The organism is Donghicola sp. XS_ASV15 (assembly GCF_041224595.1).
Classification (GTDB): Bacteria; Pseudomonadota; Alphaproteobacteria; order Rhodobacterales; family Rhodobacteraceae; genus Donghicola.
In genome coordinates, this window is the sequence record NZ_JBGFGN010000129.1 from 1 (window position 1) to 224,381 (window position 224,381).

Here is a 224,381-nt window from a genome sequence, read left to right on the forward strand (position 1 = left end):
TCGGCTTCGGCTTCGGCTTCGGCTTCGGCTTCGGCTTCGGCTTCGGCTTCGGCTTCGGCTTCGGCTTCGGCTTCGGCTTCGGCTTCGGCTTCGGCTTCGGCTTCGGCTTCGGCTTCGGCTTCGGCTTCGGCTTCGGAAGAAGTGTCCTCTACAGCCTCAGCGCTGTCATCGTTTTTTTTGACGACATCTGCGGTCTCTTCCGCAGGCGTTTCAGGGGCAACCGTCTCGGACTCTTGGGACTCTAGCTCAGCGCCGGTTTCCTGAATTTCGGACGACGCGTCCTGCGTCTCTTCCGGCTTGGCTGGTTTTTGGTCCATGGTCGTCTCAACCCCCCTAAAATCAAATAGCCTTGCGAGCATTCTTTGCCGCAACTTAGCCCCTTATTCAGGAGCTCACAATAAATCCGTCCTCGTCAAATAGGCCAGCAATGCCCTTTGCCATAGCAGGACTATCCGCCCTTGACGCAATAATAATGGTTTTTGCCCATCCTTGCGGCAGTTCCGATGCGACGGCCCAGCTTATCGCGACAACATAACGCGGGGCAGTCCCGGTCACTTGTTGCGCTAACAGCTTGGCACTCCGCGGAGAAAACAACGGCAAGACCACCGGAGAAGTTCCATCAAGCAGCGTTTTTGCTTCTTCGGACAGGTCCACAGGATTCTGGGCATAGACCACTTTTTCACGCGTCAGAATACCATGAGTCGACAAACGCTGTGCGACATCGCCCCGCGAAACTTCGCCTCGAAGGTGGAGCAGCGGGGCCTTTGGTCCCAGTCTCAGCAGCCCTTCAACCAGCCCTTCCGCATCTTCGCCCATCTGCCGCGCATTGAACCCGGCCTGCGTCGCTACAGCAGTCGTTCGTTCACCCACCGCATAGACCGGCAAATCGCGGCGGTCGGTTTTCGCGATCAGGCTCTCTACCCCATTTGCAGAGGTCACAATCAATCCCTTGATATGATCCAAGGGCAACAGATCGGGCAGGGGAGCAATGTCCAGAACTGGCGAGATCAGAACAGGCATCGGACAAGGCATCACCTGCGCCAATTCCATCGCAAACCGCTCGGCCCCTTCGCGCGGGCGCGTGATCAGGATCTTGGCGGCGGGACGGTCCATCAGGTCTCGGCATTGTAAGGTCTTTGTCCCAGTGCTACCTCGGGACAAACCGCCCTGCAATGAAAGAGACAGATGTCCGACCTGACGATCCTTGGTATCGAGAGCAGCTGTGACGACACCGGCGCCGCCATCGTGCGCGGGACGGCGGGCAATGCCCGTGTGATGTCGAACATCGTGATGGGGCAAGCCGAACTGCACGCGGCCTTTGGCGGTGTGGTCCCCGAGATTGCCGCCCGCGCCCATGCTGAAAAGGTCGATCTAGCGGTCAAGCAGGCCCTGTCCGAAGCGATGGTTTCCCTGTCCGAGGTTGATGCGATCGCCGTAACCGCAGGCCCCGGCTTGATCGGCGGTGTGCTGTCCGGCGTCATGTGCGCTAAGGGGATCGCGGCCGCTTTGGGCAAACCCTTGATCGGCGTAAACCATTTGGCAGGCCACGCTCTCACCCCGCGCCTGACCGACCGATTGACTTATCCCTATCTGATGCTGCTGGTCTCGGGAGGGCACTGTCAGTTCCTGATTGTGCGCGGACCGGACGAATTCAGCCGCGTTGGCGGCACCATCGACGACGCCCCCGGAGAGGCGTTCGACAAAGTCGCCCGCCTGCTGGCGCTGCCCCAACCCGGCGGCCCCTCGGTCGAGGAACGGGCGCGCGATGGTGATCCGAAACGGTTCCGCTTCCCCCGTCCGCTCTTGGACCGCGAGGGCTGCGACATGTCTTACTCCGGCTTGAAAACCGCTGTCTTGCGCGCACGGGACGAGGTGATGACCGACAACACCCTGACCGCCCAAGACCAAGCTGACCTTTGCGCTGGCTTCCAAGAGGCTGTCACTGCCGTTCTGGCAGAGAAGACCCGCCGCGCCCTGCGGGTCTACATGGAGTTGAACCCCAGCCAGCCCATGATCGCCGTCGCGGGTGGGGTCGCCGCGAACCAAGCGATCCGCGCCTCATTAACCACAGTCGCCGAGGAAGCAGGCGCAGGCTTCACCGCGCCTCCCCTGAAGCTGTGCACCGACAACGGCGCGATGATCGCCTATGCGGGGCTGGAACGGTTCGCTTTGGGCGAGACTGACGACATGACCCTGCAAGCCCGCCCGCGCTGGCCCTTGGACAAAAAATCCGCGCCCATGATCGGCAGCGGCAAAAAGGGAGCCAAAGCATGAGCGTTTCGGTATTGGGGGCAGGGGCGTTCGGTACAGCGCTCGCCATCACTTTGGCCGAGCGCGGCGTCACCCTATGGGCCCGCGATCCGGATGCCGCCACCGCCATGCAAAAGACCCGTGAAAATGCCACACGGCTCAAGGGTATCCACCTGCCCGACGGCCTGACCGTCACCAGCGATCTGACCACCGCCTGTGCCGCCGACACGATTCTGATGGCTGTCCCGATGCAGTCCATAGCTGCTTTTGTTGCTGAAAATACTGGCCTGCTGCGGGGCAAGACGCTTGTCGCTTGTTCCAAGGGCGTCGATCTGACCAGCCTGCGCGGCCCGACCGCTATTCTGGCCGAAGTCACGCGCGCCCCTGCGATCATCACAGGCCCCAGCTTTGCTATCGATATCGCAAGGGGCCTACCGACCGCGCTGACGCTGGCCTGTAAAAATCCAATCCTTGGCGAAGAGCTGCAAGAATCGCTTAGCTCCGCAACCATCCGCTTGTACCGCAGTACGGACCCTGTGGGCGCGGAACTTGGCGGCGCTCTGAAAAACGTCATCGCCATCGCGGCGGGGGCCGTAATGGGTGCGGGCCTTGGGGAATCCGCCCGCGCCGCCCTGATCACCCGTGGATTTGCCGAGATGATGCGGATCGCCGGACCGCTTGGTGCGATCCCCGAAACGCTAATGGGTTTGTCCGGATTTGGCGATCTGACGCTGACCTGCACGTCGCCAACCAGCCGCAACTATGCTTATGGCTTCGCGCTGGGGCAGGGCGCGGACTATGATCCGACCATCACAGTCGAAGGCGCCGCGACCGCGCGCGCCGTTGCCCGTCTGGCCCATGACAAAGGCATCGACATGCCGATCACCTCGGTGGTTGCCGCGCTGGTCGAAGGCCGTCTAGATGTATCGCAGGGCATGCAAAAGCTGCTGTCCCGCCCATTAAAAGAGGAAATCTGATGCTGTTTGCCCTGACCGCCCGTGACAAAGCTGGCGCCCTTGAGGTTCGCAAAGCCAACCGTGACGCACACCTTGCCTATATCAAAGACACAGGCGTCGTTGCCCAAGCCGGCCCTCTGCTGGATGCCGCAGGCGAGATGTGCGGATCGCTGGTCATTCTGGACGTCGATGACATGGACGCAGCGCAGGCTTGGGCCGCAGGCGACCCCTACAAAGCCGCTGATCTGTTCGAGTCCGTTGAAATTATCGCTTGGAAAAAGGTCATCGGCTGATGCGCTATTGGCTGATCAAATCCGAGCCCGACACGTGGTCTTGGGACGACCAAGTCGCCAAGGGCGACGCAGGCGAAGAATGGGACGGCGTGCGCAACTACCAAGCTCGCAACTTTATGCGAGAGATGAGGGTCGGGGACCTCGGGTTCTTCTACCACTCGCAAAAAGACAAAGCGATTGTCGGGGTGGTCGAAGTGATCGCCGAGAGCCATCCCGACAGCTCAACTGACGATCCACGCTGGGATTGCGTGGACATAAAGGCCGTCGGGCCATTCGCGACGCCAGTCACGCTGGATCAGGTCAAAGCGGATGAACGACTGGCGCAAATGGCGCTGGTAAAACAGTCGCGCCTCTCGGTCCAGCCTGTGACGGAAGAAGAATGGAAACTTCTCTGCGATTTGGGTGGCTATCCAGTATCCTGAGCGCATTCTGCGTTTAGGAGGACCCACTCATGGGCATTTTCTCGGTACTTATTGCCGCCGCTGCCGCTTGGCTGTTCGGAGCGGCCTATTACATGAAGCTCTCAAAACAATGGATCGCGGCAACCGGCATGGCCGTTGATGAAAACGGTAAGCCTGTTGGAAGCGACAACCCGCTGCCATATCTGCTCTCTGCGCTTGCGATGATCCTCGTGGCAGGAATGATGCGGCACGTATTTGCTTCCTCTGGCGTGGCCAGCTTCGGCGGTGGTCTCGCATCAGGTCTTGGCATCGGGCTGTTTTTCATTTCCCCTTGGATCATGATCAACAACGCCTACGAAGGACGGCCGTTTACATTGACGGCAATCAATAGCGGCTACGCGATCAGCGGGTGCGCCATCATTGGCGCGATCTTGGGGTTGTTTTTAAGATGAAGCGGGGTCCGGCCAAACCCGTGGCCGAACCCCTTTCCCCACATGCTCCCACACACGCGATGGATTGGTTCGGCCGTACTAGCCTGTTGAGTTATGAATAGACCGTGCGCTGTCCCCTTAGCAAACAAATAGAAGGGGGCATTTTATTCGATTACAGATCGACCCGAAAAATAACCCACACCATTAGCCCCATCATCATCGGCATCCCCAGATTTTTTGCGTACCATTCGCCGCTGTGACGTTCTGGGTCTTTGCGCTTCATCACAGTCGCCCAACCGATCGGAACAGCGATCAAAATTGCGGTTAGAAGCGGCGTATTCTGGGTCGACAACATGAGCATGCAGAAAGCGGGTCCCAGTACCGGATAGGCCATCACCCAAATCCGTTGAAATTTGGAGCGCGCGTTTTCGTCTGGGGCCTCGAATTCAGAGGCGACTGCTGGATCAGTTGGGCGGGCAAAGAGGGCGCTGAACGTTCCGAAAACGCTAAAAGCAATCAACCACCCGACTGTCAGCCGAACCGGTTGCGAGTCATCGAGGATATCAAAAAACACGGTAACCGCAGCGAACCAGATGCCTTGCTGTGCGCCATAGACAACTCTTTGCAAAGAGAACCCTTTGGGCAGATCGATCGTCAAAGCAGAGTGCTGAAAGAGAAGCAAATACGAGGCAAATGCGAAGTAGGCTGACGCCGCCAAAGCATAATCACCGCGAAAACCTTGCCATAGTGCCAGGCCCCAGCCGATCAGACCAAATAAGGGCGTGAATAAGAGTGGCGTGATGTAAGAAGGTTTCCGAAGTTCCATGAGCTCAAAGCGTTAAAAGCGGGCAAAAAAGCCCGCCCTATTGGTTAAGATGCTGATAGATCAGCCGTAAACCGATTCTTTCCCGAAATGTTTGACAAGTAGGTAATACATCACCGCGCGGTACTTGTTGCGTTCGGACCGGCCATACGTCTCGATCACCGACTGGATCGCATCCATTAATTCAGGACCATCGGACAGGCCGAGTTTCTTCATCAGGAAGCTCTTCTTGACGGTTTCCAGCTCGGATGGCTGGCTGCCTGCGACGGTCGAGGCATCAGCATTGTAGATCGATGGACCGCAGCCAATCGTGACTTTTTTCAAGAGGTCCATGTCCGGTTCTGTCCCGCATTTCTCGCGTAGATCCTCGGCATACTTGGCGATCAGATCGTCACGTTTTCCCATATCGTCTCTCCCATCTCGGGCGCACGGCCCACACTCGCTATACTTGCACGAAAATCGTAAGAGCGGGGTTGCCGTCCAGACAAGAAAATTCTGCGCGCAGGCCGTTCTGAGCACAGAAAAGGGCGCGCCACATCTGGCGCGCCCAAATCAAACCGATGCACGATCTATCACGAGTTGTCAGGCATGCCCGGGGCGACGGTTCCGTTCATCGCGTTTGCGATTACCATGTCACCAGGCAGGCTTTCAATTGCGCTCTCATCGATCTGCGGCATCTGCTTCAGGGCATCAGCGTCCTGCGACAGGATCAGCGTTTCATCTTCTGCGACGGCAAAATCATTCAGGGGCAAGGCGACCGTGTATTCACCCAGACCCAAGAAACCGCCTACGCCGACCACGGCCTCGACTCCTGTTTCACCTGCGATCACGTAGTCAATCTCGCCAACATCTTCGCCATTGATTGCCTCAACTTCCATCCCGATGACGTCATCAACGGTCTTCTGGGCCAGTGCCATCTCGGTGGTGCCTTCGTCCATCGGCATCACCGGAGCAGCGTCAGCTTGGGTGCCCATGTCCGTGGTGGTGCCGATCGCGGTGTCACCGTCCATGGGTTGTTCCATCATGATCTGACCATCAACCTCGGTCTGAGCATCCATGTCTGTGTTGCTCATCTCTGCATAAGCTGCGCCAGTCATCAAAGCGGTGGTGGCAGCGGCGGTCATCAGTTTGGTCATAAAGGTCATCATGGTTTTCCTTCTCCAGTTGCAGTGTGGAGGAGAAACAGAAAAGCTCCGGCGAATGTTTCCGCCGGAGCTTGGAATCGCCAAATTTGGCGATAACTTGCTGTGACTGCGGGGAAACCCTGTGCAGGTTCCCGCCGACAGCCTGTTAGTAACGGTAATGTTCCGGCTTGAACGGGCCTTCGGGGGTCACGCCGATATAGTCCGCTTGATCTTTGTCCAGAGTGGTCAGCTTCACGCCGATCCGGTCGAGGTGCAGGCGAGCCACCTTTTCATCCAGATGCTTGGGCAGAATGTAGACCTTGTTGTCGTACTCGTCGCCTTTGGTCCACAGCTCGATCTGAGCCAGAACCTGATTGGTGAACGATGCAGACATCACGAACGAGGGGTGACCTGTCGCGTTGCCTAGGTTCAGCAGACGGCCTTCGGACAACAAGATGATCTTGGCGCCGCTCGGCATCTCGATCATGTCCACTTGGTCTTTGATGTTGGTCCACTTGTGGTTCTTCAGGTTGGCAACCTGAATTTCGTTGTCGAAGTGGCCGATGTTACCGACGATCGCCATGTTCTTCATCTCGCGCATGTGCTCGATGCGGATGACGTCTTTGTTGCCGGTGGTGGTGATAAAGATGTCTGCGGTGTCCACGACGTCTTCCAGCAGGACGACTTCAAAGCCGTCCATGGCCGCCTGTAGTGCACAGATCGGGTCAACTTCGGTGACTTTGACACGGGCCCCAGCGCCGCGCAGCGATGCGGCCGAGCCTTTGCCCACGTCACCATAGCCACAGACCACAGCCACTTTGCCGGCCATCATCACGTCAGTGGCGCGGCGGATGCCATCAACCAGCGACTCTTTACAGCCGTACTTGTTGTCAAACTTCGACTTGGTGACCGAGTCGTTAACGTTGATCGCGGGGAAGGGCAGTTGGCCGTCACGCACCAGTTGGTACAAACGGTTGACGCCTGTGGTGGTTTCCTCGGACACGCCTTTGATCTGGTCGCGCACCTTGGTGAACCAGCCGGGGCTCTGTTCCATACGCTTCTTGATCTGCGCTTTGATGACTTCTTCTTCCTCAGACGAGGGGACAGGAATGATGTCTTCTCCAGCTTCGGCGCGGGCACCAAGCAGAACATACAGGGTCGCGTCGCCACCATCGTCGAGGATCATGTTCGGGCCCTCTTCGAACATGAAGGACTTGTCGAGATAGTCCCAATGCTCTTCGAGGGTCTGACCTTTGATCGCGAACACAGGGATGCCTGCTTCGGCAATCGCCGCGGCCGCGTGGTCTTGGGTCGAGAAAATGTTGCAGGATGCCCAACGGACGTCCGCACCCAGCGCCGCCAGCGTTTCGATCAGAACCGCGGTCTGGATAGTCATGTGCAGCGAACCAACGATGCGCGCACCCTTCAGCGGCTGGCTGTCACCGTATTCTTCGCGCAGCGCCATCAGGCCCGGCATTTCGGTCTCGGCGATGTCCAGTTCTTTGCGACCAAAGGCGGCCAGTGAAATGTCCTTGACGATGTAGTCGTTAGCCATGGGAGGCTCTCCTTCGATCTAGCGTCTTTTGCCGGTCGAAATAGCATTCAAGACCCCAACCGACAATGCAGATAGAAAAATGCATTTTTACTGTTTCAACAATGGAAACATTATCCTAAAGTGTAGGTGTGGTGGGCGACCACCACACCTCACATCGGACGACTTATTGTTCTATTTTTATCAGTGACCTTTAGCCTTTGGGGTAGTCATACCGAAGACAGATCTTCCAATCTCATTCTATCACTTTGCGAAACAATAGCACCCCCATGCTAGCGTTACGCTGGTTGGTTTTGCAAAATTTCAGGTTGCATTTTTCAACCGGATATCGCCTGAGCGGCCCCCCAACACCGCAACGGCACGGACCCAGTCAGACCCGTCAGAGCGGCTTATTTTCAAGTTCTGATAAGCAAAGTGGCACCAAAGGCACCGATGTAGCGCGAAGCCAAGTTGACTGCAGTAAAGAGTAAAATGGTACCAAATGGCGCGGACAGCAGCACCGCGCCATTTTCTTTTGAGACGCTTCATCCTAATGAGGAGACACTGCAATAGGAGCGCCCGATGCCCCCACCTCCCAGAGCTTGGCAACGCATGCTGTCTGGTCGCCGATTGGATCTGTTGGATCCGACACCGCTGGATATCGAAGTAGAGGACATCGCGCACGGTTTGGCCTTTGTCGCAAGGTGGAACGGCCAAACACTAGGGGACTATGCTTACTCTGTTGCAGAGCATTCTCTGCTCGTCGAAAAGATTTACGCTCTTCAGAACCCCAAAGCGCCGCCAAAGTGGCGGTTGGCGGCCTTGCTGCACGATGCGCCTGAATACGTGATCGGCGACATGATTTCTCCGGTCAAAGCAGCGGTTGGACCTTCTTATTCTGAACTGGACGCGAAACTGACCGCCGCGATTCACATCAGGTTCGGTCTGCCCGCGGCGCTTCCAAAGACTGTCAAAGCAGCAATCAAGCGCGCAGACCGAGTGAGCGCGTGGCTTGAAGCGGTCCAAATCGCAGGCTTCGAAGAACCCGAAGCCAATAGCTTTTTCGGGCGCCCATCGGACTCATTGCTCAAAGAGATCGAGATTACGCTGCGCCCGCCAATTGAAGTCCGCCAAGACTACACACAGCGGCACACAGAATTGCTCGCGCTTATTTAGGAGAGCGCTTCGCCAGAATGCGCTGCAACGTGCGGCGGTGCATATTCAATCGGCGCGCGGTTTCTGACACGTTGCGATCACACAGTTCATAGACGCGCTGAATGTGCTCCCACCGCACGCGATCCGCACTCATCGGGTTTTCGGGGGGCGGCGGAAGTTCATCATCTGTCGCCAGCAAGGCATTCGTGATGTCGGTTGCATCAGCAGGCTTGGACAAATAATCAGTCGCCCCGATTTTAACCGCCGCAACGGCAGTGGCGATCGCACCATATCCAGTCAGCACAACAATCCGAGAATCCGGCCGGCGCTCGCGTAGGATTTCAACAACATCCAGACCGTTGCCATCCTCGAGCCGCAAATCCACCACCGCAAAGGCAGGGGGGCGGGCCGTCGCGACAGCTTTGCCACCAGCAACAGAATCCGCGGTCTCGACAGCGAAGCCGCGTTTTTCCATCGCTTTGGCCAGTCGCCTCAGAAAGGGTTCGTCGTCGTCGACGAGCAAAAGTGTCTTGTCTACACCAATGTCGAGCTGCGCTTCTGCCATAATCAATACCTCCCCCACCGAGCATACCGGCCCTCTAGTTTTAGGGCTAAGGTCGGTGTGCGTCAAACATTCGCAGCGACTACTTGCGATCTAGAAAGCACTGAATTCCATCGGCCATTTGCTCTGGCCCCAGTTCGCGGCGGAAGAATTCAAGAAAGCCGTCTTCTGGTTTGACGAGATAACTGAAGGTCGAGTGATCCACCAAATACCAGTCAGGATCGTCGGATTCATTTTTCTTGTAGTAGGTGCGATAGGCTTGGCTGGCGGCTTTCACCTGCTCTGGCGAACCGGTCAAACCGATCATGTCTGGGTGCACGTTCTTGGCAAACTCATCCACGACCTCGGGCGTGTCGCGCTGCGGGTCGATAGAAATAAAGACAGGCTGAATATCATATCCGCGCTCGGTCAGAATATCGACGGCTTCGGCATTTCTGACCGTGTCAAAGGGGCAAACATCGGGGCAGAAGGTGTAACCGAAGTAAACGATGCTGGGTTTTGTGATCACCTCTGCGTCCGTCACGGTTTCGCCCCGACCATTCACCAACTCGAACGGACCGCCAATGGCGGAGGCTCCGCCCGCGATCTGGGTTGTGCGACAATCCGCAAATGCGTCCTCAGGCCCCTGTGTCAGAACAAATGCTGCTGTTCCGCCAACCACGATTGCGACCGCTGCCGCTGCTCCGATAGCCAGAGCTTTCTGCATCCCCATCTCCTTTGTACAATCGTGCCGTTGATACCAAAAGCGGCGGCCCGTAACAAGGGTTTACCTTGTCGCAACCTAAGTAGTCATCGTCATGGCAGATACTAGCCTATTCTCGACCGGTTTCGGTGGCCCAAACCACTTTGTCCGCCTGCGCACCATGATCTTGTTGCGATGGCTCGCAATTGGCGGGCAGTTGATGGCGATTTCGGTGGGCCAATGGCTTTATGGTCTCCAGCTCGAAATCGGGCTTTGTTTTATGGCCGTTGGTGTCTCGGTCATCGGTAACTTGATTTCCCTGTTCGTCTTTCCGCAGAACAAGCGCCTGTCAGAAACCGAGAACTTCCTGATGGTCCTTTTCGACATCCTGCAACTGGGGTTCCTGCTTTATCTGACGGGTGGCCTGCACAATCCCTTTGCACTGCTGGTCCTTGGGCCAGTGACCGTATCCTCTGCGGTCATGAGCCTGCGATCTTATTTGATCCTCGGGACCACCGCTGTTGTGATTGTCACGCTGCTGGCGAAATACCACATCCTCCTTCACACTCAGGCCGGCGAGGTTTTGACGGTTCCCGACCTGTTCGTTTTCGGAACCTGGCTGGCAATCGTCATCGGAGTGATGTTCCTCGGGCTTTATGCCCGCCGCGTCACATCAGAGATGCATACAATGTCAAACGCGCTTCAAGCCACGCAGATGGCGCTCTCTCGCGAGCAGAAGCTCACAGATCTTGGCGGCGTGGTGGCGGCGGCGGCGCACGAGTTGGGAACCCCGCTCGCGACAATCAAGCTGACCAGTTCAGAGCTGGCCGATGAGTTGGAAGATCGTCCAGACCTGCAAGAAGACGCGCTGCTGATCAGAGAGCAAGCAGACCGCTGCCGTGACATCCTTCAGACCATGGGACGCGCCGGCAAAGATGACCTGCATTTGCGATATGCGCCCTTAACCACGGTTCTGGAAGAAGCAGCAGAACCTCACACAGCGCGCGGTGCAGAGGTCATCTTTGACTTTGACCAAAAAGACGACTCCGAAGTCCCCACGATCTTGCGTCGGCCCGAATTTATTCATGGCATCCGGAATCTAGTGCAGAACGCAGTCGATTTCTCTCGGACCACAGTCTGGATCGAGGCGCGCTGGACCGAGAAAACCATCACTGTCCGCATCATTGATGATGGCAAGGGCTACCCCGTCAGCATAATTGGTCGCATCGGTGATCCTTTCGTTCGCAGGCGCAGAGTAGAGCGCGATCTAAGCCAGCGGCCCGAGTACGAGGGCATGGGCTTGGGGCTTTTCATCGCCAAAACGTTACTAGAACGTATAGGCGCTGAATTGACTTTTGCGAATGGATCTAATGCTTCAGAACCCGAATCGCTCAACTCAGAGCAGTGCGGCGCGATCGTTGAAGTCGTGCTCCCTAGGGCTAAATTCGAGGCTTCCAAGGGGGAAAGGGCAAAAATCGGGTCCAAAAACCCACAAATGATATAATTTTCGCAATTAGATAGTTGCGCTACTGAATTTCAACTCTACCGTGAGATTATCTCTTAGGGAGAGTTACATGTTACCGTTGCCACCGCATCTTGTTTTAGTCCTTGTAGCCTCTTCAATTCTTGCAGGCGCACTTGCAGCATTGGCGATCTTGATCGCCACACATTCCAGAGACACTCCGGCACAACCCGAGAGTGACTCAGTGCGCAGAAGTCCAAAGAAAGATAGCGCGGCGGATCTGATGGATCAGGAAGCCGAAGCACAAGGCGGCAGTCTCATCCAGACGCTTACCAAAACACTCGCACATCTGACGGTTGGTGTCGCGATTTTTGACAGAGACGGGCGGTTGGTGCTCTTTAATCCAGCATTGATGGAGCTTTCCGCGCTTCCTCTCGATATTCTGACGCGCCGCCCGCGGCTGCTGGATTTCTTTGATCAGCTTCGCAGCCAAGGTATTTTACCAGAACCCAAAGACTACACAGCATGGCGCAAGAAATACGCCGAGCTCGGTGAGAATGCCCCCGACATGGTCGAAGAGCTATGGAGTTTGCCATCTGGACTGACATACCGCGTGACCGCGCAATCGTTCCGCAATGGAAGCATGTCTTTGATGATTGAGGATATCTCGAATGAACTCAGCGCGACACGCGGCATTCGCGCCCGCGTTCGCCAGAACGAATCCATTTTGAACAGCATTGACGAGCCATTGTGCGTGTATTCTGGCACCGGCCAGCTGTCCTTCTCGAACCGCGCATTCAAAGAGCGCTGGGGCACCGCCGAAGCGCGAAAAGTCGGACGGATGCGCGATGCTATTGGTCAATGGCAATCCCAAACAGCGATCAACCAGAACTGGAACAAGCTCGCCGCCTTTTCCGAGCGGCTAGATCATCGCGATGAATGGAGCTTTGACGCATCTTTCCTTGATGGTGACAAATATTCGGTCCGCGTGAATCCGGTGACCGGTGGCGGTACCATGCTTCGCTTTCTGCGGCGGGAAGAGATGAATTCTCTGTTTGAAACTGCGCACAGCAGGTTGCAGGTAGAGGGCGCTCGGTCCATCTTCGCAACCGATGGAAAAGCAATTTGATCTCTCAAGCCCAGAAGCAACCCAGCGCTTCGCTGAAACACTTGCCCCGCTCTTAGCTGCGGGGGATGTCCTTTTGCTCGAGGGGCCGATTGGCGCGGGCAAAACTCACTTTGCGCGATCTCTCATCCAAGCGCTTCTGACCGAACCCGAGGATATTCCGTCACCGACATTCACTATCGTGCAGGTTTACGACGGGCCAAACTGCGAGATCTGGCACAGCGACCTTTATCGCCTGAGTCACCCGGACGAAGCCATCGAACTGGGCCTCGAGGATGCCTTCGAGACAGCGATCTGCCTGATCGAATGGCCCGACCGATTAGGAGAGGCGGCACCGGATCAAGCTCTGCGTATTGCCTTCGAAGTGGGGAATGACCTGTCGTCTCGCCGTGTCACCGTGGCATTGACCTCTCCGACTTGGCGCGCGAAACTTGAAGGTCTGTCATGAGCCTGAGCGCTTTTCTACAGGCAGCAGGTTGGCAGAATGCTCATATCCAACCCATGACCGGTGATGCATCTGCCCGCCAATATGCGCGACTTCACAGCAAAGGGCGCAGCGCGATTCTGATGCAAGCGCCCAACGATGGCAGCACGCATGCATTTGTTGCGGTCGATCACTACTTGCGAGCGCAGAGCCTCGCTGCTCCAACAATCTATGCAGCACAACCGGACCAAGGGTTGCTCATCACCGAAGATTTCGGAGACACGCGTTTTGCCGATGTGACAGACAAAGACGCGGCGAACGCATCCAATCTTTACGAGCTCGCTACCGATGTGCTGATCCATCTATCGCGGGTGCCTGCGATGGCGGATCGCAGCATTTACGATGGCAAGACAATGGCGACGCAAGCGGCCCTTATTTTTGAATGGGCGCTGCCAGGGAAACCGCTTCCAGATCAAACCATGGCGGCTCCTTTGAAAGACGCGTTGATCCGCGCAGCACTCCCTTTTGATCGTGGGCGCCGAGTGACCATGCTGCGCGATTACCACGCTGAAAACCTGATGCTCCGCGAAGCAAGTGGCCTCGGGGCGGCAGGTCTTTTGGATTTTCAGGATGCTATGCTGGCCCATCCCGCATACGATCTGGTTTCTTTGCTTCAGGATGCACGCCGAGATGTTGATCCTGCAATCGAAGAAGAGATGACCTTCCGATACATGGCATGTGCGGACCATGACAGTACAGATTTCTACGCGGCCTACGCGCTTTATGGTGTTGGCCGTGCGCTCAGAATTCTAGGGATTTTTGCGCGTCTCGCCTCGAGAGATGGCAAAACCAGATATCTCGATTTCGTGCCGCGCGTTCGCGCAAATCTGATCCGAAATCTGGCACATCCGCACCTGTCAGATGTGGCAGGTATTCTGGACCCATGGCTGGAGAGCACGACATGACTTTGCGCTACCCTGTGATGCTATTTGCGGCCGGTTTTGGAACCCGAATGGGAGAGTTAACCAAAGTCCGGCCAAAGCCTCTGGTGTCTGTTGCGGATCGTCCGTTGCTCGATCATGCAATTGATCTGGTCCAAGAGGCTTCGGCGCCTCGGATCGTGGTGAACACACACTACCTCGGGGATCAGATCGCCGCGCATCTCGGGGGCAGCGGCATCACTATCAGCCATGAGACACCCAACATTCTGGACACCGGTGGAGGCTTGCGAAACGCGCTCCCCCTGCTGAGAAGCGAGACTGTGTTTACGATGAATACGGATGCCGTCTGGTCGGGCCCGAACCCGCTGGCGGTGCTTCAGTCTGCTTGGGACGCGGACAAAATGGATGCGCTCTTGCTCTGTTTGCCCAAGGAGAACGCGCTCGGCCACAAGGGTCAGGGCGATTTTGTCTCCAACGGAGACAATCCAGCTCAGCGCGGACCGGGTCTTATTTACAGCGGGGCACAGATCATCAAAACGGGCGGCCTCTTTGATGTCCCCGAGGACACCTTTTCGCTGAACGTGCTCTGGACGCGCATGATCGAAGCAAAGCGCTTGTATATCATCTCTTATGACGGCCATTGGTGCGACGTCGGGCATCCCGGCGGCATCACGATGGCCGAGGAAATGCTGGAAACTTATGGCACTATTTGACCCAATTCGCGGTCCGCGCGTCTTTGGAATGCCGATGGGGGCAGATTTCACGCGGGACTTTACGCTCGGCCTGATGGACCGCCTAGACCGGTTGCCCCCACACGAACAGGCGCAAGTCGAAGTATACGTGAACACGGCGCGCATGAAGCGGCGTATGCACGAAATTTTTGACGAAAGGGGCGCGCGCCTGCTGCCCCGCATTCGGTTAATCGGCGAGTTGGCGGAGCTGCCCGGCCCCGACCCAATGCCACCGGCCGTACCCGCGCTGAGAAAGCGTTTAGAGCTGGTGACGCTGATCCGCCAACTCTTGCTGACTGCGCCCGATATCGCGCCGCGCACCGCTTTGTTTTCTTTGGCGGATTCACTCGCTGCGTTGATGGACGAAATGCAGTCAGAACGGGTTGATCCCCAAAAGCTCCATGAACTGGATGTTTCCGATCAATCCGGCCACTGGCAGCGGGCTTTGACCTTCGTGCGGATCGTGGAGCAGTTCCTCGAGGACAGCGCAACCAAACCCGATCGGCTGGCACGTCAGCGGATGATTGTTGAGGCTTTGGAAACATACTGGCAAGAACACGTCCCTCTGCATCCCGTGATTGTCGCAGGCTCGACCGGATCGCGCGGCGCCACTTGCGCCTTTATGCAGTCGGTCGCCCGTTTGCCTCAGGGCGCGATTGTCCTGCCCGGCTTCGACTACGACCTGCCCGCAAAGGTATGGTCCGGCATGGATGACGTTCTGACGGCCGAGGATCATCCCCAGTTCCGGTTCCGGAATCTGATGGACACCTTCGGCTTTGCCCAAGAGGACGTCCTGCCTTGGTGCGACATCGGCCCGGTGAATGCTGCCAGAAACAGGCTCGTCTCCTTGGCGCTGCGGCCCGCGCCCGTCACCGATGCATGGTTGGACGAAGGTCCCAGTCTGCCAGACCTAACAGACGCTGCTGCGCAGCTCACCTTGGTCGAAGCCCCCGATCCGCGCACCGAAGCGAATGCCATCGCTTTGATCATGCGCAGCGCGTTGGAAGAGGGGCGCTCTGCTGCTTTGGTCAGTTCCGATCCTGTGCTCAACCGCATGGTCAAAGCCGCCTTGGACCGTTGGAACCTTGTGCCTGACGATTCCAAAGGCGATCTGGTGCCCCTTTCGCCTCCGGGCCGTATCTTGCGCCAAATGGCAGAGCTGTACGGTACCCGGGTGAGTGCGGATGCGCTGCTGCGCGTGTTGAAGCACCCGCTAACCCACTCTGGCCACCTCTCCGGCGAGGAGGCACGCGGAAACCATCTTCGTCGCACACGCGATCTGGAATTGGAAATCCGTCGCAAAGGTATCGCGTATCCTGATGAACGGTGGCTCCAAGCTTGGATCGAAACCAAGTACAAAGGCGAAGAAGGAACCGCCGCATGGGCGGCGTGGATCACCCAGAACCTGCTGCAATTGCCTGATTTGGGCGAAGCGCCTTTGCAATCCTATGTCGAGGATCATATCGAGCGCACGATCCGCATCGTCGCTGGTCCCGAGGGCGAAAGCTCGACCCTCTGGCGAAATGCAGCAGGCCGCGTGACGAAACCCCTGATCGACGAATTCCGGCGAGAGGCGCATGTGGGCGGCGACATCACCGCCTTTGATTACGTGGGGCTGCTTTACGGTGTGCTGACTGGCGCCGAAATCCGAGACCGCGATACGGGCCATCCGATGCTCAGTATTTGGGGCACGCGCGATGTGCGGGTCGAGCGGGCTGATGTGATGATCCTTGCTGGTTTGAACGAAGGCTCGTGGCCCAACGCACCGCGCCCAGATCCGTGGCTGAACCGCGCGATGCGCGCGCGAGTCGGGTTGAACCTGCCAGAGCGGGACATTGGCTTGGCCGCACATGACTTCCAACAGGCGATCACGGCGCCAGAGGTGGTGCTGACCCGCGCGGTTCGCTCGGACGATGCCCAAACCGTGCCGTCGCGCTGGCTGAATCGGCTTACGAACCTTATGTCAGGCCTGCCGATGATCAACGGGGCAGAAGCCTTGGGCGCCATGCGCAAGCGCGGACGCCATTGGGTCGAGCTTGCCGAAGCTATGGAAATTCCGGGCGACATCCCACGGGCACAACGTCCCAGCCCGTGCCCCCCGATCGAGGCGCGCCCACGCCAGATGTCAGTGACGGAAATCCAGACCCTAATCCGGGATCCCTACGCCATCTACGCCAAGCATGTACTGCGCCTGCGCAAGCTGGACCCTTTGGGTCGTGACCCGGACGCCCGCTTGCGCGGGACTGTGTTGCACCGCGTGCTAGAGTTATTCACCAAGGCGGGGCCCGTTACAGGCACTGCCGAAGACCGCGAACGCCTGCTGAAGATTGCTGATGGTGTACTGCTGGAAGAAGTTCCGTGGACCGTCACACGCACTTTCTACCGTGGCCGGATTGAGAAGTTCGCCGATTGGTTCATCAAGGCAGAAGCCGAACGCCAGACACGGCTGCAAACACTGGGCCGAGAGGTTACCGGCAAACTTTCGATCAACGTCGGGGACTTTACCCTGACGGCCAAGGCCGACCGCATTGATCAGGACGACAAAGGCCGCTTGCATTTGTTCGACTATAAAACCGGCGGCGCACCCAAGGACAAAGAGCAGACCTATTTCGACAAACAGCTGCTCTTGATGGCGATGATGGCCGAAGAGGGCGCGTTCCATGGCATCGACCCAGCTGACGTCGCCAGCGCGATCTACATCTCTCTGAAGGAAATGGACGAAACCGCCGCGCCCTTGGACAAAGACCCGACAGACAAGGTGAAGGGCGAGTTCTTTAGCTTGCTGTCGTCCTATCGCGACGTGGACAAGGGCTACACCTCGCGCCGTGCCGTCAAGAACGAGACGTTCGAGGGCGATTTCGACCATCTGGCCCGCTACGGCGAATGGGAGCCAACCGACGATGCCAATCCCGAGGTGCTGGAATGAACGTGATGAACGACGCAACCGCCCGTCAGGTGCAGGCAGCGAACCCGCACTATTCGACATGGCTGGCCGCAAATGCAGGGTCCGGCAAAACGCGTGTTCTGACTGACCGCGTGGCGCGACTGCTGCTCACAGGGGTCGAACCCCAGCACATCCTCTGCCTCACCTACACCAAGGCCGCCGCATCCGAGATGCAGAACCGTCTATTCAAACGGCTCGGCGAGTGGGCAATGCTGGACGCTGCGTCGTTGCAGAAACAACTCGAGGAATTGGGCGAAGCGGGCGAGATCAACGCCGAACGCTTGGCCCACGCCCGCACCCTGTTTGCCCGCGCGATCGAGACACCCGGCGGTCTGAAAATCCAAACGATCCATTCGTTCTGCGGGGGGCTCTTGCGGCGTTTCCCCCTAGAGGCCGGCGTAAGCCCCGGCTTCGCCGAGATGGAAGAACGCGCCTCTGAGATCTTGCGCATCGACGTGCTGGAGCAGATGTCGGAACAGGTGCCGGATCTCTTGGCCCGCGTGGCTGACCATCTTGACGAGAGCATGCTCGGGGGCTTTACCGCGAGCGTTGTCAGCCATCTGGACCGCCTGCGCGACCATCCAGGGCAGGACGCAATATGGCAGACCTTTGATCTACCCTCGGGATATACCGAGTCTGATCTGCGCGCCGACGCCTTCATAGGCGGCGAGACAGAATTGATCGGCGAGTTAGTCCCGTTGCTGCTGGGATCGGGGGCGAATGACAGCAAGGCAGGCGCCAAGCTGCAAGGGTTCCACGTGGATAACGCCGATGCCTTTGACGTTCTGGAAAATGTGCTGCTGACGGGTGCGGGGGCCAAAGAGCCCTTTACAGCTAAGATTGACGCCTTTCCCACCAAAGGCCTGCGCACTGACGGGGCCGCGCATCTCATGGATCGCCTGAACGCACTGATGCTGCGGATTGAGGATACCCGCGCTCGCCGCATGTCCCTGTTGGCCGCCCGCAAGAGCCTGATCCTGCACGACTTCGCCGCCGACTTCCTGCGCCGCTACGAAAGCGCCAAGCAACTGCGCGGCGCGCTCGATTTCGACGATCTGATCCGCAAGGCGCGCATGCTCCTGACCGACCCCGCGGTGGCGCAGTGGGTATTGTACCGTCTGGACGGTGGTATCGACCACATTCTGGTGGACGAAGCACAGGACACCAGCCCGCAGCAATGGGCGGTGATCGAAGCCCTCGCCCAAGAGTTCACCAGCGGCGAAGGCGCGCGGTCCGACGTGGAGCGCACCATTTTCGTCGTGGGGGACAAGAAGCAGTCGATCTACAGCTTCCAAGGCGCGGACCCCGAAGCCTTTGACAGGATGCAGGATGAATTCAGGGATAAACTAGAGACGGTCGGCGCGCTGTTTCAGTCACTAGAGCTTGAATACAGCTTCCGGTCCTCGGTCGCGGTTCTGGGATCAGTGGACAAAGTTTTCAAAGGCCCGTTGTCCAAACAGGTCGGGCAGGATGCCACCCACCGTGCGTTCAAATCCGCTCTGCCCGGGCGCGTCGATCTGTGGCCGTTTTACGAGGCGGACAAAGACAAGGAAGAAGACACCCCTTGGTACGATCCGGTGGACCGGACCAGCGCCTCGTCGCCCGAAATCCTACTGGCCCGCGACGTGGCCCGCGAAATCCGCCGCATGGTGGATGACAAGGTGCTGCTGCCTGATGAGGCCAAGGGCACCACTGGCCTGCGCCCCGTGCGGCCCGGCGATTTCCTGATCCTTGTACAGAAGCGGGCAGGGGCGCTGTTTTCGGAACTTATTCGCGCGTGCAAAGCCGAGGGGCTGCCCATTGCTGGGGCCGACCGCCTGAAGGTCGGTGCGGAACTGGCGGTGCGTGATCTGGGGGCCTTGCTGGCGTTTCTGGCGCTGCCAGAGGATGATCTAGCGCTGGCGACGGCTCTGCGCTCGCCGCTGTTCGGGTGGACGGAACAGGAACTTTATACGCTGGCGCATCACCGTGAACCGGGGCGGTTCCTGTACCAAGACCTGCGCGGGCGATCCTTGGACGATCCGACCGCCGCAGTCCTGAAGGACTTGCGAGACAAATCGGACTTCCTCCGCCCCTTTGACCTGATCGAACGCATCCTGACCTACCACAACGGCCGCCATAACCTGCTGTCCCGCCTTGGGGCAGAGGCCGAGGATGGGATCAACGCGCTACTGTCTCAAGCCTTGAAGTACGAGGAGCAGAACGTCCCCGACCTGACAGGTTTCCTGACGTGGATGCAGACCGAAGACTTGGTGATCAAGCGTCAGATCGACGACGCAAACGACGAAATCCGTGTAATGACGGTGCATGGGTCCAAGGGTCTAGAGGCGCCTATCGTGATCCTACCCGATACAGGCAAGCGCAAGCCCCCCGACGCGCCAAAGCTGCTCGATATGGGCTCAGCCTATGCATGGGGCGGCAACGCGCAGACCCGCACCCAAGAGATGGCAGAGCGTAGCAAAGCCTCGGTCGAGCGGACTTCGGACGAAAATTTCCGCTTGCTCTATGTGGCGATGACGCGGGCCGAGAAGTGGCTGATCGTTGCGGGTGCCAAGGACAAGGGTAAATGGCCCGACAGCTGGTACAGCATTGTCGAACACGCGATGCAGGACATGGAGGCCAAGACCCACAGCTTTGATCTGGGGCCGGGTCCCGGTCTGCGGCTGGAGCATGGGGATTGGACGAGCTTGCCGCTGATCGACGTGCCCTTGCCCGAAAAAGTGATCGTCAATGTGCCGCCCTATGCCCGCATGGTTCCTGATGCGCCCGTGATGCCACCACGCCCGTTGATCGGCTCTGATCTGGGTGGGGCTAAGGCCCTGCGCGGCGAAGGACAGGACAAAGAAACCGCCAAAACATATGGCAGCATGGTACACCAGCTGCTCGAAGTGCTGCCTGACCATCCCCGCGACCGGTGGGAAGAGATCAGCGCGCGGCTGATGACCGGCAAGGACGGAGCGCTGGCTGCATTGGCCGAAGGAGAGGCCATTTCGGTGCTCGAGCACCCCGCATTGCAGTACATCTTTGCGCCGGACACTTTGGCAGAGGTTGCCTTGACTGCCCAAATCAATGGCCAAACCTTGCACGGGATCGTGGATCGCCTGATCGTGACGGATCATTTCATCGAGGTCATCGACTTCAAAACCCACCGCACCTTACCCCAGTCAGCAGACCAGACCCCCGAAGCGATTTTGCGCCAAATGGCCGCTTATTCCGAAGGGTTACGGCAGATTTACCTAGGCCGAGACATCCGTGTTTCCGTGCTGTGGACAGCAAGTGCTGTGCTTATGCCGATCCCGGACACAACACTTCGTGAGGCATTGAATCGGGTCGGGGTTGCTTGACGCCCCGAGCCCGCGCACTTACGTTCCGCTCAACCGCATTCCGTAGGAGTTACAGACATGGCCACCGTAGCCGTCACCGACGAAACCTTTGACACCGAAGTCAAGCAGTCCGACATCCCCGTGGTCGTGGATTTCTGGGCAGAATGGTGTGGCCCCTGCAAGATGATCGGCCCCGTTCTGGAAGAGCTGTCGACCGAGATGGAAGGCAAAATCAAAGTCGTCAAAGTCGATGTTGACTCGAACTCGGGCATGGCAGCCCAGCTGGGTGTTCGCGGCATCCCCGCGCTGTTCATCTTCAAGGACGGCGAAGTCGTTTCGAACCGCGCTGGCGCAGCCCCCAAGGCGGCTCTGCAAGCTTGGATCAACGAGTCGATCTGATCTAACGATCACTCGGAATACATAGGGGCGTCCGCCATAGGGCGCCCTTTTTCTTATGCGACACGAGGTAGATTTCATGGCAGAGAGCGAATTTCCCGGCTGGCACGGCACCACCATCATTGGCGTGCGCCGCGGCGGAGAGGTCTGCATCGCGGGCGACGGTCAGGTCAGCCTTGGCAACACTGTGATCAAAGGCACGGCCCGCAAAGTGCGCCGCATTTCCCCCGGCGGGTATGACGTGATCGTCGGCTTTGCCGGCTCGACCGCAGATGCCTTTACCCTGTTGGAGCGTCTAGAGAAAAAACTGGAGGCCACACCCGGCCAGTTGGCCCGCGCGAGCGTCGAGCTTGCCAAGGATTGGCGCACTGACAAATACCTGCAGAAGCTGGAGGCGATGCTGATCGTCAGCGACGGCAAAGAGCTGTTGGTGATCACAGGTGCAGGCGACGTTCTGGAGCCCGAGCATGACATTGCGGCCATCGGGTCGGGCGGGATGTTTGCCCTGTCTGCGGCGCGCGGTCTGGCCCACAACGAAGAGCTGTCCGCCCAAGAGGTGGCCGAGCGCGCCATGGATATTGCGTCAGACATCTGTGTCTTTACCAACGGCAACCTCACCATCGAAACCCTGAAGGGTTAAGGGGTCCGCCCCTTTTCCCGACGTGGGCCAGCGCCTATGTCTGGCCTAAGAATGGCATCCAGGAGAACCCTATGACCGACCTAACCCCGCGCGAGATTGTCAGCGAGCTTGATCGGTTCATCATCGGACAAGCCGAAGCCAAGCGGGCCGTCGCGGTCGCCCTGCGGTCCCGTTGGCGGCGCCAGCACCTGCCATCTGCCCTACAGGACGAGGTGTACCCCAAGAATATTCTGATGATCGGGCCCACCGGCGTTGGTAAAACCGAGATCAGCCGCCGTCTGGCGAAACTGGCCCGTGCTCCCTTTATCAAGGTCGAAGCGACCAAGTTCACTGAGGTCGGCTATGTAGGCCGAGACGTGGAACAGATCATCCGCGATTTGATGGACGCCGCAATCGTCACCGTCCGCGAGTATATGCGCGAAGACGTGAAATCTCGTGCTATCCAAGCTGCCGAAGAACGCGTTTTGGCCGCGATTGCAGGTGAGGACGCCCGCGAGAGCACCAAAGAGATGTTCCGCAAAAAGCTGCGCGCAGGCGAGCTGGATGACAAGGAAATCACCGTCGAGATTGAAGACACTGCAAGCCCCTTTGGCGGAATGATGGATATTCCCGGGCAACCCGGCAGCCAGATGGGGATGATGAACCTCGGCGAGATGTTCGGCAAAGCGTTTCAGCGCAAAGTCCGCAAGACCGTCACCGTGGCAGACAGCTACGAGCTGCTGATGGGCGAAGAGGCGGACAAGCTGCTGGACGATGAACAGATCAAGCGCGCTGCGCTGGAGTCGGTCGAGCAAAACGGCATCGTCTTCCTAGACGAGATCGACAAGGTTTGCGCCCGCTCTGACGCCCGTGGGGGCGATGTCAGCCGCGAAGGGGTGCAGCGCGACCTGCTGCCATTGATCGAAGGCACCACTGTCAGCACCAAATACGGCGCTGTACGCACGGACCACATTCTGTTCATCGCCTCGGGCGCGTTCCACATCGCGAAACCGTCAGACATGCTGCCTGAATTGCAGGGCCGTCTGCCAATCCGCGTGGAACTGAACGCTCTTACAGAGGCAGATTTCGTTCGCATCCTGACCGAAACCGACAATGCGCTGACCCGCCAGTATTCGGCTCTGATGAAAACCGAAGGCGTCAGCATCGAGTTCAGCGAAGACGGCATCGCCGAGATCGCCCGCATCGCTGCCGAGGTGAACCGCAGCGTCGAAAATATCGGGGCCCGCCGGCTGTATACGGTGATGGAGCGAGTTTTTGAGGAATTGTCGTTCGTCGCGCCTGATCTTGGGGAACAGCTGATCACGATCAATGCGGATTACGTCAGGAAATATGTGGGCGAATTGGCCGAGTCCGCCGATCTGAGCCGCTACGTCCTGTAATCAGCGGGTTCGCCGCAGATACACGTAATATGCGCCTCCGCCCCCGTGGCGGAGGTGCGCTTGTCTCACCTGCAAGACCAGATGGGATAGGGGGCTCATTTGCAGCCACATAGGCACCTGATGGCGCAGCGCGCCAATACGTTCAGGGATCGGGCTGTCGGTCTCTTTGACCTTGCCCTTGCCCGTAATCACCAAAACCAGCCGATGCCCCGCCGCGTGATTTCGCATGACAAAGCCGACGAGGGCAGGGTGCGCCTGTGCCAAGGTCATCCCATGCAAGTCGATCCGCGCATCCGGCATCAGCTTGCCGCGCTTCATCTGCGTGTGGGTCTTCTTGTGCATGTTCAACGGGGCGCCTGCGACCTCGTCCTCGATCGCCGGACTCAGGTGCTGGCCGAGCTTGTGTTTGCCCTTTTTCGCCTTCATCCCAATGGTGAAATGCTCGAGCGGAGGAGGCGTCGGCACACCCTCTAGAGGCTTTTTCGGCACCTTGCGGACAGGATGAGGAAGCCATTCGGCCTGATCTTCTGGTTCAGCTTTGCGCGTGGCGTGCAGAGGGTCCGCAGTGCGACGCACCTGATCCCACAATTCCCGCTCTTCATCGCTGAGTTTCCGGCGGCGGCTCATAGCTCCTCCGCAAGGCTCGCGTAGGCCCGTTGGATCGGCATCAGAACGACCATGCGGCCGTTGTCTTTCATGGTTCCGGCGATTTCACCCGCCTTGTCTCCCGTTCCGACAAAGATGTCAGCACGCTGCGCACCCTTGATCGCGGACCCTGTGTCCTGAGCGATCATGAGGCGGCGCAAAGACATATGGCCGTCCTTTTCGACCCAGACGGGCGCACCAAGGGTCACATAGGCTGGATCAACTGCGATACTGCGCCCCGCAGTGATCGACCGGTTCATCGCCCCGAGGGGGCCCATATGCGCGGGCACTTGGCTGACTTCGCGAAAAAAGACGAAAGAGGGGTTATGCCATAGCAGTTCACGGCCCTCGGCCGGATTGCGGCGCACCCACTCGCGGATCACCTGCGCAGAAACCTGATGTTGGTTAAAGACGCCGCGCGCCACCAGTTCTTGCCCAATCGAGCGATACTCGTGACCATTATGGCCGGCATAGCCCACGCGCATGGCCCCGCCACCGCGCAGTTTTACACGGCCAGACCCTTGGACCTGTAGGAAGAATGCCTCGACCGGATCGTCGACGTAGACAAGTTCCAGACCGCGGTCACGCATGAAATCACCTTCTTCGATCTGGCGACGTGTGGCCCAAGGAGAAATCTGCTTGGCTTCGGACGGCATGCGGTAGAGAGGATAGCGATAGCGGCCAGTTGGCACACGAGAACCATCCAGTTCCGGCTCGAAATATCCGGTGAATAAGGGGTCGTTTCCGTCCTCGATCATCACGGGGCGGAAGAAGAGTTCAAAGAATGTACGTGGGGCGTCCTGGTGCGCACGCGCCAAGGAGCACAGGCTCGTCCAGTCGGATCCGTTGATATCGCCGCAGGTGTTCAGAAAAGCATCAAGGGCCGCGGCATGATCATCCTCGGCCCATCCATCCAGTTCTGAAAATTCAAGCAGTCGGTTCACAGGTTCCTCGCTGTGTGCTGGCGCGGCCCACCAAGGGAGCAGCGCCAACATGACGGCCAGCGCCCTGCGGATCATTCGCCAGTTGCCACCAGCTGCCAGTTCGGATCGTCCGCGCCCATCTTGCGGGCAAAGGTCCAAACGTCCTTCTGGCGCTTGATCTGCTTTTCGTCGCCTTCGATCACGACGCCGTCCGCATCGCGCACCTGCCATGTCAGGTCGGCGACATAACGCACGGTGACTTCGCCTTCTTGGGTCGCTTCGTCAAATGTGGCTTCGACCAGCTGTAGCTCACGGATACCCACGAACGTCGCGTCGATCGTCAGACCTTGGTCCGCACGATGATCGATCACGCTGGCAAAGCTTTCGGCCACATCTTCGGACAAGAAGGGGCGGATTTCATTCAGATCGCCACGCTCAAAGCCCATCAGGATCAATTCATAGGCCCCGCGTGCACCGGACAGGAACTCGTGCACCGAGAAAGATGGCTCGGCGCGTTTCATCGCGGTCAGCGCCTCGGCGCTCGGGCTGTCCTCGGGCACGTGGTCGGTGATGTCGCGGTCAGGTCCCCCTTCGATCACTTCGAAGGAGTGGCGCGATTTCGCAGCGGGTTCGGGCTGTTCCGTTCGCGGAAGAGGGGGTTTTTCAAACCCTTCACGCGTGCCGAGCACGCTTCTGAGCCTAAGGATCAGAAACACGGCAATAGCGGCAAGGACCAAGAGCTGCACCATCGGAGATTCCATCTATTCCTCGTTCTTAAACGGGGACCGTAGAATGATCCCGTGTCAGCACCTATGTATGTCACAGATGGGGTCAAGTCCACTGACCCCCAGAAACTCTATTACCGGAAAGGTACTAACAATGTGGTTATTTCTGGCGTTTGTGCTGGTTCCTATCATCGAGATCGGCCTGTTCATTCAGGTCGGAGGTCTGATCGGGCTATGGCCAACGCTGGCTATCGTACTGATGACCGCGATTATCGGCACCTATATGGTAAAAACCGAAGGCCGCGGCGTCCTGCGTGATTTGCAGAACGCGATCAACAATATGCAGGATCCCTCTGAACATCTGGCCAGCGGGGCCATGATCCTGTTCGCAGGCGCGCTTCTGCTGACGCCCGGCTTTTTCACGGATATCACCGGCATTCTGTTCCTGATCCCCGGCGTGCGCAGCATGATTTTCCAGCAAATCAAACACAAAATGCAGGAACAGCGCGCGCGCGGTCAGTCAGGCGGCGGGTTTCGGTCAGAAACGATTGTTGTCGACTACGAAGTGGTGGACGACGATGCGCCGAAATCCGGACCAAGTGGCCCAGACAACCAAGGGCCATCGGGCTGGACGCGCCATTGAGCATCAATACTGCGGATGATAAGCCCGTTACCGAGATAAAATTCCCAGGGAGACTTTTAAAATGACTGAGACACCCGAAGCTGGCGCACAGAACGCCGCCCCCCAGATGAAAATGCAGATCCTGGCGCAGTACGTTCGCGACCTGTCCTTTGAAAACATTCTGGCGCAAAAAGGCGCGTCGGGTGACACCACCCCCGAGGTCAGCGTGAATGTTGGTCTGGACGTGAAAAAGCGTCAGGCAGAGTACCAGTACGAAGTCATCATGAAGACCAAGGTCAACGCCAAGACCAAAGAAGGCGGCCAGCCCTTGTTCCACGTTGAGCTGGAATACGCTGGTGTCTTCCACATTGAAGGCGTGCCCGAGGACCAGATGCACCCCTTCTTGCTGATCGAGTGCCCGCGTCAGCTGTTCCCGTTTGCACGCCGTGTCATCAGTGACGTGACCCGCGACGGCAGCTTCCCTCCGCTGAACCTCGAAAACATCGATTTTGTTGCTCTGTATCGTCAGCAAGTGGCGCAAATGCAGGCGCAGGCCGCTCAGAAGGCCGACGCCTAATCGCAGCCTAGCTGCCGAGCTTTTTCCAAAGCGCGTCGTCGCCCAATTTGTCGATAAAGGCAGAGTGGGCGGCGGCTTCCTGATCTGAAATCCGCGATGGCAGCGGATTCGGTCGCGGGCGGGGCCGCCATTCTTCGGCTCCTGAACCGCCGCGATCTCCGCGATAAGTTTCTGCCAGTCCGAAATCAGGCTGACGTCCCCCCAGAAGTTCCAAATAAACCTCGGCCAGAATTTCAGAGTCGAGCAAGGCGCCGTGCAGAGTCCGGTTCGAGTTATCGATACCGAAACGACGGCACAACGCATCCAGCGTCGCCGGCGAGCCGGGGAATTTCTTGCGCGCCATGGCCAGAGTGTCGAACGACCGCTCCATCGGGATCAGGGGCAGGCCCATCCAGCGCATTTCTGCGTTCAGGAACTTCATATCAAAGCTAGCATTATGGATCACAAGCTTTGAGTCCTGTCCGATGAAGTCCCAGAACGACTGGCCAACTGCCTTGAACACAGGCTTGTCCTTGAGCGTAACCTCGCCATCCTTGGGTGGTCGCGGGCTGTCTAGCAGGTCGGGGCCGATCCCATGCACGCCAAACGCATCGTCCGGCATCCCGCGCTCGGGGTTGATGTACTGGTGATAGGTGTTGCCCGTGGGCATGTGGTTCAGCAGTTCCACCGCACCGATTTCAACGATGCGATCCCCTTTTTCGGGATCAAAACCTGTGGTTTCTGTATCGAGAACGATCTCACGCACGCAATAGCTCTCCTCTGATCTTGGTCACGATAGCGTCGACCTGCTGGCGCGCATGGTCGAGCGTATCTGTCTCGATAACATAGTCAGCGCGGGCGCGTTTGTCGGCATCGGACATTTGACGGGATTTGATTTGTTCAAATTGCTCTTCTGACATCGTGCCGCGCGCCAGAACGCGGGCGCGCTGGATTTCAGCGCCAACAGAAGTCACGCAGACCGCATCCAGCTCTGCCTCGGTCCCGTTTTCAAAGAGCAGGGGGATATCGTAGATAGCAATATCCGCTTCACAACTCGCTTTGAACGCCGCGCGGTCTGCTGCCACCAGCGGATGCACAATTTCATTCAACATATTGAAATCGTTCGGATTATCAGACAGATGCTCGCGCAGAGCTGTCCGCGATACCGCGCCATCCACGATCACGTCAGGAAAAACTACCCAAAGCGGTGCCACCGCTGTGCCGCCCACATCGTAAATTCGGTGAACAGCCGCATCAGCGTCCCAAATCGCGCATCCCAGATCCGCAAACATCTGCGCGGTCGTGCTCTTGCCTGTGCCAATCGAACCGGTCAGGCCAAGATGATAGGTCATCCCAGAACCACGTTGCGCAGTTCGTCGTCCACTTCGGGGCGGTGACCGAACCAACGCTGGAACCCCGGCACTGCTTGGTGAAGTAACATCCCAAGGCCATCGACAGTCTGGTATCCGTAGTCCTGCGCAAGGGCCAGCAGGGGCGTCTTCAAGGGCGTATAGACGATGTCTGTGACCAGCGCCTTGGGATCCAGTTCATCAAGGTTGATCTTGAGCGGTGGCTGCCCTTCCATCCCCATCGATGTGGTATTTACCAAAGTGGTCGCACCATTGAGCATACCGTTCATGTGCGCCCAGTCGTACACCACGATACGGCCGCCAAATTCGGACTTCAGCTGATCTGCTCGCAGACGGGTACGGTTTGTCAGGCGGATTTCGGGAACACCCGCATCCAGCAGCGCGACGACAACAGCACGCGCTGCACCACCCGCACCGACGACCGCAGCAGGGCCGCTGCGAGGGTCCCAATCAACTGCGTTCTGGCGCAGGTTCTCGATAAAGCCGTAGCCGTCAGTATTATCCGCAAAGATCGTTCCATCAGGACGGAAGGTCAGCGTGTTCGCCGCCCCGATCAGGGTCGCGCGGTCAGTGACTTGATCGGCCAGACGCAGCACAGTTTCTTTGTGCGGGATCGTAACGTTTGCCCCGACAAAGCCCATGCGGCCCATAGCGCCCAATGCCTCGACCAGATCGTCGGGGTGCACTGTCAAAGGCACATAATGCCCTGTGATCCCGTAGCGCTGCAGCCAATGGCCGTGCAGACGGGGGGATAGGCTGTGTGCGACTGGGTTTCCGATGACACCGGCCAAAGGTATCGAATGCTTACTCATGATGCGATGCTCCCTGTCACTCCGAGATACGCCAGAAGCTCGACCAGCGGCAAACCCAAAATGGTAAAGTAGTCGCCCTGAACACTCGAAAAGAGGCGAACACCTTCCTCCTCCAGCTTGTAGCCCCCAACAGAGTGGCGAATGCTCTCCCAGTTCCGCGACAAATAGTCGTCCAGATAGGCGTCAGAGAAATTGTGCATCCGCAGACGCGCGACACCCACATGGCGCCACTTTGGCTCTGCGTCTTTGTACAGGACCGCAGCAGAGAGCAGCTGGTGCGGCTGGTTTCGTAGCGTGGTTAGTTGCGCGCGAGCGTCCTCTGGGGTGGTGGGCTTTGAATAGATTTGAGTGCCCATCGCAAGAACCTGATCGCAGCCGATGACGATCGCGTCCGGATGCTTGGCGCTAATCTTGCGCGCTTTGGCCTCGGCCAAGGCGTCGGCGACGTCGCGGGGTTTAGCCTCTTCCATCTCCAGCGCGGCGCGGATGGCCTCTTCATCGACGCGGGCGGGGATGACCTCGATCTCGAGCCCTGCATTGCGAAGAAGCTGCGCGCGGATGTCCGATCCTGACGCAAGAATGATGCGATCCTGCATGTGGATAACCTTGTGAGAGTCTGCCGTAAAATCCCTGTAGGGGTTCGGGGACGGATAAAGCCCCTGAGCGGGCCTGTCGATAGTTTCGAGTTTATGAGTCTGGCTCATATTCTTTTTACCCCCACGGAAAAGGATAAAATAGACTCTGTGGATAACCAACTTTCCCACGAGTTATCCACCGATTCCCACAGGACTCAAATTTTCAGATTCACGCAAGAAATCCTGAGATTTTATTGGGGTTAAGCGATTCCCCCACACCCCCTGTGGGACTCTTGTTCACTGTGCAAAACCACGGGGGAAAGAAAACAATCCACAGAGTCTGCTGACTCTTCAAATACATCTTCCTTTTAATTCTTATATTTTATTTAAGGGAGTTAATCAGAGAGGAACCCGCCCATGCTCGATCTGCTCGCTAGTGTATATCCTTGGACAAAGTCACTTCACGTGGTCTCGGTCATGTCCTGGATGGCGGGGTTGTTCTATCTACCAAGACTGTTCGTCTATCACGCAGAACGCGTGGGGCAGGACGGCGAGACTCACGAGCTGTTCACCACAATGGAGCTGAAGCTGTTCCGCTACATCATGAACCCAGCCATGATCGCCACGTGGATCTTTGGTCTGGCTTTGGTGTTCACACCGGGGATCGTGGACTGGACCAGCGTCTGGCCCTGGACCAAGGCAGCGAGCGTGCTGGGAATGACCTGGTTCCATCATTGGCTGGGGTATCGCCGCAAGGATTTCGTCGCAGCCAAGAACTCGCGCGACGGCCGAACTTACCGCCTCATGAACGAGGTTCCGACGCTTTTGATGCTGGTCATCGTCTTCTCGGTCATTGTGAAGTTCTAAGCGATTCATTGACTCAACGGGGAATCCCCCCTATGTCGCGTTCAACGGCCAGTCCTGGTCGGGATTTTCCTGTGTAAGAAAATAACTTTGACCTTGGCCCGATCGCGGGCGGCAAAGGGTATACCAATGACCGATGAACGTCTGAACCTCTCTGAACTCAAAGCCAAGAGCCCCAAGTCCTTGTTGGCGATGGCCGAAGAGTGGGAAATCGAAAACGCGTCGAATATGCGTAAAGGCGAGATGATGTTCTCGTTGCTCAAGGAGCACGCAGAAGACGGCTGGGTGATCGGCGGCGAAGGCGTTCTAGAGGTTTTGCAGGATGGCTTCGGCTTCCTCCGTTCGCCCGAAGCGAACTACCTGTCTGGTCCCGACGATATTTACGTTTCGCCTGAAATGATCCGCCAGCATTCGCTGCGCACCGGTGACACCGTCGAAGGTGTGATCAAGGCGCCTGCGGACAACGAGCGTTACTTTGCCCTGACAGCGGTCGAGCAGGTGAACTTCCAGGATCCCGAGAGCGAGCGTCACAAGGTCAGCTTTGACAACCTGACGCCCTTGTATCCTGACGAACGTCTGAAGATGGAGATCGAAGATCCCACTATCAAGGACCGGTCCGCCCGTATCATCGATCTGGTTGCACCCATCGGCAAAGGCCAGCGTTCGCTGATCGTGGCGCCGCCGCGTACCGGTAAGACGGTTCTGCTGCAGAACATCGCCACCAGCATCGAAAAGAACCACCCTGAATGCTATCTGATCGTTCTGCTGATCGACGAACGCCCCGAAGAAGTTACCGACATGCAGCGGAGCGTTAAGGGCGAAGTCATTTCTTCGACTTTCGACGAACCTGCGACCCGTCACGTGGCCGTTTCCGAGATGGTAATCGAAAAAGCCAAGCGACTGGTCGAGCATAAGCGGGACGTTGTGATCCTGCTGGACTCGATCACCCGTCTTGGTCGTGCATACAACACCGTGGTTCCGTCGTCGGGCAAGGTTCTGACAGGTGGTGTGGACGCTAACGCGCTTCAACGCCCCAAGCGTTTCTTTGGTGCTGCGCGTAACGTCGAAGAGGGTGGTTCGCTAACCATCATCGCGACCGCTCTGATCGACACCGGTAGCCGTATGGACGAAGTGATCTTCGAAGAGTTCAAAGGCACCGGTAACAGCGAAATCGTGCTGGACCGCAAAGTGGCTGATAAGCGTGTCTTCCCCGCGATGGACATCCTCAAGTCGGGCACCCGCAAAGAGGATCTTTTGGTCGACAAGGTCGATCTGGCCAAGACCTTCGTTCTGCGCCGCATCCTCAACCCGATGGGGACCACGGATGGTATCGAATTCTTGATTTCCAAACTCAAGCAAACCAAGACAAACTCCGAGTTCTTCGACTCGATGAACACCTAAGAGGGCGTAATGCACACGATCTTTGCCCTGGCGACTGCTCAAGGCAAAGCCGGGGTCGCAGTCATCCGGATTTCGGGGCCGCAGGCATTTGCCGCGGCCTCTATTCTTGCGGGTGAGATGCCGGAGCCGCGTAAAACTGGTATACGTAAACTGCGCGACAGGGCAGGGGCCCTGATCGACGAAGCGATGGTGATTTGCTTTTCCGGTCCCGCCAGCTTTACGGGCGAGGATGTGGTCGAGCTGCATCTTCATGGCAGCCCTGCAATTGTGCGCCGTGTTTTGGATGAACTTCTGTCCTACGATGATCTTCGTTTTGCGGAACCCGGAGAGTTCACGCGCCGCGCGCTTGAGAACGAGCGGCTTGATTTGGCCCAGGTCGAAGGGCTCTCTGATTTGATCGAAGCAGAGACCGAAGCGCAGCGACAGCAAGCCGTTCGTGTCTTTTCTGGTGGGTTGGGAGAGCAGGCCGAGATTTGGCGTTCCCAGATCATTCGCGCAGCTGCTCTTTTGGAGGCGACAATCGATTTCGCTGACGAAGAAGTGCCCGAGGACGTCACCCCAGAGGTCAAAGACCTACTTGCTCGCGTCAGACAAGATCTAAGCAAAGAGATTGAGGGAGCTGAGGTCGCAGAGCGTTTGCACCTAGGGTTTGAGGTTGCAATCGTTGGAGCGCCCAATGCCGGAAAATCGACCCTGCTCAACTACATTGCCAAGCGAGATGCGGCGATCACCTCTGACATAGCGGGAACCACCCGCGACGTCATCGAGGTACGAATGGACTTGAAAGGACTGCCGGTCACGTTCTTGGATACCGCTGGCCTACGAGAGACTGAGGATCAGATTGAAGGTATCGGTGTCCAACGCGCGATAAAGCGGGCGCAAGACGCAGACCTTCGGATTTTCTTGATGCAGGAGGGGGATCACCTGCCGCTCGAGCCACGGGACGCAGACCTTGTGTATTCCGCCAAGGGCGACCTACGAGATGTCCAACCGAATCCAATATCTGGGCTTTCCGGTCTAGGAGTCTCCGAAATGCTGGATTCGGTCGTTTCCTTTCTCTTGGATCGAATGCAGAAGGTGAATCTGGCCAGTAAAGAGCGTCATAGAAAAGCACTGTCTGTTGCTTCGGACGCTCTCGCAAATGCCGAAGAGCAGGTGTTATACGGGGCCGAACGATATGAGTTGGTCGCTGAAGAAATAAGAACGGCGGCAAGATCGCTCGACATGTTGTTGGGAAGAATCGACGTTGAGGTTATCCTTGATGAGATCTTCTCTAGCTTCTGTTTAGGGAAATAGGGGTGTTTCACGTGAAACAATCTGACTTCGACGTACTCGTGATAGGCGGCGGTCATGCCGGCTCCGATGCTGCTCATGCTGCTGCGCGGATGGGTGCGCGAACGGCCCTAATCACCCTGCGCAAAGAGACAATCGGCGTCATGTCCTGCAATCCAGCTATTGGCGGGTTAGGGAAGGGCCACCTGGTTCGCGAAATCGATGCGATGGACGGCGTAATGGCGAAGGTCGCGGACCGAGCTGGTATCCAGTTTCGGCTGCTGAACCGACGTAAGGGACCAGCAGTTCAAGGACCAAGAGCTCAGGCAGATCGCAAGATCTACCGTGAGACGATGTTTGGAATACTGAGCAATACGCCTAACCTGAGCATCATCGCTGGCGAGGCGGCCGACCTGATCGAAGTGGAAGGCAGGATTAGTGGTGTGCGTTTAGCGGACGGCTCCGAGCTAAAGGCACATGCAGTAGTTTTAACTACCGGAACGTTTTTGAACGGCCTCATCCATATTGGTGATGTCTCAAAGCCGGGTGGCAGAATGGGCGATCATCCCTCTGTCAAGCTGGCGGAGCGTCTTCACAGCTATGCACTCCCCTTGGGGCGTTTAAAAACAGGAACGCCCGCGCGCCTTGATGGGCGGACGATCGACTGGGATTCACTGGAGTCCCAGCCAGGCGACGATGACCCGACACTCTTTTCCTTTGCGTCCAAAGGGCCCTTTGTTCGTCAAATTTCTTGTGGGATCACGCATACGAATGAAGAAACCCACGACATCATTCGGGAAAACTTGGACCGCTCAGCGATGTATGGCGGACACATTGATGGTGTGGGGCCGCGCTACTGTCCCTCTATCGAAGATAAAATTGTGCGGTTTGCAGATAAGACCTCTCATCAGGTCTTTCTCGAACCAGAGGGGCTCGATGACCCGACGGTCTACCCGAACGGAATTTCGACATCCCTTCCTGTAGATGTTCAAGAAGCCTATATCCGCTCAATGAAGGGTTTGGAGAACGTCAGCATATTCCAAGCAGGTTATGCAATCGAGTACGATTATGTCGATCCGCGGGCTCTGCGTCTGACATTGGAGCTCAAAGATCATCCGGGATTGTTCTTGGCAGGTCAAATCAACGGTACAACTGGTTACGAAGAGGCTGCGGCTCAAGGGATGGTTGCTGGCTTGAATGCGGCGCGGTCTGCTCAGGGCAAAGAGCCAGTCGTCTTTAGTCGTACGAATAGCTACATCGGCGTGATGATCGACGATCTGACGACGCGAGGTGTCACAGAACCCTACCGCATGTTTACCTCTCGCGCTGAATTCCGCCTTTCCCTTCGTGCTGATAACGCAGACCAAAGATTAACACCTCTGGCGATCGAGCTTGGGTGTGCCTCTGAAGAGAGAGAAAATCTATTCGCGTCGAAGATGGAGAAGCTCGAGTCTGGAAAGGCGCGACTCGAAGGGATGACCTACACTCCAAGAGAAATCAATAATGCTGGGATTAAGGTAAATCAGGATGGTGCTCGTCGGAGCGCCTATGACCTATTGGCCTTTCCTGACTTTACCTTTGAGACGCTTCTCAATCTGGATCCGACGCTAGAAGAGATCGAGCCTGATATTCGCAGGCAACTCGAACGCGACGGGCTCTATGCCAAGTATATTGCGCGCCAGGAAAAGGATGCCGAGGCGCTCCGTCGTGATGAGGGTCAGGCCATTCCAGATGATTTCGATTTTTCCAGTTTGGACGGGCTCTCAAACGAATTGAAGCTTAAATTGGATTTGGCAAAGCCAGAAACATTGGGGCAGGCGGGTCGAGTTGAAGGGATGACACCCGCGGCGTTGACGTTAATCCTTGCGAAGCTTCGGCGGGCCAAGCGAATTGCGGTTGGCTCATGAGTCTCGGAAACCTGAAAATAAATGTTTCACGTGAAACACTGGAGCGACTTGATCTGTACGAAGCCCTGCTGAAGAAGTGGAACAAGTCGATCAACCTCGTCTCACAGTCTACGATTTCGGAAGCTAGAGAACGACATTTTGTGGACTCTGCCCAGATATATCAACTCGCGCCAAAAAACTGGCAGATATGGTGTGATATGGGCAGCGGTGGTGGCTTTCCAGGGATGGTTATCGCGATCTTGGCAGCCGAATTTAACCCTGTGGGCCGAGTATTCTTGCTAGAGAGCGATCAGAGAAAGGCGACTTTTCTGCGAACCGTCGCTCGAGAGGTGGGCGTCAAAGCGGAAGTCGTCTCTGACAGAATCGAGAAGGTCGATCCTATTGGTGCTGATATCGCATCAGCTCGGGCGCTTGCTTCGCTCGACAAATTGTTTGGTTTTTCCGAGCGACATTTGAAGGATGGCGGCCTCGCATTGTTCCCAAAGGGAGCAACTTGGCAACAAGAACTAGAAGAAGCGCAGAGATCGTGGTCTTTCACTCATGAAGTCCATAAAAGCGTCGTAGAGTTAAATTCGGTCATACTCAGCATCGGAGGCATTGCACGTGGCTGACATTCTGACGTCCAGCGGTACCAAGATCATTGCGATTACCAACCAGAAAGGTGGGGTGGGTAAGACCACAACCGCGATCAACCTGAGCGCTGCGTTGGCCGCGATGGGAAAACGTGTTCTTGTCGTTGATATTGATCCGCAGGGCAACGCTTCGACAGGGTTGGGTATTCAAGCCGAAGAGCGCGACTACACTGCGTACGAACTTCTACTGGAAGAAGTTCCTGCGACAGATGTGATCCGCCCGACGAAGTTTGAGAATATCTTTGTCGTTCCTGCGACCACTGATTTGTCATCTGCTGATATCGAGTTGATGGCGAATGAGCAGCGTAGTTACCTGCTCCGAAATTCTCTGCGGACAGCGCTGATGGCAGAAATTGACTTCGACTATATCTTGATCGACTGCCCGCCTTCGCTCAACCTGTTAACCGTGAACGCAATGGTCGCGTCGGATTCTGTTCTGGTGCCTCTGCAGAGTGAATTTTTCGCTCTGGAAGGTCTGAGCCAACTCATGCTGACGATCAGAGATGTTCGCAAGGCAGCGAACCCAAATCTGCGGATTGAAGGCATCGTCCTGACGATGTTTGATGGACGGAATAACCTTTCGCAGCAGGTCGAGGCGGACGCGCGCGAAAATCTGGGTGATCTTGTGTTCCAGACCAAGATTCCTCGGAACGTACGATTGAGCGAGGCGCCGTCTTTTGCTCTGCCGGTTCTTCACTATGATCCGAATTCTCGGGGCGCTGTTGCCTATCGCGCACTGGCGAAAGAGCTGCTAGAGAAGGCGGCTCAGGTCGCTGCATAAGAAAAATAGAAGAGGGCAGTAATGGATCGTAAACCCATGAAGCGAGGATTGGGACGTGGATTGTCTGCATTGATGGCGGACGTTCAGCCCGACACGACAAGCCAAGAAGGTACTGCTGTGCCGCGCCGTCCGGATATGATGGTTCCGATCGAAAAGATCGAACCAAATCCGGACCAGCCACGCCGCCGTTTTGAAAGCGAAGACCTAGAGGATCTGTCGCGGTCGATCAAAGAGAAGGGCGTGATCCAGCCCTTGATCGTGCGTGTGAGCCCGCGTGATAGCCTCAAGTACGAGATTGTTGCTGGTGAACGTCGTTGGCGTGCCTCTCAGATGGCGCAGCTTCATGAACTCCCGGTTTTGATCCGTGACTTTGACGATACCGAAGTTCTGGAAGTTGCGATTATCGAAAACATCCAGCGTGCTGATCTGAACCCGGTAGACGAAGCTGCTGGCTACAAACAGTTGATGGAGAAGTTCGGTCATACTCAAGAGCGCTTGGCTGAAGCTCTTGGTAAGAGCCGGAGCTACATCGCAAACTCGATGCGATTGCTACAATTGCCTGAAGACGTTATCGAGCATTTGGCGGATGGTCGCTTGACGACGGGTCACGCGCGTGCCCTGATCACGAGTGACCACGCGTCGGAGTTGGCAAAGCAGATCGTCTCTCGTGGCATGTCAGTGCGTGACACCGAACGTCTGGTTAAGAAGGCCGCACAAGGCGAGACTGCGCCTAAACCGCGTTCTGGGCCCAAGCCTGCGGGTGAAAAAGATGCGGATACCAAAGCTTTGGAAGGGGATCTGTCGGCGGCAATCGGGATGAAAGTCTCGGTCGAGCACAAAGAAGGAACCGAGCAGGGCAAGATCGTCATCAGCTACAACAACCTAGATCAGCTGGACGAAATCTGCCGCCGCTTGAGCGCAGTGGAATAAAAGTTAATAGCTGGGGCGGGTCCAGATAAAGATGAGAACCGCCCCAAGTGTCACGGCCTGAATGGCCAAGATCGTTGGTCGCAGTCCCATAAAAACAGAGATCGAGAAGACGACCGCAATAGAGGCGGTCGCGGCGCGTTTTCCTGTGAGGCTAATCGCGCCGCTGCGATTCCAGTCTTCGATCGCGGGGCCGAAGACGCGGTGGTTCACCAGCCAGCCATGCATCCGCTCGGATGATCGGGCAAAGCAAAATGCAGCCAGCAGCATAAACGGAACCGTCGGCAGCAGAGGCAGGACGACCCCGATCAGGCCGAGTGCCATGCAGAAGATGCCAAGTGTGAACCAGATAGGCCGCATGTTGTTAATCCAGTAGGAGTTCCGCGATAACTGCGTTCAGGACCAGCCGACCCGCACGCGTAGCTTTAAGATAGGGCATTTCGATTTTAATCATCCCCATATCTTCCAGCTCTTGCAATGTGCGCGGATTGAGAGGTTTGCCTCCAATTTGATTAAATCGCTCCAGATCGATGCCATCTGTCAGGCGCAGGCCCATCATCAGGTACTCGTTGGCTTGTTCAGTCGCAGATACAGGCTCGACCAAATTCTCACCGGTTCCAGCCGCGACGGCATCTAACCATTTCTGAGGCTGCTTCCACGTGTCAGTGGCATGGCGTTGGCCATTTATAGTTAGCCGACCGTGCGCACCAGGTCCGACACCGACATAGTCGCCGTAGTTCCAGTAGATCTGGTTATGGCGGCTCTCGGCGCCTGGTTTCGCGTAGTTCGAAACTTCGTAGTCGTACATGCCAAATTCAGCGCAGATCTCTTGGGTGACTTCGTACATCTCGGCGGCGTCATCATCTTCGGGCAGGCCTCGCAGCTTGCCTCTTTCATATCGGTCGCCGAAGGCTGTTCCGGCCTCGATGGTCAACTGATAGAGCGATAGATGGTCGGCCGCCAACGAGAGTGCTTCGCGGAGTTCGGATTTCCACGCAAAGACGGTTTGATCTTGGCGCGCATAGATTAAGTCAAAGCTGACACGCCCGAAACACTCCTTGGCAATCTCGAACGCGCGCTGACCTTCGGCGACCGTGTGCATTCTACCCAAGCGGCGCAGGTCGTCGTCCCGCAGACTCTGTAGACCCATTGAGACACGGTTTACGCCAGCGTCGGCATAGGCACGAAAACGGCCAGCTTCGACTGATGTCGGGTTTGCTTCGAGAGTGATCTCCTGATCGTTGGCGCTCGTCCAAAGTTGGCCGACCCGTTCTAGGATCGCGGCGACCACATCAGGGTCCATCAAGCTGGGGGTGCCGCCACCAAAGAACACTGATTTCAGCACCCGGTCAGGGGTGCGGGCTGCGTTGCGATCAAGCTCTTTCAGGTAGGCATCCAGCCACGCCTTCTGGTCGATGGACTGAGAGACGTGGCTGTTGAAATCACAGTAGGGGCATTTGGCCATACAGAACGGCCAGTGGATGTAGAGGCTAAATCCCCCGTTGCGCCAGTCCTCAGCCAAAGCAGGCGTCCACGAACTTGGTAAACGCATCGGCGCGGTGGCTGATGCGGTTTTTGTCGGCGGGGTCCATCTCGCCGAGGGTGATGTCGTAGCCGTTGGGCATAAAGATCGGGTCGTAGCCGTGACCTTCGGCACCGCGCATGGGCCAAACGAACTGCCCTTCGATCGTACCTTCAAAGACGTCATCGGCGCCATCGGGCCACGCTAAAACCAACGTGCAACAGAAGCGGCATGTGCGAGGCTCTGGTGCGTTCTTTTCTTCAAGTAGGTTGTAGGTCTTGGTCATCGCCATGACAAAGTCGCGCCCATTCGGAGTCTCGGACCAGTCGGCGGTATAGACACCGGGCGCACCGTCCAGCGCATCCACCGCAATGCCACTGTCGTCGGACAGGGCAGGTAGGCCGGTGGCCTTCGCGGCGGCGTGGGCCTTGATGCGAGCATTCTCGACAAAGGTTGTGCCGGTCTCTTCGGGTTCTGGCAGACCCTTTTCCTTGGCGCCGACAACGGTGATGTTGAAGGGAGCGAGTAGGGCCCGCATCTCCTCCAGCTTACCGGCGTTGTGGGTCGCGAATAGGATCGTATCGCCTTCGAATTTTCGGGTCATGCGCAGGCGGCCTCTTGGGCTGCGACCAGTTCGGCGATGCCTTTGTCCGCCAGATCCAGCAATTGGTTCATCTGCTCTCGCGAGTAGGTTGCGCCTTCCGCCGACATCTGGGTCTCGATCATCTGGCCGTTGCCAAGCATGACGAAGTTGCCGTCGACACCGGCTGCGGAGTCTTCGGGGTAGTCGAGATCTAGGACTGCCTGACCCGCATAGATCCCACAGCTAACCGCCGCGACCGGAGAGATCAGCGGATCAGTTTTGATGTCGCCCGCCTTGATCAGTTTGTTGACCGCCAGACGCAGGGCAACCCAACCGCCGGTGATTGACGCGCAGCGGGTGCCACCGTCTGCTTGGATCACGTCACAGTCGATGGTGATCTGACGCTCGCCCATGGCGACGCGGTCAACACCAGCGCGCAGGCTGCGGCCGATCAGGCGCTGGATTTCTACAGTACGGCCACCTTGCTTGCCGGTGGTCGCTTCGCGGCGCATGCGCGAGCTGGTCGAGCGGGGCAGCATGCCATATTCCGCGGTGACCCAACCCAGACCCGAGCCTTTGATGAACGGGGGCACGCGGGGTTCCAACGTTGCGGTGCACATCACATGCGTGTCACCAACTTTGATCAAGCAAGAGCCTTCGGCGTGCTTGGTCACGTTGGTTTCAATTGAAATTTCGCGCATCTCGTTTAGATCACGTCCAGAAGGTCGCATAATAATTCCCCTGTAATTGTTGCGTCGGGCATACGCCCGCGTCGGATAGGGTGGCAACCCCGATTGACGATTTCCTTCAGGCGAATTTTAGTGCGTCCTAAGGAGATGCAAATGCACGAAGGCAGAAAACTTCTCGAAGAGATGAACGACCGCTCGCGCGAGGTCTTTCGCCGTGTGGTCGAAGGCTATCTGGAAAGCGGCGATCCGGTGGGTAGCCGGACCCTAACGCGTACTATGAACGAAAAGGTCAGCGCTGCGACGATCCGGAATGTGATGCAAGATCTGGAGTACATGGGTCTGATCGGTAGTCCCCATGCCAGCGCGGGCCGCGTGCCGACCCAGATGGGGCTGCGCATGTTCGTGGATGGTTTGCTAGAGGTGACGGCACCCTCTGATCAGGACCGTGAAAAGATCAGCGCGACCCTAGGCGGGAACAGTGACGATGTGGGCATGATGCTGGACCGGATTGGGTCGGCGTTGTCTGGGGTGACCAAAGGCGCGAGTCTGGTTCTGGCTCCAAAGCACGAAGCGCCGATCAAACATATTGAGTTCGTGTCTCTGACACCCGAGCGGGCGCTGGTCGTTCTGGTGTTCGCAGACGGGCATGTTGAGAACCGCGTCTTCACGCCGCCTGTAGGCCAGACCCCCAGCAGCATGCGCGAGGCCGCGAATTTCATGAACGCGCTGGCAGAGGGCAAAACCCTGTCCGAGCTGCGGCGCGATGTCCGCGACCAGATCAGCACCCGCCGCCAAGAGATCGACGCTCTGGCCCATGCCATGGTCGAATCCGGGCTTGCAGTCTGGAGCGAGGAGGGCGATGGACCCGAACGGCTGATTGTCCGTGGCCGTGCGAATCTGCTTGAAGAGACGGGTCAAGACGATCTGGAACTGATCCGCGTGCTGTTCGACGATCTGGAGCGCAAACGTGATTTGGCCGATTTCCTTCAACTGACCGAAGAAGGCGAAGGCGTGCGCATTTTTATTGGCTCGGAGAACAGACTTTTTTCACTTTCGGGTTCCTCTCTGGTCGTCTCTCCTTATATGAACGCTGACCGAAAGATTATTGGTGCGGTCGGGGTCATCGGACCCACGCGCTTGAACTATGGTCGGATCGTGCCCCTTGTGGACTACACAGCGCAGCTGGTAGGGCGCATGATCTCTGACCGGACTGAGAGGTAAGGAATGGCTGAGCCGAAGAACGAAGACTTCCTTGATGATGTCGAAGCTCTGGAAGAAGAGCTGTATGGCGAAGATGAAAACGAAGAGCTGATCGATATCGACGAAGAAGCTGCCAAGGGCGAGGCATTTGACGCCCTGAAAGCGGAACGCGACGATTTCAAAGATCGCTACGTCCGCGCACTGGCCGAGGCTGAGAACGCCCGCAAGCGCGCCGACAAGGACCGCCGTGATGCCGAGAAGTATGGCAGCACCCGTCTGGCCCGCGATCTGCTGGGGGTTTACGACAACCTGCAGCGCGCGCTGAAGGCCGCCGAGGAAACCTCGAAAGAGGACAACGCAGTTCTGATCGAAGGCGTTGAACTGACGCTGCGCGAATTGAACAACACTTTCTCGAAGCACGGCCTTGTCGTCATCGAACCCGCCGTTGGCGCGCAGTTTGATGCGAACGTCCACGAAGCGATGTTCGAGGCTCCCGTGCCGAACACCAAGAAGGGCGAGATCATTCAGGTCAGCGCCGTCGGCTTCATGCTGCACGACCGTCTTCTGCGTGCCGCTCAGGTTGGTGTGTCGTCGAACCCCGCCTGATTTTCAGCGCACCTCTGGAATGCCAAAAGGCCCGCCGTTACTGGCGGGCCTTTTCTTTGAGTTCATAGAGGAGCTGCAGCGCTTCGCGTGGGGTCAACTCGTCGGGATGGATTTTCTCCAGCATCTCGAGAGCAGGTGACGGAGCCGGTTTGGCTGCCGGTGGGATCGCAGCGAACAAGGGAAGGTCGTCGATCAAGGCTTTTTGCTTGGAGCCGCCGCCTTGACGTTCGCCTTCTTCCAGCGCCTCTAGAACCACTCGTGCCCGTTCGACCACGCTCGCGGGCAGGCCAGCCAGACGGGCCACTTGCACACCATAGGACCGATCCGCTGCGCCGCGTTTGACCTCGTGCAGGAAGATAACTTCGCCTTCCCATTCCTTGACGCTGACAGTCGCGTTTTCCACGCCGTCCAGTTTTTCGGTCAGGGCGGTCATTTCGTGATAGTGGGTTGCGAACAGGGCACGGCAGCGGTTCACGTCATGCAGGTGCTCCATCGTGGCCCAAGCAATCGACAGACCATCATAGGTCGCGGTGCCGCGCCCGATCTCGTCCAAGATCACGAGTGCCCGGTCATCGGCCTGATTCAGGATCGCAGCCGTTTCCACCATCTCGACCATAAAGGTCGAGCGACCACGAGCCAGATCGTCCGACGCACCCACACGGCTGAAAATCTGGCTCACTAGACCGATATGCGCGGACTGCGCAGGAACGAACCCGCCCATCTGCGCCAGCAAAGCAATCAGCGCGTTCTGCCGCAAGAATGTCGACTTACCCGCCATATTCGGGCCGGTCAGCAGCCAGATCGCGGCACCGTCCCGTGGGGACAGCTCGCAGTCATTCGCGACAAAGGGATCACCGTCTGATTTCAAAGCGGCCTCGACCACAGGATGCCGGCCTGCATCAATGCGGAAGGTCCGGCTGTCGTCGATCACAGGACGGCACCAATCTTCGCTGCGGGCCAGATCGGCCAGAGCAGTCGTTAGGTCCAACTCGGCTAAGGCACGGGCCATCGACCCCAGCGGGGCGGCTTGCTCCAGAATGGCTTGGCGCAGGTCCTCGAACAGGCGCTTCTCGATCTCTAGCGCGCGGCCACCAGCATTCAGGATGCGTGTTTCCAGATCGGACAGCTCGACAGTGGTAAAGCGCAGGGCGTTCGCCGTGGTCTGACGGTGGATGAACCGCTCGCCCATCCCCAGCATCTTTTCACCGTGGGTCGCGGTGCATTCGATGAAGTAGCCAAGGACGTTGTTGTGTTTGACCTTCAGGCTCGAGATGCCGGTCTCTTCGGCATACTGGGCTTGCAGGCCCGCGACGACTCCGCGGCCTTCGTCGCGCAGGGTACGGGCTTCGTCGAGTTCGGCATGAAACCCGGCTGCGATGAAACCACCGTCCCGTGCCAACAGAGGTGGCTCCGCGATCAGTGCCTGATCTAGCAGATCCAGCAGCTCTTCTTGCTGGGCCATGTCTACCGTCAATTGGGACAGCAGCGGGGGCAGGTCCAACTGCGACAAGGTCTCTGCCAGATCCAGAGACTGGGTGATGGTGTTCCGAACAGCGGTCAGGTCGCGGGGACCCGCGCGATCCAGCGACAAGCGGGACAGCGCGCGGTCCAGATCGGGCACGCGGCGCAGGCTCTCGCGCCATTGATTTGCCGTGGTCGTATGATCGACGGCATAGGCAACGGCTTCTTGGCGGCGCTGCACTTCATCCAGTACGCGGGACGGGGCCGACAGGCGACGCTCCAGCAGGCGGCCGCCACCGGCGGTCACCGTGCGGTCCACGACAGACAGCAGCGATCCCTGACGGCCACCTGATAGGCTGCGGGTCAGTTCCAGATTGCGGCGGGTCGAGGCATCGATCTGCACCACACGGTCCTGGGCCTCGCGCACGGGCGCGCGCAACAGGGGCAGGGTGCCTTTCTGCGTGATGTCCAGATACTCGACGATCGCTCCCAATGCGGACAATTCGGCACGAGTAAAGGTGCCAAAGGCATCGAGCGTGTCGACCTTATAGAGCTTGCATAGGCGCCCCTCGGCGGCAGTGCTGTCAAACGCGGCGCGGCCCAAGGGCGTCAGCGCGGCGCCGTTATCCTCGATCAGTTCGGCCCAGTCTTCTTCTTTGTTATCACAAAGCAGAACCTCGCGTGGCAGCAGACGCGCCAGTTCCGGCCCAATGCGAACCTCGGGCAGGGACACCACGCGCAGCTCTCCGGTCGAGATATCGGAGTAAGCCAAAGCGACTTCGCCGCGTACCTCGGTCAGGGCCGCCAGATAGTTGTGGCGGCGCGCCTCTAGGAGCGAGTCCTCGGTCAATGTGCCAGGAGTCACCAGACGCACAACGCCGCGTTTCACGACAGACTTCGATCCGCGCTTCTTGGCTTCGGCAGGGTCTTCCATTTGCTCGCAGACCGCGACGCGGAAGCCCTTTCGGATTAGGGTCAGCAAATACCCTTCGGCCGCATGGACAGGCACGCCACACATGGGGATGTCATTGCCATCGTGCTTGCCGCGTTTGGTCAGCGCGATGTCCAGCGCCTCTGCCGCGGCGACGGCGTCGTCAAAGAATAGCTCGTAAAAATCGCCCATGCGATAGAACAGCAGAGACCCCGGATGAGCCTCTTTGATTTCCAAATACTGCGCCATCATCGGCGTAACGCCGGTTGCTGCCATGCTGCCTCTGGTCGTGTTAACTCTGGTCCCGTTTCCAGAGGGGATACCCTGTCAGGGCCAGCGCCAAAAGGCAAAACATTAGATACACCCGCAGGGTAACTTAATTACAAAAATAGATCATTTCTGATAATTATGTGTTGAACATCTCGAGATAAACTGCGAAATCGCAAATCGAATGAAGGGAATACGCGTTTGTTAGCGCAACCATTGTGGCCGACTGTTGAGACAGCCGAAACAAGGGGTTAGGGACCTACGCGCTCCACTGAGGGAATTGAGAATGTCGAAGAATAAAGTCACCCGCGAAGAGGCTCTGGCCTTTCACCTGAACCCCACCCCCGGCAAGTTCGAGGTGACTGCGACCGTTCCCATGACCACACAGCGCGATCTATCGCTGGCCTATTCGCCCGGTGTGGCCGTTCCCTGCGAGGAAATCGCTGCGAACCCCGAGGTCGCGTATGACTATACCACCAAGGGCAACCTAGTCGCGGTGATCTCGAACGGGACCGCGGTTCTGGGTCTAGGCAACCTTGGCGCACTGGCGTCCAAGCCCGTGATGGAAGGCAAGTCGGTTCTGTTTAAACGCTTTGCCGACGTGAACTCGATCGACATCGAACTGGATACCGAAGATCCCGATGCCATCATCAACGCCGTGAAGTTGATGGGCCCGACCTTTGGCGGCATCAACCTCGAGGATATCAAGGCGCCCGAATGCTTCATCATCGAGCAGCGCTTGAAAGAAGAGATGGACATCCCCGTCTTCCACGACGACCAGCACGGCACCGCCGTGATCTGTGCCGCCGGCCTGATCAACGCCCTGCACATCAGCGGCAAGAAGATCGAGGATGTGAAGATCGTTCTGAACGGCGCGGGTGCGGCTGGCATCGCCTGTATCGAGCTGCTGAAATCCATGGGCGCGCGTCACGAGAACTGCATCGTCTGTGATACCAAGGGCGTGATCTATCAGGGCCGCACCGAGGGTATGAACCAATGGAAGTCCGCCCACGCGGTGAAAACTGACCTTCGCACTCTGGAAGAGGCGATGAACGGCGCGGACGTGTTCCTTGGCGTATCGGTCAAGGGCGCTGTGACCCCTGACATGGTGGCGTCGATGGCGGACAACCCCGTGATCTTTGCCATGGCGAACCCCGATCCCGAGATCACTCCGGAAGAGGCGCACGAAGTTCGCGTTGACGCGATTGTCGCCACTGGTCGCAGTGACTATCCGAACCAGGTGAACAACGTTCTGGGCTTCCCCTATCTGTTCCGCGGCGCATTGGACATCAACGCCCGCGCCATCAACGACGAGATGAAGATCGCCTGCGCCGAAGCTTTGGCTGAACTGGCCCGCGAGGACGTTCCGGACGAAGTGGCGCTGGCCTATGGCCGCAACCTGTCGTTTGGTCGTGACTACATCATCCCGACCCCGTTCGACCCGCGTCTGATCTATCGCATTCCGCCCGCAGTGGCGAAGGCCGGTATGGACACCGGCGCGGCGCGTCGTCCGATTATCGACATGGACGCCTACGAGGTTTCGCTCAAGGGTCGCATGGACCCGACCGCCAGCATTCTGCGCGGCATCCACGCACGTGCCAAAGCCGCCCAAGCCCGCATGATCTTTGCCGAAGGTGACGACGTCCGAGTTCTACGCGCGGCTGTGCAGTACCAGCGTTCGGGTCTGGGCAAAGCCTTGGTCGTTGGCCGCGAAGCAGACGTGAAGGAGAAGCTCGAAGCCGCAGGCATGGGCGATGCAGTTCGCGAACTGGAAATCGTGAACGCGGCGAACACCCGTCACCTCGAGACCTACAAAGAGTTCCTGTATGAGCGTCTGAAGCGCAAAGGTTACGACCGTCACGACATCCACCGCCTCGCGGCACGTGATCGCCATGTGTTCTCGGCCCTGATGCTGGCGCACGGTCACGGCGACGGTCTGGTCACCGGTGCGACCCGCAAATCGGCCCACGTGCTTGAGCTGATCAACCACGTGTTCGATGCAGATGCGAAACATGGTGCGGCTGGTATCACTGCGCTGCTGCGCAATGGTAAAATCGTACTGATCGGTGACACGCTGGTCCACGAATGGCCCGAAGCCAGCGATCTGGCTGACATTGCAGAGCGCGGTGCTGGCGTGGCACGTCACTTGGGCCTTGAACCCCGTGTGGCGTTCGTCAGTTTCTCGACCTTTGGCTATCCACGCTCGGAGCGCGCAGAAAAGATGGCGTTGGCGCCCAAAGTGCTTGAAGAGCGCGGCGTGGACTTCGAATTCGAAGGTGAGATGACCGTGGATGTGGCCTTGAACCCGAAATCAGCAGAGGCCTATCCCTTTAGCCGTCTGTCGGGGCCCGCGAACATTCTGGTCGTGCCTGCCCGTCACTCGGCCAGCATCTCGGTCAAGTTGATGCAGGAAATGGGTGGCGCGACTGTGATCGGACCGATCCTGACCGGCGTGGATCAGTCGATCCAAATCTGCTCGACCAACATGACAGAGACTGACATTCTGAACATGGCGCTTCTGGCGGCCTGCAAAGTCGGCTAAGTTAGAAACATAGCGCAAACCATTGTAAAACGCCCCCCGCGGGCGTTTTATGCGTTTCAGATCATCGCTTCAGGGGGCGCATATGACCGTTTTCAATCTTGGATCGATCAACGCGGACTACACTTACCAAGTCCCGCATCTGCCCCAACCTGGCGAAACGCTTGCGGCCAGCTCTGTGACCCGCGGTTTGGGCGGCAAAGGTGCGAATATGTCCGTGGCCTGCGCCCGTGCGGCGGGGCGCGTGTTTCACATCGGAGCTATTGGCGAGGACGGCGCGTGGGCGCGCGACCGCTTGCTGGAGTATGGGGTCGACACGCGCCATATCTCGGTGCTGGACGAGCCGACTGGCCACGCGATCATCTCTGTCGATCCAGAGGGCGAGAACAGCATCCTCATCTTGCCCGGCGCAAACGTTGAATTCACCGAACAAATGATTGCTGCCGCGATCTGCGAAGGCGGGCCGCAAGATTGGCTGCTTATGCAGAACGAAACCAACGGCCTGCAAGAAGCGACTGATATGGCCAAGCAAGTGGGGATGAAGGTCGCATATGCCGCTGCGCCTTTTGTGGCCAAAGATGCCGCACAGGTCGCGCCTCTTGCTGATCTGCTGTTCCTGAACGAGATTGAGGCGCAGCAGTTAGAGGGCGAAATGAACACGACGCTCTCTGATCTGCTGATCGCTGATATCATCGTGACCAAGGGCGGCAAAGGCTGCGCATGGCATCATGGCGACGAGGTTACTGAATTCCCGAGCTACCCCGCCGAAGTCATTGATACCACGGGCGCGGGCGACACCTTTACCGGTTATGTTATGGCTAGTTTGGACCGCGGAATGACCATTCCGCAGGCAATCGATTTGGCGCAGCGCGCAGCGTCATTGATGGTCCAGCGATTGGGTACAGCGGACGTTATCCCTGATCTCAAAGAGGTTCAGGATGCCTCATTCGGGTCCAGCCAACGCTGATCAGATCGTTTCGGTCTATTCATCATGTACAGCCACTTGCCTTCGTCAGGAGGCAAGATCAGTCTGCGGCCAAACCGATATGGAAAAGGCGCGCAGAATGACCGACACAGACCACGTCTCGACCCACCAATCGCAGGACGACCCCCGCAACGAAGAGATCCTGATCTACGTGAATGGTGCCCTAAAGCCCAAGGCCGAGGCGCTGATCAGTGTCTACGACAGCGGCTTTATGCTGGGGGATGGCATCTGGGAGGGGTTGCGCCTGTACAATGGCAAGTGGGCCTTTGTGGATGATCATTTGAACCGCCTGTTCGAGGCGTCGCTCGCCATTGATCTCGATATCGGAATGACGCGGGCCGAGGTTTTCGCAGCTCTGGAAGAAACGCGCGCCGCAAACAACATGCACACCGATGCCCACGCCCGCCTAATGGTGACACGGGGGATCAAGACGCGCCCGTTTCAGCACCCATCGCTGTCCCGGCAGGGGCCGACTGTGGTGATCATCATGGAGCATTCGCAGCCCAAAATTCCGCGTCCCATCCGGCTTGCAACCGTGCCGCATCAGCGCGGGTTGCCGATGACCCAAGACCCGAAACTCAACAGCCATTCCAAACTGAACTGCATCCTCGCCTGTATCGCGGCGGAAAAGGCAGGCGCGGACGAGGCGCTGATGCTGGACGTCCATGGGTTTGTTAACACCACGAACGCCTGCAACTTCTTCATCGTCCGCAAGGGCGAGGTTTGGACCAGCACAGGTGACTACTGCATGAACGGCATCACACGGGCCAAGGTGATTCAGGTTTGCCAAGAGGCGGGCATCCCCGTGTTTGAACGCAATTACAGTCTGGTGGAGACCTATGGCGCGGACGAGGCGTTCCTAACCGGCACGTTCGGGGCTCAGACGCCCGTCGGGTCCATTGACGGACGGCAGATCGGTACTGGCGAGATGGGGCCGATGACCCAGAGTATCCGAGATCTCTACAAAGCTTTGGTCGCCAAGGAGGCAGGCGAATGAGGCTCGCTGTCTGGTCCGGCCCCCGCAATTTGTCCACCGCGATGATGTACGCTTTTGGCCACAGAGAGGATTTTACCGCTGTGGATGAACCGTTCTATGCCGCGTATTTGGCCAAAACGGGTCTGATCCATCCGATGGGGGACCAGATCATTGCCAGCCAGCCCACCGATCCCGATCAGGTCATTTCTGGCCTTTTGGCCCCGACGGCGAAACCGCACGTTTACCACAAGCATATGTCGCAGCACATGATAGACGGCATTCCCAGAAATTTCATCGAAGAGTGCACCAACGTGTTTCTGATCCGCCATCCTGCGCGGGTCGTTGCGAGCTTTTCCGCGAAGTATGACAACGTGACGCTCGATAGCATCGGCTTCGTGCAGCAGCACGAGTTGTGCACGCAGCTCACGGAAAAAGGTATGCCTGCAATTGTTGTGGACAGCGCGGATATTCGGCGTGACCCCGAGACTGCACTACATGCGCTTTGTGACGCGATTCATTTGCCGTTTGATCCTGAAATGCTGTCGTGGCCAGCAGGGCCGCATCCAGACGACGGCGTATGGGCGGCCCATTGGTACGGGGCGGTCCACAAATCTACTGGGTTTGCGGGTGAAGAGGGTCCCTTGCCGGAGGTGCCAGATGAATTGCAGCACCTCGTGGACGGGGCGATGCCCCACTATTTGGCGATGCGCGAGAGGTTACTCGCAATTACGTGATGTGCTGTGATCGCTTCATTTGGATCCTTTTTGGGGGGACAGAACGTTGTCCTAATTGAAAGAAGGCAAAACTTGCTTTCTCCATTTGGGAGGTTCATTCCTTTGAAGACTTTTGTTTACGCTGCCGCAGTATCGATCACCGCAACCACCGCTTTTGCCGCGGGCCATGGGATGGCTCCTATGGTGGACGCAGCAGATCAGAGCGTTGAGAACGGCGTCGTCTCCGCTTCTAGCGTGATTGCGCCTGCGAACGGCTGGATGGTTGTTCACCGCACTGACTCGGAAATGAAGCCGGGTCCCGTCGTCGGCTACGCCCCCCTGCGCGAAGGTGAGAACACCGACGTTGCAGCGATCCTGCAAGAAGATGTCGCGACTGGCGATATGCTGATGCTGATGGTCCATGGCGAAGACGGTGGCATGTCGACCGGTGTGTTTGAATACACCCTTGGTGCCAAAGAAGATGGCCCGATCAAGATCGACGACAAACTGGTTATGAAGGTTATCACCGCGCAATAACCACAACTCGATGAGACGAATTGGGCCCGCTTAGGCGGGCCCTTTTTCATTTCAGGAACTTGGCCAGTTCCATTGCGGCGGACGGATTGCCGCTGACTTTCATTTTACCCATCATCACGCCAGTCATCGGGTTCAGTTGGCCCTTGAGCAGCTTTTTCAGGTTTTCGAGCGAGATTTTGATGGTGCATTCCGCGGGGCGGTCCTCCATCGCGACCTCTTGGCGGTCCAGCACCATAATGCCGTCCGCACCGCAGTCGATCTTCAGGCTTTTTTCATTTGTACTGGTGGCCAGAACGGGCGCGACGCGGTCCGCAATGTCTTGGAGCGTGGTGCTCATTAGGAAACCTCTAAACTGATGAGTTCAGAAAAAGAAATGGCCCGCCGAAGCGAGCCAAATCAAGACTGACGGTGCGTCCTGCACTTACGATTTGTTGCGGCGCTTGCGGGCGGCCAGCAATTTCAGACGCAGCGCATTCAACTGGATGAAGCCTGCCGCGTCCTTCTGATCGTAGGCGCCTGCATCCTCTTCAAAGGTCACGTGCGCTTCGGAATAGAGGCTGTTGTCCGACCAGCGACCGACAGTACGCACAGAACCTTTGTACAGCTTCAGACGCACGGTGCCGTCGACATGCTCTTGGCTCTTGTCGATGGCCGCTTGCAGCATTTCACGCTCGGGCGAGTACCAGAAGCCGTTGTAGATCAGCTCTGCATAACGGGGCATCAGCTCGTCCTTCAGGTGGGCTGCGCCGCGATCCAGAGTGATCTGTTCGATGCCACGGTGTGCCTCGAGCAGGACGGTGCCGCCGGGCGTCTCGTAGATGCCGCGCGACTTCATGCCAACAAACCGACCCTCGACCAGGTCCAGACGGCCGATGCCGTGCTTGCCACCCAGTTCGTTCAGCTTGGTCAGGATGGTAGCGGGGCTCATGGCCTCGCCGTTGATGCTGACGGCGTCGCCTTTTTCGAAGCCTACTTCGATGAATTCGGGCTCGTTGGGGGCGTCCTCGGGGTGGACGGTGCGCTGATAGACGTAATCGGGTGCGTCGACTGCGGGGTCTTCCAGAACCTTGCCCTCGGACGAGGTGTGCAAGAGGTTCGCGTCAACCGAGAAGGGCGCTTCGCCGCGCTTGTCCTTGGCGATCGGGATCTGGTGCTTTTCAGCGAACTCGATCAGCTTGGTGCGGCTGGACAGGTCCCACTCGCGCCAGGGCGCGATCACCTTGATGTCGGGGTTCAGCGCGTAGGCGGCCAGTTCGAAACGAACTTGGTCGTTGCCCTTGCCGGTCGCGCCGTGTGCCACAGCGTCAGCACCGGTCTCGGCTGCAATCTCGACCAGACGCTTCGAGATCAGCGGACGCGCGATCGAGGTGCCCAGAAGGTACAGGCCTTCGTAGACCGCATTTGCGCGGAACATGGGGAAGACAAAGTCACGAACGAACTCTTCGCGGACATCTTCGATATAGATGTTTTCAGGCTTGATCCCCAGAAGCTCGGCTTTCTGGCGAGCAGGTTCCAGCTCTTCGCCCTGACCGAGGTCAGCGGTAAAGGTCACGACTTCGCAGCCGTATTCGGTCTGGAGCCATTTCAGGATGATCGAGGTATCAAGGCCACCGGAATAGGCCAGGACGACTTTTTTGGGCGCGGACATGAAGAATTCCCCTTTAATCGGACAATGGGCCGATAGCGGGTTTTCTGCGCGGGGGCAAGTTGAGCCGCTAGAATCCTGTGTTTTCCGGTCTACTGCGCGCGGAAATCGTGCGTGAAGTTGTTGACCGGCCAGATGATCCACGCGATTCAAGGCACAGACTTCTAGTTAAAGGTGAGCATATGACGGCTTGGATGTTGTTTCGACACGCGGTGCTGATAGTGGCGCGCAACTGGCGCGAGGCGCTGAAGATCTCTGGCGTGCTCTACCTGATCATCGCCGTGTTCGATCTGTCGATCTCGAGCCAGATGCCCCAAGGTGGCATGGGCGACGCGATGGCCAATGGGGAATTCGGGATGTCCCCGACAAACATGCTGCTGTCGATCGTGCTGATTGCAGCTTACATCATCATCAGCATGTGGATCGCCGTCGCGTGGCATCGTTATGTCCTGCTCGAAGAAATGCCGAACGGTTGGTTGCCCCAGTGGAACGCCCCAGCGGTGGGCCAGTACTTTGGCAAATCGCTGCTGATCATGGCAATTGTGATTGCAGCGGCACTGTGTGTAGGCCTGTCCGTCACGATCACTGCAGTATTCGCACCGCCAATTGCCGTGTTTTTTGGGTTAGCGGGCATGCTGTTTGTCGGCGCACTGTTTTATCGTCTCTGCCCCATCCTGCCTGCGGTAGCCGTTGGCGAGTCGCTGTCCATTCGCGAAGCATGGCACCAGACCCGCGGGCTGTTCAGCTCGATCATCCTGCTGGTTCTGCTGCAATTCATGCTGATGCTGGCGATCCAAATTCCAGTGGTTCTTATCGGATCGCTGATCCCGTTCCTTGGTCTGTTGGCGCAGATCGCTGCCAGCTGGTTCCTGACCCTGGTGACAGTCAGCCTGCTGACCACGTTCTACGGTCACTTTGTCCAAGAGCGCCCTCTGGCAGATTGACGGCTTGCGCGGGATCGGCGGTTGAGCCACAGATATCGGCATGACCGATTTTCGCACTCTGGCCCAAGCCGCCGAAGCCGCCATGCGCGAGGTGTTCCCCGCAACACCCTTGCTGCGTAACGATTACCTGTCCAAGCGCTACGATGCCGATATCTGGCTTAAGCGCGAGGATCTGAGCCCTGTCCGCAGCTATAAAATCCGCGGCGCCCTGAATTCCATGCGCAAGGTGCTGGCGGCGAATCCCGACAGCAACGTGTTTGTCTGTGCCAGTGCGGGCAACCACGCGCAGGGCGTGGCCTACATGTGCCGTCATTTCGGGGTCAAAGGCGTGATCTATATGCCTGTGACCACCCCGCAGCAGAAAATCATGAAGACGCGGACCTTTGGCGGGGATGCGGTCGAGATCCGGCTGATCGGGGATTATTTCGACGATACTCTGGCCGCAGCGCAGGCTTATTGCACCGAGGCAGGTGCGCATTTCCTGTCACCGTTTGACGATCCCGACGTGATCGAGGGACAGGCCAGTGTGGCAGTCGAGATCGAGAAAGCCTTGGGTCGCGCTCCTGATCAAATCGTGTTGCCTGTGGGCGGGGGCGGCCTGTCCTCGGGTGTGTACAACTATTTTGGGGAAAGCACGGATTACAGCTTGGTCGAGCCTCTGGGCGGTATGAGCTTGAGCGAAGCGCTCAAAGCGGGCCGCCCGATGAAGCTGAAACGTGTGGACAGTTTTGTGGACGGCGCAGCGGTAGCCCAGATCGGCGCCAAGCCCTTTGAGATTCTGAAGAATCTGCCGGTGAACAGAGTCTTTGCCGCGCCAGAGGATCGGATCTGCGTTACCATCCTCGATATGTTGAATGTCGAAGGGGTCGTGCTGGAGCCTGCGGGCGCCTTGGCGATCGACGTTCTAGCGGACATCCGCGATCAGATTCGCGGGAAAACTGTGGTCTGTGTCGCCTCGGGCGGAAACTTTGATTTCGAGCGTCTGCCAGAGGTCAAAGAGCGGGCGCAGCGTTATTCTGGCGTCAAGAAGTACTTCATCCTGCGACTCCCCCAGCGTCCGGGTGCTTTGAAAGAGTTCTTGAACCTCTTGGGCCCCAAGGATGACATCGCGCGTTTCGAGTATCTGAAGAAGTCAGCGCGCAACTTTGGTTCCGTCCTGATCGGGATCGAAACGGATGATGCGCGCAATTTCGCTGGATTCTTTGCCAAGTTGGACGCTGCGGGGTTTGTTTACACAGACATAACCAACGACGATCTGCTCGCGCAATTCCTGATCTGATCAGGCAGCGCCCTTGACCAGGGCGCTGTTTAGAAATTCTTCGCGAGATTTTTCGTAAACCGTTACGATTTCTGTGAGGTCAACATCTTCAGGGTTTCCCGAGCGTGCGACAGCCTCCCCATTTTGGCAAAGGGTAGACAGATCGGCAAACCCGAGATTCAGCGCGCTGCCTTTTAGAAAGTGCAGGTCCTCGGCCAGTGTTGTCATGTTCGCAGAGGTCCGCAGGCTGTCGATAGACGAGTCGACCTCGGATACAAACATCTCCGCCACTTCGGCAAAATCCTCGGGTCCGATTTCGTCCCGAAGTTCGTTAATCCGATTCCAGTCGATCATTATAGTTGCCCCTGTTCAACTAAATCAGCATCGCATGATGTGCGTTACTTTCAAGTAAATGATCGGCTCAAAACCACCGGATTTTATGTTTTACCTCTGATTAATCTGCCTCTGCGAGTAGCTGAGTCCTGTGGGAAACGGGACAACCGAGATGAATTCTGATGTACGCCCTTTAGGCAGTTCACAGCCGACAACCGAACGGCCGTTCAAAATTCTTGTGGTCGATGACAGTGCGCTCCAGCGTCGAATACTGCGCGCGATGCTGACCAAACGCGGGTACGAGGTCCTTGAGGCCGAATGCGGGACCACTGCGCTGCGTCTTTGCGAAGAAACGCCCCCTGACATTATTCTGAGTGACTGGATGATGCCAGGTATGGATGGGCTCAGTTTTTGCCGCGCCTACCGGCGGCTCGCCACAGAGCGATATGGGTACTTCATTCTTTTGACCTCGCGAAGCGAGAAAGGCGCAGTCGCAGAAGGGCTTAATTGCGGGGCGGATGATTTCCTGAACAAGCCGGTCAATATCGAAGAACTGGAATCGCGACTTCTTGCGGGCGAGCGGATCTTGCGTATGCAGGAACAGTTGCACGAGCAAAATGGGCAACTTGGGCGTGCGCTCAAAGAGTTGCAGCACCTTTACGAAGCACAAGAGCAAGAACTGACAGAAGCGCGGCAGCTTCAGCAGTCACTCGTGCCAGAGAGGTTCCGTGATTTCGGTCTGGGTCAAATTGCGTTGATGTTGCGCCCCTCCGGCCATGTTGGCGGAGATCTGGTTGGCTTTGTCCCTTCGGGCCCCGACGAAGTGCTGATGTACGCAATCGATGTGTCGGGTCATGGAATCAGCAGTGCGTTGATGACGGCGCGGCTGGCCGCATATCTGTCGCCCGGGCATCTTGGATCCAACGTTGCCTTTGAAAAAACGCCGAGCGGCTATCAAACGAGGGCACCCCACCATGCGGTCGCCTACTTGAATGAGCGGTTGATGAAAGAGATTTGCACGGACCACTACGCGACAATGGTCCTTGCGATTCTGAACCTGAAAACAGGGAGGCTACAGCTTTGCCAAGCGGGGCATCCGCACCCGATTGTACTGCGTGCGGAGGGGAACGTAGAATATCTAGGCGAAGGCGGTATGCCGGTTGGTCTCATCGGCCTTGCTGAATACGAGTCGATTGAGACCATACTCCGGCCGGGCGATCGGCTGTGGATTCTGTCGGATGGGATTTCAGAAAGCGCAGATCAAAGCGGCATCATGCTGGGTGAAAAGGCGACAGGGACAATGCTGTGCGAGTTGTCGGCGCAGTCACCCAAAACAGCGCTGGATGCTCTGATGTGGCATTTGGCTGCGCGCAAAGGGTCCGAAGATTTCGAGGACGACATCTCTGCCATCCTCTGGCAGATGTCTGGCTCAGATGCGTCTCAGAACCCGATCGAGGAAGAACCGATCCCCGCTGTTGGCCAGTAGCGCTGGAGCCTCGGCCAAGGGCAGCCAAAACGCGAAATGCCCATCTTCGGTCGGGGGACCGACGCGTTGGGTTGGACGAGCAATGTAGATCGAGCAGATTTTCTCGGCGTGAATGTCGTAGTCGGGCATGTAGCAGAACCGCTTGTACGTCCCGATTTTCTGAGGGGTCGAGATTTTCCAACCGGTTTCTTCGTAAACTTCGCGGTGAAGGGCAGGGATCGCGGTCTCGCCCGGATCAATCCCGCCACCCGGCAGCTGAAATTCTGGCTCTGGGCTTTGTTGAAATGTCAGCAGAATTTGCCCGTCGCGGATCAGGATCGCATAAGCTCCGGGGCGTCTGGTGTAAGTATCAGTCAGGTCGCGGGGCTCGCCAAATCTACGCATTTCAGATCCATGTGTTTTTGCAAATCGGGGATGCATCACGCCCATCCCCCTTGGACAGGCGCTTGTAGCCCTTATATGGGCGCGGTATGCCATCCCCCAAGCGCGTAAGGATACCCTGAAATGATTGCAAACAAAATCGCATGGGACGACACGGTATTGCCGTTCCAGTTGGACAACGCTGATGTGCGTGGCCGGGTGGCCCGCTTGGACGGCGTTCTCGATGGCATTCTGAAACAGCACAACTACCCGCCCGTGGTCGAAGCTTTGGTCGCGGAAATGGCGTGTCTGACCGCTTTGATCGGCCAGACCATCAAGCTGCGTTGGAAGCTGTCTCTGCAGGTACAGTCCAAGGGCCCTGTGCGGATGATTGCGACGGATTATTATGGTCCGACAGAAGAGGGCGAGCCTGCCCGCATTCGTGCCTATGCCAGCTATGACGAAGATCGGATCGATAACGCCTTGGCGCCGATTGATCACATCGGGCAGGGCTACTTCGCCGTTCTGATTGACCAAGGCCCCGACATGCAGCCTTACCAAGGCATTGCGCCCTTGAACGCGACCTCGCTGTCTGCGGCCGCCGAAGGGTACTTTGCCCAGTCCGAACAGCTGCCGACCCGCTTTTCGATCAACTTTGGCCGTTCGGTCGAACCGGGCGGTCGTGGTGAGTATTGGCGTGCCGGCGGCGTGATGCTGCAGCACATGCCCAAAGCGTCGCCCTTCACCAGTGGCGAAGGCGGCTCGGGCGAAGGCGGCACCCTGACAGCCAGCGATCTGGTCCACGGGGACGACGAAGAGAACTGGAACCGCGCGAACATCCTGCTCGACAGTGTCGAAGAGCTGGAGCTGATTGGCCCCACTGTTTCGCCCACCGATCTACTGATCCGACTGTTCCACGAAGAGCAGCCGCGCGTGTTTGACTCGCAGGTCGTGAAGTTTGGGTGCACGTGCTCTGAGGAACGCGTGCGTCAAACCCTGTCGATCTATTCCGCCAAGGATCTGACACACATGCTGACAGACGATGGCCGGATCACAGCGGACTGCCAGTTCTGCGGCGCGCATTACGATCTGGACCCCGCGACAGTCGGCAAGGATGCTGTGCAGCCCGAAGGCGGCTCTGATGAGCAGCAGGACTGATCTGATCACAACATTGACGGCGGCGCTGGCCAAAGAGGCCGCGCCGTCCTCTGATTTCGACCTCAACCCAGAGGTCGTCTTGCCCGAAGGTCGCAAACTGCGCCCCGCCGCCGTTTTGCTCGCGTTCGAGGCGTCTCCTTCGGGTGCACGGCTTTGGCTGACCAAGCGGTCCTCGGCCCTAAAACATCATCCCGGTCAGATCGCAGCTCCTGGTGGTAAGCAGGACGAAACAGATGCCGATCTGGTCGCCACTGCTCTGCGTGAGGCGCACGAAGAAATCGGATTGCCTCGGGACTCTGTGGAGGTTCTGGGTGCGCTGCCCCCGCACGAGACCGTGACAGGGTTTACCATGACGCCAATCATCGGAGTGCTAAGAAGCGGGTTCAATCCGGTGCCTGAACTGGGCGAAGTGGCAGAGGTTTTCCACGTGCCGATGCAGCACGTGACCAATCCCGAGAATTTCATGGTCCATGGTCGACGTTGGCGCGGGTCTCGCCGCTATTATTTTGCCGTACCCTACGGGCCCTATTATATCTGGGGCGCGACAGCGCGCGTTCTGCGCGGCTTGGCGGAGCGTTTCACATGAAACTTTCCGGCCCGTGGCTAGAGCGTCCCGCGACCCAAGCGGTGTGCGCGATGCTGGTTGAGGCCGGCTATCAGGCATGGTTCGTCGGAGGCTGTGTTCGCAACGCTCTGATCAATGCGCCGGTGGATGACATCGACATTTGCACCGATGCGCGACCCGAAACCGTCATGGAACTGGCGCAGAAGGCATGGCTCAAGCCTGTCCCCACCGGTATTGAACACGGCACCATCACAGTTGTTTCCGATGGGATCGGTCACGAGGTCACGACCTTTCGCCGCGATGTCGAGACCTTTGGCCGCCATGCCGTTGTGGCCTTTGCCGATACGATGGACGACGACGCTGCGCGGCGGGATTTTACCATGAATGCGCTTTATGCAGATCGGAATGGCGTGATCGCGGACCCCTTGGGCGGATTGCCAGATTTAAAAGCGCGGCACGTTCGGTTCATTGGTGACCCGTATCAGCGCATCCAAGAGGACTACCTGCGTATCTTGCGGTTCTTTCGCTTTACGGCGTGGTACGGCAATCCAGATCTGGGGATCGATCCTGACGGCCTGGCGGCCTGTGCCGAATTATCTGACGGAATCTCGAAACTGGCGGCAGAGCGGCTTGGCGCTGAGATGCGCAAACTGTTGACGGCAGTGGAGCCGACACGCGCAGTCGCCGCAATGGCGCAATCTGGTGTGCTGATGCAAGTTTTGCCAGGCGCGGATGCGACCGCCTTAGGGCCGCTCGTCCATCTGGAGGCCGAGGCAGGGTTGCCCTCCGATCCAATGCTCCGTCTCGCATCGCTGGGAAATTGCGAGGCGGCCACCCGCTTGCGCTTGTCCAAGGCCGAGGCGCGAGCCCTCGCTGAATTGCGGGACGCCGCGACCGAAGGCGCACCAGCACACGAAATCGGGTATCGCTTGGGAGCAGAGCGGGGCCTGCAGGCGATGATTTTGCGGGCGGCGCTCATGGGGGTGCCGATGACGGATGGCCCCGCCGTCGCCGCAGGCGCCGCAGCTAAATTCCCTGTCAAAGCGGCTGATTTGATGCCTGCCTATCAGGGCGCACAGCTGGGTCTGCGTCTAAAGCAACTTGAAAAACACTGGATAGAGGCGCAGTTTTCCCCCACGCGCGAAGAGCTTTTGAACAGCCCCGAATAATCGACATGTGACCATCATCTTTGGGCGCTACATCCTCGCACATTAGCAAGGCGGTGATCCCATGATGCGGTTTTTTGAGAAACTCGTTGATCCTTATGCTCCGTATACGGAGCCTGACCAGCCCCCTCGGCGGGTGCGGGATTATCTGCGGTGGCTGTCTGGCCCGTTTCGGGCGGTGTTTGCGTGGGCCGCGCTGACGGCGATCATTGTGGCTGGGGTCGAGGTCTGGCTGATCTATTACATGGGGCATCTGGTGGATGCGCTGTCTGGTGATCCCGCCACGTTTTGGCAGAGCCAAGGGCTGCAAGTCTTGGCGGTCGCGGGCTTTATCCTGATCTTGCGGCCTCTGCTTCAGTTTCTGGATGTGGCGCTGCTGAACAACGCGATCCTGCCGAACTTCGGGACTGCCTTTCGGTGGCGGGCGCACAAGCATGTTTTGCGCCAGTCGGTCGGCTGGTTCGAGAATGATTTCGCGGGCCGGATTGCGGGCCGGATCATGCAAGCACCCCCTGCCGCAGGCGAGGCTGTGTTCCAGATCTTTGATGCGATCGCGTTTGCATTGGCATATGTTGTGGGTGCAGCGATCCTGCTGGCTGATAGTGACGGGCGTTTGGTGTTGCCGCTTTTGGCGTGGGTCGGGCTGTTTCTGCTGTTGGTGCGCTGGGTGATGCGGCGGGTTGCGCCCGCGTCGAAATACTCTGCCGACATGCGCACGCGAATCTCGGGCCGCGTAGTCGACACCTACACGAACATCCAGTCGGTCAAGCTGTTCGCCCATCATGATCAAGAACTCGACTACGCCAAAGAGGTAATAGAAGAAGGGCGGCAGGCGTTTTTCAAAGAAATGCGGCTCTACACGATTATGGATCTGATGCTGATGACCCTGAATGGCCTGCTAATTGTCGGCGTGGTCGGATGGGCGCTGTATCTGTGGACTGCAGGGTCAGCCTCGGTCGGGATTGTTGCAGCGGCAACTGCGTTAACCCTTCGGCTCAACGCGATGACGGGTTGGATCATGTGGGCGATCAGTAGCTTCTTCCAGCAGCTCGGCGTCGTGGACGAAGGACTGGAGACGATCGCGCAGCCACTAGCTTTGCGTGATGCGAAGGGCGCGCAAGATCTGCACATGAACAGTGGCCGGATCGAGGTTCAATCCCTGAGCCATCACTACGGCAAAGGGCAGGGTGGCCTTGACCACGTGTCCCTTCAGATCAAAGCGGGAGAAAAGGTCGGGATCGTCGGGCGCTCCGGCGCGGGCAAATCGACCCTGATCAAGTTGCTCTTGCGGTTCTACGATATCGAAGGAGGGCGCATTCTGATCGACGGTCAGGATATCGCGCAGGTCACCCAAGACAGTCTGCGCCGACAAATCGGGATGGTCACGCAGGACAGCAGTCTGATGCACCGCTCGGTCCGCGACAACATTCTGTACGGGCGCCCCGATGCCACCGAAGAGCAGATGATCATGGCCGCGCAACGGGCCGAGGCGCATGAGTTTATCCTTGGCCTTCAGGATGCCGAAGGCCGCACCGGTTACGACGCCCACGTGGGCGAGCGCGGCGTAAAACTGTCAGGCGGTCAGCGCCAACGCATTGCTCTGGCTCGCGTCATCTTGAAGGACGCACCCATCCTCGTGCTGGACGAAGCCACAAGCGCCCTAGATAGTGAGGTCGAAGCCGCCATCCAGAGCACGCTGTACCAGCTGATGGATGGCAAGACCGTGATCGCGATCGCACATCGGCTTTCGACAATTGCGCAAATGGACCGGATTATTGTTCTGGATCAGGGGCGTATTCATGAACAAGGCTCGCACGACGCGCTTCTGGCGCAAGGCGGGCTCTATGCCAGCCTATGGGCGCGCCAATCGGGCGGGTTCCTAGCCAGCGATCCGACGACAAAGGACAGTGAATGCTGAAATTATCTCAGTGGATCGATTCATTTAAACCCGCGGGTGGGCCGCCTCCCCGAACCTTGGGCGCGTTCATGAAGTGGGCGCTGGCCGGAGCGTGGCCCGCCGTATTCGGTGCGTTTGCGCTGTCCGCTTTGGCGGGCGCAACCGAGGCTGGGTCTGCTCTGGTTCTGGGGATGTTGGTCGACACGGCTGCAGCCTCTGGTGATATCTTCCAGCCGGTTAATTTAGCGGTTATCGCTGGTGCGCTGCTGTTTTTCTTGGCGTTGCGGCCGATCACGTTTGGTCTCTCGGCGGCGGCAAACAGTATTGTTATTCAGCCCAATGTCATGCCCTTGGTGCTCTCTCGGCTAAACCGCTGGGTGCTGGGGCAAGAGGTGTCATTCTTTGATGACGATTTCGCGGGGCGGCTGGCGCAAAAGCAGATGCAGACCGCCCGTGCGACGACCGAAGTTGTGTCAGAGTTCATCAACGTAGTGGCGTTCGCGCTGTCATCCCTGTTCGGGTCGGTGGCCTTGTTAGGGGCGATAGACTGGCGCGTTGCCAGCCTGCTGACGGTCTGGCTGATCGGGTACTTTGCCCTGATCCGCTATTTCATCCCGCGCGTGCGGGCCATGTCCAAGGACCGCGCTAATGCCCGTGCGATGGTCACAGGGCAGGTGGTCGACACGATCACCAACGTAAAAACGGTCAAGCTCTTCGCCCACGACCATCACGAAGATCGAGCCGCCCTGTCGGCGATGGAGGTTTTTCGCGGCAAGGCTCTGGATATGGGGTACTTGTCTGCGAAATTCCGCTTGGTCCTGATGTCGTGGGCCGGTGTGCTCCCCGTCCTGCTGATTGGCGCGTCGCTGCTGCTGATGCGGTCGGGGCAGGCTTCGGCGGGGGATATTGCCGCGGCCGGGGCGATTTCACTGCGGATTGCGCAGATGACGGGCTGGGTCAGCTTCACACTAATGGGCATGTACGGCAACATCGGCGAGGTCGAGGACGGCATTCGTACGCTGACCCCGCACCGTCGGATCGAAGATGCGCCTGGCGCGCAGGACCTGTCTGTGACGGGCGGAGAAATCCGCATTGACGGCCTGAAATACGCCTATGGCCGTGAACGAGGCGGTGTTCAAGGGATCGAACTGACCATCAACGCGGGCGAGAAGATTGGTGTCGTCGGAGCTTCTGGCGCAGGGAAGTCCACCTTGGTGTCGCTTCTTCTTCGGCTCTATCAGCCAGAGGGCGGGCGCATTTTGATCGACGGTCAGGATATCTCGCACGTCACGCAGCAGAGCCTGCGCAGTCAGATCGGGATGGTCACGCAGGACACGGCGATGTTCAATCGTTCCGCCCGCGAGAACATCAAGTACGGTCGACCCGACGCCAGCGATGCCGAGATGAAACGCGCCGCCGAGGCGGCCGAGGCAGACGGTTTTATACAACACCTACAAGATTTCGCGGGGCGGGAAGCCTATGACGCCTATCTCGGGGAGCGCGGCGTGAAACTCTCGGGCGGGCAGCGCCAACGGATCGCACTGGCCCGTGCCATTCTGAAGGACGCACCGATCCTGATCCTCGACGAAGCGACCAGCGCGTTGGATAGTGAGGTTGAGGCCTCGATCCAGACCGCTCTGGATCATGCGATGGAGGGCAAGACCGTGCTCGCAATCGCCCACCGTCTGTCGACCATCGCGCGGATGGACCGGATCATTGTGATGGATGATGGCAAGGTGACCGAGGCAGGCACCCATACCGAGCTGCTGGCTCACAACGGGGCCTACGCGCGGCTGTGGGCGCGGCAGTCGGGCGGGTTCTTGGGGCTCGACGCGGCAGAATGAAAAACGCTGGCCTCTGGGCAAGGGCCAGCGTTTTAATGTCTTAGGCGGGTTTGAACAGGCCGTCTGCTTTGACCTGCACCATGGCTTCGTCCAGCGATTGCCAAGCGCGCGCGATCAGCAGATCCACGCCCTCTTTGCTGATGACCAACGGCGGAGAGATGATCATCCGGTCGCCCACATGGCGCATGATCAGGTTGTTCGCAAAGCAGCGCTCGCGGACCATGTAGCCGACGGTGCCTGCATCCGTGGCAAAGGCGGCGCGGCTTTCCTTGTGCGGAGTCAGCGCGATAGAGCCCATCAGGCCCACGATCTTGGCTTCGCCGACCATGGGATGTTCGGTCAGACCTTCGAACTTTTCCTTCAGGTAGGGCGCGATCTCTTCGCGGGCGCGGGTCACGATGCCCTCTTCGTCCAGAATGCGCAGGTTTTCTAGCGCTACGGCACAGCTGACCGGGTGGCCCGCATAGGTGTAGCCGTGGTTGAACTCGTCGCCGCCGACGACTTCGGCCACTTCGTCACAGACGATCGAGCCGCCGATAGGCGCGTAGCCCGACGAAAGACCTTTGGCGATGGTCATGATGTGAGGCTGGATGCCTACGGTTTCGCTGCCGAACCAGTTGCCGGTGCGGCCAAAGCCGCAGATGACTTCGTCCGCGATCAGCAGGATTTCGTACTTGTCGCAGATGCGCTTCAACTCGGGCCAATAGCTGTCCGGCGGGACGATCACGCCACCAGCGCCTTGGATGGGTTCAGCGATAAAGGCCGCAACGCGGTCTTCACCCAGTTCCAGAATGGCTTTTTCCAACTGCTGTGCGCGTTCAATGCCGAAATCCTCGGGGGACATGTCGCCGCCCTCGGACCACCAGTTGGGTTGGTCGATGTGGTGCACGTTCTGCACGACGCCGCCTTGGGCGTGCATCCCGCTCATGCCACCCAGCGACATCGCACCAAGGGTCGAGCCGTGGTACGCGTTCTTGCGGCTGATGATGATATTTTTTCCCGGCTTGCCCTTCTGGGCCCAGTAAAAGCGCGCCATGCGGATGTTTGTGTCGTTCGCCTCGGAGCCAGAGCCCGCATAGAAGACGTGGTTCAGATCACCGGGGGCCAGTTCCGCCAGCCGCTGGGACAGGGCGATGACCGGCACGTGGGTCGTCTGGAAGAACGTGTTGTAGTAGGGCAGTTCTTTCATCTGGCGGTAGGCGGCTTCGGCCAGCTCATCGCGGCCGTAGCCGATGTTGACGCACCACAGGCCCGCCATCGCGTCCAGAATTTCAGCCCCTTCGGAGTCCCATAGCCGTGTGCCCTGCGCTCGCGTGATGACCCGCGCGCCCTTTTTCGCGAAGCCCGATTGGGTCGAAAAGGGGTGCATGTGGTGCGCTGCGTCCAGAGCCTGCAATTCGGCTGTGGGCATGTGGTTGGAAATCTCGACCATAACGATCCTCGTCCTGACAAAGGGGGAGACGGGCGCCGCAGCGCCGCTGTTAAGATGAGAATATGATCAAATTATTTACTGTCAAATCGAATCAGAGGCCCCGAGGCTCTCTGCCAGCTGATTCATGCCTTGTTCGATGTCGTCGCGCATCGCTCGGGCGGCGCCTTTGACGTCGCCTGCTGCCATAGCAGTCAGCAAAATCTTGTGATTGTCCGGAAGGTTGACGGTGCCGTACCGACCGCACACCACGCGCAGGGATGGTCCGAACCGTAACCACATGCTATCCGCCATGGACGACAGGATGGGCGCATCTGCGAGATCGTAGAGCCGGTGGTGAAACTGGTAGTTGCCCCGCAGATAGCCCGATATGTCCCCGTGCTGCATGGCCGAATCCAGCTGTTTGTCGATGGTCGCCAGACTGTCACGCGCCGCATCGTCAGCCTTTTGGCAAGCCAGCTCCGCCAGCCGCGGTTCGAGGGCGAGACGCGCAAAAACCAGCTCTTCGACGGAGTTGCAGGTCAATCTGGGGACGCAGACGCGGCGGTTTCCCTGCAGATCCAGCGCGCCTTCGGCGATCAGGCGGCGTATGGCCTCGCGCACCGGAGTCATGCCGGCTCCCAACTGTTCGGTCAGGCCCAGAATCGTCACAGGCTGCCCTGGGGCGAGCTCTCCGAACAAGACCTTTTCTCGTAAAGATCGGTATGCGACCTCATGGGCGGGGAGTGGGGCGCTTTTGACGTTCGGGAGGTCAGGGCTGCTCAATTCTTAATCACCTTCCAAATTGTGTTGTGCCGCTTGCGTCGTATCCAGCCTTATGAGTTTACTGGAGATGTGGGAATAATGAAACGTTGCCACATGGGGTAAAACTTGATCAAATTCTCTACAAGGCGCGAAAAGCGTCAGATGCCCAACAGGAGAGTACCATGACATTCAAACTTGCGACCACCACCGCAGTGCTTGCGATTACTGCAGCATCGGCCATGGCCGAAGAGGTCCGCGTCTACAACTGGTCCGACTATATCGACGAAGAGCTGCTGACCAAGTTCGAAGAAGAGACCGGCCTCGAGCTGGTCTACGACGTGTTCGACAGCAACGAAGTTCTGGAAACCAAGATGCTGGCCGGTGGTTCGGGCTATGACGTCGTGGTCCCGACCGGCAGCTTCTTGCAGCGTCAGATCATGGCAGGTGCGTTCCAGAAGCTGGACATGTCGCAGTTGCCTAACGCGGATAACCTGTGGGACGTGATCAAAGACCGTACCGCACAATATGACCCCGGCAACGAGTACTCGATCAACTACATGTGGGGCACCACAGGCATCGGGACGAACACTGGCAAAGTCGCCGAAGTTCTGGGGGATGACGCGCCCATCGATAGCCTGTCGCTGATCTTTGATCCCGCGAACATGGAAAAGCTGGCCGAGTGTGGTGTCTATTTCCTGGACGCTCCGACCGAGGTAATCCCCGCGGCACTGGCTTACCTGGGTGAGAACCCTGATAGCAAGGACGCGGACGTTATCGCCAAGGCCGAAGAGGTCCTGATGGGCGTGCGTCCCTACATTCAGAAGTTCCACTCGTCGGAATACATCAACGCGCTGGCCAATGGTGAAATCTGTGTCGCCTTTGGCTGGTCGGGTGACATCTTGCAGGCCCGCGACCGCGCCGCCGAAGCCGATAACGGCGTTGAGGTGGCCTATCACGCTCCCAAAGAGGGTGCGCTGATGTGGTTCGATCAGATGGCAATTCCTGCCGACGCGCCGAACCCCGAAGGTGCGCACACCTTCTTGAACTTCATTATGGACGCGCAGAACATGGCTGCGGCGTCGAACTACGTGTACTACGCGAACGGCAACAAAGCCTCGCAAGAGTACCTGATCGAAGACGTGATTGGCGACACCGCGATCTATCCTGACGAGGCGACGCTGGAAAACCTCTACACCTTCTCGCCCTATGATCCGAAGCTGCAGCGGACCGTGACCCGCATGTGGACCAAGATCAAATCGGGCAACTAAGACCGACGTTTCGGGCGCGCAGGGTTCCTTGCGCGCCCCCTTTTGTTTTTCGACCATTCGCCGAGGTTATTCATGCCCGCCAACGGTGCTCCGATTTTCGCCCCTTGGGATGATCCCGCTGCCAAGCCGCTGATCCGGTTTGAAAATGTCACCAAACGGTTCGGAGATTTCACCGCAATCGACAACCTAACGCTGGATATCTACGAGCGGGAATTCTTTGCACTCTTGGGTCCGTCGGGCTGCGGCAAGACCACGATGATGCGGATGCTGGCGGGTTTCGAAACCCCCACCGAAGGCAAGATTTATGTCGGCGGACAGGACATGGGGCCGATCGCGCCGAACCAGCGCCCCGTGAACATGATGTTCCAGAGCTATGCGCTGTTCCCGCACCTGTCAGTCTATGAAAACATCGCGTTTGGCCTGCGCCGTGATGGCAAGCCCAAGGACGAAATCCACCACCGTGTCGAAGAGATGCTGCGGATGGTCCGTCTTCAGAAATTCGCGAAACGGAAACCGCACCAGATTTCCGGCGGTCAGCGGCAGCGTGTGGCTTTGGCGCGTTCCTTGGCCAAAGAGCCCAAGCTGCTTCTGCTGGACGAACCCCTTGGCGCGCTCGACGCCAAACTGCGCGAAGACACGCAGTTCGAGCTGATGGATATTCAGGAAAACACCGGCACTACTTTCGTGATCGTGACCCACGATCAGGAAGAAGCCATGACCGTCGCCAGCCGCATCGCCGTCATGGACGAAGGCAAGGTGATGCAGGTCTCGACCCCCGACCGCATCTATGAATTCCCCGACAACGCGTATGTGGCGGACTTTATCGGGGACGTGAACCTGATCGAGGGCCGCTCTAGCGCGGCGATTGACGAAACGGTCCAGATCGAATGGGCCGAAGGACAGCAGGCCATCACTGCGCAGACCCAGCGTCTCATCACTGCGGGGCAAAAGGTCTACTACGCGATCCGCCCCGAAAAGGTGACGATCAGTCCCGAGCGCCCTGCAGATGCCGTGAATGCGGCGCAGGGCAAAATCCTTGATATTGCATACTTGGGGAACCTCTCGACCTATCACGTGCAACTGCCGACAGGCCAAGTGATCAAGTCGCAGATGGCCAACACCCGTCGCATCAGCCGCCGTCCCTACACGTGGGAGGATCAAGTCTGGGTCAGCTGGACCAAGACTGGCGGCTCGGTGCTGGAGGGTTAAGTGATGCGCCGCTACATTGTCATAGCGCTGCCGTATCTTTGGCTCTTAGGGCTGTTCTTGGTCCCCTTCCTGATTGTGCTAAAGATTTCGTTGTCTGATCTGAACCTATCAATCCCGCCCTATCTGCCTCAGCTGGATCCCAGCGCCGGTTGGGCCGGGCTGAAAGATTTTTTTAGCCAACTGGATTTCGAGAACTTCGTCTTCCTGACCGAAGACGACCTGTACTGGAAAGCCTACCTGAGCAGCCTGAAGATCGCGGTTGTCGCGACCTTCTTTACGCTGTGTGTGGGCTATCCGATGGCCTACGGCATGGCCCGTGCGCCATCCGAATGGCGTCCGACTCTGATGATGCTGGTGATCCTGCCGTTCTGGACCAGCTTCTTGATCCGCGTCTATTCGTGGATGGGCATCCTGTCGAACGAAGGGTTCCTAAACCAGTTTCTGCTGTGGACCGGCATCATTTCCGAGCCGCTGGTGATCATGAACACCACGACTGCCGTCTATATCGGGATCGTTTACACCTACCTGCCGTTCATGATCTTGCCGATCTATTCCGCGCTGGAAAAAATGGACGATAGCCTGCTCGAAGCGGCCGAAGACCTTGGGTGTTCCCGCCTGCAGGCGTTCTGGCTGGTGACCTTCCCGCTGTCGAAATCCGGCATCATTGCGGGGTGTTTTCTGGTCTTTATTCCGTCGATTGGCGAGTTCGTGATCCCGTCGCTCTTGGGCGGATCGGATACGCTGATGATCGGCAAAGTCCTGTGGGAAGAGTTCTTTAACAACCGTGATTGGCCCGTGGCCTCGGCGGTGGCGGTGATCCTGCTGGCGATCCTTGTGATCCCGATCATCCTGTTTCAACGCAACGAGCAAAAGCAGCGGGAGGCAGACGGATGAGACGTTTCAGCTGGTTCAACCTGACCTCCCTGACGCTGGGGTTCGCGTTCCTGTATCTGCCCATGCTGATCTTGGTGATCTATTCATTCAATGAATCCAAACTCGTGACGGTTTGGGCGGGCTTCTCGACCAAGTGGTACGGCGAGTTGATGCAGAACGAGGCGTTTCTGGACGCTGCATGGGTGACCTTGCAAGTCGGTGTGATCAGTTCGACCATCGCCGCCGTTCTGGGGACGATGGCGGCGCATATCATGGTGCGTGGCGGTCGGTTCTTTGGCCGGACGCTGTTTTCCGGCATGATCTACGCCCCGCTTGTGATGCCCGAAGTCATCACCGGTCTGTCGCTTCTACTCTTGTTCATCGGCATTGGCTTGGACCGCGGTGTGTTAACCATTGTTCTCGCCCATACCACGTTCAGCATGTGCTACGTCAGTGTCGTCGTCAGTTCGCGACTTGTTAGCTTTGACAAGTCGCTAGAAGAGGCCGCCCTGGATTTGGGCTGCACCCCGTTCCAAGCTTTTCGCCTTGTCACTCTGCCGATCATCATGCCGGCGGTTATTTCTGGCTGGCTGCTCGCGTTTACCCTGTCGTTAGATGACTTGGTCATCGCCAGCTTTACCGCTGGTCCGTCGGCCACAACCCTACCGATCAAGATCTTCAGTTCGGTGCGTCTGGGGGTCAGCCCCGAGATCAACGCGCTGTCTACCATCATGATCGGGATTGTGACCGTGGGCGTGATCACCACATCGATCATTAGCAAACGCAACATCGCCCGCGCCGAAGCCGACGCCCGCGCTGCCGAGCGCACCTGATGTCACGCGTCTTCGAGGATTACGCCTACACCGACGCGGTGCGGAATGGTTGCTATTGGGACACCTCAGTAAAGCAGCGATCCTGGCCGGTCTTGCGTGGCACCCACCAAGCGGATGTTGTTATCCTTGGCGCAGGCTTTGTCGGGCTGAATGCAGCGATTGAACTGGCGCAGGGCGGTGCTTCGGTTGTTGTGCTAGAGGCGGAATGGCCCGGTTGGGGCGCATCGGGTCGGAACGGCGGTTTCTGCTGCATGGGCGGGGCAAAGGCCGAGGATTCCACGATCTCGCAGCATTACGGCGAAACCGCGTTGCAGGAGTGGGATGCCGCTCAGGTCGCTGCGATCGACCTTGTGGGGCGCCGGATTGCCGACTTGGCTTTGGACGTGGAGCGCCACTCAGACGGTGAGATCATTCTCGCTCACTCAGCCAGATCGATGGCACGCTTGGCAAAAGCGCACCAGAATGTGCTCGGTCCCGAAGAACTTTGTTCCAGAGGTATTCGAGCCTCTGGGATTCACGGCGGTGTACACACGCCTGTTGGGTTTGGACTGAACCCCCGCCGTTATGCCGAGGGGCTGGCCGCGCACGCGGAAACTCTTGGCGTCAGCATTTACGGCCAGTCCCCGGTGACGCAGTTGAAGAGATCGGGCCTGAATTGGCGGGCAGCGGCAAACGATGGCTGGGTCGAGGCGGACAAGGTTCTGATCGCCTCCAATGGCTACAGTCGGGATAATCTGCCGGACTGGCTCGCGGGGCGGTATTTACCTGCGCAATCTTCGGTGATGGTGACCCGTCCTCTGACGCGTGCCGAACAAGAAGCGCAGGGCTGGACCAGTGATCTAATGGCCTATGACACGCGGACGCTCTTGCATTATTTCCGGCGGCTTCCGGACGATCGTTTCCTGTTTGGGATGCGCGGTGGTTTGACCTCCTCTCCTCGTGCAGAAGAGGCTGTACAGCGGCGGATGCGTCAGCACTTCGACCGGATGTTCCCAGCGTGGAAACATGTCGAAGCGACCCACATGTGGTCGGGCCTTGTGTGCTTGATGCCCTCTCTTGTGCCTTTTGTCGGAGCGCTGCCTGACACAACCGGTCTCTATGCTGCGATGGGATGGCACGGCAATGGCGTTGCGATGGGCAGTTATGCTGGAGCAGTCATTGGCAAGCAGATGGCAGGTCAGCCGTTCGAAGGATTGCCGGACTTTGTGCAGTATCCGCCCCGCCAGTTTCCGCTATCCAAACACCGCCGTACTTTGCTTCGGTTGGCGTATCTGGGCTATGCGGTCAAAGATCTTTTCTAAAAATCTGGCTGATCGCCAATTCAGGACTGGCTTCTCGGCCCTAGGTTTATAAATATGCCGCAAGTTTATTGCATAAAGTGTGGCGATATTTCCCGTGGACCTTCCGTTTTTTCGAGATGCCGGCTCTGGCCGACCGATTATTTTCCTTCATGGATGGACCATGGACGGGTCGGTCTTTGACGAGCAGGCGCGCAGGCTCGTCCCGCGATTTCGCTGTTTGTCTCCTGACCTTCCCGGTCATGGACACAGCCGCCATTTGACTGCGAACATCCCGCGTAGCGCCGAGATGCTGGACAAGATGATCCAAGATTTGGCGTTGAAGGACGTCATTTTGGTCGGCTGGTCTATGGGCGCGCTAGTTGCGTGGCGGTATTTGGCGCGGTTTGGACAGGATCGTGTGGCCGGGTTGGTCACTGTCGATATGTCTCCCAAGATTGCGAACGGGCCTGACTGGCAGCTTGGCCTGCTCAGGGCGACTCGCAAAGAGGCCGCAGATCCGAATTACCGCAGTGACTGGACCAAGCGTGCAGAGGCCATCGCGAGTGGCATGTTCAGCGGCGATGCTCCGGATCAGCCTGCCAGGATCAAGGCGGCCCAATCCATGATCAATGGACAGAACCCCGGCCTCATGCAGTCAATGTGGGCTTCGATGATGAAGACTGACGAGCGGGATGCCATCGGCGCAATCCGTGTTCCGTGGTTGATCTGCTATGGGGTGCATAGTCAAGTCTATCCCAGCGAGTTGCGGAAATGGCTGTTGAAGCGCGCGCCACAGGCGCGGGCCTTGGGCTTTTCGGAAAGTGGTCATAGCCCGCATCTCGAAGAGCCAGACACATTTGCACGGGCGCTGACGCGGTTTGTAGACGGGATTCACTGAGCGTTCATGATCCGCGCAAGCTGGATATCGAGCGCCGTTAGCCCGCCAGCGTCATGGGTGGTCAGTCGGACATCAACGCGATTATAGACGTTTGACCACTCGGGATGGTGATCCATTTTCTCGGCGGCCACGCCGATTTTGACCATCCACGCCAAGGCGTTGGGAAAGTCGGGAAACTTGAACCGGCGCTCAATGGCCGTGCCAGCGTCGTTCAGGGTCCACCCTTCGGACTCTAATTCAGCCATAGCTTTCGAACGCTCAGTTTCAGTGAGTTGGTCAGTCATTCCTTCTCCTCCACGTGGGTTTTACGGAACGGGCCATATTCCGTAAGAATTTCGATCTCTTCGTCGATGGCTGCGGCTTCGGCGCTTAGGAACTCTTGCACCGCTCGGCCAAGCCCCGGATCACGCAACCAGTGCAGGGAATGTGTGACCGTTGGCATGTACCCACGGGCGAGCTTGTGATCACCCTGAGCGCCCGCCTCGACCCGCAAGAGCTTGTGCTCGATTGCCCAATCAATCGCGCGATAGTAGCAGAGTTCGAAGTGCAGGCAGGGGTGGTCTTCGATACAGCCCCAATATCGGCCATAGATCGTCTCGCGCCCGAGGAAGTTCAGCGCACCAGCGACATAGGTATCGTCACGCTCGGCCAAGACCAGAACCATGTCATCTCGCATCGTCTCGTGGGCGATGTCGAAAAAGGCGCGGGTCAGGTAGGGGCTTCCCCATTTGCGCGCGCCGGTATCTTGGTAAAATTGCCAGAAGCTGTCCCAGTGCTCTGGCGCGATCTCATCTCCCGTCAGAACATGGACAGTGCCACCAAAGCTGTTGGCACGCTCGCGTTCCTTGCGAATATTTTTGCGTTTCCGAGACGAAAGGCTCTGAAGGAAACCGTCAAAACTCTCGTAGTCGTCATTTAGCCAGTGATATTGCTGGCTCTTGCGGCCCATCATGCCCAGAGTTTCACCGGTCGTAACCTCGTCCTCGGTGCAGAAGGTCGCGTGAACGCCGGATAGGCGGTTCTGCTCTGCGATCTGCATAGCGCCTTGCATCAAGGCGGAACGCGCACTTTCGGCAAAATCTGGGTGGGTAAGGAATCGGCGGCCGGTGGCGGGGGTGAATGGCACGGCGATCTGAAGCTTTGGGTAATATCGACCGCCTGCGCGTTCATAAGCGTGGGCCCAGTTGTGGTCGAAGATGTACTCGCCCTGACTGTGCCCCTTGGCATAAAGCGGTGCGACACCAATGAGCATCTCGCCAAGATAGGCGGCTAGATAATGCGGTTCCCATCCGGTGCCTGTGCCGACAGAGCCGCTCTGTTCGAGTGCCGACAGAAATCGCCATGTGGTAAACGGGTCAATCGGTGGCCCGCCATCCGCTGCTTCGGGGCAGGCGCAACTATCCCATTCGGTTTCGGTCAGGTCCGAGACCGAAGACAACATGCGGATTTCAATCGTTTCTCTCATGTGGTCACCCCCGCTGCCAAAGGTGGTCTATTCCCGTGCAGGTTCAAGCGGGGGCGTAGTTTTCGAAGGTCACATTTTCCGCAACGGTGCGCGCTTCGGCCTCTTGTTGTGCAGAGCGGATCGTCCAGCACAAAACATGGATGCCTTGTGATTTGAGATCAGCCACTCTCGGGTTCTTCAGATCGCGGCGGTCGTGGCTGATAAAGCTGCACCCCAAACGAGTCACGTCCTCCATCTTCTGTAACTCTTGCAGGCGGTCCTTTGTGGCCGAGGGCCAATCGTCCTTGGCATAGTCGCAGGTCGTTAGCCCTCGGGCGATGTCAGGGCACAAAGAGGCCATGCGCGCGATCGAATGCGGGTTAAATGACATCACGGAGACAGCCCCGGAGTAGCTTTTCAGGGCCTCTGCTGTGGCTTCTTCCAGTTCGCCGACCTTTGGGCCAAGGCCACCGTCCTGGTCCTTGATCTCGATGAGCAGTGGAACGCGTCCGTCGATCCGGTCCAGAACCTCTGGCAAAGTCGGGATGCCAGAGCGCGCACCGACCAGATGAATATTGCGCAACTCGTCCGCTGTATGATGGCGAATCGCGCCAGTGGCTTTGGTCAGGCGGCGCAGGTCGTAGTCATGAAAGACCATCGCCTGACCGTCTGCGCTGAGCTGCAAATCAATCTCGATTCCGTATCCTGCGTCACAGGCGGCTTCGATCGCCTCGACGCTGTTTTCTGGTCGCCCCATCCCGTGAAGGGCTCGATGGGCGATGGGGCGCTCCAGAAAGCGCGGATCAAGGCGGGTCATCGGATCTGGAAAATCGCTTCGATTTCGACGGCTACGCCAAGGGGCAAGCTGGCAGCGGAGACTGCCGAACGCGCATGACGTCCGTTTTCACCCAGCACTTCGACCATCAGGTCCGAGGCGCCATTGATGACTTTGGGCTGCTCAGTGAAGTCTGCGGTCGAGTTCACGAAACCGACCAATTTGACCAAGCGCACAACGCGGTCCAGATCCCCGTCACACGCAGCTTTGGCTTGGGCCAGAAGGCTCAGCGCGCAGCGACGGGCTGCTGCTGCGCCTGCTTCGGTGTCCAGATCTGCACCCAGCTTGCCAGTGATCAGACCGTTCTCATCCGAGCTAATCTGGCCAGAGATGTGAACCAGATCGCCAACCTGAACAAAGGGGACATAATTCGCGGCCGGTGCGGGGGCGTCGGGCAGGGTGATTCCAAGTTCGCCAAGACGGGTTTCAATGGTTCCGGTCATAGTCCGTTCCTTTTGGTGCGTTTGCGCGGACGCTAGCGGGGAACATTCCGTTGCGATAGCCCACTTCAGTCGTATCCGCGCGCTTTTCCGAAATTTAAGGCGCAGTGCACGCGAAGTCTTTCGTAAGTGTGTGACGCTATTTCATGCAGCTTTGATCACTTCATCGCGACCACCGTCAAACTTGGCTGCGTGACTACGGGAAAACCGCTAGTTGATAGATTGAACAACTGTGCCAGTTTGGTAGCCAGAACCGTAGTCATTAAAACACAATTGCCAGAGAAAGCGTGTGACGCTCTAGGCTTTCGGAAATTTTTGATTAGTTGATGCCTCGGATTTATTTGACAGGAAGACCCGTGCCCACACCCGATCTATTCAAACGCGCTCGCGCAGGATTTGCGCCTATGTTTGCCGTCTGTGCATTGGGTCTCCTGACGGCCTGTGCATCGCCTGAACCCCAAGAGTTGGTCGCCGATCCCTATGAGCCTCTGAACCGCAAGGTTCACGGCCTATCCAAAGGCTTGGATACTTCGCTAATCCGCCCCGCGGCGGTCACTTACGGCACCGTCGTACCCAATCCGGTGCGGATGGGGATTTCCAACGTCGCGGATAACTTGACGCTGCCTTCCGAAGCATTGAACGGTTTGCTTCAGGGGGATGGTGAGCTGGCGTTGAACAGTAGTTTTCGCTTCGTCATCAACTCGACCTTTGGTCTTGCGGGCCTGCTTGATCCGGCCAGCAAGATGGGTCTGTCGAACATGGACACCGACTTCGGCGAGACGCTCCATGTCTGGGGCTTCAAAGAGGGCGCTTACCTAGAAGTGCCTCTCATGGGGCCGTCCACCGAACGTGACCTGACCGGCAAAGCCATTGACGCTGTGATAAACCCCGTGACTTTGGTTGCCCCACTTACCTTTACCGCAGCGCGCCGCAGCCTGAATGTTGCTGACCGTTTGGACACCCGCTACCGCTATGACGAGACGATCAGTTCAACTCTTTATGAAAGCGCCGATAGTTACGCTCAGGCGAAGCTGCTCTATATTCAGAATCGACGGTTCGAGCTGGGGCAAGGTGCCGAAGGCGCGGACGAGAGTGAAATATACTTCGATCCTTACGAGGACCCTTATGCTGAATAATTCCATTACCCGCCGGAACGTCCTGTTCGGCGCTTCGGCCTTGACCTTTGTATCGGCTCTGCCCGCGGTCGCCCTGACCGAAGCAGGCGCAACCAAGCTGATCAACAGTGTTATCGGCCAGATCAACTCTGTCATTGCTTCGGGTCAATCCGAAGCTGCGATGATCAAGCAGTTCGAGAACATTTTCGTCCGCTATTCGGATGTGCCGACCATTGCTCGCTATACTCTGGGTGTTGCAGCCCGCTCGGCCAGTGCCTCTCAATTGCGGTCGTTTACCGACGCGTTCACGGGCTATATTTCGCGCAAATACGGCAAGCGGTTCCGCGAGTTCATGGGCGGACGACTCGAGGTGCAACAGACCAAAGCGGTCAAGAGCTTTTACGAGGTCAAAACGCTGGCCTACCTGCCTGGTTCTGCTCCCTTCGATGTGACCTTCCTTGTGTCGGACAAGTCGGGCAAAGACCTGTTTTTCAACATGTTCATCGAAGGTGTGAACCTTCTGTTGACCGAACGAGAAGAGATCGGCGCAATGCTGGATCGTCGCGGCGGTAGCATCGACAGCCTGATTGCGGATCTTCAAAGGGCAGGCTGATGGTCAGACCCACTCTCGTAGCGGCAGCTCTTTGCGGGGCTGCAACTACTGCTTCGGCAGGTTTTGACGGCATCTACAAGCAAGCCGCAGATTCGGACTGTGCGCTCGTTGGCGTAGACGGTGGCGCTCTGAAGATCGAGGATGATGTCTTCTATGGTGTCGACGCCACCTGCGAGATGGTGGACCCCGTTCCCGTGAACGACATGGATGCAGTGCTGTACACAATGCGCTGCACCTCTGAAAAAGGCGAATGGTCCGCACGCTCTATGATATTGAACGGCGCTGATGGCGGACTGATCATGGTGTGGGATGGATACGCGTTCAAATACGACTCGTGCCCAGACCCCGACTCCGCCAATCCAGTAACGGAATCTATACCCGAAGACGCGACAGTCGTGAGTGGGGAGGATGCTGAGGAAACGGTCGAGCCCGCCGTATCCGCCGACCCAGCTTCAAAGCCCGCCGCGCCCGAAGGCGAAGCGGAAGAGCTTCCGGTAGAGGATGCGGAACTCGATACCGAAGCTGGTTAATTCCCGCCGAAGATCGAATTCAGGACATCCCGAAGAACTGTATCCACAGCATCGACAGGGTTTTGCGCCGGTCGCGGCGCGGCCCGAGGCACCTCGCGTGTTTGGGCAACGTTAGGCTCGGGCGCAGGGCGCAGCATCGGCAGTGGTTTGGTGGGCATCCCGTCGTGGACACGGGTCATGGTCTCGCGCCAGATTTCAGCAGGAAGACCGCCGCCCGTCACGCCCTTGAGCGGGGTGTTGTCATCATAGCCCATCCAGACGCCCGCAACGTAATCAGCAGTGAAGCCGACAAACCATGCATCGCGCGCCGCAGATGTGGTGCCGGTTTTGCCCGCAGCTTCGCGGCCATCCGGTAGCCGAGCACGTGTGCCAGTGCCTTCGCTCACCACTTTAGACATCATATAGATCAACTCGCGCGCCGCATCCTCGCGGATTACACGCTCTCCGATGCCGCCTTCGGTATCCATCAGCGGGGCGTCATCATCGAGAAGTCGCAGTTCTGTCAGGCCGTAAGGTTTAACCGACGACCCACCGTTCAGAATACCTGCGTAGGCTCCAGTAACTTCGATCAGGGTCGACTCTGACGCGCCTAGGGCCAGCGCAGGTCCTTCGGCCAGATCGCTTTGGATGCCAAAGTCGGATGCGATCCGGCGGACATTCTCGCGATCTACAGCTTCAGAGACCTTGACCGCAGGAATGTTCAGAGAGTTTGCCAGCGCATATTCTAGTGTTACGCGGCCATAATGCTTGCGTGTGTAGTTTTCGGGGGACCAAGGACCAGAGCCCGGGATGTCGATCGTGTAGGGTTCGTCCACGACCGTCGAATTCCAGTGATGTCCCAATTCCAGCGCCGTCGCGTAGACAAAGGGTTTGAAGGCAGAGCCCGTTTGACGCTTGGCCGAGGTGGCCCTGTTGAACACACCACTGACCTGGGTGCGGCGTCCGCCCACCATCGCGCGGACCGCGCCGTCAGCGCTCATCACGACGATGGCGGCCTGCGCTTTGGATGTTTCGCTGACCTTGGTTTCAAAGATGGTCTTCATCGCATCTTCGGCGGCTTTCTGGATGCGCTGGTCGAGCGTGGTTTTGATAATGACGTCTTCGGTGGTCTCGCGGGTAAAGAACTCTGGTCCGTCAGACATCACCCAGTCGGCGAAATACCCGCCCGCTTTGGCTTCGGCAGCCTCAGACAGTTGTGCAGGGCTGTTGATCGCGGTGTTGGCTTGCGAGGCGGTCAGATAGCCTTGGTCTTCCATAAGGCCGACGATGATTTTGGCCCGTTGCTGTGACCGTTCAAGGTTATTCGTCGGGGCATACCGTGTCGGAGCCTTCAGCAGCCCCGCCAGCATGGCCGATTCGGCAGGCGAAACATTCGAGGCAGATTTGCCAAAATAGCGCTGCGATGCGGCCTCGAAACCACGCGCGCCCGCCCCAAGGAAGGCGCGGTTCATATAAATCGTCAGAATCTCTTCTTTGGAGTATTTGGCCTCCATCGCCATGGCAAAGATTGCCTCTTTGACCTTGCGCCACAGAGTCGTCTGGCGGCAGTCGCTTTCGTACTCTGTTTCGGTCATGCCTGAATTCGGGTCGAAAGGCACACCAAGACAGAGCAACTTAGCGGTCTGCTGGGTGATGGTCGAACCGCCGTGACCGGACAGTGGCCCGCGGCCCTCGCTCAGGTTGATCTTTACTGCGCTTGCAATGCCGATGGGGTCTACGCCGATGTGATAGTAAAAGCGTTTGTCTTCTGTCGCGACGATCGCGTCACGCAGATAGGGTGACACGGTGTCCGCCGTGATTACCCCGCCAAACTGGTCGCCCCGCCACGCAAACACTGCACCATTGCGGTCCATCAAGGTGACAGAGCCGCGCGCACGCCCGTCCACAACTTCGGAGACAGGTGGCAGCGTTGTATAGATATAGAGTACCCCCGCGCCGATCAGCAGCGCAGTGACCATACCGATCCGCCAACCGAATCCCCACAGCACGCGCCAAATCAATCCAAAAAAGCCAAGCACGATGCCCGAAATCAGACCACGTTTCTTGGTCGAACGGGGCTTTCGCGCCTTTTTGTTTGGGGTTTTCGACGCGGCGGCTTTCTTTTTGGCGGGGGCCGACCGAGACTGAGAACTGCGTTTGTCAGCGACAAGTCTGCCGCTCCCGCGAGGACGATTTACCATGGTGGTCTGCTCGTTGCTTGGTTTTGCGGCTAATTTACCTTCAAAAGGGTGCATTGTAGACCCCATCAAGAAGGTTTGATCATTCATATTTTGATCAATAATTGTGCATTTTTGAATTTGTGCACATATTTTCATCAATCATGCCCTTAAACCACCCCTAATGATCCCTCTCCGACTTGTTGCAAGGGCGGATTCTCGCCTTTCTGCCGGAGCAACCCGCAGCAACGTCTGCCAATCAAAGGGGACCAAGGTGAAATTCATCATTGCAACAATTAAACCGTTCAAGCTCGAAGAGGTCCGTGAAGCACTGACTTCGATCGGCGTGCGCGGCATGATGGTAACCGAGATCAAAGGCTTCGGCTCCCAGTCGGGACATACCGAGATCTACCGTGGTGCAGAATATGCCGTCAATTTCGTGCCGAAGATCAAGCTCGAGATCGCATGTGCAGCTTCGATGGCAGACCAAGTTGTCGACACCATCCAAAAGACCGCCAAGACCGACAAGATCGGTGACGGCAAAATTTTCGTTCTCGACCTGCAGGCCGCCCTCCGCGTCCGCACCGGCGAAACCAACGAAGACGCTCTGTAAGCGCGTAACTAGGGACCAATAGTCAAATGAAACTGAACAAAATCCTTCCGTTGGCTGCAGCTGCTGCTGTTCTGCCGACTCTGGGTCTGGCTCAGGACGCCACCCCCGGCGTTGATGCCAGCTCTGACTCCATCTTTATCCTGAACTCGCTGCTGTTCCTCGTTGGCGGTTTCCTCGTATTCTTCATGGCTGCTGGCTTTGCAATGCTCGAAGCAGGCCTCGTTCGCTCCAAGAACGTTGCCATGCAGTGTACCAAGAACGTTGCGCTCTTCTCGCTCTCCGCGATTTTCTACTACCTGATCGGCTACAACCTGATGTACCCGCTGGGCACCTGGGCCGTTGACGGCGTTCTGTCCGGCGTCTGGGGCGTCGCGATCCTCGAAGCTGTTGGCATCACCCGCGATGCAGCTGACGACTACGGCTACGCGTCGACCGGTTCGGACTTCTTCTTCCAGCTGATGTTCTGCGCCGCGACCGCATCGATCGTTTCGGGCACCCTGGCCGAGCGTATCAAGCTGTGGCCCTTCCTGATCTTCACCATCATCCTGACCGGCATCATCTACCCGCTGCAGGCATCGTGGAAATGGGGCGGTGGTTTCCTGGACGCAAACGGCTTCCTCGACTTCGCTGGCTCGACTGTTGTGCACTCGGTAGGTGGCTGGGCCGCTCTGACCGGCGCGCTGATCCTTGGCCCCCGTATCGGCAAATTCTCCAAAGATGGCCGCGTTGTTCCCATGCCCGGTTCGAACCTGACCCTCGCAACTCTGGGTACGTTCATCCTGTGGCTCGGTTGGTTCGGCTTCAACGGCGGTTCGCAGCTGGCAATGGGTACTGTTGGTGACGTAACCGACGTATCGCGCATCTTCTCGAACACCAACGCAGCAGCAGCTGGCGGCGCAATCGCAGCCCTGATCCTGACCCAAGTTCTGTACAAAAAGGTCGACCTGACCATGGTACTGAACGGCGCACTGGCAGGTCTGGTTTCGATCACCGCAGAGCCCCTGACCCCCACTCTGGGTCTGGCAACCATCATCGGCATGATCGGTGGCGTAATCGTAGTGTTCGCGGTGCCCATGCTGGACAAGCTGAAGATTGACGACGTTGTTGGCGCGATCCCTGTTCACCTGATCTGCGGCATCTGGGGCACCATCGCTGTTGTCCTGTCGAACGGCGACGCAACCATCGGCGCACAGCTCTACGGCATCGTAGTTGTTGGAATCTTCACCGTCGTTGCTTCGGGCGTTGTCTGGTTCATCCTGAACATGGTCATGGGCCTGCGCGTCACCGAAGAAGAAGAGATCAACGGTCTCGACAAAGCGGAACTGGGCATGGAAGCCTATCCCGAATTCTCGAAGCTCTAATCAGATCTTCGATCATCGGAAAACAGATCGGGCGCCCAAGTGGCGCCCGATTTCTTTGTGTCTGATCCTATGCGTTAGGCTTACGCTGAGGGGCGCCGCTGGCCATGTCTGTTCCCATGTAAGGCTTCTCGGCGGTCTTCCACGCGCCAAAGCCGCCGCCCATGTGTGCAATTGGGGTCATGCCAGCGTCCAGCGCGGCGCGCGCCACCTTTTCGCTCCGCATACCGGATCCGCAATGGAATACGATCCGCTTGCCGTCCTGAGTCGGCAGCTTCTTGGCATCGAAGAAGGCCATCGGCATCAGCAAAGCGCCTTCGACATGTTCGAACATGTATTCCTGCGGGGTGCGTACATCGATCAGAACAATTTCGTTCTTATCGAAGGCGGCTTGCACCTCGTCCACGGTCCACGTTTCGAGAACGCCGTTTTCAGTATTTTCGGTTTGCATGGTCAGTCCTTGCTTAGAAGTAGTTCGCTGGAATTTTAAAGTACTGGCGCCCGTCATCTTCGGGCGGCAATAAGCGGCCGCCGCGCAGGTTGACCTGCAGAGCGTACATCATCTGGGTCGGCAAGCTGAGCGTTGCGTCCCGCTCGTCGCGCACCTTCCGGTATTCGGTTTCGGTCACGCCTCCGCTCAGGTGTTTGTTGTTGGCCTTGTGCTCAGCAACCGTCGCTTCCCATGCGGGGTCTTCACGATCGCCTACGGGCGGGTAGTCATGGCCGATGTACAGACGGGTGTCGTCTGGTAGCGCCAGAATGGCCTGGAGCGAGTCCCACAGATCTTTGGACGATCCACCGGGGAAGTCTGCGCGGCTTGTCCCGCTATCGGGGTACATGAACGTGTCATGCACAAAGGCCGCATCGCCCACGATATACGTGATGGACCCCAGCGTATGGCCGGGGGACAGCATGACGCGGACATCCAGATTACCGATCTTGAAGGTGTCGCCATCTGCAAACAGATGGTCAAAGTCCCGCTCGGGATCAAAGGCATCGGGCAAGTTGTAATACTCGGCCCACAGCTTAGCGATGTCGCGAGTTTTCTCGCCAATCGCGGTCTGCACGCCTGTCTGCTCTTTGAGCCAAGCAGAGGCCATTAGGTGGTCGGCGTGTGGGTGCGTGTCTAGGATCCACTCCAGCGTCAGGCCGTTCGCTTCGATATAGTCTAGTGCGGTCTGTGCGCTGCTGGTCGAGGTGCGGGCGTGGGCGGGGTCGAAATCCAGAACCGTGTCGATCACGGCGCATTTCTTGGTCGCTTCGTCGATACAGATGTATTGAACCGAGCCCGTGACCTTTTCGTAAAAGCCGACAACCTTGGGGCTGTTCGGGCCGTTCGACGGACTCTCGCGGGTAAACATGGGAACCTCCTGACATGTGCTTCATGCATTCAGATAATGGAATGCATTCCGCAACCAAGAGGTTCCCAATAATTTTTTAGCCGCCAGCTTTGATGATCGCGTCAGCGAGCAAAGGCACGGTGGTTTTGTTCAGGCCGGCGATGTTGATACGCGAGTCGCCAACCATATAGATTCCGAAGTCTGCTTTGATCTTCTCGACGATCTCGGGCGAGAGGCCCAGACGCGAGAACATGCCGCGGTGACGCGCCACGAAGTCAAAGCGATCCGAGTTCGACAAACGCTTCAGTTCGTTGGCCAGCTGTTCGCGCAGCCCCAGCATCGACAGACGGACTTCTTCCAGCTCTGTCTGCCATTCGGTACGCAGGGTGTCGTCTGTCAGAACCATGGTCACCAGACGCGCACCGTGATCGGGCGGGAAGCTGAAGTTCTGGCGGTTCAGGAAGGCCAGAGTGCCTTGGGTCACAGGAGTCTGCGCTGCAGTTTCCGAGATCGCCATCAGGCAGCCGGTCCGCTCGCGGTACACACCGAAGTTCTTGGAGCACGAGGCTGCGATGATGGTCTCGGGGCAGCTCTTGGCAACCAGACGGGTGACGGCTGCGTCCTCTTCCAGACCGTCACCAAAGCCCTGATAGGCGATGTCGATCATGGGAACAGCGCCAACTTCGTTCAGCTTGTCCACGACGGTCTGGAACTGGTCCAGAGTCAGGTTCGCGCCGGTCGGGTTGTGGCAGCAGCCGTGCAGCAGGACGACGTCGCCCTTTTGCAGCTGGTTCAGGTCTTCCATCATGCTGTCAAAGTTCACCCCGCCCGACTGTTCGTCGAAGTAGCGGTAGGTGACGGTGGGCATGTTGATGAACTTCAGGATGCTTAGGTGGTTCGGCCACGTGGGGTCCGACACAAAGACGCGGGCGTCGGGGTTGGCCAAACGGATCGCTTCGAAGCCCTGACGGACCGCGCCGGTGCCACCGGGGGTCGCAACAGCTGCGATACGGTCACGGGCAACAACACCATCCAGAACCAGATTGATCATCGCGTCCGAGAATGCGGGATCACCGGCAAGACCGGTATAGGCTTTGGTTGTCTCAACCTCCCACAGCTGTTTCTCGGCGGTCTTGATTGCGCGCATCACGGGGGTGACGCCCTCGGCGTTTTTGTAAACGCCGACGCCAAGGTCGATCTTCTGGTCGCGAGGATCCTCGCGGTACGCTGCCATCAGCGCCAGAATTTTATCTGCGGGTTGGGGTTTGAGGTTGGAAAACATTATGCCTCTCCGGTGGCAATAGGAAGGGTGGGGAATGCGCCCCATTCGGCCCAGGAGCCGTCGTACAGGGCATGATCGGTCTTGCCCATGTGCTCCATCGCGAGGTTCAGGACGGCTGCGGTCACACCCGAACCGCAGCTGGTGATGACAGGCTTGCTCAGGTCGACGCCTGCTTGTTCGAAGACGGATTTCAGCGCGTCGGGCGACTTCATGGTGCCGTCAGCGTTTTGCACGTCCTTGAAAAAGACGTTCCGCGAATTCGGGATGTGGCCGGCGCGCAGACCGGGGCGGGGTTCTTCGACCTCGCCGCGGAAGCGGTCGGCGGCGCGGGCGTCAACGATCACCCAGTCGCCTAGTTTCGCAGCCGAGGACACCTCGGTCACGTCTTTGACCATCTGGTTCTGGCGGGTCACGGTCATGTGGCGATCGCGCAGGATGGGGGGTAGGTCTTCGGTCTCGCGGCCTTCTGCGACCCACTTGGGCAGACCGCCGTCCAGAACGGCAACGTCCATCTTGCCCATCAGGCGGAACAGCCACCATACGCGCGCAGCCGAGAACAGGCCCATGCCGTCATAGACAACGACCTGATGGCCGTCGCCCACGCCCATTGCCCGCAGGCGTGACATGAACTTTTCCACGGGGGGCGCCATGTGCGGTAGGTCCGACCGCTGGTCGCTGATTTCGTCGATGTCAAAGAAACGGGCGTTTGGGATGTGGCACGCTTCGTACTCTGCCTTGGGGTCGCGGCCCATATTAGGCAGGTACCAAGAAGCATCGATAATGCGCAAATCAGGGTCACGCAGGTGCGCAGCCAGCCACTCGGTCGAGACAATCACTTTGGGGTTGTCCATACCTCACCCTCCCTCAGAAGACAGCGATCCTAGAAAATACGGTGTTCTGTAACGCGTGGCAGGGGTCTGCTGCAAGCACCGAAGGGGGCAGACCAGACCGAAAAGGCCCCGTTTTTCCACAGTTTCGCGTGATGGCAGGTATCAACCGTTCTGTTTCAGCAAACGGCTCTTCTGGCGATTCCAGTCGCGTTTCGCCTCTGTGGCGCGTTTGTCGACGTTCTTCTTACCCTTGGCGATCCCGATTTTGAGCTTCGCGATGCCACGGTGGTTGAAGTACATCACCAGCGGAACAAGCGTCATGCCCTTGCGCTGTGTCAGATTCCATAGATCGGCCATTTCCTTGCGCGAGACCAGCAATTTGCGGCGGCGCCGCTCTTCGTGACCCCAAGTCTTTGCCTGCTCATAGGGGGCGACATAGCTGTTGATCAACCACAACTCGCCATCTTCGACGCTGGCATAGCTTTCAGCGATATTTGAGCCACCTTGGCGCAGGGATTTCACCTCGGACCCATACAGTTGAAGACCGCATTCTATGTCATTCTCGATGGCATAGTCGTAGCGGGCACGCCGGTTTTCGGCGATGACTTTGTAGTTCGGGTCAGATTTGGTTTGTTTATTGGCCATGGTCGCGTTGTGTTACAGGGGTCTTGAGGGGCTGTCCACTCTTGGGAATGGGCATATGGGGCCTAACGCGCGAAATCCAAGAAGCGTTGCATGGCCGCGTTCCCCGCTGTAGGCCAAATTCCATGACGCGCTTGATCTTGTTCAACAAACCCTATGACGTTCTGACCCAATTCACCGATCGCGGAAATGCGGACGGCCCAAGGGCAACGCTGTCCGACTACATTCGAGTGCCGGGGGTGTATCCCGCGGGGCGACTGGATCGAGACAGCGAAGGGCTGCTCTTGCTGACCAACAACGGCAAGCTGCAGGCGCGGATCAGCAACCCTAAGAACAAGATGCCCAAGACCTATTGGGCGCAGGTCGAGGGCATCCCCGATGCAGCCGCCATCGCCGCCCTGCGCAAAGGGGTCGAGCTGAAGGATGGCCTGACCCGCCCCGCGCAATGCGAACTGATGGACGAACCCGAAGGCCTGTGGGAGCGCAACCCGCCGATTCGCGTGCGCAAGTCCGTGCCCGATAGCTGGATCGCACTGACGATCACCGAGGGTAAAAACCGGCAGGTCAGACGCATGACAGCCGCAGTGGGGCATCCCACACTGCGGCTGATCAGGGCAAAAGTCGGTGAATGGTCTTTGGAAGGGCTCGCGCCGGGTGAGTGGCGCGAGGCAGTGGCCCAAAAACGTTAGATCAGTTCGGCGTGTGCCATCGCCATGTCGATCTTGGCGCGGGTTTCTCCGCTGATCGGCAGCAGGGGCAGGCGGACTTCTTCGTCGCACAGACCCAGACGGGACATCGCGTATTTCGCGCCCGAAACGCCCGGCTCGATAAAGATCGCCTCGTGCAGGGGCATCAGCTTGTCCTGATACTCCAGCGCTTTGGCGTAATCACCTGCCAGTGTCGCCTCTTGGAACTCCGAGCACAGCTTTGGCGCGACGTTTGCGGTGACCGAGATCGCGCCGACGCCGCCATGTGCGTTGAAGCCAAGCGCAGTCGCATCTTCGCCCGACAGCTGGCAGAAGTCCGCACCGCAAGACGCGCGCTGCTTGCTGACGCGGCTGATGTCGCCGGTTGCATCTTTGACGCCAATGATGCGCGGCAACTTGGCCAGTTCACCCATGGTTGCGGGGCTCATATCGATGACCGAGCGGCCGGGAATATTGTAGATCACGATCGGCAGCGCGCAGGCTTCGTGCAGGGCGGTGAAGTGTGCGATCATGCCCGCTTGGGTCGGCTTGTTGTAGTAGGGGGTCACAACCAGAACCGCATCCGCACCAACCGATTCGGCGTGCTGGACCAGACGAATTCCTTCGCGGGTGTTGTTGCTGCCCGCGCCTGCGATCACGGGGATGCGGCCAGCGGCGGCTTTGACCACCTCTTCAATGACGGTTTCGTGCTCTTCGTGGCTCAGGGTCGGGCTCTCGCCGGTGGTTCCGACGGGCACCAGACCGTGGCTGCCCTGATCAACGTGCCAGTCGACAAGTTTCTTCAAGGTCTCCATATCCAGCTCGCCGTTCTTGAACGGCGTGACTAGGGCAGGAATAGAACCTTTGAACATGACACGCTCCTTTAGAATAATCGTGCGGACCCACTGCGGGCTGCATCTGTGCAGCGCCCCATACCAAGGCGACGTGGCCTTGCCAAGTTTGTGAATTGCGAACAGGCCGATCACTGGTAGGTTTAAATGAAAAAGTGGCTGAGCAGCATGACCCATATCTTGAAACGCTGGTGGACCGGTGCCGTTTTTTGCGCGGCTCTGATCCCGACTGTTGCGCTGGCGGACTTGCGTCCGCCGCACACCATGGACCTTGCTTTGGATGCGGTCCGCGCCAAAGATTGGTCCAGCGCACTGACCCTTGCCCAAAAGGACGGACAGGTCGGGACGGATATTGTCCTGTGGCATTACCTGCGGTCTGGCGAAGGTAATGCGGATCTGGTGCTGGACTTTTTGGGGCGTCGATCTGATTGGCCGGGCATTCCCCTGCTGAAGAAGCGCACTGAAGAAATCATCGCAGATCAGGCTGACGCTGCTCAAACCTTGCAGTTTTTTCAATCACATACCCCTGAGACAGGCGTCGGTGCACTGGCCTATGCGGCAGCTTTGACAGCCTCGGGGGATCGCGCGTCGGCGGATGCTGTATTGGTGCGCGCTTGGCTCACGCTGGATATGGATGCAGAGGCGCATGACGCGTTTCTCGAGCGGTACGCAGACCTATTAGGTCAGTATCACACGGCACGGATGAACATGCTGCTTTGGGAAGGTGCCTATCCCGAAGCAGGGCGGATGATGGCGCTGGTGTCCGAGGATTGGCGCGCTCTCGCAGCTGCGCGAATCGCGCTGCAGACGGACAAAGGCGACGTGGATGCCCTGATCGCCGCAGTGCCCAACCGGTTAGGTGGAGATGCCGGTCTGAGCCATGATCGTTTCAAATGGCGATTCGACAAGAATTACACCGACAGTGCCCGTGACCTGTTGCTTGAGCGGTCAGAGCGAGTCGAATTGCTAGGTCAGCCTGAAAACTGGGCCTATCTGCGCCGTGTTCTTGTGCGCCGCGAATTGCGCGAGGGGACGCCTTCGGTCGCATATCGTCTGGCGTCCAGCCACCATCTGACCGGTGGGTCGAACTGGGCGGATCTGGAGTGGCTCGCGGGGTACGTTGCCCTGCGCTACCTGCAGGATCCCGCCAAGGCACTCGAGCACTTCAAAGCGCTAGCCATGAACGTCGATAGCCCGATTTCCAAGGGACGGGCAGGGTACTGGATTGGCCGCGCCTACGAGGCGCTGGGGGATATGACCGCCGCGCAGCTTGCTTTCGAAACGGCGGGTACACAGCAGACGAGCTTCTATGGACTACTGGCGGCGGAACGTGCTGGTCTGCCGTTTGATGAAGCTTTGGCCGGTGGTCCGATTGATCCTAACTGGACCAGCTCGGCCTTTGTTGGCTCGTCTCTATTCGAGGCAGCGAGTGTATTGATCGCGGCGAACGAGCGGTCTTTGGCTGAACGGTTCGTGATTCAGATGGCCGAGACACTGTCCGAGCAGGAGCTGGTCGCTCTTGGGGATGCGATGCTCGCAATGAACGAGCCCCATCTGGCTGTGATGGCGGGCAAAGAGGCAGCGTCGCGCGGGATCGTGCTGCCGCGGGCCTATTATGCGCTGCACCCGATAGCGAAGCGATCGCTGGATATTTCGCCCGAGTGGGCGTTGGCGATTGCACGGCGCGAGAGCGAGTTTGATCCTTGGGTGGTTAGCCCTGTGGGTGCGCGTGGCTTAATGCAACTGATGCCGCGCACCGCACAGGCAATGGCAGAGGTCAAAGGCGTGCCCTTCCGCGAGCGTGCGCTGCTGTCCGAGCCTAATTATAACGCGACGCTGGGGGCTGCTTATCTGGCAAAGCTATCGCGAGACTTTGGGAACAATCCGATGTTCATGGCAGCGGGCTATAACGCAGGTCCAAGTCGTCCGGCTCGGTGGATTGAACTGTTTGGTGATCCAAGAGCTGGGGCGATTGATGTGGTGGACTGGGTAGAGATGATCCCCTTCAACGAGACGCGGAACTACGTGATGCGCGTGACCGAAAGTCTGCCGATCTATCGCGCGCGGTTGGGCAAAGAGCCTTTGCCGATCCCGTTCAGTCAGGAACTCGCGCAATGAGTTGGTAAAATGAGAGCGGCCCAAAGGCCGCTCGCTTTGTTTTTGAATTTGAGTATTTGGGGCAAAAAGAAGCTGGGTTAACCCTTTTGTGCCTGCTGTTGTGCCCGCCAGAGGGTGAAGAGCCCTGCGCATAGGATGATTGCGACTCCGATGGCGACGTTCAGGCGGATGGTTTCGCCGAACACCAGAATGCCGAGGGTCGAGGCAAAGACGAGTTGCAGGTAGGCAAAGGGCTGGACCGAGCTTGCTTCGGCGACCTCGTAGACTTTGATCAGAGTATAGTGGCCTGCTGCCCCTGTTAGGCAAAGCGTGATCATCCAGCCCCAATCTGGCGCTGTCATCGGTTCCCAGAACCAGATGCCGATCGCGGTCATTGCAACCGCGCCAGTCGTGCCAGTCCAGAAGAAGCTGGTCGCCGAACTGTCTTTGCGCGCGACATAGCGGGTCAGCAGACCATACAGCGCGAACATCAAGGCAGCGGCCAGAGGGATGAGAGCGTAAGGAGAAAAAACGCCGAAGCCGGGCTCTAGAATGATGAGCACGCCGACAAAGCCGATGGCGATGGCCAACCAGCGGCGCCATCCGACGGATTCGCCTAGTACGGGGCCAGAGAGGGCCGCGACCAGCAGTGGGTAGGTGGCGAAGACGGCGTGGCTTTCTACGAGGCCGAGGTAGACGAAGCCCGTGACCATGACGCAGATTTCGAACGCGAGGAGAAGACCGCGGAAGCCTTGGACCAGAGGCTGGCTGGTAGCGGCAGCCGCGCGAAGGCCGCCTGCTTTGCGGGTCGCGATGGTGATCACGAAGGCGGCAAAGAACCAGTAGCGGATCATAACGACCATAAAGACGCTGTAGTTTTCCGCTAAGTGGCGCGACAGGCCATCCTGCACCGCAAAGATAAAGGTGGTCAGGACCATCAGTGCGATGCCGAGGCGGGTGTTTTGCTGTGTCATTTGGCCTCTGGGATGTGGGCGATGGTCATGTGGCGTTTGCGGCCGTAGCCGGGGATGCGTTCGACGGTGAAGCCTGCTTCGGTCAGATTGCGACGGACAAAGCCTGCGGCAGTATAAGTGGCTGCGGTTCCGCCTGCCTTCGTGTGCTGCGCGACTGCGGTCATCAGTGATGCTTCCCAGAGTTCGGGGTTTTTGGCCGGTGAGAATCCGTCAAGGAACCACGCATCTGCGGCACCCTGCCAATTTTGCAGGGTTTCGCGGGCATCGCCTTGGACCATGGTGAACGACAGATCAGCGGTCTCGAACCGAGGCGTGCCTAATTGATCTGACAGTTCTTCGGCCAAGGGCATGATATCGGGGAATGCAGCCAGCGCCCGCATCATATCGGGCAGGGCCATGGGAAAGGCTTCGAAGGTGGTGAAATGCAGGCGGCCCGTTTGTCCCGACCGACGCCAGAGGGACAGTGCCATCAGCAGATTCAAACCCGTGCCAAACCCCAGTTCGGCGATATGGAAGTCAGGCCGAAAACGGTCAGGTAGGCCATTGCCTTGCAAGAACACATAGGCTGTCTCGGCCATGCCGTTCTCGATCGAGAAATAGGGATCGTCGAACTGGCGAGACACTGGGATCGTGCCATCGCGCCAATCCAGCTCGGCAGCATTCTGGCTCTGCATGGAAAAATCCTTTAGCGAAGGGGGCAATAGCCGAGAATTGGCGGGAAGTCGGAGTTTTGGCAATGGCCGAAATCACAGTGTACGGGGCGGGCGCCTTTGGTCTGGCGATCGCATGGGAATGCGTGCGGCGCGGGGCCAAGGTGCGTGTCATTGATCCTTTTGGGCCGGGGGCTGGGAGTTCAGGCGGAATTGTAGGGGCGCTCGCGCCGCATACGCCAGAGAACTGGAATGCAAAAAAGGACTTTCAGTTTCGTTCACTGCTCGCTGCGGGGGCGTTCTGGGCAGAGGTCCAAGAGGCGGGGGGCTTGTCTGCTGGCCATGCGCGGGACGGGCGGTTGCAGCCGATTGCGGACGACCGTGCCTTGGCATTGGCCAAAGCGCGTGAGGTGTCTGCCGCCGAGTTATGGGAAGGACAAGCCGTCTGGCGCGTGATTCCAAGGGCCGAAGCGGGGGACTGGGCACCAGTGTCTGCGACGGGCTACTTGATCCACGACACATTAAGTGGGCGGATGCATCCGCGGCAGGCCTGCGATGCCCTTGTCGCGGCTGTTCAGGCCAAGGGCGGAGAAATCGTGACCGAGGGCCCCGAAGAGGGCGCTGTCATCCATGCGACGGGGTGGTGGGGTCTGAAAGCCTTGTCCGAGAAGTACGGCAAGTCGGTCGGGAATGGGGTCAAAGGGCAGGCGGCCTTGTTCGATCTCGACCGAAGCGGTCTGCCGCAACTCTATGCGGATAGTTTGCATATCGTGCCGCATGCGGATGGGACCGTGGCGGTCGGATCAACCAGCGAGCGGGAGTTTGACGCGCCGGACACGGTGGATGATCAGCTGGAGACGGTGATTGAACGCGCGCGGGCAGCCTTGCCCGAGTTGGCGGAAGCCCCTGTTCTGGCGCGGTGGGCTGGTGTCCGTCCGCGGGCCAAGAGCCGTGCGCCGATGCTGGGGGCATTGCCCGATGCGGATGGTCAGTTCATTGCGAATGGCGGATTCAAGATCGGGTTTGGCATGGCACCCGGCGTGGCGCGGGTCATGGCAGATCTGGTGCTGGAGGGACGCGATGGCATCCCGCAGGGCTTCCGTGTCGAAGACAACCTTTGAGGTGACTGCCGCGCCATTGAGTATTTCTTGCAAAAAGAAGCCGCACGGTGCGCAGGCGAAGTGAACGGGCTGCGAAAATCTGTGTGGGGCGGTGTTTGAGGGCTTGTCAGGATGAGGAAATCTGGCAATCTCCGGCGTAACGCGGGGCGATGGCGTCGCCCACCAAGACGCGTTTGTTCGTCCTGTACGCCGGGACCTTCTTTTGAGGAAAAGGAGGTCTGAATTGGACCGTCCCGAAAACTATCGCTTTCACAACGGCACCGAAGCCGTTCTTCCCTTTGCTACCGAAGAGTATGAGGTCCGTTTAGCCGGACTGCGCCGGATTATGTCTGATCTGGGGGTCGATGTGGCAGTGTTCACGTCCATGCACTCGATCGCATATTACTCTGGATTTTTGTACTGTGCCTTTGGCCGGCCCTACGGGTTGGTCGTCACGCCCGAAACGAGCGTGACTGTCAGTGCAGGGATTGATGCGGGTCAACCGTGGCGCCGCTGCTATGGCGACACCATCACCTACACCGACTGGCAAAGGGATAACTTCTGGCGCACGATCGCGCAGCTGTCTGGCTCGGGCAAGGCGATTGGCTATGAAGAAGATCACCTGACACTGCAGGGTATGGAGAAACTGAAGGGCTTCCTGTCGCCCGCGTCAGTCGTCCCGATTGCTGCCGCCGTGATGAAGCAGAGGTTCCACAAGTCGCCCGCCGAGATTGCTCTGATCCGGCATGGGGCGCAGGTCGCCGATGTGGGGGGCTATGCCATCCGTGATGCGATCAAGGCAGGTGTGCGCGAGATCGATGTCGCAATGGCGGGCCGTGATGCCATGGAATTGGAGATCGCCAATCGCTTTCCTGATGCGGAATATCGGGACACTTGGGTCTGGTTCCAGTCGGGGATCAACACGGACGGCGCGCATAACCCTGTGACGGGGCGCGTGCTGGAGCGTGGGGATATCCTGTCGCTGAACACGTTCCCGATGATCTCCGGCTACTACACTGCGCTAGAGCGGACGTTGTTCGTGCAGGAAGTGGACTCCGCCAGCCTGAAAATCTGGGAGGCCAACGTGGCTGCCCATGAATACGGGATGTCCCTGTTGAAACCGGGTGTCAGCTGTGCCGAGGTCACCCATCAGATCAACGCCTTCTTTGCCGAGAGAGATTTGCTGCAGTACCGGACCTTTGGCTACGGGCACTCATTTGGTGTTCTGTCGCACTACTATGGCCGTGAGGCAGGGCTGGAATTGCGCGAGGATATCGACACCGTTCTGGAGCCCGGCATGGTGATCAGCATGGAGCCGATGCTGACGATCCCGAACGATCAACCGGGTGCGGGTGGATATCGCGAACATGATATCTTGGTCATCAACGAGGATGGCGCGGAAAACATCACCGGTTATCCCTACGGTCCCGAGACCAACGTGGTGGGCTAACCCCACTGGACTTTGGCGCCCCTGACCGTCAGTGTGGCGCCAAAGACATTTCCGGAGGCTCTGACATTGGCCTACATTCGTTGGACGATTACCATTTTATTCTGGGTGCTTGTGGCTGGGTTCCTGCACTACACACTGCCACAGACGGACATTGTTCGGATCACCGACACCTATGAAAAGCGGCAGGACTTCACCAATGTGAACCAGTACTTCTGGGCCTCGCCAGAGACGGAGCAGCAGGCGCTGTCGGCCTCGCGCGATGTGTTCTTTATCCAGGCCTTCCGCGAGGATGGCGAGCCGATGATCTATCGCAACGAGGATACCGGCTGGGGCTGGCCGCCTTACTTTAAGTTCGACACTGCGAACCTGCAGGCACGTGCCAGTGACCTGATTTCCAAGAGCAACGAGGCGAACCCCACTTGGGTCGCGATCCGCCACTACGGTTGGCGCAACGAGTTCATCTCGATCTATCCGAACGCCACCAGCCTCAAGGTCGTGGCAGGTCCTGATGTCCGCGTCATCCCGTGGACCTCGATCATTATTCTGATCGTTCTGGCTGTCCTGTTCCTTGCGATTTTTGCCCGTTGGCGCAGGTTCAAGGCGCGCCGTCTGGACCCCGTCTTCGACAGCGAAGAGGATCAGATGCAGCCCGTAGACACTTATTCCAACGGCATCGGTGCACGTCTGCGCCGTTGGTGGCGCGGCAAGGGTGATTAAACCGGTAGGGCGGTGGTCTTGAACACCGTCCGAAGGGCGAAAGAGCTTTGCATCTGTGCGACGCCGGGTAGGCGGGTCAGGTACTGGCGGTGGATGCGGGCGAAATCTTCAGTGTTTTCGGCAACGACTTTCAGGATGTAGTCCGCTTTGCCTGCCATCAGATGGCATTCCAATACTTCGGGTACGCGGCTGACGGCGGTCTCAAAGGCCTCTAGCACGTCGTCGGCCTGTGTCTGCAAGGTGATCTCAACGAATACGGTCGCTGGCACGCCCATTTTGCGTGCGTCCAGAAGGGCGACGTAATCCTTGATGTAGCCGTCTTCTTCCAGCCTCTGCACGCGGCGGTGACAGGCCGAGGCCGACAGGTGGATCGCATCGGCGAGTTCGGCATTCGAGATGCGCCCGCGGCGTTGCAGGGTATGAAGGATGCGGCGATCTGTCGGGTCGAGGGTCATCTGATCCAGATTCTTGCGTCAAATTTTAGATTTGGCGAAGAAATTGCCGCATTTCAGAGACAGGGTACAGCGAATTCGAAGCGATGTGCCGTCGTTCCTTGGTAGTATGAAGAATGCGGGCGAAACGGGTTCCGGTTGCAGGCCCATTTACTTTCCGCCTTTGCATGATGTTCACCGAATTTGGCGGTCCTTCTGACCGATCCAAAGACTAAGGGCCGGTTGATGAACCGGCCCCTTTTTTATTTCTTCAGCAAGTCGCGGATTTCCATCAGAAGTGCGATGTCCGGTGGAGTGACGGGTTTCTCCTCGGGTTTGGCGACTTCTTCTTCTTTTTTCGCAGCAGACTCTTTGATTCGGTTCACACCCTTGACCATCATGAACACCACGAAGGCGATGATCAGGAAGTTAATAACAGCCATCACAAAGCTACCGATTGCAAAAACAGGCGCACCTGCTTCCTTGGCGGCTTCAAGGGATACATATTCGTTGCCGTCCATTGAGTAGAACCAACCCGAGAAGTCGATACCACCGGTAAAGAGTGCAATGATCGGGTTCATCAGGTCGGCAACAATCGACTGGACGATTGCGGTAAACGCCGCGCCAACGATGATACCGACAGCCATGTCCATCACGTTGCCGCGGGCAATAAAGTTTTGGAATTCTTTAAACATCTCGCACATTCCTTTGGCGGGCTACGCTAGCCCGTGTGACTGGTTAACGATCGCATTGTGCCAGATGTTTCAACAAAAATCACTTTGACGTTCGATCAGGCGTGAAATTGAGGATGTGATCCGGTGCCGTTAGGTCAGGCAAGTTGCGTGGATCCGCGAGCGGAGCACCTACTACTTGGGTCATCGGAATAATACCGGCCCAGATCGGCAGGTCATAATCGGCGTCATCGTCGACCGGCGGACCCGAGCGGGCCTTGGCGCTGGCTTCTGTGATTTCCAGACCCAGAATTGTCGTCGCCTTGATTTCTTGCGGTTGCATGGGGCGCAGAACCTCGGTCCGGCCGGGCCACAGGTGTTCAACAAAGGCATCAAGACGCGCGGCCTTCTCCTCCTCGGGCACTTTGAACGCGCGGCCGAACAGGGTCGCGGACCGATAGTTGGCCGAGTGGTGAAACGCAGAGCGCGCCATGACATAGCCGTCAATAATCTGAACGCTCAGGCATACCTCGGCATCAGCTGTCTTGCGGAGCATGCGGCTGGCTGAGCTGCCGTGCCAGTATACATGGTTACCTTCGCGCCAGTGGAAGGTGGGCGTGACGTAGGGTTTGCCATCAATGGTGTACCCGACACTGCATTGGGTCGTGGCGTCTAAAATGTCGTAGATGGACTGCGGGTCGTAGCTGCCGCGCTGGTGCTCGCGGCGCAGGCGGGTGCGCTCTGTCGGGGTCATGGGTCTATTCCTGTCTTGTTGCCTGATGAGTAGCGCGATATTGGACCTATCGAAATGACCAATAAATCCGCACATAGTATATCCAATTTTCAGGCCGCCCTGTTTGCTTTGTCTCTGGACCGCGAGGCCGCAACGCCTTTGCACGTCCAACTCGCCGAGGCGCTGCGCGACATGATCCAGCAAGGCAAAGCCGCCCCGGGTGCGCGCCTGCCAGCGAGCCGGATGCTGGCGGCAGAACTGTCGATCTCGCGGATCACGGTGCTGACTGCGGTCGATCAGTTGATTGCAGAGGGCTATCTGGAAACGCGGCGCGGTGCGGGAACGTATGTGGTCAACGATCTGCCCGACATGCCTGCTTTGCCGCCAGAGCAGTTGCGTACGCCGCCCGCGCCGCCGCCTCCACCCTTGCGCCCGTTCCAGCCCGCGTTGCCGGATTTAGAGAGCTTCCCCCATGTGGAATGGGCGCGGCATCTGGAGCGGACGTGGCGTTATCCCCACCCCGCGCTGACGGGAGTGCCGGACCCGATGGGCTGGATGCCCTTGCGCGCGCAGATTGCGGCGCATCTGTCCGCATGGCGCGGCATCCAAGCACGACCAGAGCAGGTGGTTATCACGTCCGGCGCGACAGAGGGATTTGAATTGATCACGCGCGCTTTCTTGGCGGCAGGTGATCCTGTGGTGATCGAAGACCCGTGCTTTGCCCCAATGCGCGCGGCTCTGATCCGTGCTGGAATGAAGGTTCGAGCCTGCCCTGTAGATGGCGAAGGGCTGGATATCGCAAATGCCCCGACCGAGGGCGCGAAGCTGGCCGTTTTGACCCCGTCTCGGCAGTACCCAACTGGTGCGACCCTGCCTTTGGCGAGGCGCGCGGCGGCGCTGGAGTGGGCCAGCCAGTCAAACGCATGGATCATTGAGGACGACTATGACGGTGAATTCCGCTATCGTGGGCAGCCGTTGCCGGCCTTGGCAAGTCTGGATCGGGCAGGGCGCGTGTTCTACCTGGGCAGCTTTTCGAAACTGCTGAGCCCTGCTTTGCGCTTAGGGTATTTGGTGGCGCCGGAACACACTTTGCCGGGTCTGTTCCGCGCGATGGCAGAGACGGGAGCGCGGGCCTCTGTCGTGCCACAGCCTGCTTTGGCGGGGTTCATGGAGAGCGGAGGGTTCTCGACCCACCTGCGCCGGATGCGCCGGACCTATGCCAAACGCCAAGAGGTTCTGCGGAACGCTTTGGCCGGACACGAAGACTGGATCATTGCCCACGCCGAGGATGCGGGGATGCACCTGTGCTGCACTTTGGGGCCTCGGATGAGGGGCGTGCATGATACGGTGATCGCTGCGGCGGGGGCCAAAGTGGGGCTGACCTTGCGGGCTTTGTCGGCCTACAGCACTCAGCCAGAGCCGCGGCAGGGGCTCGTTTTGGGCTACACCGCCTTTGCTCCAGAGGTTCTGGAGGAGGGGGCAAAGACCTTGATTGCGATGCTTCAGGAATTGGGGCGCTGAAACGTAAACGGCGCCCGAAGGCGCCGTATCATCAAGTGAAAGTATTGTCGCGGGGGAAGCCGCGCGGGGCCATACGCCCTGCGGTCGCCCGTTTGCCGATCCACTCCGCTAGGTCGTTTTCTGTGCGTGTGCGGCCTGCGGGGTCCTTCCACGACAGACCATTTGCCAGCGTAAAGGTGGTGGCATCTGACAGCCCGCCATCCTTGTACTTTTGGAGACGGACGCCTTTGCCGCGGGACATTTCGGGCAGCTCTTCGATTGCAAAGACCAGAACCTTGCGATTCTCGCCGACGACCGCCACGTGGTCGCCATCGACGGTTTTGCAGATCTTGGCGCGGACGTCACCTTTGACGTTCAGCACCTGTTTGCCGCTGCGGGTCTGCGCGACCAGATCGTCCTCGGGGGCGATGAAACCGTCACCCGCGCTAGAGGCCAGCAGCAATTTGCGACCGGGCTTGTGAATGAACAGGTCCACAATCTCGACGTCATTCGGAAGGTCTACCATCAGACGCAGCGGTTCGCCCATGCCGCGTCCGCCAGGCAGGTTCGCTGCCGACACGGTATAGAAGCGGCCATTCGTTCCCAGAACCAGTAGGCGATCTGTGGTTTCCGCGTGGAAGACAAAACGCCCTTCGTCGCCGTCCTTGAACTTCAGCTTCGAGTCCAGCGCCACATGGCCCTTCATCGCGCGGATCCAGCCCATTTTGGAGCAGACGACAGTGATCGGCTCGCGGTCGATCATCATCTCCAGCGGGACCTCTTCGATTTCGGTCGCTTCGGCGAACTGGGTGCGGCGGGCGCCAAGAGCAGTCTTTTTTCCAAACTCTTTGCGCACTTCGCGCAGTTGTTCCGCAATGCGGGCCCACTGCAGTTCGTCACTGCCAAGCAGTTCGACCAGACCTTCGCGTTCTAGACGCAGATCGTCACGCTCTTTGCGAAGCTCCATTTCCTCGAGTTTGCGCAAGCTGCGCAGACGCATGTTGAGGATTGCTTCGACCTGATTTTCGTTCAGGAAGACGCCGCCACCCCAATCTTCGGCGAGCATGACGGCTTTGGGATCGTCCTCGGTCCGAATGATCTGGATCACGCGATCAAGGTTGAGGAAGGCAATGATATAGCCTTCCAAAACTTCCAAACGCTTGTCGATCTGGGCCAGGCGGTGACGCGAGCGGCGTTGCAGCACGTCGCGGCGGTGATCCAGAAACGCGCGCAGAACTTCCTTGAGCGAGCAGACCTTGGGCGTCACGCCATCGATCAGCACGTTCATGTTCAGGCTGAACCGGATTTCCAGATCGCTGTTGCGATACATCATGCCCATGAGCATTTCCGGATCGACGTTCTTGGACCGTGGCTCGAGGATCAGGCGAATGTCATCAGCCGACTCGTCACGCACATCAGCCAAGAGCGGAACCTTCTTGGTCTGGATTACTTCGGCGATCTTTTCGATGAGCTTGGACTTGGCGACCTGATAAGGAATTTCGGTTACAACGATCTGCCAAGTGCCGCGCCCCAGATCCTCAACTTCCCACTTGCAGCGCAGGCGGAAGGATCCACGGCCAGTCTCGTAGGCCTTGAGGATGTTCTCTTTGGGCTCGACGATGATGCCGCCGGTCGGGAAGTCCGGTCCGGGCACATAGTTCAGCAGAGTCTCGTCCCGCGCATCCGGCGTCTTGATCAGGTGCAAGGATGCAGCGACCAGCTCGTCGATGTTGTGGGGCGGAATGTTGGTCGCCATGCCGACCGCGATACCGCTGGCGCCGTTGGCCAGCAGGTTCGGGAAGGCTGCGGGCAGTACAACAGGTTCCTGCAGCGTGCCATCGTAGTTGTCGCGATAATCGACGGCGTCTTCGTTCAGTCCCTCCAGCAGGGCTTCGGCGGCGGCGGTCAGACGGGCCTCTGTGTATCGGCTCGCCGCAGGGTTGTCCCCGTCGATGTTGCCAAAGTTGCCCTGACCATCGACCAGCGGATAACGGACGTTGAAATCCTGCGCTAGTCGGGCCATCGCGTCATAGATCGCGCCATCCCCGTGGGGGTGATAGTTGCCCATCACGTCGCCCGAAATCTTGGATGATTTGCGGAAGCGTCCGTTCGGGCTGAGCCGCAGTTCCCGCATCGCATACAGGATGCGGCGGTGCACAGGCTTCAGACCATCACGCGCGTCGGGCAGGGCCCGGTGCATGATAGTGGACAGCGCATATTGCAGGTATCGCGACCCCAGCGCCCGGCGTAAAGGCTCGGTCGAGGAACGGGGCTGCTCTGGTGTTGTGTCGTCGTCGATGTCGCTCATGGCAGTTGTAGTACAGCGCCGCCGAGGGACGGTAAAGCGCGTAGAATTCTTCGCAGGTCAGGAATTCACGCAATGAATTTGTAAAAATTATCTGCGAGTAAAATGGAACCATTTCCGGTATTATATGTTGAATTTTCGAATTTCATTAAATCTAGGTAATATAACAATGTGGCGCTTAATCGTCGTGACTTTTGCATTTTTGGCATTTGCTCTTTACGAGTTGAGCGGTGGAAGCAATTTCCAACCGCAGGTAGCCACCGCCAAGGTGCAGCATCTGACCCCGCTGAAAACGGTGGAAGCCGAAGCTATCGTTCCAGATATCCCAATGATGGGAATGCGTAAGCCTGAGCCAAAGAAACAGGTGGATATCACACTTGCCAGCATGGACATTCCAGCGGACACCCCTGCATTGATGAAGGAAGTGACGGCCGTTGATGCGACTGTCATGCCGGCTGTCGCGGTCGATACTGCGCTGACTGATACCGAAGTGTCGCCCCGAGATATTCGTAAGGTAACCGGACGTCGCGTGAACATGCGTCAGGGACCTGGAACACAGTTCAGTGTGGTGTCCAGTCTGGGTGCCGGTGACGAAGTCGAAGTTTTGCAAACCCCCGGCAACGGTTGGCTCAAACTGCAGGTTGTATCTACAGGTCGCATCGGCTGGATGGCGGACTGGCTTGTTAGCGAAGCTGCACAGTAAGCCACGCATTGATTCCCTCGGATCGTGCCGTCATGGTGCCGCCAGGTTTTGGAGGTTACATGGCGGCACGTTCTATTTTAATCACAGGCAGTTCCAGCGGCATCGGTTACGCCGCAGCGCATGATTTGAAGGCGCGAGGATGGCGGGTGTTCGCGTCCTGCCGCAAGGCCGAAGATTGCGTACGCCTGAAGGCCGAGGGCTTTGACTCTCCCCAACTGGACTATGCTGATCCGGATTCAATCCGCAGCGCGCTGGCAGAGGTGCTGGAGGCGACAGGCGGCACTTTGGACGCGCTCTATAACAATGGTGCCTTCGCACTGCCCGGCGCAGTCGAGGATCTACCGCGCGGCGGGCTGGAAGAGTTGTTCCAGACCAATCTCTTTGGACCCCATGACCTGACGCAACTAGTGCTGCCCATCATGCGCAAGCAAGGGCACGGGCGGATCGTGAATTGCTCTTCCGTGCTTGGGCTGGTCGCGATGCCGTGGCGCGGGGCATATGTCAGCAGCAAGTTCGCGATGGAGGGGCTGACTGATGTACTGCGTCTGGAGATGCGCGGCAGCGGCATTCATGTGATCCTGATAGAGCCCGGTCCAATCACCTCTAGGATCCGGCAGAACGCGATTCCGAAGTTCGAGAAGTGGATCGACTGGGAAAATTCACCGCGTGCGGATCAGTACCGCAGTCAGTTGCGCAAGCGCTTGTACGAGGACCGAGGCCCCGACAAGTTCGAACTGCCCGCCAGCGCGGTGACCAAGAAGCTGATCCATGCGCTAGAAGCAGAGAAGCCGCACCCGCGCTATTTCGTGACCACTCCGACCTATATCGGAAACATCCTTAGGCGTATCCTGCCCACACGACTTTTGGACAGGGTGACCGCAGGAGGCTGAGGCAAATTGCGTGTTCGCTTTTTGACGCAAACCGCCTATCTGCGGGGAAACATCAAAGGAACCTATTATGGCCAATGATCCACTGTTTTACGTCGTCGCGATCGCGTGCTTGATCGTTCTGGGCATCTTGATGTTCGGCATCGGAAGCTTCGCCAAGGGCGGCGACTTTAACCGCAAGCACGCCAACCGCATCATGCGCTATCGCGTGGCAGCGCAATTCGTAGCGGTGATTCTGATCGTCGGCTTCGTATACATCCGTCAGAAATTCGGAGGGCAGTGATGGTTGTTCTGAACAAAATCTACACAAAGACCGGGGACGCGGGTGAAACCGCGCTTGGCAATGGCAGCCGCGTGGCCAAGCATTCGCTGCGTGTGACGGCGTATGGCACCTCGGATGAGCTGAACGCCGTGATCGGTGTCGCGCGTTTGAATGCCGAGGGGATCATGGACGAGCGCCTCATGCGCATCCAGAATGACCTGTTCGATCTGGGGGCCGATCTGTGCCGGCCTGACATGGCCAAGGACGCAGAGTCCGAATACCCGCCGCTGCGGATGGTCGATGCCCAAGTCGCGCGTCTGGAGTCGGAAATCGACGAGATGAACGCTGATCTGGCCCCTCTGCGCAGCTTTGTCCTGCCGGGTGGCAGTGCTTTGGCGGCGCACCTGCATGTATGCCGCACCGTTGCGCGGCGCGCAGAGCGCTTGGCCGTCGAGCTGTTTGGTGTCGGAGAGGTGAACCCCGCTGCTGTGAAATACTTGAACCGGTTGAGTGACTGGTTCTTTGTTGCGTCGCGGGCGGCCAACCAGAACGGCGCGGGCGATGTCTTGTGGGTGCCGGGCGCCAATCGTTGAATGTCGCGGCTGCGGTGCGTCCTGTGCTGATGAGTATTTAGGCAAAGCAGAAAGCGCGGGACTGGGCAGATTCGTCGCATAGGACCATGGGACGACTCGCCATGTGCATTGCGGCGCAGCATAAATCATTCGAAACGCGGCGTCCGATGGCGCTAACGTGACGTTTTTGCTCTGTTTCGGCCTGACCTGAACCGTTATCAAGGCTGAGACGAACGGGATAAGGGCACGGTAGAGTGTCCATGAACTCAATGGGAGAGACACGCAAATGAAGGTTTTGGTGCCTGTCAAACGCGTGATCGACTACAACGTGAAAGTTCGCGTAAAAGCGGACGGTTCGGGTGTCGATCTCGCAAACGTAAAGATGTCGATGAACCCCTTCGATGAGATTGCCGTCGAAGAGGCCATCCGTCTAAAGGAAGCCGGCAAAGCCGACGAGATCGTTGTTGTCTCGATCGGTGTGAAACAGAGCCAGGAAACCCTGCGCACAGCTCTGGCGATGGGCGCGGATCGCGCGATCCTCGTGACCGCAGCAGATGATGTCCACACCGACATCGAGCCACTGGCTGTTGCGAAAATCCTCGCAAAGATCGTCGAGGAAGAAGCACCCGGTCTGGTGATGTGTGGCAAGCAAGCCATCGACAATGACATGAACGCGACCGGCCAGATGTTGTCGGCGCTGTTGGGGTGGGGTCAGGCGACCTTTGCTTCGGACGTCGAGATCGACGGCGATGCAGCGAAAGTCACCCGCGAAGTGGATGGCGGACTGCAGACCATCAGCGTCAAGCTGCCCGCAGTCATCACCGCTGACCTGCGTTTGAACGAGCCGCGCTATGCGTCGCTGCCCAACATCATGAAGGCAAAGAAGAAGCCTTTGGATGAGAAGACAGCAGCAGACTACGGCGTCGACACCGCCCCCCGCCTGACCATCGTGAAAACCGGTGAGCCTGCGGCGCGTGAAGCCGGCATCAAAGTGGGTTCGGTTGACGAGCTGGTGGCGAAACTCAAAGAAGCAGGAGCTGTATAATGGCTGTTCTTCTGATCGCAGAAGTTGCGGGCGGCGCACTGGCCGTTGACGCAACCGCAAAGGCCCTGACCGCCGCCAAGGCGATGGGCGATGTGACCATTCTGGTGGCTGGCGAAGGTGTTGCCGATGCGGGCGCCGCAGCGGCCACTCTGGACGGTGCAGCCAAGGTTCTGGTGGCTGACGACGCGGCCTATGGCCACGATCTGGCAGAAAACCTGGCGGATCTGGTGCTGTCGATGGCTGGTGACTACAGCCACATCGTTGCGCCTTCGACCGCGGCAGCTAAGAACGCGATGCCCCGCATTGCAGCGCTTTTGGACGTGATGATCCTGAGCGACGTCATTGGAGTCGTCGATGCGGATACTTTCGAGCGTCCGATCTACGCTGGCAACGCGATCCAGACCGTGAAATCTGGGGATGCGACCAAAGTCATCACCATCCGGACCTCGACTTTTGACGCAGCAGGTCAGGGCGGTTCGGCAGCGGTCGAGACCATCTCGGGCGCGGGCGACAAGGGCCTGTCCTCTTGGGTCGAAGACAAGCTGGCCGAAAGTGATCGTCCCGAGCTGACCTCGGCTGGCATCGTTGTGTCGGGTGGCCGCGGCGTCGGTTCCGAAGAGAACTTTGCCATGATCGAAAAGCTGGCAGACAAGTTGAACGCGGCTGTTGGCGCATCGCGCGCCGCCGTGGACTCGGGCTTTGCGCCGAACGACTGGCAAGTTGGTCAGACCGGCAAAGTCGTGGCGCCGGAACTCTATGTTGCTGTCGGCATCTCGGGTGCGATCCAGCACCTCGCGGGCATGAAAGACTCCAAGGTCATCGTCGCGATCAACAAAGACGAAGAAGCCCCGATCTTCCAAGTCGCAGACTACGGTCTGGTCGCTGACCTGTTCGAAGCTGTCCCTGAGCTGACCGAAAAGCTCTGATCGCTTCGATTTTATGAAACGGATCAAAGGCTCGCCGCTTGGCGGGCCTTTTTCCTTGTGTGGGGGGCTGGCTCTACACGGTCGCGCAAGAAAAAATCGTGATCGGCGTGGTTGCAGCAATGAAAAAATCTATGTGCTAGACGGGTGGTAACCGCCCTTGCATGGGCGTCAGGGGCGGTCCATCCTCTGGCGGAAACCACAGGAGACTCTTCTATGGAAGTGAAAAAAGTCGGTATTGTCGGGGCAGGCCAAATGGGGAACGGCATCGCACACGTGTGTGCGCTTGCGGGCTACGAGGTGCTGGTGAACGACATTTCCCAGGAAGCGTTGGACCGTGGCATCGCGACCGTGCGCAAAAATTTGGATCGCCAAGTCAGCCGCGAGAAGATCAGCGAAGCTGAACGTGAAGAAGCGATGGGCCGGATTGCGACGACCCTTCAGCTAAAGGACTTGGGCCAGACCGATTTGGTGATTGAGGCGGCTACCGAGCGTGAAACCGTGAAGGTTGCGATTTTTGAGGATCTGGTGCCGCATTTGCAGCCGCACACGATCCTGACGTCAAACACCTCTTCGATCTCGATCACGCGGCTTGCGAGCCGGACCGACCGCCCCGAGAAGTTCATGGGTTTCCACTTTATGAACCCTGTGCCGATCATGCAGTTGGTCGAGTTGATCCGAGGTATTGCCACGGACGAAGAGACCTACAAATCCTGCCTGCAGGTGGTCGAAAATCTAGGCAAAACCGCGGCGAGCGCCGAAGATTTCCCGGCGTTCATTGTGAACCGTATCCTGATGCCGATGATCAACGAGGCCGTTTATACCCTGTACGAAGGGGTCGGAAACGTGCGCTCCATCGACGAGTCGATGAAGCTGGGGGCAAACCACCCGATGGGGCCGCTGGAGCTGGCTGACTTTATCGGTTTGGATACATGTTTGGCGATCATGAACGTGCTGCACGATGGTCTGGCGGACACGAAATACCGTCCTTGTCCGCTGCTAACCAAATATGTCGAGGCCGGATGGCTGGGTCGCAAGAGCCAGCGGGGCTTTTACGACTATCGGGGCGAGACGCCTGTTCCGACGCGGTGATTTAAGGGGCCTGAGCGGCCCCTTTTTTTGCCTCCGGCGGGGGTATTTTGCCAAGGAGAAGATCAGGCGAGCAGACCTTTGGCCGGTTGGATGACCGCAGCGTCGATTCCGCGCCAGTTTTTCTGGATTTTGTTCAAGCGGACTTGGGCGAGTGGATGGTTCGGGTCCAGAACGCCAAGGCGGGCGAGGAGCGCAGCGATTGCGCATTCTGAACCCCGCGTGCCGCCGTCCATGATTTTGAGAGCGATGCCGAGGCCTTGGTCAGGAAGCATTGCGACAAAGACAGCTTCGGCGCCAGTTTTGATGGTGACGGGCGCGGTCACCGCAGACATGAGTTCTGTGCAGGCGCGGCCCGTTCCGGCGACGAGTTCGGGATGTTTGAACATGGCGTTGCGCAGACGGGCTTGGGCCTTGCTACGGGTATCGCTGCGCTGGTGGGCGGTTGCGAAACTGGCCATCGCCCGCGCTAACCCAAGGACCGAGGTTGCGAAGTTCGGCGCAGAACATCCGTCAATCCCGTAACCCGGACTTTCCATCTGTGTAACTTCTTCGAACGCGTCTTTGCAGGCGGTTTGAGCGGGATGGGTCGGGTCGATGTATTCGCTGTGCCCGCCCAAGTGCCGGTTGAGGGTCAAAAAGCCCGTGTGCTTGCCCGAGCAGTTGTTGTGGAGTTGGCAGGCCGTCTTGCCAGAGTCGCGCAGACGATGTCGCGTTTCGGTATCAGAGGGCGGCTGCACACCGCAGCGCAAGTCACGTTCGCCGAGTCCGATTGTATCGAGCCACGCGGCGACTCGGTCTGTGTGCTGCGATTGTCCTTGGTGCGAGGCGCAGGCCAGCGCGAGTTGTTCGGTGCCGAGACCGACCGCGTCGGCGGCCCCTGACTCCATAAGGGGCAGCGCTTGTATCATCTTGGCTGAACTGCGGGGATAGATGATCGCGTCAGGATCGCCCCAAGCCTCTGTGATTTGGCCAGTTCCGTCGCAAATGACCGCATGGCCGTAGTGCACGCTTTCCAGAATTCCGTTGCGCCAGAGCTCTGCCAAAGGGGCGGGATTGTTCATATTCACGACTCCGTTTGGTGATGGCGGAAAGCCGCCATGGGGGCTTTATCCTTTAGGATGTTTTAAGCTACAGTCCGGTCGTCGAGATGCAAACGGTCCGCGCGCAAAAGCATCCGCTTCTTGCGCAGGATAGACCGAAAAGAAGAGGCAAGTCAGCTTGGAGGCTGGACGTATGAAATCATTATTCGCGCGTGGTGTTTTCGGGGCGCTTTTTGCTGTCTGCGCTGCGGGTGCGACGGCTCAGCAGGTTTCGAATAACCAGGTGGCCGCCAAAGAAGACTGGTACGTCTATACCGGAGAAAACCCCACGGAATGTTGGGCTGTGTCGATTCCTAAGTCGATCGTAAACACGCGTGACGGCCGTGAAGTGAACGCGACCCGTGGTGAAATCCAGTTGATGGTGTTCTTCCGCCCCGCGCAAAGTGTGAGCCAGCAAGTGGCGTTCTCTGGGGGCTATCCCTTCCGCGACGGCTCGACGGTGACGGTCGATATCGGCGGAACGAAGTTCGAGATGTTCACGCAGGGCGAATGGGCTTGGCTGCCCAACCAGTCCGAGGACAACAAAATCGTCAACGCGATGAAGCGCGGCGCGACCGCGACCGTCGTTGGCATTTCGTCCCGCGGGACGACCACGACAGATACCTTCTCGCTGACCGGCTTTACTGCCGCAGTCGAGGATGCGGCGACACGCTGTAACCAGTAAACGCGCCGCGCATAACTGCCATGACAAGGGCCGGACACCCACGTGTTCGGTTCCTTTTGTGTTTTTGTAACGAATCCGCTAAAAGGCGCGCTCAGCCCAAAGGATTAGCGCAATGACGGCCTCTGCACCGATCACTCAAGACGTAATGACCATTCCCCGCAAGCTGCCCGAGGGCGGCAAAGTCAACATCGTGGGGCAGACACGGGATCAGCTGCGCGAGTCGTTGCTGTCGATTGGCACGCCTGAGAAGCAGGCCAAGATGCGCGTGAACCAGATTTGGCAGTGGGTCTATCAGTGGGGCGTGCGTGACTTTGGGGCGATGACCAATCTGGCCAAAGCCTATCGCCAGCAGCTGGACGACAATTTCGTCATCGAAATCCCAGAGATGGTCAGCAAGCAGGTGTCCTTGGATGGTACCCGCAAATATCTGGTGCGGATCGCGGGCGGTCACGAGGTTGAGGTGGTCTACATCCCCGAAACCGATCGCGGCACGCTGTGCGTTAGCTCTCAGGTCGGGTGCACTCTGACCTGCTCGTTCTGTCACACTGGCACGCAAAAGTTGGTTCGGAACCTGACGGCAGGCGAAATCGTGGGTCAGATCATGATGGCGCGTGATGATCTGGACGAATGGCCCCAGCCCGGTGTCGGTACTGGCGATGCGGGTCCTCGTCTGCTGTCCAACGTTGTGCTGATGGGCATGGGCGAGCCGCTGTACAACTTCGACAACGTGCGTGACGCGATGAAGATCGCGATGGATGGCGAAGGCATCAGCCTGTCGCGCCGCCGCATTACCTTGTCCACCAGCGGTGTTGTTCCCGAGATCGCAAAATGCGCCGAAGAGATCGGCTGTATGCTGGCCGTTAGCTTCCATGCGACCGAGGACGAGACCCGCAACAAGCTGGTTCCGATTAACAAGCGTTGGAACATCACCGAACTGCTGGACGCCCTGCGCGCCTATCCCAAGCTGTCGAACTCTGAGCGGATCACCTTTGAATACGTGATGCTCAAGGACGTGAATGACACCGATGCGGATGCACGCCGTCTGGTCAAACTGATCAAGGGTATCCCTGCCAAGATCAACCTGATCCCGTTTAACGAGTGGCCCGGTTCGCCCTATCAGCGCTCTGACTGGGAACGCATCGAGGCGTTTGCCGACATCATTTACAAAGCCGGTTACGCCAGCCCGATCCGTACGCCGCGTGGCGAGGACATCATGGCAGCCTGTGGTCAGCTGAAGTCCGCGACAGAGCGCCAACGCAAGTCGCGCGCGCAGATCGAAGCAGAAACCCAAAACGGTTAACTCTGCGACAGACTGTCATGGAACAAATTCCGTCCTTCGCATGTTGGTTTGGTCAATAAGCGAGGGCGAAATATGACATTACACTTTCAAGAGCTGCCTGCGCCTGTAACGGTAGATGGTGCGGAACGACATATCGGCGTTGAAGTCGAATTTGCTGACCTGAACGAAGAGCAGGCCGCACACATTCTTTCAGAGTCTCTTGGAGGCACCGCCGAGCGCGTCAAAGACAATGATTGGAAGGTCGCCGGGTCGAGCCTTGGCGACATTCAGGTGTATCTCGATACCGTTTACCGCACTGCCGACAAGTCCATGCTGCGCGATCTGGGCCTGAAACTGGGTCGAGAAGTGATCCCCGTCGAGATGGTCACCGACCCACTCACCCTGAAACAACTGGGTGAGTTGAACCGCGCACTCGGTGCCTTGAAAGACGCGGGCGCTAAGGGGAGCGGGGACGGCTGGTACTACGGTTTCGGCGTTCACCTGAACGTTGAGATTGTCGAAGACACGCCCTCGGCCGTGCTAAAGCCGCTGCTCGCTTATGCTTTGATCGAGGATTGGATGCGCGAGGCGCGCCCTATTGAGGCAACGCGCACCGTATTGCCTTGGACCGACGCATATCCCACCGCACTGGTCGAAGAGCTGATCCTGCTCGGTACTGAACCGTCAGATCGAGCGCTGGTTGAAACTTACACCAGACATTGCCCTGATCGGAACCGTGGCCTCGATATGCTGCCGATCTTCAAGGCGCTCTGGCCAGAAATTCTGGTCGACTCCATCGGCGCCGACAAAGTTGATGGCATTTCTGGTCGCCCGACCTATCACTTCCGTTTGCCCGACAGCCGGATTGACGAAGACGCATGGTCGCTGGAAACTGAATGGAACCGCTGGCTGCTGGTCGAACAGGTCGCCGCCAAGGATGATCTTCTGACAGAGCTGTCGGATGCCTGGCTCGAGAAGCACGGTGCAATTACATTGTCGCGCCAGCCTTGGGCCGAACGGTCTGGCGACATTCTCTCCAAGCATGGACTGGCGTGAGGTGACGTATGACACGCCCTATTATCGCTGTAACAACGTCCAATCGTTCGGGCTGGAGGATCTTTCCCTTGGTCGCTCTGAACGTCTGGTTTGCCGGAGGTAAAGCTGTGCGCTGGGGCGCTGGCCGTCCCGCCGATCTAGACAAGGTGGATGGCGTCATCATTGGTGGCGGGGATGATATTTCCCCTGACATCTATGGTGGCCAACTTGTGACCTCTGCCCGTCTGGACCACGACCGCGACGCGCTGGAGCGCCAGATTGTCGAGGATACCAACGCGCGCGGGATGCCTGTTTTGGGGATTTGTCGTGGCAGCCAGATGATCAACGTGGCCCGTGGGGGCACATTGCATCAGGACGCATACGGGGTCTACACCAGCAGCGAAAAGCGCTGGACGATCCTGCCGCGCAAGGAAATCTGGGTCGATGACAATACGCGCCTGTCGCGAATCGCCGGCTTGCAGCCCATGATCGTAAACTCGCTGCATTCCCAAGCGGTCGACAAGGTAGGTGACGGCTTGCGCGTAGCGGCGCGGGACACCGGCGGGATGATCCAAGCCATTGAAAGCATTAAAGAGCCCTTTGCCCTAGGCGTCCAATGGCACCCCGAGCATCTGATATATGCGCGGCGTCAGCGCCGAATATTCCGCTCGCTTGTCATGGCCGCACGTGCCTATCGCAAAGACCTTAAGCAGCTTCAGGCGGTCGATACCCACGTGCGTTTGGACCCCGCATAAAGCGCGGGGCCTCTTGGCCTGAGGTGGCGAAGCGGGTAGGTGCCTGCAAACAGCCAGCCACACGATAGGAGCGCGCCCGTGACCGAGATTGTCATTGAACGTTTGGGACTTCATGGCGACGGCATAGCCGCCGGCCCAATCTACGCGCCCCTAACCTTGCCCGGTGAGCGTGTCGAAGGCGACATCACGGGCGAGCGCATGGAAACCCCTCGCATTGTCGAGCCCAGTTCTGACCGCGTCAAAGCCCCATGCCCGCGGTTTAAGCGCTGTGGCGGGTGCAGCCTTCAGCATGCCAGTGATGACTTCGTGGCGAAGTGGAAGATCAGCGTGGTCGAAACTGCCCTGCGTGCTCAGGGATTGGATGCTCCGATTCGCGGGATCGAGACGTCGCCCGCCGCTTCGCGCCGCCGCGCTGTGTTTTCGGCACGACGCACAAAATCGGGCGCGCAGGTTGGCTTCCACGTGCGCGGCTCTGACCAGATTGTCGAGATCGATGGCTGCACGCTGCTGCATCCCGAATTGCTGGCCGCCCGCCCGATTGTGGCCGAGCTGGCCAAAGTGGGCGGCAGTCGTAAAGGGGAGCTGAGCGTCACGATCTCTCTGACCCAGAACAAGCTGGATGTGCTGGTCACAGGTGGCAAACCTTTGGACGACAAGCTGCGCATGGAACTGGGTCCTTTGGCTGAAAAGCTGGGGCTCTCGCGTTTGGCTTGGGACGATGAGACGGTGGCTTTGCGCCACCCGCCAGCGCAGGAGTTCGATGGCATTCTGGCGACACCGCCGGCTGGCTCTTTTCTCCAAGCAACGCGACACGGCGAGGATGTCCTACGTGCGGCCGTGCTAGAAGCAGTTGGTGATGCAGGTTACGTCGCTGACTTCTTTGCCGGGTGCGGGACGTTCAGCCTGCCTCTGGCTCGCAAGGCCGAGGTATGGGCCCTAGAAGGCGTACGCGAGATGATCCAAGCGCTCGATCTGGGGTGGCGGAACGCCAAGGGCCTGAAGAAGATGAAGGCCCAAGTGCAGGATCTATTCCGCAACCCTGTAATCGCTGCCGACATGCAGAAGCTGGACGCTGTTGTCCTAGACCCGCCCCGCGCGGGCGCGCAGGCACAGGTGGCCGAGATTGCGCAGACCAAAATCCCCGTGATTGCCTATGTCAGCTGTAACCCCGTTACATTTGCGCGCGACGCTGCCGTTCTGGTCAAGGCAGGTTATCGCCTGAATTGGGTGCAGGTCGTTGACCAGTTTCGCTGGTCTTCCCATGTGGAACTGGCGGCGCGCTTCGATCGCGCCTAAGAGCAACGAAAACGGGACAGGCCTATGAGAGACACGTTGGCAAACTGGTTGGCGCACCCCGCGGTGCGCAACGGAATTATCGGGGTGATCCTGATCAATGCCGTAGTGCTGGGACTTGAGACCTCTGAATCCGTCATGGCGAATATCGGATGGCTGGTGCGATTGGTTGACTGGATTTGCCTGACGATCTTTGTGCTTGAGCTTGCGGCGAAGTTTTATGCCCACGGCATCCGCTTTTTCCGAAATGGCTGGAATATCTTTGACGCGGTCATCGTGGGCAGCGCTCTGATCCCCGGCGGGCATTCGGTCTCTGCTTTGCGGGCGCTGCGCATTTTGCGGGTGCTGCGCGTGATCTCTGCCGCGCCCCGTCTGCGCCGTGTGGTCGAGGGGTTGGTTTCAGCCCTGCCAAGCATGGGCAGCGTATTTCTGTTGATGGCGATCATCTTCTATATTGGCGCTGTCATCTCGACGACGCTGTTCGGAGAGGCGTTCCCTGACTGGTTCGGAACACTCGCACTGAGTGCCTATTCCTTGTTCCAGATCATGACCTTGGAAAGCTGGTCCATGGGCATCGTCCGCCCCGTGATGGAGGTCTATCCCTACGCTTGGGTGTTCTTTGTGCCCTTTATCCTGCTGACGACCTTTGCCGTGGTGAACCTGTTGGTCGGTCTGATCGTGAACTCGATGCAGGACGCCCATTCCGAGGATAAGACACGCGCAACCGATGACCATCGCGAAGCTGTTCTTGCGCGGCTCGAGGCGATCGAAAAGAAACTCGACAAACTGAGTTCACAATAAGCCCGAGTCAGGTCTGGCCTACTACTGAAGCTGGCATGAATCGTGTATGGCCGAATGCAGAAACAAGCATAAGGGCAGTGAGACATGCGTTTTTTGAAGCTGGCGCTTTGCGCGCTGCTTTTGTTAGGTGCGGCCGCCTGCAGTAGTAAGTTCAAGACCTATAACGGACCAGAAGTCACGCGCGTTGTCGTCTACAAAGAGGCGCGCAAGATGTACTTGCTGCATCACACGCAGGTGCTCAAGGCTTACGACATCCACTTGGGCAACACCCCTGCAGGTCACAAGCAGTTCGAAGGGGACGGTAAAACGCCAGAGGGGCACTACCTGATCGACCGCAGGAACCCGAACAGCAAATTCCACCTGTCGATCGGGATCGATTATCCGAACGAAGCAGACAGGGAATATGCGAAGTCGCAGGGAAAGCGGCCGGGTGGGGACATCTTTATCCACGGGCGTCCTAGACCCTATCGCAATTGGGGCGATGACTGGACCGCTGGGTGTATTGCGGTCACGGACAAAGAGATCGAGGACATCTACGCCATGGTGCGCGACGACACCCCGATCTCAATTTATCCTTAAAGCAGAGCGGGCCGATTACTGCGTTGCCAGTAGCGGCCCGATTGCACCCAGTTCCAAGGTCCACCAGATCTTGCCGTTGCTCTCTTGGAACCACGCAAAGCCCATCTGGTTTGCGTCTTCGGACAGCAGAACCTTGCGCGTGACCGGGTCTTCGGCCCAGGCTGCCAGAGTCTCTGTCTCTGTCTCGTAGGTTTCGGAAATCAGCTCGCCCACAAAGTGGCCGGTGTAGCCCACGCGGCGCACACGATCGATCGGAGAGGAGCCGTCAGAGCCAAAGTGCCAAGGACGGTTCTGTACGGCCATATCACGGGAATGGGTCTCGGCGGCGGCGTTCAGGCGCGCATCAAGCGAAACGGGACGCTTGCCCGCCGCAGTGCGCAGAGCGTTCACCGAGTCAAGCACGCTGTACTGGATGCGGGCTTCGTCACCAGAGCCGATCCGGTAGAGACGTGGCAACGGTTTGCCATCCGGACCCATGCGAGGCGGAGTTGGCGCAGGCGCACAGGCGGTAAGAACGACGAGAAAACTAAGCAGAATTGGAAGTAGGCGGAACATAGGGGCCCCTCGGTTGTTTGGCACAGCCTTAACCCTTGGGGTATGCTGTTTCAAACCCACAGTAGGCCAATCTCCGCGAGTTTACGGTGGTTTGATTTGCGACTGCGGCTTTTCCACCATAAAGATGGCTTAAATTATCAAAATATCTGATCATCCGGAGGTAGAGCATGGCTGATCGCAAGGGACAAGATCTATCGCGTCGTGGATTCTTGGCGAGCGGGATCGCAGGCGGCGTTGCTGCATTGGCGGCACCTGCATTGGCGCAAAGCACTTCCGCAGTAAATGGTGCCGGCACTGTCGAGCTTGAAGGTTCAATTGAACAAGGTGTACGCCGGAACATCTCGAGTTTTCGTACGCTGGATTGGCAGCCGTATTTCAGCAACACACGAAACGGCGCAATTTTGGTCGATATCGACAGTCGTGCTTTGCATTACTGGTCCGAAGACCAAAGCGTTTACAAACTCTTCCCTACAAGTGTCCCGCTGACTGACGATTTGACCCGTCGTGGTCGCACTGAAGTCATTCGAAAAGTGGACGGTCCCAGCTGGGCCCCGACACCCGCGATGAAAGAGCGTAACCCCGAATGGCCCGATTTTATTGGGCCTGGCCCCGAAAACCCCTTGGGCACCCACGCGCTGTACCTGAGCTGGACCTACTACCGGATCCACGGCACCCACGACACGCGGAAAATCGGTCGTCGATCGTCAAACGGATGCATCGGTTTGTACAACGAGCATATTGCGCAGCTGTTCGAATTGACCAAGGTCGGAACGCAAGTGTTGCTAATTTGACGACATCAAGGCGAACTCATTGAAACCTCCGACAAGTTAAGTTTGCATTTGCCCAAGATAGCTGGTTAGAAAATTCGTACGAGGTAAGTCTTGGGTGCTTGTCGCTGTCCTCAATGAACCGCGGCGGCAAGCTTATACTGGAGGATACTATGAAGAAACTCGTTCTGGCAGCCGCTCTGGCAACCACCGCTTCGACTGCATTTGCTGGCTCGATGGCTGAGCCCGTAATCGAAGCACCCGTAGTCGTGGAAGAAGCAACCACCTCGTCGTCGTCGGCAGGTCTGGTTGTTCCGCTGATCCTGGTTGCTGTCCTGGTTGCAGCTGCTTCGAAGTAATTTCGAACAGATCACTAACAAAGAAAAAGGCGGTGGGTTTCCACCGCCTTTTTCATTTTCCCGATAGGGCAGAGGGGCTTTGCCCCTCTCTTGGGGCGGGGCCCCAATTCACTCCCCAGAGTATTTTCACAAAGATGAAGAAGGGGACTTAGAGCCAGCCCCCGAGGTTTTCGCGGATGACAGTGGTCAGTGCTTTGATATGCGCGGGATCGTCGTTGAGGCAGGGAATGTAAGTGAAGTCCTCTCCGCCTGCGTGTTCGAAGGATTCGCGAATCTCTTCGTTGATCTCTTCGAGTGTTTCAATGCAGTCCGCCGAGAAGGCAGGGGCGCAGACGGCGATGTTCTTTTTGCCTGCTTCGGCAAGGCGCGCAACCTCTTCGACAGTGTAAGGCTGAAGCCATTCTTCGGGACCAAAACGTGACTGGAAGGTCGTGGTAATTTCGGTATCCGCCCAACCAAGACGCTCTTTGAGCAGGCGCGTGGTTTTGGTGCACTGACAGTGATAGGGGTCGCCTTCTTTGACCAAGTAGCGCTTGGGCAGGCCGTGGTAGGAGCAGACCAGAACGTCGGGTTTTTTGTCGAGCTTGGCGTAGGCGGTCTCGATCGATTGGGCGAGCGCCTCAATGTATTCGGGGTGCTCGAAATAAGGGTCGACGACGCGTGCGGTCGGTTGCCACTTTTCCTTCATCAATGCACGGAAGAACTGGTCGTTTGCCGTGGCCGAGGTCGCGCCTGCGTATTGCGGGTAGAGCGGGAAGAACAGGATTTTGTGGCACCCTGCCTCGACCATCTTGCGGACCACTGACTGGGTCGAGGGATTGCCGTAGCGCATGCAGAAATCGACCATGATGTTGTTGCCATATTCAGCCTCTAGGTCGGCCTTGATCGCGGCGGTCTGGTCTTTGGTGATGGTCATCAGGGGCGACTCGTTCGCCTCGTTGTTCCAGATCGAGGCATAGGCCGCGCCGGATTTTGACGGGCGGGTCGACAGGATCACCAGTTGGAGCAGGGGCTGCCAGAGGAACGGCGAGTAGTCGATGACGCGGCGGTCGGACAGGAACTCGTTCAGGTAGCGGCGCATGGACCAGTAGTCGGTGCCATCCGGTGTCCCAAGGTTGGCGAGCAGGATGCCGACTTTGGGCTTCTGGACCTTGGGGTGGTCAGCGGGGGCATGCGCGGGGCACTTGGCGGTCGCTTGGGCGTCCAACATGGCGTCGTTCCAATCGTTGTTATTGCTTTGCGGTTGGAGATAAGGGGCCAACCCATTCGGTCAATCGTTCAGTTTCGTTTCTGTCGTATTCAGGGCGTCGGCAAGGCGGGAAGCCGCGCTGCCGGGGCGCAGGGGTTGGGGCTGGCTGCTGTCTGGTGCCCACCCCGTTAGAATGCAGAATTCAAAGGTCGCGGGGATGCGACCATCTGCATCGGCAAAGTTTTCGTGGTAGATACGGGTGGCTTCGAACAGGACATCACGGCGGGTCGGGTGGCGAAGGCGCTCTGTCAGAGCGTTCCCTTCGCCCATCATCCGCAGCTCGCGCATCAGTGCGATCGCATTGTCGTAGCGGACTTTGATCCGGAAGGTGTCACTGACAGGCAGGGCGAAACCCGCACGCTGCAGCAGGCCGCCAAGGTCACGGATATCGCCCATGGGAAGCACACGAGGGGACAGACCGCCTGTGACCCGCGATTCGGCCTCGCTGAGGGCCATGCGGAGTTCGTTCAGGGTCTGACCGCCAAAGAGCGACGCGATGAGCATCCCGTCGGGGCGCAGCGCGCGGCGCAGCTGGATCAGTTGTCCCACCGGATCTTCGGCCCAGTGCAGGTTCAGGGCGTGGATCGCCAGATCGACACTACCTTCTGCGACATCCAATGTCTCAGTGGGCTTGATCACGCGCGCGTCCGGCAGGCGATCTGCCCACAACTGGGGCCAATCGCTGACAATCAAAGCGTCCTGAAACGACCTGTTAACCAGCATCAGGCGATCCTGCATGTCGTCAGCGGCGGTCTCTTGCAAAAAGAGCAGCGGGTTTTGTGCAGCGCGGGCAAGTTGGCGCTGGCGCGCTGGCCCGTCGATAAGGGATCTGGGGTTCGACATATGCAAGGTTCTAGTCTGCTGCAGGGGACAATTCAAACGGCCCTTCGATTAGTTTATCCGCCGCGCTGTCTGGGATGTAGCGATCTGGTCGGGCAGGATTTTGCCCTGTGTGGCACATGCCGCCGTGGGGTGCATGTGGTTGGCGGGGTGGTCTGCGAGACGTGCGGGGTTCCTTTGCCCGGAGAAGAGGGTTTTGGCGCTCATTGCGACGACTGCTTGGCGTCCCAGCCGCCGTGGAACGCAGGGCGGGCTGCCATTCTATACGAAGGGATTGGCCGCTCCATCGTGCTCCGGCTGAAACACGCAGACAGGACGGACATGGCGCGAGGCGTGGCAGGCCTTCTGGCGCAGGCCGCGCGCGAGCTTTTGCACCCCGATACGGTGGTCGTGCCCGTGCCCCTACATCGGCGGCGCTTGGCCATGCGACAGTACAATCAGGCCGCTCTTCTGGCACAGGAGCTGTGCCGCAAAACCGGTCTCACGTGTATTCCAGACGCCTTAACGCGCAGCGGTCGGCACGAATCCCTTGATGGTTTGGGGCGGGCGGACCGCTTTGCCGCGCTACAGGATGCCATCCGCGTGAACCCCAGTCGCGCTGCAGAGATGACGGATCGTCCTGTGCTACTGGTTGATGATGTCATGACCTCTGGTGCGACGTGCGCTGCCTGTACGCAGGCGCTATATTCCTCACAGGTCCGAGAAGTTTCGGTCGTGACCCTCGCACGCGTTGCGCATTCACCCTAAATGGGTTTCAAATTCTGGAAAAGGAACGCGTCATGAAGCCAATCGAAATTTACACCTCGCCTCTCTGCGGCTTCTGCCACGCCGCCAAGCGCCTTCTGGACAAGAAGGGCGCGTCCTATAGTGAAATCAATCTGTTCGAAGAACCGGATCGCCGGTCAGAGATGATGGATCGCGCGCATGGTCGCCATACAGTGCCTCAGATTTTCGTGGGCGAGACCCATGTTGGAGGCTGCGATGAGCTATATGAGCTTGAACGCGCAGGCAAACTTGATCCTCTCTTGGCCAGCGAATGAAGGCGGCGCTGCTCCAGATCACATCTTCGGATGATCCGGCTGCCAATGCAGAGATGCTCCAGCGCCGGATCGCCGAGGCTGCCTCGAACGGAGCAGATTTTGTACTGACGCCGGAGGTCAGCAATTGTGTGTCGACCTCGCGCGATCACCAAATAGATGTTCTGCGGCACCAAGAGGATGATCCCACGCTGGCGTGCCTTTGCGCAGCAGCGGTAGAGCACGGCATTTGGCTGCTGATCGGATCGCTTGCGCTCAAGACCCACGATACGGATGGCCGGTTTGCGAATCGTTCGTTTCTGATCAATCCGAACGGCGACATCGTTTCGCAGTACGACAAGATTCACATGTTCGACGTGCAGGTGTCCGAAACCGAGAGCTACCGCGAATCTGCAGGCTACCGTCCTGGCGATCGCGCAGTTCTGGCAAAGACGCCTTTTGGTACTGTGGGTCTAACCATCTGCTATGACGTACGCTTTCCTCATCTCTACCGCGATCTGGCCAAGGCTGGGGCCGAAATCATCTGCGTGCCGGCTGCGTTTTCTCCGGTCACGGGCGCAGCGCACTGGGAAACACTTTTACGCGCCAGAGCCATAGAATGCGGCGCATATGTGCTGGCGCCGGCCCAATGTGGCACCCACCCTTCGAGCGGCGCCAAACCCCGTTCGACCTACGGGCATAGCCTTGCGGTGGACCCTTGGGGCAAAATTGTCGCATCAGCGGGGGATTTACCGACCATCACCTATGTTGAACTCTGCCTCAAGGAAGTGGCAGAAAGCCGGACACGCATTTCTGCGCTCGACCATGACCGCCCGTATAGCGGTCCCATAGACTAAACGCGAAAGACCGGATGGCGATTGAAAAGAACAACGCGCTCGCAGTGACCCTGTTCAGCGAGATACTGACCGTGGACCAGTTGGCCCGCAACCGGCTCTCGCGTGTTCTGCCAAAGGGCATGGAAATCTCGCACTTCTCGGTCCTGAATCATTTAGCCTTTTCGGGCGAAGAGCGGTCTCCGGCACAGTTGGCAAAATCGTTTCACGTCACGCGCGGGGCGATGACCAATACGCTCAATCGTTTGGAATGGGCGGGCTACGTGCACATTCGCCCCGACTGGGACGACGCGCGCCGCAAGATGGTGGCCATCAGCCCCGCAGGAAAACGTGCCCGTGATCTCGCGCTCGAAGCGATCACGCCCATGATTCAAGAAGTGGTCAGCGCCCTTGGTGACGAAAAAGTCCGCGCGGCCCTGCCGACCCTGCGCGAACTCCGTCTCCGTCTCGAAGAAAACCAATAGGTTTCTTTTTGCCCTAAATACTCAAAATCCAGTACGCGCCACAATCACGCGGGTTTGGTGCTCGCGGTGACATAGTTCACGCTCAGATCCCGTGAAGACAGGCTCCAGCCCCACGTGATCGGGTTGAACACAAAGCCCGTGCGATCCACTGGGTTCAGGCCAGCCTTTGAAATTAGCGCACACAGCTCGTCCGGGGTGATGAACTTGTTCCACTCGTGTGTGCCCTTGGGCAGCCAGCGCATCACATATTCCGCGCCGACAATCGCCATGGCAAAGCTTTTGGCGTTTCGGTTGATCGTCGAGCAAATCATCAGCCCGCCGGGCTTCAGCAACTGCTGGCAGGCGTCCAAGTAGGCCTGCGGGTCGGCCACGTGCTCGACCACTTCCATGTTCAAAACGACATCGAACTGTTCGCCCGCAGCAGCCATCGCCTCGGCTGTGGTGAAGCGGTAGTCGATGTCCAAACCGGATTGTTCGGCGTGAATGCGCGCCACGGGCAAGTTTCGCTCGGCAGCATCCGCTCCGACCACAGTTGCCCCCAGACGCGCCATCGGTTCTGACAGCAAGCCGCCCCCGCAGCCGATATCCAGCAAACGCAGTCCTTCAAACGGCTTTGCGGCCGACCGATCCCGCCCAAACTCACCGGCGATCTGGCTGGTAATATATTCCAGACGGCAGGGGTTGAGCATGTGCAGGGGCTTGAATTTACCGTTCGGGTCCCACCATTCTGCGGCCATTGCTTCGAATTTTGCAACTTCGCTGGCGTCTACGGTGGTCTGCTGCGCTTGCATTCTGATCTCCCTGTTGGTCTTCTGGGGCTCTACGCCTCATATAGACCTTTCAACAGAAAATTCTCGGCCCAAATGCGCGCAGCTCAATTCCTATATCCAAGCCTGGCTCCCTTTGACCAGCGCATGCTCGACGTCGGTGACGGCCACACGGTCTATGTCGAACAATGCGGCAACCCCGACGGCATCCCCGTTCTGGTTTTACACGGCGGTCCGGGGGGCGGGTGTAGCCCGACCATGCGGCGCTACTTTGATCCCGAAGTCTACCGCGTGGTGCTGTTTGACCAGCGGGGGTGCGGCCGGTCGCGTCCCGCAGCGTCGATCGAGGCGAACACCACTTGGCATCTTGTGGCGGACATTGAACTGATCCGCGAGACGTTGGGGATCGATGATTGGATCGTGTTCGGTGGCAGTTGGGGCGCAACCCTCGCGCTGATCTACGCCCAAGCGCACCCAGAGCGCGCCAGACACTTGGTCCTGCGGGGCGTCTTCCTGATGACGCAAGGCGAGCTCGAATGGTTCTACGGTGGCGGGGCAGGGCGGTTTTGGCCTGACGTATGGAAGCGCTTTGTCGATCTGGTGCCAGAGGACGAGCGGGACGATCTGATCGCCGCCTACCACAAGCGCCTGTTTGGCGATAACACGTCAGAGCAAGTGAAGTTCGCCCGCGAATGGACGGCTTGGGAAAACGCGCTGGCTTCTGTCGCGTCGAACGGCCCCAGTTTCTATGATACGCCTGCCGAGTACGCGCGGGTCTTTGCCCGGCTCGAGAACCATTATTTCGTGAATGCGGGCTTTTTGGAAAGTGATGGGCAGATCCTAAAGAACCTACCCAAGCTCAAGGGTATTGGTGCGACGATTGTTCAGGGGCGTTTTGACATGATTTGCCCGCCCGAAGGTGCGTGGAAACTGAAAGAGGCCTGGCCCGATGGACTTTGTGACCTGCGGATGATCCCCACAGCGGGTCACGCACTCTCAGAACCAGGCATTTCCTCTGAATTGGTGCGCGTAATGGACATGCTGCACAGTGTTCGTCTGCGATCGCTGCTGGGTTGATTGACTTGGCGGCCTCAATGGCGCACGGAAGGAAACAGTTTGTTCAGGAGGGCCACATGAAAAAGGCACTGGTCACAGGTTCCGCAGGGTTTATCGGGTTTCATCTTAGCCAGAAGCTCTTGCAAGAGGGCTTCGAGGTTATCGGCTTTGATAGCCATAACGACTATTACGACGTCGCACTGAAAGAGGGCCGCGAGCAGATCCTCAAGCAGTCGCCCACGTTCAAGCCGGTCCGCGAAAAGCTGGAAACGCCGAACGCGCTGCGCACCCTGATCGGGGACGAGAAGCCGGACGTGATTGTCCACCTCGCCGGTCAGGCCGGAGTACGCTACTCGATCGATAACCCCCAGAGCTATGTCGAGGCCAACCTGATCGGTGTCTTTAACCTGCTCGAAGCGGTCCGTGCGACCCCCTGTCAGCACCTTCTGATGGCGTCCACCAGTTCGGCCTATGGCGCGAATTCCAAGATGCCGTACGTGGAGACTGTGAAAGCCGACCACCAGATGTCCTTCTACGCCGCGACCAAGAAAGCGAACGAGGCGATGGCGCATTCCTATGCCCACCTCTACGATATGCCGATCACTATGTTCCGGTTCTTTACCGTGTACGGTCCGTGGGGCCGCCCCGACATGGCGCTGTTCAAGTTCACCAAAGCGATGCTGAACGGCGATCCGATCGGCATCTATAACCACGGCAAGATGATGCGGGACTTCTCGTATATCGATGATCTGGTGCAGGGGATTCGCTTGCTGATCGACGCGGTGCCACAGCGCCCTGCCTCCGAAGCCGACATCTCCGAGCACGACAGCCTGAGCCCCGTTGCCCCTTGGCGCGTGGTCAATATCGGGAACGCCTCGCCGGTGCAGCTGATGGACTTCATCACCGCGCTCGAGGATGCCTTGGGCGTTGAAGCGAAAAAGAATTTCATGCCGATGCAAGCTGGCGACGTGCCCGCGACTTGGGCCGATACCACCCTCCTTAGCAGCCTGACGGGCTATGCCCCGAGCACGCCGGTGAAAGAAGGGGTTAAGCGTTTCGTCGACTGGTATCGCGAGTTCTACACCTAAGAATCAGGCGCCCTCTTGCTTTTGCGAGCGAGGGGGCGTATATGGCGCTCAACAGCGGCGCGTTGGGAACAACGTTCCACCGGGAAAGATCAACGGGCCGCGAGCCCGTTTTTTTGTGCCCGGAGGCACGCTGATATGACCAACGATCTGATCGCAAAGACCGCCATTGACCGGCGTCTCGCTGAAATCGTCGGCCCCGTTATCGAAGATATGGGGTTCGAACTGGTGCGCATCCGTCTACAAGGCGGGAACACCCCGCTGCTGCAAATTATGGCTGACAAGCCCGATGGCGGCATCGAAGTGGACGATTGTGCTGATATTTCGACCGCCGTGTCCGCTGTGATGGATGTTGAGGACCCGATCGTCGAAGCTTACACTTTGGAAGTGTCGAGCCCTGGCATCGACCGTCCTTTGACCCGTCTCAAGGACTTCGAGAATTTCGAGGGCTACGAGGCCAAGGTCGAGACCAGTGAACTCATCGATGGCCGCCGCCGCTTCAAGGGCACTTTGGCGGGTGTCGAAGAGGATGAAGTGCTGATTACCATTTCCGAGGGTACCATCGGTCTGAAATTCGACTGGCTGAGCGATGCTAAGCTGGTCCTGACCGACGACCTGATCCGCGATATGCTGCGTGCCCGCAAGGCCGCCGGTGTCGTAGACGAAAACGAATTTGACCTGATCGAAGAAGAGACAGCCGAGTCCGGCTCTGAGGAGAACTGAGATGGCAATCACGTCCGCAAACCAGCTGGAACTGCTGCAAACCGCCGAGGCTGTGGCCCGCGAAAAGATGATCGACCCCGGTCTGGTCGTCGAAGCGATGGAAGAGTCGCTCGCGCGTGCGGCAAAGTCCCGTTACGGCGCCGAGATGGACATCCGTGTGAGCATCGACCGCAAGACTGGCCGTGCCACCTTTACCCGTATTCGTACCGTGGTCGAGGATGAAGAGCTCGAGAACTATCAGGCAGAGCTGACTGTTGCGCAGGCCAAGCAGTACATGGCCGACCCCCAAGTGGGCGACGAGATTGTCGACGAGATTCCCCCTGTGGAACTGGGCCGTATCGCTGCGCAGTCGGCCAAGCAGGTCATCCTGCAGAAGGTCCGCGAAGCAGAGCGTGATCGCCAGTACGACGAATTCATAGACCGCAAGGGCACCATCATCAATGGCGTTGTAAAGCGCGAAGAATACGGCAACGTCATCGTCGATATCGGCCGTGGCGAAGGCGTCTTGCGCCGCAATGAAAAGATCGGTCGCGAAAGCTATCGCCCCAACGACCGTGTGCGCTGCTTTATCAAGGACGTGCGCCGCGAAGCGCGTGGCCCTCAGATCTTCCTGTCGCGCACAGCACCCGAGTTCATGGCCGAGCTTTTCAAGATGGAAGTGCCCGAAATCTACGACGGCATCATCGAGATCAAAGCTGTGGCTCGCGACCCAGGTTCGCGTGCGAAAATTGCGGTTGTCAGCAATGATGGCTCGATCGACCCCGTTGGTGCCTGCGTTGGTATGCGCGGTAGCCGCGTGCAGGCCGTTGTAAACGAATTGCAGGGCGAAAAGATCGACATCATCCCGTGGAACGAGGATATGCCGACCTTCCTCGTGAACGCACTGCAGCCTGCTGAAGTGTCGAAAGTGGTTCTGGACGAAGATGCAGAGCGCATCGAAGTTGTGGTCCCTGACGAGCAGCTGTCGCTGGCGATCGGTCGCCGCGGTCAGAACGTGCGTCTGGCCAGCCAGCTGACCGCTCTGGACATCGACATCATGACCGAGAGCGACGATTCGGCGCGCCGCCAGAAAGAGTTCGAAGAGCGCACACAGCTGTTCATGGACACTCTGGATCTGGACGAGTTCTTTGCCCAGTTGCTGGTCTCCGAAGGCTTCACCAACCTCGAGGAGGTTGCGTATGTCGAAGTGGACGAACTGCTGGTCATCGACGGTGTGGACGAAAGCACCGCGGAAGAGCTTCAGGCCCGTGCCCGCGACTATCTGGAAGCTCAGAACGCCAAGTCTCTGGACGCCGCCCGTGCACTGGGTGTCGACGAGGGACTGGTTGAATTTGATGGCCTGAGCCCCCAAATGGTGGAAGCGCTCGCGAATGATGGCGTTCTGACGCTTGAAGATTTCGCAACTTGTGCCGACTGGGAACTGGCGGGTGGTTGGACCACCGTCGACGGCCAGCGCGTCAAGGATGATGGCATCCTCGAGAAGTTCGACGTCTCGCTCGCCGAAGCTCAAGATCTGGTGATGACCGCCCGCGTTATGCTGGGTTGGGTCGATCCCGAAGAGCTGGTGGGTGACTCTGCCGAAGAAACTGAAACTGAAGAGAGCGAAGCAGAGGAATAATCCTCTGCCGCTGGAGTAGACCTGAATGAGCCGTGGTGGTGCAGACAAAGACCGAGAGAACGGTCCAGAGCGCAAGTGCATTGCGACCGGAGAGGTTGGGTCTACTGAAACGATGATCCGCTTCGTGGTCGGACCGGACAACCAGATTGTCCCCGATGTTCTGGGAAAGCTTCCCGGTCGGGGAATCTGGGTCAGTTCGACCCGAGACGCGCTGGACAAGGCCGCAACCAAGGGTCTGTTCAGCCGCGCTGCAAAAACCAAGGTCACGGTCCCCGAGGGCCTGACCGAAACGGTCGAGCAGCAGATTTCGCGGCGGGTGGTCGATCTGATCTCGCTGGCTCGCAAAGGCGGACTGGCGGTCGCTGGCTATGAAAAGGTCAAGGATCTCTTGATCAAAGAGGACGCCTACGTCCTGCTTCAGGCCTGCGACGGATCTACACGAGGGAAGTCCAAACTCTCGACCCCGCATAGGGGAAAATACATTGGATGGCTGACCGCAGACGAGTTGGGGGCAGCCTTTGGTAGGGAAACTGTGATTCATAGCGCGCTTGGGTATGGCGGACTCAGCAACCGTGTTGTAGAGGAAGCCACAAGATTGAAAGGCCTGCGCGCGCAAGACGGCGGAATGGGCCGCCGGGAAGGGTAAAACAGCTAGATGAGCGACAACAATAACGACGGCAAGAAGACTCTGGGTGTTCGCGGTGGCGGAGCGGGTGGACGCTCTGGCAATGTGAAGCAGAGCTTTAGCCACGGTCGCACCAAGAATGTGGTGGTGGAAACCAAGCGGAAACGCGTGGTCACCCCCAAACCCGGTGCTGGAAAGTCCGGTGGCGCAAACCCGAAACTTGGCGATCCGTCCAAGCGTCCCGCCGGTATCTCCGACGCGGAAATGGAGCGTCGCCTGAAGGCATTGCAGGCTGCGAAAGCCCGCGAAGCCGAAGATCAGAAAGCTCGTGAAGACGAGGAGAAGCGTCGCGCCGAAGAGCGTGAGCGTCGCCGCGCCGAGATCGAAGCCAAAGAACGCGAAGAGCGTGAGCGCGAAGAAGCGGCCAAACGTAAGGCCGAAGAAGAAGAGCGCGAGCGCAAAGAAGCGGAAGAGGCCAAGAAAGCTGCTGAGAAAGCCGCTGCCGACGCCAAAAAAGCCGCTGCCGCGAAGCGTAACGCGCCTGCGCCTGCCACACCTGCTGATGCTCAGGCAGCTGGTCAGAGCGCCGACAACCGCCGTGGTGGTGGCGCGCCGAAGCCGGCTGCAACCCCCTCGCGCAAGAAAGAGGGCGGTCGCGAAGACGACAACCGTCGCAACAAAGGTGGTCGCAATGACGGACGCCGTTCTGGCAAGCTGACCCTGAACCAGGCGCTGTCTGGTGGCGAAGGTGGCCGTCAGAAATCCTTGGCTTCGATGAAGCGCAAGCAAGAGCGCATGCGTCAGAAGGCCATGGGCAACCAAGAACGCGAAAAAATCGTCCGTGACGTTCAGCTGCCCGAAGCCATCGTGGTTTCGGAACTGGCGAACCGTATGGCCGAGCGTGTGGCTGATGTTGTCAAAGAGCTCATGAAAATGGGCATGATGGTGACGCAGAACCAGACCATCGACGCGGATACTGCTGAACTGATCATCGAAGAATTCGGCCACAAAGTGGTGCGCGTTTCCGATGCTGACGTTGAAGACGTGATCACCTCGTTCGAAGATAAAGACGACGACCTGCAATCGCGTCCCCCGGTCATCACGATCATGGGCCACGTTGACCACGGTAAAACGTCGCTTCTGGACGCGATCCGCAATGCGAACGTGACCTCTGGCGAGGCTGGTGGCATCACCCAGCACATCGGTGCGTATCAGGTGACCACTGACAACGGCGCGGTTCTGTCGTTCCTCGATACACCCGGCCACGCGGCCTTTACCTCGATGCGCTCGCGTGGTGCTCAGGTAACGGACATCGTGGTTCTGGTAGTTGCGGCGGACGACTCGGTCATGCCTCAGACCATCGAAGCGATTAACCACGCCAAAGCAGCCGGTGTTCCGATGATCGTCGCGATCAACAAGTGCGATAAGCCCGAAGCCGACGCCATGAAGGTGCGGACCGAGCTGCTGCAGCACGAAGTTGTGGTCGAAGCGATGTCTGGTGAAGTTCAAGACGTCGAAGTCTCGGCGAAAACCGGTCTGGGTCTGGAGCAACTGCTGGACGCAATTGCGCTGCAGGCGGAAATTCTGGAACTCAAAGCGAACCCCGATCGCGCTGCCGAAGGTGCTGTGATCGAGGCGAAGCTGGACGTCGGCCGCGGTCCCGTTGCCACCGTTCTGGTTCAGAAGGGTACTCTGAAACGCGGCGATATCTTCGTTGTGGGTGAGCAGTGGGGTAAAGTCCGCGCGCTGATCAATGACAAAGGTGACCGTGTTAACGAAGCTGGCCCCTCGGTTCCGGTTGAGGTTCTGGGTCTGAACGGCACTCCCGAAGCTGGCGACGTTCTCAACGTTGTGGAAACCGAAGCTCAGGCGCGCGAGATTGCGGAATACCGCGAAAGCGCAGCGAAAGAGAAGCGTGCTGCCGCTGGCGCCGCGACCACTCTGGAGCAGCTGATGGCCAAGGCAAAAGCCGACGAGAATGTCAGCGAATTGCCGATCCTGGTCAAAGCAGACGTGCAGGGTTCGGCCGAAGCGATCGTTCAGGCGATGGAAAAGATCGGCAACGACGAAGTACGTGTTCGTGTTCTGCACTCCGGCGTTGGCGCGATCACTGAAACCGACATCGGACTGGCGGAAGCCAGCGGTGCACCGGTCTTTGGCTTCAACGTTCGTGCGAACGCACCGGCCCGCAATAGCGCCAACCAGAAGGGCGTAGAAATCCGCTACTACAGCGTGATCTATGACCTAGTGGACGACGTGAAAGCAGCTGCAAGTGGCCTTCTGTCGGCTGAGATCCGCGAAAACTTCATCGGCTACGCCGAGATCAAAGAGGTCTTCAAGGTTACCGGTGTGGGCAAGGTTGCTGGGTGTTTGGTCACCGAAGGTGTGGCACGTCGTTCGGCTGGCGTGCGCCTTCTGCGCGACAACGTGGTTATTCACGAAGGCACGCTCAAGACGCTCAAGCGCTTCAAGGACGAAGTCAAAGAAGTCATTTCGGGTCAGGAATGCGGTATGGCGTTCGAGAACTACGACGACATTCGCCCTCAGGACGTCATCGAAATCTTCGAGCGCGAAGAAGTCGAACGCACCCTGTAATCCGAGACACGATCCAAGAAATCTCAGCGGCCCTTCGGGGCCGCTTTTCTTTTTTCCGCTATCGCAATGGTTGAAATAAAAAAGAGACCCCGAAGGGTCTCTAAAAAGTGTGAGTGGTGGTAAGTCTTGTTATTTGTAAGTTGCGGGACGACCAGCAATCTCGCGATTGTCCACGCGTACGAGAATACGACCATCGGCCAGATCACGTACATATAGTCCTTGAACCGAAACAGATGTTCCGAGAGTGATAGTGCGCAGCATGTCATCATCCTCCGCCAGACATTGCATACTCACTTTATAAGCGACCTCGCACTAAAAAGCATCATAAAATCGTCATGAAAAAGATTTCCATGTGTTAGTATTCGGATAGTTCTTGACTATACTTTATGATGTTTCTGCGAGTGCACAATCTCAATTCTGTAGCCAGAATGACAGGCAGATGGTTAAAAAATGGTTTATAGCCACTCTCTCAAAACGGGTATGAGCGGAATATCAGCCGGAGGCATAGGGTAACTGCGCAAATCCCGTGCATGTGCCCAAGCAAGTTGCTGACCTTCGCGGGGTACCGGAACACCCTCCCATTTCCGGCAGGCGAACAATGGCATCAGCAAATGAAAGTCAGGATAGGCGTGTGACGCAAACGTGAGGGGCGCGAGACAGCTATTCCAGGTCTCGATTCCCAGTTCTTCGTGCAATTCACGGACGAGTGCGTCCTCGGGTGATTCGTCTTGTTCCACCTTGCCACCGGGAAATTCCCACAGACCGGCCATGGATTTTCCCTCGGGACGCTGAGCCAGCAGAACGCGCCCATCAGGATCGATGAGCGCGACGGCGGAAACCAGAATAATCTTGTTGGTCACGAGCGATAGTCCGCGTTGATTTCGATGTAGGTGTGAGTCAGGTCACAGGTCCACACGGTCGAAGACCCGTCCGCGAGGCCGAGATCAACGTTAATCGTGATCTCCTGCTCTTTCATGACCGCTGCGCCTTGCTCTTCTTTGTAGTCAGGGCTGACCCAACCTTTTTCCGCAACGAGGATATCGCCAAAGCGGATAGTCAACAGATCACGGTCGGCTTCGGCGCCGGACTTGCCGATGGCCATGACGACGCGGCCCCAGTTCGGGTCTTCGCCAGCGATGGCGGTTTTCACCAGCGGCGAGTTCGCGACCGCCATCGCGTGCACTTTGGCCTGCGCATTGTTGCGCGCGCCTGTGACGTTGATGGTCACGAATTTCTGTGCACCTTCGCCGTCGCGCACCACTTGGTGCGACAGGTCCAGCATCACGTCATGCAGAGCATCGCGGAACGCCTTAGTGTCGTGGCTCACAGTCGCGCCAGAGGCACCTGTCGCCGCCATCAGAAGCGTGTCAGAGGTCGAGGTGTCGCTGTCCACTGTGATGCAGTTGAAGGTGCTGTCTGTGAATGCGCTGACCAGTGCCTGCAGATCGGCTTGGTCGATCTTGGCGTCGGTAAAGATGTAGACCAGCATGGTCGCCATATCGGGCGCGATCATGCCCGAACCTTTGGCGATGCCCGCGATGTTCACTGTCTTTCCGTCCACCTCAAAGGTCGCGCAGGCGCCCTTGGGGTAGGTGTCGGTGGTCATGATCGCGTGGGCCGCGTCTTCGAGCCCGTTCTCGTCCAGCTTGCCCTTCAGGGTCTCTAGCGCGGCGATGATGCGGTCGTGCTTCATCGGCTCGCCAATGACACCGGTCGAGGAGGTGAACACGCGGGAAATCGGGGTCTCCATCAGGTCGGAGACAGAGGTGGTGATCGCTTGGACAGACTCAACACCCGCCTTGCCGGTAAAGGCATTCGAGTTACCCGCGTTCACCAGAATGACGGCGCCTTCGTCTGTGGCACCGCCGATTTTCTCTTGGCAGTCCAATACCGGAGCGGACCGTGTGGATGATTTTGTGAAGACGCCAGCAATGCTGCTGCCTGCGTCCAGCGCGACCATCATCACATCGGTTCGGCCTTGGTATTTTACGCCCGCTGCGTGGCTCGCGAAACGCGCACCCTTGATGACGGGCAGTTCGGGAAAGGCCTCGGGGGCCAGAGGCGAACGGGCGTATTTGGCCATTTATTGCTCCAAAAGATCCATTTGGTTGATAACCGCAGGATCGAAGTCTTCTGCGGTTTTGCGCTCAACATCCGCTTTATCGGTGAGCGCTGCAACCTGCTCTTCGACGGCGGCGGTCTGAATCTGGCCAGCCAGCTCTTCGCGGACTTCGTCCAGCGAAGGCGCTTCTTTTTCGCGGGTTTCGTTCAGCTTGATCACGTGCCAGCCGAATTGGGTCTGGACAGGAGCCGCCGAGATCGCACCAGCCTCTAGGTCCATGACCGCGGCTTCGAATTCGGGGACCATCATGCCTGCGCCAAACCAACCCAGAGCGCCGCCGCTCGGGCCCGAAGGACCGGTGGACTTCTCTTTGGCCACTTCTTCGAAATCTGCGCCGCTGTTGATCTCTTCGATGATTGCTTTGGCTTCGTCTTCGCTTTCGACCAGAATGTGGTTCGCGTTGAACTCAGTCTCGCCGCCGGCTTCGGAATATTTCGCGTCATAGGCCGCCTGAAGCGCCTCGTCGGTGACGGCGTCAGTGGCAATGCCTTCGATCACTTCGGCCGCAACAAGAGCGCGGGCTTCGTTTTCCAGCGCTAGTTCGACGCGCATGGGTTTCTCGGTCAGGGTGTCCGACAGAACCTGCTGCTGGATCAGCTGGTCAAGCAGACCGCTGAACAGCACATCGGCTGGCAGTTGTTGGTATTGCTGGGGCAGCGTCGTGCGCGCGACCAGCACGTGACCCAGCGTAATCTCTTTGCCGTTGACGGTTGCGAGTACGGTATCAGCGGTCGGAGCGTCCTGCGCTGAGGCGGACATGCCGATGCCCATCGCAAAGACAGCGGCAGACAGAGTTTTGAGTGAACGCATGAAAATCGGGTCCTTCGGGTTACCTGCGCTGGTGCGCAACGTTGACACTGTGGGTACAGCCACTTACATCGCCTTGGGGCCTGTAGCGGCTGCCGCGCCATCTTTTTAGGGATTAGGTCCCAGCGCAGCAAGCGGATGCCTCGCACGAAAACGTTAGGAAGCGGGGAAAGTATGCTCGGTATCGGAACTCTGGCCAAAAAAGTCTTTGGCACCCCGAACGACCGAAAGATCAAGGCAACGCGTCCGGTTATAAACCAGATCAACGCCCTGGCCGACGAATATCAGGCCCTCAGCGATGCACAGCTGATCGAGAAAACCGCGAGCCTGAAGGAGCGCGTCGCAGGTGGTGAAAGCCTCGATGATGTCCTACCCGAAGCATTTGCCAACTGCCGCGAGGCAGCGCGCCGCGCTCTGGGTCTGTGGGCCCATGATGTGCAGCTGATGGGCGGGATGTTCCTGCACCAAGGTAACATTGCAGAGATGAAAACGGGTGAAGGCAAGACGCTGGTCGCGACCTTCCCTGCCTATCTGAACGCGCTAGTTGGGCGCGGTGTCCATATCGTGACGGTCAACGACTATCTGGCCCGCCGCGACGCTGCGTGGATGAGCAAGGTGTTCGCCGCACTGGGTATGACCACCGGCGTTGTCTACCCGCAGCAGCCCGAGCCCGAAAAGCGCGAGGCTTATGCCTGTGACGTCACCTACGCGACGAACAACGAGCTTGGCTTCGACTATCTGCGCGACAACATGAAGTCCGAGCTGAACCAGATCGCGCAGCGTGACCATTATTTCGCGATTGTGGACGAAGTTGACTCGATCCTGATCGACGAAGCGCGGACGCCGCTGATCATCTCTGGTCCCGCGCAGGACCGCAGCGACATGTATCTGTCGTTGGACAAGGTGATCCCAGAGCTGACCGAAGAGCACTATTCGCTCGACGAAAAGACCCGCAACGTCACCTATACCGACGAGGGCAACGAATTCCTTGAACAGCGTCTGCTTCAGATGGGTCTCTTGCCCGAAGGCCAGTCGCTGTACGATCCGGAAAGCACCACCATCGTCCACCACGTGAACCAGGGCCTGCGCGCTCACAAGCTGTTCACCAAGGACAAGGACTACATCGTCCGCAATGGCGAAGTCGTTTTGATCGACGAATTCACCGGCCGTATGATGGCAGGTCGCCGTCTGTCTGACGGTCTGCACCAAGCGATTGAGGCGAAGGAAGGCTGCAAGATCCAGCCCGAGAACGTCACTTTGGCCAGCGTGACTTTCCAGAACTACTTCCGTCTCTACGACAAGCTCGGCGGCATGACCGGTACCGCGCTGACCGAAGCGGACGAATTTATGGAAATCTATAACTTGGGTGTGGTTGAAGTGCCGACCAACCGCCCCATCGCCCGTATTGACGAGGACGACGCCGTCTACCGCACCGCCCAAGAGAAATACGCCGCGATTGTCGAAGAAATCCAGAAAGCCCACGAGGGCGGTCAGCCCGTTCTGGTCGGCACCACATCAATCGAGAAGTCGGAAATGCTGTCGGCTCTGCTGCAGCAGGCAGGTGTCCCGCACAATGTTCTGAACGCGCGCCAGCACGAGCAAGAAGCACAGATCGTTGCGGATGCCGGTAAGCTGGGTGCTGTGACCATCGCGACGAACATGGCGGGCCGCGGGACCGACATCAAATTGGGCGGCAACGTCGAGATCAAGATCATGGAAGCTATTGAGGCCAATCCTGATGCTGACCCCGATGCTCTGCGCACTCAAATCGAAGAAAGCCACAAGGCTGATGAAGAGGCTGTGAAAGCCGCAGGCGGTCTGTTCGTTCTGGCGACGGAACGTCACGAAAGCCGCCGCATCGACAACCAGTTGCGTGGCCGTTCGGGCCGTCAGGGTGACCCGGGCCGCTCGGCGTTCTTCCTGTCGCTCGAAGACGACCTGATGCGCATCTTCGGCTCTGAACGTTTGGACAAGGTTCTGTCGACCCTTGGCATGAAAGAGGGCGAGGCGATCGTGCACCCTTGGGTGAACAAGTCGCTGGAGCGTGCTCAGGCCAAGGTCGAAGGTCGCAACTTCGACATCCGCAAGCAGCTGTTGAAATTCGACGACGTGATGAACGACCAGCGAAAGGTCATCTTCTCGCAGCGCCGCGAAATCATGGAAGCGCAGGATCTGTCCGAGATCGTGCAAGACATGCGCTATCAGGTCATTGAAGATCTGGTCGAAGAGTTCATGCCGCCGAAATCCTATGCGGATCAGTGGAACACCGAAGGGTTGCAGGCCGCGATCATCGAAACCTTGAATCAGGACATGCCGATCGTGGCATGGGCGGATGAAGAGGGCGTCGACAACGACGATATTGAAGAGCGCATCCAGAACGCCAGCGACGAGTACATGGCAGAGAAAGGCGCCTCTTTTGGTCCAGAAGCCATGCGCCAAATCGAAAAGCAGGTTCTGCTGCAGACCATCGACACCAAATGGCGGGAGCACCTGCTGACACTGGAACACCTGCGATCTGTTGTCGGCTTCCGAGGCTATGCACAGCGTGACCCGCTGAACGAATACAAGACCGAAGCATTCCAGCTGTTCGAAGGTCTACTGGGCTCTCTACGGACCGAGGTGACGAAAACTCTCGCTCGTATCCAGCCGCTGTCCAAAGAGCAGCAAGAAATGCTGCTCAAGCAGATGCAGGCACAACGCGAAGCGCTGGACGCTCCGGTGCAGAAAGCGCAGGAAGAAGCCGAATCGCCTGCAGCCACGCCGTTGGTCGCAGGGTTCGACGAAAAAGATCCGTCGACTTGGGGCGATCCCGGCCGGAACGATCCGTGTCCCTGCGGTTCGGGCGAGAAGTTCAAGCACTGCCACGGCCGTTTCTGAGCCGATCCAAGCGAGATAGAATGCGAAGGTTTTTGGGGTGCCAAAGGGCGCCCCTTCTTTTTTCCATCCAACCGGTCCGGTCGAATAGAATTCGATGGCACGCTAAGCTCGAACGATCTCGTGCAGGGTCATACTTGCTGGTGGCTTTGTAGAGAACCGCGTTCGAGCATTTCTCAAATGGCGGAAACACTTTGTCGGGTGTACCTAAAGTGGTGCGCCCGTCATTTTTATGTTAACATTCGTCATATCAAATCTGTATTTACACAAATGGGTCGGAGAGACTCCGCTATTCAGCCATAACTCCGCCCATTTTGCCGCGGATACTTGTGCGAAGAAGCAGTTAGACACATCGGGGATCGACATGACCGGCTCGACATCACGTTACATGTATGCAGTCGCGCTTGGCGCAATTGCGCTGGGGATCGGCGGCGCTATGCAATACGGTTCTATCATCTTGGTATCGTCTGCGCCGTCAGGTGCTGCACCGATCCTGCCGATTGACCCAGAGTACGTTCAACTCGCCGCGATCCCGCTAGAAGTGTTGCACGACGTGCGAGAGGTGTCTTCCCAGCCTGATCCAGTGCTCTCTATGGCGAATGCAATCTCGGCACCCGAGAACAAATGCGAGATCACTATGACCGCTAATCCGGCTGCGGCAGCAATGGTCTCAGTCGACGTCAAAGCACCCTGTCACGCCAATACCGCGGTAACGATCCACCACAACGGGTTGATGTTCACCGAGACGACAGATGACAATGGAGCGCTGTCTCTGGACGTTCCAGCGCTCTCTGAAAATGCGCTGTTTATGGCCGATTTCGGGGGCGCCGATGTGGCAGTCGCAGCCACTGACGTGAGCAGCTTTATCTTTTATGATCGGGCGGTTGTGCAGTGGCAGGGACAGTCTGGCCTAGAGTTGCACGCCCGCGAATTCTCCGAAGATTACAGCGGTCCCGGCCATGTCTGGCGCGATGCAGCCCGCAACACAAGTATCGCGGCACAAGGCAAAGGCGGGATGCTAATCGAATTGGGCAACTCGAACCTGCCGCAAGCGCGTCTGGCAGAGGTGTATACTTTCCCCTCGCTGACGTCTGATAACTCCGGTGATGTGCTTTTGAGTGTTGAAGCCGAGGTCACGACCGGAAACTGTGCACAAGATGTGAACGCGCAGATTTTGCAGACCAACGGGTCAGGCCGCGTCCGCGTGCAGGACGTTCTAATTTCAGTCCCAGAATGCGATGCCGTGGGGGAGCTTCTGGTGTTGCAAAATGTGTTAGATGACCTGAAAATTGCCGCACGGTAACAGTTAGGCGGTCCACAGCGATGTTGGTTTTTAGACGTGCGGCGATCTTCGCCGCATATCTGTTTTTACTCGGTTCATCTGTAATTGCTCAGGACATTTCGCTTGTCTCGCATGACAAAGCGATTCGCCTGGATGGCACGTTTCTGGGCTTCGATGGTCAATTCTACCGGATCGATACACCTTATGGTGAGCTGACGGTCGACTCCTCTGGCGTCCTTTGCGAAGGGCCAGCTTGTCCGAACTTGACTGATTATGTGGCGGATCTGCGGGTCGCCGGCACCGCGGATTTGATCAGTGGCTTATGGCCCGCGTTGCTGCAGGGGTTTGCTGACGCAAATGACCTAGAGTTTGAGGTTACAGAGACTTCGAATGGTAGCTTGGCGCGGCTCAATGACGCCCAAGGCCGGACGTTGGCGCGTTTTGAAATGATCGCAGAAACGACGGGGGCAGGGCTGTCACGCTTGCTAGATGGCGGTGCTGATATGGTTTTGGCGTCGCGGGCAATGACGCGTCAGGAGCTTGCTCTGGCGCGTTCCGCGGGGCTTGGTGATCTGAGCCAGGGGCGCTACGGGCAAGTCATTGCTCTGGATGCGATTTTGCCGATCACGCCTGATGACGCGGCGGTGACCGCCCTGCCCATGGACCAGATCCGGGGTATATTGACAGGGGACATCACGGATTGGTCTCATGTTGGCGGTCCGGATGCGCGGATTAACCTGCATCTCCCCTCGCCGGAAATGGGTTTCGGCCAAGCGATTGGCGCTTTGGTCCCAAAGCTCGCGGCAGATGCGACATTCCACGGCTCGCTGTCTGATTTGCTTGAGGCGGTGCGGCGCGATCCGTTCGCGCTAGGGCTCAGCGGAATTTCCAGCGCGACATCCGCGCAGACACTCGCGATCCGCGGCGGGTGCGGCGTGACCCTACGTGCCACACGGCAGAGCGTGAAGGCCGAGGAATATCCGCTGACCGCTCCAATGTTCTTGTACCGCCCCGCGCGCCGGCTTCCAAAAATCGGGCGGGAATTCATGGCGTTCTTATCGAGTGAGAGTGCGCAGTCTGTTGTACGAACGGCCGGTTATATCGACCAATTGCCAGAGATGAGCGCGTTGGCCGATCAAGGAGAGAGACTGGTAAACGCTATTCTACATGCGAGCGACGACGTTTCCCTGACCGGTCTGCAAAAGATGGTGGCAGAGCTTGACGCAGGGAGCCGCCTGACGACTTCTTTTCGGTTTGAGGCCGGATCGTCGCGCTTGGACGCGCAATCTCGGTCGAACGTCGAGCTTTTGGCGCAAACGATCGCCGGTGGACGGTTCGACGGCGAGAGCCTGATGTTCGTTGGCTTTAGCGACGGGCAGGGGCCTGCAGACGCGAATGAGGCTCTTTCCGTGGAACGGGCTGATGCGGTTATGCAGGCGGTGATGGCAGCGACCGAAGGGGGCGCAGAGCAAACGATGTTCGCGGCAGTTGGCTATGGCGAGGCGATGCCTCTGGCCTGTGACAACAGCGATTGGGGTCGGTTTGTGAACCGCCGTGTCGAAGTTTGGGTCAAACCTCAACTCGAGCCGATCACAGATAGCCCTCAGATCGGAAACTAAGCTCGCAGCTTTTGCCGATGATAATGTGATCGTGGAGCGTAAGTCCCAGAACTTGCGCAGCTCGGTCGATCTGTTCAGTCACCCGTAGATCGGACTCGCTGGGTGAGGGGTCACCGGACGGATGGTTGTGCACCAAGATCAACGCACTGGCATTCAGCTGGAGCGCGCGTTTCATTACCTCGCGGGGGTAAACTGGAACGTGGTCCACGGTACCTTTGGCCTGCTCTTCATCCGCAATCAGAACGTTCTTACGATCCAGATAAAGAACGCGAAACTGCTCAGTCTCTCTGTGCGCCATGGCGGTGTGGCAGTAGTCGATCAATGCTTGCCAACTGCTTAGAAGGGGCCGCTGGATAACCTTGGAACGCGCGAGCCGATGCGCCGCTGCTTCGACAATTTTCAGTTCTAGGACGACAGCATCGCCGACGCCCTTGATCTCCTTCAGATGCTCTGAGGGAGCCGAGATGACATGATTGAAGTCACCAAACCTGTCCAGAAGCCGGCGGGCCAAAGGCTTAACATCCTGCCGAGGGATGGCACGAAACAACACCAATTCTAATAATTCATAGTCAGGAATGGCAGCGGCACCCCCAGCAAGAAACCGATCCCGCAGCCTGCGTCTGTGATCGCGAATATAAGAGGGCTGAGTCGCCCCTGTGCTCGCCACTTCGTCCTGATCAAACAGGGTCATCGATTCTTGAAACGCATTGCCTTGTGCCATGGAACTCAGTCTGAGCTTTCTGGGATTAACAAAGCCATAACGTGGAAACGAAAACGCCCGCCGATGAGGGCGGGCGTTGCTGGATCAGCCTTTCATGCTGTCCCAGAAGTCTTTGACCGAACCAAAGAAGCTCTTGGATTCTGGGTTGTTATCCTCGGATAGCTTCTCAAACTCCCGCAGCAGTTCTTTCTGCTTGGAGGTCAGATTGACCGGTGTTTCGACGGCCAATTCGATGAACATATCGCCGTGACCCGAGCCGCGCAGCGGGGGCATCCCCTTGCCACGCAAGCGCATCTGACGGCCCGATTGGCTGCCCGCTGGGATCTTGACCCGGCTGCGGCCGCCGTCGATGGTGGGGACTTCGATGTCACCACCCAGAGCGGCAGAGGTCACAGAGACAGGCACGCGACAGTGCAGGTTCACCGACTCGCGCTGGAAAATCGGGTGCTCTTGAACATCGATAAAGATGTACAGATCCCCCGCAGGCCCGCCGCGCATGCCAGCTTCGCCTTCGCCTGCGAGACGGATGCGAGTGCCGGTTTCGACGCCAGACGGAATGTTCACCGACAAGGAGCGCTCGCGTTCGGTTCGCCCAGACCCACCGCACTTCTTGCAGGGATTCTTAATGATCTGGCCTAGGCCGCCACAAGTCGGACAAGTGCGTTCGACAGTGAAGAAGCCTTGTTGCGCGCGGACCTTGCCCATGCCCGAACAGGTGGGACATGTGGTCGGCTCTGCGCCGCCTTCGGCACCTGATCCGTCACAACCGTCGCACTGCACTGAAGAGGGTACGTTGATGGTTTTCGCCATCCCCGCATAAGCCTCTTCCAGTGTGATGCGCAGGTTGTAGCGCAAGTCGGCACCTCGAGCTGCCCGAGACCGGCCACCGCCGCCCCCGCGTCCGCCCATGAAGTCGCCGAATAGGTCGTCAAACACATCCGAGAAGGCCGAGGCAAAATCGCCTTGTCCCTGATAGCCTGCGCCTCCCCCACGAGGGCCGCCCATGCCACCATCAAAGGCGGCGTGGCCATAACGGTCATAGGCTGCCTTCTTCTCAGGGTCTTTGAGGCAGTCATATGCCTCGTTGACCTCTTTGAACTGGGACTCGGCGTTAGGGTTGTCAGAGTTCCGGTCCGGGTGCAGCTCTTTGGCTTTGGTCCGATACGCTTTTTTCAGCTCGTCGGCCGAAGCGCCTTTCGAGACACCGAGGACTTCGTAGTAATCTCGTTTCGCCATGGGATTTCCCCCTTTCTGGAACGTGCAAGGCCGGCCCGTCAACGGACCGGCCCCAGAGGTTCCGTAACTTCAGACCTTACGAACGCTTGTCGTTGCCAAGGTCCTCGAAGTCGGCGTCAACGATGCCATCGTCATCCGAGTTGTTCGAGTCGGACTCGCCGCCGTCAAAGTCAGCAGACTCACCTTCGCCGCCTTCTTGGCTGGCTTTGTAGATGGCCTCACCCAGACGCATGGACGCTTCGGTCACGTTCTGGATGCCCGACTTGATCTTGCCGGCGTCTTCCTTCTCCAGCTCGTCCTTCAGAGCTGCGATCGCCAGTTCGATGGCTTCGACAGTCGAAGGATCAACCTTGTCACCGTGCTCTTCGACGGCTTTTTCGGTCGAATGGATCAGGCTCTCTGCCTGGTTTTTGGCGTCGACCAGTTCACGGCGCTGCTTGTCGGCCTCGGCATTTTCCTCGGCTTCCTTGACCATGCGCTCGATCTCGGAGTCGTCCAGACCGCCCGATGCTTGGATGGTGATCTTCTGCTCTTTGCCGGTGCCTTTGTCCGATGCGCCCACCGACACGATGCCGTTGGCGTCGATGTCGAAGGTCACTTCGATCTGGGGCAGACCGCGGGGTGCGGGCGGGATCTCTTCGAGGTTGAATTGACCCAGCATCTTGTTGTCCGCAGCCATTTCACGCTCACCTTGGAAGACGCGGATGGTCACGGCCGACTGGTTGTCCTCGGCGGTCGAGAAAATCTGCGACTTCTTGGTCGGGATGGTGGTGTTGCGGTCGATCAGGCGGGTGAATACGCCACCCAGAGTCTCGATACCCAGCGACAGCGGGGTCACGTCCAGCAGAACCACGTCCTTGACGTCGCCTTGCAGAACGCCAGCCTGAATAGCCGCACCCATGGCGACAACTTCGTCAGGGTTCACACCCTTGTGGGGCTCTTTGCCGAAGAACTTGGTTACTTCTTCAAAGACCTTGGGCATACGGGTCTGGCCACCAACCAGAACGACTTCGTCGATGTCGTTCACGGTCAGGCCGGCGTCTTTAAGAGCAGCCGCACAGGGCTTCAGCGAACCTTTGACCAGATCGCCAACCAGCGATTCCAGCTTCGCACGGGTCAGTTTCATGACCATGTGCAAGGGCTGACCGTTCGAACCCATCGAGATGAACGGCTGGTTGATTTCGGTTTGGGTTGCGCTCGAGAGTTCGATCTTGGCTTTTTCAGCAGCTTCTTTCAGACGCTGCAGGGCCATCTTGTCCGACGTCAGGTCAACGCCGTGCTCTTTTTTGAACTCGTCCGCCAGATAGGACACGATGCGCATGTCGAAGTCTTCACCACCGAGGAAGGTGTCGCCGTTGGTCGACTTCACTTCGAACAGGCCATCGTCGATTTCCAGAATGGTGACGTCGAAGGTACCGCCGCCGAGGTCATAGACCGCGATGGTTTTGCTATCTTTCTTGTCCAGACCGTAGGCCAGTGCAGCGGCGGTCGGCTCGTTGATAATGCGCAGAACCTCAAGGCCAGCGATCTTGCCGGCGTCTTTGGTGGCCTGACGCTGAGCGTCGTTGAAGTAGGCAGGCACGGTAATCACGGCCTTGGTCACTTCATCACCCAGATAACCTTCGGCGGTTTCCTTCATCTTCTTCAGGATCAGAGCCGAAATTTGCGCGGGGCTGAACTTTTCGTCACGGGCTTCGACCCATGCGTCGCCGTTGCCGCCGTTCACAACGTTGTAGGGCAGGTTTTTCTTGTCCTTTGCGATGTCCGCGTCGTCGAACCGGCGACCGATGAGACGCTTGACGGCAAAGATCGTGTTGTCAGGGTTGGTGACGGCCTGACGTTTCGCAGGCTGGCCGACCAGACGCTCGTCTTCTGCGAACGCAACGATCGACGGCGTGGTACGTGCACCTTCGGAGTTTTCGATAACGCGGGGCTGCTGGCCGTCCATGATTGCGACGCAGCTGTTGGTGGTCCCGAGGTCGATCCCGATGACTTTCGACATGTTTGTATCCCTCATAACTTAGGCGATGTTCCAGGCTCAGGCCCTTTGTGGCACCCTTGCCCGATGTCAGGAGCAGGCTCGCCCGCTCCGGTTCTCGGCGTATATAAGAAGCACATTCGAACCCTGCAAGCGTTGCGCAAGCGCTTTGTGTGACAAATTTGCCTCAACAGAATAAGGCGACCGAAAGAATGGCATTTTCGCAGGAGCTGGAGCTGAACGGAGTGCGGATTATCCAAGGTGCCTTGGATGCCGAAGCTCAGGCCGTGCTACTCGAAGATATCCGGGGTATTCTGCGCGCGGCGCCATTGTTCCAGCCGGTGACCCCAACGGAGCGACCCCTGTCGGTCAGAATGAGTGCCGCCGGTGAATATGGCTGGGTGTCTGACCGCAAGGGCTATCGCTACGAGGCGCGTCATCCCTCGGGCAAGCCGTGGCCACCCATCCCGCCCTCACTCTTTTTGCTTTGGGAAAAATACTCACATTCCGACCGCATGCCAGAGTGTTGTCTGGTGAATTGGTACGCGCCCGAAGCCAAAATGGGCTTGCACCAAGACAAAGACGAAGCGGATCTGACTCAGCCGGTCCTGTCGATTTCTCTCGGAGATGAGGCGCGCTTTCGCGTCGGAGGTCAAAACCGTAGGGATCCTACGCGGTCGGTCTGGCTCAAATCCGGAGATATTGCGGTTCTGCAGGGGGCGTCCCGTCTGGCATTTCACGGGGTTGATAAAAGCCGCCCGAAGTCGAGCAGGCTCATGCCCAACGGTGGACGCGTGAACCTGACATTGCGTGTTGTGACTTAGCGCCGCGCACTCCAGCTGGCAGAGGCGTGCTTGCGGGTAAAAAATTCGCCCATAAGTCCGATCACCAGCAAAATCAGACCGACGACGATTGGATAAATGATCGAGCTGTTGTGCGGGTTGTAATTGATAAAAATGAAACCGCGCGCTTGGTCGATGGCGTGGAACAGCGGGTTCCAGTCGAACATCTTGAGCATGAATGTCGGCAGAGTATTGGCCACAAACATCTTGCCCGAGGCGATCATGTTTGCGCGCTGATAAATCTGAGTCAGGATTGACGAAAGCTGCGGTGCCCAGGGTTTCAGAGCCACAAGGCACATTCCGACCGCCGCTCCTGTGAAGAATGCCAACAGTAGCATCCCCATTGCGCCGACGGGATCCTGGATTTCGATCGGGTTTACGATCACATGATACAGAAAGAGCACGGTGAGCAGCGAGATCACCTGAATATACAGTGCTCCGAGAAGCGATGCGAGAATCGAGATGATCGTCGTCATCGGCGCATGTTTCATCATAGGAGAGGCAGGCCCCTCCGAGCTTGTCACGGCACTTACGGCTTTGATGTGGCACATGAACAGGAAAATGCCGGACATCATGTAAAGCAGAAAGTCACCGCGGATGGCGGATTGCCTTATGCCCAGAATGACAAAGAACAGGTAGAAAGACGCCACCATGACCACCAGCTGCAACATGTTCACCAGAATTGCGAACAAGGCATTGCTGTGGGTCTTGCGCACGTCACGCACCGCAGTGTGATAAATCACATCCGCCATGGACAGGGCTTTGCGCCAAGAGCTTTGGTATGGTTGCGTCTGCCCGATCATGCCGCTGTCTTTCACATCTTGCGCCAAGGAATAGCAGGGAATTCTTGATGCTCCCTTTCCAAGCAGGATAAGAGAAAGCCGTACATTGAACAACTCTGCCATGTGGTTAAAGGAAATATCTCTATGGATTACGCACAATTGACTTCAGTCCTGCGGCGTCTTGCGCTCGAAGCGGGCGACAAGATCATGGAGATTTACAACTCTGACGATTTCGAAGTGAAGTCAAAGAGCGATGAAAGTCCTGTCACAGCAGCTGATGAAGCGGCGGATGAACTGATTTCTGCTGGCCTGCGCGCAGAATTTCCCGAGATCGCTTTGGTGACCGAAGAGCAGTCGGACAGCCATAATTTGGACGTCGACACGTTCCTGATCGTTGACCCACTGGATGGCACCAAAGAATTCATCAATCGTCGCGGCGACTTCACCGTGAACATCGCTCTGGTGGAAAATGGCGTACCGACCCGCGGTGTCGTTTATGCGCCTGCCCGTGACCGCATGTTCTTTACCCTAGCGGATGGCGCCACAGTCGAGGAAATGGGCCCCTTTGACAAAGACACTGTTGGCGAGACCAAATCGCTTTCTGTTGCTGAGTCCGATAACAATGCCCTGATGGTTGTCGCATCAAAATCGCACCGTGATCAGGCGACCGACGATTACATCAACAAATATTGCGTCAAGGATTCTAAGAGCGCGGGCAGCTCGTTGAAGTTCTGTCTTGTCGCAACTGGCGAAGCGGACCTGTACCCTCGTCTTGGTCGAACAATGGAATGGGACACTGCAGCGGGTCAGGCTGTCCTTCATGGTGCAGGCGGTAAAGTTGTTGTTTTTGATACGCATGAGCCTCTGCAATACGGCAAAGAGGGGTTCGGAAATCCCTTCTTCATCGCATACGCTCCTGCTGTCGAATTGAAGGCCTGAGCTTTTGCTGCCTTCGGTCAGCGTCGTTGTCGTCAGTCAGGGTCGAGAGACCCTGCTGGCGCGCTGTCTGAAAGCGCTTTCCCAGCAGCAACGCGTCCGTGCTGAAGTCATTGTTGTTACGAGCGACCAAGCGGTTGAATATCTGTCGGAAAAGGGTTGGACGGACCGCGTGAAAGTGGTCCGCATGAACGACGAAAACATCTCGGTCGCGCGAAACCGCGGCATTGATGAAGCATCAGGGGATGTCGTCGCTTTTATCGATGACGATGCAGTGGCTGAACCGGGCTGGCTTTACTATCTTCTACAGCCTTTCGTGGATGCTGGCGTTGATGCAGCGTCTGGTTTCACGATCGGGCGCAATGGTTTCAGCTTTCAATGGAAGGCGGAAACCATTGATGCTGCGGGCGTGAGCCATCCTTTGGCGGTGCCAGAAGATAGGATCTCTGTTTTTACATCTAAGCCCGAGCGCGCAATCAAGACCATCGGTACGAACATGGCGGTTCGACGAGAGGCCTTGCTCGCGCTGAATGGTTTCGATCCGCGTTATCGCTTCTATTTGGACGACAGTGATCTGGCGATGCGTTTGGCTGCGCGGTCAGCTAAACTGGCGATTGTCCCCATGGCGCGAGTCCACCACGCGTTTGCTCCAAGCAGGCGGAGATCGCCCCAGCGAGTGCCGAAAACACTCTATGAAATTGGGGCCAGTCAGTCTGTCTTCACGAAGACGCACCTCTCGCCCGAGTTAATCCAGAGTGCCGGGCGGGATTTTTGCAAAGCTCAGAAGCAGCGTTTGATAAAGCTCATGCAGGCAGGTGCTCTGGGGCCAGAGGAAGTGGCCTTCCTCATGGTGACTTTGGAAGATGGCTTGCTGGATGGAAGGTCGCGCAAAGCCGTTGAACGCGGGCTAGTCCGGGCAAAAGCTGACCGGTTTTTCCCGTTGGTTGATTCGCAAAAGTGCGCAATTTTTGTGCAGAGCGGCCGTATTTTTGGGCGCAAGTCTCTGAACCAAAGGGCCAAGGACGCCGTGGACGCAGGAGAGCTGGGGATTGTCATAGAGCTTTCACCAACTGCGCTCTACCATTGTCGGTACTATGATGATGCAGGATTTTGGAAACAACGCGGGGGGATATGGGGGAAAAGCCTTCGTTCCCAATCGCTTTTCAGGCTTTCGACCTTTCAGACGCGTGCGCGCGCAGAAATTCGCCAATTTTTACGAGAATTCCGGCTTGATGGTTCCGACCATGGAACCTAGGCTGCGCTTATTGTGTTAGATCTTTGAGCCGCTTTGCGGCAATGATATTCTTAGTTTATCGTCGATCTTCATTCGACAGTTTGTAAGTCGAATTGAACCCGGCAAATGGAAGGCCCATTTACATGAACAACAAAGTTACCAAAGCAGTTTTCCCCGTTGCAGGTCTTGGAACGCGGTTCCTTCCTGCCACCAAGTCGGTGCCTAAAGAAATTATGACCTTGGTCGATCGCCCTCTCATCCAGTATGCGATTGATGAGGCGCGCGCAGCAGGTATCGAAGAATTCATCTTTGTCACGTCGCGCGGCAAGAGTGCCCTCGAAGATTACTTCGATCGCGCGCCTGAGCTTGAGGCAAACCTCAAGGCGAAGAACAAAACCGAATTGATGAAAGTGCTGGACAGCACAAACATGGACAGTGGCGCGATCGCGTACGTCCGTCAGAATCAGGCGCTCGGCCTGGGTCACGCGGTATGGTGCGCCCGCCGCCTGCTGGGGAACGAGCCTTTCGCTGTTCTGCTGCCTGATGACGTTATTCAAGCTGACAAACCCTGTCTGCAGCAGATGGTCGAAGCTTATGCTGAGACTGGCGGCAACATGGTTGCAGCCATGGAAGTCCCCCAAGACCGTGTGTCGGCCTATGGTGTACTGGACGTCAAAGAAGACATGGGCAATATCGTGTCCGTGAATGGTATGGTCGAAAAACCCAAGCTTGAAGATGCGCCTTCCAATCTCGCTGTGATCGGTCGCTATATCCTGAGCCCCAAAGTGCTTGAAAATATTGACACAATGGAAGCTGGCGCCGGTGGCGAACTGCAGTTGACCGACGCAATCGCGAAAGAAATCACGGACAGCGACAACGTTTACGGATACCGCTTCAAAGGCGAACGCTATGACTGTGGATCGAAATCTGGCTTCCTGCAGGCGACGGTCGCCTTTGGCTTGGCGCGTCCCGATCTGCGTGATGATCTCGAACATTACCTCGAAGACATGATGGCCGCTCGCAAGGCTGCTCAGTAATTGGAACTGACACGTGACAAATGTTATTGTAACCGGGGGTGCGGGCTACATCGGCTCGCACGCTTGCAAGGTATTGAGGAACGCAGGCTTTACGCCTGTCACCTTCGACAACATTTCAACCGGCTGGGAAGAGGCGGTGAAATTCGGCCCTTTCGAAAAAGGTGACTTGCTTGATCGCGCTCGCGTCGACGAAGTTTTTGAAAAGTATAAACCTGTAGCTGTCATGCACTTTGCCGCCTTTAGCCAAGTCGGCGAGAGCATGAAAGATCCCGGCATGTACTGGCGGAACAATGTGCAGGGGTCGCTGACCCTGATCGAAGCAGCGGCCGCTGCTGGCTGCCTCAACTTCGTGTTCAGCTCTACCTGTGCCACCTATGGCGAACAGGACGGCGTCATGCTTGACGAAGAATGTGCGCAGTATCCGATCAACTCCTATGGTGCGTCCAAGCGCGCCATTGAGGATATTCTGGCGAACTTTGACGACGCCTATGGACTGAAGAGCGTGATTTTCCGCTACTTTAATGTTGCGGGCGCCGACCCAGAGGCAGAGGTGGGCGAGTTCCACCAACCTGAAACGCACCTTATCCCTGTGATGCTAGATGCCATTGCTGGCAAACGTCCTGCTTTGACGATTCACGGGACTGATTACGACACTCCCGATGGGACGTGCGTCCGAGATTACGTGCACGTCATGGATCTGGTAGAGGCGCATGTTCTGGGTGTGAAATGGCTATTGGACGGCAAAGGAAGTCGTGTCTTCAATCTGGGGACCGGATCAGGCTTTTCTGTTCGCGAAGTTATTGATCACTCCCGCGCGGTGACCAATCAAGACGTACCCTACGAAGAGGGCCCGCGCCGCCCTGGTGATTGTGTGAAGCTTGTATCTGGTTCCAAACGGGCGTTGGATGAACTTGGGTGGGAGCCCAAGCTTTCTACGTTGGAGCAGATGATTGGCGACGCATGGCGTTGGCACCAAACGGGCCACTACAACAAATAAGGCTTCGCGCCTTCTGGACCTGACGCGGCTTCTGAGCCGCTCAGGTCGCACTTTGACCGGCGTTGACCGTGTTGAGCGTGCCTATCTCTGTGCTTTTCTGGATAGCGATGTTCCGTGTTACGGCTTGGTTAGAACTAAGCTGGGGTACATTCTGTTAGGCAGTCAGGGCATGGAGGCAATGCGTGCCGGTTCTGTAGACGGCCGCTTGGTGGCGGGTCTGCTGCCAGTTTTGCGCAAAAGAGCTTTGGGGCGACAACCCAAAGCACTGCTGGCGAAAATGCTCCGTAAACACCTTCCTGCTGGAACCATCTATGTGAACACAGGACACAGCAACCTGTCCAAGCGCGTGGTGCACGCAGTGCGCAAAGTGCCGGACTCACAGATTGCAGTTCTAATCCATGACACCATCCCACTGGACTTCCCCGAATACCAAGCAGAAGGCGCAACGGAGCGGTTTCAGAAATTCCTCGCTCGGGCGTGCCGCGAAGCCGATTTGCTGATTTATAATTCAGAGCAAACGAGGGCCGATGTGGCGCGATGGTGCCCGGTGCATCCCCAAGGTATTGTTGCGCATTTGGGAATAGACTTTGCCGCGCCGGAACCCCGAGAGCTGCCAGAGGGGGTGCCGCCAGTGGGGCCGTACTTTCTAACTGTGGGCACCATTGAGCCTCGTAAAGCGCATGCCCTTTTGTTGGATGTGTGGGATGAACTCAGGCGGACGTTGGGGCCAGAGACACCGACATTGCTGATCTGTGGCTCGCGTGGTTGGAAGAACGAATCGGTATTCAACAGGCTGGATGCGCTTGGGCCAAATGATCACATCAAAGAGATCGCAGGGCTGACAGATGGTGCGATTGCTGCCTTGATGAAGGGGGCGACTGCCCTATTGTTTCCCAGCTATGCAGAGGGCTTTGGTTTGCCTCCTGCGGAGGCAGCTCATCACATTACGCCTATTGTATGTAATGACTTACCGATTTATCGAGAATTTCTGGGAAATATACCCATTTACGCGCCCTCGGGTGATGCTAAACTTTGGTATCGGGCTGTTATAACGGCTTACGAAAACGCGCTCTCGGAGAATTCCGGCCCGAGTGCAGAAGCGAAACAGTGGTCGCCTCCGACGTGGGAGGCACATTTCGAGAGGGTGCTTCGTCTGATCTGACGAAGAATTCTGCCCTCTTTTACAAGGGGGTAGATTGGGCGCCATCCAATCATACGGACTGCGGCTTGAGCGAAAACGCTGGCGCTATCGCGCCATGCGGAAAAGCCGTGAGCTGTCCCCTTTGGTTAACCGCACTGCCTATATCCGGGAGGGAGACCTTCTGGTCTTCTGTACGCTTCGGAACGAAGCCAAGCGTCTGCCATACTTTCTGGAATACTACCGTGGCCTCGGGATCAATCATTTCCTATTTGTGGACAATGACAGTACGGACGGATCTGCCGATTTTCTGGCCGAGCAGCCGGATGTATCGGTCTGGCGCACAAATGCCAGCTACAAGCGTGCCCGCTTTGGCATGGATTGGATTAACTGGTTGTTGATGAAGTACGGTCACGAACACTGGTGCCTGACCGTCGATCCTGATGAATTCCTGATCTATCCATTCTGCGATACGCGGCCCCTGCGTGCTTTGACGGACTGGTTGGATGCGTCGTCAATCAAGTCGTTTGGCGCAATGCTTCTTGATATGTACCCAAAGGGGCCATTGGGAACTCTGCCGTACCGCGCAGGGCAGGACCCGCTCGATATCGCAATGTGGTTCGACAGTGGGAACTACACCATTGAGCGGAACCACAAATACGGCAACCTCTGGATTCAGGGTGGGCCACGCGCGCGTGTGTTCTTTGCTGACGCACCAGAGCATGCGCCGGCACTCAACAAGGTTCCCTTGGTGAAGTGGGACAACCGCTATGCCTATATCAGTTCAACCCACTCGCTTTTGCCTCGTGGCTTGAACTTGATTTATGACGAGTGGGGCGGCGAGAAATCATCGGGCGTTCTGCTGCATACCAAGTTCCTTGATACCTTCGTCCACAAGGCCGAAGAGGAATTGGAACGCGGACAGCACTATGCGGGCAGCCGTGAATACAAAGTTTACGCAGAGCGTGGCCAAACCAGCCCCGATTTGTGGTGCACTTGGTCAGAGAAATACATCAACTGGCGCCAGCTAGAGATTCTGGGCCTCATGTCCAAGGGGAACTGGGCATGACGCTGGGTGTCATTCTTCTCGTCCACAACGCACTGGATCGCGTTGAACAGGTTGCGCGTCATTGGGCTTCGCACGGAGTGCCGGTGGTGATCCACGCCGACGCGCGGATGTCAAAGTCCCGCTATCAGATGCTGATTGACGGTCTGGACGACTTGCCGAACATTCGGTTCAGCACGCGCCATAAATGCGAGTGGGGCACTTGGGGACTGGTGGCGGCCTCTCAGTCGGCAGCCGAGGTGATGCTCGAAGAGTTCCCGCAGGTCCGGCACGTCTATCTGGCGTCTGGCTCATGCCTGCCACTGCGCCCCGTGGAGGAACTGGTGCAGTACCTGGCAGAGCGTCCGAATACAGATTTCATCGAGTCTGCTACGCTGGCGGATGTGCCTTGGACGATTGGAGGGTTGGACAACGAACGCTTCACCCTGCGCTTTCCGTTCTCATGGAAAAAGAACCGACGGCTTTTTGATCTAGCGGTCGATTTTCAGCGCCGGTTTCGGATGCATCGCGACCTGCCGGATGGACTGATTCCACACATGGGAAGTCAGTGGTGGTGTCTGACTCGCCAAACCCTGACGGCCATTCTGCAGGACCCACGCCGCGGGATCTATGAGCGCTTCTTTAAATATGTGTGGATTCCAGACGAATCCTACTTCCAGACCTTGGTCCGCCTCTATTCGCGGGACATTCAGAGCCGGTCTCTGACCCTTTCGAAGTTCGATTTCCAAGGCAAACCACACATCTTTTATGATGACCACTTGCAGCTTTTGCGACGTTCCGACTGCTTTGTCGCGCGCAAGATTTGGCCTTATGCAGACCGACTCTACAGCGCGTTTTTGACACCTCAGCCGGATGCTTTGAACCGAACAGAGCCGAACCCCGGCAAAATCGACCGGATTTTCGCCAAAGCGGTCGAGCGTCGGACTCAGGGCCGGACGGGCCTCTACATGCAGAGTCGGTTTCCGAACCCCGATTGGGAAAACGGCTTCACCGCTTCGGAATACTCCGTATTTGAAGGGTTCACCGAGCTGTTCGAAGATTTCGAAAGCTGGCTTGCACGCCTAACGAGTGCGCGCGTCCATGGCTATCTGTTCGGTCCAGACCGCGTTCACTACGAAGGCGACGTGAGGGTCATCAACGGCGCCATGACGGATTCCGCAAAGCTGCGTGACCGAAATCCGAGTGCATTTCTGACCAACCTCGTATGGAATACGCGAGGGGAGCGTCAGTGTTTTCAGGTCAGCCCTGCGGACCACATCCAGCAGGTTGAATGGGATATCGCAAAGGATCCCAATGCACAGATTTCAGTGATCACCGGCGCATGGGCCGTCCCACTGTTCCGATCAAATCTGGATTTCTCGGAGATCCGACGCACTGCGGCCGAGTTGCAACGCAGAGAAAGCCGACATCTGGACGTGCTTCGCTCGCCTTATGCCAAGGCGCGCATCCATATCTGGAGCCTCGCTGAATTTGTTGAGGCACCGATGGAGCCCTTGCAAGCGATCATCAGTGAAATCGGGCAGACTGATAAACGTCGCCTTACAGAAGCGCCGAAGATGGTCGATCTTGCTGGATTCGCACAATTCCTACAGAATCTAAAAAATCAGGGCATGCACCCCTATCTAACCGGCGATTTTCCGAACACACTCGAAGAGCGGGAGAAACCGCGCAAACCGCGTAAACCCTATTTGGTAAAGTAAATTTCTATGTCGTCAAAATTCGATTTGTTTGTTGTCTTGGCTGAAATGCGAACGGGCAGCAACTTTCTCGAGACGAACCTGAATGCTCTGGACGGTGTTAGCTGTCATGGCGAGGCGTTCAATCCGTTCTTCATCGGCTACCCCAATGCCGACGAGGTTCTGGGCATCACGCAGGATAAACGCGAGGATGATCCGGATCACTTGCTGGATGCGGTGCGCGGTGCTGAGGGGCTAAATGGCTTTCGCTATTTTCACGATCACGACCCGCGCGTGATTGATGGGCTTCTGGCCGATCCGCGATGCGCCAAGATTATCCTGACTCGCAATCCGGTCGAAAGCTATGTGTCTTGGAAGATCGCGCAGGCGACTGGTCAGTGGAAACTGACTGATGCCAAAAACCGCCGAGACGGGCAGGCGGAATTCAAAGGCGACGAGTTCATTAGCCATATCGAGACGCTGCAAGCCTTTCAAACGAAGGTGCTGCGGGCGCTGCAAACCACTGGGCAGACGGCGTTCTATGTTGCCTACGAGGATTTACAGGACGTTGATGTGATGAACGGGATGGCTGCGTTCTTGGGTGTCGATGCGCGCCTTCCGGAACTGGATAAGAAGCTGAAAAAGCAAAACCCTGCGCCTCTGTCGTCGAAGGTGGCGAACTTCGATGAGATGGAGAGCGCGTTGTCGCGACTTGATCGTTTTGATCTGACGCGCACCCCGAATTTCGAGCCACGCCGGAATGCCATGGTCCCGACCTATGTGGCTGCGGCCGAAGCGCCCCTTCTGTTCTTGCCGCTGCGATCGGGGGTAGAGGATGCGGTGTGTGACTGGATGGCCGCGCTGGACGGCGTGCAAGTCGACGCATTACTGAGCGATTTCACTCAGAAGCCTTTGCGCAAGTGGAAGCGCGTGAACCGAGGACATCGCACCTTTACGGTGGTCACGCATCCGCTGACCCGTGCGCATCGCGTGTTTTGCGAGCGTATTTTGGGGACTGGCCCCTGCGCCTTTGGCGAAATTCGCGAGGTTCTGCGGAAACGCTACAAATTGCCGATCCCCAAGAAGGGCGCTGGCGAAGCGTATGCTGCTGCTGCGCACCGGCTGGCGTTCCTAGGGTTCTTGCAGTGGCTCAAGGGCAATCTGGCAGGGCAGACGAGTATCAGGGTCGACCCCGGTTGGGCGTCGCAGTCGCAGATGATCCAAGGCTTTGCCGAATTCAATTTGCCTGACCTGATTGTCAGGGAAGAACAGATTGAACTGGGGCTGACGCAAGTGTGCCAGCAGATTGGTCGAGATATGACTGCGTTTTCGGGCGTTGCAGAGCCGGATAGCCCGGTGCCGCTCGCAGAGATCTACGACGACGAAATAGAAAGCGCGTGCAAGGAAGCTTACACGCGCGACTACATGATGTTGGGCTACGGCCCCTGGAATAGACGAGGTCAGGCCGCTTGATTGGCCTGATCTTCGGTCAGCACCGCGTGCAGCGTGACCGCTTCGTGATTGGCGCGCAGCTTGGTTCGCATGGCCTGGTCTTTCAGCGTACGTGACACGACGGCTAGGGCTTTGAGGTGCTCGACCCCAGCGTCTTCGGGCGCGAACAGCGCAAAGACAAGATCGACAGGCTTACGATCCACCGAGCCGAAATCCACGGGCTTTTCCAGACGCAGAAACACGCCCTGAACACGGTCAATCTCTGCCAGACGGGCATGGGGCAGGGCAACGCCATGGCCCACACCTGTCGGGCCAAGGCTTTCGCGTTCCACCAGCGCCTCGACGGCGCGGGCGCTGGGGATGCCCAAAGCTGCCTCAGTCAGGTCTCCGATATCCTGAAACAGACGTTTTTTACTAGAACAACCAATAAGGGTCTTCACCGCCTGCGGCGACAGAATATCTGAGATTTGCATGAGTTCGCTTTTGCCTAGGGCTTTCGCGGCGTTATTGTCCGGTGCTACGGGGATCGATCCAGCCGATGTTCCCGTCATCCCGGCGATGTACAACGTTTACGCCACCATGTTTCTCGTTTCGGAAGACCAGCATTTGCGAGCCAGCCAGTTCCATCTGCATTACCGCCTCGCCAACTGACAGCGAGGGAACTTTCGTCTCCATCTCGGCGACGATAATCGGCTGCAGGCTATCAGGCTCCACCGCCTCTTCGTCCTGCGCATCTGCGGCGAGGATATACGAGGAAGCACCGATAGTTTCAACAGGGCTTGTGCGATCCTTGTGATGGTCCTTCAGGCGGCGTTTGTAGCGACGCAACTGCTTGTCCATCTTCTCTGCGCAGTCTTCGAAAGTTGCGTAGATTTCGGTGCTATGAGCCCGTGCGGCGGCGTTCAAACCAGTCGACAGATGCACCGTGCATTCGCAGACAAATTCGTGCCCCGACTTCGAGAAAGTGACCTGCGCATCGGTTGGGCGTTGCGAGTACTTTTCCAGTACCTCACCCAGTCGATCTTTAACGTGGGTGGTCAGTGCTTCGCCAACGTCGATCTGTTTTCCGGTGATTTGATACCGCATGGTCTTTTCCTTCTTATGTGCAAGGACGGACCGCCCGCGCGGGGTACTTGGTCCGTACAGTTGCGTGGGGATATTGAGCGACCTGTCCCTGACCCGAGTGCTCGGGAAGGCTATGCAGGATTGACCTCATATGGCGACAGGTCTGGCTCATATGACCATTTGGTGACAGTCCGAGGGGAACTGTCAATCGTTTCTCGCAAAAGAATTTTGTGATCGGCTTGGCTTAGCTGATGCGGAAATCGCGGCCCAGATAGACGCGGCGCACGTTTTCGTCTTTGACGACCTGATCGGGGGTGCCGGACATCAGCACGCGCCCATCATGAAGAATGTAAGCGCGATCAACGATTTCCAAGGTTTCGCGCACATTGTGATCCGTGATCAGAACGCCGATTCCCCGCTTTTTGAGGTCGGAAACCAGATGACGGATGTCTCCGACAGAGATTGGATCTACACCAGCAAAAGGTTCGTCTAGTAACAAATACTTGGGATTCGCCGCAAGGCAGCGCGCGATCTCGACCCGGCGACGTTCACCACCTGACAGGGCGAGCGCGGGGGCGCGGCGCAGGTGCTCGATCGAAAAATCGCTCAGCAATTCTTCTAGCCGTTCGCGGCGGGTGTGGGGGTCGGATTCGGCAATTTCCAGAATCGCGGCGATATTGTCCTCGACACTTAGGCCGCGGAAAATCGACATCTCTTGGGGCAGATAGCCGATACCCAGCTTGGCACGGCGGTACATTGGAAAGCGCGTGACCTCGGCGCCATCAATGGTCACTCGGCCGCCTTCGGGGGCGACCAGACCAGCGATCGCATAGAAACTGGTGGTTTTGCCCGAACCGTTGGGCCCCAACAGGGCCACGACCTCTCCGCGATGCAAAGACATGCTGACATCACGGATGACGACACGCTTGCGGTAACTCTTGCGAAGGTTCTGGATCTGAAGGCCCGCAGAGCCTTCGGACACGGTCAGCTCGGGCGAAGAGCTCATTGGCTTGAGCCCGGATTGATGATCGTGCGCACGCGGCCCGTCATCTGAGCTGTGTTGTCCGACAGATTGATTCGGGCCTCATTGCCACTCAGGACGTTCCGGCCTTGGGTCAGCAGAACGCTGCCAGACAGAATTACGTAGTCGCTCTCGACGTTGTACTCAGCGGTTTCGCCCTCGGCGGCGTCTTCGCCAGACGTCATGGTCACGCCGCCTGTGGCCAAGACCTTGGCAATGCCATCTTCGACCTCTGGGGTTGCGGCGTCATCTTCGCGATATGTGACTTCGACGCGGGGCGCGGTCATGCGCATCTTGTCCTGCACAATCTCGACATTGCCAACAAAGACGGCGGTATTCGCAGTGTCATTCACCTCTAGCGAATCCGCGACAACCTCAATCGGGGCGTCGGTATTTTGGTCGGATGCGCCAAATGCAGTCTGCATCCCTTGGGCCAGAACCGGCAGAGGCAGCATCACACACAGGGCCATTACCTTGCGAAACATTATTGTTGCTCCTCTGATCCTTTGGAATTGCCCGTGTATATCAGGCGAACCCCGTCTTCGAAAACAGCTAGAATGCCGTCCTGATTTTCCGGCACCGTAAGGTGCATGCGTCCCGCTTGCAAATCACCGAACGGACCGGTGCCCGTGATTGGGCCGGGGCTGGTGATGTCTGTGCGGTTCATCGCCGAGATCATTTCGTCAGACCGCAGTTTGTATCCGTCAGACGTGTCAATGGCCACGTTTCCGGTCAGCGTCAGGGTTTTCGTCCCCTCGATCCGTCCCGAATCAGAGCTCATGTCGATGGTCGTACCGTCGGTCCGCTTGAGCCGCGCGACGATGTTTTCGGCAGTGCCGCCGTCCCCGTCCAGAACAGGCGCGGCCGACTCGGCGACAATGGTTAGGGCAGAGCCGTCCTCGGTCGTGGTGGCGTAGTTGGGTTTGCTGAGGCGCTGTTCGCGCAGACGCTCTTCCAGATCAATATCGGCAAAGGGGATCGCAGCCTCTGGGTCGATCTGACGGGAGAACAGGAACACGGTCGACAATAGACCAAGGGCCACCATCGGGAGGATGATCTTGGCCCAAGAGACGATGACCGAATAGGTATTGCGCTGTGAGCCTGCCATCACCCGAACCGAGAAACTAGAACCTAGTGCGAGAAGATGTCGACGTCCGACCAACCCGCGAGGTCTAATTGGGCGCGCGTGGGTAGAAAATCAAAGCATTTTTGCGCGATCTCTGCGCGACCTTCGCGTTCCAACATGCGGTCGAGCTCTTTCTTTAGCTTGTGCAGGTGTAGAACGTCGGACGCGGCATAATCCGTCTGTGCTTTGGTCAATTCGGGCGCGCCCCAATCGCTGGATTGCTGCGCCTTGGAGATGTCGGTGCTCAGCAGCTCTTGCAGTAGGTTCCGCAGGCCATGGCGGTCCGTATAGGTGCGGACCAGTTTGCTGGCGATTTTCGTGCAATAGACAGGGGCGGCCAGAGCCCCAAAAGTGTTGTACATCGCTGCAATGTCGAAGCGACCGTAATGGAACAGCTTCAGCACATCGGGATTTTCCAAGAGACGACACAGGTTGGGGGCTTCGGTCTGTCCTTTTTCAATCTGGACCAGATGTGCGTTCCCGTCACCAGAGGACAATTGCACAACACATAGGCGATCGCGATGTGGCACTAACCCCATGGTTTCGCAGTCAATTGCGACTGCCGGACCAAGGTCAAGCACATCTGGTAGATCTTGCTTGTACAGAAAGTTTGCCACGTTTCCTCCAGTCGTTAAACTAGGAGGAAATGGTGCCCAGGAGAGGACTCGAACCTCCACGTCCATACGGACACTAGCACCTGAAGCTAGCGCGTCTACCAATTCCGCCACCTGGGCAGGTGTCGTGGGGCGGCTTCTACGCCTAGCGCCTAGGGGCGTCAACAGCTTTTTTCGGGGGAAATGCAAATTGTTTGAATGCGCTTGTTTGACCCCCTGCGCGGCGCTACTAAAGACCCCAACGAATATTGGCCGGAGGCTATGACAATGGCGCAGCTCGTCACCATTTTTGGCGGATCAGGTTTTGTCGGGCGCTATATTGCCCGTCGTTTGGCTCAGCAGGGGTACCGCGTGCGCGTGGCGGTGCGTCGCCCGAACGAGGCCGGCTTTGTACGCACCTATGGTGTTGTCGGTCAGGTCGAGCCCATTCTGTGCAACATCCGCGATGATGCCAGTGTTGCGGCGGCGGTTGCGGGTGCAGATGCAGTCGTGAACTGCGTTGGTATTCTGGCGGAAAGCGGCAAGAACCAGTTCGACACAGTTCAGACCGAAGGTGCCGCGCGTGTGGCGCGTCTGGCAGCCGAAGCTGGCATCAACCGTATGGTCCAGATCTCTGCGATTGGCGCGGACGAAAACAGCCCCAGCGAATACGCCCGTACCAAAGCGGCAGGCGAAGCAGCGATTCAAGAGCATATGCCAAGTGCTGTGATCCTGCGTCCCTCGATCATCTTCGGCAACGAAGACGAGTTCTTTAACCGCTTTGCTGGCATGATCGGTCCGGTCATTCCCGTCGTGGGCGGCAGCACCAAATTCCAGCCGGTCTATGTGGACGACGTTGCCGCGGCTGCAGTCAAAGCGATCAACGGCGATGTGCCCGCTGGTGTCTATGAGCTGGGTGGACCGGACGTCCGTACGTTCCGCGAGCTGATGCAGGACATGCTGGGTGTGATTCACCGCCGCAAGATGATCATCGGTGTTCCATTCTTTGCGGCGTCGATCATGGGCAGCGTGCTGGATTTCGTGCAGACCATTACCTTGGGCCTGTTCACCAACGGCATCCTGACCAAAGATCAGGTTCAGAACCTGAAGTCGGACAACGTGGTGTCCGAAGATGCCAAGGGCTTTGAGGCGTTCGGCATCGTGCCGACCAACTATCACGCTGTTCTGCCGGATTATCTGTGGAAGTTCCGTCCTTCGGGTCAGTACGACGCGATCAAGGCATCGGCCAAGAACATGCGCGGCTAACCTGCGCTGCATCCAGATAAGACAAAGGGGCCCGCGCGGCCCCTTTTTTGTTGGCTTGTTTCGGGGTTAGCCCGTGTAAGCCCAGATCAGCAGACCGATTCCAAAGACGAAGCGGTAGATGACATAGGGCGTGAAGCTGACGCTGCGCAGAAGGCGCATCATGAGGGTCAGTGCGAGCAGAGCCGAGATAAAGGCAAAGACCGCAGCGATGGCCCCGTCCTTGGCGGCAGAGGCGTCTGCGGTTGCAACAACCTCGATTCCTAAGAGCGCAGCCGAGGCGAGAATCGTGGGAATCGACATCAGCATCGATATTTTTGCCGCGTCATGGCGATTGTAGCCCATAAAACGGGCACCCGTGATTGTGATGCCGGACCGTGATGTGCCTGGAATCAGGGCGACGGCCTGCCAAAACCCCAGCATGAGCGCGTCGCGTGTGCCCCATTCGCGGGCTTCTTTGGTTTCTGGTCCCTTTTGGTCGGCCCAATAGAGGACAATGCCGAACAAAAGCATCGTCCAGCCAATGACTTTGACCGACCGCATCGCATCATCGAGGCCGGTGACTTTGAGTGCGAGGCCCAATAAAATAACGGGAATCGTCGCGATGATCAGGCTAAAGGCGAGCCGGTCGCCGTCGCTGTTGATCCGTCCGCGCAGGGCGTTCGGCAGGCCGATCAGGCCCGCTTTGACATCGGTCCAGAAGAAGAGAACAACGGCGAAAAGGGTGCCGAAATGCACCGCGACGTCGATGACTTGGCCCTGATCCTCCATGCCGGAGAGGGCGGGTAGTAGAATAAGGTGGCCGGAGGAGGAAATCGGCAAAAATTCCGTGATCCCTTGGATCACGGCGACTAGAAATAAATGAAAGAGGGTCATGCTGCGTCCGCATTGGAAATAAATACTGCCGCTGCAGCATAGGGGGTGCTGATATCTTTGGCGAATATTTCCTTTAGGTCCGTTTCGGACTTAAAAAACGCACCCAAATCGAAAATTTCTGCGCTGCAAAGCCGTAAATTAGAAATTAGGTCAGCACTTATGACTTTTCATCTGATCGATACTGTTTTAATACGCGCTCAACACAGAAACCTTTAGGGAGCTGACCACCATGGCGAAGCAACCCATGCTCAAGTTCGTTAAAGTCGAACGCGACATGCCGACGAAGCGGACTGCAGAAGACCGCAAACAGGACTTCAACGAGATTTATGCCGAGTTCGCAGCCGCCAAGGCGAACGAACAGGCCAGCCGTTGCAGCCAGTGCGGCGTCCCTTACTGCCAGAACCACTGCCCGCTGCATAACAACATTCCCGATTGGCTGAACATGACAGCAACCGGTCGTCTGGAAGAAGCGTATGCGATCAGCCAGTCCACCAACACCTTCCCCGAGATCTGCGGCCGTATCTGCCCGCAGGACCGTCTGTGCGAAGGCAACTGTGTGATTGAACAGTCGGGCCACGGCACTGTCACCATCGGCGCGGTCGAGAAATACATCACCGACACCGCGTGGGATAACGGCTGGGTCAAACCCATCGTCCCCGAGGCCGAGCGCACCGAAAGCGTTGGCATCATCGGCGCGGGCCCCGGCGGTCTGGCTGCGGCGGACATGCTGCGCCGCGCTGGCATTCAGGTTACCATCTATGACCGCTATGACCGCGCAGGCGGCCTGCTGACCTACGGTATCCCCGGCTTCAAGCTGGAGAAGGACGTTGTGATGCGCCGTAACAAGCTGCTCGAAGATGGCGGTGTGCGTTTTGTGCTGAACTGCAACGTGGGCGAAGACCTGTCGTTTGAAGAAATCCGCGAGCAACATGACGCGGTGATCATCGCGACTGGCGTGTACAAAACCCGTGATCTGCAAGGCCCCGGTGCCGGTGCAGCGGGTATTGTCCGCGCGATTGATTACCTGACCGCCAGCAACAAGGCATCGTTCGGTGACGAAGTGGCCGAGCTGGTCGACGGCACGCTGAACGCCGAAGGCAAGTCGGTTGTGGTCATCGGTGGTGGTGACACCGCGATGGACTGTGTGCGGACTGCGATCCGTCAGGGTGCGACCTCGGTCAAGTGTCTGTACCGCCGTGACCGCGCCAACATGCCCGGCTCGCAGCGCGAAGTGCAAAACGCCGAGGAAGAAGGCGCAGAATTTGTCTGGCTGGCCGCGCCCAAGGCGTTTGCCGGTGACCCCGTCACCAGCGTTAAGGTTCAGCAGATGCGACTGGGCGCCCCCGATGCGTCGGGCCGTCAGAGCCCCGAAGTGATCGAAGGCGCGGATTTCGACGAATCTGCCGATCTGGTCATCAAGGCGCTGGGCTTCGAGCCCGAGGACCTGCCCAAGCTTTGGGGCACCGATGGTCTGGAAGTGACCCGTTGGGGCACCGTAAAGGCGAACTTTGGCACTGGTGAGACCAGCCTCGATGGCGTCTATGCAGTGGGCGATATCGTCCGTGGCGCGTCGCTGGTGGTCTGGGCGATCCGTGATGGCCGCGATACCGCGCAAGCCATCCTGGAAAAGTTTAACGCCAAGGCAGCCATCGCCGCCGAATAAGGGTCTGGCCCACGTATGGTTCGGGTATGGCACACGTCATGACGTTGTGCCTGCCGCGCCAAGCCAGTGAGATTTGATTAGGGCAACAGCCCTGACCCACCAGCGAAGGAAGGGTTAAAGCAATGCAAAAGTTTGATGAGAACTGGGTCCGCGCCGAGGAAGAAAAGCGCAAGTGGATGGACGAGAACAGCCTCTACCGTGAAGAGGCAGAGCACTCGTCCTGTGGCGTTGGTCTGGTCGTCAGCATCGACGGCAAAGCCAGCCGCAAGGTTGTTGAGGCCGGTATCGACGCGCTGAAGGCGATCTGGCACCGCGGTGCTGTGGACGCAGACGGCAAAACCGGTGACGGCGCGGGTATCCACGTTCAGATCCCTGTTCCGTTCTTCTACGAGCAGATCCGCCGCACCGGCCACGAGCCCAAGAAAGATCAACTGCTGGCCGTTGGTCAGGTGTTCCTGCCCCGCACCGATTTCGGCGCTCAGGAAACCTGCCGGACCATCGTGGAAACCGAAGTCCTGCGCATGGGCTACGGCATCTACGGCTGGCGCCACGTGCCCGTCGATGTGACCTGTCTGGGTGACAAGGCGAACGCGACCCGCCCCGAGATCGAGCAGATCCTGATCTCGAACTCCAAAGGCGTGGACGAAGAGACCTTTGAGCGCGAACTATATGTCATTCGCCGCCGCATCGAGAAGGCCGCGTCGGCTGCACAGATCAATGGTCTGTACATCGCGTCGCTGTCCTGCCGCTCGATCATCTACAAAGGCATGATGCTGGCCGAGCAGGTTGCGGTGTTCTACCCCGACCTGATGGACGAGCGTTTCGAATCGTCCTTTGCGATCTACCACCAGCGTTACTCGACCAACACCTTCCCGCAGTGGTGGCTGGCGCAGCCGTTCCGCATGCTGGCGCACAACGGCGAGATCAACACCATCAAGGGCAACACCAACTGGATGAAGAGCCACGAGATCCGTATGGCCTCTTCGACCTTTGGTGACATGGCCGAGGACATCAAGCCGATCATCGCGAACGGTGCGTCGGACTCGGCGGCTTTGGACGCTGTGTTCGAAGTTCTGGTCCGCGCGGGCCGCAACGCGCCAATGGCGAAAACCATGCTGGTCCCCGAATCGTGGTCCAAGCAGGCGGTTGAGCTGCCCGAATCGTGGCGCGACATGTACGCCTACTGCAACGCCGTAATGGAGCCGTGGGACGGCCCCGCCGCGCTGGCCATGACCGACGGTCGTTGGGTTTGCGGTGGTCTGGACCGGAACGGTCTGCGCCCCATGCGCTATGTTGTGACCGGCGATGGCCTGCTGATCGCAGGGTCCGAGGCGGGCATGGTGCCCACCGACGAAGCCACTGTTGTGGAAAAGGGTGCCTTGGGCCCCGGTCAGCTGATCGGCGTCGATATGAAAGAGGGCAAGCTCTACCACGACACCGAGATCAAGGACGCTCTGGCAGGCAGCCAGCCGTTCGGTGAGTGGGTCGGCAAGATCAACGATCTGGACGAAGCGCTGGGTCAGGTGACCGAGAAGCCGATGTTCGAAGGTGCCGAACTGCGCAAGCGTCAGATCGCGGCTGGTTTCAGCCTCGAAGAGCTGGAGCAGATTCTGGCCCCGATGGCCGAAGACGGCAAAGAAGCACTGGCGTCCATGGGCGACGATACCCCCTCGGCTGTTTTGTCGACCAAGTATCGCCCCCTGAGCCACTACTTCCGCCAGAACTTCAGCCAGGTGACCAACCCGCCGATCGACTCTCTGCGCGAATTCCGCGTGATGTCGCTGAAGACCCGTTTCGGAAACCTGAAGAACGTTCTGGACGAATCCTCGTCGCAGACCGAAATTCTGGTGCTGGACAGCCCCTTTGTCGGCAACGCGCAGTGGACTGAACTGCAGAACCACTTCAACGCGACGCTGGTCGAGATCGACTGTACCTTTGCCCCCGGCGCAGACCTGCGCGGCGAGCTGGAGCGTATTCGCGCCGAAGCCGAGGACGCGGTGCGTTCGGGTGCAGGTCACATCATCCTGACCGACCACAAGCTGAGCGCGGACAAAGTCGGCATGCCGATGATTCTGGCGACCAGCGCGGTGCACAGCCACCTGACCCGCAAGGGCCTGCGGACCTTCTGCAGCCTGAACGTGCGTTCGGCCGAGTGTGTGGACCCCCACTACTTTGCCGTACTGGTGGGCTGTGGTGCGACCACTGTGAACCCCTATCTGGCCGAAGATTCGCTGGCCGACCGTATCGAGCGTGGCCTGCTGGAAGGCAGCCTGACCGAGAACGTCAGCCGTTACCGCGACGCCATCGACCAGGGTCTGCTCAAGATCATGGCAAAGATGGGTATCTCGGTGATTTCGTCCTACCGTGGTGGTCTGAACTTCGAAGCTGTGGGTCTGTCGCGCGCCATGTGTGCCGAATACTTCCCCGGCCTGATCAGCCGCATTTCGGGTATCGGTGTCTCTGGCATCCAGAAAAAGGCCGAAGACGTGCACGCAGCGGGCTTCAAGTCGAACCGCGACGTGCTGCCGATCGGTGGTTTCTACAAGTCGCGTCGTCAGGGCGAGACCCACGCTTGGGGTGCAAACAACATGCACCTGCTGCAGTCGGCCTGTGACCGTGGCTCGTTCGAGCTGTGGAAGCAGTACTCGGCGCTGATGAAAGCGAACCCGCCGATCCACCTGCGCGACCTGTTGGACATCAAGCCCTTGGGCAAAGCGATCCCGCTGGAAGAAGTTGAATCGATCACCTCGATCCGCAAGCGTTTCGTGACCCCCGGTATGTCGCTGGGCGCTCTGTCGCCCGAGGCGCACAAGACCCTGAACGTTGCGATGAACCGTATCGGCGCGAAGTCGGATTCGGGTGAGGGCGGCGAAGATCCCGCACACTTCCACCCCGAGCCCAACGGCGACAACCCGTCGGCCAAGATCAAACAGGTGGCCTCTGGTCGTTTCGGTGTGACCGCCGAATACCTGAACCAGTGTGAAGAGCTGGAGATCAAGGTCGCACAGGGCGCGAAGCCCGGTGAAGGTGGTCAGCTGCCCGGCATGAAGGTCACCGACCTGATCGCCCGTCTGCGCCACTCGACCAAGGGTGTGACCCTGATTTCGCCGCCGCCGCACCACGACATCTACTCGATCGAGGACCTTGCGCAGCTGATCTACGACCTGAAGCAGATCAACCCGCGTTGTAAGGTCACCGTGAAGCTGGTGGCGTCGTCGGGCGTTGGCACCATCGCCGCTGGTGTTGCCAAGGCGAAGGCGGACGTGATCCTGATTTCGGGCCACAACGGTGGTACTGGTGCATCGCCTGCGACCTCGATCAAGTACTGCGGCCTGCCGTGGGAAATGGGTCTGACCGAAGCGCATCAGGTTCTGGCAATGAACCACCTGCGTGGTCGCGTGACCCTGCGGACCGACGGTGGCCTGCGCACCGGTCGTGACATCGTCATGGCTGCGATGATGGGTGCCGAAGAGTACGGCATCGGCACCGCGGCTCTGATCGCGATGGGCTGTATCATGGTGCGTCAGTGTCAGTCGAACACCTGCCCCGTTGGTGTCTGTACTCAGGACGAAGACCTGCGTGCGAAGTTCACCGGCAACGCGGACAAGGTTGTGAACCTGATCACCTTCTACGCTCAGGAAGTTCGCGAGATTCTGGCATCGATCGGCGCCCGTTCGCTGGACGACGTGATCGGCCGCGCGGACCTGCTGAGCCAGGTCAGCCGTGGTTCGGCGCACCTGGATGATCTGGACCTGAACCCGCTGCTCATCACTGTCGATGGCTCGGAGCAGATCGAGTACGACCGCAACCGTCCGCGCAACGCTGTGCCGGATACTCTGGACGCGGAAATCGTCAAGGACGCGGCACGCTTCCTTGAGGATGGCGAGAAGATGCAGCTGAGCTACGCGGTGCAGAACACGCACCGTACCGTCGGCACCCGCACCTCGAGCCACATCGTGCGCCGCTTTGGCATGCGCAATAGCCTGCAGGCGGACCACCTGACCGTGAAACTGCGCGGTTCGGCGGGTCAGGCCTTGGGGGCGTTCGCAGCGCCCGGTCTGAAGATCGAAGTGTCTGGCGATGCCAACGACTACGTCGGCAAGGGTCTGTCGGGCGGTACCGTTGTGGTCCGTCCCCCGATGGAAAGCCCGCTGGTCGCCGCTGACAACACCATCATCGGCAACACCGTTCTGTACGGTGCGACCGACGGTTACCTGTTTGCGGCTGGCCGCGCAGGCGAGCGTTTCGCTGTCCGTAACTCGGGTGCGAAAGTGGTGATCGAGGGCTGTGGCAGCAACGGTTGTGAATACATGACCGGTGGTGTGGCTGTGATCCTTGGGTCGATCGGCGCGAACTTTGGCGCGGGTATGACCGGCGGTATGGCCTATCTGTGGGATCCTGAAGGTGTCGCTGAAAAGCACATGAACATGGAGACCTTGGTCACCTGCACCCCGGCGAACCCGCACTGGATTGCGCAGCTGAAAGATCTGGTCGAGCGTCACTACGCCGAGACCAACAGCCGCAAGGCAGGCGAAATCCTGCAGAACTGGGAAGAGAACCTGCCCAAGTTCCTGCAGGTCTGCCCCAAGGAGATGCTGAACAAGATGGCGCATCCGCTGACCGCTGATGGCCAAGAGGCCATCCCCGCCGAGTAAGGCAGAGCAAACCTAAAGATAATGAACCCCGCCGCGGTGTCGCTGGCGGGGTTTTTTTATGCCGAGTGGGTCGGTGGGTTGCAGGTCAGTCAGGCACGATTGCAGCGCGCGCGGCCATGTATTCGGGCAGGGATTCGCGATGGGCCCCGCAGATTCTGATCACGCAGGGGGCCGAGAAAGCCCAAGGCCACCGATCTGGCGCAATGGTGCGGCCTGAGATGAAGATGTTAATCCAGGTAACAGATGTATTTTTGCAATACCGTGCGTGCTGTGTCGCACGCGTCGTCGTTTTTGATTTGCCCAAAGGGACATATTCGTTGGATTTGTTAAAAAAACTAACGGGTATAAAATTACCCATAAGAGCGGCAACCAACAGCAATGCCTACAACGTACACGGATCAGTTCTATCTGTTCGATCCGTATGCGCCTCAGAACTATAGCCGCGACCTGTCGGTCGTGGTTCTGACGTATACGGATTCAAATGATGACGGCGAGTTGACCAACGGAGTTGGCGACACTGTCGATGGTGTCTTGGTCACAGCGGTCTACCGCGGTGACATGATCGATGTCCGCCTTAGTGACGGATCCATCGCTAGATACCGTGGTGCGACCTTTTACCTGGAAGATGGTCGGCGGTATTTCACCCCGACAGACGGACAGGTGCTGCAGGACAGCAGATTTGTAGAGACATCGGGTCTAGTATACGGTTCCAACGAGGTGGCGGTGGGCTCCGACGGCGACATGGGCCCGCCTTGCTTTACCCCCGGTACGCGTATCCTGACGGCGCGGGGCTATCGCAACGTCGAGGATATCGCGATTGGTGATCTGGTTTGGACCAACGACCACGGCATGCAGCCCGTGCGTTGGGTTGGATCGCGAACAGTCGTCGGCTTTGGTGAGTTTGCGCCTGTTCGGGTCAAGGCAGGCGCTTTGGGCAACAAGGTCGATATGCTGGTCAGTCAGCAGCACCGGTTTTTGGTGTCGGGCTGGCAGGTCGAATTGATGACAGGCGAGTCAGAAATGCTGGCACCTGCAAAGCATCTGGTGAATGGCGACGACGTTGTCTTGGCTCCGGCGCGGCAGGTCACGTATATCCATCTGATGTTTGATCAGCACGAGCTGTTGATGGCCGAGGGTGTGCTGACCGAGAGCTTCTTTGCTTCGGGCGATTTTGTGCAAAAGGATGTTGGGGTAAAGGACGAGCTTATGGCGCTGTTCCCCGAGCTTTTCACCGGATCTGTGGGCGGGCAACTCATGGCACGGCCAGCAACAAGGGCTTACGAGGTCACGGCGGCCTTGCACTGAGGCTTGACCGTTGCGCTGGCAGCGGCTTAGTGGCGGTATGGCGAAAAAGAGCAGATCCACCGCAAAGAAGAAAAAACCGAGCCGCAAGCGAAGCGGAGGGTTTCGCGCGAGGCTGCGCACATGGTGGCGGCGCGGACTGCTAGGTCTTGCGCTGCTGCTGGTAGTGGTGATCGTGCTGCCGTCGTTCCTGCCTGTGCCGCAAGGGTTCTATATGCGCTCCGAGGCGCGGCGGCTGGGGGACATTCAGCGGGTCTGGGTCCCGATGGACGAGATTGCCCCCATGATGGCGCGCTCTGTCGTGGCTGCTGAGGATGCGAATTTCTGCAACCACTGGGGCTTTGACATGTCGGCGATCCGCGATGCGATCGAGGATGGCGGCAATCGCGGAGCCTCGACACTGAGCCAGCAGGTGGTCAAGAATGTCTACCTGTGGCAGGGGCGGAACTGGACGCGCAAGGCGCTGGAGGCGCTGATGACCCCGCTGGTCGAGGCGGCGTGGAGCAAACGCCGGATTGTCGAGGTCTACCTGAACGTGGCCGAGTTCGACGAAGGCATCTTTGGCGTCGAAGCGGCCGCCCGCACATATTTCGGCACCACGCCAGAGGATTTGACCGCCCGAGAGGCGGCCTTGCTGGCTGCGCTCTTGCCGAATCCCAAAGAGCGGGACGCCGCCAATCCCAGCCAGTTTGTTGCCCGCCGGGCTTCACAAATTGCGGATGGGGCGGCGACTATCGCAAGAGACGGCCGTGCCGCCTGTTTCGAGGATTGAAAACAGGTCTCTAGACAGGCATTGAAGGTGAAATCCCAACAAGATCGAAGGACGCTATGAATCGCCTCTATCATGTTCCGCTCTCGCCGTTCTGCCGTAAGGTCCGTCTGGTGCTGGCCGAAAAGCGGATCGAGGTCGAGCTGGTCGAAGAGCGCTATTGGGAAATGGACACCGATTTCCTGCGCCGCAACCCAGCGGGCAAAGTGCCTGTGCTGCGCCTGAACGGTAAAATCCTGTCCGAGAGCATGGCCATTTGCGAGTATATCGAAGAGGTCTATCCTGACCCCGCCTTGATGCCCTATTCGCCCGAAGAGCGCTACGAAGTACGGCGGTTGGTCAGCTGGTTCGACGACAAGTTCCATTCCGAGGTCACGCAGAACCTGCTGTACGAGCGGGTGAACAAGAAGCTGATGAAATCGGGCTATCCGGACAGCAAAGCGGTCAAGATGGGCGCGCAGAAGATCAAGTACCACTTGGACTACATGGCGTGGCTCTTGGATCATCGCCGTTGGCTGGCGGGGGACCGGATGACCTTGGCCGATTTTGCGGCGGCGGCGCACCTGAGCGCTTTGGACTATATCAGTGATGTGGACTGGAACCGCAGCGAGGTCGTGAAGGACTGGTACGCGAAGATCAAATCGCGTCCTGCGTTCCGGAGCATTCTGGCTGACCAGATCCCCGGATTTCCGCAGCCGCCCCATTATTCCGATCTGGATTTCTGATCTGTGGCGACGCGGGGGCCAGCCCCCGCACCCCCGGGGTATTTGGGCAAGAAAGAGATGACTGACGCGTTGAAAGCCCGATTGGTGGCGCAGGCGCGGGCCGAGGGATTTTCCGAGGTTCGCGTGTGTCGCCCTTGGGACGTGCCGGAGGTTCTGGCGCGATTGGAGGCGTTTGTCGCGCAGGGCTTTCATGGCCAGATGGGCTGGATGGAAGAGCGGATGTCTTGGCGGGGCGATCCGAGTGCTCTGTGGCCCGAGGCGCGGTCGGTGATTGTGTTGGGCGAGAGTTATACGCCTGCGGACAATCCGATGGACGTGGTGGGACTGCCTGATCGCGGGGCGATTTCCGTGTATGCGCGGGGCAAGGATTACCACGATCTGGTCAAGAAGCGGCTGAAGCGCTTGGCCCGCTGGCTGATTGCCGAAGGCGGCGGCGAGGTGAAGGTGTTCGTGGACACGGCGCCGGTGCCGGAGAAGGCTTTGGGGCAGGCGGCGGGTTTGGGTTGGCAGGGCAAGCACACCAATCTGGTCAGTCGGCAGATGGGGAACTGGTTCTTTATCGGGTCGGTGTTTACGACACTGGATTTGCCGGCGGATGGGGCCGAGGTGGACCATTGCGGGCGCTGTGACCGGTGTTTGCGGGCCTGTCCGACGGATGCGTTTGTTGCGCCTTATCAGATGGATGCGCGGCGGTGCATTTCGTACCTGACGATCGAGCATAAGGGACCGGTGGACGAGGCGCTACGCGGGCGCTTGGGGAACCGGATTTACGGGTGTGATGACTGTCTGGCCGCGTGCCCGTGGAACAAGTTTGCGGTCGAGGCCAGTGACATGCGCTATGCGGCCCGAGAGGGGACTGTGGCGCCGCCGTTGCGCGAGTTGGCCGCGCTGGATGATGCGGCGTTTCGCGAGCGGTTCAGTGGTAGTCCGATCAAACGGATCGGGCGCGATCGCTTCGTTCGAAACGTTCTGTATGCCATCGGGAATTCGGGGGATGCCTCGCTGAAAGAAGTGGCCACCGCGCTGTTAACCGACCCCGATGAGGGCGTGGCCGATGCAGCGCGGTGGGCTGCCTTACAACTAGGATGATTCTATCCTTGTTTCGCGGCGGATACCAGAGGTCTCACTGCCTCGTCATGATAATGTTATAGGGGTTTGCCGAAGGCCTGTGGCGCCCCACATTAGGGAGATCCAAGCAAAGAGGAGTGGTCTGTTGGCCAAGTATACCCGTGACCCCGATGTGATCGCCGCGCTGGAGCCTGACGCCTATTACGTGACCCAAGAGAGCGGCACGGAACGGCCCGGCACAGGGCACTATCTGGGGAACAAGCAAAAGGGCCTCTATGTGGATATCGTCAGCGGGGAGCCGCTGTTCGTGTCCTCGGCCAAATATGAATCGGGCTGTGGGTGGCCGAGCTTCACCCGGCCCGTGAGCGAAGAGTTCATTCAGGAATTGCGCGACACCACCCATGGCATGGTGCGGACCGAAGTGCGCTCGACCTATGGGGACAGCCATTTGGGGCACGTGTTCGATGATGGTCCGCGCGATCAGGGTGGGCTACGGTATTGCATCAACTCGGCGGCGCTACGGTTTGTCCCGCTCGAGGATATGGAGGCCGAGGGGTACGGCGACTTCGTGGCCTTGGTCGAGAAGGAGTAAGAGATATGGCACAAGAGCGCGCAGTTCTGGCGGGCGGCTGTTTCTGGGGGATGCAGGACTTGATCCGCAAGCTGCCCGGCGTAGAGGCCACCCGCGTCGGCTATACCGGTGGGGACGTTCCGAACGCGACCTACCGCAACCACGGCACCCATGCCGAGGGGATCGAGATTCTGTTCGATCCGGCGGTGATCAGCTATCGGCAGCTGCTGGAGTTTTTCTTTCAGATCCACGATCCGACCACGCTGAACCGGCAGGGCAACGATCTGGGCATGAGCTATCGCAGCGCCATTTATTATGTGGATGACGCGCAGAAGGCCGTGGCCGAGGATACCATCGCGGACGTCAATGCCAGCGGCATCTGGCCCGGTACCGTTGTGACCGAGGTGGAGCCCGTAGGCGATTTCTGGGAGGCGGAGCCAGAGCATCAAGATTATCTGGAGCGGTTTCCGAACGGATATACCTGCCATTTCCCGCGTCCCGACTGGGTGCTGCCCAAGCGCGCGGCGGAATAAACGAAAAACCGGCCCTGCGAGGCCGGTTCTTTTTTATGTGTCACTCTGGAAGAGAGAAACCCCCGCCACGGGGCGGGGGCCTACTCGTACTTGGGTTCACTGGGGATACATTCTTACCCGTAAGTACTCGTTAGAAACGGTAGGACATGCGCACTTGGGCCGTTGTGGCATCGGCGTCCATGTTTGTGTCATCCATGTCGATAAAGCGGTGACGCAGGACTTCGCCGCCCACGGTCACGCTGTCAGTTACTTTGTGTTCGTAGCCGAGGCCTACAAATCCGCCTTCGTTATAACCGGCCTCTTCGAAATTGGCCGCTGCGGCACCTGCGGTCAGGTAGGGCAGGCCTTGGCCCATATCATACCCTGCTTTGAGCTTGAGGCGCGTCACATCTTGGAGAGCATCGGCGTTGTCATCCAGTTCAATATTGCCGGCATCATATTCGACGCCTGCGCCCAGAACGTACTTGCCGAAGTCATAGTCGTAGCCAAGGTGCACACCACCTAGGCCGCCATTGCCGTCCAGATCGACTGCGCCTTCGTCCGTGGTGACTTTGCCGCCGCCGGCTTGGATACCACCGTAGAAGCCGGTCCAGTTGCCGTCCACTGCGACGGGTTCGGAAACGACGACGGGCGCTGGCTCTGTCGGAGGGGGTGTGAGCGAGCCTGCCAGCACAGGGGCGGCCGAGAGTGCGATAATCGATGTCAGAGCTGCGGTCTTGATAGCCATGATCCAAACCTTTCTTCATTTATTACAAAACTAGATGCGCCGGGTTTCGGCGTCGGGTCAGTACTTGGGGCGTGCTAAGGCTTTGTGCAATCACAGGAAATTCACTTGTTAGGCGCAATAATGTGACCCGGATCGGCGGGAACATGTCGGCGCCACACCCAAATTCCGCTCACGGGCGTGCCATACGGGCGCAGGATATCTGGAAAGAGGAATAGCGCCTTTGCTGTGGTCGCATGGGTAAAAGCTTGACCGAAGGGTCAAACAGGCGCACTTCGAACGTCATGCCCTATGAAACATATCAGCCTTTCAAGGCCATAACGCTCAAGCTCTGTTCTGTTGTCGTCTTCACCTCGATGGCGGCGATGATCAAGGCAACAGCAGATGTTGTTCCCACGGGCGAAGCGGTGTTTTTCCGCTCGGCTTTTGCGATGCCGGTTTTGTTGGGCTGGCTCTGGATACGCGGCGCATTGCGCACTGGGGTCAAGGTGCAGAGCCCGATTGGCCACGTCTTGCGCGGTTTGATCGGTGCGTCGGCCATGGGCATGAATTTTCTAGCGCTGGGATTGCTGCCTCTGCCAGAGGTGACGGCAATCGGATTCGCGGCCCCTCTGCTGACAGTGGTCTTTGCGGCGCTCTTGTTGAAAGAGCGGGTCGGCCCGTTCCGCTGGTCCATGGTTCTGTTGGGACTGGTCGGTGTGATGGTCGTGCTGTGGCCACGACTGACGATCAATAGCGCGGCAGATGGCGCGGCACTGGGGGCGATGCTTGTGCTGGGGTCAGCCTGCGCGCGGGCCTTGGCGCAGGTGCAGATCCGCCGACTTGTAGAAATTGATAACACGAGCGCGATTGTCTTTTGGTTCACCGTGACCACGACTGTGCTGTCTTTGATGACGGCCCCGTTTGGGTGGACGATGCCTGACGCCTTTTCGTTGATGCTGCTGATCGGAGCGGGCGTGTTCGGGGGGCTGGGGCAAATCCTGATGACATCGGCCTACCGATATGCCGGGGCGTCGTTGATCGCGCCCTTTGACTACAGCGCAATGATCATGGCGCTGGGCATGGGGTATTTCTTGTTCGCGGAAATCCCGACAGGGCAAATGCTGTTAGGGGCGCTGGTGGTGATCGCTGCGGGCGGCATGATTATTTGGCGTGAACAGCGTCTGGGCTTGCGGCGCGGCAAGGCGCGTTCGGGAATGACGCCTCAGGGTTAATACTTTCGGCTATTTTTGACCAATTGGTATTAACCAAGAGTTACACGAAACGCGAATCTCTAACCTTACGATTTTGCAAAGTTAGGTCTAATTTTGTTTGCACTCGCGCAAAATTAGCTTTGCTTTTTAAATAAACAAAGTTGATTTAATTTTCGAAACTTTCTGAGAGTTCCGTTCGTTTTTGGGGGGAAGTAAGGGAAAACAGACAGTTATAAGACACTACTGGGTACCTTACTTTGGACGTATCCCACTCCGAGCGGGGAAATGTGGTTGACACGGTAGGGTATACCGGACGCGCCGAAGTGGGGGAAATACGTTCCTAGGGGCAACAATATGTGGCATAGTTGTCCTATCGGTTGAGAGTGAATGGTTCCTGTTTTCGAAACTCTTGCGAGTGCACATGCAAACTTCGGCAATCCCGCTTTGAAGGTGCGCGCCCGCTTAATGACAAGGAACAAACCCATGCGTGTTCTTATTGCTGATGACCATGAACTGCTTCGCGATACTCTGGAATTGTATCTCAAGCAGGAAGGCAATATCGAAACTCGTACCGCCGAAGATCTGAGCGGCGCTGTCGAGCTGATCGAATCCGAAGGTAACTTCGATCTGATCCTTCTGGACTTCAACATGCCTGGAATGAACGGCCTGGAAGGTCTGAAGAAAGTCAAATCCATGCAGGGTGGCCAGCGCGTTGCTCTGATCTCGGGTGTTGCCAGCCGCGACGTTGCCGAGCAGGCTCTGGCCGAGAATGCAGCAGGCTTCCTGCCCAAGACCCTGTCAGCCCGTAGCGTTGTGAATGCTGTCCGCTTTATGGCGATGGGCGAGCAGTATGCGCCGTTGGAATTCATGTCTCAGCAGGAAGAAGACGACAAGTCGCAGCATCCTCTGACATCGCAGCTGTCGCGCCGCGAGATGCAAGTTCTAGAAGGTCTGAGCGGTGGTCTGTCGAACAAAGAGATTGCGCGCAATCTAGATGTTCGCGAGCCCACAGTGAAACTGCATGTCAAAACGCTGTACCGCAAAATCGGTGTCCACAACCGTACGCAAGCGGCGCTGATCGCCAAAGAGTCCGGCCTGTTTTGAAAGAAAATTGGTCTTTTCAAATGGAACGCTTCGCACGTTCTCAGTGTGCCCTTTGGCACTGCAAAGACCATCGAGATGCGCCGGGCATTCTAGGGCATTGAGCCCCTGATCTTCCGGCGCACCCCTAGCAACGACGCTACGGGAAAAATGCCTATAGAACGGCGCACTGGCAAGAAAGCCGGTCCGCGCAGGCCAAGCAGGAATTTGCTGTCATGCGAGAAGCGCTGGTGCAAAGAGCTTTTCATTGGCCTAACATCTCCCCAAGCACTAGGTGTAGGGGCAATGCATATTTTATTTCGTTCAGGACTTTGGGGCGCAGCGTGTCTGAGCCTGTTGTCGACTGCGGCATCGCCCGCCATTGAAATTGATCTCTCCGTCTCGGGCGGGGATGATGCCCTAGAAGAGCGTCTTAAGACGGCCTCGCGGCTTTATGCTGCCGATGAAACCGAAGATGTGACGGCTCAGGATTACGCCGCCGCGGCTCTGGCGGAGTACAACACTGTGGTCGGTGTGCTGTACGAAGAGGGCTATTACGGACCCACAGTCAGCGTGACTCTGGATGGCACCGAGGCCAGCCAGTTGAACCCCTTTCGCTTGCCTGACCAGTTCCGGTCGGCGCGGATCACTGTCGAGACAGGGCCGAAATTTACATTTGGCGCGGCCAATGTTGGCCCGCTGCCCGAAGGCACCGATCCCGCGCCCGAGTTCGCGGTAGGTCAGGATGCTCGGTTGGATGTGATCCGAAGCACAGGGCAGGACGCCGTGGACTCCTGGCGTGATCAGGGTCACGCCAAGGCGGACCTGACTGGGCAGAGCATTGTCGCGGATCATCCGGCGCAGACGCTGGATGTGTCGTTGGGGATTACACCTGGTCCGCAACTGAAGTTTGGCCGTCTGAGCGTCGAGAACAACCGCAACGTCCGCGAAGAGCGTATTCGCGCGATCGCCGGCCTGCCGCGCTACCAGGTATATGATCCAAAAGCGCTGGCCGATGCTGCGACGCGTCTGCGCAACACCGGCGCGTTCCGCTCTGTGGCGATGCAAGAGGCTGAGACTGTTCGCGACGGCGAGTTCCTTGATTTCACGGTGAACGTGGTCGAGGCCAAGCCGCGCCGTTTCGGCTTCGGTGCCGAGTTGATTTCAGACGAGGGCTTGACGCTCTCGACCTTCTGGATGCACCGCAACATTCTGGGTGGCGCCGAAAAGCTGCGATTTGATGCCGAGCTTGCGGGGATCGGTGGCACGACAGGCGGCGAAGACCTGAACCTGAGTGCCCGCTTCGAGCGGCCCGCGACTTTTGACCCGCGCAACACATTCTTTGTTCAGTCGACGCTCGAGCGGATGGATGAACCCGAATACCTGAGCGACCAATTCCGTACGGACATTGGTATCTTGCGGCAGGCCAGCGATAATCTGACGATCCAGTACGGAGTGGCCTTCCGCCGCGCCACGATCGAAGATTCAGACGGCGAGGTCAGCTATAGCCAAGTGCTGTTCCCCGTGTCCGCGACCTATGACAAGCGTGAAGGTGGCAGCAGCCCCACGAGCGGTTTCTACCTGAGCGGCGAGGTCATGCCGTTCTACGGATTGAATGACACGCCCGAGGGTATTCGCAGCACGCTGGATGCCAGAACCTATTTCAGCGCTGGTGAAAAGACCGTGTTTGCCCTGCGCGGGCAGCTTGGTGTGATCGAAGGCGCCAAGGTCGAAGAGGTTCCCGCAGACTTTCAGTTCTATTCGGGCGGCGGCGGTACCGTGCGCGGCCAGAATTACCAATCACTGGGATATGGCGACGGCGGCGGCGCGACGTTCCTTGGGGCGTCAGTCGAACTGCGCCAAGGTGTCACCGATGCGATCAGCGCAGTTGGGTTTGTGGACTATGGGTTTATCGGCGCAGAGGCCGGTTGGGACACCGAGGGCGCCGATCATGCGGGCGCGGGTTTGGGCGTGCGTTATGACACCCCCATCGGCCCCTTGCGTCTGGATGTGGCCACACCGGTCACTGGCGATGACGCCGGGCGCGAATTGGAAATCTACATCGGGATCGGACAGGCGTTTTGAGACGGATCTTAGCAGCGTTTCTGCTGTTGCTTTTGCCCTTGGGCGCGGCAGCACAAGAGGATGACGGCCAAGGATATCTGGAGCGGTTGTTGCAGGACAGCCTTTCTGGGGCCGGGCGGGATGTCCGGATCGAAGGATTTGCTGGTGCACTCAGTTCACGGGCAACCATTGACCGTTTGACCATCGCGGATGATCAGGGTGTCTGGCTGGATGCGCAGGGTCTGGCGCTGGACTGGAGCCGCGCCGCGTTGCTGCGGGGCCGGGTCGAGGTCAACGAGCTCTCTGCCGAGAGTATTTCGATGCCGCGCAAACCCATCGCCGAAGAAACGGTTGATGTCCCTGCACCCGAGGCGACAGCGTTTTCCCTGCCAGATCTGCCGGTTTCAGTGAATGTGGAAACGCTGAAAGTCGAGCGCGCCGAACTGGGTGCGGACGTGATCGGGCAGGACGCGGTTCTGACCTTGGATGGTTCGGCGCAATTGGCCGATGGCGCGGGCACCGTTGCCCTTAACGCTGCGCGGATTGACGGCACAGAGGGCCGGTTCGAGGTCGACCTGAGCTATGATCCGGACGCCAATACGGCCAGCATTCTGGTCGCGGCGTCCGAAGATGCGGGCGGGATTGTCTCTGTCCTGTCGGGCATTCCGCAAAGTCCGAGCATCGATCTGCGGATCGAAGGCGACGGTCCGGCGGATGACCTGACTGTTGATATCGCCTTGCGGACAGACAGCGCGTTGCGCCTTGGGGGCCAAGTGACCTTGCGCGGTCAGGCGCTAGACGTCGATTTGGGCGGCGACCTGCGGCCCTTGGTCGAGCCGCTCTATCATGATCTTCTGGGGGACGACGCGCGCGTTGTGGCCTCGGCGGCCAAGGCGGATGACGGCACGCTGACATTGAGCAATCTGTCAATCAACGCACGGGCTGCGAACGTAGAGGGTGCGGCGGTGATTGCCCCTTCGGGCTTGCCGCAGAGCATCGAATTGCAGGGTACGTTGCAGGCCCCTGACGGCTCGCCATTGACACTGGCCGAAGATGTGACGGTCGAGAGTGTGACCCTAGATGTCGCCCACGATGCCGATAGCAGTTCTGATTGGCAGGGAAATGTGGTGCTGAATGGGCTGACCCAAGCTGCTGTCACCCTACCGCAGGCCGAGTTGACCGGTCGTGGCCAGATCACCCCCGCGTCGGGTGAGACTCCGCAATCCGTGACGGCGCGGTTCGATTTCCGCACCCAAGGAATGCAAATGGCCGATGCTGCGCTTCAGGGATTGCTCGGTCCCGAGGTCACTGGCGGTGTTCGCCTGATCGCTGTGGACGGCCAGCCGCTGGACCTGCGTGATCTGGCGATCAACGCATTGGCATTTGCTGCGACAGGCACTGCGACAATCGACGGTTTGGAAAGCGGATATGACACCAAGCTTGACGTGAAAGTGGTCGCTGATGATCTGGCCAAGGCGCGCGAATTGTCCGGTCTGGATCTGGCTGGTGCGGCAGAATTTGCTCTGTCGGGGACTGTGGTGCCTTTGTCCGGTGCGTTTGATCTGACGGCCAGCGGCGACACCACTGCGCTCGAAATCGGACAGGAACAGGTGGACGGGTTGGTTGGCGGTGATGGGGCCGTGTCGGTCAAGGTGCGCCGCGATGAGACCGGTGTCACCATAGAAGAGCTTCTGGCGAACACAGATGGCGCGCGGGTTCAAGCCAGCGGCACCATCGGTAGCGCTGAGACGGATTTTACCTTTAACAGCTTTGTCAAAGATTTCAGCCGCTTGGGCCAAGGCGGCGCAGGGCGTGCTGCACTGGATGGCCGCATCGTTCTAGCCGGAGCAACGCTCAAGCAACTGTCGGTTGATGGGATCTTGAGCGGCCCGCAAGGTCTGGTGATCCCGCTGGGGGATGATCAGTTGCAGATGTCGGCGGGCCGCATCGACATCAGCGCAGGCCAAGGGCGCTGGAGTCTCGATACTGACCTGACAGGGCTGCGGCACCCGCAGGGTGCCGTTTCCGAGGCGCTGATCAAAGGGTCGGGCAGTTACGCCCAAACCGAAGAGGGCGCGGTCGAGGCTGTGCGCGGCGCGATCGAGGCTGCATTGTCCGGCGCGGAACCTGCTGACCCCAAGCTGGCCCAGGCACTCGGTCAGGACGTGTCCTTCCAAACCACCTTTGACTATAGCGAAGGCACTCCGCTGGTCTTTGATCCGCTGCGTTTGCAGGGCGCAGACTATGGCGCCGCTGGTGATGTTTCTGTCGATCTAGAGACACAAATCGCAACGGTCGATCTGACTGCAAATGTCGGCAATGCCGCGCGCTTTTCCGCCTTGGCGGGGCGCAGTCTGCAAGGGGCAGCGCAGCTGGACATCGACGGTACGGTGTCCGCAGACACGGCGGATCTGACCATCAAAGGCTCGGGCAGCGGGCTTGATTTAGGCGATCCCCACATCAACGGGGTGCTTGGCGGCCGGTTTGATCTGGATACCCATGTGTTGCGGGATGGGACTGCCCTGACCCTAGAGCGTCTGTCCCTGAACGGTGGCAACCTGAGCCTGAGCGCGTCGGGCAGCCTGACTGACCAAGGTAAATCATTGACCGCCGAAGGGCGTGTGCCCGATGTCGGACGGCTTGTCCCTGATATCAGCGGGCCGGTGACGGTGTCCGCACAGGTTGGCGGTGATGCCGAAACGACCACGGTGGATGCGACCCTGACTGGCCCTGCAGGCATGACTGCAGAGGTTGATGGGGCCATAGCCAGCAATGGCACGCTGAATTTGAGCGCAACGGGGGCCGTTCCTTTGGGACTTGCCAACCCGATGATTGCCCCGCGTCAGGTGTCTGGCGATGCTCGCTTTGATCTGGCACTTCGGTGGCCTGCGGGTCTGGATGCCCTGAGCGGGACAGTGACTCTGGCGGATGGGCTCTTTTCAGAGCCGTCCTCTGGCATCACGTTGAACAATATTGGTGGAACAGCGCGCCTTGGAAATAGTCAGGTGCGGCTGGACCTGCGCGCGAATGGCAGTCAGGGTGGTTTGATCGCGGTGACCGGCACCGCCGGCTTGACCGGTTCGTTCAACGTTGATGCTGATGTGACCATCACCGATCTGACCCTAAGCGACCCCGGTCTGTACGAAGCCACCCTAGGGGGGGATCTGAACTTCCGCGGGCCGGTTCTGGATGGCGGTCGGCTCAAGGGCGATATCACTCTGAGCGAGGCGGAACTGCGCATACCTGAAACAGGCGCAGGTGCCGCAGGCAGCATTCCAGACATCGAGCATCTTGGAACACCTGCGGACGTTCGCCGTACGCTGGATAAGGCGGGTCTGTCGACAACGGCAGAGCCGAGCGATCCGAACGCTGCCCCCGCGGTCGTTATTCCGATGGATGTGACGATTCGTGCGCCATCACGCATTTTCGTTCGTGGTCGCGGGCTGGATGCGGAACTTGGCGGTCAGATCCGTTTGCAGGGAACATCGGCCAATATTATCCCGATCGGCCGGTTCGATCTGGTGCGTGGCCGTCTCCTGCTCTTGGGGCAACGCTTTGATTTTGATGAAGGATATATCAGCCTCGAAGGCGCGTTGGTCCCTGTGATCCGGCTGGTTGTCGAAACCCAGCAGGGCGAGGTTCTGACCTATATCATTGTCGATGGCGCGGCGTCGTCTCCAGAGGTGTCGTTTAGCTCCTCTCCGGAATTGCCCGAAGACGAGGTGCTGGCGCAGTTGCTGTTTGGTCGGGACATGAGCCGTCTTTCGGCATTCCAAGCGCTGCAACTGGCAAATGCGGTCGCTGTGCTGGCGGGGCGCGGTGGCGAAGGGATCGTTTCCAAATTGCGTCAGGGCTTTGATCTGGACGATCTGGATGTCACCACTGACGATGAGGGGAATGCAGCCGTCCGGGCCGGAAAATACATCTCTGATAACGTGTATACGGACGTCACAGTTGGCGCCGCAGGCACGACTGAACTGAATCTGAATATTGATATCAGCCCGTCCGTGACCGCACGTGGCGGTGTCGATGCAGAGGGTCAGAGCAGCGTCGGTATTTTCTTTGAGAGGGACTACTAAACTTTTGATAGGGCAATACTATCTGATTTGACGTGCATGTTATCACGCAATGAGCCGTTTAAATTGAGCGAAAGGCGCTACGCTGTTAACACTACATTAAATCTCAACTTCTTGAGGGTCCTGCCAACGTGTCACTCTTTTTGATCGCTGCTCTACCCTTCATCGGAGCATTACTGCCCGGTTTGATGATTCAAGCCGGACGCAATACCTGCTCTACGTGGACAGGTATCATTTCGCTTTCTGCTCTTATCGGCTTGCTGGTGCATGCGCCAGCGGTTCTCCGCGGCGAAGTCATTACGGCTTCGGTCGAGTGGATGCCCGCATTAGGGCTCAACGCTAGTTTCTACCTTGATGGTTTGGGGCTGCTTTTCGGGACGCTGATCCTGGGTATCGGGTGTTTGATCATCCTTTACGCTCGGTTCTATCTGTCCACGAAAGACCCGATGGGGAACTTCTACACCTACCTCCTGCTGTTCCAAGGCGCGATGGTGGGCATTGTTCTGTCCGACAATATCCTTCTGTTGCTGGTGTTCTGGGAGCTGACCTCGCTGTCGTCCTTCCTGTTGATCGGCTATTGGAAGCATCTGCCCGAGGGCCGTCAGGGTGCGCGTATGGCGCTGACCGTGACGGGTATGGGCGGTTTGGCGTTGATCGGTGGTATGCTGATGCTCGGGAATATCGCGGGCACCTACGAGCTGACCGAGCTGCTGGAGAAGCGTGATCTGATCCAAGCGGACCCGCTGTACGTTCCGGCGCTGCTCCTGATCCTGTTGGGTGCGTTCACCAAGTCTGCGCAATTCCCCTTCCACTTCTGGCTGCCGCGCGCGATGGCTGCGCCGACCCCTGTGTCGGCCTATCTGCACTCTGCGACCATGGTGAAAGCGGGCCTGTTCTTGATGGCGCGCCTCTATCCCGTGATGTCAGGCACTGCGGAATGGTTCTGGATCGTCACGCTGGCGGGCCTGATCACGATGGTCATGGGCGCGCTGATCGGCATCTTCCAGAATGACCTGAAGGGGCTGCTGGCCTACTCGACCGTCAGTCATCTGGGCCTGATCACCATGCTGCTGGGGTTCAGCACCGAAGCGGCTGTGATTGGCGCGGTGTTCCACATCATCAACCACGCGACCTTCAAAGCTTCGCTCTTTATGACAGCCGGTATCGTGGATCACGAGGCGCATACCCGAGACATCACCCGATTGGGCGGCTTGCGGCACTTGATGCCGATCACCTTTATCATCTCGGCGGTGGCGTCGCTGTCGATGGCGGGCATTCCGCCCTTCAACGGCTTCCTGTCCAAAGAAATGATGCTCGAGGCGGCTGCGCACACCTATCTGGGGGACAACCACTGGCTGGTGCCTGCGCTGGCGACCCTGGGCGCGCTGTTCTCGGTTGCGTATTCGTTCCGCTTGCTGATCCACACTTGGTTCGGCCCTGTGCGTGATGACTATCCGCACAAGCCCCACGATCCGCCGTTCGGCATGTGGCTGTCGCCTGCGTTCCTTGCCATTCTGGTGGTGATGATTGGTCTCTTCAGCCAAGCTCTGGTAGGCGGGCTGGTTGATGCGACCGCCGCGTCCGTCATGGGCAATGGTGCGCATCCCCATGCGCATCTGAAGCTATGGCATGGCGTGACACCTGCGCTGTATATGTCGGGGATTGCTGTTCTGGGTGGTCTGGTGCTGTTGGCGCTGTACCGTCCGGCCAACGGGCTGTGGCATGCGGTGCCGCGTCCCGATGCCAAGGTTATCTTTGACGGTGTTGTGGGCGCAGTGTCCTCCGCAGCGGCTTGGATCACCGGAACCCTTCATGATGGCAAGCTAACCCGCTATGCGGCGATCTTCTTCGTCTTTGCTGTGCTGGCCTCGTGGCATGCCTTTACCGGCGGCCAAGGCGTGACAACGCCGCGTGAGCCGATGCAAGCGGACATCATCCCGATCATTGCGTGGTTTGCACTGATTGTTGGGACGGGCGTCACGGTCTTCTATCACCGTCATCGCCTGTTGGCGCTGGTCGTGCTGGGGATCATCGGTGTCGTGATTTCGCTGTCGTTCAACTACCTGTCCGCACCTGACCTTGCCCTGACCCAGTTGTCGGTCGAGGTTGTGACTATCGTCCTGCTTCTTCTGGCGCTGAACTTCCTGCCGGAATTCTCGCCGCGCGAGAGCAGCACGGCGCGCAGGGCACGCGACCTGATCATCGCGGGCGGAGTTGGTGTGGCAGTCGCCGCGCTGGCCTATACCGTGATGCTGACTGACTTTGCGATGCCCTCGATCGCGGAATACCATTTGGCCAACAGCTACAAGCTTGGCGGCGGCGATAACGTGGTCAACGTCATCCTCGTGGACTTCCGCGGCTTTGATACCTTTGGCGAGATCACCGTTCTGGGGATCGCCGCTCTGATTATCTATGGCGTGACCGAAGGGCTCTTGGGCTCCAAAGTGCGTCTGAGCTTGCTGGAGCGTACGCCGAACCATCCTGTCGCGGGCGACGAGCACCCGCTGATGATGGTGGTCGCGACCCGTCTGCTGCTGCCTATCGCGATCATGGTGGGCGTCTACATCTTCTTGCGGGGTCACAATGATCCAGGGGGCGGCTTCGTCGCCGGTCTGGTCGTCGCGATTGCGCTGCTGATGCAGTACATGGCGTCGGGCTATGACTGGGCTGACCAGCGTCAGCGCTATCCCTACCACGCCACGATCGCGAGCGGTGTGATCATCGCAGCGATCACGGGCATCGGGGCCTTCTTTAACAACATGCCGTTCCTGACCAGTGACTACGGGTACTTCCAGTTCCCACCGCTGGAGAAGTTCGAGCTGGCGACGGCCATGGGCTTTGACCTTGGGGTGTTCCTCGCGGTTGTTGGCGCTGTCATGCTGACACTGGAAAGCCTGTCGCGTCTGGCTTACCGCCGCGGTGATGTGCCTGATGAATACCCGATGGACATCAACCCATCGCGCCTGCCCAAGAGCGAGGATCACTAACCATGACCATCGAGTTTCTTGTCGCGAGCGCAATCGGTGTGCTGACCGCAGCAGGGATCTATCTGATCCTGCGCTTCCGGACGTTCCCGGTCATTCTGGGAACCTCTTTCCTGTCCTATGCCGTGAACATCTACCTGTTCTCGAGTGGCCGCCTGATCGTGGGTGCCCCGCCCGTTCTGCAAGGATACGGAGACTACACTTATTCGGACCCGCTGCCGCAGGCGCTGGTTCTGACTGCCATCGTGATCGGTTTCGGCATGACTGCCGTCGTTCTGATGATCGCCCTCGCGGCGTATTTGTCGGGCGGCCATGACAAGATCGACATGCAAGACGACGACGCATCGGAGGACCGGGCATGAGCCACTGGATCATTACGCCGATCCTGCTGCCGACCCTTCTCGGCGCATTCATTGTTCTGTCCGTTCGCCATCAAGTGGCGCTGCAGCGGGTCTTCTCGCTGGTTGGACTATCGTTGCTGCTGATCAACGCGCTCGGCCTGTTTGTCTATGCCCAAACCGGGGATATCTGGGTTTACGAGCTGGGGGCATGGCCTGCGCCCTTTGGCATTGTCATCATGCTGGACCGGTTGTCTGCGTTGATGGTGCTGCTGACTGCGGTGCTGGCGATGTGCGTCATGCTGTATGCCATCGGGTCCGACTGGGACAAACGGGGCAAGCATTTCCACGCGCTGTTCCAGTTCCAGCTGATGGGCGTGATCGGCGCCTTTATGACGGGCGACGCATTCAACCTGTTCGTCTTCTTCGAGATCCTGCTGATCGCCAGCTATGGTCTGATGACCTTTGGCGGGGGGACGCGCCGTCTACAGGCAGGTACGCAATACGTGATTTACAACCTGCTGGGATCGACCCTGTTCCTGTTTGCGTTGGGGACGCTGTATAACGTCACCGGCACGCTGAACATGGCAGACATGGCGGCCCGCATTGCTGTGCTCGAGCCTGAGCATACAGCGCTCTTGCGCGTCGGTGTGGTCATGGCGCTGATGGTGTTCGCGGTCAAAGCTGCGATCCTGCCACTGCACTTCTGGCTGCCTGAAAGCTATGCTGCGGGTCCCGCGCCCGTGGCTGCCTTGTTCGCGATCATGACCAAGGTTGGTGCTTACGCGATCCTGCGTATGTTCACTTTGGCCTTCCCGCAGGACTCGCCCGAAATTGCAGGCAGCTATGATGTCTGGCTCTTGCCGGTGATCGTCATCTCGCTGGCTGTGGGAATGATCGGTATTCTAGGGGCCAAATCGCTGTCCAAGATGGTCGCTTTCGCTGCTATCGGCTCTGTTGGCACCCTGTTGATCGCGATTGCGCTCTTTACCCCCGAAGCAACCGCAGCTGCGATTTACTATGTTGTGCATTCGACGCTGGCGACTGCCGCGCTGTTCCTGATCGTCGATCTTGTCGTGTCCCGCCGCCCGCAGTGGCAGGACACCATCCGCGAAGATCGCCCGATGCCGCAAAACGGATTGGTCGCCGCGTTCTACTTTGCCGCCGCGATCGCGATGGCGGGGATGCCGCCGCTGTCCGGCTTCTTGGGCAAGCTGCTGATCCTTGATGCGGCTGTGGGCAACTGGTGGCTTTGGGGCGCGATCCTGATCAGTTCGCTCATTGCGATCATGGGCTTTGGCCGCGCCGGTTCGCTGGTTTTTTGGAAGGGCTACGGCCTGCCCGAGACCGACGCGCCTGCTTATGAGCATCCCCGTCAGCCCTTGGCCTTTGTCGCCATTGGGGCGCTGATGGCTGGGATTGTTGCGATGACTGTTCTGGCGGGGCCGATGCACCGCTTTGCCATCGCCACCGCAGAGCAACTCTATGACACGGATGCCTATATCTCTGCCGTCATCAACCACACGATGGAAGAGAGCATGGCGCACGAAAAGGAAGGCAGCAGCTACGCGCCAGTGGACAAGGATTTGATCCAGACCGAAGGCGGCGAGCGTGGCACCGATCATCCGCAAGAGGCCACTGACGGCCATGAAGGGGAGTCCCACTGATGCTGAGACGTATCTTTCCACACCCCTATCTGACCGCGCTGCTCACGCTGGTCTGGATGCTGCTCGATAACACCGCTGGTCCGGGTGTGATCATCGTTGGCCTGATCTTGGGCATCTTTATCCCGATCATCACAGCAGCATACTGGCCGGATCGTCCGGTGCTGAAGCACCCGATCAAGATCGCGGCCTACGTGCTGATCGTCCTGTATGATATTGTGAAATCGAACATCGACGTGGCGCTGATCGTCCTGTTCAAATCCAACGCAGCGCGCAAGCCCGCTTGGGTCACAATTCCGCTGGACCTGAAAACGCCCGAAGCGATCACTGTTCTGGCTGGCACCATCACCATGACGCCCGGCACAGTGACCGCTGATGTGTCTGCTCAGGGCAGCGCGCTGCTCGTGCACTGTCTGGACGCGCCTGATCCGGATGCCGTTCGTGACGACATCAAATCCCGTTACGAGGCTCGCCTGAAGGAGATTTTCGAATGATCATTTCTTACGCTCTCGACTTCGCCTTCATCTGCTTTGGCCTTGGCCTGCTGCTGACGCTCTACCGCGTGATCTTTGCCCCCGGGGTTGGGGATCGGGTTCTGGCGCTGGATACAATGGTGATCAATGCCATCGCCATTCTTGTCCTGCAGGGCATCCAGCAAGGCACCGAAATCTTTTTCGAAGCGGCTATGATCGTGGCGATGCTGGGTTTCGTGGGCACTGTGGCCTATGCGCGCTTTATGCTGCGCGGCAACATCATCGAATAAGGGGCATTGGATATGGTTGTAGAAATCATCATCGCGGCCTGTCTGGTCATCGCTGGGTTCTTTGGCCTTGTGGGCAGCATCGGCTTGATCAAGCTGAATCACCCAATGGCGCGTCTGCATGCCCCGACCAAAGCGACAACGCTCGGGGTCGGCGGCGTTCTGATCGCGTCGGTGATCTATTCCTTTGCTTTTGAGGAGCAGGGATCGTTGCACGAGTTGCTGATCACGCTCTTTCTGTTTATCACCGCGCCGATTACCGCCAATTTCATTTCCAAGGCCTATCTGCACCGTCACGAGCTTGAGGAAGAGCTGCCCGAGCCGAATGGTGACACGAACTGGGCCACCTTGGAGCGTCCCGAGTGGAGCCCCGAGCCGGAGAAAACCCAAGAGGGCTGATTCTTGCTGACATCGCTGCCTGACACCCGCGATCTGGTTTTTGTTGGCGGGGGGCATGCCCATGCCTTGGTGCTGCGGATGTGGGGGATGAACCCGCTTCCGGGCGTTCGGCTGACAGTGATCGACCCGCAGGCGGCAGCGCCTTACACCGGCATGCTGCCCGGCCACATTGCGGGTCATTACTCACGCGAAGAGCTGGATATTGATCTGGTGCGCTTGGCGCGGTTCGCGGGCGCGCGTCTGATCCAAGGGCGGGCGGTGGCCATGGACCTCTCTGAACAGGTCGTCACGGTCGAAGGCTATGGCGCGGTGCCGTATGATGTCGCCTCTGTCGATGTGGGGATCACCTCTGACATGCCCGCGATTGCGGGGTTTTCCGAACACGGCGTCGCAGCGAAACCTTTGGGACGCTACTCGGCCGAGTGGGCGGATTTCTTGAAACAAGGCGGTGGCGATGTGGCCGTCATCGGGGGCGGTTTGGCCGGTGTCGAGCTGTCGATGGCGATGTCCCATGCCTTGGGTGCACGTGGCCGAGTGTCCTTGATCGAGCGGGGGGCGGTTCTTGCTGAGCAGTCTGATCGTCATCAACGCATCCTGCGCAAAGAGCTAGAGCGCTGGGGTGTTGCATTGCACGAACAGGCGAGCGTCGCTCAGGTGCAATCTGATTGCGTTCTACTAGACGACGGTACGCGCATTCCTGCGGACATGACCGTAGGCGCGGCTGGCGCGCGCCCGCATGACTGGCTGGCACAGACTGGATTGGCACTGGAGCAGGGCTTTATTCGTGTGGATGCGCATCTGCGAACGAGCAATCCAAATGTCTACGCATGCGGGGATTGCTGCCATCAGGATCCCAGTCCGCGGCCCAAAGCAGGGGTCTATGCGGTCCGCGCCGCGCCCATACTTCTAAATAACCTGAAGGCAGCCTTGGGGGCCGGTCAGGTGAAAGCGTTTCGCCCGCAGAAGACGTTTCTTAAGCTGATCTCGCTGGGGGATAAGCGGGCTTTGGCGGACAAGGGCGGGTTTGGGCCGCAGGGTGGCTTGATGTGGAAATGGAAGGACCACATCGACCAGAAATTCATGAACATGTTCCGCGATTTGAAGCCGATGGCAGGCCCTGCTGTGCCTGCGCAGGTCGCGGATGGCGTGCGAGAGGAATTGGGTGGCGGCAAACCCCTGTGTGGCGGCTGCGGAGCCAAGGTCGCTGCGGGCCCCTTGCGCGCGGCCTTGGCAAACGTGACGCCGACCAGCCATCCCGATTTGGTCACGGGGCCGGGGGATGATGCGGCAATTGTCCAGATGGGCGAGGTCACCCAAGTGATCACCACTGACCATCTGCGCGCGTTTTGGGAGGACCCAAAGGTCTTTGCCCGCATCACGACCATCCACGCTTTGGGCGATATCTTTGCCATGGGCGCGCGGCCCCAAACGGCTTTGGTCAACCTGACGCTTCCGCGTATGTCCCCGCGCCTGCAAGGCCGGCGGCTGGCCGAGGTGATGGAAGGCATCACCGGCGCTCTGGCGGAATGCGGTGCGGCGTTGGCGGGCGGGCATACGACACTGGGGGCGGAACTGGCTCTGGGTTTGACGTTGACCGGCATTCTCGATGGCCCTGCGCGGACCAAGGCAGGGGCCCAAGTTGGCGATGCACTCATCCTGACGCGGCCGTTGGGGTCGGGGGTGATCATGGCGGCCGAGATGCAGCTGGCGGCTGATGGGCGCGATGTGGCTGCGCTGCTCAGGGCGCAGGTCGAACCCCGTACGGCAGAGGCAAACGCGCTGCATGGTGTGCATGCTTTGACCGACGTGACCGGATTTGGCTTGGGGGGGCATTTGGGCGAGATGCTAGAGGCGAGCAGGTGCGGCGCGGTGATCGACCTGTCTGCAGTGCCCGCCTATTCTGGCGCGCGGGAATTGCTGGCGCGGGGGCAGAAATCGAGCCTGCATGATCTGAACAGGACTGCGGCGCCGATTGATGGACTGATCCCCGCGGAGGCCGAGATCCTGTACGACCCCCAGACGGCGGGCGGGTTCCTAGCTGCGGTACCACAGAGCGATGTGCCAGCCTTGATCGCAGTATTGAAGGCCACCGGCGCACAGCCCGCAGTGATTGGGGAATGCGTCGCGGGACCTGCGCGGATTACTCTGTGCTAAGGCTCAGGCATTGCTCAGCGGCGCGGTCCAGCGCGGCGGTGTCGATCGCATCGCCAAGGTGAATCCGGCCCAGCAGAGTGTGCGGATAGCGGTTTGCGGATTTTTCGTAGCGGCTGTCGTAGTGCTGCTCCATCAACTCCGCCGCGAGCGTGCTAAAGGCGCCGACCTTGGCCAGCTCCATCCAGTGGTCGACCAGCTCGCGGCTTTGGAAGCTCCGAAGGGGCTCCATCCGTGCCATCAGGGCCTCTGGGTCATCGATTAGATCGGCATAGGCACGGGTCAGATATTCAGCGCGGGCGGGAATGCTGGCGTCGATACGAATCCGCGGGGCAGCGCACATGGCGGTCCAGACCGACGGGGGCACGAGGCGGTCGCCAATGCGGCTGGACTCAGCCTCGACATACACGGGTTTTGCGGGGTCAAGGTGCGCGAGCTGCATGGCCAGTTCGCCCTCTGCCTTCTTTTGGCTGGGTTGGGGGTGGCCAACGGCACCAAGCAGCGAACCACGATGAGCGTAGATGCCCTCGAGGTCGATGACCTGCGCGCCGGCGGACTTCAGGTGTGCCAAAAGATCCGTTTTTGCTGTGCCCGTGGGGCCATCGATCAGGATGAATTTGTGAGGGATCGGCGCGTCATGCATGCTTCTGACGATCAAACGGCGGTAGCTTTTGTAGCCCCCATCAATCAGACCGACGCGCCATCCGACCTGCGACAGGATTGTCGCGAACGAGCCAGAGCGCTGACCGCCACGCCAGCAATAGACCAGTGGGCGCCAGCCGCCTTGGTGATCGTGTAGGGTTTCCTCAAGATGGCGGGCGACGTTTTTGGCGACCAGTGCCCCCCCGATCTTGCGGGCGTCAAAAGGGCTGACCTGCTTGTAGATTGTGCCGACACGGGCCCGCTCTTCGTCATCAAGGACAGGTAGGTTGATTGCGCCGGGCAGGTGATCCTCGGCGAATTCGGCTGGGGCGCGGGCGTCGATGATCGTGTCATACGGCAGGTCGCGCAGGTCGGTGAGGGCGTTCAGGGTCAGCTTCATGGCGGTGCAATCTAGTGGTTTTGCGGGCGGGGGCTAGCCCAGAAACGAAAAGCGCCCGCCGCGCTCTGCCGCAGGGGCAGGCTTGGCGGGCGCTGTCATGGCCGGGGGCCATGACGGATCAGCTACGCACCAGAGCTTCGTACTCTTCGGCGATGTTGCGCGTGATGTCGCCAACGGTGAATGTGTAGTCACCGATCTGGCCCACGGGGGTCACTTCGGCAGCGGTGCCGGTCAGCCAGCACTGTTCGAAATCGGCCAGTTCTTCGGGCATGATGCGGCGTTCGTGCACGGTGATGCCCTTGGCTTTGAGCATGTCGATGACGGTCTGACGGGTGATGCCGTTCAGGATCGCGTCCGGGATGGGCGTGTGCACTTCGCCGTCCTTGACGAAGAAGATGTTCGCGCCGGTCGCTTCGGCCACGTAGCCACGGTAGTCCATGAACAGCGCATCAGAGCAACCTTTGGCTTCGGCCGCGTGCTTGGACATGGTGCAGATCATGTAGAGGCCAGCCGCCTTGGCTTGGGTGGGGATGGTCTCGGGCGAGGGACGTTTCCACTTGGCGATGTCCAGTTTCGCACCCTGCATCTTGGCGTCGCCGTAGTAGGCACCCCATTCCCAAGCGGCAACTGCCATGCGCACTGGGTTTTTCGAGGACGCGACACCCATGTCTTCGCCTGCGCCGCGCCATGCCAGAACGCGCACATAGGCGTCGGTCAGTCCGTTTGCCTCGAGAACCGTTTTCTTGGCTTCTTCGATTTCTTCGACGGTGTAGGGGATCGGCATGTCGAGCAATTTGCCGGACGCCAGCAAACGCTCGGAATGCTCGACCGACTTGAAGATTTTGCCGTTGTAGCAACGCTCGCCCTCGAACACCGAGGACGCATAGTGCAGAGCATGGGTCAGAATGTGGACGTTCGCATCACGCCATTCCACAAGCTGGCCGTCCAGCCAGATTTTCCCGTCACGATCGTCATATGCGCCAGCCATCGTCGGCATCCTTCTCTCAGCACGAAATTTGCGAAAATTGCGCTACTCAGGTCCGATGCAGACATAAAGTTGCGCAAATTCGAGGATTCGCTAACAGTCTGCTCTTGGAATGTCAACAAGGCTGACTTAAAAACGGGGAACACCGAAGGAAGCGAGGGCACTCCGATGGAAGAGCGAGGACATCCCGGTTTACACAGCGGCGAAAGCCTTCTGTTTCTGACCGACGAACAACTGCGCAAGGGCATCGAGGCAATGTTCTTTGCTTATCGCGGGTTTACGGCAGATCCGGACCGAATCCTAAGTGGGATGGAGTACGGGCGGGCCCATCACCGCGCCATCCACTTTATTAACCGCAGCCCCGGGACCACCGTTAACAATCTGTTGAACACCCTCGGCGTGACCAAGCAATCGCTGAACCGCGTACTGCGCACGTTGATTGCGGATGGGCTGGTTGAGTCGCGTGTGGGCGAAAAGGACAAGCGCGAACGTCACCTGTATCTGACGCCCGAAGGCGAGGGGTTGGAGCAAAGGCTGTCCGATGCGCAGCGTGCGCGGATGCGCGCAGCCTACCGTGCGGCGGGTCCCGAAGCTGTGGCTGGCTTTCGTACTGTTCTCGAGGCTATGATGGACCCCGACATGCGACGCCAATACCTGTCGCTGCGGGAGGAGAATTCATGAGCGAACCAGCGCCCCATATCCTGATTGTCGATGATGACGAGCGCATTCGGGGTTTGCTTCAGAAGTTTCTGGCACGAAACGGCTTTCTCGTGACGACCGCCCGCGACGCTGCTCATGCGCGCCGCATCCTTGGTGGGCTTGATTTCGACTTGATCGTGATGGACGTGATGATGCCCGGCGAGGATGGCGTCAGCATGACGAAATCCCTGCGCGAGGACCGGATGACGCCGATCCTGCTGCTGACGGCCAAGGGCGAGACCGAGGACCGGATCGCGGGCCTTGAGGCGGGTGCAGATGACTACCTGCCCAAACCGTTCGAGCCCAAAGAGCTGTTGTTGCGCATGAATGCCATTCTGCGCCGAATGCCTGAGCCGGTGGAAACCGATGCCGCACCTAAGCTGCTGCAACTGGGACCCGTGCGCTATGATATCGACCGCGGCGAGATGTGGCAGGGCGATACGCCCGTGCGTCTGACCGCGACTGAAGCGCAGTTGATGCGGATCTTTGCCGCCCAACCCGGTGAAGCGTTGACCCGCACCAAGCTGGTCGAGGAACTGGGCCGCGACAAAGGTCAGGCGCAGGAACGCGCCGTGGACGTCCAGATCACCCGCCTGCGCCGCAAGCTGGAGGAAGACCCCAAGCAGCCGCGCTACCTGCAGACTGTGCGCGGGGCTGGGTACATGCTCGCGCCCGATTAACTCTGGTCAGGTTTGGACTGGACAGGGCGCGGGACTCGACCCATCTCAGGGAATGTGATTTTACAAAGGCAGCCGCCGCGTGCGGCTGAACCGGAAATTTATAGGGGCCTTCCGATGACCACCGATACACCTGTCAACGAACTCAGCTTCGAAGCCGCAATGACCGAACTGGAAAAGGTCGTCGGTCAGCTGGAAAACGGTCAGGTTCCGCTGGAAGAGTCGATCACCCTGTACCAGCGCGGCGCAGAGCTGAAAAAGCATTGCGAGGCCAAGCTGAAAGCCGCCGAGGAAAAGGTCGCACAGATCACTTTGGACGGCGACGGCAATCCCACAGGTCTAAAGGCTGCCGAAGGTCTCTGATCGCCAATGCAGCAGTTTCTAGAAGGGCAGGCGCGGGCGAAATCCGCGATCCAGTCCGAGTTTGACCGTATCTTTGCGGGCCTGCCGAGCGAGCCTGTGCATCATGCGATGGCCCACGCGGTTCTGAACGGGGGCAAGCGTCTACGGGGCTTCCTGGTTCTCGAAGGCGCGCGGCTGCACGACGTCGATCCCGCCCGTGCGATCCTGCCTGCCTGTGCGATCGAAGCTTTGCACGCCTATTCGCTGGTGCACGACGATCTGCCCTGCATGGATGACGACGACCTGCGTCGAGGCCAGCCCACGGTTCACGTAAAATGGGACGAGGCAACTGCGGTTCTGGCCGGTGACGCCCTGCAAACACTGGCGTTCGAACTGTGTGCTGATCCCGCGGCCGGTCCCGCCGAGGTCCGTGCAGACCTGTGCCTGACCCTTGCCCGCGCTTCTGGTGCGCAGGGGATGGTGTACGGCCAGGCACTGGATATCGCGGCTGAAACCGCAGACACACCGCTGACGCTCGAGCAGATCACCAAGCTACAAGACGGCAAAACCGGTGCCCTGATCCAATGGTCGGCAGAGGCTGGTGCCCGTCTGGCACAGGCCGATGTGATCCCGCTTGGGACCTACGCCAAGGCGCTGGGTCTTGCCTTCCAAATTGCGGACGACGTCCTTGATGAAACTGGAGACGAAGCCAAGGCTGGCAAGCGTCTGCAAAAGGATGCCGAGGCGGGCAAGGCGACCTTTGTTTCCTTGCTGGGTCTTGATGGCGCACGTCAGCGCGCGGCCGATCTGGTGACGCAGGCCTGCGACGCTCTATCTCCCTATGGGGAACAGGCCGAGAGCTTGCGGGAAGCGGCCCGTTTCGTTATCTCCCGCGAAAGCTGAAACGCCCCCAAGGAGGCGCGCCCTTATGTCGAACCGTCCCGAGACGCCATTGCTGGACCAGATCACGACCCCTTCGGACATGAAGGGACTGTCGGATGCACAGCTGAAACAGCTGGCGCGTGAAGTGCGGGCCGAGACGATCAGTGCTGTCTCTGAAACCGGCGGACACCTTGGCGCGGGTCTTGGCGTGGTCGAATTGACCGTCGCGCTGCACGCGATCTGGGACACGCCCAAGGACAAAATCATCTGGGACGTCAGCCACCAGAGCTATCCTCACAAGATTCTGACCGGCCGCCGCGATCGTATCCGTACGCTGCGCCAAAAGGACGGTTTGTCTGGATTTACCAAGCGTTCAGAAAGCCCCTATGACCCCTTTGGCGCGGCGCATTCCAGCACCTCGATCAGTGCGGCTTTGGGCTTTAGCGTGGCGCGAGATCTGGGGGGCAACTGCCCCGAAGGCTTGGGCGACGGCATCGCTGTGATCGGGGATGGTTCGATCAGCGCGGGCATGGCCTACGAGGCGATGAACAACGCGGGCCATCTGAAAAAGCGCCTGATCGTCATTCTGAACGACAACGAGATGTCGATTGCCCCACCCGTGGGCGCAATGTCGTCCTATCTGTCGAAACTCTATGCCGAGCGTCCCTTCCATGACCTGAAAGAGGTTGCCAAGGGCGCGGTCGGCTTCCTGCCCGAACCCTTCCGCGAGAGCGCCAAGCGCGCCAAAGACATGCTGAAGGGCATGGCGACTGGTGGGACGTTGTTCGAGGCTTTGGGCTTTAGCTATGTCGGCCCCATCGACGGCCACGATATGGACCAGTTGCTGCCCGTTCTGCGCACCGTCCATGACCGCGCGACCGGACCGATCCTGATCCACGTCCTGACCCAAAAGGGCAAAGGCTATGCCCCCGCCGAGGCGGCTGCCGACAAAGGTCACGGTGTGTCGAAATTCGACGTGGTCACCGGCAAGCAGAAGAAAACCCCCTCGAACGCGCCGAGCTATACCGGCGTGTTTTCCAAGGCACTGCTGGACGAGGCCGCGCGCGACACCAAGGTCTGTGCCGTCACTGCCGCGATGCCCGATGGCACCGGCCTGAAGCAGTTTCAGGACCGCTATCCGAGCCGCTGCTTTGACGTAGGTATTGCCGAACAACACGCGGTGACCTTTGCCGCTGGTCTGGCTGCGGGGGGCTTGCGTCCGTTCTGCGCGCTCTATTCGACGTTCTTGCAGCGTGGGTATGACCAAGTGGTCCACGACGTGGCGATCCAGCGTCTGCCTGTCCGTTTCGCTATCGACCGCGCTGGTTTGGTGGGTGCCGATGGTGCGACCCACGCGGGCGCATTCGACACTGCCTTCCTCGCTAACCTGCCCGATTTCGTCGTCATGGCGGCGGCGGACGAAGCCGAACTGGTCCACATGGTCGCCACCGCTGCGGCCTACGATCAGGGACCGATCAGCTTCCGCTACCCGCGCGGCGAAGGTACGGGTGTGGAGATGCCGGAGCGCGGCGAGATCCTCGAGATTGGCAAAGGCCGCATGATCCGCGAGGGCAAGGGCGTCGCGATCCTGTCCTTTGGCACCCGTCTGCAAGAAGTCATGCAGGCCTGCGAAGCATTGGACGCGCGGGGCATCACCCCGACGGTGGCCGATGCGCGCTTTGCCAAGCCGCTGGACCGCGACCTGATCATGAAGCTTGTGGAAACCCACGATGCCTTGATCACCGTCGAAGAGGGCGCGATTGGCGGCTTTGCCAGCCACGTTTCGCACCTCTTGGCCGAAGAGGGCGTGTTCGATCGCGGCTTCAAATTCCGCAGCATGGTTCTGCCGGACATCTTTATCGATCAAGCGAACCCCCGCGACATGTATGCGGTCGCTGGCCTCAACGCCGAAGACATCGAGGCCAAAGTGCTGGAAGTCATGGGCGTCGAGACGCTGGGAAAACGGGCCTGAACAGGACTTAGGCTCGTTTTTGTGCCTGAATTCTCTGCGCGAGCTGATGCGGCAGAGCAGAGATGCGGCCAAGGTAGAGATAATCGAAGGTTACGCCAAAGTGGTGAACAAGTCTGAGTGCAAGGTCATCAGGAATATGCCTATGCCCCTTCTCCGCTCTACTCCAATAAGTTCTTTCGACACCGATTAGGTCTGCGATCTCAGAGGGGCGCAGGTTGTTTGCTTCACGCACGGCTTTCAATCGCGCCCCAATTTTGATGGGGTCCATTGAAGATTTTAAATCTGCGATGGGATCAAAATCTGGGTCCTGCAATTTGGCTACCCCGCCTCGTTCGGATCAAACGAGTGGTGGACGTGAAACGCCCGCCACGATCCCTTTTGCATCTTTAGACAGAACGTACTGCGCACTCCCGGTTTCGGGGCGGACTCATAGCGTAGGGTTGCCGACAGCGTCGCGGTGTCCCCGTGGAACCAGACCTGAGGGCTGTCGATCGCTAGTTGTTCAATCGTCCCGTTGTCGAAGAACGCCTGAACAGCCGTCAGATGGGCAGGTAGGTCGTCACTGTCGTTTCCGGCGTGATTGTCCCAGAACCGCACCTGATCCTCGGTATAGCAGTCCTTCAACGCGTCGATGTCGCGGGCGTAGAAGGCGTTGTTGTAGCGTTCCAGAAAGCTCAGAACAGAACTGCGCGGATCCTCGACCGACAGGGATTTTTGCAGGCCAGCGCGGTAGTCGGGGTAGGCGAGTTCGACGCCAAGTTCCTCTTTGATGCGGGTGTTATCAACGCGTTTGCTTTCTGCGTAGAAGCTGCGGGCCATGGGGGTCATGTCCGCGTCCTCGAATTTCACGGCGGGGGGCAGGGGCATTCCGAGCAGCTCGGCCGCATAGGCGATGACGTCCTGCGGCGGGGCAGGGTCATTGTCACAGACGTTATAGGCGCGGCCTGGGTTGGGCTGCGCGATGCTGGCCGCCAAGACCTGCGCGATGTCGTCCACGTGGATACGGCTGAAGACCTGTCCCTTTTTTATGATCCGGCGGGCTTTGCCTGTGCGGACCTTTTCAAATGGTCCGCGGCCGGGGCCGTAGATGCCCGCCAGTCGGAAGATATGCAGAGGTAGTCCGTCGATGCTGCCCCACGCTTGTTCAGCGTTCTTGCGGGACATGCCGCGCGGGGTGGCGGGGATCAGGGGCGCGTCCTCTGTCACCCAGCCGCCATCATGATGGCCGTAGACGCCGGTGGTGGACAGATAGCCCACCCATTCCAGTTCACTGGCCCGCCGCGCGATGATGTCACGATAGAGCGCCAGCACCGGATCGCCCGCATCTTTGGGGCCAGCAGAGATCAGGATGTGGCTGCATTCCTCTAGGGCCGCGCGCACCTCGTCGCTGCCCCATAGCAGGGGGATCACGCCGCGCGCCTCTAGCTCGGCAAAGTTCTCGGTCGAGCGGGTGGTGCCATAGACGCGCCAGCCCTGAGGGATCAGGAGGCGGTCGAGTGCTTGGGCCGAGTAACCGTGGCCAAAGGAAAGCAAAGTCTTTGTCATGCCTCATGTTTGGGCGTGGCCGTGCCGCTTTTCAAGACAAGTGTCGTAAGTCTGTGATCTGAAAATGTGCATTCTGCCCGTATTCTGAGCAACGCCCACTTGCGGCGCTAACGAAATTGGTCACACTCGGTACATGACACAAGCTGCTTTTAAATCATGGCCGGATGTTGCGGCCAATCTGGTGGCCGTCGCCGCGGGGCGTGCGCCGGCCGATCTGGTTTTGAAAAATGGGCGGTGGGTGAATGTCCACACCCGCGAAGTAATTGATAATACAGACATAGCGATCAAGGATGGGCGGTTCGCTTATTGCGGGCCGGACGCCAGCCATTGCATCGGCGAGGGAACGCAGGTCGTCGATGTGGCGGGGCGCTACATGATGCCCGGTCTGTGCGACGCGCACATGCACATTGAATCGGGGATGCTGACACCGGCGGAATTTGCCCGCGCGGTGATCCCCCATGGCACCACGACCATGTTCACCGACCCGCACGAGATCGCGAATGTTTTGGGCTTGGAAGGCGTGAAGATGATGCATGACGAGGCGCTGATGCAGCCCGTGAACATCTTTACCCAGATGCCAAGCTGTGCGCCCTCGGCGCCGGGGCTGGAAACCACTGGGCAGGAAATCACCCCCGAGGATGTGGCTGAGGCGATGGCGTGGCCGGGGATCATCGGGTTGGGAGAGATGATGAACTTCCCCGGTGTGATCAATGCCGACCCCAAGATGCTGGCCGAGATTGCCGCGACCCAGCGCGCGGGCAAAACGGTGGGCGGCCACTATGCCAGCCCAGACCGAGGGCCCGCGTTCCACGCTTATGCGGCGGGCGGTCCGGCGGACGACCACGAGGGCACGTGCGAAGAGGATGCCATTTCCCGCACCCGTCAGGGGATGAGGCACATGATGCGGCTCGGCTCGGCTTGGTATGATGTGGAAACCCAGATCACCGCCGTCACGGAAAAGGGGCTGGACCCGCGCAGCTTCATCCTATGTACGGATGACTGCAACGCGGGAACCTTGGTGAACGATGGCCACATGAACCGCGTGGTGCGACATGCCATCGATTGTGGCTGTGACCCGCTGATCGCGATCCAGATGGCGACGATTAACACCGCAACCCATTTCGGGTTGGAGCGGGAGCTTGGATCGATTGCCCCCGGTCGCCGCGCCGATGTGATCCTGACCTCGGACCTGAAGACCCTGCCGATCGAGCAGGTCTATGCCCGTGGCCAGCTGATCGCAGAGGGAGGGGAATGTCTGGTGGATTGTCCGCATTTCGATTGGCCCGACACAGCGCGGAACACCGTGCATCTGGATCAGGACCGCGTCGCGGCGGATTTCGAGATTGCTGCGCCCGAAGGAAAGAACTCTGTCACGGCCAAAGTGATCGGTGTCGTCGAAAATCAGGCTCCGACCAAAGCGCTGACCGCTGAACTGGCTGTCACCGATGGCTTGGTGCAGGGCGATCCCGCGCAGGACATCTGCCAGATCGCCTTGGTGGAGCGGCACCGCGCGACGTGTGGCGTGACCAATGGGTTTGTCAGTGGCTTCGGCTACGACAAACCGATGGCGATGGCCTCGACCGTGGCGCATGACAGCCACCACATGATCGTCGTTGGTACGGACCGCGAGATGATGGCGCTGGCCGCGAACCGACTGGCCGAGGTTGGCGGCGGCGTCACACTCTTTGCCGATGGTGAGGAAAAGGCGCTGGTTGAACTGCCCATCGCGGGCCTTATGTCCGACGACAACGCCGCAACCGTGGCGGCCAAAGCAACCGCCTTGGGGCACGCTATGCTGGACTGCGGCTGCACCCTGAACAACGCGTTCATGCAGCACTCGCTGCTGGCGCTGGTCGTCATCCCCGCCCTGCGTATCAGCGATCTGGGGCTTGTAGATGTCACCAAATTCGAAATCACGGACCTGTTTGAAGAAAGCTAATCCATAAATGAACAAGCCCGAACTACCGATTGAAACCCCCGAAATTCGGGGCCACGAATACTTTACCGACGCCAAGGCCGCCGTGGCGCGCTTGCGTGAACTCTATGACGAGGCGACAGGCTATCTGCATGACCGCTTTCAAGAATTGATCGAAGGGGCAGAGCATCGGTCCCGTTATCGCGCCTACTACCCCGAGATCCGCTTTGTCACCTCGACCTTTGCCAAGCTGGACAGCCGTCTGAGTTTTGGTCACGTGGTCGAGCCAGGCACCTATGCCACGACCATCACGCGGCCCGATCTATTTTCGAACTACCTTGAGCAGCAGATTGGCCTGTTGATCGAGCATCATGACCAGCCGGTCGCTATTGGTCCCTCGCAAACGCCAATGCCGATTCACTTTGCCGTCCTTGGCGACGAGGAGATCGTAATTCCCCAAGACGGCGCGGCAACCTTCCCCCTGCGAGATGTGTTCGACGTGCCGGACCTGAACATCACACACGATGCCATCGTGAATGGCGAAGGGTTCACTTATCCTGATGGCGCGCGACCCTTGGCCCCGTTCACCGCGCAGCGCGTTGACTATTCGCTGGCGCGTCTGGCCCACTATACGGCCACCGACCCAGCGCATTTCCAGAACCACGTTCTGTTTACAAACTATCAGTTCTACGTCGAAGAATTCGAGGCTTACGCCCGCCAGATGCTGGCAAACAAGGCCAGTGGCTACACGTCCTTTGTCTCGACCGGAAATGTAGAAATCACCGAGGCGGACCAAGAGCTGGAAACACCCAAGAAGATGCCGCAGATGCCGACCTACCACCTGAAGAAGGCGGACGGCAGCGGTATCACTTTGGTAAATATTGGTGTCGGTCCGTCCAACGCAAAAACGGCCACCGATCATATTGCCGTCCTGCGTCCGCACGCTTGGGTGATGGTGGGTCACTGCGCAGGGTTGCGGAACACGCAGGCCTTGGGTGACTTCGTTCTGGCGCACGCCTATTTGCGCGAAGATCATGTTCTGGATGCAGATTTGCCGGTCTGGGTCCCGATCCCTGCACTGGCTGAAATCCAAATTGCGTTAGAAGATGCCGTAGAAGAGGTTTCGGAACTCGAAGGCTACGAGTTGAAGCGCATCATGCGCACCGGAACAGTTGCGACCATCGACAATCGTAACTGGGAGCTGCGCGATCAGTCGGGACCGGTTCAACGCCTGTCCCAGTCGCGCGCCATCGCGCTGGACATGGAAAGCGCGACCATCGCCGCCAATGGTTTCCGCTTTCGCGTGCCCTACGGAACGCTGCTCTGTGTGTCTGACAAACCGCTCCACGGAGAGCTGAAACTGCCAGGTATGGCGAGTGATTTCTATAAAACTCAGGTTGCACGTCACCTATTGATTGGCATTCGGGCAATGGAAAGGCTGAGTGAGATGCCACTAGAGCGTATACATTCCCGTAAACTACGGTCTTTTGAGGAAACAGCCTTTCTCTAAACTGTGGCAAATCCGCAAAAATATGCAATGTGGCCTTGAAAAAAAGGCCATTCAGATTGTCTTGTCCTGATATTTCGCGTTAGATGCCCCAACACGTACCCGGCGACGACTGGGAAAAAAATATACGGAGACCAGAAATGGCAAAGCCTATGACAAAAACCCAACTGGTTGCGGCTCTGGCCGAGGAGATGGGGGCAGAAAAGAAAGCAGCAGCGCAAGCACTGGACGCAGTGACCGCGATCATCACCCGCGAAGTCGAGGCTGGCGGTTCGGTAACCCTGCCTGGTATCGGCAAGTTCTACTGCCGTGAGCGTCCCGAGCGTATGGTGCGTAACCCCGCCACCGGCGAACAGATCAAGAAAGAGGCCGACAAGGTCGTCAAAGTGACTGTTGCCAAGGCACTGAAAGACAGCGTCAACGGCTGATCTTTTTGCGGGTTCCGCAAAGGTTTCAAAGGGTCTCTGTTGCTGCAGAGGCCCTTTTCTTTTTGCATCCCCTGATTGCGCGTTGCGCATGGCCGACATGATGCAGCATCCTCTGGCGCGGCGAAGCCCACTCTGGCAGGGTTCGCCGACGACCAACCCGGAGGGACCCCATGGATATTCGCGCGATGCTGGCCGGACTGGCCTTTGGACTGATGTGGTCCTCGGCCTTTACCTCAGCGCGGATGATTGTCGCCGAAGCGCCCCCACTGACGGCCCTGTCCCTAAGGTTTTTGGTGTCTGGTGTGATCGGTATTGCGATTGCGTATGCGCTTGGGCAGCGCGCCCGGCTGTCCGCGGCGCAATGGCGCGCGACTGTGATCTTTGGTCTCTGCCAGAACGCCTTGTATTTGGGCCTGAATTTCATCGCCATGCAGACGGTCGAAGCCTCTCTGGCTTCCATTGTCGCCTCGACCATGCCGCTCTGGGTGGCGCTGGTGGGGGTGTCGTTCTTTGGTCAAACCGTCCGCCCGATCGGCTGGATCGGCCTGATCGCAGGCATCGCAGGCGCCGCCCTGATCATGGGAACGCGAGTTCAAGCGGGCGCAGACCCCTTTGGTCTGCTGCTCTGTGCTGTGGGCGTCGCGTCCCTGTCTGCGGCGACATTGTCGGTCCGCGTCGCCTCTGGCGGAGGGAACCGCCTGATGGTCGTGGGGCTGCAAATGATGGTTGGTTCGATTGCGCTGCTTCCATTCGCAATGATCTATGAATTTCCCACCCTCAACGTCACTCTGACCCCGCGTCTGACGCTCGCCTTCCTTTACACAACTCTCATTCCGGGACTTTTGGCGACCCTCGTCTGGTTCTGGCTGGTCGAGCGAATCGGCGCCGTGCGCGCCGCCACCTTCCACTTCCTGAACCCATTCTTTGGTGTCGCAATCGCCGCGCTTCTGCTTGGCGAAACCATCGGCCCCCTCGACATCGTCGGTGTGGCAATCATTGCGGCTGGCATCCTTGCGGTCCAACTCTCCAAAGAGGCCCCGCAAACAGAAAAGCGCCCCGCGTAACAGCTTGGGCGCCCTAATTTCATCTTTGCCAAAATACTCCGGGGTCCGGGGCAGAGCCCCGGCGCTCAGCCGATTTTACCTTGGTTTTCGCCGACGTGACCACGGTGCAGCAGCAGGTGGTCCAGGATCACACACGCCATCATCGCCTCACCCACCGGCACCGCACGGATACCAACGCAGGGGTCATGACGGCCCTTGGTGATGATTTCGGCTGGCTCGCCCGCTTTGGTGATGGTCTTGCGGGTCGTCAGGATCGAAGACGTCGGTTTGACCGCAAAGCGTACAACCACATCCTGACCCGTCGAAATCCCGCCCAAGATTCCGCCCGCGTGGTTCGAGCTGTACTCCGGCCCACTCGGTCCCATGTAAATCTCGTCCGCATTGGCGCTACCGGTCAGCGATGCCGCTGCCATGCCTTCGCCAATCTCCACAGCTTTCACCGCGTTGATGCTCATCATCGCGGCGGCCAGATCGGTGTCCAGCTTGCCATAGATCGGCGCACCCAGTCCCGCAGGGACGCCCCGCGCGACAACTTCGATCACAGCGCCAACGCTTTCGCCTGACTTGCGCAGACCGTCCAGATAGTCGGCCCACTCATCCGCAGCCACCGCATCCGGCGTCCAGAAGGGGTTTTGCTCAACCTGATCCCAGTCGAACCGTGCACGATCAATACCGTGGGGACCCATCTGGGTCATGTAGCCCTTGATCTCGACGCCGGGGACCAGCTTGTCCAGCGCGGCGCGGGCCAAGCCGCCTGCCGCCACACGGGCCGCAGTTTCACGGGCCGAAGAGCGCCCGCCGCCGCGATAATCGCGGATGCCGTACTTCTGCCAATAGGTGATGTCTGCGTGTCCGGGGCGGAACTTTTCGACGATATCGCCATAGTCCTTGGACCGCTGGTCCGTGTTGCGGATCATCAACTGGACCGGCGTGCCGGTGGTCTTGCCCTCGAAGACGCCCGACAGAATTTCCACCTCGTCAGGCTCGCGGCGCTGGGTGGTGAACTTGTTCTGACCGGGTTTTCGCTTGTCCAACCAGACTTGCAGCATCTCGGGCGTAATCTCGACGTTCGGCGGGACGCCGTCCACTGTTGCGCCCAAGGCAGGTCCGTGGCTCTCACCCCAAGTGGTGACGCGGAAGATGTGACCAAAGGTATTCAAGCTCATTGGGCTGGCTCCTGTTGCTTGGGGACGTTCGATAAAGGACGCCTGCGCCAGTGGCAAGCGCAGCCCTTGCATCATGCTCTGCGCCGCTCTAGGTGTTGGGACACCTCGGGGTGGCCGGAAACGGCCTGAGATGCGTCATCGCGAACCCGTTGAACCTGAACCGGTTAGGACCGGCGGAGGGAAGGTTGGTTTTCTGGTTCACAGGTCCAAACCGTCTCCGCCCGTAACAGTAGGAGACGCCCTCATGAACAAGGCGCTTGTATTTGCAACGGGTCTGATCGCAGCCACCTCGGCAGCCGCCGAGGACAAGCCCGTGCTGACGATCTATGCCCCCGACTATTTCACTAGCGAATGGGGCCCCGGTCCCAGCATCGAACAAGGTTTCGAGGCGATTTGCGCCTGTGACGTCCAGTATCAGGCCGGCGACGTATTGCCCCGCCTGCTGCTGGAAGGCGAACGCAACCGCGCGGACGTTGTCATCGGTCTGAACACCGACGTCAGCAAACAGGCCCGCGAGAGCGGCCTTTTCGCGCCTCATGGTCAGGACCTGTCCGGTTTGACCCTGCCGATCGAGTGGAACGACGACACGTTCTTCCCCTTCAACTGGGGCTACACCGCGTTCGTCTACAACAACGAGAAAATGGCGAACCCGCCTGCCTCGTTCGAGGAATTGGTGAACGCCCCCGATGATGCGTTTAAAGTCGTGCTTCAGGACCCGCGCAGCTCAATTTCTGGTCTGGCAACCCTACTGTGGGTCAAGTCGATCTACGGCGACGACGCGCCTGAGGCATGGGCTAAGCTGGCGCCCAAAGTGCTGACCGTGACCAAGGGCTGGTCCGAATCTTATGGTCTGTTCACTGATGGTGAAGCCGACATGGTGATGAGCTACACCACATCGCCCGCCTACCACATCATCGCCGAGGGCGACACGAGCAAAGAGGCTGCGATCTTCCCCGAGGGTCACTACTTCATGGCCGAGCTTGTGGCGAAAACCGCGACCACCGAGCAGCCCGAGCTGGCGGATCAGTTCCTGGCCTATGTCCTGAGCGAAGAGTTCCAAAAGATGATCCCGACCGCCAACTGGTCCTACCCGTCGGCACTGCCGCAGGATCAATGGCCCGAGGGCTTCCGTGAACTGCCCATGCCCGATCAGGCGATCTTCTACTCCGAAGACGAAGCCGCTGCCCTGCGCGATGCCGCGCTCGAGGAATGGCTGACCGCCTTCGGGGGCTGATCCCCCTCATTGCCGCCGCGCTTGTGGGTGCGGCGGTGCTCTTGCCTCTGGCCGCCGTCATCTGGCGGGCCGGAGGACTGTCCCCTTTGGATGGCCGGTCGTGGGATGCGGTCTGGTTTACCCTGTGGCAGGCCGCCCTGTCGGCAGTGCTGTCTGTCGGGCTGGCGGTGCCCGTGGCCCGGGCATTGGCGCGGCGCCGATTTCGCGGTCGCGCGGCGCTGGTGGCTTTGCTGGGGGCTCCGTTCATTCTGCCGGTGATCGTGGCCATTCTGGGCCTGCTGGCGGTGTTCGGGCAGCAGGGGTGGCTCTCTGACGTGCTGGGGCTGTTCGGTCTGCCAGCGGTCAAGATTTACGGGCTGCACGGTGTGCTGCTGGCCCATGTGTTTTTCAACTTGCCCTTGGCGACGCGATTGCTGCTGCAAGGCTGGCAGGACATTCCGGCCGAGCGGTTCCGTCTGGCAGCAACGATGAACTTGCGTCCTTGGACGATGTTTCGACTGATCGAATGGCCGATGCTGCGCCGGATTGCGCCGGGGGCGGCGATGGTGATTTTCGTGATCTGTCTGTCGTCTTTTGCGGTGGCGCTGACCCTGGGTGGTGGGCCCAAAGCGACGACGGTCGAGTTGGCGATCTATCAGGCCTTCCGCTTTGATTTCGACATTGGCAAGGCCGCGCAATTGGCAGTGGTACAGTTGGTGCTGGCCGGTGGTGCGGCGTTGATCGCGATGAAGGCGACGCTGCCTGAGGCTGGCTTTGGCGGATTGGACCGCGTGGTTCCGCGTTGGGATGGCAGCCGCATTGTGGACGGGTTCTGGATTGCGCTGGTCGCGTTCTTTCTGCTGTTGCCATTGGCCGCGATTGCCCTGCGCGGCGCTGGGGCTCTCTTCAGTTTGCCGGCTTCGGTGTGGCAGGCGGCGCTCTACTCTGTGCTGGTGTCCATCGGGGCGGTCGTTGTGACCTTGGCCTTGGCGCTGCCGCTCGCGTTGTCCCGTTGGACATGGGTGGAGTTGGTCGGCCTGTTGGGTATCGCCAGCTCTCCGCTTGTCTTGGGCACGGGCCTGTATCTGATGATCAACCCTTTCGTTGCTCCGTGGGACGTGGCGCTGCCTGTCACCGCAGGCGTTAATGCTGTGATGGCGTTGCCCTTCGCTCTGCGCATTCTGCGCCCTGCGGCGGCGCAGATCGAGGCAGAGCATGGACGGCTTGCTGATAGCCTTGATCTACGCGGGTGGGCGCGCTTGAGGTGGCTCGTTCTGCCGCGCCTGCGTCGCCCGATGGGGTTCGCAGCAGGTTTGACGGGGGCATTAGCAATGGGCGATTTGGGGGTAATTACTCTTTTTGCTGACCCCAATACCGCCACCTTGCCTTTGCAGATGTACCGCCTGATGGGGGCCTATCGGATGGAGCAGGCGGCGGGTGCTGCGCTGTTGCTGCTGGTCCTAAGCTTCGGGCTGTTCTGGACTTTCGACCGAGGAGGCCGCGTGAATGCTGACACTTGAGCAGCTGGTTATCGTACAAGATGATTTTCATCTGAGCGCTGATTGGAGCGTACCCACTGGGTGCCAGCTGGCCATCATTGGCCCCTCGGGTGGGGGGAAATCAACCTTGCTGGGGGCTGTGTCAGGCTTTGTGTCGGCGAATGGGCGGGTCCTCTGGCAGGGGGAGGCATTGGATGGTTTGCCCCCCGGAAAGCGCCCGAATGCGATGCTATTTCAGGATCAGAACCTGTTTCCCCACTTAACGGCAGCGCAGAATGTTGGCCTGGCCCTGAGCCAGAAGAGGCTGACTGCTGCGCAGCAGTCAGTGGTGGAGCAGGCTTTGGGGCGCGTGGGTTTGCAGGGGCTCGAGGGTCGCAAGCCCGGGCAGTTGTCGGGGGGCCAGCAGAGCCGAGTGGCTCTTGCGCGGCTACTGTTGCAGGACCGTCCTTTGTGGCTGTTGGATGAGCCATTTGCCGCGTTGGGGCCGGGCTTGCGTCTAGAGATGTTGGCGCTGGTGAAACAGATTGCGACTGAGGCTGGTGCAACAGTTTTGATGGTCACTCATGATCCCGAAGATGCTCGTAGGTTTGCGGATGCGATTGTGGTCGTCGACAACGGGATTGCACAAGCGCCGCGCCCGACGGCAGAGGTCTTTGACAACCCTGACGAGGCACTGCGGCAGTATCTGGGGCAGTGATCGGACAGTTTGGCGCATAGGGCGGCGATCACGAGTGCATTACCCCTAGGGGCATTTTCAGGAACTGTTTCATGCTGCTCAGAATTGCCGCTGTTTTGGCCGCTTTCACCGCCGTATTGCACATATTTGTCGGCACCTTTGACACTCTGATGCCGATGCTCACGATGGATTTGCCCGCGCCTGTATTGGGGACGCTACATGCCTGCTGGCATATGGTGAGCCTGTTTTTAGTCGTCTCTGCCTGGGCATTCTGGCGGGGCGGCGCAATGGCGCGTCCGGTGGCGTGGCTGTGGATGGGGAGTGCTGCGATCTTCGTTGCAGTAGGGGTCTGGCAAGATGGTCTGGTGGGCCTGTTGGAATTGCCCCAGTGGACGCTTCTTGGGGCGAGCGGTGGCCTATCCCTCTATGCCACAAGGGCACGGCCGAGATTTGCCAAAACCGATCAATCCGCCTAATGGAGAGGATGAGCGTCGGATGGAGTTCATCCGTGCCACACCCATTCGAGCGAGAGATCTGCCCATGACCGCCAAGAAACGTATCGTCCTGTCCAGCGACCACGCCGCGATCGAGCTGCGTCAGGCCATAGCAAAGCACATCGAAGAGCAAGGGTACGAGGCCGTAGACATCGGTCCGACCACGCCGGATAGCGTGCACTACCCCTCGATGGGTGAGGCAGCGGCGCAGAAGATTGCTTCGGGTGATTGTGACCTCGGAATTATCCTGTGCGGCACCGGTCAGGGCATCATGATGGCTGCGAACAAGGTCAAGGGCATCCGCTGCGGTGTCTGCAACGAGACCTTTTCGGCCAAGATGATCCGCGCGCACAATGACGCGCAAATCCTGTCGATGGGCGCGCGCGTGGTTGGCCAAGGGCTGGCGCTAGAGATTGTCGACGCGTTCTTGTCGACTGAGTTCGAAGGCGGCCGTCACGGACTGCGTGTCGACATGATCAAGGCGATGGAAGACTGATCCATTCCCTAATGATTGTTTGAAAAGGCCGGTGCGAGAGCGCCGGCCTTTTTCGTGGGCTGATGGTACCCAAAGAAAAAGCCCCGCCAGATTGCTCTGACGGGGCTCTTTAATTCGTGCATCAGACGATTAGTCGTCTTTGCGGCCGTACTTGATGGGGGCCCAGATGCGCTTGTTGGTCAGGTACAGTAGAACTGCCAGAACCGCGAGGAAGATCACACCGGTCAGACCTGCGGTCTTGCGCTGCATCATCTTGGGTTCTGCGGTCCACATCAGGAACGCGGCAACGTCCTGAACTTCGTGGTGCAGATCGTTCGAGTGACCGTCGTCAAACTCAACATCTTCGCCATAGAGGGGCGGCGCCATACCGATCCAGCTGCCAGGGACGGTGTGGTTGCCGTCTTCGTCCAGACACTGCTCGGGGTAGCCGCCTGCGGTGAAGACGGTGTTGTAGTAGCCGGTGAAGTCCTCGGGGGCACATTCAGGGGCTTCTTCGTAACCGTCCAGCAGCGACGCGATGTATTCGGCGCCACCCATGCCCTTGACGATCTGGTTAATCCCCAGACCCAGAGGGCCGTGGAAGCCAGCGCGGCCTTTGGCCATCAGCGACAGGTCAGGTGCGTCTGCCGAAGTCACTGCAGGGAATTTGTCCGCAGGAGTGGCAGGGCGGTAATCTTCGATGCTGTTGTCGTAGATTTCGATGTTCGACGCGTAGGCACGAACTTGGTCTTCGGGCATGCCGGGACCGGATTCGTCACCAAGGGTACGGATCGAAACATACTGCAGACCGTGACACGCCGAGCAAACCTCGGTGTAGATTTTCAGGCCGCGCTGCAGCTGGTTCTGGTCGTACGCGCCGAACGGACCTTCGAACGAGAAGTCGAAGTCGTGAACGTGGGCTTCGCCGCCTGCTGCCAGCGCACCCCCGGCCGACAGGCCGAGAGCAGCGATCGCAGTAAGGGTCAGTTTCCTAATCATTTGGGTCACCTTTCTTACTCGGCAGGGGTGGCGTCAGCCGACTTGCCGTAATGCGCTTTGAAGTCGTCTTCGATGGTCGCGACCGGAGTCTCGGGCTTCTCGAAGATGCCAAGCAGCGGCAGAACTACTAGGAAATAAGCGAACCAGTAGGTCGCACCCAGCAGCGAGATGTAGGGGTAGATACCTTCGGCGGGCATTGCACCAGCCCACATCAGAACCATGAAGTCGACGCAGAGCAGGCGGAACCACCATTTGAAGGCAGGGCGATAGCGGCCCGAACGAACGCTCGAGGTGTCCAGCCAAGGCGCCAGCGCCATGACAGCGATCGCACCGAACATCGCCAGAACACCAAAGAACTTTGCGTCGATGATGCCGAACGAGATCCAGCTTGCGAACTGAACAACCCAGACTTCCGAGTCAAACGCACGCAGGATCGCGTAGAAGGGCAGGAAGTACCATTCGGGAACGATGTGCGAGGGCGTCGCCAGAGCGTTTGCTTCGATGTAGTTGTCGGGGTGGCCAAGGTAGTTGGGCATGAAGCCAACAACTGCAAAGAACACGGCCAGAACAACTGCCAGAGCGAACAGGTCCTTGATCACGAAATAGGGCCAGAAGGGCAGGGTGTCTTTTTCTGCTTCGGCTTTCGATGTGCGGCGAACTTCAACACCAGTGGGGTTGTTGTTGCCGGTCGAGTGGAAGGCCCAAATGTGGACGACAACCAGGCCTGCGATCAGGAAGGGCAGCAGGTAGTGCAGCGAGAAGAAGCGGTTCAGCGCGGGCTGACCAACAGCCGATGCACCCAGCAGCCATGTCTGGATCGCTTCGCCGATGAAGGGGATTGCGCCGAACAGGCCGGTGATCACTGCGGTACCGTGGAACGACATCTGGCCCCAAGGCAGAACGTAGCCCATGAACGCGGTGCCCATCATCAGCAGGTAGATCAGCATACCGATGATCCATGTGATTTCACGGGGCGCCTTGTACGAGCCGTAGAACAGACCACGGAAGATGTGCAGGTAAACAGCAACAAAGAACAGCGATGCGCCGTTCATGTGCAGGTAGCGGATAAAGTGGCCGCCGTTCACGTCGCGCATGATGTGCTCGATCGAAGCGAATGCCATGTCGACGTGGGGGGTGTAGTGCATCACCAGAACAACGCCGGTAATGATCTGCAGAGCCAGACAGAAGGTCAGGATGATGCCCCAGATCCACATCCAGTTCAGGTTCTTGGGGGTGGGGATCATCAGAGTGTCATACAGCAGGCCGATGATCGGCAGACGGCTGTTGACCGCTTTGGTAAAGCCGGACTTTGGCTCGTAATGGTCGTGTGGGATACCCGACATAGTTAAATCTCCTCTCCCTTAACCCAGCTTGATCGTGGCATCGTCCACGAACTCGGCAACGGGGATGTGCAGGTTTTCGGGCGCGGGGCCTTTGCGGATGCGGCCAGCGGTGTCGTAGTGCGAACCGTGGCAGGGGCAGAACCAGCCGCCAAAGTCACCTGCGCCGTCACCCAGAGGCACACAGCCGAGGTGGGTGCAGACACCCATCTGAACCAGCCATTCGCCGTTTTCGTCCATTGCGCGGTTTGCGTCGGTCGCGGGAACCTCGCCAGCGTCGTTTGCGTTGCGTGCAACGGGATCGATCAGGTCATCCAGATCAACGGCGCGGGCTGCTTCGATCTCGGCTTCGGTACGACGACGGATGAAGACAGGCTTACCCTGCCACAGCACGGTCATCTGCGATCCGACTTCCAGTGCGCTCACGTCCACACGGATCGACGACAGCGCTTTCACGTCTGCCGAGGGGTTCATCTGATTGACGAGGGGCCAAATTGCGGCACCTGCAGTCACCGCACCTGCGCCAGCTGTGGCGTAGTAGAGGAAATCTCTGCGGGTGCCTTCGTGATCTTCTGCGTGGGACACGAGGTTTCTCCATTCTCTTGTCGACCGAACTCCAAAGAATGCCAGAGCAAAGCCGAACCGATACAGATTTGGGCCACGGATTGCCGCAGCCCTTGTCATCACGCGCTATTTAACGAGAGGGTTTGCATCCGTCCAGCGGACATTCGAGCGCATCTGCAGCATGACAGTCGGTAAAATGGTCCGAGTCGCCGCAAATCAACAGTAATGCGTCAGAACACCACATCTAATCGGTGTGCCACAGCATTCAATGGCCATGCGCTGAGAATCAGTTTTGCCCCTGATTTAGGCAATATCTTCGGTATTGCAGGCCAACTGATTCTGACGAAAAATCCAAGTTTTCCGTGCGGGTTAGGCCAGCAGCTGCCCGCCAGAGATACCTTGGATCTTCGCGCGGACGATCTGGCTTTCGGGCTGATCAGTGTCGAATAGAACTTCGGTAAATTGCTCGGTTCGACCCATGCGGGGATTTTCCAGCAAAATCGAATGGTCCCGTCCGACTTGCGACGAAAGATGCATTTGTACGCGGCGCTCGCCGGCATCCCGCAGGCGCGCGGCTCGGTCTTTGATCGCTTTGCCGTTCACTTGCGGCATTCGCGCGGCAGGAGTGCCGGGGCGGGGCGAGTAGGGGAAGACGTGCAGCCAAGTCAGGTGACACTCGTCCACCAGCTTTAGCGAGTTTTCAAAGTGCGCGTCGGTTTCCGTGGGGAATCCCGCAATAATGTCTGCGCCAAAAGTCATTTCGGGGCGCAGCTTGATCGCCTCTTCGGCAAAGCGGATGGCGTCGTCGCGCAGGTGGCGGCGCTTCATACGCTTTAGGATCAGGTCGTCGCCGTGCTGCAGAGACAGATGCAGGTGGGGCATCAGGCGTGGTTCTGTCGCGATGGCCTGCATCAGCGCTTCGTCCACCTCGATGGAATCAATCGAAGAGATTCGCAGGCGCGGCAGGTCGGGCACCAGTTTCAGGATGCGCAGCACCAAATCCCCCAGTTTCGGGGTGGCGGGCAGATCCGCGCCCCAACTGGTCAGGTCCACGCCAGTTAGAACGACTTCGTTATAGCCGCGCTGAACCAGACGTTTGATCTGGTCCACGACGACGCCCGCAGGCACAGACCGCGAATTGCCGCGACCAAAGGGGATAATGCAGAAGGTACAACGGTGATCGCAACCGTTCTGGACCTGCACATAGGCACGGCTGCGGGTACCGAAGCCGTCGATCAGGTGGCCAGCGGTTTCGGTGACGGACATGATGTCATCCACCTGCACGCGCTCGGTCTCGCCGATGAAATTCGGTCCTTTGGCCAAACCTTGCCACGTCTCGGCCTGCATCTTTTCAGTGTTGCCGATGATGTGGTCGACCTCTTCCATCTCGGCAAAGGTCTCTGGCTCGGTCTGCGCGGCGCAGCCGGTTACGATGATCTTGGCGTCGGGGTTCTCGCGGCGGATGCGGCGGATTTCCTGACGGGCCTTGCGCACAGCCTCGGAGGTGACGGCACAGGTGTTCACCACATGCGCGTTGGACAGGCCGGCCTGATGGCTCAGTTCTTCCATCGCGTGGGTTTCGTAGGCGTTCAGACGACAGCCCAGGGTGGTGAACTTGGGCACATCAACCATTGTGAGCCTCTAGGAATGCCGGGGTAAAGGTGCCGCTGAACACATGGGCGGTCGGCCCCTCCATCCAGACGCCGTCGTCGCGCCAGTCGATGACCAGATCGCCAATCTCGAGGCTGATACGGACTCTGCGGCCGGTGATGCCTCGGCGGGCAGCAGCGACGGCGGTCGCACAGCTGGACGAACCGGACGCCATGGTGATGCCGGTGCCACGCTCCCATACCCGCATCCGCAGGTGGTCAGGGCCGATCAGGTGCGCGACCTGAACATTCGTGCGCTCTGGGAAAATCGGATGATGTTCGTGGGCAGGGCCAAAGGTGCTCAGGTCCACAGCCTCGGCATCATCGACAAAGAATGTGCAGTGCGGGTTGCCCATGCCGGTCGCGACGGGGTCGCCGTCGATGGGCAAGTGCAAAGTGTCGATGTTCTGCGCAATGGGCACTTCGTTCCACGCCAGCAGCGGCGCGCCCATGTTCACGCGGGTCAGGCCGTTGCCTGCATCCTCGCAGGGCAAGAGGCCGCGTTCGGTCTCTAGCACCAAGCGATCCACGCCGCGGGTATCCATCAGATGGCGCGCGATGCAGCGAGTGGCATTTCCGCAGGTCGCCGACAGAGAGCCATCGGCATTATAAAAGACCAGACGCGCGTCGGCGCGATCCGATTCCTCGATCACGGCCAGCTGGTCGAAACCGACGCCCGTGTTGCGGTGGGCAATCGCGGAAACCAGCGAATCCGACAGCCCCCCAGGGACGTCGGTTCCATTGATCACTACAAAGTCGTTGCCTAGCCCGTGCATTTTCATGAAGGGCAGGCCGGAAGAGGCGGTCTGTGTCTGCATGGCGGGGCATATACGCCTGCCATCCAGATGAATCCAGCGGGTGACACAAAAAGTTTGCAATTCTCTATTGACCGCTGTCCCGCAAACCCATAGAGGAGGCCCCCTAAGTGGGCCGTTAGCTCAGTTGGTAGAGCAACTGACTTTTAATCAGTGGGTCGTAGGTTCGAATCCTACACGGCTCACCACTTACTCCAAAAAACCGCTGTTTTTCCGTTGCTTGCAACGGGTTCAGTGCGTCGCGACATTCGTGTCGGGTGCGGTGGAAAAAGAGTCAGCTTTTTCGGATTCTTCTATTGACCGTCCAGCTGCGACCCCTTAGAGGAACGCCTCAAGTGGGCCGTTAGCTCAGTTGGTAGAGCAACTGACTTTTAATCAGTGGGTCGTAGGTTCGAATCCTACACGGCTCACCACTTACCAAGACATACGTAGTTCTTCTGTGTCTCGTCGGACATCGATTCTGAGCGCTTCATTGGCGTGAGAGAATGAAAAGAGCGCCCGCAGACGCCCTCTTGTGTGATCAGATGTCGAACTTGACGCCCTGCGCGAGCGGCAACGCGCGCGAGTAGTTGATCGTGTTTGTGGCGCGGCGCATGTATCCCTTCCACGCGTCAGAGCCGGACTCGCGGCCCCCGCCGGTTTCCTTTTCGCCGCCAAAGGCTCCGCCAATCTCGGCACCAGATGTGCCGATGTTCACGTTGGCAATGCCGCAATCGCTGCCAGCCGCCGACAGGAACAGTTCCGATTCCCGCAGGTCGGTGGTGAAGATGCTGGACGACAGACCCGCCGCGACGGCGTTGTGCGCCTCAATGGCTTCTTCAAAGTCGGTGTACTTCACGATGTAGAGAATCGGCGCAAAGGTTTCTTCCAACATCGGGCCGCACTGAGAGGGCATTTCGACAATCGCAGGGCGCGCGTAGTAGGCATTTTCCGCGCCCGTCTCGACACGTCCCCCGCCGTGCACGGTGCCGCCAGCAGTCTTGGCGTCGGCCAGAGCCTTTTCCATATTGTCGAAGGCCGCTTTGTCGATCAGCGGACCAACCAGCGAGTCGGTTTCCAGCGGGTTGCCAACGCTGACCGATTCGTAGGCTTTGATCAGGCCGGGGACGAGGTCATCGTAAACGTCCGCATGGACGAACAGGCGGCGCTGGGTGGTGCAGCGTTGGCCCGCGGTGCCCATCGCGCCGAATGCGACGGCCCGCAGTGTCATGTCCAGATCAGCCGAAGGGCAGACGATCCCGCCGTTGTTCCCACCAAGCTCTAGAATGCAACGCCCGAAACGCGCGGCGACTTTCGGCGCGACGATACGGCCCATGCGGGTCGAGCCGGTGGCAGAAACCAAGGCAACGTCGGGGCTCTCGACCAGAGTGTTCCCCACGTCCGCGCCGCCGATCAGGACTTGGGCTAGACCTTCGGGTGCGTCACCAAAGCGAGTGATGGCACGCTGTAGAATGGCAGTACAGGCCAGCGCTGTCAGAGGCGATTTTTCTGACGGTTTCCAGACAACGGAATTGCCACAGACCAGCGCCAGAGCTGTATTCCATGACCAGACCGCCACGGGGAAGTTAAAGGCAGAGATGACACCGACCACACCCAGAGGGTGCCACTGTTCCATCATGCGGTGGCCAGGGCGCTCTGTGGCGATGGTCAGGCCGTAGAGCTGGCGCGACAGACCAACTGCAAAATCGCAGATGTCGATCATCTCTTGCACTTCACCAAGGCCCTCGGACGGGATCTTTCCAGCTTCAATGGAGACCAGACGGCCAAGGTCCTCTTTGGCGGCGCGCAGTTCCTCGCCGAACAGGCGGACCAGTTCACCGCGTTGTGGCGCGGGCGTCATCCGCCATGCCTTGAACGCTTGTTTGGCGATTGCGATCGCAGCGTTGGTGCTGTCGGTCGTGGCTTCGGGCAGGCTGCCGGTCTGCTCGCCCGTGACTGGGCTGTAGCTGGCGAGCGTGCCGCCTGTATAGGCGGCTTCGTCTACGCCGAGTTTCGACAGAATCTCTGTAGCAGCGGTGGCAAGGGTCATTCTAATTCTCTTCTTTTGTGCCGTTTGGTCGGGCCAATGGGCCGAGTCACTCTGCCGCGGCAGCGCCTGCAGTTAGGATGGAAATGCAGCGGATGCGCGAGGCGTCTTCAATCTCTTGGTAGTGCTCGAATTCGTTCAAAACGCTGGCTCCGAGGTCGGTTTCGAACCGCTGTTGGTTGGGGCTGGCGGTGAACTCTTGCGCGGACCCGTCGCCGAGGTTCGACTGGAAGATGCCGGCTGCGCTGACGGGCAAGAAATCTTCGTAAACGATGGGGTCGATCCGCAGGTAGCCTGCTGCCAGCAAGGCATCGGGATCAGTGTCGGAGACTTGGCCCGCTGATTCTGCACCTTTGTCGGTTAAGGTCCATTCGAAATAGCCAAGGCCGTCTTTACGAATGTCAGTCAAGTTATCAGGAAAATCTGCGAAAGCCGCGGCAAGTGCCGACACATATTCAGCCGCGTTTGAGCCATGAGCAGCAGGCAGGCACTTGGCCCGAGCCGCGGTCAGCAACTGATCGTAGAGGGCGCGGCCCTTGGGAGTGAGTGCCTGACCGCGCGCTTCGATCTCGCCGAACCGAGCTGTGTGTGAGCCCTTGATCCCTGCGAAACTGACCGCTTCGGACAGAGCTTTGAAGCTGGTTTGGCGCAGCAAAATCGGGCAGTCGCGGCGCGGGGGGCCTTCGACCACAGCTTTGGGGGTGATGCCGTACTCGGGCATCAAGTCTTGGACACGATCAATATCCAGCGTTCGGGGCGTCAGGTGGTTGATGTGCGGTCCACGGAAGGACACCACATCTGCAATCAAGCGATGTGCATCGTGCAGTTGCTTGTAAAGGTCCGCGCTCACGTTGGCTTCGGGGTGCCAGCGGAATGTCTCGAGTGCCTCTGCGATGAAGCGATCGGCCTGCAGATCGGTTAACCCACCCTGCTTTTCGGCCAGTTCAATCATCTCGAGGCAGCCGCTCGTGTAAATCTGGCGGGCATCCAGCACAGACTGCGCCATATCACGGAGGGATTTGTCCTCGATTAGGTCGAGTCGCAAAAGCGAAGTGAAGACGCGAAATGGGTTCCGGCGTAGGGCTGCATCGCCCACGGGGCGAAAGGCCGTCGAGTGTACCGGCACCCCAGCCTCGGTCAGATCATAGTATCCGACCGGCTGCATGCCCATGACAGCAAAAAGACGCCGCATGGTCGCCAGCTCTGAGGGGGTGCCAAGGCGGATCGCCCCATGGCGCTCTTCGGAGATACGCGCCAATTGGTCGGTGCTTTCCAGATCGCCTCGAAGAGTGCGATCCACGTCCAGTACCTGATCATTCACTTTTGCGACGATGTCCATCAAAGTGCCATATGCGGGCACCTCGGTGCGGTACATTTCTGACATTGCAGCGGAAAATCGGCTGCGGATGTCGTCAGCGCTAATCAGATTTGTATCGGACATCAATGACCCCCCTGTTTGGCAAGATTTTTGCATCGACCTAACACACCATGGCGATGGAATGCTTTGATCTCAAAGGCCGACGTCATTCCTGGGCGGGATGATCTGCGCTTTGCCGATCAAAGTCACGGGCTGTTTGAAAGAGAAGGAGATGTCTGAAATGAAAATGACCCGACGCATCGCGTCAGGCCATTCCCGTATATCACTGAAGCCGCTCTTGCTTCTTTAACCGAGCACTCGATACCATTTACCATGGAACTCATACTCGACAGCCAAACACGCTGTCGTTGGGATGGTTGTACCCAATCAACTGTCCTAAGTCTATAATACCTAAGATGCAAAAATCGTAAGTTTACGTTACGTTACTTGACGTTAACGGCAACCGCTGGTGGATTAGTAGCGCTTCAGGGTATCGCCAAAGGAAATGCGCGGCGTCAATTCGACGATTCTATCTGGATCTGGAGAGTCGGGGTCATTGCGCGCGGCGATAATTTCGGCAGCCTTTCGACCAATGTCTTTGCGGCAGGCATCCATAGTTGCCAGCTGGCGCGGCAGGCCATCCAACAGTTCGACACCGTTGAAACCGGCCAAACCGATCTGACCGGGGATATCAATGCCCTGTTCCAGCAACCAAAGCATCCCACCTGCACCAATCATGTCATTGGAGTAGTAGATGAAGTCGAGGTCCGGAGTCCGTTCCAGCAACTGCTGGGTCAGTTCGCGTCCTTTCAACAGAGCAGATCCACCCGAGTAGAACTCCTGATCTGCGATTTCGATTCCAGCTTTGGCCAACGCCTCGGTAAAGCCTTCGAAGCGTTTGCGCGCGCGATGGTCCATGGGCATTTTGGTGCCAAGGAAACCGATCCTTTGATATCCCTGCTTAATAATTGCCTGCGCCATTTCACGGCCGGCGCGGCGGTGCGAAATACCCACCATGCTGTCGACGCATTTGCCATCGACGTCCATGATCTCGACCATCGGAATACCAGCTGCGACCATCATGGCCCGTGCTGCATCAGAATGCTCGAGGCCCGCGATGATGACGCCAGAGGGGCGCCATGACAGCATTTCATAAAGAACGCGCTCTTCGGTTTCCGGGTTGTAATCGGTCACACCGACGACGGGCTGCAGGTCGGTTGCGCTAAGCACTTCGTTGATTCCCGTCATCACATTCGGGAAGACCATGTTTGACAGACTGGGTATGACAACCCCGACCAGGTTCACACGCTGACTGGCTAGTGCGCCTGCAATCTTGTTTGGCACATAGCCCAATTCTCGGGCTGCCTTGAGGACGCGCTCTCGGGTCGCTTCGGACACGTCACCACGATTTCGCAGAACGCGGCTGACTGTCATTTCGGAGACGCCTGAAGCTTCGGAAACATCACGCAGGGTAAGCGGGCGTGTCGGGGTGTTGGTCATGGCCGTTCCGTCTATTGTATCACTTCATCTTTCCCTCAACCGACCCGCGTGTCCAGAGCGAACCATTAGGCTTGCGCTATAGAGTGCTTTTGGCCACAAGAGGGCCGCGTGGCCCCGTGGCTCAACTGGATAGAGCAGCCCCCTCCTAAGGGGCAGGTTACAGGTTCGAACCCTGTCGGGGTCGCCATGTTTTATGCAGCGATTGTCTTTACAAAGGATGGCCTGAATGGAATTTCGAGACGTCATCGAAACCTTGGGTCTTAAGGTCCCATTCGATCCAAAGATCATCACACCGGTGATCGAGCGCTGTATGCGGAACAATTACTACGAGCATGATGAGGTCAGGGCGCTACGCGCCGTGTTGCAGGCCGATGACCGGGTTCTTGAACTCGGTGGTCGGGTTGGTTTGTGCTCTACAGTCATTGCGAAAATCCCCTCAATCTCTCGGGTTGTTGCCATTGAGGCGAACCCCGAGATGATTTCGATGATCGAAGAAACGCATCGACTGAACCCTGTTTCGGGGCTGGTGGAGGTTCGAAATTTCGTTGTGACGTCTTCTGCTGCAAGCGAAGTGCCGTTCTACATCCGGTCTGATTTCTGGAGCTCCTCCATGGACAAAGAGGCCGGTCCATTCGATCGGGTCGCAATGGTCCCTTCGATTTCCCTTCGGTCTTTGCTTGCAGAGATTTCACCGACTCTGCTCGTTTGTGACATTGAAGGCGGCGAATTGGGCCTGTTTGACAACGTCGATCTTAGCGGGGTCGAGACCGTTATTATGGAACTACATCCAAAGGTTTACGGGACCGAAGGGTGCGAACATGTGGTCTCGGTCCTCGCGGCGCAGGGGTTGCATGTGTCGCCGTTGTCCAAGCAGGGCAATTCGGTGCAGGTGTTTTCGAGGCGCTCGTCACTCTAGGCGGAGAATCTGTCCTCTGGACAGATCTGTTGCCCTGTGCTCCCTTTTCGAACAAATGTTCAATTCAAGTGGAGAAGCACCATGGCCCAGATCCCCAGTCTTAAAGCCAAAGACCGTCCCGACCTTGGGGCGTTCGACTGGGCTGATCCTCTGTTGTTGTCTACGCAACTGTCCGAAGAAGAGCGGATGCTGCAAGAGGGGGCCCATGCGTTCGCGCAGGACAAGCTACAACCACGAGTCGTCGCCGCCTTTGAAGAAGAGCGGGTCGAGCCTGCGATCTTCAAGGAAATGGGGGATGCCGGCCTGCTCGGTGCGACACTGCCAGAAGAGTATGGCGGGCTCGGTGCTTCCTATGTGTCCTACGGCCTGATCGCCCGAGAGGTAGAGAGGGTGGACTCTGGCTACCGCAGCATGATGAGTGTGCAATCGTCCTTGGTCATCTATCCGATCTACGCCTATGGCACCGAAGAGCAGCGGCAGAAATACCTGCCGGGGTTGTGCAGCGGCGATTTGATCGGGTGCTTTGGCCTGACCGAGCCGGATGCTGGCAGTGATCCGGCGGGAATGAAAACCCGTGCTGAAAAAACAGACAATGGCTATCGATTGACAGGGGCCAAGATGTGGATCTCGAACAGCCCGATCGCGGATGTCTTTGTCGTGTGGGCGAAATCCGATGCGCATGGGGGCAAGATCAAAGGCTTTGTTCTGGAAAAAGGGATGGCTGGCCTGTCAGCGCCCAAAATCGGCAACAAGCTGTCTCTGCGGGCCAGCGTGACAGGCGAGATCGTGCTGGACGGGGTCGAGGTTGGCGAAGATGCCCTGCTGCCAAATGTCGAAGGTCTGAAAGGCCCCTTCGGCTGTCTGAACCGTGCGCGCTACGGAATCGCTTGGGGTGTCATGGGGGCCGCCGAGTTCTGCTGGCACGCTGCGCGCCAGTACGGTCTGGATCGCAAGCAGTTCAACCGTCCCATCGCGCAGACACAGTTGTTCCAGAAAAAGCTGGCGGACATGCAGACCGAGATCACCTTGGGTCTACAGGCCGCTTTGCAGGTGGGGCGACTGATGGACGACGCCAAAGCAGCCCCCGAGATGATAAGCCTGATCAAACGCAACAATTGCGGCAAAGCGCTAGAAATCGCCCGTCACGCCCGCGACATGCACGGCGGCAACGGGATTAGCGGCGAATTCCAAGTGATCCGTCATATGATTAACTTAGAAACGGTGAACACCTACGAAGGCACCCACGACGTGCACGCGCTGATTTTGGGCAGGTCACAGACGGGGCTTCAGGCATTTTTCTGATCTGGCCGTGGTGCGAAGCGTTGGATGCGATGCAGCCTACCGCACATCAATCGCGTCTTTCGCCACCGACAGCATATAGCCGCGCCGCGCAATGCTCCGGACGAGCAGTTCGCTGACCATCTGGTTGCCTAAGGCGTCGCGGAGGCGTTTGATTCTGGTGGCGCCTGCGGCCTCTTCGCAGTCGGCTGAGGCCTTTCCGCTGATCATGCCTTCGATTTCAGAGCCGGATAGGATGTCATCGTCCATCCGCGCTTCGGCCAGAACGGACAGGGTTTCGATCGCGGCGGGCGTCAGTTTGAAGCCCATGTCGTTCAGGTAAACCATGTTCTCGTTCCGTTGGATCACCAGGGACCGCACCTGAATGCCCGATCGTTCGATCTGGGCCATGCGGCGGCCCAAGGTCGTCAGCAGCAACAGAAACACCAGCGCGGATAGCAGCATCGCGCAGGAAAAGACCAACAGCACAAAGATCACCATCCGGTAGCTGGCGAGCGTGTCGGAAAAGGCTGTGCCCGACTGTGCCAGAATTTCCAGCAGCTTCAGGTCGGCGCGGCCTGTCAGGGTGTCATTCTCTACGAAAATCCGTTCGACCTGCGCGTTAAAGGCGTTTGCGTCGGGCAGGCTCAGGATTAGGAACGCGGCAGCCACACCGAGGATCGCGATCACCACCGCGAACCCGATCCAGACGATCCGGTTTCCTTTAGTAACGAAGGAAGAAGTCACCCGCCGCACCTTTGCGTTGTTCCAGTCCAGACTCGTCGAAGGTGCCAACGATATTCAGCAAGGTCCAGCCATCCGCTGCCAGCTTCGGCCGAAGTGCGCTTGCCGCGCTCTTTTTCGAGCACGCGCCAGATACTTGGGTCACCCCATACGCGAGCCGCAGGGGGGAGTCCTTCTTGGCCTTGTAATCGGCGTAACAGGCCGCCTGAGCAGGCGCTGCCACCACCAAGAGCCCGAGGGCAAAGATGATGTGTTTCATGGCTCAAAAATGCCTGATGCCCCTGGTGATATGCAATAACAATCGCAGGTTCTAGCGCGGTTATCCCATAGCAATCGGCTGATATTGCTCGACTTTCGGATTTCCGATGACGGTGGGTGCATCAAACACACCCGCTGGCCCTTACGGAGATCCGAGAATGAAAAAGATCAGCAAAGCCCTGACTACTCTGACCCTTGCTACCGCAATGTTTGTCGGGGGCGCGACGCAACCGGTTCAGGCTGCAGAAAACAATGATGCCATCCGAGCTTTGGCGGGAATCGCCGCGTTGGCTGGCATTGCTCTGGCGGTGAACAACGCCAACCGCGCCAGCGAAGCCGAGCAACGGGCAGAGCATTACAAAGACCGTTTTAAGGACGAGCGTGATCGCTACATGCATGTGCAGACCCATGGTGGCGGTCGACCGTCCCAAGGACACAGCAAGCCAAATCACTGGAACCATATCCAGCCACCTGCTCCTCGGCCTGCGCCTCAGGCCAGCTACGGTTTGCCGCGCCGCTGTCTGAAAATCTACGATACCCGTCAGGGCAAAGATGTTGCGATGTACGGGATGCACTGTCTGGCCTCCGCAAAAGTGCGGATGCGCGATCTGCCCAACGAGTGTGTCCGCCGCGTACGTACCGAAGATCGCACGAACATCTTGGGATACGACCCCCGTTGTCTCAGCAATCGTGGGGTCGCGCTGTCGCGTCGCTGAGCCCCCTCCAGCCACGTGATACCGCAACTGGCGGGCCTTCGGGTCCGCCTTTTTTGTGGTTGCGGGAGTTATGAGGCAGGGGCCACATGCAGCCATGACAGAGAAAACCTTCCCCGACGATTCTTTCGAACGCGCCGCCATGGCGCGCGGTTTATCCCCAGTGGCGGGAGTGGACGAAGTGGGCCGTGGCCCGCTTGCCGGACCTGTGGTCGCCGCTGCTGTGATTCTGAACCCTGACGATATTCCAGAGGGTCTGAACGATTCTAAGAAGCTGACCGCGAAGCGCCGCGCTGCGATTCTCGACGTGATTCTGGAGAAGGCGCAGTACGGGATCGGAATCGCCTCGGTCGAAGAGATCGATCAGATCAACATTTTGCAGGCCAGCTTCCTTGCCATGCGCCGCGCGGTCGAGGCCTTGCCCGTTCAGCCCGCGCACCTGTTGATAGATGGCAATAAAATCCCCCCTGAACTCAATGGTTTCTCTGAATGCATCGTCAAAGGGGACAGCCGCTCGGTGTCCATCGCGGCGGCCTCGATCATCGCAAAAGAGCATCGTGATGGCATCATGCGCGACCTTGCAGAGCAATTCCCGGGCTACGGCTGGGAGAAGAATGCAGGCTACGGATCCAAGGCCCACATGGATGCACTTACGCTTTTGGGCGCAACAGAGCACCATAGGCGTACCTTTAAGCCTATCCACAACATCTTGTATCAAGGCAAAAACTTAACTTCCTGATTCAAAAAAGAAATTGACCTTCTGCCGGGTTTCCCACATTTTTATCCACAACTAGAGCGCAGCAAGCGCCGGTGTTAGAGGCAGACAAAAAATGACAAAGAATTCCAAGCAGGACGCGCAGTGCGCGCTCCCAAGGAACGCTATTTTGGGCGGTGACTGCATCGAGTTGATGAACTCGCTTCCTGAAAACAGCGTTGACCTGATCTTTGCGGATCCCCCGTACAATTTGCAATTGCGCGGCGAGTTGAACCGTCCGGATAATTCCAAGGTCGACGCTGTGGATGATCACTGGGATCAATTCGACAGCTTTGCAGCATATGACGAGTTTACCCGTGGCTGGCTGGCCGCGGCCCGCCGTCTGCTCAAGCCGAATGGCGCTATCTGGGTCATTGGCAGCTATCACAACATTTTCCGCGTTGGTGCGGCGCTCCAGAACACTGGTTACTGGATCCTGAACGACGTGGTTTGGCGCAAGTCCAACCCCATGCCCAACTTCCGCGGCAAGCGTCTGACCAACGCCCACGAAACTATGATTTGGGCGTCCAAGTCAGAAGGCGCGAAGTACACCTTTAACTATGAGGCTCTGAAGGCCCTGAACGAAGGTGTCCAGATGCGCAGCGACTGGGTCCTGCCCATTTGCACCGGCCACGAACGCCTAAAAGACGAGGAGGGCAACAAAGCCCACCCGACCCAGAAGCCCCAGAGCCTGCTACACCGCGTCATCGTTGGAAGCACCAACCCGGGCGACGTGGTTCTGGACCCCTTCTTTGGCACCGGCACCACCGGCGCTGTGGCCAAGATGCTGGGACGCGACTTCATCGGGATCGAGCGCGAAGAAAGCTATCGCGCCATCGCCGAAGAGCGCATTGCCCAAGTCAAACCCTACGACAAGACCGCCCTCGAGGTGTCGACGTCGAAGCGCGCAGCCCCCCGTGTCCCCTTTGGCCAGTTGGTTGAACGTGGCATGCTCCAGCCCGGCGATGAGCTGTATTCAACCGGTAACCGTTTCAAGGCGATTGTCCGCGCGGATGGCACACTGGTCGGCAAGGATTTCAAGGGCTCGATCCATCAGGTCGGCGCACATTACGAAGGTGCCCCCAGCTGCAACGGCTGGACCTACTGGCACTTCAAGCGTGATGGCCAGATAATTCCGATCGACGTGCTGCGCCAGCAAATCCGTGCCGAAATGGAAGGCCGGACCAACTAAACCCTAACAAGCAACTCCAGTTGCCTGCGACCGCGTTTCTTTGTCATACGCGGTCTCAACTTCGCCCCGCTGGTAATCCCATTCGCGGCGGGGCGCTTTTTCGAGGCGATGATGCAGCTACTGACGGCCTACATCCGCCTGCTTCGGGCCATCTACGAAGCGTTCACGCACCAATTGGTTCTGGCTCTGTTTTCAGTGAACCTGATTTTGGTGTCGATTGCCTCTGTGCTCTACATGCACATCGAAGGCTGGGGATTCGTCCAAGCTCTCTACTTTTCGGTCATCACGATTTCCACCGTCGGCTACGGTGATCTGGTGCCAGTGACGCCTGCGGGCAAGCTATTCACATCCGGCTACATTTTTATCGGCGCGGGGTTCTTTTTCCTCGCTGTTGGCGCGTTCGCCGAAGACGTCATCAAATATATCCGCGAGCACCGTTAACGGGGCAGGGGATTCTGCCCTTTGTTATAGGGCTTCCAGTCCTCGATCTCGGGGTAATACTTGGCCCGCCATTCCCGCACTTTGGGGTTCATCACCCGCCGCCAGTAACTGGGGATCATCGCGCCCATCGTCATGAGCGGATAGCCGTGGGGCAGTTGCGGGGCCTCATCCTCGGAATAGTTCTGCAGCAGGGGGAAGCGCCGGTCGGGCTTGTAATGGTGGTCCGAATGGCGTTGTAGGTTGATCAGCAGCCAGTTGGTCCCCTTGTGCGAGGCGTTCCAGCTGTGGTGCGGCTTGACGTGCTCGTACTTGCCATCCCCCAAATGTTTTCGGGTCAGGCCGTAGTGTTCGACATAGTTCACGATCTCTAGCTGCCAGATCGCGATGAAGGCTTGGTACAGGAACAGGCCAAGCCCCGCCCATCCGCCGACCCCAAACGCCAGCACCAGCATCGCTGCTTGCAGCGCCCAATACCGCCAGAAGGGGTTCGATTTGTGCGTCCATGGCAAGCCACGGCGGGCCAGCATCGCTTTTTCCGCTTTGAACGAGGACACGATAGATTCGCGCAGCACGCGGGGGAAGAACCTGTGGAAGCCCTCGTTATAGCGGGCGGTCACCGGATCTTTGGGAGTGCCGACATAGATGTGGTGGACGCGCAGGTGTTCGCTGCGGAAATGCGAGTACATCACCATCGCCAGCAGGATGTCCCCGAGCCACCGTTCCTTGGCGTTTTTCTGGTGCATCAACTCGTGGGAATAGGTGATCCCGATTGTCCCCGTGATCACCCCGACGCCAAAAAACATCAGGATGCTTTCCAGGGTATTCAGGTGTTCGGCGCGGGTCACGTACCAGATCATCCCGAACAAAGTCGCGAATTGCAGAGGTGGCCACATGACGGTGATCGCGCGGTACCAGAACAAATCCGATTCGGGCGTCTCGGGGTCGGCGTTCTCGGTTTCCAAGCCGCCAACAGCGTCCAACACGCTGAACATGTACCACGTCACGATCGGCATCAGCAGAATCGCCAATCCTCCTGTGACCGCGCAGAACCATGCCAATGGCAACAGCAGGACCGGTAGCCAGAACGGCAGGGCGCGTGAAAAACGGGACACTTGTACAGCGGGAATCATGTCAGGCTCCAATGATCATTGCGCGCAGCCTAAGCCCTTTGCCAACCGCGTCAAATTCACGTTTTGCCACGATCTGTCAGGGCAAATGCCTTGCGCATCACCGTGGGCAGGGACGCGGGATCAAATGCGTCTGCCTCAATGAACTCGCCGCGCTCGGGCTGCCGTTCCATTGGGACCAGCGCGGTCAGGACCGTCAGGCTTAGGTGGAAGTGGGTAAAGGTGTGCTTTGCTTCTTCGTTCAGGGTCTTCCATTCGGCGCGGATCGGAGGGACAGGCACGGGATCGGTTTCGGCCCAGTCAGAGCCAGGCCACCCCAGCATGCCGCCAAGCAGCCCGCTTTCTGGCCGCGTTTCCAGCAGATAGGCGCCGTCCACACGGCGCGCGATATAGGCAAAGCCACGACGTTTGGGCTTGGCTTTCTTGGGCTTCTTGCGAGGCAGGTCGGTGGGCGTGCCTTCGAGCCGCGCGCGGCAGTTATCCCGCCACGGGCACAGCCCGCAGGCCGGATTGCGCGGGGTGCAGATGGTCGCCCCCAGATCCATGACAGCCTGAGCGTAGTCACCGGGACGATCTGCTGGCGTCAGCGTCGCAGCCCATTCGGTCAGCTCCGGTTTCGCGTCGGGCAGAGGCGTCTGCACATTGAAAATACGCGACATCACCCGTTCGACGTTGCCATCCACCACAACCGCAGGCTCATCAAACGCGATCGAGGCGACGGCCGCCGCCGTGTAGGGACCAATGCCCGGCAATTTCAGCAGCTCCGCATAGGTCTGTGGAAACACGCCGCCATGTTCATCCGCCACCGCGCGGGCGCATTTCAGCAAGTTCCGGGCACGGGCGTAGTACCCCAGACCGGCCCAATTGGCCATGACGTCCGCGTCCTCGGCTGCGGCCAAGTCGCTGACCGTTGGCCATTTTCCGGTGAACTTGAGGAAGTAGTCTTTGACCGCAGCAACAGTGGTTTGCTGCAACATGACCTCTGACATCCAGATGCGATAGGGATCGGGGCGCACGCCAGCCTTGCGCTCGGCAGGGCCGACACGCCAAGGCATCTTGCGGGCGTGGCCATCGTACCAGTCCAGCAATGTTTCAGATTTTGGAACCGGGATCGCCGAAGTGTCACGCATTCTTTATCCTTTGTGCCAATAGGGCTCTGGCCCTCGGGGCGCGTGTCACTAGAATAGTGCCAGACAGAAGGATGCAAGACCTATGGCCCCACGCAAGCCATCCACGCGCGGCTTTGCCCGCACCAGCAATCTGCTGACGACGCAGATTCGCCAGGTTGGCGAAAAGCGCGGCTTTGCCGTGGCGCGTCTGCTGACCCATTGGTCCGAGGTCGTGGGCGAGGATATCGCCGCGATCGCCCGCCCCGTGAAGGTTGGCTATGGACGCCAAGGCATGGGGGCGACGCTGACCCTGCTGACCACCGGTGCGAACGCTCCGATGCTGGAAATGCAAAAGGATATGATCCGCAACCGCGTCAATTCCTGCTACGGCTACAATGCGATCGCGCGGGTCTACATCACGCAAACTGCGCCGACTGGCTTTGCCGAAGGGCAGGCGCAGTTCGGCCACGCACAGAAAAAATCGAAGCCCCAGCCCACCCCTGAAATTCGCGCTGCTGCTGCACAGACGGCCGCTGACGTGGGGGACAATGACCTTCGCGCTGCGCTGGAACGGCTGGCGCAGAACGTATACCTGAAGAACAAGACCCAAAACGTGAGGCCTAAATGACCCGTAAGTTGTTCGCATCCGTCCTGATCGCAGGCGCCGCCCTTGGTGGCGCGTTCTGGCTGACCAGCACGCCTGAAACCTCTTCGTCGCTGCTGCCCGCCGCAGCCTATGCGCAAGACGCGACCGCGGACGCTGCCACAGACGAGGCCCCCGCCGAAGCGACCGTGACCGAGATGGTCATGGGGGCAGAGGACGCACCTGTGACTATCGTGGAATACGCGTCGTTCACCTGCCCGCACTGCAAAAACTTCCATGATGGTCCGCTAAAGGAAATCAAGAAGAACTACATCGATACCGGCAAGGTGAAGTTCGTCTTCCGTGAGGCGTATTTCGACCGCCCCGGCCTGTGGGCGTCGATGGTGGCGCGTTGCGGCGGTCCGCTGCGTTACTTTGGGATCTCTGATCTGATCTTTGAAAACCAGAGCGAATGGGCGCGTGCGGAGTCCGCAGGAGACATGGTCGGTCATCTGCGCCGCTACGCCAAGATTGCAGGCTTGGACGATGCGCAGCTGGATGCCTGCCTGAGCGACGCGGACAAAGCGCAGGCGCTGGTTGACTGGTATCAAGCGAACGACGCCAAGGATAACATCACCGGCACGCCAAGCTTCTTTATCAATGGCGAAAAGAAGCCGAACATGAACTATGTTGACTTCTCTGCTGCCCTCGACGAGGCGCTCGCCGAGGCCGAATGACCGCGCCTCTTGCAGGTGTAAAAGTCGTCGAACTGGCGCGTATTCTGGCCGGCCCTTGGGCCGGTCAACTGCTGTCCGATTTGGGGGCCGAGGTCACCAAAGTCGAAAGCCCCGAGGGCGACGACACCCGCCGCTGGGGCCCGCCCTTTATCGAGCGAGAGGGCGACCGGAGTGCTGCCTATTTCCACTGCTGTAACCGTGGAAAGCGCTCGGTCATTGCCGATTTTCGAACTCCCGAAGGCCAAGAGGCTGTGCGCAAACTGGTCGTTGATGCCGATGTCCTGATCGAGAACTTCAAGGTTGGTGGGCTGAAGAAGTACGGCTTGGACTACGAGAGCCTGCGCGAGGTGAACCCGCGCTTGGTCTATTGCTCGATCACGGGTTTCGGGCAGGACGGACCCTATGCCGCGCGGGCCGGCTATGACTACATCATCCAAGGTATGTCGGGCCTGATGTCCGTGACTGGATCGCCCGAGGGGCAGCCCATGAAGGTGGGTGTCGCAGTTACCGATATTTTTACGGGCC

218 protein-coding genes, 4 tRNA genes, 2 pseudogenes and 1 riboswitch (1 of these 225 running past the window's edge) are annotated in these 224,381 nt (G+C 58.5%); of the genes and pseudogenes, 141 read left to right on the plus strand and 83 right to left on the minus strand.

Annotated features, from left to right (window positions below; all coding sequences use genetic code 11):
- A pseudogene (locus tag AB9K37_RS08310) lies at window positions 1-317 on the minus strand (hypothetical protein); the annotation flags it as partial.
- 67 nt (window positions 318-384) lie between these two features.
- The gene (locus tag AB9K37_RS08315) at window positions 385-1,050 is read right to left on the minus strand and encodes a uroporphyrinogen-III synthase (protein WP_369837088.1); all 666 of its coding nucleotides are present in this window, start codon (window positions 1,048-1,050) and stop codon (window positions 385-387) included.
- Between the two features lie 135 nt (window positions 1,051-1,185).
- Here AB9K37_RS08315 and tsaD point away from each other — a divergent pair, with 135 nt between their 5' ends.
- Genes tsaD through AB9K37_RS08340 form a run of 5 tightly spaced genes read left to right on the plus strand, consistent with a single transcriptional unit; the run spans window position 1,186 to window position 4,352 of the window.
- The gene (gene tsaD, locus AB9K37_RS08320) at window positions 1,186-2,274 is read left to right on the plus strand and encodes a tRNA (adenosine(37)-N6)-threonylcarbamoyltransferase complex transferase subunit TsaD (protein ID WP_369837090.1); all 1,089 of its coding nucleotides are present in this window, start codon (window positions 1,186-1,188) and stop codon (window positions 2,272-2,274) included.
- On the plus strand, window positions 2,271-3,227 hold the full coding sequence (locus tag AB9K37_RS08325; RefSeq protein WP_369837092.1) for an NAD(P)H-dependent glycerol-3-phosphate dehydrogenase: 957 nt from the start codon (window positions 2,271-2,273) through the stop codon (window positions 3,225-3,227). The genes tsaD and AB9K37_RS08325 overlap by 4 nt, the downstream gene beginning before the upstream one ends.
- Window positions 3,227-3,499: a YciI family protein gene (locus AB9K37_RS08330; protein ID WP_369837094.1), complete on the plus strand. Its 273-nt coding sequence runs from the start codon at window positions 3,227-3,229 to the stop codon at window positions 3,497-3,499. The genes AB9K37_RS08325 and AB9K37_RS08330 overlap by 1 nt, the downstream gene beginning before the upstream one ends.
- Complete coding sequence (locus AB9K37_RS08335; protein ID WP_369837097.1) at window positions 3,499-3,921, plus strand: EVE domain-containing protein; 423 nt, start codon at window positions 3,499-3,501, stop codon at window positions 3,919-3,921. The genes AB9K37_RS08330 and AB9K37_RS08335 overlap by 1 nt, the downstream gene beginning before the upstream one ends.
- A gap of 29 nt (window positions 3,922-3,950) precedes the next feature.
- Complete coding sequence (locus AB9K37_RS08340) at window positions 3,951-4,352, plus strand: DUF1761 domain-containing protein (protein ID WP_369837099.1); 402 nt, start codon at window positions 3,951-3,953, stop codon at window positions 4,350-4,352.
- 151 nt (window positions 4,353-4,503) lie between these two features.
- On the opposite strand, the gene AB9K37_RS08345 is transcribed toward AB9K37_RS08340, so the two are convergent.
- The 4 genes from AB9K37_RS08345 to ahcY all read right to left on the minus strand — a co-directional run bounded on the left by AB9K37_RS08345 (window position 4,504) and on the right by ahcY (window position 7,833).
- Window positions 4,504-5,157, minus strand: a complete 654-nt coding sequence (locus AB9K37_RS08345) for a hypothetical protein (protein WP_369837101.1) — start codon at window positions 5,155-5,157, stop codon at window positions 4,504-4,506.
- 60 nt (window positions 5,158-5,217) lie between these two features.
- Entirely contained in the window at window positions 5,218-5,559 is a 342-nt protein-coding gene (locus AB9K37_RS08350) for a DUF2853 family protein (RefSeq protein WP_369837103.1), read from the minus strand.
- 167 nt (window positions 5,560-5,726) lie between these two features.
- Entirely contained in the window at window positions 5,727-6,299 is a 573-nt protein-coding gene (locus AB9K37_RS08355) for a PRC-barrel domain-containing protein (RefSeq protein WP_369837106.1), read from the minus strand.
- Window positions 6,300-6,444: 145 nt separating this feature from the next.
- Entirely contained in the window at window positions 6,445-7,833 is a 1,389-nt protein-coding gene (ahcY, locus tag AB9K37_RS08360; protein WP_369837109.1) for an adenosylhomocysteinase, read from the minus strand.
- A 558-nt stretch (window positions 7,834-8,391) separates the two neighbouring features.
- Between ahcY and AB9K37_RS08365 the strand changes: the two genes are divergently transcribed.
- On the plus strand, window positions 8,392-8,985 hold the full coding sequence (locus AB9K37_RS08365) for an HD domain-containing protein (RefSeq protein ID WP_369837112.1): 594 nt from the start codon (window positions 8,392-8,394) through the stop codon (window positions 8,983-8,985).
- Here AB9K37_RS08365 and AB9K37_RS08370 read toward each other — a convergent pair.
- Together AB9K37_RS08370 and AB9K37_RS08375 are read right to left on the minus strand one after the other, a co-directional pair.
- Window positions 8,978-9,529: an ActR/PrrA/RegA family redox response regulator transcription factor gene (locus tag AB9K37_RS08370; RefSeq protein WP_369837115.1), complete on the minus strand. Its 552-nt coding sequence runs from the start codon at window positions 9,527-9,529 to the stop codon at window positions 8,978-8,980. The genes AB9K37_RS08365 and AB9K37_RS08370 overlap by 8 nt on opposite strands.
- Window positions 9,530-9,608: 79 nt before the next feature.
- A complete protein-coding gene (locus tag AB9K37_RS08375) occupies window positions 9,609-10,232 on the minus strand; it encodes an SCO family protein (protein WP_369837118.1) in 624 nt (207 codons plus the stop codon).
- A 91-nt stretch (window positions 10,233-10,323) separates the two neighbouring features.
- Here AB9K37_RS08375 and regB point away from each other — a divergent pair, with 91 nt between their 5' ends.
- The 10 genes from regB to hslU all read left to right on the plus strand — a co-directional run bounded on the left by regB (window position 10,324) and on the right by hslU (window position 23,574).
- Window positions 10,324-11,712, plus strand: coding sequence for a sensor histidine kinase RegB (gene regB / locus AB9K37_RS08380; protein WP_369837121.1), 1,389 nt, complete (start codon window positions 10,324-10,326; stop codon window positions 11,710-11,712).
- Window positions 11,713-11,914: 202 nt separating this feature from the next.
- Complete coding sequence (locus AB9K37_RS08385; RefSeq protein ID WP_369837124.1) at window positions 11,915-12,799, plus strand: PAS-domain containing protein; 885 nt, start codon at window positions 11,915-11,917, stop codon at window positions 12,797-12,799.
- A complete protein-coding gene (gene tsaE / locus AB9K37_RS08390) occupies window positions 12,783-13,244 on the plus strand; it encodes a tRNA (adenosine(37)-N6)-threonylcarbamoyltransferase complex ATPase subunit type 1 TsaE (protein WP_369837127.1) in 462 nt (153 codons plus the stop codon). The genes AB9K37_RS08385 and tsaE overlap by 17 nt, the downstream gene beginning before the upstream one ends.
- Window positions 13,241-14,185: an aminoglycoside phosphotransferase family protein gene (locus AB9K37_RS08395; protein ID WP_369837130.1), complete on the plus strand. Its 945-nt coding sequence runs from the start codon at window positions 13,241-13,243 to the stop codon at window positions 14,183-14,185. The genes tsaE and AB9K37_RS08395 overlap by 4 nt, the downstream gene beginning before the upstream one ends.
- On the plus strand, window positions 14,182-14,874 hold the full coding sequence (locus AB9K37_RS08400) for a nucleotidyltransferase family protein (protein ID WP_369837133.1): 693 nt from the start codon (window positions 14,182-14,184) through the stop codon (window positions 14,872-14,874). The genes AB9K37_RS08395 and AB9K37_RS08400 overlap by 4 nt, the downstream gene beginning before the upstream one ends.
- On the plus strand, window positions 14,861-17,818 hold the full coding sequence (gene addB / locus AB9K37_RS08405; protein WP_369837137.1) for a double-strand break repair protein AddB: 2,958 nt from the start codon (window positions 14,861-14,863) through the stop codon (window positions 17,816-17,818). Before AB9K37_RS08400 ends, addB begins: the two co-directional genes overlap by 14 nt.
- A 5-nt stretch (window positions 17,819-17,823) precedes the next feature.
- A complete protein-coding gene (gene addA / locus AB9K37_RS08410; RefSeq protein ID WP_369837140.1) occupies window positions 17,824-21,180 on the plus strand; it encodes a double-strand break repair helicase AddA in 3,357 nt (1,118 codons plus the stop codon).
- Window positions 21,181-21,237: 57 nt separating this feature from the next.
- Window positions 21,238-21,558, plus strand: a complete 321-nt coding sequence (trxA, locus tag AB9K37_RS08415) for a thioredoxin (RefSeq protein WP_072708953.1) — start codon at window positions 21,238-21,240, stop codon at window positions 21,556-21,558.
- A 76-nt stretch (window positions 21,559-21,634) separates the two neighbouring features.
- Complete coding sequence (gene hslV / locus AB9K37_RS08420) at window positions 21,635-22,195, plus strand: ATP-dependent protease subunit HslV (RefSeq protein ID WP_369837143.1); 561 nt, start codon at window positions 21,635-21,637, stop codon at window positions 22,193-22,195.
- A 71-nt stretch (window positions 22,196-22,266) separates the two neighbouring features.
- Window positions 22,267-23,574 carry an ATP-dependent protease ATPase subunit HslU gene (hslU, locus tag AB9K37_RS08425; protein ID WP_369837146.1) on the plus strand — a complete coding sequence of 436 codons (1,308 nt, stop codon included), beginning with the start codon at window positions 22,267-22,269 and terminating at the stop codon, window positions 23,572-23,574.
- Here hslU and AB9K37_RS08430 read toward each other — a convergent pair whose 3' ends face one another.
- The 3 genes from AB9K37_RS08430 to AB9K37_RS08440 are packed head-to-tail and all read right to left on the minus strand — an operon-like array spanning window position 23,575 to window position 25,903.
- Window positions 23,575-24,201 (minus strand): Smr/MutS family protein, encoded by a 627-nt coding sequence (locus AB9K37_RS08430; RefSeq protein WP_369837148.1) that lies wholly within the window; start codon window positions 24,199-24,201, stop codon window positions 23,575-23,577.
- Window positions 24,198-25,238, minus strand: a complete 1,041-nt coding sequence (locus AB9K37_RS08435) for a murein transglycosylase A (protein WP_369837150.1) — start codon at window positions 25,236-25,238, stop codon at window positions 24,198-24,200. The genes AB9K37_RS08430 and AB9K37_RS08435 overlap by 4 nt, the downstream gene beginning before the upstream one ends.
- Window positions 25,235-25,903: a Tim44/TimA family putative adaptor protein gene (locus AB9K37_RS08440; RefSeq protein WP_369837153.1), complete on the minus strand. Its 669-nt coding sequence runs from the start codon at window positions 25,901-25,903 to the stop codon at window positions 25,235-25,237. The genes AB9K37_RS08435 and AB9K37_RS08440 overlap by 4 nt, the downstream gene beginning before the upstream one ends.
- A 118-nt stretch (window positions 25,904-26,021) precedes the next feature.
- Here AB9K37_RS08440 and AB9K37_RS08445 point away from each other — a divergent pair, with 118 nt between their 5' ends.
- Window positions 26,022-26,510, plus strand: coding sequence for an FxsA family protein (locus tag AB9K37_RS08445; RefSeq protein WP_369837156.1), 489 nt, complete (start codon window positions 26,022-26,024; stop codon window positions 26,508-26,510).
- 61 nt (window positions 26,511-26,571) lie between these two features.
- Window positions 26,572-27,066 (plus strand): protein-export chaperone SecB, encoded by a 495-nt coding sequence (gene secB, locus AB9K37_RS08450; RefSeq protein ID WP_369837159.1) that lies wholly within the window; start codon window positions 26,572-26,574, stop codon window positions 27,064-27,066.
- A 7-nt stretch (window positions 27,067-27,073) separates the two neighbouring features.
- Here secB and dnaQ read toward each other — a convergent pair whose 3' ends face one another.
- The 4 genes from dnaQ to AB9K37_RS08470 are packed head-to-tail and all read right to left on the minus strand — an operon-like array spanning window position 27,074 to window position 29,823.
- Window positions 27,074-27,811 (minus strand): DNA polymerase III subunit epsilon, encoded by a 738-nt coding sequence (gene dnaQ, locus AB9K37_RS08455; RefSeq protein WP_369837161.1) that lies wholly within the window; start codon window positions 27,809-27,811, stop codon window positions 27,074-27,076.
- Window positions 27,804-28,397: a dephospho-CoA kinase gene (gene coaE / locus AB9K37_RS08460; protein ID WP_369837163.1), complete on the minus strand. Its 594-nt coding sequence runs from the start codon at window positions 28,395-28,397 to the stop codon at window positions 27,804-27,806. Before coaE ends, dnaQ begins: the two co-directional genes overlap by 8 nt.
- The gene (locus tag AB9K37_RS08465; protein ID WP_369837165.1) at window positions 28,394-29,227 is read right to left on the minus strand and encodes a shikimate dehydrogenase; all 834 of its coding nucleotides are present in this window, start codon (window positions 29,225-29,227) and stop codon (window positions 28,394-28,396) included. The genes coaE and AB9K37_RS08465 overlap by 4 nt, the downstream gene beginning before the upstream one ends.
- Window positions 29,224-29,823 (minus strand): Maf family nucleotide pyrophosphatase, encoded by a 600-nt coding sequence (locus AB9K37_RS08470; protein ID WP_369837168.1) that lies wholly within the window; start codon window positions 29,821-29,823, stop codon window positions 29,224-29,226. The genes AB9K37_RS08465 and AB9K37_RS08470 overlap by 4 nt, the downstream gene beginning before the upstream one ends.
- Before the next feature lie 396 nt (window positions 29,824-30,219).
- Here AB9K37_RS08470 and AB9K37_RS08475 point away from each other — a divergent pair, with 396 nt between their 5' ends.
- From AB9K37_RS08475 to AB9K37_RS08505, 7 genes are all read left to right on the plus strand, one after another.
- Window positions 30,220-30,669: a CopD family protein gene (locus AB9K37_RS08475; RefSeq protein ID WP_293708283.1), complete on the plus strand. Its 450-nt coding sequence runs from the start codon at window positions 30,220-30,222 to the stop codon at window positions 30,667-30,669.
- Between the two features lie 126 nt (window positions 30,670-30,795).
- The gene (gene rho / locus AB9K37_RS08480) at window positions 30,796-32,067 is read left to right on the plus strand and encodes a transcription termination factor Rho (RefSeq protein ID WP_369837171.1); all 1,272 of its coding nucleotides are present in this window, start codon (window positions 30,796-30,798) and stop codon (window positions 32,065-32,067) included.
- 9 nt (window positions 32,068-32,076) lie between these two features.
- Window positions 32,077-33,363 (plus strand): tRNA uridine-5-carboxymethylaminomethyl(34) synthesis GTPase MnmE, encoded by a 1,287-nt coding sequence (gene mnmE, locus AB9K37_RS08485; RefSeq protein WP_369837173.1) that lies wholly within the window; start codon window positions 32,077-32,079, stop codon window positions 33,361-33,363.
- Window positions 33,364-33,365: 2 nt separating this feature from the next.
- The gene (mnmG, locus tag AB9K37_RS08490) at window positions 33,366-35,246 is read left to right on the plus strand and encodes a tRNA uridine-5-carboxymethylaminomethyl(34) synthesis enzyme MnmG (protein WP_369837175.1); all 1,881 of its coding nucleotides are present in this window, start codon (window positions 33,366-33,368) and stop codon (window positions 35,244-35,246) included.
- Window positions 35,243-35,857 (plus strand): 16S rRNA (guanine(527)-N(7))-methyltransferase RsmG, encoded by a 615-nt coding sequence (gene rsmG / locus AB9K37_RS08495; protein ID WP_369837177.1) that lies wholly within the window; start codon window positions 35,243-35,245, stop codon window positions 35,855-35,857. The genes mnmG and rsmG overlap by 4 nt, the downstream gene beginning before the upstream one ends.
- A complete protein-coding gene (locus AB9K37_RS08500; protein WP_369837179.1) occupies window positions 35,850-36,659 on the plus strand; it encodes a ParA family protein in 810 nt (269 codons plus the stop codon). The genes rsmG and AB9K37_RS08500 overlap by 8 nt, the downstream gene beginning before the upstream one ends.
- A 21-nt stretch (window positions 36,660-36,680) precedes the next feature.
- On the plus strand, window positions 36,681-37,589 hold the full coding sequence (locus tag AB9K37_RS08505; RefSeq protein WP_369837182.1) for a ParB/RepB/Spo0J family partition protein: 909 nt from the start codon (window positions 36,681-36,683) through the stop codon (window positions 37,587-37,589).
- A gap of 3 nt (window positions 37,590-37,592) precedes the next feature.
- Here AB9K37_RS08505 and AB9K37_RS08510 read toward each other — a convergent pair whose 3' ends face one another.
- Genes AB9K37_RS08510 through rph form a run of 4 tightly spaced genes read right to left on the minus strand, consistent with a single transcriptional unit; the run spans window position 37,593 to window position 40,422 of the window.
- The gene (locus AB9K37_RS08510) at window positions 37,593-37,946 is read right to left on the minus strand and encodes a YbaN family protein (RefSeq protein WP_369837184.1); all 354 of its coding nucleotides are present in this window, start codon (window positions 37,944-37,946) and stop codon (window positions 37,593-37,595) included.
- 4 nt (window positions 37,947-37,950) lie between these two features.
- Complete coding sequence (hemW, locus tag AB9K37_RS08515; RefSeq protein WP_369837186.1) at window positions 37,951-39,108, minus strand: radical SAM family heme chaperone HemW; 1,158 nt, start codon at window positions 39,106-39,108, stop codon at window positions 37,951-37,953.
- Complete coding sequence (gene rdgB / locus AB9K37_RS08520) at window positions 39,101-39,712, minus strand: RdgB/HAM1 family non-canonical purine NTP pyrophosphatase (RefSeq protein WP_369837189.1); 612 nt, start codon at window positions 39,710-39,712, stop codon at window positions 39,101-39,103. Before rdgB ends, hemW begins: the two co-directional genes overlap by 8 nt.
- Window positions 39,709-40,422 carry a ribonuclease PH gene (rph, locus tag AB9K37_RS08525; protein ID WP_369837192.1) on the minus strand — a complete coding sequence of 238 codons (714 nt, stop codon included), beginning with the start codon at window positions 40,420-40,422 and terminating at the stop codon, window positions 39,709-39,711. Before rph ends, rdgB begins: the two co-directional genes overlap by 4 nt.
- A 111-nt stretch (window positions 40,423-40,533) precedes the next feature.
- Here rph and hrcA point away from each other — a divergent pair, with 111 nt between their 5' ends.
- Complete coding sequence (gene hrcA / locus AB9K37_RS08530) at window positions 40,534-41,601, plus strand: heat-inducible transcriptional repressor HrcA (RefSeq protein ID WP_072708917.1); 1,068 nt, start codon at window positions 40,534-40,536, stop codon at window positions 41,599-41,601.
- A 3-nt stretch (window positions 41,602-41,604) separates the two neighbouring features.
- A complete protein-coding gene (locus AB9K37_RS08535; protein WP_369837196.1) occupies window positions 41,605-42,186 on the plus strand; it encodes a nucleotide exchange factor GrpE in 582 nt (193 codons plus the stop codon).
- 37 nt (window positions 42,187-42,223) lie between these two features.
- Here the strand turns inward: AB9K37_RS08535 and mutS are convergent, their stop codons facing one another.
- Window positions 42,224-44,854 carry a DNA mismatch repair protein MutS gene (gene mutS / locus AB9K37_RS08540; protein ID WP_369837199.1) on the minus strand — a complete coding sequence of 877 codons (2,631 nt, stop codon included), beginning with the start codon at window positions 44,852-44,854 and terminating at the stop codon, window positions 42,224-42,226.
- Window positions 44,855-45,131: 277 nt separating this feature from the next.
- On the opposite strand from mutS, the gene AB9K37_RS08545 reads away from it, so the two are divergent.
- The 5 genes from AB9K37_RS08545 to AB9K37_RS08565 all read left to right on the plus strand — a co-directional run bounded on the left by AB9K37_RS08545 (window position 45,132) and on the right by AB9K37_RS08565 (window position 50,595).
- The gene (locus tag AB9K37_RS08545) at window positions 45,132-47,387 is read left to right on the plus strand and encodes an NADP-dependent malic enzyme (protein ID WP_293708271.1); all 2,256 of its coding nucleotides are present in this window, start codon (window positions 45,132-45,134) and stop codon (window positions 47,385-47,387) included.
- 82 nt (window positions 47,388-47,469) lie between these two features.
- Window positions 47,470-48,351 (plus strand): ribokinase, encoded by an 882-nt coding sequence (locus AB9K37_RS08550; RefSeq protein WP_369837202.1) that lies wholly within the window; start codon window positions 47,470-47,472, stop codon window positions 48,349-48,351.
- Between the two features lie 97 nt (window positions 48,352-48,448).
- Complete coding sequence (locus tag AB9K37_RS08555; RefSeq protein WP_369837205.1) at window positions 48,449-49,366, plus strand: D-amino acid aminotransferase; 918 nt, start codon at window positions 48,449-48,451, stop codon at window positions 49,364-49,366.
- A complete protein-coding gene (locus tag AB9K37_RS08560) occupies window positions 49,363-50,079 on the plus strand; it encodes an HAD family hydrolase (protein WP_369837208.1) in 717 nt (238 codons plus the stop codon). The genes AB9K37_RS08555 and AB9K37_RS08560 overlap by 4 nt, the downstream gene beginning before the upstream one ends.
- A 171-nt stretch (window positions 50,080-50,250) precedes the next feature.
- Entirely contained in the window at window positions 50,251-50,595 is a 345-nt protein-coding gene (locus AB9K37_RS08565; protein ID WP_369837650.1) for a hypothetical protein, read from the plus strand.
- 46 nt (window positions 50,596-50,641) lie between these two features.
- Here the strand turns inward: AB9K37_RS08565 and AB9K37_RS08570 are convergent, their stop codons facing one another.
- Entirely contained in the window at window positions 50,642-50,932 is a 291-nt protein-coding gene (locus AB9K37_RS08570) for an SCP2 sterol-binding domain-containing protein (protein WP_072708904.1), read from the minus strand.
- An 84-nt stretch (window positions 50,933-51,016) separates the two neighbouring features.
- Window positions 51,017-52,243, minus strand: coding sequence for an argininosuccinate synthase (locus AB9K37_RS08575; RefSeq protein ID WP_369837212.1), 1,227 nt, complete (start codon window positions 52,241-52,243; stop codon window positions 51,017-51,019).
- Between the two features lie 191 nt (window positions 52,244-52,434).
- On the opposite strand from AB9K37_RS08575, the gene AB9K37_RS08580 reads away from it, so the two are divergent.
- Both AB9K37_RS08580 and ilvA read left to right on the plus strand, forming a co-directional pair.
- Window positions 52,435-53,184 carry a hypothetical protein gene (locus AB9K37_RS08580; protein WP_369837214.1) on the plus strand — a complete coding sequence of 250 codons (750 nt, stop codon included), beginning with the start codon at window positions 52,435-52,437 and terminating at the stop codon, window positions 53,182-53,184.
- 40 nt (window positions 53,185-53,224) lie between these two features.
- On the plus strand, window positions 53,225-54,463 hold the full coding sequence (gene ilvA, locus AB9K37_RS08585) for a threonine ammonia-lyase IlvA (protein ID WP_369837216.1): 1,239 nt from the start codon (window positions 53,225-53,227) through the stop codon (window positions 54,461-54,463).
- On the opposite strand, the gene AB9K37_RS08590 is transcribed toward ilvA, so the two are convergent.
- On the minus strand, window positions 54,464-54,796 hold the full coding sequence (locus AB9K37_RS08590; protein ID WP_369837218.1) for an Hpt domain-containing protein: 333 nt from the start codon (window positions 54,794-54,796) through the stop codon (window positions 54,464-54,466). It lies immediately after the preceding gene.
- A gap of 151 nt (window positions 54,797-54,947) precedes the next feature.
- Between AB9K37_RS08590 and AB9K37_RS08595 the strand changes: the two genes are divergently transcribed.
- Window positions 54,948-56,261, plus strand: coding sequence for a PP2C family protein-serine/threonine phosphatase (locus AB9K37_RS08595; RefSeq protein ID WP_369837220.1), 1,314 nt, complete (start codon window positions 54,948-54,950; stop codon window positions 56,259-56,261).
- On the opposite strand, the gene AB9K37_RS08600 is transcribed toward AB9K37_RS08595, so the two are convergent.
- A complete protein-coding gene (locus tag AB9K37_RS08600; RefSeq protein WP_369837223.1) occupies window positions 56,205-56,645 on the minus strand; it encodes an NUDIX hydrolase in 441 nt (146 codons plus the stop codon). The genes AB9K37_RS08595 and AB9K37_RS08600 overlap by 57 nt on opposite strands.
- 120 nt (window positions 56,646-56,765) lie before the next feature.
- On the opposite strand from AB9K37_RS08600, the gene AB9K37_RS08605 reads away from it, so the two are divergent.
- The 5 genes from AB9K37_RS08605 (at window position 56,766) to AB9K37_RS08625 (ending at window position 63,251) form a co-directional block, all read left to right on the plus strand.
- Complete coding sequence (locus tag AB9K37_RS08605) at window positions 56,766-57,779, plus strand: Hsp33 family molecular chaperone HslO (protein ID WP_369837226.1); 1,014 nt, start codon at window positions 56,766-56,768, stop codon at window positions 57,777-57,779.
- Window positions 57,763-58,365, plus strand: coding sequence for a CoA pyrophosphatase (locus tag AB9K37_RS08610; RefSeq protein ID WP_369837228.1), 603 nt, complete (start codon window positions 57,763-57,765; stop codon window positions 58,363-58,365). The genes AB9K37_RS08605 and AB9K37_RS08610 overlap by 17 nt, the downstream gene beginning before the upstream one ends.
- Window positions 58,362-59,513, plus strand: a complete 1,152-nt coding sequence (locus tag AB9K37_RS08615; RefSeq protein WP_369837231.1) for a CCA tRNA nucleotidyltransferase — start codon at window positions 58,362-58,364, stop codon at window positions 59,511-59,513. Before AB9K37_RS08610 ends, AB9K37_RS08615 begins: the two co-directional genes overlap by 4 nt.
- Before the next feature lie 61 nt (window positions 59,514-59,574).
- A complete protein-coding gene (locus AB9K37_RS08620; RefSeq protein WP_369837233.1) occupies window positions 59,575-61,428 on the plus strand; it encodes an ABC transporter ATP-binding protein in 1,854 nt (617 codons plus the stop codon).
- On the plus strand, window positions 61,425-63,251 hold the full coding sequence (locus AB9K37_RS08625; protein ID WP_369837653.1) for an ABC transporter ATP-binding protein: 1,827 nt from the start codon (window positions 61,425-61,427) through the stop codon (window positions 63,249-63,251). Before AB9K37_RS08620 ends, AB9K37_RS08625 begins: the two co-directional genes overlap by 4 nt.
- A 40-nt stretch (window positions 63,252-63,291) precedes the next feature.
- Here AB9K37_RS08625 and AB9K37_RS08630 read toward each other — a convergent pair whose 3' ends face one another.
- Together AB9K37_RS08630 and AB9K37_RS08635 are read right to left on the minus strand one after the other, a co-directional pair.
- Window positions 63,292-64,683: an aspartate aminotransferase family protein gene (locus tag AB9K37_RS08630; RefSeq protein WP_369837236.1), complete on the minus strand. Its 1,392-nt coding sequence runs from the start codon at window positions 64,681-64,683 to the stop codon at window positions 63,292-63,294.
- An 81-nt stretch (window positions 64,684-64,764) separates the two neighbouring features.
- Window positions 64,765-65,445 (minus strand): GntR family transcriptional regulator, encoded by a 681-nt coding sequence (locus tag AB9K37_RS08635; RefSeq protein ID WP_369837238.1) that lies wholly within the window; start codon window positions 65,443-65,445, stop codon window positions 64,765-64,767.
- A gap of 161 nt (window positions 65,446-65,606) precedes the next feature.
- Here AB9K37_RS08635 and AB9K37_RS08640 point away from each other — a divergent pair, with 161 nt between their 5' ends.
- From AB9K37_RS08640 to AB9K37_RS08665, 6 genes are all read left to right on the plus strand, one after another.
- Entirely contained in the window at window positions 65,607-66,692 is a 1,086-nt protein-coding gene (locus tag AB9K37_RS08640; protein ID WP_369837241.1) for a polyamine ABC transporter substrate-binding protein, read from the plus strand.
- A gap of 72 nt (window positions 66,693-66,764) precedes the next feature.
- Window positions 66,765-67,901 carry an ABC transporter ATP-binding protein gene (locus AB9K37_RS08645; protein ID WP_369837244.1) on the plus strand — a complete coding sequence of 379 codons (1,137 nt, stop codon included), beginning with the start codon at window positions 66,765-66,767 and terminating at the stop codon, window positions 67,899-67,901.
- A 3-nt stretch (window positions 67,902-67,904) separates the two neighbouring features.
- Window positions 67,905-68,795, plus strand: coding sequence for an ABC transporter permease subunit (locus AB9K37_RS08650; protein ID WP_369837247.1), 891 nt, complete (start codon window positions 67,905-67,907; stop codon window positions 68,793-68,795).
- Complete coding sequence (locus tag AB9K37_RS08655; protein ID WP_369837248.1) at window positions 68,792-69,607, plus strand: ABC transporter permease; 816 nt, start codon at window positions 68,792-68,794, stop codon at window positions 69,605-69,607. Before AB9K37_RS08650 ends, AB9K37_RS08655 begins: the two co-directional genes overlap by 4 nt.
- Window positions 69,607-70,908 (plus strand): NAD(P)/FAD-dependent oxidoreductase, encoded by a 1,302-nt coding sequence (locus AB9K37_RS08660; protein WP_369837250.1) that lies wholly within the window; start codon window positions 69,607-69,609, stop codon window positions 70,906-70,908. The genes AB9K37_RS08655 and AB9K37_RS08660 overlap by 1 nt, the downstream gene beginning before the upstream one ends.
- Window positions 70,909-71,002: 94 nt before the next feature.
- Window positions 71,003-71,785, plus strand: coding sequence for an alpha/beta fold hydrolase (locus AB9K37_RS08665; protein ID WP_369837253.1), 783 nt, complete (start codon window positions 71,003-71,005; stop codon window positions 71,783-71,785).
- Here AB9K37_RS08665 and AB9K37_RS08670 read toward each other — a convergent pair.
- From AB9K37_RS08670 to AB9K37_RS08685, 4 genes are read right to left on the minus strand one after another with little or no spacing between them, the layout of a single operon-like run.
- A complete protein-coding gene (locus tag AB9K37_RS08670; RefSeq protein ID WP_369837255.1) occupies window positions 71,779-72,069 on the minus strand; it encodes a 4a-hydroxytetrahydrobiopterin dehydratase in 291 nt (96 codons plus the stop codon). The genes AB9K37_RS08665 and AB9K37_RS08670 overlap by 7 nt on opposite strands.
- Complete coding sequence (locus tag AB9K37_RS08675) at window positions 72,066-73,250, minus strand: GNAT family N-acetyltransferase (RefSeq protein ID WP_369837257.1); 1,185 nt, start codon at window positions 73,248-73,250, stop codon at window positions 72,066-72,068. The genes AB9K37_RS08670 and AB9K37_RS08675 overlap by 4 nt, the downstream gene beginning before the upstream one ends.
- A 43-nt stretch (window positions 73,251-73,293) precedes the next feature.
- On the minus strand, window positions 73,294-74,046 hold the full coding sequence (locus AB9K37_RS08680) for a glycerophosphodiester phosphodiesterase family protein (RefSeq protein WP_369837259.1): 753 nt from the start codon (window positions 74,044-74,046) through the stop codon (window positions 73,294-73,296).
- Window positions 74,043-74,507 (minus strand): RidA family protein, encoded by a 465-nt coding sequence (locus tag AB9K37_RS08685; protein ID WP_369837262.1) that lies wholly within the window; start codon window positions 74,505-74,507, stop codon window positions 74,043-74,045. Before AB9K37_RS08685 ends, AB9K37_RS08680 begins: the two co-directional genes overlap by 4 nt.
- Window positions 74,508-74,908: 401 nt before the next feature.
- Between AB9K37_RS08685 and AB9K37_RS08690 the strand changes: the two genes are divergently transcribed.
- The 3 genes from AB9K37_RS08690 to AB9K37_RS08700 are packed head-to-tail and all read left to right on the plus strand — an operon-like array spanning window position 74,909 to window position 76,762.
- A complete protein-coding gene (locus tag AB9K37_RS08690; RefSeq protein ID WP_369837265.1) occupies window positions 74,909-75,640 on the plus strand; it encodes a VacJ family lipoprotein in 732 nt (243 codons plus the stop codon).
- Window positions 75,630-76,232 (plus strand): phospholipid-binding protein MlaC, encoded by a 603-nt coding sequence (locus AB9K37_RS08695; RefSeq protein WP_369837268.1) that lies wholly within the window; start codon window positions 75,630-75,632, stop codon window positions 76,230-76,232. Before AB9K37_RS08690 ends, AB9K37_RS08695 begins: the two co-directional genes overlap by 11 nt.
- A complete protein-coding gene (locus tag AB9K37_RS08700) occupies window positions 76,232-76,762 on the plus strand; it encodes a hypothetical protein (protein WP_369837270.1) in 531 nt (176 codons plus the stop codon). Before AB9K37_RS08695 ends, AB9K37_RS08700 begins: the two co-directional genes overlap by 1 nt.
- Here the strand turns inward: AB9K37_RS08700 and AB9K37_RS08705 are convergent.
- On the minus strand, window positions 76,759-78,942 hold the full coding sequence (locus AB9K37_RS08705; protein ID WP_369837273.1) for a transglycosylase domain-containing protein: 2,184 nt from the start codon (window positions 78,940-78,942) through the stop codon (window positions 76,759-76,761). The two genes, AB9K37_RS08700 and AB9K37_RS08705, sit on opposite strands and share 4 nt — an antisense overlap.
- Window positions 78,943-79,192: 250 nt before the next feature.
- Between AB9K37_RS08705 and AB9K37_RS08710 the strand changes: the two genes are divergently transcribed.
- Both AB9K37_RS08710 and AB9K37_RS08715 read left to right on the plus strand, forming a co-directional pair.
- On the plus strand, window positions 79,193-79,531 hold the full coding sequence (locus AB9K37_RS08710) for a P-II family nitrogen regulator (RefSeq protein WP_369837276.1): 339 nt from the start codon (window positions 79,193-79,195) through the stop codon (window positions 79,529-79,531).
- A gap of 26 nt (window positions 79,532-79,557) precedes the next feature.
- On the plus strand, window positions 79,558-80,892 hold the full coding sequence (locus AB9K37_RS08715) for an ammonium transporter (RefSeq protein ID WP_369837279.1): 1,335 nt from the start codon (window positions 79,558-79,560) through the stop codon (window positions 80,890-80,892).
- Between the two features lie 67 nt (window positions 80,893-80,959).
- Here AB9K37_RS08715 and AB9K37_RS08720 read toward each other — a convergent pair whose 3' ends face one another.
- The 5 genes from AB9K37_RS08720 to smpB all read right to left on the minus strand — a co-directional run bounded on the left by AB9K37_RS08720 (window position 80,960) and on the right by smpB (window position 84,986).
- Complete coding sequence (locus AB9K37_RS08720) at window positions 80,960-81,340, minus strand: rhodanese-like domain-containing protein (protein ID WP_369837282.1); 381 nt, start codon at window positions 81,338-81,340, stop codon at window positions 80,960-80,962.
- Between the two features lie 13 nt (window positions 81,341-81,353).
- Window positions 81,354-82,250: an MBL fold metallo-hydrolase gene (locus tag AB9K37_RS08725; RefSeq protein ID WP_369837285.1), complete on the minus strand. Its 897-nt coding sequence runs from the start codon at window positions 82,248-82,250 to the stop codon at window positions 81,354-81,356.
- A 76-nt stretch (window positions 82,251-82,326) separates the two neighbouring features.
- On the minus strand, window positions 82,327-83,511 hold the full coding sequence (locus AB9K37_RS08730; RefSeq protein WP_369837288.1) for an aromatic amino acid transaminase: 1,185 nt from the start codon (window positions 83,509-83,511) through the stop codon (window positions 82,327-82,329).
- Complete coding sequence (gene sseA / locus AB9K37_RS08735) at window positions 83,511-84,362, minus strand: 3-mercaptopyruvate sulfurtransferase (RefSeq protein ID WP_293708240.1); 852 nt, start codon at window positions 84,360-84,362, stop codon at window positions 83,511-83,513. Before sseA ends, AB9K37_RS08730 begins: the two co-directional genes overlap by 1 nt.
- A 141-nt stretch (window positions 84,363-84,503) precedes the next feature.
- Window positions 84,504-84,986, minus strand: a complete 483-nt coding sequence (smpB, locus tag AB9K37_RS08740; RefSeq protein WP_369837292.1) for an SsrA-binding protein SmpB — start codon at window positions 84,984-84,986, stop codon at window positions 84,504-84,506.
- A 122-nt stretch (window positions 84,987-85,108) separates the two neighbouring features.
- On the opposite strand from smpB, the gene AB9K37_RS08745 reads away from it, so the two are divergent.
- Window positions 85,109-85,672, plus strand: coding sequence for an rRNA large subunit pseudouridine synthase E (locus AB9K37_RS08745; protein ID WP_369837294.1), 564 nt, complete (start codon window positions 85,109-85,111; stop codon window positions 85,670-85,672).
- On the opposite strand, the gene dapA is transcribed toward AB9K37_RS08745, so the two are convergent.
- Entirely contained in the window at window positions 85,669-86,541 is an 873-nt protein-coding gene (gene dapA, locus AB9K37_RS08750) for a 4-hydroxy-tetrahydrodipicolinate synthase (RefSeq protein WP_369837297.1), read from the minus strand. The two genes, AB9K37_RS08745 and dapA, sit on opposite strands and share 4 nt — an antisense overlap.
- Window positions 86,542-86,667: 126 nt before the next feature.
- Between dapA and AB9K37_RS08755 the strand changes: the two genes are divergently transcribed.
- Window positions 86,668-88,638, plus strand: coding sequence for a lytic transglycosylase domain-containing protein (locus AB9K37_RS08755; RefSeq protein WP_369837300.1), 1,971 nt, complete (start codon window positions 86,668-86,670; stop codon window positions 88,636-88,638).
- A 77-nt stretch (window positions 88,639-88,715) separates the two neighbouring features.
- Here the strand turns inward: AB9K37_RS08755 and AB9K37_RS08760 are convergent, their stop codons facing one another.
- Both AB9K37_RS08760 and mnmD read right to left on the minus strand, forming a co-directional pair.
- Complete coding sequence (locus AB9K37_RS08760; RefSeq protein WP_369837303.1) at window positions 88,716-89,591, minus strand: DMT family transporter; 876 nt, start codon at window positions 89,589-89,591, stop codon at window positions 88,716-88,718.
- On the minus strand, window positions 89,588-90,265 hold the full coding sequence (gene mnmD / locus AB9K37_RS08765) for a tRNA (5-methylaminomethyl-2-thiouridine)(34)-methyltransferase MnmD (protein WP_369837305.1): 678 nt from the start codon (window positions 90,263-90,265) through the stop codon (window positions 89,588-89,590). Before mnmD ends, AB9K37_RS08760 begins: the two co-directional genes overlap by 4 nt.
- 56 nt (window positions 90,266-90,321) lie before the next feature.
- Here mnmD and AB9K37_RS08770 point away from each other — a divergent pair, with 56 nt between their 5' ends.
- From AB9K37_RS08770 to AB9K37_RS08780, 3 genes are all read left to right on the plus strand, one after another.
- On the plus strand, window positions 90,322-91,362 hold the full coding sequence (locus AB9K37_RS08770) for an NAD(P)/FAD-dependent oxidoreductase (protein WP_369837307.1): 1,041 nt from the start codon (window positions 90,322-90,324) through the stop codon (window positions 91,360-91,362).
- Between the two features lie 223 nt (window positions 91,363-91,585).
- Window positions 91,586-92,791 carry an aminopeptidase P family protein gene (locus AB9K37_RS08775; protein WP_369837309.1) on the plus strand — a complete coding sequence of 402 codons (1,206 nt, stop codon included), beginning with the start codon at window positions 91,586-91,588 and terminating at the stop codon, window positions 92,789-92,791.
- Window positions 92,792-92,857: 66 nt separating this feature from the next.
- Window positions 92,858-93,508, plus strand: a complete 651-nt coding sequence (locus AB9K37_RS08780) for a DUF1523 family protein (protein ID WP_369837311.1) — start codon at window positions 92,858-92,860, stop codon at window positions 93,506-93,508.
- Here AB9K37_RS08780 and AB9K37_RS08785 read toward each other — a convergent pair.
- From AB9K37_RS08785 to AB9K37_RS08795, 3 genes are all read right to left on the minus strand, one after another.
- Entirely contained in the window at window positions 93,505-93,963 is a 459-nt protein-coding gene (locus tag AB9K37_RS08785; RefSeq protein WP_072708818.1) for an Lrp/AsnC family transcriptional regulator, read from the minus strand. The genes AB9K37_RS08780 and AB9K37_RS08785 overlap by 4 nt on opposite strands.
- A 239-nt stretch (window positions 93,964-94,202) precedes the next feature.
- Complete coding sequence (mscL, locus tag AB9K37_RS08790) at window positions 94,203-94,634, minus strand: large conductance mechanosensitive channel protein MscL (protein WP_369837313.1); 432 nt, start codon at window positions 94,632-94,634, stop codon at window positions 94,203-94,205.
- Window positions 94,635-94,713: 79 nt separating this feature from the next.
- Window positions 94,714-95,364, minus strand: coding sequence for a pyridoxamine 5'-phosphate oxidase family protein (locus tag AB9K37_RS08795; RefSeq protein ID WP_369837316.1), 651 nt, complete (start codon window positions 95,362-95,364; stop codon window positions 94,714-94,716).
- A 54-nt stretch (window positions 95,365-95,418) separates the two neighbouring features.
- Between AB9K37_RS08795 and AB9K37_RS08800 the strand changes: the two genes are divergently transcribed.
- Window positions 95,419-96,864 carry a PLP-dependent aminotransferase family protein gene (locus AB9K37_RS08800; protein ID WP_369837319.1) on the plus strand — a complete coding sequence of 482 codons (1,446 nt, stop codon included), beginning with the start codon at window positions 95,419-95,421 and terminating at the stop codon, window positions 96,862-96,864.
- Between the two features lie 31 nt (window positions 96,865-96,895).
- Here the strand turns inward: AB9K37_RS08800 and parC are convergent, their stop codons facing one another.
- Window positions 96,896-99,151, minus strand: a complete 2,256-nt coding sequence (parC, locus tag AB9K37_RS08805; protein WP_369837321.1) for a DNA topoisomerase IV subunit A — start codon at window positions 99,149-99,151, stop codon at window positions 96,896-96,898.
- A 166-nt stretch (window positions 99,152-99,317) separates the two neighbouring features.
- Between parC and AB9K37_RS08810 the strand changes: the two genes are divergently transcribed.
- The 7 genes from AB9K37_RS08810 to AB9K37_RS08840 all read left to right on the plus strand — a co-directional run bounded on the left by AB9K37_RS08810 (window position 99,318) and on the right by AB9K37_RS08840 (window position 104,632).
- Window positions 99,318-99,851 (plus strand): SH3 domain-containing protein, encoded by a 534-nt coding sequence (locus AB9K37_RS08810; protein WP_369837324.1) that lies wholly within the window; start codon window positions 99,318-99,320, stop codon window positions 99,849-99,851.
- A 59-nt stretch (window positions 99,852-99,910) separates the two neighbouring features.
- Window positions 99,911-100,741, plus strand: coding sequence for an SDR family NAD(P)-dependent oxidoreductase (locus AB9K37_RS08815; protein WP_369837327.1), 831 nt, complete (start codon window positions 99,911-99,913; stop codon window positions 100,739-100,741).
- Window positions 100,742-100,808: 67 nt separating this feature from the next.
- The gene (locus AB9K37_RS08820) at window positions 100,809-101,021 is read left to right on the plus strand and encodes a twin transmembrane helix small protein (protein WP_072708804.1); all 213 of its coding nucleotides are present in this window, start codon (window positions 100,809-100,811) and stop codon (window positions 101,019-101,021) included.
- Window positions 101,021-101,593 (plus strand): cob(I)yrinic acid a,c-diamide adenosyltransferase, encoded by a 573-nt coding sequence (locus tag AB9K37_RS08825; RefSeq protein ID WP_369837330.1) that lies wholly within the window; start codon window positions 101,021-101,023, stop codon window positions 101,591-101,593. The genes AB9K37_RS08820 and AB9K37_RS08825 overlap by 1 nt, the downstream gene beginning before the upstream one ends.
- Before the next feature lie 265 nt (window positions 101,594-101,858).
- Entirely contained in the window at window positions 101,859-102,617 is a 759-nt protein-coding gene (locus AB9K37_RS08830) for an electron transfer flavoprotein subunit beta/FixA family protein (RefSeq protein WP_369837333.1), read from the plus strand.
- The gene (locus tag AB9K37_RS08835) at window positions 102,617-103,543 is read left to right on the plus strand and encodes an electron transfer flavoprotein subunit alpha/FixB family protein (RefSeq protein ID WP_369837336.1); all 927 of its coding nucleotides are present in this window, start codon (window positions 102,617-102,619) and stop codon (window positions 103,541-103,543) included. The genes AB9K37_RS08830 and AB9K37_RS08835 overlap by 1 nt, the downstream gene beginning before the upstream one ends.
- Window positions 103,544-103,756: 213 nt before the next feature.
- On the plus strand, window positions 103,757-104,632 hold the full coding sequence (locus tag AB9K37_RS08840; RefSeq protein ID WP_369837338.1) for a 3-hydroxybutyryl-CoA dehydrogenase: 876 nt from the start codon (window positions 103,757-103,759) through the stop codon (window positions 104,630-104,632).
- Between the two features lie 62 nt (window positions 104,633-104,694).
- On the opposite strand, the gene AB9K37_RS08845 is transcribed toward AB9K37_RS08840, so the two are convergent.
- Window positions 104,695-105,693: an asparaginase gene (locus AB9K37_RS08845; RefSeq protein WP_369837341.1), complete on the minus strand. Its 999-nt coding sequence runs from the start codon at window positions 105,691-105,693 to the stop codon at window positions 104,695-104,697.
- Window positions 105,694-105,865: 172 nt separating this feature from the next.
- On the opposite strand from AB9K37_RS08845, the gene AB9K37_RS08850 reads away from it, so the two are divergent.
- From AB9K37_RS08850 to AB9K37_RS08880, 7 genes are all read left to right on the plus strand, one after another.
- A complete protein-coding gene (locus AB9K37_RS08850; protein WP_369837344.1) occupies window positions 105,866-106,396 on the plus strand; it encodes an invasion associated locus B family protein in 531 nt (176 codons plus the stop codon).
- 112 nt (window positions 106,397-106,508) lie between these two features.
- Window positions 106,509-107,696, plus strand: a complete 1,188-nt coding sequence (gene rlmN, locus AB9K37_RS08855) for a 23S rRNA (adenine(2503)-C(2))-methyltransferase RlmN (RefSeq protein ID WP_293708220.1) — start codon at window positions 106,509-106,511, stop codon at window positions 107,694-107,696.
- Window positions 107,697-107,768: 72 nt separating this feature from the next.
- Window positions 107,769-108,731, plus strand: a complete 963-nt coding sequence (locus tag AB9K37_RS08860) for an amidoligase family protein (RefSeq protein ID WP_369837347.1) — start codon at window positions 107,769-107,771, stop codon at window positions 108,729-108,731.
- A gap of 8 nt (window positions 108,732-108,739) precedes the next feature.
- Window positions 108,740-109,465 (plus strand): gamma-glutamyl-gamma-aminobutyrate hydrolase family protein, encoded by a 726-nt coding sequence (locus tag AB9K37_RS08865; protein WP_369837350.1) that lies wholly within the window; start codon window positions 108,740-108,742, stop codon window positions 109,463-109,465.
- A 78-nt stretch (window positions 109,466-109,543) separates the two neighbouring features.
- The gene (locus tag AB9K37_RS08870; RefSeq protein WP_369837352.1) at window positions 109,544-110,761 is read left to right on the plus strand and encodes a class I SAM-dependent RNA methyltransferase; all 1,218 of its coding nucleotides are present in this window, start codon (window positions 109,544-109,546) and stop codon (window positions 110,759-110,761) included.
- Window positions 110,762-110,785: 24 nt separating this feature from the next.
- Window positions 110,786-111,559 (plus strand): ion transporter, encoded by a 774-nt coding sequence (locus tag AB9K37_RS08875; RefSeq protein WP_369837355.1) that lies wholly within the window; start codon window positions 110,786-110,788, stop codon window positions 111,557-111,559.
- Between the two features lie 84 nt (window positions 111,560-111,643).
- A complete protein-coding gene (locus AB9K37_RS08880) occupies window positions 111,644-112,138 on the plus strand; it encodes a murein L,D-transpeptidase family protein (protein ID WP_369837357.1) in 495 nt (164 codons plus the stop codon).
- 15 nt (window positions 112,139-112,153) lie between these two features.
- Here the strand turns inward: AB9K37_RS08880 and AB9K37_RS08885 are convergent, their stop codons facing one another.
- A complete protein-coding gene (locus tag AB9K37_RS08885) occupies window positions 112,154-112,693 on the minus strand; it encodes a CAP domain-containing protein (RefSeq protein WP_369837360.1) in 540 nt (179 codons plus the stop codon).
- Window positions 112,694-112,860: 167 nt separating this feature from the next.
- On the opposite strand from AB9K37_RS08885, the gene AB9K37_RS08890 reads away from it, so the two are divergent.
- Entirely contained in the window at window positions 112,861-113,484 is a 624-nt protein-coding gene (locus AB9K37_RS08890) for a L,D-transpeptidase (protein ID WP_369837362.1), read from the plus strand.
- A 149-nt stretch (window positions 113,485-113,633) separates the two neighbouring features.
- Window positions 113,634-113,819: a hypothetical protein gene (locus tag AB9K37_RS08895; protein WP_072708775.1), complete on the plus strand. Its 186-nt coding sequence runs from the start codon at window positions 113,634-113,636 to the stop codon at window positions 113,817-113,819.
- Between the two features lie 148 nt (window positions 113,820-113,967).
- Here AB9K37_RS08895 and hemH read toward each other — a convergent pair whose 3' ends face one another.
- Both hemH and AB9K37_RS08905 read right to left on the minus strand, forming a co-directional pair.
- Window positions 113,968-115,029 (minus strand): ferrochelatase, encoded by a 1,062-nt coding sequence (gene hemH / locus AB9K37_RS08900; protein WP_369837365.1) that lies wholly within the window; start codon window positions 115,027-115,029, stop codon window positions 113,968-113,970.
- Window positions 115,030-115,089: 60 nt separating this feature from the next.
- Window positions 115,090-115,911: a methyltransferase domain-containing protein gene (locus AB9K37_RS08905; RefSeq protein WP_369837368.1), complete on the minus strand. Its 822-nt coding sequence runs from the start codon at window positions 115,909-115,911 to the stop codon at window positions 115,090-115,092.
- On the opposite strand from AB9K37_RS08905, the gene AB9K37_RS08910 reads away from it, so the two are divergent.
- Genes AB9K37_RS08910 through AB9K37_RS08925 form a run of 4 tightly spaced genes read left to right on the plus strand, consistent with a single transcriptional unit; the run spans window position 115,912 to window position 118,242 of the window.
- Complete coding sequence (locus AB9K37_RS08910; protein WP_369837370.1) at window positions 115,912-116,655, plus strand: double zinc ribbon domain-containing protein; 744 nt, start codon at window positions 115,912-115,914, stop codon at window positions 116,653-116,655. It begins immediately after the preceding gene.
- A 32-nt stretch (window positions 116,656-116,687) separates the two neighbouring features.
- Window positions 116,688-116,948, plus strand: coding sequence for a glutaredoxin 3 (grxC, locus tag AB9K37_RS08915; protein ID WP_072708768.1), 261 nt, complete (start codon window positions 116,688-116,690; stop codon window positions 116,946-116,948).
- A complete protein-coding gene (locus tag AB9K37_RS08920) occupies window positions 116,945-117,781 on the plus strand; it encodes a carbon-nitrogen hydrolase family protein (RefSeq protein WP_369837373.1) in 837 nt (278 codons plus the stop codon). Before grxC ends, AB9K37_RS08920 begins: the two co-directional genes overlap by 4 nt.
- Window positions 117,782-117,795: 14 nt before the next feature.
- Entirely contained in the window at window positions 117,796-118,242 is a 447-nt protein-coding gene (locus tag AB9K37_RS08925; RefSeq protein ID WP_369837376.1) for a MarR family winged helix-turn-helix transcriptional regulator, read from the plus strand.
- Between the two features lie 44 nt (window positions 118,243-118,286).
- Here AB9K37_RS08925 and ubiG read toward each other — a convergent pair whose 3' ends face one another.
- Window positions 118,287-119,033 (minus strand): bifunctional 2-polyprenyl-6-hydroxyphenol methylase/3-demethylubiquinol 3-O-methyltransferase UbiG, encoded by a 747-nt coding sequence (ubiG, locus tag AB9K37_RS08930; protein WP_072708762.1) that lies wholly within the window; start codon window positions 119,031-119,033, stop codon window positions 118,287-118,289.
- Window positions 119,034-119,105: 72 nt separating this feature from the next.
- Between ubiG and pip the strand changes: the two genes are divergently transcribed.
- The 6 genes from pip (at window position 119,106) to infB (ending at window position 126,711) form a co-directional block, all read left to right on the plus strand.
- Entirely contained in the window at window positions 119,106-120,086 is a 981-nt protein-coding gene (gene pip, locus AB9K37_RS08935) for a prolyl aminopeptidase (protein ID WP_369837380.1), read from the plus strand.
- 56 nt (window positions 120,087-120,142) lie between these two features.
- Window positions 120,143-121,153 (plus strand): SDR family NAD(P)-dependent oxidoreductase, encoded by a 1,011-nt coding sequence (locus AB9K37_RS08940; RefSeq protein WP_369837383.1) that lies wholly within the window; start codon window positions 120,143-120,145, stop codon window positions 121,151-121,153.
- A 135-nt stretch (window positions 121,154-121,288) separates the two neighbouring features.
- Window positions 121,289-121,873: a ribosome maturation factor RimP gene (gene rimP, locus AB9K37_RS08945; protein ID WP_293708208.1), complete on the plus strand. Its 585-nt coding sequence runs from the start codon at window positions 121,289-121,291 to the stop codon at window positions 121,871-121,873.
- Between the two features lies 1 nt (window position 121,874).
- On the plus strand, window positions 121,875-123,491 hold the full coding sequence (nusA, locus tag AB9K37_RS08950; RefSeq protein WP_369837386.1) for a transcription termination factor NusA: 1,617 nt from the start codon (window positions 121,875-121,877) through the stop codon (window positions 123,489-123,491).
- A gap of 25 nt (window positions 123,492-123,516) precedes the next feature.
- The gene (locus AB9K37_RS08955; protein ID WP_369837389.1) at window positions 123,517-124,137 is read left to right on the plus strand and encodes an RNA-binding protein; all 621 of its coding nucleotides are present in this window, start codon (window positions 123,517-123,519) and stop codon (window positions 124,135-124,137) included.
- A 9-nt stretch (window positions 124,138-124,146) separates the two neighbouring features.
- A complete protein-coding gene (gene infB / locus AB9K37_RS08960) occupies window positions 124,147-126,711 on the plus strand; it encodes a translation initiation factor IF-2 (protein ID WP_369837392.1) in 2,565 nt (854 codons plus the stop codon).
- Window positions 126,712-126,840: 129 nt separating this feature from the next.
- Here infB and AB9K37_RS08965 read toward each other — a convergent pair whose 3' ends face one another.
- The 4 genes from AB9K37_RS08965 to AB9K37_RS08980 form a co-directional block, all read right to left on the minus strand.
- Entirely contained in the window at window positions 126,841-126,972 is a 132-nt protein-coding gene (locus tag AB9K37_RS08965) for a hypothetical protein (RefSeq protein WP_369837395.1), read from the minus strand.
- Between the two features lie 194 nt (window positions 126,973-127,166).
- Window positions 127,167-127,571, minus strand: a complete 405-nt coding sequence (mutT, locus tag AB9K37_RS08970) for an 8-oxo-dGTP diphosphatase MutT (protein ID WP_369837398.1) — start codon at window positions 127,569-127,571, stop codon at window positions 127,167-127,169.
- On the minus strand, window positions 127,568-128,794 hold the full coding sequence (gene argJ / locus AB9K37_RS08975; RefSeq protein ID WP_369837401.1) for a bifunctional glutamate N-acetyltransferase/amino-acid acetyltransferase ArgJ: 1,227 nt from the start codon (window positions 128,792-128,794) through the stop codon (window positions 127,568-127,570). The genes mutT and argJ overlap by 4 nt, the downstream gene beginning before the upstream one ends.
- Entirely contained in the window at window positions 128,795-129,643 is an 849-nt protein-coding gene (locus AB9K37_RS08980; RefSeq protein WP_369837403.1) for a peptidylprolyl isomerase, read from the minus strand.
- A 171-nt stretch (window positions 129,644-129,814) separates the two neighbouring features.
- On the opposite strand from AB9K37_RS08980, the gene secA reads away from it, so the two are divergent.
- The 3 genes from secA (at window position 129,815) to AB9K37_RS08995 (ending at window position 135,415) form a co-directional block, all read left to right on the plus strand.
- Window positions 129,815-132,517, plus strand: coding sequence for a preprotein translocase subunit SecA (gene secA / locus AB9K37_RS08985; RefSeq protein ID WP_369837406.1), 2,703 nt, complete (start codon window positions 129,815-129,817; stop codon window positions 132,515-132,517).
- Window positions 132,518-132,878: 361 nt separating this feature from the next.
- Window positions 132,879-133,817, plus strand: coding sequence for a translocase (locus AB9K37_RS08990; RefSeq protein ID WP_369837408.1), 939 nt, complete (start codon window positions 132,879-132,881; stop codon window positions 133,815-133,817).
- Window positions 133,818-133,837: 20 nt separating this feature from the next.
- Window positions 133,838-135,415: a substrate-binding domain-containing protein gene (locus AB9K37_RS08995; protein WP_369837411.1), complete on the plus strand. Its 1,578-nt coding sequence runs from the start codon at window positions 133,838-133,840 to the stop codon at window positions 135,413-135,415.
- On the opposite strand, the gene radC is transcribed toward AB9K37_RS08995, so the two are convergent.
- The 3 genes from radC to dnaK form a co-directional block, all read right to left on the minus strand.
- Complete coding sequence (radC, locus tag AB9K37_RS09000) at window positions 135,387-136,136, minus strand: DNA repair protein RadC (RefSeq protein WP_369837414.1); 750 nt, start codon at window positions 136,134-136,136, stop codon at window positions 135,387-135,389. The two genes, AB9K37_RS08995 and radC, sit on opposite strands and share 29 nt — an antisense overlap.
- Before the next feature lie 84 nt (window positions 136,137-136,220).
- Complete coding sequence (dnaJ, locus tag AB9K37_RS09005) at window positions 136,221-137,372, minus strand: molecular chaperone DnaJ (protein WP_369837417.1); 1,152 nt, start codon at window positions 137,370-137,372, stop codon at window positions 136,221-136,223.
- A gap of 76 nt (window positions 137,373-137,448) precedes the next feature.
- Complete coding sequence (gene dnaK, locus AB9K37_RS09010; RefSeq protein ID WP_369837419.1) at window positions 137,449-139,374, minus strand: molecular chaperone DnaK; 1,926 nt, start codon at window positions 139,372-139,374, stop codon at window positions 137,449-137,451.
- Between the two features lie 188 nt (window positions 139,375-139,562).
- On the opposite strand from dnaK, the gene AB9K37_RS09015 reads away from it, so the two are divergent.
- Window positions 139,563-140,174: an alpha-ketoglutarate-dependent dioxygenase AlkB gene (locus AB9K37_RS09015; protein ID WP_369837421.1), complete on the plus strand. Its 612-nt coding sequence runs from the start codon at window positions 139,563-139,565 to the stop codon at window positions 140,172-140,174.
- On the opposite strand, the gene AB9K37_RS09020 is transcribed toward AB9K37_RS09015, so the two are convergent.
- Window positions 140,171-140,995 carry an ABC transporter permease gene (locus tag AB9K37_RS09020; protein WP_369837424.1) on the minus strand — a complete coding sequence of 275 codons (825 nt, stop codon included), beginning with the start codon at window positions 140,993-140,995 and terminating at the stop codon, window positions 140,171-140,173. The two genes, AB9K37_RS09015 and AB9K37_RS09020, sit on opposite strands and share 4 nt — an antisense overlap.
- A gap of 123 nt (window positions 140,996-141,118) precedes the next feature.
- Between AB9K37_RS09020 and cysQ the strand changes: the two genes are divergently transcribed.
- The 8 genes from cysQ (at window position 141,119) to AB9K37_RS09060 (ending at window position 150,531) form a co-directional block, all read left to right on the plus strand.
- On the plus strand, window positions 141,119-141,913 hold the full coding sequence (gene cysQ, locus AB9K37_RS09025) for a 3'(2'),5'-bisphosphate nucleotidase CysQ (RefSeq protein WP_369837427.1): 795 nt from the start codon (window positions 141,119-141,121) through the stop codon (window positions 141,911-141,913).
- A gap of 4 nt (window positions 141,914-141,917) precedes the next feature.
- Window positions 141,918-143,165: a glycosyltransferase family 2 protein gene (locus AB9K37_RS09030; RefSeq protein ID WP_369837429.1), complete on the plus strand. Its 1,248-nt coding sequence runs from the start codon at window positions 141,918-141,920 to the stop codon at window positions 143,163-143,165.
- Between the two features lie 122 nt (window positions 143,166-143,287).
- Window positions 143,288-144,181, plus strand: coding sequence for a UTP--glucose-1-phosphate uridylyltransferase GalU (galU, locus tag AB9K37_RS09035; protein ID WP_369837432.1), 894 nt, complete (start codon window positions 143,288-143,290; stop codon window positions 144,179-144,181).
- 13 nt (window positions 144,182-144,194) lie between these two features.
- Complete coding sequence (gene galE / locus AB9K37_RS09040) at window positions 144,195-145,178, plus strand: UDP-glucose 4-epimerase GalE (RefSeq protein WP_369837435.1); 984 nt, start codon at window positions 144,195-144,197, stop codon at window positions 145,176-145,178.
- 178 nt (window positions 145,179-145,356) lie between these two features.
- Window positions 145,357-146,340 (plus strand): glycosyltransferase family 4 protein, encoded by a 984-nt coding sequence (locus AB9K37_RS09045; protein ID WP_369837438.1) that lies wholly within the window; start codon window positions 145,357-145,359, stop codon window positions 146,338-146,340.
- Window positions 146,341-146,434: 94 nt separating this feature from the next.
- Window positions 146,435-147,385 carry a glycosyltransferase family 2 protein gene (locus AB9K37_RS09050; protein ID WP_369837441.1) on the plus strand — a complete coding sequence of 317 codons (951 nt, stop codon included), beginning with the start codon at window positions 146,435-146,437 and terminating at the stop codon, window positions 147,383-147,385.
- Window positions 147,382-149,082, plus strand: coding sequence for a beta-1,6-N-acetylglucosaminyltransferase (locus tag AB9K37_RS09055; protein ID WP_369837443.1), 1,701 nt, complete (start codon window positions 147,382-147,384; stop codon window positions 149,080-149,082). Before AB9K37_RS09050 ends, AB9K37_RS09055 begins: the two co-directional genes overlap by 4 nt.
- 6 nt (window positions 149,083-149,088) lie before the next feature.
- Window positions 149,089-150,531, plus strand: coding sequence for a nodulation protein NodH (locus AB9K37_RS09060; protein ID WP_369837446.1), 1,443 nt, complete (start codon window positions 149,089-149,091; stop codon window positions 150,529-150,531).
- Here the strand turns inward: AB9K37_RS09060 and AB9K37_RS09065 are convergent.
- The 7 genes from AB9K37_RS09065 to AB9K37_RS09095 all read right to left on the minus strand — a co-directional run bounded on the left by AB9K37_RS09065 (window position 150,519) and on the right by AB9K37_RS09095 (window position 154,456).
- Window positions 150,519-150,983 carry a PTS sugar transporter subunit IIA gene (locus tag AB9K37_RS09065; RefSeq protein ID WP_369837449.1) on the minus strand — a complete coding sequence of 155 codons (465 nt, stop codon included), beginning with the start codon at window positions 150,981-150,983 and terminating at the stop codon, window positions 150,519-150,521. The two genes, AB9K37_RS09060 and AB9K37_RS09065, sit on opposite strands and share 13 nt — an antisense overlap.
- A gap of 31 nt (window positions 150,984-151,014) precedes the next feature.
- Window positions 151,015-151,596, minus strand: a complete 582-nt coding sequence (gene hpf, locus AB9K37_RS09070) for a ribosome hibernation-promoting factor, HPF/YfiA family (protein ID WP_369837451.1) — start codon at window positions 151,594-151,596, stop codon at window positions 151,015-151,017.
- A 223-nt stretch (window positions 151,597-151,819) separates the two neighbouring features.
- Entirely contained in the window at window positions 151,820-152,581 is a 762-nt protein-coding gene (gene lptB / locus AB9K37_RS09075) for an LPS export ABC transporter ATP-binding protein (protein WP_369837454.1), read from the minus strand.
- Window positions 152,578-153,081, minus strand: a complete 504-nt coding sequence (gene lptA / locus AB9K37_RS09080) for a lipopolysaccharide transport periplasmic protein LptA (RefSeq protein WP_072708686.1) — start codon at window positions 153,079-153,081, stop codon at window positions 152,578-152,580. The genes lptB and lptA overlap by 4 nt, the downstream gene beginning before the upstream one ends.
- Window positions 153,081-153,704, minus strand: coding sequence for an LPS export ABC transporter periplasmic protein LptC (gene lptC / locus AB9K37_RS09085; RefSeq protein ID WP_369837457.1), 624 nt, complete (start codon window positions 153,702-153,704; stop codon window positions 153,081-153,083). The genes lptA and lptC overlap by 1 nt, the downstream gene beginning before the upstream one ends.
- Window positions 153,705-153,727: 23 nt before the next feature.
- Complete coding sequence (locus tag AB9K37_RS09090; protein ID WP_369837459.1) at window positions 153,728-154,339, minus strand: ribonuclease D; 612 nt, start codon at window positions 154,337-154,339, stop codon at window positions 153,728-153,730.
- Between the two features lie 30 nt (window positions 154,340-154,369).
- Window positions 154,370-154,456 (minus strand) — tRNA-Leu (locus tag AB9K37_RS09095).
- A 147-nt stretch (window positions 154,457-154,603) separates the two neighbouring features.
- Between AB9K37_RS09095 and AB9K37_RS09100 the strand changes: the two genes are divergently transcribed.
- Entirely contained in the window at window positions 154,604-155,581 is a 978-nt protein-coding gene (locus AB9K37_RS09100) for a complex I NDUFA9 subunit family protein (protein WP_369837462.1), read from the plus strand.
- A gap of 66 nt (window positions 155,582-155,647) precedes the next feature.
- Here the strand turns inward: AB9K37_RS09100 and AB9K37_RS09105 are convergent, their stop codons facing one another.
- Window positions 155,648-156,454 carry an undecaprenyl-diphosphate phosphatase gene (locus AB9K37_RS09105; protein ID WP_369837464.1) on the minus strand — a complete coding sequence of 269 codons (807 nt, stop codon included), beginning with the start codon at window positions 156,452-156,454 and terminating at the stop codon, window positions 155,648-155,650.
- A 229-nt stretch (window positions 156,455-156,683) separates the two neighbouring features.
- Between AB9K37_RS09105 and AB9K37_RS09110 the strand changes: the two genes are divergently transcribed.
- From AB9K37_RS09110 to msrA, 8 genes are all read left to right on the plus strand, one after another.
- Window positions 156,684-158,117: an NAD(P)-dependent oxidoreductase gene (locus AB9K37_RS09110; RefSeq protein WP_369837467.1), complete on the plus strand. Its 1,434-nt coding sequence runs from the start codon at window positions 156,684-156,686 to the stop codon at window positions 158,115-158,117.
- 122 nt (window positions 158,118-158,239) lie between these two features.
- Window positions 158,240-162,772, plus strand: a complete 4,533-nt coding sequence (gene gltB, locus AB9K37_RS09115) for a glutamate synthase large subunit (protein WP_369837470.1) — start codon at window positions 158,240-158,242, stop codon at window positions 162,770-162,772.
- Window positions 162,773-163,150: 378 nt separating this feature from the next.
- Window positions 163,151-164,077, plus strand: a complete 927-nt coding sequence (locus AB9K37_RS09120) for a Hint domain-containing protein (protein WP_369837473.1) — start codon at window positions 163,151-163,153, stop codon at window positions 164,075-164,077.
- 37 nt (window positions 164,078-164,114) lie between these two features.
- On the plus strand, window positions 164,115-164,846 hold the full coding sequence (gene mtgA, locus AB9K37_RS09125; protein WP_369837476.1) for a monofunctional biosynthetic peptidoglycan transglycosylase: 732 nt from the start codon (window positions 164,115-164,117) through the stop codon (window positions 164,844-164,846).
- A gap of 56 nt (window positions 164,847-164,902) precedes the next feature.
- Window positions 164,903-165,568 (plus strand): glutathione S-transferase family protein, encoded by a 666-nt coding sequence (locus AB9K37_RS09130; protein ID WP_072708661.1) that lies wholly within the window; start codon window positions 164,903-164,905, stop codon window positions 165,566-165,568.
- A 57-nt stretch (window positions 165,569-165,625) separates the two neighbouring features.
- Window positions 165,626-166,657 (plus strand): tRNA epoxyqueuosine(34) reductase QueG, encoded by a 1,032-nt coding sequence (gene queG / locus AB9K37_RS09135; protein WP_369837479.1) that lies wholly within the window; start codon window positions 165,626-165,628, stop codon window positions 166,655-166,657.
- Window positions 166,658-166,781: 124 nt separating this feature from the next.
- Entirely contained in the window at window positions 166,782-167,228 is a 447-nt protein-coding gene (gene msrB, locus AB9K37_RS09140; RefSeq protein WP_369837482.1) for a peptide-methionine (R)-S-oxide reductase MsrB, read from the plus strand.
- Window positions 167,229-167,233: 5 nt separating this feature from the next.
- Window positions 167,234-167,740, plus strand: a complete 507-nt coding sequence (gene msrA, locus AB9K37_RS09145) for a peptide-methionine (S)-S-oxide reductase MsrA (RefSeq protein WP_369837484.1) — start codon at window positions 167,234-167,236, stop codon at window positions 167,738-167,740.
- A gap of 130 nt (window positions 167,741-167,870) precedes the next feature.
- On the opposite strand, the gene AB9K37_RS09150 is transcribed toward msrA, so the two are convergent.
- Entirely contained in the window at window positions 167,871-168,467 is a 597-nt protein-coding gene (locus AB9K37_RS09150) for an outer membrane protein (protein ID WP_369837487.1), read from the minus strand.
- A gap of 281 nt (window positions 168,468-168,748) precedes the next feature.
- Here AB9K37_RS09150 and AB9K37_RS09155 point away from each other — a divergent pair, with 281 nt between their 5' ends.
- The 11 genes from AB9K37_RS09155 to selD all read left to right on the plus strand — a co-directional run bounded on the left by AB9K37_RS09155 (window position 168,749) and on the right by selD (window position 185,176).
- A complete protein-coding gene (locus AB9K37_RS09155) occupies window positions 168,749-169,678 on the plus strand; it encodes a DMT family transporter (protein ID WP_369837490.1) in 930 nt (309 codons plus the stop codon).
- A gap of 462 nt (window positions 169,679-170,140) precedes the next feature.
- Complete coding sequence (locus AB9K37_RS09160) at window positions 170,141-170,761, plus strand: response regulator (protein ID WP_369837492.1); 621 nt, start codon at window positions 170,141-170,143, stop codon at window positions 170,759-170,761.
- A 282-nt stretch (window positions 170,762-171,043) separates the two neighbouring features.
- Window positions 171,044-172,822 (plus strand): autotransporter assembly complex family protein, encoded by a 1,779-nt coding sequence (locus AB9K37_RS09165; protein WP_369837495.1) that lies wholly within the window; start codon window positions 171,044-171,046, stop codon window positions 172,820-172,822.
- A complete protein-coding gene (locus AB9K37_RS09170; RefSeq protein ID WP_369837498.1) occupies window positions 172,819-176,880 on the plus strand; it encodes a translocation/assembly module TamB domain-containing protein in 4,062 nt (1,353 codons plus the stop codon). Before AB9K37_RS09165 ends, AB9K37_RS09170 begins: the two co-directional genes overlap by 4 nt.
- Before the next feature lie 128 nt (window positions 176,881-177,008).
- On the plus strand, window positions 177,009-179,864 hold the full coding sequence (locus AB9K37_RS09175) for a monovalent cation/H+ antiporter subunit A (protein ID WP_369837501.1): 2,856 nt from the start codon (window positions 177,009-177,011) through the stop codon (window positions 179,862-179,864).
- 8 nt (window positions 179,865-179,872) lie between these two features.
- Window positions 179,873-180,223, plus strand: a complete 351-nt coding sequence (locus tag AB9K37_RS09180; protein WP_369837656.1) for a Na+/H+ antiporter subunit C — start codon at window positions 179,873-179,875, stop codon at window positions 180,221-180,223.
- Entirely contained in the window at window positions 180,220-181,866 is a 1,647-nt protein-coding gene (locus AB9K37_RS09185; protein ID WP_369837503.1) for a monovalent cation/H+ antiporter subunit D, read from the plus strand. The genes AB9K37_RS09180 and AB9K37_RS09185 overlap by 4 nt, the downstream gene beginning before the upstream one ends.
- Window positions 181,866-182,357: a Na+/H+ antiporter subunit E gene (locus AB9K37_RS09190; RefSeq protein ID WP_369837506.1), complete on the plus strand. Its 492-nt coding sequence runs from the start codon at window positions 181,866-181,868 to the stop codon at window positions 182,355-182,357. The genes AB9K37_RS09185 and AB9K37_RS09190 overlap by 1 nt, the downstream gene beginning before the upstream one ends.
- Complete coding sequence (locus tag AB9K37_RS09195) at window positions 182,357-182,626, plus strand: K+/H+ antiporter subunit F (RefSeq protein ID WP_369837659.1); 270 nt, start codon at window positions 182,357-182,359, stop codon at window positions 182,624-182,626. The genes AB9K37_RS09190 and AB9K37_RS09195 overlap by 1 nt, the downstream gene beginning before the upstream one ends.
- 6 nt (window positions 182,627-182,632) lie before the next feature.
- The gene (locus tag AB9K37_RS09200; RefSeq protein ID WP_369837509.1) at window positions 182,633-183,022 is read left to right on the plus strand and encodes a Na+/H+ antiporter subunit G; all 390 of its coding nucleotides are present in this window, start codon (window positions 182,633-182,635) and stop codon (window positions 183,020-183,022) included.
- A gap of 3 nt (window positions 183,023-183,025) precedes the next feature.
- The gene (selD, locus tag AB9K37_RS09205) at window positions 183,026-185,176 is read left to right on the plus strand and encodes a selenide, water dikinase SelD (RefSeq protein ID WP_369837512.1); all 2,151 of its coding nucleotides are present in this window, start codon (window positions 183,026-183,028) and stop codon (window positions 185,174-185,176) included.
- Here selD and mnmH read toward each other — a convergent pair.
- Window positions 185,163-186,215, minus strand: coding sequence for a tRNA 2-selenouridine(34) synthase MnmH (gene mnmH / locus AB9K37_RS09210; protein WP_369837515.1), 1,053 nt, complete (start codon window positions 186,213-186,215; stop codon window positions 185,163-185,165). The genes selD and mnmH overlap by 14 nt on opposite strands.
- A gap of 118 nt (window positions 186,216-186,333) precedes the next feature.
- Window positions 186,334-187,203, minus strand: coding sequence for a branched-chain amino acid aminotransferase (locus tag AB9K37_RS09215; protein ID WP_369837518.1), 870 nt, complete (start codon window positions 187,201-187,203; stop codon window positions 186,334-186,336).
- Between the two features lie 165 nt (window positions 187,204-187,368).
- On the opposite strand from AB9K37_RS09215, the gene AB9K37_RS09220 reads away from it, so the two are divergent.
- The 5 genes from AB9K37_RS09220 to dxs all read left to right on the plus strand — a co-directional run bounded on the left by AB9K37_RS09220 (window position 187,369) and on the right by dxs (window position 191,772).
- The gene (locus tag AB9K37_RS09220) at window positions 187,369-187,881 is read left to right on the plus strand and encodes a MarR family winged helix-turn-helix transcriptional regulator (protein WP_072708619.1); all 513 of its coding nucleotides are present in this window, start codon (window positions 187,369-187,371) and stop codon (window positions 187,879-187,881) included.
- Window positions 187,878-188,579, plus strand: a complete 702-nt coding sequence (locus AB9K37_RS09225) for a response regulator (protein WP_072708617.1) — start codon at window positions 187,878-187,880, stop codon at window positions 188,577-188,579. The genes AB9K37_RS09220 and AB9K37_RS09225 overlap by 4 nt, the downstream gene beginning before the upstream one ends.
- Before the next feature lie 114 nt (window positions 188,580-188,693).
- Window positions 188,694-188,939 (plus strand): exodeoxyribonuclease VII small subunit, encoded by a 246-nt coding sequence (locus AB9K37_RS09230; RefSeq protein WP_293710960.1) that lies wholly within the window; start codon window positions 188,694-188,696, stop codon window positions 188,937-188,939.
- Window positions 188,940-188,945: 6 nt separating this feature from the next.
- Entirely contained in the window at window positions 188,946-189,821 is an 876-nt protein-coding gene (locus AB9K37_RS09235; protein ID WP_369837523.1) for a polyprenyl synthetase family protein, read from the plus strand.
- Between the two features lie 25 nt (window positions 189,822-189,846).
- Complete coding sequence (dxs, locus tag AB9K37_RS09240; protein WP_369837526.1) at window positions 189,847-191,772, plus strand: 1-deoxy-D-xylulose-5-phosphate synthase; 1,926 nt, start codon at window positions 189,847-189,849, stop codon at window positions 191,770-191,772.
- 7 nt (window positions 191,773-191,779) lie between these two features.
- Here the strand turns inward: dxs and AB9K37_RS09245 are convergent, their stop codons facing one another.
- From AB9K37_RS09245 to AB9K37_RS09255, 3 genes and pseudogenes are all read right to left on the minus strand, one after another.
- Window positions 191,780-192,085: a helix-turn-helix domain-containing protein gene (locus AB9K37_RS09245; RefSeq protein ID WP_369837529.1), complete on the minus strand. Its 306-nt coding sequence runs from the start codon at window positions 192,083-192,085 to the stop codon at window positions 191,780-191,782.
- A 5-nt stretch (window positions 192,086-192,090) separates the two neighbouring features.
- The gene (locus AB9K37_RS09250; protein WP_369837662.1) at window positions 192,091-192,492 is read right to left on the minus strand and encodes a nuclear transport factor 2 family protein; all 402 of its coding nucleotides are present in this window, start codon (window positions 192,490-192,492) and stop codon (window positions 192,091-192,093) included.
- A pseudogene (locus tag AB9K37_RS09255) lies at window positions 192,469-193,317 on the minus strand (SDR family oxidoreductase); the annotation flags it as partial. The gene AB9K37_RS09250 and the pseudogene AB9K37_RS09255, both read right to left, overlap by 24 nt.
- A gap of 133 nt (window positions 193,318-193,450) precedes the next feature.
- On the opposite strand from AB9K37_RS09255, the gene ade reads away from it, so the two are divergent.
- The 4 genes from ade (at window position 193,451) to AB9K37_RS09275 (ending at window position 198,231) form a co-directional block, all read left to right on the plus strand.
- Complete coding sequence (gene ade, locus AB9K37_RS09260; protein ID WP_369837532.1) at window positions 193,451-195,256, plus strand: adenine deaminase; 1,806 nt, start codon at window positions 193,451-193,453, stop codon at window positions 195,254-195,256.
- A 7-nt stretch (window positions 195,257-195,263) separates the two neighbouring features.
- Window positions 195,264-196,742: an AMP nucleosidase gene (locus tag AB9K37_RS09265; protein ID WP_293710968.1), complete on the plus strand. Its 1,479-nt coding sequence runs from the start codon at window positions 195,264-195,266 to the stop codon at window positions 196,740-196,742.
- A gap of 137 nt (window positions 196,743-196,879) precedes the next feature.
- A complete protein-coding gene (locus tag AB9K37_RS09270; RefSeq protein WP_369837535.1) occupies window positions 196,880-197,167 on the plus strand; it encodes an HU family DNA-binding protein in 288 nt (95 codons plus the stop codon).
- Between the two features lie 170 nt (window positions 197,168-197,337).
- Entirely contained in the window at window positions 197,338-198,231 is an 894-nt protein-coding gene (locus tag AB9K37_RS09275; protein WP_369837538.1) for a DMT family transporter, read from the plus strand.
- A 65-nt stretch (window positions 198,232-198,296) separates the two neighbouring features.
- Here the strand turns inward: AB9K37_RS09275 and aroC are convergent, their stop codons facing one another.
- Entirely contained in the window at window positions 198,297-199,397 is a 1,101-nt protein-coding gene (gene aroC, locus AB9K37_RS09280) for a chorismate synthase (RefSeq protein WP_369837541.1), read from the minus strand.
- A gap of 96 nt (window positions 199,398-199,493) precedes the next feature.
- Window positions 199,494-199,596, plus strand: a riboswitch (TPP riboswitch).
- A 45-nt stretch (window positions 199,597-199,641) separates the two neighbouring features.
- Here aroC and AB9K37_RS09285 point away from each other — a divergent pair.
- The 5 genes from AB9K37_RS09285 (at window position 199,642) to rpiB (ending at window position 203,775) form a co-directional block, all read left to right on the plus strand.
- Window positions 199,642-200,631 (plus strand): thiamine ABC transporter substrate binding subunit, encoded by a 990-nt coding sequence (locus AB9K37_RS09285; protein WP_369837543.1) that lies wholly within the window; start codon window positions 199,642-199,644, stop codon window positions 200,629-200,631.
- Window positions 200,607-202,130: a thiamine/thiamine pyrophosphate ABC transporter permease ThiP gene (locus tag AB9K37_RS09290; RefSeq protein WP_369837546.1), complete on the plus strand. Its 1,524-nt coding sequence runs from the start codon at window positions 200,607-200,609 to the stop codon at window positions 202,128-202,130. The genes AB9K37_RS09285 and AB9K37_RS09290 overlap by 25 nt, the downstream gene beginning before the upstream one ends.
- Window positions 202,117-202,806 (plus strand): ATP-binding cassette domain-containing protein, encoded by a 690-nt coding sequence (locus AB9K37_RS09295; RefSeq protein WP_369837549.1) that lies wholly within the window; start codon window positions 202,117-202,119, stop codon window positions 202,804-202,806. Before AB9K37_RS09290 ends, AB9K37_RS09295 begins: the two co-directional genes overlap by 14 nt.
- 71 nt (window positions 202,807-202,877) lie before the next feature.
- Window positions 202,878-203,261 carry a hypothetical protein gene (locus AB9K37_RS09300; protein WP_369837551.1) on the plus strand — a complete coding sequence of 128 codons (384 nt, stop codon included), beginning with the start codon at window positions 202,878-202,880 and terminating at the stop codon, window positions 203,259-203,261.
- A 64-nt stretch (window positions 203,262-203,325) separates the two neighbouring features.
- The gene (rpiB, locus tag AB9K37_RS09305; RefSeq protein ID WP_303967289.1) at window positions 203,326-203,775 is read left to right on the plus strand and encodes a ribose 5-phosphate isomerase B; all 450 of its coding nucleotides are present in this window, start codon (window positions 203,326-203,328) and stop codon (window positions 203,773-203,775) included.
- A gap of 129 nt (window positions 203,776-203,904) precedes the next feature.
- Here the strand turns inward: rpiB and AB9K37_RS09310 are convergent, their stop codons facing one another.
- The 5 genes from AB9K37_RS09310 to dapF all read right to left on the minus strand — a co-directional run bounded on the left by AB9K37_RS09310 (window position 203,905) and on the right by dapF (window position 209,124).
- Window positions 203,905-204,753 carry a cytochrome c1 gene (locus AB9K37_RS09310; protein ID WP_369837555.1) on the minus strand — a complete coding sequence of 283 codons (849 nt, stop codon included), beginning with the start codon at window positions 204,751-204,753 and terminating at the stop codon, window positions 203,905-203,907.
- Window positions 204,754-204,767: 14 nt separating this feature from the next.
- Window positions 204,768-206,096 carry a cytochrome bc complex cytochrome b subunit gene (locus AB9K37_RS09315; protein ID WP_369837557.1) on the minus strand — a complete coding sequence of 443 codons (1,329 nt, stop codon included), beginning with the start codon at window positions 206,094-206,096 and terminating at the stop codon, window positions 204,768-204,770.
- Between the two features lie 18 nt (window positions 206,097-206,114).
- A complete protein-coding gene (petA, locus tag AB9K37_RS09320) occupies window positions 206,115-206,678 on the minus strand; it encodes a ubiquinol-cytochrome c reductase iron-sulfur subunit (protein ID WP_369837560.1) in 564 nt (187 codons plus the stop codon).
- 348 nt (window positions 206,679-207,026) lie between these two features.
- Window positions 207,027-208,289, minus strand: a complete 1,263-nt coding sequence (mtaB, locus tag AB9K37_RS09325) for a tRNA (N(6)-L-threonylcarbamoyladenosine(37)-C(2))-methylthiotransferase MtaB (RefSeq protein ID WP_369837563.1) — start codon at window positions 208,287-208,289, stop codon at window positions 207,027-207,029.
- Window positions 208,282-209,124 carry a diaminopimelate epimerase gene (dapF, locus tag AB9K37_RS09330; RefSeq protein WP_369837565.1) on the minus strand — a complete coding sequence of 281 codons (843 nt, stop codon included), beginning with the start codon at window positions 209,122-209,124 and terminating at the stop codon, window positions 208,282-208,284. The genes mtaB and dapF overlap by 8 nt, the downstream gene beginning before the upstream one ends.
- Window positions 209,125-209,233: 109 nt before the next feature.
- On the opposite strand from dapF, the gene AB9K37_RS09335 reads away from it, so the two are divergent.
- Together AB9K37_RS09335 and AB9K37_RS09340 are read left to right on the plus strand one after the other, a co-directional pair.
- A tRNA-Lys gene (locus AB9K37_RS09335) sits at window positions 209,234-209,309 on the plus strand.
- A gap of 149 nt (window positions 209,310-209,458) precedes the next feature.
- Window positions 209,459-209,534: transfer RNA gene (locus AB9K37_RS09340), tRNA-Lys, on the plus strand.
- A 107-nt stretch (window positions 209,535-209,641) separates the two neighbouring features.
- Here the strand turns inward: AB9K37_RS09340 and AB9K37_RS09345 are convergent.
- The 3 genes from AB9K37_RS09345 to AB9K37_RS09355 form a co-directional block, all read right to left on the minus strand.
- Window positions 209,642-211,150: an aldehyde dehydrogenase family protein gene (locus tag AB9K37_RS09345; RefSeq protein WP_369837568.1), complete on the minus strand. Its 1,509-nt coding sequence runs from the start codon at window positions 211,148-211,150 to the stop codon at window positions 209,642-209,644.
- Between the two features lie 46 nt (window positions 211,151-211,196).
- Window positions 211,197-212,588, minus strand: coding sequence for a VOC family protein (locus AB9K37_RS09350; protein ID WP_369837571.1), 1,392 nt, complete (start codon window positions 212,586-212,588; stop codon window positions 211,197-211,199).
- Between the two features lie 390 nt (window positions 212,589-212,978).
- Entirely contained in the window at window positions 212,979-214,004 is a 1,026-nt protein-coding gene (locus AB9K37_RS09355; protein ID WP_369837573.1) for a LacI family DNA-binding transcriptional regulator, read from the minus strand.
- A gap of 110 nt (window positions 214,005-214,114) precedes the next feature.
- On the opposite strand from AB9K37_RS09355, the gene AB9K37_RS09360 reads away from it, so the two are divergent.
- From AB9K37_RS09360 to AB9K37_RS09370, 3 genes are all read left to right on the plus strand, one after another.
- Window positions 214,115-214,191 (plus strand) — tRNA-Arg (locus tag AB9K37_RS09360).
- A 39-nt stretch (window positions 214,192-214,230) separates the two neighbouring features.
- Window positions 214,231-214,920 (plus strand): FkbM family methyltransferase, encoded by a 690-nt coding sequence (locus AB9K37_RS09365; RefSeq protein ID WP_369837576.1) that lies wholly within the window; start codon window positions 214,231-214,233, stop codon window positions 214,918-214,920.
- Between the two features lie 81 nt (window positions 214,921-215,001).
- Window positions 215,002-216,222, plus strand: a complete 1,221-nt coding sequence (locus AB9K37_RS09370) for an acyl-CoA dehydrogenase (RefSeq protein WP_369837579.1) — start codon at window positions 215,002-215,004, stop codon at window positions 216,220-216,222.
- A 36-nt stretch (window positions 216,223-216,258) separates the two neighbouring features.
- Here the strand turns inward: AB9K37_RS09370 and AB9K37_RS09375 are convergent, their stop codons facing one another.
- Together AB9K37_RS09375 and AB9K37_RS09380 are read right to left on the minus strand one after the other, a co-directional pair.
- The gene (locus AB9K37_RS09375; RefSeq protein WP_369837581.1) at window positions 216,259-216,945 is read right to left on the minus strand and encodes a transcriptional regulator; all 687 of its coding nucleotides are present in this window, start codon (window positions 216,943-216,945) and stop codon (window positions 216,259-216,261) included.
- The gene (locus AB9K37_RS09380) at window positions 216,923-217,201 is read right to left on the minus strand and encodes a hypothetical protein (protein WP_369837584.1); all 279 of its coding nucleotides are present in this window, start codon (window positions 217,199-217,201) and stop codon (window positions 216,923-216,925) included. Before AB9K37_RS09380 ends, AB9K37_RS09375 begins: the two co-directional genes overlap by 23 nt.
- 157 nt (window positions 217,202-217,358) lie before the next feature.
- Here AB9K37_RS09380 and AB9K37_RS09385 point away from each other — a divergent pair, with 157 nt between their 5' ends.
- From AB9K37_RS09385 to AB9K37_RS09400, 4 genes are all read left to right on the plus strand, one after another.
- Window positions 217,359-217,916: a hypothetical protein gene (locus AB9K37_RS09385; protein WP_369837587.1), complete on the plus strand. Its 558-nt coding sequence runs from the start codon at window positions 217,359-217,361 to the stop codon at window positions 217,914-217,916.
- Window positions 217,917-218,010: 94 nt separating this feature from the next.
- Window positions 218,011-218,652: a ribonuclease HII gene (locus AB9K37_RS09390; protein ID WP_369837590.1), complete on the plus strand. Its 642-nt coding sequence runs from the start codon at window positions 218,011-218,013 to the stop codon at window positions 218,650-218,652.
- Window positions 218,653-218,743: 91 nt separating this feature from the next.
- Window positions 218,744-219,859 (plus strand): site-specific DNA-methyltransferase, encoded by a 1,116-nt coding sequence (locus tag AB9K37_RS09395; protein WP_369837592.1) that lies wholly within the window; start codon window positions 218,744-218,746, stop codon window positions 219,857-219,859.
- A 111-nt stretch (window positions 219,860-219,970) separates the two neighbouring features.
- Window positions 219,971-220,300 carry a potassium channel family protein gene (locus AB9K37_RS09400; protein WP_369837595.1) on the plus strand — a complete coding sequence of 110 codons (330 nt, stop codon included), beginning with the start codon at window positions 219,971-219,973 and terminating at the stop codon, window positions 220,298-220,300.
- Here AB9K37_RS09400 and AB9K37_RS09405 read toward each other — a convergent pair.
- Both AB9K37_RS09405 and mutY read right to left on the minus strand, forming a co-directional pair.
- A complete protein-coding gene (locus tag AB9K37_RS09405; protein WP_369837598.1) occupies window positions 220,297-221,430 on the minus strand; it encodes an alkane 1-monooxygenase in 1,134 nt (377 codons plus the stop codon). The two genes, AB9K37_RS09400 and AB9K37_RS09405, sit on opposite strands and share 4 nt — an antisense overlap.
- Before the next feature lie 56 nt (window positions 221,431-221,486).
- Entirely contained in the window at window positions 221,487-222,557 is a 1,071-nt protein-coding gene (gene mutY, locus AB9K37_RS09410) for an A/G-specific adenine glycosylase (RefSeq protein ID WP_369837601.1), read from the minus strand.
- 82 nt (window positions 222,558-222,639) lie between these two features.
- Between mutY and AB9K37_RS09415 the strand changes: the two genes are divergently transcribed.
- The 3 genes in view from AB9K37_RS09415 to AB9K37_RS09425 are tightly spaced (each overlapping or abutting the next) and all read left to right on the plus strand, a layout consistent with a single transcriptional unit that may run on beyond the window.
- Window positions 222,640-223,164 (plus strand): DUF721 domain-containing protein, encoded by a 525-nt coding sequence (locus tag AB9K37_RS09415; RefSeq protein ID WP_369837604.1) that lies wholly within the window; start codon window positions 222,640-222,642, stop codon window positions 223,162-223,164.
- Window positions 223,161-223,856, plus strand: coding sequence for a DsbA family protein (locus tag AB9K37_RS09420; RefSeq protein ID WP_369837607.1), 696 nt, complete (start codon window positions 223,161-223,163; stop codon window positions 223,854-223,856). Before AB9K37_RS09415 ends, AB9K37_RS09420 begins: the two co-directional genes overlap by 4 nt.
- Window positions 223,853-224,381, plus strand: the start of a protein-coding gene (locus AB9K37_RS09425; RefSeq protein WP_369837610.1) for a CaiB/BaiF CoA transferase family protein. It continues 587 nt past the right edge of the window; 529 of the gene's 1,116 nt are visible here — the first part of the coding sequence; it begins with the start codon at window positions 223,853-223,855; its stop codon lies off the right edge, out of view. The genes AB9K37_RS09420 and AB9K37_RS09425 overlap by 4 nt, the downstream gene beginning before the upstream one ends.

Bases quoted from the DNA above. Each gene is read 5' to 3' on its own strand.
- AB9K37_RS08315 (WP_369837088.1), bottom strand. From the start codon at position 1,050: ATGGAATTGGCGCAGGTGATGCCTTGTCCGATGCCTGTTCTGATCTCG.
- tsaD (WP_369837090.1), top strand. From the start codon at position 1,186: ATGTCCGACCTGACGATCCTTGGTATCGAGAGCAGCTGTGACGACACC.
- AB9K37_RS08325 (WP_369837092.1), top strand. From the start codon at position 2,271: ATGAGCGTTTCGGTATTGGGGGCAGGGGCGTTCGGTACAGCGCTCGCC.
- AB9K37_RS08330 (WP_369837094.1), top strand. From the start codon at position 3,227: ATGCTGTTTGCCCTGACCGCCCGTGACAAAGCTGGCGCCCTTGAGGTT.
- AB9K37_RS08335 (WP_369837097.1), top strand. From the start codon at position 3,499: ATGCGCTATTGGCTGATCAAATCCGAGCCCGACACGTGGTCTTGGGAC.
- AB9K37_RS08340 (WP_369837099.1), top strand. From the start codon at position 3,951: ATGGGCATTTTCTCGGTACTTATTGCCGCCGCTGCCGCTTGGCTGTTC.
- AB9K37_RS08345 (WP_369837101.1), bottom strand. From the start codon at position 5,157: ATGGAACTTCGGAAACCTTCTTACATCACGCCACTCTTATTCACGCCC.
- AB9K37_RS08350 (WP_369837103.1), bottom strand. From the start codon at position 5,559: ATGGGAAAACGTGACGATCTGATCGCCAAGTATGCCGAGGATCTACGC.
- AB9K37_RS08355 (WP_369837106.1), bottom strand. From the start codon at position 6,299: ATGACCTTTATGACCAAACTGATGACCGCCGCTGCCACCACCGCTTTG.
- ahcY (WP_369837109.1), bottom strand. From the start codon at position 7,833: ATGGCTAACGACTACATCGTCAAGGACATTTCACTGGCCGCCTTTGGT.
- AB9K37_RS08365 (WP_369837112.1), top strand. From the start codon at position 8,392: ATGCCCCCACCTCCCAGAGCTTGGCAACGCATGCTGTCTGGTCGCCGA.
- AB9K37_RS08370 (WP_369837115.1), bottom strand. From the start codon at position 9,529: ATGGCAGAAGCGCAGCTCGACATTGGTGTAGACAAGACACTTTTGCTC.
- AB9K37_RS08375 (WP_369837118.1), bottom strand. From the start codon at position 10,232: ATGCAGAAAGCTCTGGCTATCGGAGCAGCGGCAGCGGTCGCAATCGTG.
- regB (WP_369837121.1), top strand. From the start codon at position 10,324: ATGGCAGATACTAGCCTATTCTCGACCGGTTTCGGTGGCCCAAACCAC.
- tsaE (WP_369837127.1), top strand. From the start codon at position 12,783: ATGGAAAAGCAATTTGATCTCTCAAGCCCAGAAGCAACCCAGCGCTTC.
- AB9K37_RS08395 (WP_369837130.1), top strand. From the start codon at position 13,241: ATGAGCCTGAGCGCTTTTCTACAGGCAGCAGGTTGGCAGAATGCTCAT.
- AB9K37_RS08400 (WP_369837133.1), top strand. From the start codon at position 14,182: ATGACTTTGCGCTACCCTGTGATGCTATTTGCGGCCGGTTTTGGAACC.
- addB (WP_369837137.1), top strand. From the start codon at position 14,861: ATGGCACTATTTGACCCAATTCGCGGTCCGCGCGTCTTTGGAATGCCG.
- addA (WP_369837140.1), top strand. From the start codon at position 17,824: ATGAACGACGCAACCGCCCGTCAGGTGCAGGCAGCGAACCCGCACTAT.
- trxA (WP_072708953.1), top strand. From the start codon at position 21,238: ATGGCCACCGTAGCCGTCACCGACGAAACCTTTGACACCGAAGTCAAG.
- hslV (WP_369837143.1), top strand. From the start codon at position 21,635: ATGGCAGAGAGCGAATTTCCCGGCTGGCACGGCACCACCATCATTGGC.
- hslU (WP_369837146.1), top strand. From the start codon at position 22,267: ATGACCGACCTAACCCCGCGCGAGATTGTCAGCGAGCTTGATCGGTTC.
- AB9K37_RS08430 (WP_369837148.1), bottom strand. From the start codon at position 24,201: ATGAGCCGCCGCCGGAAACTCAGCGATGAAGAGCGGGAATTGTGGGAT.
- AB9K37_RS08435 (WP_369837150.1), bottom strand. From the start codon at position 25,238: ATGATCCGCAGGGCGCTGGCCGTCATGTTGGCGCTGCTCCCTTGGTGG.
- AB9K37_RS08440 (WP_369837153.1), bottom strand. From the start codon at position 25,903: ATGGAATCTCCGATGGTGCAGCTCTTGGTCCTTGCCGCTATTGCCGTG.
- AB9K37_RS08445 (WP_369837156.1), top strand. From the start codon at position 26,022: ATGTGGTTATTTCTGGCGTTTGTGCTGGTTCCTATCATCGAGATCGGC.
- secB (WP_369837159.1), top strand. From the start codon at position 26,572: ATGACTGAGACACCCGAAGCTGGCGCACAGAACGCCGCCCCCCAGATG.
- coaE (WP_369837163.1), bottom strand. From the start codon at position 28,397: ATGACCTATCATCTTGGCCTGACCGGTTCGATTGGCACAGGCAAGAGC.
- AB9K37_RS08465 (WP_369837165.1), bottom strand. From the start codon at position 29,227: ATGAGTAAGCATTCGATACCTTTGGCCGGTGTCATCGGAAACCCAGTC.
- AB9K37_RS08470 (WP_369837168.1), bottom strand. From the start codon at position 29,823: ATGCAGGATCGCATCATTCTTGCGTCAGGATCGGACATCCGCGCGCAG.
- AB9K37_RS08475 (WP_293708283.1), top strand. From the start codon at position 30,220: ATGCTCGATCTGCTCGCTAGTGTATATCCTTGGACAAAGTCACTTCAC.
- rho (WP_369837171.1), top strand. From the start codon at position 30,796: ATGACCGATGAACGTCTGAACCTCTCTGAACTCAAAGCCAAGAGCCCC.
- mnmE (WP_369837173.1), top strand. From the start codon at position 32,077: ATGCACACGATCTTTGCCCTGGCGACTGCTCAAGGCAAAGCCGGGGTC.
- rsmG (WP_369837177.1), top strand. From the start codon at position 35,243: ATGAGTCTCGGAAACCTGAAAATAAATGTTTCACGTGAAACACTGGAG.
- AB9K37_RS08505 (WP_369837182.1), top strand. From the start codon at position 36,681: ATGGATCGTAAACCCATGAAGCGAGGATTGGGACGTGGATTGTCTGCA.
- AB9K37_RS08510 (WP_369837184.1), bottom strand. From the start codon at position 37,946: ATGCGGCCTATCTGGTTCACACTTGGCATCTTCTGCATGGCACTCGGC.
- rdgB (WP_369837189.1), bottom strand. From the start codon at position 39,712: ATGACCCGAAAATTCGAAGGCGATACGATCCTATTCGCGACCCACAAC.
- rph (WP_369837192.1), bottom strand. From the start codon at position 40,422: ATGCGACCTTCTGGACGTGATCTAAACGAGATGCGCGAAATTTCAATT.
- hrcA (WP_072708917.1), top strand. From the start codon at position 40,534: ATGCACGAAGGCAGAAAACTTCTCGAAGAGATGAACGACCGCTCGCGC.
- AB9K37_RS08535 (WP_369837196.1), top strand. From the start codon at position 41,605: ATGGCTGAGCCGAAGAACGAAGACTTCCTTGATGATGTCGAAGCTCTG.
- mutS (WP_369837199.1), bottom strand. From the start codon at position 44,854: ATGGCAGCAACCGGCGTTACGCCGATGATGGCGCAGTATTTGGAAATC.
- AB9K37_RS08545 (WP_293708271.1), top strand. From the start codon at position 45,132: ATGTCGAAGAATAAAGTCACCCGCGAAGAGGCTCTGGCCTTTCACCTG.
- AB9K37_RS08550 (WP_369837202.1), top strand. From the start codon at position 47,470: ATGACCGTTTTCAATCTTGGATCGATCAACGCGGACTACACTTACCAA.
- AB9K37_RS08555 (WP_369837205.1), top strand. From the start codon at position 48,449: ATGACCGACACAGACCACGTCTCGACCCACCAATCGCAGGACGACCCC.
- AB9K37_RS08560 (WP_369837208.1), top strand. From the start codon at position 49,363: ATGAGGCTCGCTGTCTGGTCCGGCCCCCGCAATTTGTCCACCGCGATG.
- AB9K37_RS08565 (WP_369837650.1), top strand. From the start codon at position 50,251: ATGGCTCCTATGGTGGACGCAGCAGATCAGAGCGTTGAGAACGGCGTC.
- AB9K37_RS08570 (WP_072708904.1), bottom strand. From the start codon at position 50,932: ATGAGCACCACGCTCCAAGACATTGCGGACCGCGTCGCGCCCGTTCTG.
- AB9K37_RS08575 (WP_369837212.1), bottom strand. From the start codon at position 52,243: ATGTCCGCGCCCAAAAAAGTCGTCCTGGCCTATTCCGGTGGCCTTGAT.
- AB9K37_RS08580 (WP_369837214.1), top strand. From the start codon at position 52,435: ATGTTGTTTCGACACGCGGTGCTGATAGTGGCGCGCAACTGGCGCGAG.
- ilvA (WP_369837216.1), top strand. From the start codon at position 53,225: ATGACCGATTTTCGCACTCTGGCCCAAGCCGCCGAAGCCGCCATGCGC.
- AB9K37_RS08590 (WP_369837218.1), bottom strand. From the start codon at position 54,796: ATGATCGACTGGAATCGGATTAACGAACTTCGGGACGAAATCGGACCC.
- AB9K37_RS08595 (WP_369837220.1), top strand. From the start codon at position 54,948: ATGAATTCTGATGTACGCCCTTTAGGCAGTTCACAGCCGACAACCGAA.
- AB9K37_RS08600 (WP_369837223.1), bottom strand. From the start codon at position 56,645: ATGCGTAGATTTGGCGAGCCCCGCGACCTGACTGATACTTACACCAGA.
- AB9K37_RS08605 (WP_369837226.1), top strand. From the start codon at position 56,766: ATGATTGCAAACAAAATCGCATGGGACGACACGGTATTGCCGTTCCAG.
- AB9K37_RS08610 (WP_369837228.1), top strand. From the start codon at position 57,763: ATGAGCAGCAGGACTGATCTGATCACAACATTGACGGCGGCGCTGGCC.
- AB9K37_RS08615 (WP_369837231.1), top strand. From the start codon at position 58,362: ATGAAACTTTCCGGCCCGTGGCTAGAGCGTCCCGCGACCCAAGCGGTG.
- AB9K37_RS08620 (WP_369837233.1), top strand. From the start codon at position 59,575: ATGATGCGGTTTTTTGAGAAACTCGTTGATCCTTATGCTCCGTATACG.
- AB9K37_RS08630 (WP_369837236.1), bottom strand. From the start codon at position 64,683: ATGGTCGAGATTTCCAACCACATGCCCACAGCCGAATTGCAGGCTCTG.
- AB9K37_RS08640 (WP_369837241.1), top strand. From the start codon at position 65,607: ATGACATTCAAACTTGCGACCACCACCGCAGTGCTTGCGATTACTGCA.
- AB9K37_RS08645 (WP_369837244.1), top strand. From the start codon at position 66,765: ATGCCCGCCAACGGTGCTCCGATTTTCGCCCCTTGGGATGATCCCGCT.
- AB9K37_RS08650 (WP_369837247.1), top strand. From the start codon at position 67,905: ATGCGCCGCTACATTGTCATAGCGCTGCCGTATCTTTGGCTCTTAGGG.
- AB9K37_RS08655 (WP_369837248.1), top strand. From the start codon at position 68,792: ATGAGACGTTTCAGCTGGTTCAACCTGACCTCCCTGACGCTGGGGTTC.
- AB9K37_RS08660 (WP_369837250.1), top strand. From the start codon at position 69,607: ATGTCACGCGTCTTCGAGGATTACGCCTACACCGACGCGGTGCGGAAT.
- AB9K37_RS08670 (WP_369837255.1), bottom strand. From the start codon at position 72,069: ATGACTGACCAACTCACTGAAACTGAGCGTTCGAAAGCTATGGCTGAA.
- AB9K37_RS08675 (WP_369837257.1), bottom strand. From the start codon at position 73,250: ATGAGAGAAACGATTGAAATCCGCATGTTGTCTTCGGTCTCGGACCTG.
- AB9K37_RS08680 (WP_369837259.1), bottom strand. From the start codon at position 74,046: ATGACCCGCCTTGATCCGCGCTTTCTGGAGCGCCCCATCGCCCATCGA.
- AB9K37_RS08685 (WP_369837262.1), bottom strand. From the start codon at position 74,507: ATGACCGGAACCATTGAAACCCGTCTTGGCGAACTTGGAATCACCCTG.
- AB9K37_RS08690 (WP_369837265.1), top strand. From the start codon at position 74,909: ATGTTTGCCGTCTGTGCATTGGGTCTCCTGACGGCCTGTGCATCGCCT.
- AB9K37_RS08695 (WP_369837268.1), top strand. From the start codon at position 75,630: ATGCTGAATAATTCCATTACCCGCCGGAACGTCCTGTTCGGCGCTTCG.
- AB9K37_RS08700 (WP_369837270.1), top strand. From the start codon at position 76,232: ATGGTCAGACCCACTCTCGTAGCGGCAGCTCTTTGCGGGGCTGCAACT.
- AB9K37_RS08705 (WP_369837273.1), bottom strand. From the start codon at position 78,942: ATGGTAAATCGTCCTCGCGGGAGCGGCAGACTTGTCGCTGACAAACGC.
- AB9K37_RS08715 (WP_369837279.1), top strand. From the start codon at position 79,558: ATGAAACTGAACAAAATCCTTCCGTTGGCTGCAGCTGCTGCTGTTCTG.
- AB9K37_RS08720 (WP_369837282.1), bottom strand. From the start codon at position 81,340: ATGCAAACCGAAAATACTGAAAACGGCGTTCTCGAAACGTGGACCGTG.
- AB9K37_RS08725 (WP_369837285.1), bottom strand. From the start codon at position 82,250: ATGTTTACCCGCGAGAGTCCGTCGAACGGCCCGAACAGCCCCAAGGTT.
- AB9K37_RS08730 (WP_369837288.1), bottom strand. From the start codon at position 83,511: ATGTTTTCCAACCTCAAACCCCAACCCGCAGATAAAATTCTGGCGCTG.
- sseA (WP_293708240.1), bottom strand. From the start codon at position 84,362: ATGGACAACCCCAAAGTGATTGTCTCGACCGAGTGGCTGGCTGCGCAC.
- smpB (WP_369837292.1), bottom strand. From the start codon at position 84,986: ATGGCCAATAAACAAACCAAATCTGACCCGAACTACAAAGTCATCGCC.
- AB9K37_RS08745 (WP_369837294.1), top strand. From the start codon at position 85,109: ATGACGCGCTTGATCTTGTTCAACAAACCCTATGACGTTCTGACCCAA.
- dapA (WP_369837297.1), bottom strand. From the start codon at position 86,541: ATGTTCAAAGGTTCTATTCCTGCCCTAGTCACGCCGTTCAAGAACGGC.
- AB9K37_RS08755 (WP_369837300.1), top strand. From the start codon at position 86,668: ATGAAAAAGTGGCTGAGCAGCATGACCCATATCTTGAAACGCTGGTGG.
- AB9K37_RS08760 (WP_369837303.1), bottom strand. From the start codon at position 89,591: ATGACACAGCAAAACACCCGCCTCGGCATCGCACTGATGGTCCTGACC.
- mnmD (WP_369837305.1), bottom strand. From the start codon at position 90,265: ATGCAGAGCCAGAATGCTGCCGAGCTGGATTGGCGCGATGGCACGATC.
- AB9K37_RS08785 (WP_072708818.1), bottom strand. From the start codon at position 93,963: ATGACCCTCGACCCGACAGATCGCCGCATCCTTCATACCCTGCAACGC.
- mscL (WP_369837313.1), bottom strand. From the start codon at position 94,634: ATGTTTAAAGAATTCCAAAACTTTATTGCCCGCGGCAACGTGATGGAC.
- AB9K37_RS08795 (WP_369837316.1), bottom strand. From the start codon at position 95,364: ATGACCCCGACAGAGCGCACCCGCCTGCGCCGCGAGCACCAGCGCGGC.
- AB9K37_RS08800 (WP_369837319.1), top strand. From the start codon at position 95,419: ATGACCAATAAATCCGCACATAGTATATCCAATTTTCAGGCCGCCCTG.
- parC (WP_369837321.1), bottom strand. From the start codon at position 99,151: ATGAGCGACATCGACGACGACACAACACCAGAGCAGCCCCGTTCCTCG.
- AB9K37_RS08810 (WP_369837324.1), top strand. From the start codon at position 99,318: ATGTGGCGCTTAATCGTCGTGACTTTTGCATTTTTGGCATTTGCTCTT.
- AB9K37_RS08815 (WP_369837327.1), top strand. From the start codon at position 99,911: ATGGCGGCACGTTCTATTTTAATCACAGGCAGTTCCAGCGGCATCGGT.
- AB9K37_RS08820 (WP_072708804.1), top strand. From the start codon at position 100,809: ATGGCCAATGATCCACTGTTTTACGTCGTCGCGATCGCGTGCTTGATC.
- AB9K37_RS08825 (WP_369837330.1), top strand. From the start codon at position 101,021: ATGGTTGTTCTGAACAAAATCTACACAAAGACCGGGGACGCGGGTGAA.
- AB9K37_RS08830 (WP_369837333.1), top strand. From the start codon at position 101,859: ATGAAGGTTTTGGTGCCTGTCAAACGCGTGATCGACTACAACGTGAAA.
- AB9K37_RS08835 (WP_369837336.1), top strand. From the start codon at position 102,617: ATGGCTGTTCTTCTGATCGCAGAAGTTGCGGGCGGCGCACTGGCCGTT.
- AB9K37_RS08840 (WP_369837338.1), top strand. From the start codon at position 103,757: ATGGAAGTGAAAAAAGTCGGTATTGTCGGGGCAGGCCAAATGGGGAAC.
- AB9K37_RS08845 (WP_369837341.1), bottom strand. From the start codon at position 105,693: ATGAACAATCCCGCCCCTTTGGCAGAGCTCTGGCGCAACGGAATTCTG.
- AB9K37_RS08850 (WP_369837344.1), top strand. From the start codon at position 105,866: ATGAAATCATTATTCGCGCGTGGTGTTTTCGGGGCGCTTTTTGCTGTC.
- rlmN (WP_293708220.1), top strand. From the start codon at position 106,509: ATGACGGCCTCTGCACCGATCACTCAAGACGTAATGACCATTCCCCGC.
- AB9K37_RS08860 (WP_369837347.1), top strand. From the start codon at position 107,769: ATGACATTACACTTTCAAGAGCTGCCTGCGCCTGTAACGGTAGATGGT.
- AB9K37_RS08865 (WP_369837350.1), top strand. From the start codon at position 108,740: ATGACACGCCCTATTATCGCTGTAACAACGTCCAATCGTTCGGGCTGG.
- AB9K37_RS08875 (WP_369837355.1), top strand. From the start codon at position 110,786: ATGAGAGACACGTTGGCAAACTGGTTGGCGCACCCCGCGGTGCGCAAC.
- AB9K37_RS08880 (WP_369837357.1), top strand. From the start codon at position 111,644: ATGCGTTTTTTGAAGCTGGCGCTTTGCGCGCTGCTTTTGTTAGGTGCG.
- AB9K37_RS08885 (WP_369837360.1), bottom strand. From the start codon at position 112,693: ATGTTCCGCCTACTTCCAATTCTGCTTAGTTTTCTCGTCGTTCTTACC.
- AB9K37_RS08890 (WP_369837362.1), top strand. From the start codon at position 112,861: ATGGCTGATCGCAAGGGACAAGATCTATCGCGTCGTGGATTCTTGGCG.
- AB9K37_RS08895 (WP_072708775.1), top strand. From the start codon at position 113,634: ATGAAGAAACTCGTTCTGGCAGCCGCTCTGGCAACCACCGCTTCGACT.
- hemH (WP_369837365.1), bottom strand. From the start codon at position 115,029: ATGTTGGACGCCCAAGCGACCGCCAAGTGCCCCGCGCATGCCCCCGCT.
- AB9K37_RS08905 (WP_369837368.1), bottom strand. From the start codon at position 115,911: ATGTCGAACCCCAGATCCCTTATCGACGGGCCAGCGCGCCAGCGCCAA.
- AB9K37_RS08910 (WP_369837370.1), top strand. From the start codon at position 115,912: ATGCAAGGTTCTAGTCTGCTGCAGGGGACAATTCAAACGGCCCTTCGA.
- grxC (WP_072708768.1), top strand. From the start codon at position 116,688: ATGAAGCCAATCGAAATTTACACCTCGCCTCTCTGCGGCTTCTGCCAC.
- AB9K37_RS08920 (WP_369837373.1), top strand. From the start codon at position 116,945: ATGAAGGCGGCGCTGCTCCAGATCACATCTTCGGATGATCCGGCTGCC.
- AB9K37_RS08925 (WP_369837376.1), top strand. From the start codon at position 117,796: ATGGCGATTGAAAAGAACAACGCGCTCGCAGTGACCCTGTTCAGCGAG.
- ubiG (WP_072708762.1), bottom strand. From the start codon at position 119,033: ATGCAAGCGCAGCAGACCACCGTAGACGCCAGCGAAGTTGCAAAATTC.
- pip (WP_369837380.1), top strand. From the start codon at position 119,106: ATGCGCGCAGCTCAATTCCTATATCCAAGCCTGGCTCCCTTTGACCAG.
- AB9K37_RS08940 (WP_369837383.1), top strand. From the start codon at position 120,143: ATGAAAAAGGCACTGGTCACAGGTTCCGCAGGGTTTATCGGGTTTCAT.
- rimP (WP_293708208.1), top strand. From the start codon at position 121,289: ATGACCAACGATCTGATCGCAAAGACCGCCATTGACCGGCGTCTCGCT.
- nusA (WP_369837386.1), top strand. From the start codon at position 121,875: ATGGCAATCACGTCCGCAAACCAGCTGGAACTGCTGCAAACCGCCGAG.
- AB9K37_RS08955 (WP_369837389.1), top strand. From the start codon at position 123,517: ATGAGCCGTGGTGGTGCAGACAAAGACCGAGAGAACGGTCCAGAGCGC.
- infB (WP_369837392.1), top strand. From the start codon at position 124,147: ATGAGCGACAACAATAACGACGGCAAGAAGACTCTGGGTGTTCGCGGT.
- AB9K37_RS08965 (WP_369837395.1), bottom strand. From the start codon at position 126,972: ATGCTGCGCACTATCACTCTCGGAACATCTGTTTCGGTTCAAGGACTA.
- argJ (WP_369837401.1), bottom strand. From the start codon at position 128,794: ATGGCCAAATACGCCCGTTCGCCTCTGGCCCCCGAGGCCTTTCCCGAA.
- AB9K37_RS08980 (WP_369837403.1), bottom strand. From the start codon at position 129,643: ATGCGTTCACTCAAAACTCTGTCTGCCGCTGTCTTTGCGATGGGCATC.
- secA (WP_369837406.1), top strand. From the start codon at position 129,815: ATGCTCGGTATCGGAACTCTGGCCAAAAAAGTCTTTGGCACCCCGAAC.
- AB9K37_RS08990 (WP_369837408.1), top strand. From the start codon at position 132,879: ATGACCGGCTCGACATCACGTTACATGTATGCAGTCGCGCTTGGCGCA.
- AB9K37_RS08995 (WP_369837411.1), top strand. From the start codon at position 133,838: ATGTTGGTTTTTAGACGTGCGGCGATCTTCGCCGCATATCTGTTTTTA.
- radC (WP_369837414.1), bottom strand. From the start codon at position 136,136: ATGGCACAAGGCAATGCGTTTCAAGAATCGATGACCCTGTTTGATCAG.
- dnaJ (WP_369837417.1), bottom strand. From the start codon at position 137,372: ATGGCGAAACGAGATTACTACGAAGTCCTCGGTGTCTCGAAAGGCGCT.
- dnaK (WP_369837419.1), bottom strand. From the start codon at position 139,374: ATGTCGAAAGTCATCGGGATCGACCTCGGGACCACCAACAGCTGCGTC.
- AB9K37_RS09015 (WP_369837421.1), top strand. From the start codon at position 139,563: ATGGCATTTTCGCAGGAGCTGGAGCTGAACGGAGTGCGGATTATCCAA.
- AB9K37_RS09020 (WP_369837424.1), bottom strand. From the start codon at position 140,995: ATGATCGGGCAGACGCAACCATACCAAAGCTCTTGGCGCAAAGCCCTG.
- cysQ (WP_369837427.1), top strand. From the start codon at position 141,119: ATGGATTACGCACAATTGACTTCAGTCCTGCGGCGTCTTGCGCTCGAA.
- galU (WP_369837432.1), top strand. From the start codon at position 143,288: ATGAACAACAAAGTTACCAAAGCAGTTTTCCCCGTTGCAGGTCTTGGA.
- AB9K37_RS09045 (WP_369837438.1), top strand. From the start codon at position 145,357: ATGCGTGCCGGTTCTGTAGACGGCCGCTTGGTGGCGGGTCTGCTGCCA.
- AB9K37_RS09050 (WP_369837441.1), top strand. From the start codon at position 146,435: ATGCGGAAAAGCCGTGAGCTGTCCCCTTTGGTTAACCGCACTGCCTAT.
- AB9K37_RS09055 (WP_369837443.1), top strand. From the start codon at position 147,382: ATGACGCTGGGTGTCATTCTTCTCGTCCACAACGCACTGGATCGCGTT.
- AB9K37_RS09060 (WP_369837446.1), top strand. From the start codon at position 149,089: ATGTCGTCAAAATTCGATTTGTTTGTTGTCTTGGCTGAAATGCGAACG.
- AB9K37_RS09065 (WP_369837449.1), bottom strand. From the start codon at position 150,983: ATGCAAATCTCAGATATTCTGTCGCCGCAGGCGGTGAAGACCCTTATT.
- hpf (WP_369837451.1), bottom strand. From the start codon at position 151,596: ATGCGGTATCAAATCACCGGAAAACAGATCGACGTTGGCGAAGCACTG.
- lptB (WP_369837454.1), bottom strand. From the start codon at position 152,581: ATGAGCTCTTCGCCCGAGCTGACCGTGTCCGAAGGCTCTGCGGGCCTT.
- lptA (WP_072708686.1), bottom strand. From the start codon at position 153,081: ATGTTTCGCAAGGTAATGGCCCTGTGTGTGATGCTGCCTCTGCCGGTT.
- lptC (WP_369837457.1), bottom strand. From the start codon at position 153,704: ATGGCAGGCTCACAGCGCAATACCTATTCGGTCATCGTCTCTTGGGCC.
- AB9K37_RS09100 (WP_369837462.1), top strand. From the start codon at position 154,604: ATGGCGCAGCTCGTCACCATTTTTGGCGGATCAGGTTTTGTCGGGCGC.
- AB9K37_RS09105 (WP_369837464.1), bottom strand. From the start codon at position 156,454: ATGACCCTCTTTCATTTATTTCTAGTCGCCGTGATCCAAGGGATCACG.
- AB9K37_RS09110 (WP_369837467.1), top strand. From the start codon at position 156,684: ATGGCGAAGCAACCCATGCTCAAGTTCGTTAAAGTCGAACGCGACATG.
- gltB (WP_369837470.1), top strand. From the start codon at position 158,240: ATGCAAAAGTTTGATGAGAACTGGGTCCGCGCCGAGGAAGAAAAGCGC.
- AB9K37_RS09120 (WP_369837473.1), top strand. From the start codon at position 163,151: ATGCCTACAACGTACACGGATCAGTTCTATCTGTTCGATCCGTATGCG.
- mtgA (WP_369837476.1), top strand. From the start codon at position 164,115: ATGGCGAAAAAGAGCAGATCCACCGCAAAGAAGAAAAAACCGAGCCGC.
- AB9K37_RS09130 (WP_072708661.1), top strand. From the start codon at position 164,903: ATGAATCGCCTCTATCATGTTCCGCTCTCGCCGTTCTGCCGTAAGGTC.
- queG (WP_369837479.1), top strand. From the start codon at position 165,626: ATGACTGACGCGTTGAAAGCCCGATTGGTGGCGCAGGCGCGGGCCGAG.
- msrA (WP_369837484.1), top strand. From the start codon at position 167,234: ATGGCACAAGAGCGCGCAGTTCTGGCGGGCGGCTGTTTCTGGGGGATG.
- AB9K37_RS09150 (WP_369837487.1), bottom strand. From the start codon at position 168,467: ATGGCTATCAAGACCGCAGCTCTGACATCGATTATCGCACTCTCGGCC.
- AB9K37_RS09155 (WP_369837490.1), top strand. From the start codon at position 168,749: ATGCCCTATGAAACATATCAGCCTTTCAAGGCCATAACGCTCAAGCTC.
- AB9K37_RS09160 (WP_369837492.1), top strand. From the start codon at position 170,141: ATGCGTGTTCTTATTGCTGATGACCATGAACTGCTTCGCGATACTCTG.
- AB9K37_RS09165 (WP_369837495.1), top strand. From the start codon at position 171,044: ATGCATATTTTATTTCGTTCAGGACTTTGGGGCGCAGCGTGTCTGAGC.
- AB9K37_RS09185 (WP_369837503.1), top strand. From the start codon at position 180,220: ATGAGCCACTGGATCATTACGCCGATCCTGCTGCCGACCCTTCTCGGC.
- AB9K37_RS09190 (WP_369837506.1), top strand. From the start codon at position 181,866: ATGCTGAGACGTATCTTTCCACACCCCTATCTGACCGCGCTGCTCACG.
- mnmH (WP_369837515.1), bottom strand. From the start codon at position 186,215: ATGAAGCTGACCCTGAACGCCCTCACCGACCTGCGCGACCTGCCGTAT.
- AB9K37_RS09215 (WP_369837518.1), bottom strand. From the start codon at position 187,203: ATGGCTGGCGCATATGACGATCGTGACGGGAAAATCTGGCTGGACGGC.
- AB9K37_RS09220 (WP_072708619.1), top strand. From the start codon at position 187,369: ATGGAAGAGCGAGGACATCCCGGTTTACACAGCGGCGAAAGCCTTCTG.
- AB9K37_RS09225 (WP_072708617.1), top strand. From the start codon at position 187,878: ATGAGCGAACCAGCGCCCCATATCCTGATTGTCGATGATGACGAGCGC.
- AB9K37_RS09230 (WP_293710960.1), top strand. From the start codon at position 188,694: ATGACCACCGATACACCTGTCAACGAACTCAGCTTCGAAGCCGCAATG.
- AB9K37_RS09235 (WP_369837523.1), top strand. From the start codon at position 188,946: ATGCAGCAGTTTCTAGAAGGGCAGGCGCGGGCGAAATCCGCGATCCAG.
- dxs (WP_369837526.1), top strand. From the start codon at position 189,847: ATGTCGAACCGTCCCGAGACGCCATTGCTGGACCAGATCACGACCCCT.
- ade (WP_369837532.1), top strand. From the start codon at position 193,451: ATGACACAAGCTGCTTTTAAATCATGGCCGGATGTTGCGGCCAATCTG.
- AB9K37_RS09265 (WP_293710968.1), top strand. From the start codon at position 195,264: ATGAACAAGCCCGAACTACCGATTGAAACCCCCGAAATTCGGGGCCAC.
- AB9K37_RS09270 (WP_369837535.1), top strand. From the start codon at position 196,880: ATGGCAAAGCCTATGACAAAAACCCAACTGGTTGCGGCTCTGGCCGAG.
- AB9K37_RS09275 (WP_369837538.1), top strand. From the start codon at position 197,338: ATGGATATTCGCGCGATGCTGGCCGGACTGGCCTTTGGACTGATGTGG.
- aroC (WP_369837541.1), bottom strand. From the start codon at position 199,397: ATGAGCTTGAATACCTTTGGTCACATCTTCCGCGTCACCACTTGGGGT.
- AB9K37_RS09285 (WP_369837543.1), top strand. From the start codon at position 199,642: ATGAACAAGGCGCTTGTATTTGCAACGGGTCTGATCGCAGCCACCTCG.
- AB9K37_RS09290 (WP_369837546.1), top strand. From the start codon at position 200,607: ATGGCTGACCGCCTTCGGGGGCTGATCCCCCTCATTGCCGCCGCGCTT.
- AB9K37_RS09295 (WP_369837549.1), top strand. From the start codon at position 202,117: ATGCTGACACTTGAGCAGCTGGTTATCGTACAAGATGATTTTCATCTG.
- AB9K37_RS09300 (WP_369837551.1), top strand. From the start codon at position 202,878: ATGCTGCTCAGAATTGCCGCTGTTTTGGCCGCTTTCACCGCCGTATTG.
- rpiB (WP_303967289.1), top strand. From the start codon at position 203,326: ATGACCGCCAAGAAACGTATCGTCCTGTCCAGCGACCACGCCGCGATC.
- AB9K37_RS09310 (WP_369837555.1), bottom strand. From the start codon at position 204,753: ATGATTAGGAAACTGACCCTTACTGCGATCGCTGCTCTCGGCCTGTCG.
- AB9K37_RS09315 (WP_369837557.1), bottom strand. From the start codon at position 206,096: ATGTCGGGTATCCCACACGACCATTACGAGCCAAAGTCCGGCTTTACC.
- mtaB (WP_369837563.1), bottom strand. From the start codon at position 208,289: ATGGTTGATGTGCCCAAGTTCACCACCCTGGGCTGTCGTCTGAACGCC.
- dapF (WP_369837565.1), bottom strand. From the start codon at position 209,124: ATGCAGACACAGACCGCCTCTTCCGGCCTGCCCTTCATGAAAATGCAC.
- AB9K37_RS09345 (WP_369837568.1), bottom strand. From the start codon at position 211,150: ATGACCCTTGCCACCGCTGCTACAGAGATTCTGTCGAAACTCGGCGTA.
- AB9K37_RS09350 (WP_369837571.1), bottom strand. From the start codon at position 212,588: ATGTCCGATACAAATCTGATTAGCGCTGACGACATCCGCAGCCGATTT.
- AB9K37_RS09355 (WP_369837573.1), bottom strand. From the start codon at position 214,004: ATGACCAACACCCCGACACGCCCGCTTACCCTGCGTGATGTTTCCGAA.
- AB9K37_RS09365 (WP_369837576.1), top strand. From the start codon at position 214,231: ATGGAATTTCGAGACGTCATCGAAACCTTGGGTCTTAAGGTCCCATTC.
- AB9K37_RS09370 (WP_369837579.1), top strand. From the start codon at position 215,002: ATGGCCCAGATCCCCAGTCTTAAAGCCAAAGACCGTCCCGACCTTGGG.
- AB9K37_RS09380 (WP_369837584.1), bottom strand. From the start codon at position 217,201: ATGAAACACATCATCTTTGCCCTCGGGCTCTTGGTGGTGGCAGCGCCT.
- AB9K37_RS09385 (WP_369837587.1), top strand. From the start codon at position 217,359: ATGAAAAAGATCAGCAAAGCCCTGACTACTCTGACCCTTGCTACCGCA.
- AB9K37_RS09390 (WP_369837590.1), top strand. From the start codon at position 218,011: ATGACAGAGAAAACCTTCCCCGACGATTCTTTCGAACGCGCCGCCATG.
- AB9K37_RS09395 (WP_369837592.1), top strand. From the start codon at position 218,744: ATGACAAAGAATTCCAAGCAGGACGCGCAGTGCGCGCTCCCAAGGAAC.
- AB9K37_RS09400 (WP_369837595.1), top strand. From the start codon at position 219,971: ATGCAGCTACTGACGGCCTACATCCGCCTGCTTCGGGCCATCTACGAA.
- AB9K37_RS09405 (WP_369837598.1), bottom strand. From the start codon at position 221,430: ATGATTCCCGCTGTACAAGTGTCCCGTTTTTCACGCGCCCTGCCGTTC.
- mutY (WP_369837601.1), bottom strand. From the start codon at position 222,557: ATGCGTGACACTTCGGCGATCCCGGTTCCAAAATCTGAAACATTGCTG.
- AB9K37_RS09415 (WP_369837604.1), top strand. From the start codon at position 222,640: ATGGCCCCACGCAAGCCATCCACGCGCGGCTTTGCCCGCACCAGCAAT.
- AB9K37_RS09420 (WP_369837607.1), top strand. From the start codon at position 223,161: ATGACCCGTAAGTTGTTCGCATCCGTCCTGATCGCAGGCGCCGCCCTT.